General features: G+C 45.7%; 197 protein-coding genes and 4 pseudogenes (1 of these 201 cut by a window edge). 140 read left to right on the top strand and 61 right to left on the bottom strand.

Annotation, left to right across the window (positions count from 1 at the left end):
• Positions 1-1,589 carry the 5' portion of a methyl-accepting chemotaxis protein gene (locus tag HPY31_RS18115; protein WP_172141849.1) on the bottom strand. 118 nt of this gene lie to the left of the window's left edge, so 1,589 of the gene's 1,707 nt are visible here — the first part of the coding sequence; the start codon lies at positions 1,587-1,589; its stop codon lies beyond the left edge, outside the window.
• 266 nt (positions 1,590-1,855) lie between these two features.
• Between HPY31_RS18115 and purC the strand changes: the two genes are divergently transcribed.
• From purC to purN, 7 genes are read left to right on the top strand one after another with little or no spacing between them, the layout of a single operon-like run.
• On the top strand, positions 1,856-2,575 hold the full coding sequence (purC, locus tag HPY31_RS18110) for a phosphoribosylaminoimidazolesuccinocarboxamide synthase (RefSeq protein ID WP_012684340.1): 720 nt from the start codon (positions 1,856-1,858) through the stop codon (positions 2,573-2,575).
• Positions 2,568-2,816, top strand: a complete 249-nt coding sequence (gene purS / locus HPY31_RS18105) for a phosphoribosylformylglycinamidine synthase subunit PurS (protein ID WP_007717324.1) — start codon at positions 2,568-2,570, stop codon at positions 2,814-2,816. Before purC ends, purS begins: the two co-directional genes overlap by 8 nt.
• 4 nt (positions 2,817-2,820) lie before the next feature.
• Positions 2,821-3,513: a phosphoribosylformylglycinamidine synthase subunit PurQ gene (gene purQ, locus HPY31_RS18100; protein WP_172141848.1), complete on the top strand. Its 693-nt coding sequence runs from the start codon at positions 2,821-2,823 to the stop codon at positions 3,511-3,513.
• Positions 3,494-5,737, top strand: coding sequence for a phosphoribosylformylglycinamidine synthase subunit PurL (purL, locus tag HPY31_RS18095; protein ID WP_172141847.1), 2,244 nt, complete (start codon positions 3,494-3,496; stop codon positions 5,735-5,737). The genes purQ and purL overlap by 20 nt, the downstream gene beginning before the upstream one ends.
• A complete protein-coding gene (purF, locus tag HPY31_RS18090) occupies positions 5,722-7,140 on the top strand; it encodes an amidophosphoribosyltransferase (protein WP_172141846.1) in 1,419 nt (472 codons plus the stop codon). Before purL ends, purF begins: the two co-directional genes overlap by 16 nt.
• A 56-nt stretch (positions 7,141-7,196) precedes the next feature.
• Entirely contained in the window at positions 7,197-8,237 is a 1,041-nt protein-coding gene (purM, locus tag HPY31_RS18085) for a phosphoribosylformylglycinamidine cyclo-ligase (RefSeq protein WP_172141845.1), read from the top strand.
• The gene (purN, locus tag HPY31_RS18080; protein ID WP_172141844.1) at positions 8,231-8,839 is read left to right on the top strand and encodes a phosphoribosylglycinamide formyltransferase; all 609 of its coding nucleotides are present in this window, start codon (positions 8,231-8,233) and stop codon (positions 8,837-8,839) included. The genes purM and purN overlap by 7 nt, the downstream gene beginning before the upstream one ends.
• A 60-nt stretch (positions 8,840-8,899) precedes the next feature.
• On the opposite strand, the gene HPY31_RS18075 is transcribed toward purN, so the two are convergent.
• Complete coding sequence (locus HPY31_RS18075; protein WP_172141843.1) at positions 8,900-9,835, bottom strand: magnesium transporter CorA family protein; 936 nt, start codon at positions 9,833-9,835, stop codon at positions 8,900-8,902.
• Between the two features lie 425 nt (positions 9,836-10,260).
• Here HPY31_RS18075 and HPY31_RS18070 point away from each other — a divergent pair, with 425 nt between their 5' ends.
• From HPY31_RS18070 to purD, 3 genes are all read left to right on the top strand, one after another.
• Positions 10,261-10,638: a hypothetical protein gene (locus tag HPY31_RS18070; RefSeq protein ID WP_172141842.1), complete on the top strand. Its 378-nt coding sequence runs from the start codon at positions 10,261-10,263 to the stop codon at positions 10,636-10,638.
• Positions 10,639-10,819: 181 nt separating this feature from the next.
• Positions 10,820-12,370: a bifunctional phosphoribosylaminoimidazolecarboxamide formyltransferase/IMP cyclohydrolase gene (purH, locus tag HPY31_RS18065; protein WP_172141841.1), complete on the top strand. Its 1,551-nt coding sequence runs from the start codon at positions 10,820-10,822 to the stop codon at positions 12,368-12,370.
• A gap of 79 nt (positions 12,371-12,449) precedes the next feature.
• Positions 12,450-13,727, top strand: coding sequence for a phosphoribosylamine--glycine ligase (gene purD / locus HPY31_RS18060; RefSeq protein WP_172141840.1), 1,278 nt, complete (start codon positions 12,450-12,452; stop codon positions 13,725-13,727).
• 59 nt (positions 13,728-13,786) lie between these two features.
• Here the strand turns inward: purD and HPY31_RS18055 are convergent, their stop codons facing one another.
• The 4 genes from HPY31_RS18055 to HPY31_RS18045 all read right to left on the bottom strand — a co-directional run bounded on the left by HPY31_RS18055 (position 13,787) and on the right by HPY31_RS18045 (position 16,246).
• Positions 13,787-14,995, bottom strand: coding sequence for an MFS transporter (locus HPY31_RS18055; protein WP_172141839.1), 1,209 nt, complete (start codon positions 14,993-14,995; stop codon positions 13,787-13,789).
• A gap of 11 nt (positions 14,996-15,006) precedes the next feature.
• Positions 15,007-15,390, bottom strand: coding sequence for a MarR family winged helix-turn-helix transcriptional regulator (locus HPY31_RS18050; protein WP_172141838.1), 384 nt, complete (start codon positions 15,388-15,390; stop codon positions 15,007-15,009).
• Positions 15,391-15,562: 172 nt separating this feature from the next.
• A complete protein-coding gene (locus HPY31_RS29230; protein ID WP_371811737.1) occupies positions 15,563-15,667 on the bottom strand; it encodes an EYxxD motif small membrane protein in 105 nt (34 codons plus the stop codon).
• Between the two features lie 48 nt (positions 15,668-15,715).
• Positions 15,716-16,246: a YgaP family membrane protein gene (locus HPY31_RS18045; RefSeq protein WP_172141837.1), complete on the bottom strand. Its 531-nt coding sequence runs from the start codon at positions 16,244-16,246 to the stop codon at positions 15,716-15,718.
• Positions 16,247-16,312: 66 nt separating this feature from the next.
• Between HPY31_RS18045 and HPY31_RS18040 the strand changes: the two genes are divergently transcribed.
• The 8 genes from HPY31_RS18040 (at position 16,313) to pdxR (ending at position 25,138) form a co-directional block, all read left to right on the top strand.
• The gene (locus HPY31_RS18040) at positions 16,313-16,468 is read left to right on the top strand and encodes a hypothetical protein (RefSeq protein ID WP_172141836.1); all 156 of its coding nucleotides are present in this window, start codon (positions 16,313-16,315) and stop codon (positions 16,466-16,468) included.
• Complete coding sequence (locus HPY31_RS18035; RefSeq protein WP_172141910.1) at positions 16,440-18,203, top strand: adenine deaminase C-terminal domain-containing protein; 1,764 nt, start codon at positions 16,440-16,442, stop codon at positions 18,201-18,203. Before HPY31_RS18040 ends, HPY31_RS18035 begins: the two co-directional genes overlap by 29 nt.
• A 236-nt stretch (positions 18,204-18,439) precedes the next feature.
• The gene (locus HPY31_RS18030) at positions 18,440-19,675 is read left to right on the top strand and encodes a branched-chain amino acid ABC transporter substrate-binding protein (protein WP_172141835.1); all 1,236 of its coding nucleotides are present in this window, start codon (positions 18,440-18,442) and stop codon (positions 19,673-19,675) included.
• A gap of 60 nt (positions 19,676-19,735) precedes the next feature.
• Positions 19,736-20,782 (top strand): branched-chain amino acid ABC transporter permease, encoded by a 1,047-nt coding sequence (locus HPY31_RS18025; RefSeq protein ID WP_087342177.1) that lies wholly within the window; start codon positions 19,736-19,738, stop codon positions 20,780-20,782.
• Between the two features lie 9 nt (positions 20,783-20,791).
• Positions 20,792-22,075: a branched-chain amino acid ABC transporter permease gene (locus HPY31_RS18020; protein WP_172141834.1), complete on the top strand. Its 1,284-nt coding sequence runs from the start codon at positions 20,792-20,794 to the stop codon at positions 22,073-22,075.
• Between the two features lie 21 nt (positions 22,076-22,096).
• The gene (locus HPY31_RS18015; protein WP_172141833.1) at positions 22,097-22,873 is read left to right on the top strand and encodes an ABC transporter ATP-binding protein; all 777 of its coding nucleotides are present in this window, start codon (positions 22,097-22,099) and stop codon (positions 22,871-22,873) included.
• 14 nt (positions 22,874-22,887) lie between these two features.
• The gene (locus HPY31_RS18010; protein ID WP_016741241.1) at positions 22,888-23,595 is read left to right on the top strand and encodes an ABC transporter ATP-binding protein; all 708 of its coding nucleotides are present in this window, start codon (positions 22,888-22,890) and stop codon (positions 23,593-23,595) included.
• 82 nt (positions 23,596-23,677) lie between these two features.
• Complete coding sequence (gene pdxR / locus HPY31_RS18005; protein WP_172141832.1) at positions 23,678-25,138, top strand: MocR-like pyridoxine biosynthesis transcription factor PdxR; 1,461 nt, start codon at positions 23,678-23,680, stop codon at positions 25,136-25,138.
• A gap of 48 nt (positions 25,139-25,186) precedes the next feature.
• Here the strand turns inward: pdxR and HPY31_RS18000 are convergent, their stop codons facing one another.
• A complete protein-coding gene (locus HPY31_RS18000) occupies positions 25,187-26,542 on the bottom strand; it encodes an FAD-binding oxidoreductase (RefSeq protein ID WP_253901855.1) in 1,356 nt (451 codons plus the stop codon).
• 428 nt (positions 26,543-26,970) lie between these two features.
• On the opposite strand from HPY31_RS18000, the gene HPY31_RS17995 reads away from it, so the two are divergent.
• Entirely contained in the window at positions 26,971-28,323 is a 1,353-nt protein-coding gene (locus HPY31_RS17995) for a P1 family peptidase (RefSeq protein WP_172141831.1), read from the top strand.
• A gap of 186 nt (positions 28,324-28,509) precedes the next feature.
• Here the strand turns inward: HPY31_RS17995 and HPY31_RS17990 are convergent, their stop codons facing one another.
• Both HPY31_RS17990 and HPY31_RS17985 read right to left on the bottom strand, forming a co-directional pair.
• Positions 28,510-29,049: a hypothetical protein gene (locus HPY31_RS17990; protein ID WP_172141830.1), complete on the bottom strand. Its 540-nt coding sequence runs from the start codon at positions 29,047-29,049 to the stop codon at positions 28,510-28,512.
• A 236-nt stretch (positions 29,050-29,285) separates the two neighbouring features.
• The gene (locus tag HPY31_RS17985; protein ID WP_172141829.1) at positions 29,286-30,047 is read right to left on the bottom strand and encodes an IclR family transcriptional regulator; all 762 of its coding nucleotides are present in this window, start codon (positions 30,045-30,047) and stop codon (positions 29,286-29,288) included.
• A gap of 229 nt (positions 30,048-30,276) precedes the next feature.
• Between HPY31_RS17985 and HPY31_RS17980 the strand changes: the two genes are divergently transcribed.
• The 10 genes from HPY31_RS17980 to HPY31_RS17935 all read left to right on the top strand — a co-directional run bounded on the left by HPY31_RS17980 (position 30,277) and on the right by HPY31_RS17935 (position 40,774).
• Positions 30,277-31,395 carry an ABC transporter substrate-binding protein gene (locus HPY31_RS17980; protein ID WP_172141828.1) on the top strand — a complete coding sequence of 373 codons (1,119 nt, stop codon included), beginning with the start codon at positions 30,277-30,279 and terminating at the stop codon, positions 31,393-31,395.
• A gap of 8 nt (positions 31,396-31,403) precedes the next feature.
• A complete protein-coding gene (locus HPY31_RS17975; RefSeq protein ID WP_172141827.1) occupies positions 31,404-32,498 on the top strand; it encodes an ABC transporter ATP-binding protein in 1,095 nt (364 codons plus the stop codon).
• A gap of 3 nt (positions 32,499-32,501) precedes the next feature.
• A complete protein-coding gene (locus HPY31_RS17970; RefSeq protein ID WP_087342204.1) occupies positions 32,502-33,344 on the top strand; it encodes an ABC transporter permease in 843 nt (280 codons plus the stop codon).
• Positions 33,341-34,141 (top strand): ABC transporter permease, encoded by an 801-nt coding sequence (locus HPY31_RS17965; protein WP_012684369.1) that lies wholly within the window; start codon positions 33,341-33,343, stop codon positions 34,139-34,141. Before HPY31_RS17970 ends, HPY31_RS17965 begins: the two co-directional genes overlap by 4 nt.
• A 12-nt stretch (positions 34,142-34,153) precedes the next feature.
• On the top strand, positions 34,154-35,290 hold the full coding sequence (locus HPY31_RS17960) for a M20 family metallopeptidase (protein WP_172141826.1): 1,137 nt from the start codon (positions 34,154-34,156) through the stop codon (positions 35,288-35,290).
• A 185-nt stretch (positions 35,291-35,475) separates the two neighbouring features.
• Positions 35,476-36,450: an aldo/keto reductase gene (locus tag HPY31_RS17955; protein WP_172141825.1), complete on the top strand. Its 975-nt coding sequence runs from the start codon at positions 35,476-35,478 to the stop codon at positions 36,448-36,450.
• Positions 36,451-36,575: 125 nt separating this feature from the next.
• Entirely contained in the window at positions 36,576-38,087 is a 1,512-nt protein-coding gene (locus HPY31_RS17950) for a spore germination protein (protein ID WP_172141824.1), read from the top strand.
• A 52-nt stretch (positions 38,088-38,139) separates the two neighbouring features.
• Positions 38,140-39,342, top strand: a complete 1,203-nt coding sequence (locus HPY31_RS17945; protein ID WP_172141823.1) for a Ger(x)C family spore germination protein — start codon at positions 38,140-38,142, stop codon at positions 39,340-39,342.
• 69 nt (positions 39,343-39,411) lie between these two features.
• Entirely contained in the window at positions 39,412-39,645 is a 234-nt protein-coding gene (locus HPY31_RS17940; RefSeq protein ID WP_172141822.1) for a hypothetical protein, read from the top strand.
• Positions 39,599-40,774: a GerAB/ArcD/ProY family transporter gene (locus HPY31_RS17935; protein ID WP_253901854.1), complete on the top strand. Its 1,176-nt coding sequence runs from the start codon at positions 39,599-39,601 to the stop codon at positions 40,772-40,774. Before HPY31_RS17940 ends, HPY31_RS17935 begins: the two co-directional genes overlap by 47 nt.
• Positions 40,775-40,820: 46 nt before the next feature.
• Here the strand turns inward: HPY31_RS17935 and HPY31_RS17930 are convergent, their stop codons facing one another.
• Positions 40,821-42,320 carry an IMP dehydrogenase gene (locus tag HPY31_RS17930; RefSeq protein WP_012684407.1) on the bottom strand — a complete coding sequence of 500 codons (1,500 nt, stop codon included), beginning with the start codon at positions 42,318-42,320 and terminating at the stop codon, positions 40,821-40,823.
• A 110-nt stretch (positions 42,321-42,430) separates the two neighbouring features.
• On the opposite strand from HPY31_RS17930, the gene HPY31_RS17925 reads away from it, so the two are divergent.
• Complete coding sequence (locus HPY31_RS17925) at positions 42,431-43,225, top strand: GNAT family N-acetyltransferase (RefSeq protein WP_371811736.1); 795 nt, start codon at positions 42,431-42,433, stop codon at positions 43,223-43,225.
• A gap of 32 nt (positions 43,226-43,257) precedes the next feature.
• On the opposite strand, the gene HPY31_RS17920 is transcribed toward HPY31_RS17925, so the two are convergent.
• Both HPY31_RS17920 and HPY31_RS17915 read right to left on the bottom strand, forming a co-directional pair.
• Entirely contained in the window at positions 43,258-44,673 is a 1,416-nt protein-coding gene (locus HPY31_RS17920; RefSeq protein WP_172141819.1) for a HAMP domain-containing sensor histidine kinase, read from the bottom strand.
• Positions 44,670-45,371: a response regulator transcription factor gene (locus HPY31_RS17915; protein WP_172141818.1), complete on the bottom strand. Its 702-nt coding sequence runs from the start codon at positions 45,369-45,371 to the stop codon at positions 44,670-44,672. The genes HPY31_RS17920 and HPY31_RS17915 overlap by 4 nt, the downstream gene beginning before the upstream one ends.
• A 179-nt stretch (positions 45,372-45,550) precedes the next feature.
• Here HPY31_RS17915 and HPY31_RS17910 point away from each other — a divergent pair, with 179 nt between their 5' ends.
• The 3 genes from HPY31_RS17910 (at position 45,551) to pcrB (ending at position 47,728) form a co-directional block, all read left to right on the top strand.
• The gene (locus HPY31_RS17910) at positions 45,551-46,606 is read left to right on the top strand and encodes a DUF3048 domain-containing protein (protein WP_172141817.1); all 1,056 of its coding nucleotides are present in this window, start codon (positions 45,551-45,553) and stop codon (positions 46,604-46,606) included.
• Positions 46,607-46,724: 118 nt separating this feature from the next.
• On the top strand, positions 46,725-47,015 hold the full coding sequence (locus tag HPY31_RS17905; protein ID WP_007717484.1) for a YerC/YecD family TrpR-related protein: 291 nt from the start codon (positions 46,725-46,727) through the stop codon (positions 47,013-47,015).
• Between the two features lie 17 nt (positions 47,016-47,032).
• Positions 47,033-47,728: a heptaprenylglyceryl phosphate synthase gene (gene pcrB / locus HPY31_RS17900; RefSeq protein ID WP_172141816.1), complete on the top strand. Its 696-nt coding sequence runs from the start codon at positions 47,033-47,035 to the stop codon at positions 47,726-47,728.
• A 63-nt stretch (positions 47,729-47,791) separates the two neighbouring features.
• Here the strand turns inward: pcrB and HPY31_RS17895 are convergent, their stop codons facing one another.
• Positions 47,792-49,501, bottom strand: a complete 1,710-nt coding sequence (locus HPY31_RS17895) for a DUF4179 domain-containing protein (protein WP_172141815.1) — start codon at positions 49,499-49,501, stop codon at positions 47,792-47,794.
• Positions 49,498-50,055 carry an RNA polymerase sigma factor gene (locus HPY31_RS17890; RefSeq protein ID WP_172141814.1) on the bottom strand — a complete coding sequence of 186 codons (558 nt, stop codon included), beginning with the start codon at positions 50,053-50,055 and terminating at the stop codon, positions 49,498-49,500. Before HPY31_RS17890 ends, HPY31_RS17895 begins: the two co-directional genes overlap by 4 nt.
• Positions 50,056-50,556: 501 nt before the next feature.
• Here HPY31_RS17890 and HPY31_RS17885 point away from each other — a divergent pair.
• The 9 genes from HPY31_RS17885 (at position 50,557) to mglC (ending at position 61,785) form a co-directional block, all read left to right on the top strand.
• A complete protein-coding gene (locus HPY31_RS17885; RefSeq protein ID WP_172141813.1) occupies positions 50,557-51,711 on the top strand; it encodes a HesA/MoeB/ThiF family protein in 1,155 nt (384 codons plus the stop codon).
• A 36-nt stretch (positions 51,712-51,747) separates the two neighbouring features.
• Positions 51,748-52,986 carry a PqqD family protein gene (locus HPY31_RS17880; protein WP_172141812.1) on the top strand — a complete coding sequence of 413 codons (1,239 nt, stop codon included), beginning with the start codon at positions 51,748-51,750 and terminating at the stop codon, positions 52,984-52,986.
• Positions 52,987-53,065: 79 nt separating this feature from the next.
• Positions 53,066-53,551, top strand: coding sequence for a tetratricopeptide repeat protein (locus HPY31_RS17875; RefSeq protein ID WP_172141811.1), 486 nt, complete (start codon positions 53,066-53,068; stop codon positions 53,549-53,551).
• Positions 53,552-53,621: 70 nt separating this feature from the next.
• Entirely contained in the window at positions 53,622-55,226 is a 1,605-nt protein-coding gene (locus HPY31_RS17870) for a response regulator (RefSeq protein WP_172141810.1), read from the top strand.
• Positions 55,227-55,229: 3 nt separating this feature from the next.
• Positions 55,230-56,993: a cache domain-containing sensor histidine kinase gene (locus tag HPY31_RS17865; protein WP_172141809.1), complete on the top strand. Its 1,764-nt coding sequence runs from the start codon at positions 55,230-55,232 to the stop codon at positions 56,991-56,993.
• Positions 56,990-57,976 (top strand): substrate-binding domain-containing protein, encoded by a 987-nt coding sequence (locus HPY31_RS17860; protein ID WP_172141808.1) that lies wholly within the window; start codon positions 56,990-56,992, stop codon positions 57,974-57,976. The genes HPY31_RS17865 and HPY31_RS17860 overlap by 4 nt, the downstream gene beginning before the upstream one ends.
• A gap of 124 nt (positions 57,977-58,100) precedes the next feature.
• The gene (locus HPY31_RS17855; protein ID WP_056494866.1) at positions 58,101-59,147 is read left to right on the top strand and encodes a galactose ABC transporter substrate-binding protein; all 1,047 of its coding nucleotides are present in this window, start codon (positions 58,101-58,103) and stop codon (positions 59,145-59,147) included.
• A gap of 82 nt (positions 59,148-59,229) precedes the next feature.
• Positions 59,230-60,747, top strand: a complete 1,518-nt coding sequence (locus HPY31_RS17850) for a sugar ABC transporter ATP-binding protein (RefSeq protein WP_172141807.1) — start codon at positions 59,230-59,232, stop codon at positions 60,745-60,747.
• Positions 60,748-60,765: 18 nt separating this feature from the next.
• Positions 60,766-61,785, top strand: a complete 1,020-nt coding sequence (mglC, locus tag HPY31_RS17845) for a galactose/methyl galactoside ABC transporter permease MglC (RefSeq protein WP_016741215.1) — start codon at positions 60,766-60,768, stop codon at positions 61,783-61,785.
• A 166-nt stretch (positions 61,786-61,951) separates the two neighbouring features.
• On the opposite strand, the gene HPY31_RS17840 is transcribed toward mglC, so the two are convergent.
• Entirely contained in the window at positions 61,952-63,001 is a 1,050-nt protein-coding gene (locus HPY31_RS17840; RefSeq protein ID WP_172141908.1) for a DUF418 domain-containing protein, read from the bottom strand.
• A 194-nt stretch (positions 63,002-63,195) separates the two neighbouring features.
• Here HPY31_RS17840 and HPY31_RS17835 point away from each other — a divergent pair, with 194 nt between their 5' ends.
• From HPY31_RS17835 to HPY31_RS17805, 7 genes are all read left to right on the top strand, one after another.
• On the top strand, positions 63,196-63,996 hold the full coding sequence (locus tag HPY31_RS17835; RefSeq protein WP_172141806.1) for a VanW family protein: 801 nt from the start codon (positions 63,196-63,198) through the stop codon (positions 63,994-63,996).
• Positions 63,997-64,097: 101 nt separating this feature from the next.
• Positions 64,098-66,446: a DNA helicase PcrA gene (gene pcrA, locus HPY31_RS17830; RefSeq protein WP_172141805.1), complete on the top strand. Its 2,349-nt coding sequence runs from the start codon at positions 64,098-64,100 to the stop codon at positions 66,444-66,446.
• Between the two features lie 228 nt (positions 66,447-66,674).
• Positions 66,675-68,690 carry an NAD-dependent DNA ligase LigA gene (gene ligA, locus HPY31_RS17825; RefSeq protein ID WP_172141804.1) on the top strand — a complete coding sequence of 672 codons (2,016 nt, stop codon included), beginning with the start codon at positions 66,675-66,677 and terminating at the stop codon, positions 68,688-68,690.
• A 47-nt stretch (positions 68,691-68,737) separates the two neighbouring features.
• Positions 68,738-69,637, top strand: coding sequence for a WD40/YVTN/BNR-like repeat-containing protein (locus tag HPY31_RS17820; protein ID WP_253901863.1), 900 nt, complete (start codon positions 68,738-68,740; stop codon positions 69,635-69,637).
• Between the two features lie 41 nt (positions 69,638-69,678).
• On the top strand, positions 69,679-70,746 hold the full coding sequence (locus HPY31_RS17815) for a CamS family sex pheromone protein (RefSeq protein ID WP_172141802.1): 1,068 nt from the start codon (positions 69,679-69,681) through the stop codon (positions 70,744-70,746).
• A gap of 276 nt (positions 70,747-71,022) precedes the next feature.
• Positions 71,023-72,570: an L-glutamate gamma-semialdehyde dehydrogenase gene (gene pruA / locus HPY31_RS17810; protein ID WP_172141801.1), complete on the top strand. Its 1,548-nt coding sequence runs from the start codon at positions 71,023-71,025 to the stop codon at positions 72,568-72,570.
• Positions 72,571-72,685: 115 nt separating this feature from the next.
• Positions 72,686-73,630: an MraY family glycosyltransferase gene (locus HPY31_RS17805; RefSeq protein ID WP_371811730.1), complete on the top strand. Its 945-nt coding sequence runs from the start codon at positions 72,686-72,688 to the stop codon at positions 73,628-73,630.
• Here HPY31_RS17805 and HPY31_RS17800 read toward each other — a convergent pair whose 3' ends face one another.
• Positions 73,631-74,551: a diguanylate cyclase domain-containing protein gene (locus tag HPY31_RS17800; RefSeq protein WP_172141800.1), complete on the bottom strand. Its 921-nt coding sequence runs from the start codon at positions 74,549-74,551 to the stop codon at positions 73,631-73,633.
• Between the two features lie 159 nt (positions 74,552-74,710).
• Here HPY31_RS17800 and asd point away from each other — a divergent pair, with 159 nt between their 5' ends.
• The 6 genes from asd (at position 74,711) to HPY31_RS17770 (ending at position 83,410) form a co-directional block, all read left to right on the top strand.
• On the top strand, positions 74,711-75,556 hold the full coding sequence (asd, locus tag HPY31_RS17795) for an archaetidylserine decarboxylase (RefSeq protein ID WP_172141799.1): 846 nt from the start codon (positions 74,711-74,713) through the stop codon (positions 75,554-75,556).
• A 1,237-nt stretch (positions 75,557-76,793) separates the two neighbouring features.
• A complete protein-coding gene (gatC, locus tag HPY31_RS17790; RefSeq protein ID WP_007717539.1) occupies positions 76,794-77,084 on the top strand; it encodes an Asp-tRNA(Asn)/Glu-tRNA(Gln) amidotransferase subunit GatC in 291 nt (96 codons plus the stop codon).
• 32 nt (positions 77,085-77,116) lie between these two features.
• On the top strand, positions 77,117-78,589 hold the full coding sequence (gene gatA / locus HPY31_RS17785; RefSeq protein ID WP_016741204.1) for an Asp-tRNA(Asn)/Glu-tRNA(Gln) amidotransferase subunit GatA: 1,473 nt from the start codon (positions 77,117-77,119) through the stop codon (positions 78,587-78,589).
• Positions 78,590-78,593: 4 nt separating this feature from the next.
• A complete protein-coding gene (gene gatB, locus HPY31_RS17780) occupies positions 78,594-80,030 on the top strand; it encodes an Asp-tRNA(Asn)/Glu-tRNA(Gln) amidotransferase subunit GatB (protein ID WP_142498752.1) in 1,437 nt (478 codons plus the stop codon).
• 133 nt (positions 80,031-80,163) lie between these two features.
• Entirely contained in the window at positions 80,164-81,735 is a 1,572-nt protein-coding gene (locus tag HPY31_RS17775) for a YcdB/YcdC domain-containing protein (RefSeq protein WP_172141798.1), read from the top strand.
• A 19-nt stretch (positions 81,736-81,754) separates the two neighbouring features.
• On the top strand, positions 81,755-83,410 hold the full coding sequence (locus HPY31_RS17770; RefSeq protein WP_172141797.1) for a YcdB/YcdC domain-containing protein: 1,656 nt from the start codon (positions 81,755-81,757) through the stop codon (positions 83,408-83,410).
• Positions 83,411-83,463: 53 nt separating this feature from the next.
• Here the strand turns inward: HPY31_RS17770 and HPY31_RS17765 are convergent, their stop codons facing one another.
• Positions 83,464-85,224 carry an RNA polymerase sigma factor gene (locus tag HPY31_RS17765; RefSeq protein WP_172141796.1) on the bottom strand — a complete coding sequence of 587 codons (1,761 nt, stop codon included), beginning with the start codon at positions 85,222-85,224 and terminating at the stop codon, positions 83,464-83,466.
• Positions 85,225-85,506: 282 nt separating this feature from the next.
• On the opposite strand from HPY31_RS17765, the gene HPY31_RS17760 reads away from it, so the two are divergent.
• From HPY31_RS17760 to HPY31_RS17735, 6 genes are all read left to right on the top strand, one after another.
• Positions 85,507-86,019 (top strand): hypothetical protein, encoded by a 513-nt coding sequence (locus HPY31_RS17760; protein ID WP_172141795.1) that lies wholly within the window; start codon positions 85,507-85,509, stop codon positions 86,017-86,019.
• A gap of 142 nt (positions 86,020-86,161) precedes the next feature.
• A complete protein-coding gene (locus HPY31_RS17755) occupies positions 86,162-86,500 on the top strand; it encodes a hypothetical protein (protein ID WP_016741198.1) in 339 nt (112 codons plus the stop codon).
• A 111-nt stretch (positions 86,501-86,611) separates the two neighbouring features.
• Positions 86,612-87,082: a hypothetical protein gene (locus tag HPY31_RS17750; protein WP_172141794.1), complete on the top strand. Its 471-nt coding sequence runs from the start codon at positions 86,612-86,614 to the stop codon at positions 87,080-87,082.
• Positions 87,083-87,109: 27 nt separating this feature from the next.
• Complete coding sequence (locus tag HPY31_RS17745) at positions 87,110-87,838, top strand: ABC transporter ATP-binding protein (RefSeq protein WP_172141793.1); 729 nt, start codon at positions 87,110-87,112, stop codon at positions 87,836-87,838.
• Positions 87,838-89,019 carry an ABC transporter permease gene (locus HPY31_RS17740; protein ID WP_172141792.1) on the top strand — a complete coding sequence of 394 codons (1,182 nt, stop codon included), beginning with the start codon at positions 87,838-87,840 and terminating at the stop codon, positions 89,017-89,019. The genes HPY31_RS17745 and HPY31_RS17740 overlap by 1 nt, the downstream gene beginning before the upstream one ends.
• A gap of 67 nt (positions 89,020-89,086) precedes the next feature.
• The gene (locus HPY31_RS17735; RefSeq protein WP_172141791.1) at positions 89,087-89,989 is read left to right on the top strand and encodes a DMT family transporter; all 903 of its coding nucleotides are present in this window, start codon (positions 89,087-89,089) and stop codon (positions 89,987-89,989) included.
• A 72-nt stretch (positions 89,990-90,061) separates the two neighbouring features.
• Here the strand turns inward: HPY31_RS17735 and HPY31_RS17730 are convergent, their stop codons facing one another.
• Positions 90,062-91,036: an ROK family glucokinase gene (locus HPY31_RS17730; protein WP_172141790.1), complete on the bottom strand. Its 975-nt coding sequence runs from the start codon at positions 91,034-91,036 to the stop codon at positions 90,062-90,064.
• A gap of 142 nt (positions 91,037-91,178) precedes the next feature.
• On the opposite strand from HPY31_RS17730, the gene HPY31_RS17725 reads away from it, so the two are divergent.
• The 3 genes from HPY31_RS17725 to HPY31_RS17715 all read left to right on the top strand — a co-directional run bounded on the left by HPY31_RS17725 (position 91,179) and on the right by HPY31_RS17715 (position 94,503).
• Positions 91,179-92,069, top strand: coding sequence for a diacylglycerol kinase (locus HPY31_RS17725; RefSeq protein WP_012684448.1), 891 nt, complete (start codon positions 91,179-91,181; stop codon positions 92,067-92,069).
• A 118-nt stretch (positions 92,070-92,187) separates the two neighbouring features.
• A complete protein-coding gene (gene rlmD, locus HPY31_RS17720; protein WP_172141789.1) occupies positions 92,188-93,624 on the top strand; it encodes a 23S rRNA (uracil(1939)-C(5))-methyltransferase RlmD in 1,437 nt (478 codons plus the stop codon).
• A 162-nt stretch (positions 93,625-93,786) separates the two neighbouring features.
• Complete coding sequence (locus HPY31_RS17715) at positions 93,787-94,503, top strand: HNH endonuclease (RefSeq protein ID WP_172141788.1); 717 nt, start codon at positions 93,787-93,789, stop codon at positions 94,501-94,503.
• 180 nt (positions 94,504-94,683) lie between these two features.
• Here HPY31_RS17715 and HPY31_RS28640 read toward each other — a convergent pair whose 3' ends face one another.
• Positions 94,684-94,866 carry a hypothetical protein gene (locus HPY31_RS28640; protein ID WP_216675699.1) on the bottom strand — a complete coding sequence of 61 codons (183 nt, stop codon included), beginning with the start codon at positions 94,864-94,866 and terminating at the stop codon, positions 94,684-94,686.
• Positions 94,856-95,233 (bottom strand): hypothetical protein, encoded by a 378-nt coding sequence (locus HPY31_RS17710; protein ID WP_216675698.1) that lies wholly within the window; start codon positions 95,231-95,233, stop codon positions 94,856-94,858. Before HPY31_RS17710 ends, HPY31_RS28640 begins: the two co-directional genes overlap by 11 nt.
• A 229-nt stretch (positions 95,234-95,462) precedes the next feature.
• Between HPY31_RS17710 and HPY31_RS17705 the strand changes: the two genes are divergently transcribed.
• Together HPY31_RS17705 and HPY31_RS17700 are read left to right on the top strand one after the other, a co-directional pair.
• Entirely contained in the window at positions 95,463-95,678 is a 216-nt protein-coding gene (locus tag HPY31_RS17705) for a DUF4368 domain-containing protein (RefSeq protein WP_172141786.1), read from the top strand.
• Between the two features lie 412 nt (positions 95,679-96,090).
• Positions 96,091-97,728, top strand: coding sequence for a DUF6119 family protein (locus tag HPY31_RS17700; RefSeq protein WP_172141785.1), 1,638 nt, complete (start codon positions 96,091-96,093; stop codon positions 97,726-97,728).
• A 226-nt stretch (positions 97,729-97,954) separates the two neighbouring features.
• Here HPY31_RS17700 and HPY31_RS17695 read toward each other — a convergent pair whose 3' ends face one another.
• Positions 97,955-99,202, bottom strand: coding sequence for a DNA cytosine methyltransferase (locus HPY31_RS17695; protein WP_172141784.1), 1,248 nt, complete (start codon positions 99,200-99,202; stop codon positions 97,955-97,957).
• A 106-nt stretch (positions 99,203-99,308) separates the two neighbouring features.
• Between HPY31_RS17695 and HPY31_RS17690 the strand changes: the two genes are divergently transcribed.
• A complete protein-coding gene (locus tag HPY31_RS17690) occupies positions 99,309-100,184 on the top strand; it encodes an NgoPII family restriction endonuclease (RefSeq protein WP_172141783.1) in 876 nt (291 codons plus the stop codon).
• Positions 100,185-101,264: 1,080 nt separating this feature from the next.
• Here the strand turns inward: HPY31_RS17690 and HPY31_RS17685 are convergent.
• Positions 101,265-101,777: an SMI1/KNR4 family protein gene (locus HPY31_RS17685; RefSeq protein ID WP_172141782.1), complete on the bottom strand. Its 513-nt coding sequence runs from the start codon at positions 101,775-101,777 to the stop codon at positions 101,265-101,267.
• A gap of 377 nt (positions 101,778-102,154) precedes the next feature.
• Between HPY31_RS17685 and HPY31_RS17680 the strand changes: the two genes are divergently transcribed.
• On the top strand, positions 102,155-102,304 hold the full coding sequence (locus HPY31_RS17680; RefSeq protein WP_216675696.1) for a hypothetical protein: 150 nt from the start codon (positions 102,155-102,157) through the stop codon (positions 102,302-102,304).
• 481 nt (positions 102,305-102,785) lie between these two features.
• Here HPY31_RS17680 and HPY31_RS17675 read toward each other — a convergent pair whose 3' ends face one another.
• The 3 genes from HPY31_RS17675 to HPY31_RS17665 form a co-directional block, all read right to left on the bottom strand.
• Positions 102,786-103,502, bottom strand: a complete 717-nt coding sequence (locus HPY31_RS17675) for a hypothetical protein (RefSeq protein WP_172141781.1) — start codon at positions 103,500-103,502, stop codon at positions 102,786-102,788.
• 169 nt (positions 103,503-103,671) lie between these two features.
• Positions 103,672-104,097, bottom strand: a complete 426-nt coding sequence (locus HPY31_RS17670; protein ID WP_172141780.1) for a hypothetical protein — start codon at positions 104,095-104,097, stop codon at positions 103,672-103,674.
• A 217-nt stretch (positions 104,098-104,314) separates the two neighbouring features.
• The gene (locus HPY31_RS17665) at positions 104,315-104,506 is read right to left on the bottom strand and encodes an aspartyl-phosphate phosphatase Spo0E family protein (RefSeq protein WP_172141779.1); all 192 of its coding nucleotides are present in this window, start codon (positions 104,504-104,506) and stop codon (positions 104,315-104,317) included.
• A gap of 225 nt (positions 104,507-104,731) precedes the next feature.
• Here HPY31_RS17665 and HPY31_RS17660 point away from each other — a divergent pair, with 225 nt between their 5' ends.
• Positions 104,732-106,009 carry a helix-turn-helix domain-containing protein gene (locus HPY31_RS17660; protein WP_172141778.1) on the top strand — a complete coding sequence of 426 codons (1,278 nt, stop codon included), beginning with the start codon at positions 104,732-104,734 and terminating at the stop codon, positions 106,007-106,009.
• A 673-nt stretch (positions 106,010-106,682) separates the two neighbouring features.
• On the opposite strand, the gene HPY31_RS17655 is transcribed toward HPY31_RS17660, so the two are convergent.
• Positions 106,683-106,838, bottom strand: a complete 156-nt coding sequence (locus HPY31_RS17655) for a hypothetical protein (protein WP_172141777.1) — start codon at positions 106,836-106,838, stop codon at positions 106,683-106,685.
• Between the two features lie 253 nt (positions 106,839-107,091).
• On the opposite strand from HPY31_RS17655, the gene HPY31_RS17650 reads away from it, so the two are divergent.
• A complete protein-coding gene (locus tag HPY31_RS17650) occupies positions 107,092-107,745 on the top strand; it encodes a lysozyme inhibitor LprI family protein (RefSeq protein ID WP_172141776.1) in 654 nt (217 codons plus the stop codon).
• A gap of 117 nt (positions 107,746-107,862) precedes the next feature.
• On the opposite strand, the pseudogene HPY31_RS17645 reads toward HPY31_RS17650, so the two are convergent.
• Positions 107,863-108,036, bottom strand: a pseudogene (locus tag HPY31_RS17645) (IS256 family transposase); the annotation flags it as partial.
• A gap of 316 nt (positions 108,037-108,352) precedes the next feature.
• On the opposite strand from HPY31_RS17645, the gene HPY31_RS17640 reads away from it, so the two are divergent.
• The 4 genes from HPY31_RS17640 to HPY31_RS17625 all read left to right on the top strand — a co-directional run bounded on the left by HPY31_RS17640 (position 108,353) and on the right by HPY31_RS17625 (position 113,067).
• The gene (locus HPY31_RS17640; RefSeq protein ID WP_041749236.1) at positions 108,353-108,832 is read left to right on the top strand and encodes a hypothetical protein; all 480 of its coding nucleotides are present in this window, start codon (positions 108,353-108,355) and stop codon (positions 108,830-108,832) included.
• 111 nt (positions 108,833-108,943) lie between these two features.
• The gene (locus HPY31_RS17635) at positions 108,944-109,117 is read left to right on the top strand and encodes a hypothetical protein (protein ID WP_253901851.1); all 174 of its coding nucleotides are present in this window, start codon (positions 108,944-108,946) and stop codon (positions 109,115-109,117) included.
• Between the two features lie 695 nt (positions 109,118-109,812).
• The gene (locus HPY31_RS17630; protein ID WP_253901850.1) at positions 109,813-110,865 is read left to right on the top strand and encodes a hypothetical protein; all 1,053 of its coding nucleotides are present in this window, start codon (positions 109,813-109,815) and stop codon (positions 110,863-110,865) included.
• A 6-nt stretch (positions 110,866-110,871) separates the two neighbouring features.
• Positions 110,872-113,067, top strand: coding sequence for a tetratricopeptide repeat protein (locus tag HPY31_RS17625; RefSeq protein WP_172141774.1), 2,196 nt, complete (start codon positions 110,872-110,874; stop codon positions 113,065-113,067).
• A 131-nt stretch (positions 113,068-113,198) separates the two neighbouring features.
• Here HPY31_RS17625 and HPY31_RS17620 read toward each other — a convergent pair whose 3' ends face one another.
• Entirely contained in the window at positions 113,199-114,734 is a 1,536-nt protein-coding gene (locus tag HPY31_RS17620) for a thiol-activated cytolysin family protein (protein ID WP_172141773.1), read from the bottom strand.
• Positions 114,735-115,062: 328 nt separating this feature from the next.
• Between HPY31_RS17620 and HPY31_RS17615 the strand changes: the two genes are divergently transcribed.
• Both HPY31_RS17615 and HPY31_RS17610 read left to right on the top strand, forming a co-directional pair.
• The gene (locus tag HPY31_RS17615; RefSeq protein ID WP_172141772.1) at positions 115,063-116,919 is read left to right on the top strand and encodes a Rieske 2Fe-2S domain-containing protein; all 1,857 of its coding nucleotides are present in this window, start codon (positions 115,063-115,065) and stop codon (positions 116,917-116,919) included.
• The gene (locus tag HPY31_RS17610; RefSeq protein WP_172141771.1) at positions 116,920-117,624 is read left to right on the top strand and encodes a class I SAM-dependent methyltransferase; all 705 of its coding nucleotides are present in this window, start codon (positions 116,920-116,922) and stop codon (positions 117,622-117,624) included.
• A 160-nt stretch (positions 117,625-117,784) separates the two neighbouring features.
• On the opposite strand, the gene HPY31_RS17605 is transcribed toward HPY31_RS17610, so the two are convergent.
• The 3 genes from HPY31_RS17605 to HPY31_RS17600 form a co-directional block, all read right to left on the bottom strand.
• Positions 117,785-118,126, bottom strand: a complete 342-nt coding sequence (locus tag HPY31_RS17605; RefSeq protein WP_172141770.1) for a hypothetical protein — start codon at positions 118,124-118,126, stop codon at positions 117,785-117,787.
• A gap of 348 nt (positions 118,127-118,474) precedes the next feature.
• Complete coding sequence (locus HPY31_RS28860) at positions 118,475-118,777, bottom strand: transporter (protein WP_234126487.1); 303 nt, start codon at positions 118,775-118,777, stop codon at positions 118,475-118,477.
• 171 nt (positions 118,778-118,948) lie between these two features.
• Positions 118,949-119,392: a cell wall hydrolase gene (locus HPY31_RS17600; protein ID WP_172141769.1), complete on the bottom strand. Its 444-nt coding sequence runs from the start codon at positions 119,390-119,392 to the stop codon at positions 118,949-118,951.
• A gap of 177 nt (positions 119,393-119,569) precedes the next feature.
• Here HPY31_RS17600 and HPY31_RS29225 point away from each other — a divergent pair.
• Positions 119,570-119,641, top strand: a pseudogene (locus HPY31_RS29225) (hypothetical protein); the annotation flags it as partial.
• A 126-nt stretch (positions 119,642-119,767) separates the two neighbouring features.
• Here HPY31_RS29225 and HPY31_RS17590 read toward each other — a convergent pair.
• Positions 119,768-120,853: a glycosyltransferase family 28 protein gene (locus HPY31_RS17590; RefSeq protein ID WP_172141768.1), complete on the bottom strand. Its 1,086-nt coding sequence runs from the start codon at positions 120,851-120,853 to the stop codon at positions 119,768-119,770.
• A 326-nt stretch (positions 120,854-121,179) separates the two neighbouring features.
• Between HPY31_RS17590 and HPY31_RS17585 the strand changes: the two genes are divergently transcribed.
• The 8 genes from HPY31_RS17585 (at position 121,180) to HPY31_RS17550 (ending at position 135,861) form a co-directional block, all read left to right on the top strand.
• The gene (locus HPY31_RS17585; protein ID WP_172141767.1) at positions 121,180-121,974 is read left to right on the top strand and encodes a glycosyltransferase family 8 protein; all 795 of its coding nucleotides are present in this window, start codon (positions 121,180-121,182) and stop codon (positions 121,972-121,974) included.
• Positions 121,975-122,228: 254 nt separating this feature from the next.
• Positions 122,229-123,446: a macrolide family glycosyltransferase gene (locus HPY31_RS17580; protein ID WP_172141766.1), complete on the top strand. Its 1,218-nt coding sequence runs from the start codon at positions 122,229-122,231 to the stop codon at positions 123,444-123,446.
• Positions 123,447-123,654: 208 nt separating this feature from the next.
• Positions 123,655-123,804: an RCC1 domain-containing protein gene (locus tag HPY31_RS29220; protein WP_172141765.1), complete on the top strand. Its 150-nt coding sequence runs from the start codon at positions 123,655-123,657 to the stop codon at positions 123,802-123,804.
• A gap of 407 nt (positions 123,805-124,211) precedes the next feature.
• Positions 124,212-125,396 (top strand): RCC1 domain-containing protein, encoded by a 1,185-nt coding sequence (locus HPY31_RS17570; RefSeq protein WP_172141764.1) that lies wholly within the window; start codon positions 124,212-124,214, stop codon positions 125,394-125,396.
• A gap of 118 nt (positions 125,397-125,514) precedes the next feature.
• Entirely contained in the window at positions 125,515-129,591 is a 4,077-nt protein-coding gene (locus HPY31_RS17565; RefSeq protein WP_172141763.1) for a hypothetical protein, read from the top strand.
• Between the two features lie 38 nt (positions 129,592-129,629).
• Positions 129,630-134,387, top strand: a complete 4,758-nt coding sequence (locus HPY31_RS17560) for an Ig-like domain-containing protein (protein WP_172141762.1) — start codon at positions 129,630-129,632, stop codon at positions 134,385-134,387.
• A 13-nt stretch (positions 134,388-134,400) separates the two neighbouring features.
• A complete protein-coding gene (locus HPY31_RS17555) occupies positions 134,401-134,901 on the top strand; it encodes an SMI1/KNR4 family protein (protein ID WP_172141761.1) in 501 nt (166 codons plus the stop codon).
• Between the two features lie 525 nt (positions 134,902-135,426).
• The gene (locus tag HPY31_RS17550; protein WP_172141760.1) at positions 135,427-135,861 is read left to right on the top strand and encodes a HEAT repeat domain-containing protein; all 435 of its coding nucleotides are present in this window, start codon (positions 135,427-135,429) and stop codon (positions 135,859-135,861) included.
• A gap of 61 nt (positions 135,862-135,922) precedes the next feature.
• On the opposite strand, the gene HPY31_RS17545 is transcribed toward HPY31_RS17550, so the two are convergent.
• Entirely contained in the window at positions 135,923-137,248 is a 1,326-nt protein-coding gene (locus HPY31_RS17545; protein ID WP_253901849.1) for an esterase-like activity of phytase family protein, read from the bottom strand.
• A gap of 398 nt (positions 137,249-137,646) precedes the next feature.
• Between HPY31_RS17545 and HPY31_RS17540 the strand changes: the two genes are divergently transcribed.
• The 5 genes from HPY31_RS17540 to HPY31_RS28855 all read left to right on the top strand — a co-directional run bounded on the left by HPY31_RS17540 (position 137,647) and on the right by HPY31_RS28855 (position 141,573).
• A complete protein-coding gene (locus HPY31_RS17540; protein WP_172141759.1) occupies positions 137,647-138,861 on the top strand; it encodes a NupC/NupG family nucleoside CNT transporter in 1,215 nt (404 codons plus the stop codon).
• A 143-nt stretch (positions 138,862-139,004) separates the two neighbouring features.
• Positions 139,005-139,667, top strand: coding sequence for a CPBP family intramembrane glutamic endopeptidase (locus tag HPY31_RS17535; RefSeq protein WP_172141758.1), 663 nt, complete (start codon positions 139,005-139,007; stop codon positions 139,665-139,667).
• 119 nt (positions 139,668-139,786) lie between these two features.
• Complete coding sequence (locus HPY31_RS17530) at positions 139,787-140,362, top strand: GNAT family N-acetyltransferase (protein WP_172141757.1); 576 nt, start codon at positions 139,787-139,789, stop codon at positions 140,360-140,362.
• A 103-nt stretch (positions 140,363-140,465) separates the two neighbouring features.
• Positions 140,466-141,341 (top strand): radical SAM/SPASM domain-containing protein, encoded by an 876-nt coding sequence (locus tag HPY31_RS17525; protein ID WP_172141756.1) that lies wholly within the window; start codon positions 140,466-140,468, stop codon positions 141,339-141,341.
• A 52-nt stretch (positions 141,342-141,393) separates the two neighbouring features.
• The gene (locus HPY31_RS28855; RefSeq protein ID WP_253901848.1) at positions 141,394-141,573 is read left to right on the top strand and encodes a hypothetical protein; all 180 of its coding nucleotides are present in this window, start codon (positions 141,394-141,396) and stop codon (positions 141,571-141,573) included.
• Between the two features lie 304 nt (positions 141,574-141,877).
• Here the strand turns inward: HPY31_RS28855 and HPY31_RS17515 are convergent, their stop codons facing one another.
• The 4 genes from HPY31_RS17515 to HPY31_RS17500 form a co-directional block, all read right to left on the bottom strand.
• A complete protein-coding gene (locus HPY31_RS17515) occupies positions 141,878-142,738 on the bottom strand; it encodes a copper amine oxidase N-terminal domain-containing protein (protein WP_172141754.1) in 861 nt (286 codons plus the stop codon).
• A gap of 95 nt (positions 142,739-142,833) precedes the next feature.
• Positions 142,834-144,138, bottom strand: a complete 1,305-nt coding sequence (locus HPY31_RS17510) for an MFS transporter (protein ID WP_172141753.1) — start codon at positions 144,136-144,138, stop codon at positions 142,834-142,836.
• Positions 144,139-144,160: 22 nt separating this feature from the next.
• The gene (locus HPY31_RS17505; protein ID WP_172141752.1) at positions 144,161-144,772 is read right to left on the bottom strand and encodes a TetR/AcrR family transcriptional regulator; all 612 of its coding nucleotides are present in this window, start codon (positions 144,770-144,772) and stop codon (positions 144,161-144,163) included.
• 146 nt (positions 144,773-144,918) lie between these two features.
• On the bottom strand, positions 144,919-145,704 hold the full coding sequence (locus HPY31_RS17500; RefSeq protein ID WP_172141751.1) for a class I SAM-dependent methyltransferase: 786 nt from the start codon (positions 145,702-145,704) through the stop codon (positions 144,919-144,921).
• A 316-nt stretch (positions 145,705-146,020) separates the two neighbouring features.
• On the opposite strand from HPY31_RS17500, the pseudogene HPY31_RS29215 reads away from it, so the two are divergent.
• The 15 genes and pseudogenes from HPY31_RS29215 to HPY31_RS17430 form a co-directional block, all read left to right on the top strand.
• Positions 146,021-146,381, top strand: a pseudogene (locus HPY31_RS29215) (response regulator); the annotation flags it as partial.
• A gap of 68 nt (positions 146,382-146,449) precedes the next feature.
• A pseudogene (locus tag HPY31_RS29210) lies at positions 146,450-146,671 on the top strand (response regulator transcription factor); the annotation flags it as partial.
• Positions 146,672-146,687: 16 nt separating this feature from the next.
• Positions 146,688-147,803 carry a sensor histidine kinase gene (locus HPY31_RS17490; RefSeq protein ID WP_172141749.1) on the top strand — a complete coding sequence of 372 codons (1,116 nt, stop codon included), beginning with the start codon at positions 146,688-146,690 and terminating at the stop codon, positions 147,801-147,803.
• 118 nt (positions 147,804-147,921) lie between these two features.
• On the top strand, positions 147,922-148,860 hold the full coding sequence (locus tag HPY31_RS17485; RefSeq protein ID WP_016741158.1) for an ABC transporter ATP-binding protein: 939 nt from the start codon (positions 147,922-147,924) through the stop codon (positions 148,858-148,860).
• A 15-nt stretch (positions 148,861-148,875) separates the two neighbouring features.
• Positions 148,876-150,006, top strand: a complete 1,131-nt coding sequence (locus tag HPY31_RS17480; RefSeq protein ID WP_172141748.1) for an ABC transporter permease — start codon at positions 148,876-148,878, stop codon at positions 150,004-150,006.
• Positions 150,003-151,151, top strand: a complete 1,149-nt coding sequence (locus tag HPY31_RS17475) for an ABC transporter permease (RefSeq protein ID WP_172141747.1) — start codon at positions 150,003-150,005, stop codon at positions 151,149-151,151. Before HPY31_RS17480 ends, HPY31_RS17475 begins: the two co-directional genes overlap by 4 nt.
• A gap of 70 nt (positions 151,152-151,221) precedes the next feature.
• Positions 151,222-154,374 carry a hybrid sensor histidine kinase/response regulator gene (locus tag HPY31_RS17470; protein WP_216675693.1) on the top strand — a complete coding sequence of 1,051 codons (3,153 nt, stop codon included), beginning with the start codon at positions 151,222-151,224 and terminating at the stop codon, positions 154,372-154,374.
• Positions 154,375-154,395: 21 nt separating this feature from the next.
• Positions 154,396-154,752 (top strand): DUF6933 domain-containing protein, encoded by a 357-nt coding sequence (locus HPY31_RS17465; protein ID WP_172141745.1) that lies wholly within the window; start codon positions 154,396-154,398, stop codon positions 154,750-154,752.
• 41 nt (positions 154,753-154,793) lie between these two features.
• Complete coding sequence (locus HPY31_RS29050) at positions 154,794-154,916, top strand: hypothetical protein (RefSeq protein WP_256434418.1); 123 nt, start codon at positions 154,794-154,796, stop codon at positions 154,914-154,916.
• A 211-nt stretch (positions 154,917-155,127) separates the two neighbouring features.
• On the top strand, positions 155,128-156,426 hold the full coding sequence (locus HPY31_RS17455; RefSeq protein WP_216675692.1) for a toprim domain-containing protein: 1,299 nt from the start codon (positions 155,128-155,130) through the stop codon (positions 156,424-156,426).
• Positions 156,402-157,844 (top strand): hypothetical protein, encoded by a 1,443-nt coding sequence (locus HPY31_RS17450; RefSeq protein WP_216675691.1) that lies wholly within the window; start codon positions 156,402-156,404, stop codon positions 157,842-157,844. Before HPY31_RS17455 ends, HPY31_RS17450 begins: the two co-directional genes overlap by 25 nt.
• On the top strand, positions 157,825-158,502 hold the full coding sequence (locus HPY31_RS17445; RefSeq protein ID WP_172141903.1) for a hypothetical protein: 678 nt from the start codon (positions 157,825-157,827) through the stop codon (positions 158,500-158,502). Before HPY31_RS17450 ends, HPY31_RS17445 begins: the two co-directional genes overlap by 20 nt.
• A complete protein-coding gene (locus tag HPY31_RS17440) occupies positions 158,499-161,705 on the top strand; it encodes an SMC family protein (RefSeq protein WP_172141742.1) in 3,207 nt (1,068 codons plus the stop codon). The genes HPY31_RS17445 and HPY31_RS17440 overlap by 4 nt, the downstream gene beginning before the upstream one ends.
• Positions 161,706-161,913: 208 nt before the next feature.
• Positions 161,914-162,531: a TetR/AcrR family transcriptional regulator gene (locus tag HPY31_RS17435; protein WP_172141741.1), complete on the top strand. Its 618-nt coding sequence runs from the start codon at positions 161,914-161,916 to the stop codon at positions 162,529-162,531.
• Positions 162,532-162,543: 12 nt separating this feature from the next.
• A complete protein-coding gene (locus HPY31_RS17430; RefSeq protein WP_172141740.1) occupies positions 162,544-163,077 on the top strand; it encodes a GNAT family N-acetyltransferase in 534 nt (177 codons plus the stop codon).
• Positions 163,078-163,130: 53 nt separating this feature from the next.
• Here HPY31_RS17430 and HPY31_RS17425 read toward each other — a convergent pair whose 3' ends face one another.
• The 3 genes from HPY31_RS17425 to HPY31_RS17415 all read right to left on the bottom strand — a co-directional run bounded on the left by HPY31_RS17425 (position 163,131) and on the right by HPY31_RS17415 (position 166,683).
• The gene (locus HPY31_RS17425; RefSeq protein ID WP_172141739.1) at positions 163,131-164,885 is read right to left on the bottom strand and encodes a DUF4179 domain-containing protein; all 1,755 of its coding nucleotides are present in this window, start codon (positions 164,883-164,885) and stop codon (positions 163,131-163,133) included.
• Entirely contained in the window at positions 164,882-165,439 is a 558-nt protein-coding gene (locus tag HPY31_RS17420) for an RNA polymerase sigma factor (RefSeq protein WP_016741148.1), read from the bottom strand. Before HPY31_RS17420 ends, HPY31_RS17425 begins: the two co-directional genes overlap by 4 nt.
• A 167-nt stretch (positions 165,440-165,606) precedes the next feature.
• On the bottom strand, positions 165,607-166,683 hold the full coding sequence (locus tag HPY31_RS17415; RefSeq protein WP_172141738.1) for an SMI1/KNR4 family protein: 1,077 nt from the start codon (positions 166,681-166,683) through the stop codon (positions 165,607-165,609).
• A gap of 32 nt (positions 166,684-166,715) precedes the next feature.
• On the opposite strand from HPY31_RS17415, the gene HPY31_RS17410 reads away from it, so the two are divergent.
• Complete coding sequence (locus HPY31_RS17410) at positions 166,716-167,471, top strand: metallophosphoesterase family protein (RefSeq protein ID WP_172141737.1); 756 nt, start codon at positions 166,716-166,718, stop codon at positions 167,469-167,471.
• Between the two features lie 60 nt (positions 167,472-167,531).
• Positions 167,532-168,131, top strand: a complete 600-nt coding sequence (locus tag HPY31_RS17405) for a pentapeptide repeat-containing protein (RefSeq protein ID WP_172141736.1) — start codon at positions 167,532-167,534, stop codon at positions 168,129-168,131.
• A gap of 39 nt (positions 168,132-168,170) precedes the next feature.
• On the opposite strand, the gene HPY31_RS17400 is transcribed toward HPY31_RS17405, so the two are convergent.
• Both HPY31_RS17400 and HPY31_RS17395 read right to left on the bottom strand, forming a co-directional pair.
• Entirely contained in the window at positions 168,171-169,787 is a 1,617-nt protein-coding gene (locus HPY31_RS17400) for an MFS transporter (RefSeq protein WP_172141735.1), read from the bottom strand.
• Entirely contained in the window at positions 169,775-170,224 is a 450-nt protein-coding gene (locus HPY31_RS17395) for a MarR family winged helix-turn-helix transcriptional regulator (protein ID WP_253901847.1), read from the bottom strand. Before HPY31_RS17395 ends, HPY31_RS17400 begins: the two co-directional genes overlap by 13 nt.
• A gap of 274 nt (positions 170,225-170,498) precedes the next feature.
• Between HPY31_RS17395 and HPY31_RS17390 the strand changes: the two genes are divergently transcribed.
• Positions 170,499-172,226 carry an amidohydrolase gene (locus HPY31_RS17390; RefSeq protein WP_172141733.1) on the top strand — a complete coding sequence of 576 codons (1,728 nt, stop codon included), beginning with the start codon at positions 170,499-170,501 and terminating at the stop codon, positions 172,224-172,226.
• Positions 172,227-172,589: 363 nt separating this feature from the next.
• Here HPY31_RS17390 and HPY31_RS17385 read toward each other — a convergent pair whose 3' ends face one another.
• Complete coding sequence (locus HPY31_RS17385; protein ID WP_172141732.1) at positions 172,590-173,858, bottom strand: helix-turn-helix domain-containing protein; 1,269 nt, start codon at positions 173,856-173,858, stop codon at positions 172,590-172,592.
• Between the two features lie 488 nt (positions 173,859-174,346).
• Here HPY31_RS17385 and HPY31_RS17380 point away from each other — a divergent pair, with 488 nt between their 5' ends.
• From HPY31_RS17380 to HPY31_RS17370, 3 genes are all read left to right on the top strand, one after another.
• Positions 174,347-175,411, top strand: coding sequence for an HNH endonuclease signature motif containing protein (locus HPY31_RS17380; protein ID WP_172141731.1), 1,065 nt, complete (start codon positions 174,347-174,349; stop codon positions 175,409-175,411).
• Between the two features lie 30 nt (positions 175,412-175,441).
• A complete protein-coding gene (locus tag HPY31_RS17375; RefSeq protein WP_172141730.1) occupies positions 175,442-175,906 on the top strand; it encodes an SMI1/KNR4 family protein in 465 nt (154 codons plus the stop codon).
• 253 nt (positions 175,907-176,159) lie between these two features.
• Positions 176,160-176,615 carry an SMI1/KNR4 family protein gene (locus tag HPY31_RS17370; protein ID WP_172141729.1) on the top strand — a complete coding sequence of 152 codons (456 nt, stop codon included), beginning with the start codon at positions 176,160-176,162 and terminating at the stop codon, positions 176,613-176,615.
• A 348-nt stretch (positions 176,616-176,963) separates the two neighbouring features.
• Here the strand turns inward: HPY31_RS17370 and HPY31_RS17365 are convergent, their stop codons facing one another.
• A complete protein-coding gene (locus tag HPY31_RS17365; RefSeq protein WP_172141728.1) occupies positions 176,964-177,272 on the bottom strand; it encodes a DUF3139 domain-containing protein in 309 nt (102 codons plus the stop codon).
• A 295-nt stretch (positions 177,273-177,567) separates the two neighbouring features.
• Here HPY31_RS17365 and HPY31_RS17360 point away from each other — a divergent pair, with 295 nt between their 5' ends.
• A complete protein-coding gene (locus tag HPY31_RS17360; protein WP_172141727.1) occupies positions 177,568-178,269 on the top strand; it encodes an MBL fold metallo-hydrolase in 702 nt (233 codons plus the stop codon).
• The gene (locus HPY31_RS17355; protein WP_172141726.1) at positions 178,250-178,726 is read left to right on the top strand and encodes a GNAT family N-acetyltransferase; all 477 of its coding nucleotides are present in this window, start codon (positions 178,250-178,252) and stop codon (positions 178,724-178,726) included. The genes HPY31_RS17360 and HPY31_RS17355 overlap by 20 nt, the downstream gene beginning before the upstream one ends.
• A 70-nt stretch (positions 178,727-178,796) precedes the next feature.
• Here HPY31_RS17355 and HPY31_RS17350 read toward each other — a convergent pair whose 3' ends face one another.
• Both HPY31_RS17350 and HPY31_RS17345 read right to left on the bottom strand, forming a co-directional pair.
• Entirely contained in the window at positions 178,797-179,516 is a 720-nt protein-coding gene (locus HPY31_RS17350; RefSeq protein WP_172141725.1) for a response regulator transcription factor, read from the bottom strand.
• A gap of 35 nt (positions 179,517-179,551) precedes the next feature.
• Entirely contained in the window at positions 179,552-180,715 is a 1,164-nt protein-coding gene (locus tag HPY31_RS17345) for a sensor histidine kinase (RefSeq protein WP_172141724.1), read from the bottom strand.
• A 228-nt stretch (positions 180,716-180,943) separates the two neighbouring features.
• Here HPY31_RS17345 and HPY31_RS17340 point away from each other — a divergent pair, with 228 nt between their 5' ends.
• From HPY31_RS17340 to HPY31_RS17305, 8 genes are all read left to right on the top strand, one after another.
• A complete protein-coding gene (locus HPY31_RS17340; RefSeq protein ID WP_172141723.1) occupies positions 180,944-181,327 on the top strand; it encodes a MarR family winged helix-turn-helix transcriptional regulator in 384 nt (127 codons plus the stop codon).
• Positions 181,328-181,365: 38 nt separating this feature from the next.
• Complete coding sequence (locus HPY31_RS17335) at positions 181,366-184,497, top strand: efflux RND transporter permease subunit (protein WP_172141722.1); 3,132 nt, start codon at positions 181,366-181,368, stop codon at positions 184,495-184,497.
• Between the two features lie 20 nt (positions 184,498-184,517).
• Positions 184,518-185,747 (top strand): efflux RND transporter periplasmic adaptor subunit, encoded by a 1,230-nt coding sequence (locus HPY31_RS17330; RefSeq protein ID WP_172141721.1) that lies wholly within the window; start codon positions 184,518-184,520, stop codon positions 185,745-185,747.
• A 189-nt stretch (positions 185,748-185,936) separates the two neighbouring features.
• The gene (locus HPY31_RS17325) at positions 185,937-187,388 is read left to right on the top strand and encodes a polysaccharide deacetylase family protein (protein WP_172141720.1); all 1,452 of its coding nucleotides are present in this window, start codon (positions 185,937-185,939) and stop codon (positions 187,386-187,388) included.
• Between the two features lie 159 nt (positions 187,389-187,547).
• Positions 187,548-188,555, top strand: a complete 1,008-nt coding sequence (locus HPY31_RS17320) for an ABC transporter substrate-binding protein (protein WP_172141719.1) — start codon at positions 187,548-187,550, stop codon at positions 188,553-188,555.
• 176 nt (positions 188,556-188,731) lie between these two features.
• Positions 188,732-189,499: an ABC transporter ATP-binding protein gene (locus HPY31_RS17315; protein ID WP_016741130.1), complete on the top strand. Its 768-nt coding sequence runs from the start codon at positions 188,732-188,734 to the stop codon at positions 189,497-189,499.
• Between the two features lie 13 nt (positions 189,500-189,512).
• The gene (locus HPY31_RS17310; RefSeq protein ID WP_172141718.1) at positions 189,513-191,390 is read left to right on the top strand and encodes an FtsX-like permease family protein; all 1,878 of its coding nucleotides are present in this window, start codon (positions 189,513-189,515) and stop codon (positions 191,388-191,390) included.
• Positions 191,391-191,601: 211 nt separating this feature from the next.
• Positions 191,602-192,225 (top strand): hypothetical protein, encoded by a 624-nt coding sequence (locus HPY31_RS17305; protein ID WP_172141717.1) that lies wholly within the window; start codon positions 191,602-191,604, stop codon positions 192,223-192,225.
• A gap of 172 nt (positions 192,226-192,397) precedes the next feature.
• Here HPY31_RS17305 and HPY31_RS17300 read toward each other — a convergent pair whose 3' ends face one another.
• Positions 192,398-193,213 carry a DUF4097 family beta strand repeat-containing protein gene (locus HPY31_RS17300; RefSeq protein WP_172141716.1) on the bottom strand — a complete coding sequence of 272 codons (816 nt, stop codon included), beginning with the start codon at positions 193,211-193,213 and terminating at the stop codon, positions 192,398-192,400.
• A 388-nt stretch (positions 193,214-193,601) separates the two neighbouring features.
• On the opposite strand from HPY31_RS17300, the gene HPY31_RS17295 reads away from it, so the two are divergent.
• From HPY31_RS17295 to HPY31_RS17255, 9 genes are all read left to right on the top strand, one after another.
• Positions 193,602-194,621 carry an ABC transporter substrate-binding protein gene (locus tag HPY31_RS17295; protein WP_172141715.1) on the top strand — a complete coding sequence of 340 codons (1,020 nt, stop codon included), beginning with the start codon at positions 193,602-193,604 and terminating at the stop codon, positions 194,619-194,621.
• The gene (gene fhuB, locus HPY31_RS17290) at positions 194,621-196,702 is read left to right on the top strand and encodes a Fe(3+)-hydroxamate ABC transporter permease FhuB (protein ID WP_483297066.1); all 2,082 of its coding nucleotides are present in this window, start codon (positions 194,621-194,623) and stop codon (positions 196,700-196,702) included. The genes HPY31_RS17295 and fhuB overlap by 1 nt, the downstream gene beginning before the upstream one ends.
• A gap of 130 nt (positions 196,703-196,832) precedes the next feature.
• On the top strand, positions 196,833-198,407 hold the full coding sequence (locus tag HPY31_RS17285; RefSeq protein ID WP_253901846.1) for a helix-turn-helix domain-containing protein: 1,575 nt from the start codon (positions 196,833-196,835) through the stop codon (positions 198,405-198,407).
• Positions 198,408-198,524: 117 nt separating this feature from the next.
• Positions 198,525-199,550, top strand: coding sequence for an ABC transporter substrate-binding protein (locus HPY31_RS17280; protein WP_172141713.1), 1,026 nt, complete (start codon positions 198,525-198,527; stop codon positions 199,548-199,550).
• Between the two features lie 252 nt (positions 199,551-199,802).
• Positions 199,803-200,864, top strand: a complete 1,062-nt coding sequence (gene desA, locus HPY31_RS17275; protein WP_172141712.1) for a Delta(5) desaturase DesA — start codon at positions 199,803-199,805, stop codon at positions 200,862-200,864.
• Positions 200,865-200,927: 63 nt separating this feature from the next.
• Complete coding sequence (locus HPY31_RS17270; protein WP_172141711.1) at positions 200,928-202,070, top strand: sensor histidine kinase; 1,143 nt, start codon at positions 200,928-200,930, stop codon at positions 202,068-202,070.
• The gene (locus tag HPY31_RS17265) at positions 202,067-202,666 is read left to right on the top strand and encodes a response regulator transcription factor (RefSeq protein ID WP_012684534.1); all 600 of its coding nucleotides are present in this window, start codon (positions 202,067-202,069) and stop codon (positions 202,664-202,666) included. The genes HPY31_RS17270 and HPY31_RS17265 overlap by 4 nt, the downstream gene beginning before the upstream one ends.
• Positions 202,667-202,833: 167 nt before the next feature.
• The gene (locus HPY31_RS29205; RefSeq protein ID WP_172141710.1) at positions 202,834-203,403 is read left to right on the top strand and encodes a helix-turn-helix domain-containing protein; all 570 of its coding nucleotides are present in this window, start codon (positions 202,834-202,836) and stop codon (positions 203,401-203,403) included.
• 184 nt (positions 203,404-203,587) lie between these two features.
• Positions 203,588-204,841: a CynX/NimT family MFS transporter gene (locus HPY31_RS17255; RefSeq protein WP_172141901.1), complete on the top strand. Its 1,254-nt coding sequence runs from the start codon at positions 203,588-203,590 to the stop codon at positions 204,839-204,841.
• A gap of 140 nt (positions 204,842-204,981) precedes the next feature.
• Here the strand turns inward: HPY31_RS17255 and HPY31_RS17250 are convergent, their stop codons facing one another.
• From HPY31_RS17250 to HPY31_RS17220, 7 genes are all read right to left on the bottom strand, one after another.
• Entirely contained in the window at positions 204,982-205,596 is a 615-nt protein-coding gene (locus HPY31_RS17250) for a hypothetical protein (RefSeq protein ID WP_253901845.1), read from the bottom strand.
• A gap of 147 nt (positions 205,597-205,743) precedes the next feature.
• Positions 205,744-206,037, bottom strand: coding sequence for a spore coat protein (locus HPY31_RS17245; protein WP_016741119.1), 294 nt, complete (start codon positions 206,035-206,037; stop codon positions 205,744-205,746).
• Between the two features lie 12 nt (positions 206,038-206,049).
• The gene (locus tag HPY31_RS17240; RefSeq protein ID WP_012684540.1) at positions 206,050-206,244 is read right to left on the bottom strand and encodes a hypothetical protein; all 195 of its coding nucleotides are present in this window, start codon (positions 206,242-206,244) and stop codon (positions 206,050-206,052) included.
• A 30-nt stretch (positions 206,245-206,274) separates the two neighbouring features.
• Complete coding sequence (locus HPY31_RS17235; RefSeq protein ID WP_172141708.1) at positions 206,275-207,411, bottom strand: zinc-dependent alcohol dehydrogenase; 1,137 nt, start codon at positions 207,409-207,411, stop codon at positions 206,275-206,277.
• A gap of 15 nt (positions 207,412-207,426) precedes the next feature.
• Entirely contained in the window at positions 207,427-207,798 is a 372-nt protein-coding gene (locus HPY31_RS17230; protein WP_012684542.1) for a spore coat protein, read from the bottom strand.
• Between the two features lie 13 nt (positions 207,799-207,811).
• The gene (locus HPY31_RS17225; protein ID WP_172141900.1) at positions 207,812-208,057 is read right to left on the bottom strand and encodes a spore gernimation protein GerQ; all 246 of its coding nucleotides are present in this window, start codon (positions 208,055-208,057) and stop codon (positions 207,812-207,814) included.
• Positions 208,058-208,276: 219 nt separating this feature from the next.
• Positions 208,277-208,630 carry a DUF805 domain-containing protein gene (locus HPY31_RS17220; RefSeq protein WP_016741117.1) on the bottom strand — a complete coding sequence of 118 codons (354 nt, stop codon included), beginning with the start codon at positions 208,628-208,630 and terminating at the stop codon, positions 208,277-208,279.
• 205 nt (positions 208,631-208,835) lie between these two features.
• On the opposite strand from HPY31_RS17220, the gene speD reads away from it, so the two are divergent.
• Entirely contained in the window at positions 208,836-209,645 is an 810-nt protein-coding gene (speD, locus tag HPY31_RS17215) for an adenosylmethionine decarboxylase (RefSeq protein WP_172141707.1), read from the top strand.
• A 307-nt stretch (positions 209,646-209,952) separates the two neighbouring features.
• Here speD and HPY31_RS17210 read toward each other — a convergent pair whose 3' ends face one another.
• From HPY31_RS17210 to HPY31_RS17190, 5 genes are all read right to left on the bottom strand, one after another.
• Positions 209,953-211,662, bottom strand: a complete 1,710-nt coding sequence (locus HPY31_RS17210; protein ID WP_172141706.1) for a hypothetical protein — start codon at positions 211,660-211,662, stop codon at positions 209,953-209,955.
• A 355-nt stretch (positions 211,663-212,017) separates the two neighbouring features.
• Entirely contained in the window at positions 212,018-213,487 is a 1,470-nt protein-coding gene (locus HPY31_RS17205; RefSeq protein ID WP_172141705.1) for an S-layer homology domain-containing protein, read from the bottom strand.
• A gap of 575 nt (positions 213,488-214,062) precedes the next feature.
• Positions 214,063-215,322 (bottom strand): helix-turn-helix domain-containing protein, encoded by a 1,260-nt coding sequence (locus HPY31_RS17200; protein ID WP_016741111.1) that lies wholly within the window; start codon positions 215,320-215,322, stop codon positions 214,063-214,065.
• A gap of 200 nt (positions 215,323-215,522) precedes the next feature.
• Positions 215,523-216,218 (bottom strand): response regulator transcription factor, encoded by a 696-nt coding sequence (locus tag HPY31_RS17195; RefSeq protein ID WP_012684550.1) that lies wholly within the window; start codon positions 216,216-216,218, stop codon positions 215,523-215,525.
• A gap of 15 nt (positions 216,219-216,233) precedes the next feature.
• Entirely contained in the window at positions 216,234-217,697 is a 1,464-nt protein-coding gene (locus HPY31_RS17190; protein WP_172141704.1) for a sensor histidine kinase, read from the bottom strand.
• 169 nt (positions 217,698-217,866) lie between these two features.
• Here HPY31_RS17190 and HPY31_RS17185 point away from each other — a divergent pair, with 169 nt between their 5' ends.
• The 3 genes from HPY31_RS17185 to HPY31_RS17175 all read left to right on the top strand — a co-directional run bounded on the left by HPY31_RS17185 (position 217,867) and on the right by HPY31_RS17175 (position 221,124).
• Positions 217,867-218,664, top strand: coding sequence for a carbon-nitrogen hydrolase family protein (locus HPY31_RS17185; RefSeq protein WP_172141703.1), 798 nt, complete (start codon positions 217,867-217,869; stop codon positions 218,662-218,664).
• Positions 218,665-218,772: 108 nt separating this feature from the next.
• The gene (locus tag HPY31_RS17180; RefSeq protein ID WP_172141702.1) at positions 218,773-219,021 is read left to right on the top strand and encodes a hypothetical protein; all 249 of its coding nucleotides are present in this window, start codon (positions 218,773-218,775) and stop codon (positions 219,019-219,021) included.
• Positions 219,022-219,738: 717 nt separating this feature from the next.
• Positions 219,739-221,124: an L-cystine transporter gene (locus HPY31_RS17175; RefSeq protein WP_172141701.1), complete on the top strand. Its 1,386-nt coding sequence runs from the start codon at positions 219,739-219,741 to the stop codon at positions 221,122-221,124.
• Between the two features lie 143 nt (positions 221,125-221,267).
• Here the strand turns inward: HPY31_RS17175 and HPY31_RS17170 are convergent, their stop codons facing one another.
• Positions 221,268-221,447 (bottom strand): hypothetical protein, encoded by a 180-nt coding sequence (locus HPY31_RS17170; protein ID WP_253901844.1) that lies wholly within the window; start codon positions 221,445-221,447, stop codon positions 221,268-221,270.
• Positions 221,448-221,480: 33 nt separating this feature from the next.
• Complete coding sequence (locus HPY31_RS17165; protein WP_172141700.1) at positions 221,481-223,112, bottom strand: peptide ABC transporter substrate-binding protein; 1,632 nt, start codon at positions 223,110-223,112, stop codon at positions 221,481-221,483.
• A gap of 221 nt (positions 223,113-223,333) precedes the next feature.
• On the opposite strand from HPY31_RS17165, the gene HPY31_RS17160 reads away from it, so the two are divergent.
• From HPY31_RS17160 to HPY31_RS17135, 6 genes are all read left to right on the top strand, one after another.
• Positions 223,334-223,897, top strand: coding sequence for a hypothetical protein (locus HPY31_RS17160; RefSeq protein ID WP_172141699.1), 564 nt, complete (start codon positions 223,334-223,336; stop codon positions 223,895-223,897).
• Between the two features lie 309 nt (positions 223,898-224,206).
• Positions 224,207-224,491 carry an NAD(P)H-binding protein gene (locus tag HPY31_RS17155; RefSeq protein WP_253901843.1) on the top strand — a complete coding sequence of 95 codons (285 nt, stop codon included), beginning with the start codon at positions 224,207-224,209 and terminating at the stop codon, positions 224,489-224,491.
• 137 nt (positions 224,492-224,628) lie between these two features.
• The gene (locus HPY31_RS17150; RefSeq protein ID WP_172141698.1) at positions 224,629-225,933 is read left to right on the top strand and encodes a hypothetical protein; all 1,305 of its coding nucleotides are present in this window, start codon (positions 224,629-224,631) and stop codon (positions 225,931-225,933) included.
• 748 nt (positions 225,934-226,681) lie between these two features.
• A complete protein-coding gene (locus tag HPY31_RS17145; RefSeq protein ID WP_172141697.1) occupies positions 226,682-227,941 on the top strand; it encodes an amidohydrolase in 1,260 nt (419 codons plus the stop codon).
• A 60-nt stretch (positions 227,942-228,001) separates the two neighbouring features.
• On the top strand, positions 228,002-229,405 hold the full coding sequence (locus tag HPY31_RS17140) for a M20 family metallopeptidase (RefSeq protein WP_172141696.1): 1,404 nt from the start codon (positions 228,002-228,004) through the stop codon (positions 229,403-229,405).
• 108 nt (positions 229,406-229,513) lie between these two features.
• Positions 229,514-230,449 (top strand): ferrochelatase, encoded by a 936-nt coding sequence (locus HPY31_RS17135; RefSeq protein ID WP_172141695.1) that lies wholly within the window; start codon positions 229,514-229,516, stop codon positions 230,447-230,449.
• Positions 230,450-230,686: the final 237 nt, after the last annotated feature.

The following is a 230,686-nucleotide window of genomic DNA, read 5'->3' as shown; positions in this document are numbered from 1 at the left end:
ATTTCTTCTGTGCTGCTTTTTGTCTCTTGTGAAACGGCAACAAACGCATCGAATGCCATGTCTACGGTGTGCAAGCCTTCGGTTATGTCGGATAACCCCTCATTGGCAATATGCAGCTCTCCCGTTGTCTGGTCGACAGCTTGTCGAAGCTCAAGAAAAGCAGATGCAGCCTCTGAAAGCTTTTGCAGGCTTTGCTGAAGCTGTTCGGATGCTTGTGAGGTTTCGGAGGAAATCTCATGGGTTTGTTCCTGAACAGCGTCCATCAGTCGCGTGATTTCTACTGTGGCATTTTCCGACTCGCTGGCAAGCTTGGCTACCTCGTTTGCCACGACAGCAAATCCGCGTCCGTTTTCTCCAGCACGGGCCGCTTCAATACTCGCGTTTAAAGCGAGAAGCTTGGTTTGCTTCGCCACATTTTGGATCAGATGAACAACATGTCCAATAGATTCTGATTGTCGACGCAGTTCTGTCATGCGGGTGTCGACCTGTGTGTACGTGTGGGAGAAGCGATTGATCATCGTGTTCAAATCATCGATACGATTTTGTCCATGGTGGGTGACTGTCTGCATCTTTTTACCCGCTTCAATCACAGAGAAAATACGCGCAATCAGTCCATCCATCGATTGCTTGATGTGCTGAAAAGAGGCGCTGGCACCATCTGTTGAGGCAGCTGTTTGTTCGACGCCTTGATTGACTGTATCGAGACGAAAAGACAGCATCGATGAATGATCGCCTGCTTCATCGGCTGTTTGCCTGATTGCGATGCCGCCTTTGTTCAGTTCCACAATCATGAGTTGGATCTCGGCAATAATCTCACACATTTGCTCCACCATGTGATTGAAGCTGTTAGAAATTCCACGAATCTCTGGACCCTCGTTTTGTAAAAGGGAACGATGGGTGAGGTCGCCCGAGCTGACCTGTTGCATGGCCAAAATCAACGTCTGAAAAGGCGCGGTAATCCCCTTCACAACCAGAAGGCACAGCAACAAAGAAAGGACCAGACTAGCGAAAATGGTCATCACGATGATTTTGGTTATCTCATGGAGAGGACCTAGATAGGATTCCTGCAAAACGTCTATGACGTATATGTAGCTCTCCTCAGGAGAATGCGTAAAGGCCAGCGTATGTATGTGACCATCGACAGGGACATGAATCACGCCGAATCGCTCGGCTTCCATTCGTTTCGCGATATCTTGCGGGATTTCAATGGCGCCCTTTGTCACGTTTTCAATGGGATGAAAAGCTCCATTTTTGACCAGATATTGCTGGAGTATCAAGCCTTCCTGAGACAGATTGCTTTCTTGCTGCTGCAATTCGTATTGAAGGCGCTTTTGGTAGGATTGATCGTCGCTAGCGAAAGTGAACTTCAAAAGCGAAATTTTTTCGGTGGTCTTGTCCGTCTCTGAGTCAAGGCGGGACTCCATTTGCGAAATCATCACCTGTTTTGCCTGGGTGTAAAAGGTCCAGCCAATCATCCCAGAAGAAATGAGCAGGATGAACAGAAGTGGGATCGTCAGCTTGGTACGGAGCCGCACTTGCCTGTGTAAGCGAGAAAAGGGAGTAAATAAATGGCGAAAGATAGCGTGCATCTCCAGTTGCCTCCTGATAAGTGGATGATCGAAAAGTCCTGAGACTAAGGACTATTGTAATAAGGAGATGTAAAGCTAGTATGGAGATCATGTAAACGAATGTTAACATCTATGACTCGGAAAACATGCAGTAAATCCCGAACATTTGTCGAAGTCTATTCCAGCATTTTTCGTTGATAAATGCGTATGTTTGTGTTTTAATGTAGTTGAAACGTTCGTGAATTAACCTAAACTCAACCTTTTTGACTGGGAAGGTGACTCCTACGGTGGAAAAACAGGAACAACTCTACGAAGGTAAGGCGAAACGTATTTATCGGACATCATTGCCTGATCAGTACTGGGTAGAGTACAAAGACGACGCAACAGCATTTAATGGAGAGAAACGGGCGCAAATCACCGGAAAAGGTGAGCTGAACAACCGCATTACGGCAATCTTTTTCACCATGCTGAAGGAGCGGGGCATCGACAACCATTTTGTCCGTCTGCTGTCCGCCACAGAGCAAGTTGTTCGCAAAGTGGAGATTATCCCTTTGGAGGTAGTCGTTCGCAATATCGCAGCAGGCTCATTGGCCAAGCGTCTTGGCATGGAAGAAGGAACTGTGCTTCCGCAGCCCGTTGTCGAGTTTTACTACAAGGATGACGCACTGGGAGATCCATTGGTGAATGCCTCCCATATCAAAGTGTTGGGGATTGCAAGCGAGAGTGACCAAGCGACATTGGAGCGCATGGGTCTTGCTGTAAACGAGGTCCTCGTGCCTTACCTGCGCGAGCGCAACATTACCTTGGTCGATTTTAAACTGGAATTCGGAAAAACAGCGGACGGGGAGATTCTCCTCGCCGATGAAATATCCCCGGATACATGCCGTTTCTGGGATTCAGTAACGAATGAAAAGCTCGACAAAGACCGCTTCCGCCGCGATTTGGGCAATGTGGAGGAAGCTTACAAAGAAATGCTTACGAGACTAGGAGGAGACGTACATGTTTAAAGCTGTTGTTTATGTAACATTGCGCGAGAGTGTTTTGGACCCGCAAGGACACGCTGTAAAAGGTGCTCTGCACACCTTGGGTTTTGATGAAGTAAACAATGCACGCATCGGGAAGTACATGGAGCTGGAATTGAACACTTCTGACCGTGCGCAAGCCGAAGAGCGTGTACGTGAAATGTGCGAAAAGCTGTTGGCCAATACGGTGGTAGAAGACTATCGCTTTGATATCGTGGAGGGCTAAGGATATGCGAGTAGCCGTTATCGTCTTTCCAGGCTCGAACGCCGACGTTGATTTGTTTAACGCAGTTGAAGACGTAATGGGAGTGCCTGTGGATTACGTATGGCATTCCGATACGGATCTTTCTAAATATGATGCGATTCTCTTGCCAGGTGGATTCTCTTATGGAGATTATCTGCGCTGTGGTGCAGTCGCTCGTTTTTCACCCGTCATGGAGCAAGTGGTGAAGGCAGCAGAAGAAGGAAAGCTGATCATGGGAATCTGCAATGGCTTCCAGATCCTGACCGAAGTGGGACTGTTGCCAGGAGCACTCTTGCGTAACCGTTCACTGAAATTCCGTTGCAAGCTGTCCGAATTGCGCGTGGAAAACAACGATACCTCCTTTACCCGTGATTTCGCGGCAGGGGAAGTCATCCAAATTCCGATCGCGCACGGCGAAGGAAACTACTACTGTGATGAGGAAACACTGGCGAAGCTTAAAGCGAACAAACAGATCGTTTTCCGCTATCATGGCGAGAATCCGAATGGTTCACTGGAAGACATCGCGGGCATTTGCAACGAACGTGGAAACGTACTTGGCATGATGCCTCACCCGGAGCGTGCCGTCCACTCTTGGATGACTTCCGATGACGGACGCCGGATGTTTACCTCGATCCTGAAGACTTGGAGGGAGCAGAACAGTGTCACAACTCACGCATAAAGAACCGACAGCCGAACAAATTGCCGATCAAAAACTGTACAAAGAAATCGGTCTGACTGACGAAGAATATCAGCGTGTCGTAGAAATTCTCGACCGCAAGCCGAACTGGACGGAAACAGGTCTGTACAGCGTCATGTGGTCGGAGCACTGCTCCTACAAAAACTCCAAGCCTGTCCTGCGTCGTTTCCCGACAAAAGGACCTCGCGTTTTGCAAGGACCTGGGGAAGGTGCGGGTATTGTCGACATCGGTGACAATCAGGCGGTTGTTTTCAAAATCGAAAGCCATAACCACCCATCTGCGATTGAGCCGTACCAAGGGGCTGCGACTGGTGTGGGCGGTATCATCCGTGACGTATTCTCGATGGGCGCGCGTCCGATTGCGCTGCTCAACTCGCTTCGATTCGGGGAGCTCAAGTCTCCTCGCGTCAAATATTTGTTCGAAAACGTCGTTGCAGGTATTGCAGGCTACGGGAACTGCATTGGGATTCCTACTGTGGGTGGCGAAGTGAATTTTGACCCTACGTATGAAGGCAATCCGCTTGTCAACGCCATGTGTGTCGGCTTGATCGACCACGAGAAGATTCAAAAAGGGGTAGCGTCCGGTATCGGCAACCCTGTTATCTACGTTGGTGCAAGCACGGGGCGTGACGGTATTCACGGGGCGACTTTCGCATCCGAGGAGCTCACAGAAGAGTCGGAGAAAAAACGCCCGGCAGTACAAGTCGGCGATCCATTCATGGAAAAGCTCCTGCTGGAAGCGTGCCTGGAGCTGATCGACACGGGTATCGTTGTCGGGATTCAGGACATGGGAGCGGCTGGCTTGACGAGCTCCAGCTCCGAGATGGCGTCCAAGGCGGGCAATGGTATCGAAATGAATCTGGACCTCGTGCCACAGCGCGAAGCTGGCATGTCTGCATACGAAATGATGCTGTCTGAGTCTCAGGAGCGTATGCTCGTCGTCGTGGAAAAAGGCAAAGAGGCAGAAGCGATTGCGATTTTTGACAAATGGGGTTTGGCGTCCGCTGTCGTGGGCAAAGTAACCGAAGACAGCAAGCTGCGCTTGTTGCACCAAGGTGAGGTAGTAGCAGAGGTGCCAGTAGACAGCTTGGCTGACGACGCGCCTGTGTACCACCGTCCATCTGCGGTGCCTGCTTACTACGAAGCAAACGCGAATGTAGATGTGTTGGCAGCCATCCAAGAACCGAAAGATCTGAATGGTACGCTGAAAAGCTTGCTGGCTCAGCCAACCGTGGCGAATAAAGCATGGGTATATGAGCAATATGATCATATCGTACGTGCAAACACAGCTGTAAAGCCTGGTTCTGACGCTGCTGTTGTCATGGTGCGCGGTACTCGCAAGGCCCTTGCCATAAGTACAGATTGCAACGGTCGCTATGTGTACCTCGATCCAAAAGTGGGCGGCGCCATTGCGGTTGCAGAATCTGCGCGCAACGTGGTCTGCTCCGGTGCAGAGCCGCTGGCGATTACGGACTGTCTGAACTTCGGAAGTCCGGAAAAGCCTGAGGTGTTCTGGCAATTTGAAAAATCGTGCGAGGGCATGAGCGAAGCGTGCGTAGCACTCGATGCTCCAGTTATCGGCGGAAACGTATCTTTTTACAATGAACGCAGCGGTGACGCGATCTATCCAACCCCAACGGTGGGAATGGTCGGCTTGATCACTGATGTTGACCATATTACGACCCAGGATTTCAAAAACGAAGGCGACGCGATCATTCTGTTGGGTGAGACTTTCGCAGAGCTGGGCGGCAGTGAGTATCAAAAGATGGCTACGGGCAGCATTTCCGGTCGTCCTCCACAAATCGATCTGACTAAGGAAGCGGCGGTACAAAAGCTGGTTCTCACAGCGATTCGCCAAGGTCTGGTGAACTCCGCACACGATCTGTCCGAAGGTGGTCTCGGTGTCGCACTGGCTGAATCTTGCTTCGGAAAAGGTTTCGGTGCGCAGGTGACTCTTACGTCCGAGCTGCGTACTGATGCGCTCTTGTTCAGTGAATCTCAATCTCGCATCTTGCTCAGTGCTTCTGGGGAGCAAGCGGCGGCGATTCTCGCATTGGCAGGTGAACATGGCGTACCTGCTGAAAACATCGGTACGGTCGGCGGCGATCGTCTGGTAGTGAACGTGAACGGTACAGAAGCGATCAACGCTTCGACTCAAGAGGTGAAAGCAGCCTGGAAGGATGCGATTCCATGTTTGATCGGTTAATCTGGGACAAATTGAATGAAGAATGCGGCGTTTTTGGCATCTACAACCACAAAGAAGCATCCCAATTGACCTATCTGGGTCTGCACGCCCTTCAGCATCGCGGTCAGGAGAGCGCAGGTATCTGCGCCTCCGACGGCGAGAAGTGGTATAAGCACCGCGGAATGGGCCTCGTGTCAGAGGCTTTTGGCAAGGGCGATCTGGAGAAGTTCAGCGGTCATATCGCAATTGGTCATACCCGTTATACGACTGCTGGTTCGAGTAAGATTGAAAACGCCCAACCGCTCTTTTTCCGCTATGCACAAGGCAGCATGGCAGTTGCCCACAACGGGAATCTCGTAAATGCCGCTGTGCTTAGAAAAGAGCTGGAAGCAAAGGGCTCCATATTTCAGACGACCAGCGACACTGAGGTGATCGCACACCTGATCGCCCGCTCTGAGTGCAAGGATTTGCCAGGAGCGGTAAAGGATGCTCTGCAATACATCAAGGGAGCGTATGCGCTTCTCGTCATGAACGAAAACCAGCTCGTGATCGCCCTCGATCCGAATGGCTTGCGTCCACTGTCACTGGGACGTCTCGGAGATGCGATCACTGTCGCGTCCGAGACTTGTGCGTTCGATATCATTGGTGCGCAATATTGGCGTGATGTACAACCGGGTGAGCTGATCGTCATCGACAAGAATGGCATTACCGAGAGCAAGCATACAGAAACGACACAGCGTTCGATTTGTACGTTTGAATACATTTATTTTGCCCGACCAGACAGTGACATCGACGGAATCAACGTCCACATGGCGCGCAAACGTCTGGGCAAGCAGCTGGCTTTGGAATCCGCAATTGATGCTGATGTCGTCACAGGTGTACCGGATTCGAGTATCTCTGCTGCTATCGGATTTGCGGAAGCGACAGGAATTCCGTACGAAATCGGCTTGATCAAAAACCGCTATGTCGGACGTACCTTCATTCAGCCGAGTCAGGAGCTGCGTGAGCGCGCTGTCTATCTCAAGCTGTCTGCGGTTCGCAAAGTAGTGGAAGGCAAACGCGTCGTGATGATTGATGACTCCATTGTTCGTGGTACGACGAGTAATCGGATCGTCCGCATGCTGCGTGAGGCTGGCGCCAAAGAAGTCCATGTGCGCATCAGCTCTCCACCTGTTATGAATTCTTGCTTTTACGGCATCGACACCTCGTCGCGTGAGGAACTGATTGCGTCGACCAAATCCGTAGAGGAAATTCGTCAAATCATTGAGGCTGATTCCCTGTCGTTCTTGTCTATTGAAGGAATGATCGATGCAATTGGCCGCACCGATTCAGCTCCTAATAGAGGACACTGCCTCGCATGCTTTAACGGAGAATATCCGACAGAGATTGAGTTCGAAGAAGCGCTACCTGCGCTCAAATGCTAACCGTGCTTCTTATGAACAACCGCTAATACAAGCACCTCTTGCTAGGGGGAGAAACGATGAGTGAAGCATATAAACAAGCTGGCGTAGACATCGATGCGGGCAACGAAGCCGTCGAGCGCATGAAAAAGCACGTCAAAAGAACATTCCGCCCGGAAGTTATGACTGATTTGGGCGGGTTCGGAGCGCTGTTTCGCCTGGATACCAAAAAATACGAGAATCCGATTCTCGTTTCCGGCACAGATGGGGTTGGAACCAAGCTAAAGCTCGCTTTTGCCATGGACAAACACGATACAATTGGCATCGATGCGGTCGCTATGTGCGTCAATGACGTAGTGGTTCAAGGGGCAGAGCCGCTCTTTTTCCTCGATTATCTGGCAGTAGACAAGGTCATTCCAGAAAAAATCGAAGCGATTGTCAAAGGGATTGCGGAAGGCTGCTCTCAGTCCGGCTGCTCGCTGATTGGCGGGGAGACTGCCGAGATGCCTGGCATGTACGCAGAAGGCGAATACGACATCGCAGGCTTTACCGTAGGTGTCGTGGACGAGAGCAAAATGATTACGGGAGCTTCCGTGGCGGCAGGCGATGTACTGATCGGTCTGGCTTCCAGCGGCGTGCACAGCAATGGCTTCTCGCTCGTTCGCAAGGTTCTTTTGGCAGACAAAGGCATGTCTCTGCATGATCATGTTGACGTATTGGGCAAAAAGCTCGGCGAAGAGCTGCTGACACCGACCCGCATTTATGTGAAGCAAGTACTATCTGTTCTCGAGTCACATGAAGTGAAAGCGCTGGTACACATCACAGGCGGCGGCTTTACTGAAAACATTCCACGCGTGCTTCCAGAAGGAATGCAGGCTGTGATCAACGTTGGTTCCTGGCCTGTGCTGCCAATTTTCGAGCTGGTACAAGAGGCGGGGAACATCTCTTACCCGGATATGTACAAGACGTTCAACATGGGCATTGGCATGATGCTTGTCGTGAAGCCGGAAGACGCAGTGAGTGTGATGGAAAAGCTGCAAGAGCTGGGAGAACAGGCGTATTTGATCGGACAAATTCAAGCGGGAGAGCGCAAAGTCGTATACAACGGGGTGGAATGGTGAGAAAGCTGGCCATTTTCGCCTCAGGCAGCGGCTCCAACTTTGAAGCGATCGTGCAGGCTGTACAGGACGGTAGGCTCGCAGGTGTAGAAGTTGGCTTGCTCGTGTGTGACAAGCCCGGCGCCAAGGTTTTGGAACGGGCAGAGCGTTTAGGGATCGACGCCTTTGTTTTTCAACCGAAGGAGTATGCAGACAAGGCTGCTTTTGAACAGGAAATAGTGGCGCAGCTCCAAAAACTCGATATATCGCTGGTTGTGCTGGCAGGCTACATGCGGTTGGTGGGCGACACTCTTTTGTCATCCTACGAAGGAAAAATCATCAATCTGCATCCGTCACTTTTGCCTGCTTTCCCAGGAAAAGACGCGGTTGGTCAGGCACTCGCATACGGGGTAAAGATAACAGGGGTAACGGTACATCTGGTTGATGCCGGTCTGGATACAGGGCCGATCATTGCCCAAATTCCCGTAGCGGTGCAAGAAGCAGATACGGCTGAGACCTTGGCGGCTCGCATCCATGCTGTGGAGCATGAGCTTTTGGTGAAGGTCATTGGCTATTTAGCAGACGAGAGAGTAAAGCTGGAAGGAAGGCTTGTCCAGCTGACGTAAATCGAGAGAGAAAGCAGTAACCGACATCCTTTTACGATGTCGGTTTTTTGGTCATCCGTTTTAAAAATACTTCTTTCTCCAAAACAGGAGGGCAGTTACGGACGTAATGGCGGTGGACATGATCATAATGATCGTGAATGCGTGCGGATGATCTTGAAAAGGAAGCCCGACGTTCATCCCGTAAAAGGTGCCAATCACCATAGGTAACGTGATGACAATAGTAATGGCAGTTAACAGCTTCAATACGCGATTCAGATTATTGGAGATGACGGAGCCAAAGCCATTCATGATGTTCCCTAAAATAGCGGTATAGATTTCCGTCATTTTGATGGCCTGCTTGGTTTCGATTTTTACTTCTTCCAGCAGCGCCTTATCTTCTTCGTACATTTTCAAATAACTGCCGCTCCGAAGCAGGGAGATCAACAGACTGTTCGTTTCCAGGGACGTCGAAAAATAAACGAGACTTTTCTGCAATTCAAGTAAGGTAAGCAGTTCATTGTTTTTCGTCGATTGCCGCAACGATTTTTCCAGCGTTTCTGTCTGCTTGTTGATTTTTTTCAAGTAATGCAAATAATTATGCGACGTATTCGATAAAATTTGCAGGACGAACCGGTTTCGCATGTGCGTGTGAAAGCTTTTCACTTTTCCTTGGACGAACTCATTCATGACAGCCGTTTCTACCAGACAAACCGTTAAGATATAATCTTCCGTCACCATGATTCCCAATGGAACCGTCGTATAGTTGTCTTTCGTCGCTTCTTTCGTGGAGATTGGGATGTCCACGTAGAGCTTCACGCGGTTCCCTTCCTTGTCGATCCGTCCGATTTCTTCATCATCAAGGGCATCCTGCAAAAAATGAAGATCAATCGACAACTCTCTGACGACTTGAAGCTTTTCTTGCTCAGAAGGATCGGTCAGATGAATCCAGCAGCCTTTTTCAAATTGGTGCAGTTCTTCTATTTTTCCGAGGGTATTCGTTTTGTAAATGTTCAACATGGTTTTCTCATCCTTTCGCAAAGAAGGATCGGAGGGATACGACCATGTTGCGCAAGCATGCCTACATAGAGATACTTACATACACTCGTCCCATAAAAAGGGAGAATGATGAATAAGGTATGGGGAACATGCCGCAGCGCCACAAGGTCGGAAAATTCTCCGTACACAATCTTGATTGCAGTTATTCATTCCGCAACTTGGACTACTGTCCATTAAAACGTTCCCCCCCTTTCGAGAATAAAAACCCTCTTGTTTTCTCGTCCTACATGCATGTTATTCATGTCCTTTCAGACGGTGTCGGCTTCTAACATGACCGACTCACCCTATTTTGCTGCTATGCTTCTTCCACGAATCATGACAAACCAAATCAACTCTTGTGACATACAGTAATAAAGAAGGATATTCCCACAAAGGGAGGGGCCGACTTGAGCGGAGATTTTGTTTCGAACTTGCTCGATAAGCTAAGCCAAAAAACCGGGCGGCAATGGACGCTTAACGATATTATGAAGCTCGCGGAAAAAATGCCGAAGGGCGGAGCCAATGTAGATGCGCTGCTCGATGAGCTGGGAAATATGGGATTCCAAGTGCCAGAGGAGACGAAAGAGCGCGTCAGGGATCGTGTAAAGGACGGCAATTCCATCTCCATGGAAGAGTTAGGGGACTTAATGCCCAAAGAAGTAAAGGCGAAGAGCCGTAAGTCGAAGAAGCCGATCAAGCCAATCAGGGCGACTGCCAAAGGCAAATCAGTCTCCCTGTCAGACCGCATCAAAAGGCTATCAGGCAAAGGCAAGAAAAAACGATAATTTCATCAAAGCAAATACAGGTGGATGCAGTCGCAAGTGCCGAACAGGCATGGGCGGCTGCGTTTGTTTTCCTCATGAAGTTATTGATAATAGCGTACGATTATTTTATAATATATGAGTATTGTTCGTGTTTTGGTCAATAGTTACTCATGTTTTCACTAAAATTCAGGAGGTTCTATCCGTGAGTGTGAAAAAAGCGTTGATCAGCGTTTCTGACAAGACAGGATTGATTCCGTTTGCCCGTCGATTGGTAGCCGCCGGGGTACAGATCATTTCTACCGGGGGTACGGCTTCTCTTTTAAAAGCAGAGGGAGTTCCCGTCATTGGCATTTCTGAAGTGACTGGATTTCCAGAAATTTTGGACGGTCGCGTCAAAACGTTGCATCCCAATATCCACAGCGGCCTCTTGGCTGTAAGGGACAGTGAAGCACATGTGCAGCAACTAAAAGACCTTGGGATTGAGACCATTGATCTGGTTGTCGTAAACCTGTATCCTTTCAAGGAAACAATAGCGAAGCCAGATGTGACATATGAAGATGCCATTGAGAATATTGATATTGGTGGACCAACAATGCTGCGTTCTGCTGCGAAAAATCACGCGTTTGTCAGTGTGGTGGTCGATGCAGCCGATTATGAAAAAGTAGCAGAAGAAATTGAAGCAAATGGCGATACTACGCTAGAAACCCGTCGTAAGCTGGCAGCAAAAGTTTTCCGTCATACAGCTGCCTATGATGCCTTAATCTCTCGCTATTTGAGTGAGCAGGTGGGCGAACTGCTGCCTGAGAGCTACACGGTGACTTACGAGAAAGCACAGGATTTACGCTATGGGGAAAATCCACACCAACGTGCGGCATTTTACCGTGAGCCATTATCGGATCAGCTGAGCATCGGGAATGCGAGTCAGCTGCAAGGAAAAGAGCTTTCCTATAACAACATCAATGACGCAGACGCAGCGTTGGCGATTGTACGCGAATTCGCTGAACCTGCTGTCGTTGCGATCAAGCACTCCAACCCTTGTGGAGTAGGGATTGGCGCTGATATTCGCGCCGCTTACCAAAAAGCGTACGAAGCAGACCCTGTCTCTATTTTCGGTGGGATTGTGGCAGCAAACCGCACGATTGACCGTGACACCGCACTCGCGATGAAAGAGATTTTCTTGGAAATTATTATCGCACCAGACTTCACCGAAGAGGCGTTGACTGTTCTGGCTGAGAAAAAGAACCTCCGTCTCTTGCGTATTTCTGCGCTGAATGAACCAGCCAAAAAAGTGGACAACCTGTTCCGCGTGGCTCCTGTTGCAGGCGGGGCACTCATTCAAGACTTCGACTACAAGCAGCTCGAAGAAAGCGAGATTCAAGTGGTTACAGACCGCAAGCCTTCGGAAGAGGAACTGGCACAGCTGAAATTCGCGTGGAAGGTCGTCAAGCACGTCAAGTCGAATGCGATTCTATTGGCAAAAGACAATATGACTATCGGTGTGGGCGCAGGTCAGATGAACCGCGTTGGGGCAGCAAAAATCGCCATCGAGCAAGCAGGTACATTGGCAAGTGGCTCGGTTCTGGCCTCAGATGCGTTTTTCCCGATGGGAGACACCGTGGAAGCGGCAGCTAAAGCAGGGATTACCGCTATCATCCAGCCAGGCGGCTCGATTCGCGACCAAGAATCGATTGATGCTTGCAACCGAGCAGGCATTGCGATGATCTTTACCGGCACGCGTCATTTCAAGCACTAAAAGAGGCTATTTGGGAGTAACTTTCGCTTTTTTAACACGTATGAAAGAGTGGATTACCTCTCACACAGGAGGAAATACAATGAAAATATTAGTGATCGGTGGCGGCGGTCGAGAACACACGATTGCCTGGAAGCTGTTGCAGAGTTCTAAAGTGACAAAGGTATACTGTGCGCCAGGAAATGGGGGCACCGCCCAAATCGCTCAAAACGTTCCGATCGGTGTCCATGATTTTGCTGCACTGGTTCAATTCGTCAAGGATGAGGGAATCGATCTGACTGTCGTTGGCCCAGAAGATCCTTTGCTGGCGGGGATTGTAGACTTTTTCCAGGAGCGCAATCTGCCGATCTATGGCCCGAACCAAAAAGCGGCAATGATCGAGGGAAGCAAGTCTTTTGCGAAAAGTTTAATGAAACGCTACGAGATTCCGACGTCTGCCTATGAATCATTTCTGGATTACGAATCGGCGAGTGCGTATGTGAGAGAGCAGGGCGCTCCTATCGTTGTCAAAGCGGATGGCTTGGCAGCGGGGAAAGGGGTCGTTGTCGCAGAAACGGTGGAGGAAGCGGAAGAGGCACTTCGTCAGATTATGCAGGAAAGCGTCTTTGGTGAAGCGGGAGCGCGCGTGGTCATTGAGGAGTGCATGTTCGGTGAAGAGCTGTCGCTGTTGTCTTTCGTCGATGGAGAGACGGTTAAGCCGATGATTACTTCTCAGGATCATAAGCGAATCTTCAATGATGACCGCGGCCCGAATACAGGCGGCATGGGAACATACGCCCCGGTACCGCAAATGTCTGCTGAGCTGGTGGACGAGATCGTCAAAACGATTGTCCAGCCGATGGCTTCAGGGATGGCCAAGGATGGCATTCCGTTCAAAGGCATTCTCTACACAGGTCTGATGATTACGGAGCAAGGCCCGAAAGTCGTGGAGTTCAATGCGCGTTTTGGCGATCCAGAGACACAGGTGCTCTTGCCGTTACTCGAAACAGATTTGCTCGATATTTTTGTCGGAACGATCAATGGTGAGCTCGATGCAGTCGATGTGACATGGCAAAAAGGAAGTGCTGTCTGTGTCGTCATGGCAGCGCCGGGTTATCCGGGAGAATATCCAAAGGGTGCGTTGATTCACGGACTGGGTCAGGCAAATGAGGGAGCTACGGTGTTTCACGCAGGTACGAAGGAAACTGAGGAAGGCATCGTTACGAGCGGTGGCCGTGTACTTGGCGTCGTGGCAACAGGAGCGGATTTGGCGCAAGCGCGTGAGACGGCGTACGCGAAGGTGCAGGGGATCTCGTTTGATGGGGCGCAGTATCGCACGGATATTGCGGCACGAGCGATGAAGTATCAGCAAAAGGGATAAAAAGAACAAGCTGTTCCTTCTGTAGAGATTTCTACGTGGGGAACAGCTTTTTTTGGTTACTATATACTAACGTTTTCACCTGCGATGGCCGCTTTTTTCGCCTTAGCCGCAGCCACCTGCGAAAGGAAATAAACAATAAGGAACAGCAGCAAGCAAGCCGCCGACCAGCGGTACATGACAGAGTAGCTCGAATGTGTCGCGATGACGCCGAGGAGCATAGAGCCAACCGCGATCCCCAGATCGATGGAATTAAAGAACAGTCCATTCGCCATGCCGCGTTGCTCAGGTGTGACGACCTTCACCATCCACGCCTGGATAGATGGCTGAATCATGCCATAGCCAAGGCCATAGAAGGCAGCAGAGACGAGAAGCAAGGACTCTGTCGTTGTCAGGGACAGGAGCAAGAGGCTGATCCCGACGAAAATCGCACCGGGAGGCAGGACGGCAATGTGCCCTTTGCGATCATAAAGCTTGCCGGAAAACGGACGAATCAACACCATCGCCAGAGCATTCGTAAGGAAAAACCAGCCGACATTCTCAATGTGGGCCTCTTTTCCATACAAGGCCAAAAAGCTGAGAATCCCGCCATACGTAATGGATAAACAAAAGTTCAGTCCAGCTGGAAGCAGCAGCTTTTTATCATAAAATCGACGAATGCCTGTGACCGTTTGTGTGTTCCCGGACGACACAGGAAGCTGATTGTAGGCCCGGATAAAATGCATTAACGGAAAAATAATAACAACTAACAACACGAGAACCATGAGCATCGATCCGAATCCAAACCCATTTAACACGCCAAGTCCAATCAACGGGCCGAGTGCCATAGCCAGGCTGGTCGATAAGCCGAAATAACCCATGCCTTCGCCGATTCTTCTGGCAGGAATCACATTAGAGACAATCGTCGGAAAGGTCGTGCTGCCCATCCCAAAGCCGATGCCGACCAGGATTCGCAACAGAAGAAAGAACACAATGCTTCCCGCCCAGTAATAGCCTGCGCTGAAAATCGCGACAAATCCAAGTGCTACGATTGCCAAGAGCTTACTGCTTTTCGTTTTCAAAGCTTCCCCGGTAAATACCCTTGCGATCACTGCTGCAAGTGAAAACAAGCTAATAACCAGGCTGACAACAAAATCATTGGCCTGATAAGCTTCCTTCACATAGGCAGGGAATGTTGGGGTTTGCATTTGAACCGTGAGAAACAACAACAAATTGCATACAGTTAACAGGACGAAATCTCTCGTCCACAGTCTCTCCCTACTCTCTCCCAATGCTGTCACTCCTAGTCTGTCGTTTTTCTATTGATGTTCTCGTTAATCTCCAGCAAGATTTCCCGTAGGAAGGCCAGCTTTTCAGGAGAGATCCCTTCCAAAATGTCCGCAACAGCCTGAGCCTCTACAGGAATTGCTTGCTCAAGCCATTCCCGTCCTTTCGGGGAAAGGGTAATGATGTAAGCGCGGCGGTCTTGGTCGCTCAATGTCTTTTCGATAAAGCCTTTTTTGGCGAGTGTGTCTAAAATGCGTGTCATGGAAGGCTGATCCTTCGCAGAGCGCTGGGCCAGCTCTTTTTGATTGATACCCTCTTCCTCGCGTAGCCGATAAAGAACGGCAAACTGCTCCGTGGTCAAATCAAACTCCTTTAAAAAAAGGGAAACATAATGAATCATTCTCCGGTATGTATTTCCAATAAGAAATCCAACCGGTTCCTTTTGCCAATGATCGATCAGGGGAATAACCCTCTTTCGTTCAAAAATACTTGCAACGACAATTATATGCACAACAATTAATTTTGTAAATGGAAAAAACCGCCCTATGAAAAGGCGGTTGGTTGCTTCTCCTTTACTGACGATATCTCCCTCTCTTTCGCGAGGTGCGAAAGAAGTAATATCCCATTACGCCGATGACGCCAATTATCGTGGCAATGACAAAGAAGTTATGGGACATCCATTCATACATCTGGGAGCAGACAAGCATATGCAGTGCCTCCTCTCCTTATGTGTACGTGGGGTAACGAGTGCTGCTGTTGTTATTTTCTTGGGAGCGAAATGAAATGATCTCTCTTGCCGCTTTTTCGAGAAGTTGATCCTCGGGAGTAAGCTTCGTATTTTGCTGATTGGTGATTGTTTGTTTTTCTGGATTTCTCAATAATTGTGAGCTTGTGGAATACTGTATGCTTGCCTTATTCGTTGTCGCTGGCGTGTTGCTCTCATCATCCTGGCTGGTGTTCGAGTCTTTGATGGGCGCAATATTCATGGAGCGGGTAAACTGGTTGACTGCCATCTGCACGCCTTTTTTCTTGAGCTGATCCATCATGCCATTCCCTTTTTTCGTATTGATGCCCAGCGCTGCGTACATCGGACAAAAGCGAGTAGCTCCTTCCGCTACTTTCATTGCTGAAAAAGCCATGAGCAGCCATGGAGTGTTGGATGGGCGACGACTCATTTTTCCGATGCCATACGCCAAGCCCAACAGACCACCAGTTATACGAATCATGGCATCAGTTCTACCTACGTTTTTATGCATGAGAGTTGTCCTCCTGTCGCAATTACGTCTATTCCCTAGTGTGTAATAAAGGGGGACAAGACACCCGTGGGAATTGTTACTACCATTACCAAGCTTGCAGGGGAATGGATGATGGGAGGAGAAGGTGTAGAGAGTGATGAACGACCGTTCATTTTGAAGAAACATCGGGAGACCAGCGAGGAGAGAAGAAATGATGCGCGTACGAGCCCTATCAGATCGTGATTACTTGAACATGATTCGCGTGAGCAGACGTCAGGCACCGGCAAGCCTCTGGATAAAAGGCGCAAGCGTTCTGAATGTGTACACAAAAGAATGGCAAGAGCATCACGTCTCAGTGGCAGGAGAGCGTATTGCTTATGTAGGAGAAAAAGAGCCATTGGTCGATGATCAGACCGTGATTATAGAGGCGGCTGGACAATATCTCGTGCCGGGTTACATCGAGCCTCACGCGCATCCGTTTCAATGGTATAACCCTTATACGTTGGCTGACTTTGCTTTGCAGACGGGAACGACTGGTATGGTGTCGGATACGTTAATGCTCATGCAGCTGCCCTTTTCGCAAACGGCAGCGATCATGGATTCTTTGGCAGCACATCCCGTGAAGCAATTTTTCTGGGGCAGACTCGATCCGCAGACAGGGAAAGCTCATCCGTCGTTCACGAAGGAAAATTTGGCGCGAATGCTGGAACATCCACGCGTGATCCAGGGCGGTGAGTTGACGAATTGGGGCGGTGTTTTACAAGAGGATGAGACGCTGCTTTTTGGTTTGAAGCATACGCGGGACTTGGGCAAAAGGATGGAAGGGCATCATCCGGGGGCGTCATACGAGACATTGAACATTGCCGCAGCAGCCGGTATAACAGCTTGTCATGAGGCTATCCAAGCTGCTGATTTGCTCTCGCGCATCCGTTTAGGCATGTATGCGACACTGCGCCATTCCTCTATTCGCCCTGATCTGCCGGAGCTGGTGAAGGGCTGGTTGGAGTTGGGGGTGCCGTGGTCTTCACGGATGATGCTGACATCGGATGGAAGCACACCGCCGATGCATCGTGACGGGTTCATGGATAGTACGCTCCGTGTTGCCATGGAAGCGGGAATGCCGCCAGAAGAAGCGTATGTCATGGCGACCCTGAACCCGGCTGTCTATTATGGGCTGGACGCGGAGATCGGAGGAATTGCGCCAGGTCGAATCGCCGATATGCTATTGTTGACGGCAAAGGATCAACCGACTCCATCCATCGTGATTGCAAATGGACAACGTGTGGCAGAAAAAGGGACTCTGCTCGTTCCAACCGTTCAGCCACAATGGGAGGAAGCTTCGTTACGTTTCGCTGATCCATTGAAAAAACAGGCACATCCTGATTGGTTCCGCCTGCGGCCAGATGCGGACGGCAAGACCCCTGTGCTACAGATGCTGAATGCCGTTATCACGCGGCTGTCGCTAGAAGACATGCCCGTTGATCAGGACGGATACGTATCCTTGCAGCATGATCCGCAGTTGGCATTGATCGCTATTATTGATGCAAATGCAACTGGAGGCAACCGAACAATGGCAGTGCTTCACGGCTTCGGTGAGCATCTCGAAGGACTAGCCAGCACTTATTCAGCTTCTGGCGATTGGATCGTAATCGGACGCGATCCTCAAGCGATGGCGCAAGCACTGGAGCGTATTCGGGAAATAAAAGGTGGAGTCGTCCTAATCGATGAAGGAAAAATCATTTGCGAATGCCCATTGCCTCTTGCTGGAAAATTCGCGTCGGCACCGATGGAGGAAGTAATTGGCATGGGTGAAAATTTGGTAAATCAGCTCCGTTCCAAAGGACATGTCCATCTCGATCCGATTTATTCGCTTTTGTTTTTTACGGCTACCCACTTGCCGTATGCACGTCTAACGGCTACAGGCATTGTCGATGTGAAAAGTGGGCAAATCGTCGTTCCGGCACTTCCTCTACCTTGAGGGAGTGTTTTTTTGCTATTACACAAACAATCGTGATCGTTTGTGAATCAATGATATATGTATATAAAATATATTTTACTTCTTGTAAATTATCAGATTTATTTTAAAATAAAAACAACCAAGCCTATCTATCTTTATCCCCGAAGAGTATCGTTTTTGAAAGTCGCAACCTGGCTAACGTGGTAGATGGATTGGGTAACAAGAACAAAGAATGATAGAAGGGGGATTCATTCTGAATGAAAAAGCGTTCTTATGTGGGGGTTTTATCTGCGGTATTGGCTGCGAGTATGGCATTAACAGGTTGCGCAGGAAATAGCAATTCAAGCGGAGGAAGTAACGCAAGCGGCGGGCAAAGTCAGCCAGCTCCGGGCAACAGTGGTGGAGGAACGACCGAGGGTGGCCTCATCAAAATTGCCACACAATCCCCTCTGTCCGGGAGCAATTCTGCTATCGGAGATGCGATTAAGACAGGCGCTGGTTATGCTCTCGAAAAGCGCAAGGAAGAATTTAAAGCACTTGGATTTGATCTCCAGCTTTTCCCTCAGGATGATCAAGGCGACCCGAAAATTGGGGTATCCAATGCGGAGATGCTCATCTCTGATCCCGATGTGTACGGTGTAGTCGGGCATTATAACACAGGGGTTGCCATTCCGTCGTCTGTAAAGTACGACGAAGGCAAGCTGGTCATGGTATCCCCGGCAAATACAGGGGTGAAGCTCACGGAGGAAGGCAAGAAAACCGTCCATCGAATCTGTGCTCGCGATGACGCACAAGGACCAAAGGCTGCTCTTTATGCAAAGAATACACTTGGTGTAAAAACGGCCTATATTATCCATGATAAGACAGCATACGGCCAAGGTCTGAGCGATCAAGTGAAGATGCAATTCGAAAAGGACGGAGTCCAAATCCTTGGCTTTGAGGGGATCACCCAGGGCGAAAAAGACTACAGCGCGGTACTTAACCAGGTAACGGTGAAAAACCCGGACATTATCTTTTTCGGAGGTCTTTATCCAGAAGGTGGAATTTTGGTCAAGCAAGCTCGTGAAAAAGGATTTAAGGGTTATTTTATGGGTGGCGACGGCTTGGATTCTTCTGATATGATAAAAATAGCCGGTAATGCTGTCGAAGGTGTAGTCTTTACGTCAGTAGCAGGGGACGTAACGCAAACCGAAGAGGGCAAAAAATGGGCTGAAGAGTACAAGAAAGCCACAAACAAGCCTCTGGAAACCTATTCCGTCTATGGTTTCGACTCCATGAACGTCATCCTCAATGGTGTCTTGGAAGCTGCCAAAGCGAACGGAGGCAAAAAACCAACCCGCGAGCAAGTCCTCGATGCAGTCCACAAAACCAAAGATTTTCAGGGTCAATTCACCAAGGTTACCTTTGATGAAAAAGGTGACAACACAAATGCAGACGTATTCATTTACAAGTTTGACAAGGACAAATCCATTTTCGTAGGCAAGGCCGAGTAATCACACCACACAACGCGGACACACTCCCATGCCTCATACCAGGATAGGGGCTGCACGCCAGTGTTGGCCCCTTTTCCACGAGAAAACACGTCCAGTCAACGTATTGAATGCAGAAAATTTGTACAAGTCTACAAGGGAAATGAGGGATGGGAAAGCATGATCAATATTTTGCCTCAGGTGTTGGTTGACGGATTGACACTTGGATTTATGTACGCAGTCGTGGCTTTGGGCTACACAATGGTTTACGGGATTTTGGAAATTATCAACTTTGCCCATGGAGACATTTTCATGGTCGGAGCCTTTATCGGTACGGAGGTATTGTTGATCTCTGATGCGCTAGGGGCACTTGAAGGTATGAATCCATTTGTCGCACTTTTCATAACACTCATAATTGCCATGGTATTAACTGGTGCTTTGGGGGTAGGAATTGAGAGGATTGCCTATCGACCACTGCGTGGGGCACCTCGTCTTGTGCCGTTGATTTCGGCGATAGGTGTATCGTTTTTGCTGCAAGACCTCGTACGTTTTACAGAAGCACTGGCTCGCAATGAGTTTTATCTAAACAGTCCCGCTCTTTTTACGGGCTCAATTCCATTAGGAAGTATTGCTACGATTCCAACAAAAGGTTTGATCGTAATTGTAATTGCGATCGTCATGATGATTGCGTTGACGTTGTTTGTGAATAAAACAAAGTGGGGAATCGCCATGCGCGCCGTCGCACAGGACCAGAGTACGGCTTCGCTGATGACCATAAATGTAAACAAAGTAATCATGCTTACGTTCTTGATTGGCTCCAGCCTAGGTGGCGCGACAGGTGTTCTGTTTGCGCAAAACTACGGGACGATCGATCCTTATATCGGTTTTATTCTCGGTCTAAAAGCATTTACAGCTGCCGTACTCGGTGGGATTGGGAACCTGCGTGGTGCGATGATCGGTGGCGTACTCCTCGGTCTTCTGGAATCCTTGTCCGGAGCCTTTATGGGGCCGTTGACCAACGGAGCCTTTGGTGCAGAGTACAAAGACGTGTTCGCGTTCAGTATTTTAATTCTCGTGCTTCTCTTCAAGCCAGAAGGACTGTTTGGCGAAGCTGTAAAAGAGAAAGTGTAGGTGAAATAAATGGCAAATCTCGCTTGGAAATCTTTCAAAGGTATTCCGCTCGTATTCACGTTGATCTGGATTGTAGGCTTTTCTGCCGCATTGTACCTGATGGATAAATCAGTGATCGCGTTTCTCGGCATTCTTTCTTCCATTGTGCTTGTCTATTACACCAATACCACCAAGTCGATCAAAATGGCGATTGGCGCTATCGTTCTTCTCCTGATCATTCCATTGGTAGCCGGTGAAAACCGTTACTACATGGAGGTAGCCTCGCAGGTAGGCATTTACGTAGCGATGGCTTTGGGCTTGAATATCGTAGTAGGCTTTGCTGGTTTGCTTGATTTGGGTTATGTCGCGTTTTTTGCTGCTGGGGCGTATGCGTACGCGATTTTCTCGACCTCGCAAGCGAATGAGTTTATTGCAGGGAATCTGTTCCCGCTCTCTGGTGAGTGGTTTTGGCCGTTTCTCATAGTCGGCTTGATTGTGGCCGCTGTTTTCGGAATATTGCTAGGATTGCCAGTTCTCAGAGTAAAAGGTGATTACCTCGCGATCGTGACCTTGGGCTTCGGTGAAATCATTCGCATTGTCTTCAACAACCTGGACAAGCCCATCAACATCACCAACGGTCCACAGGGAATCACGCCGATTCCGTCTCCTGAGCTGTTTGGGATCAAGATGGGGACGCCGTTTTACTTTTACTTCATCGTGTTGTTTGTGATTGCCTTTATCGTGTTGGCGAATATACGCTTTGAGCATTCCCGTTTGGGACGTGCATGGATTGCGGTACGTGAGGATGAGCTGGCTGCCCAGTCCATGGGGATTTCTTTGTTGAATACCAAGCTGGCTGCATTTGCATTGGGTGCTTCCTTCGCAGGTGTCGTGGGTGTTATCTTTGCGGCCAAGCAGACGTTTATCGATCCGACTTCCTTTACGCTGATGGAATCGATCGGGATATTGGTGATGGTTATTCTGGGTGGTAGTGGCAGCATTCCAGGCGTTGTGCTTGGAGCCGCATTTGTGACAATCTTGCAGGTACAGCTCTTGAAAGAATTTTCCAACTTCCTGCACGGTCTGCAAAATTCGGGCATCATCAGTTTGCCAAACCAGCTGGACCCATCCAAGTTCCAGCGCCTCATTTTCGGAATTATGCTCATTCTCGTAGCCTTGTATCGCCCTAACGGATTGATTCCGGCCAAACGGAAGAAAAACGATCTCGATGCGATCAAAAAGAGCGAGTTTGGCAAAGAAAAGCTGGGGATTCTCGGCAGACTGTCCCAATTGACTTCTGGAAAACAGTCATAGCGGACGAGGAGGGAAATGAGCATGGCATTGTTAGAGGCAAAAAATTTGACGAAGCGCTTTGGTGGCCTGGTAGCCAATCAAGACGTCTCGATTGACATCGAAAAAGGAAGCATTACGGCGGTCATCGGGCCGAATGGAGCCGGAAAAACGACTTTTTTCAATATGATTACCGGATTTTACGAGCCAGACGAGGGAGAAATCCTGCTGAATGGCAAAAGCATCAAGAAGCTTCGTCCCGATCAGATCGCGAGTCGCGGTATCACCCGTACCTTTCAAAACATTCGTCTGTTCAAGGAAATGACGGCTTTGGAAAATGTCATGGTGGGTGTGCATAGCCGCTTATCGGCTGGAATTCTTGGAATCTTGTTCAACTCCAAACGTGTACGCCAGGAGGAAGAGCGGACGCGCGTCGAGGCTTATCAGCTCATGGAGTATGTCGGGATCGCGCATATTGCCAATGAAGCGGCAGGGAGTCTGCCTTACGGGTTGCAACGACGATTGGAAATCGCGCGGGCGATGGCAACCAATCCGCAAATCATTTTGCTCGATGAGCCAGCGGCAGGGATGAACCCTCGCGAAACGATTGAGATGACGGATTTTATTCGTCGGCTGAAAAAAGAGCTCGATTTGACGATTATCTTGATCGAGCATGACATGAAGCTGGTCATGGGACTTAGCGAGTACATTCACGTGCTGGATTACGGGCGAAAAATTGCAGAAGGAACACCTGAACAAATCCGTAACAACCCTAACGTCATTGAGGCCTATCTCGGAAAAAGTGCGTCGGACGTGTCGTAGAAGGAGGAAAATCGATGGCATTGCTAGAGCTGACTAACGTTCATACGTATTACGGCGGCATCCACGCATTAAAAGGTTTGAGCATAACGGTAAACGAAGGCGAAGTGGTGACGCTAATCGGTTCCAACGGGGCAGGTAAATCGACCACGTTGAAAACGATATGTGCACAGACCCGTGCCAAAGAAGGAAAAGTCATCTTTAATGGCAAAGACATTACGCAGATGCGTACACATGATATTGCCTTAGCGGGAATCGCTCACGTCCCGGAAGGCCGCCGTATTTTTCCCAAGCTGACCGTACGCGAAAATTTGGAGATGGGGGCCTTCAGTGTATCGGACAAAAAGGTGATTGAAGAAGGAATCGAGCGTGCCTTTGCTTACTTTCCACGACTGAAGGAACGGGTTAATCAAAAAGGTGGAACGATGTCAGGCGGAGAGCAGCAAATGCTGGCGATTGCTCGTGGACTGATGATGAAGCCAAAAATTCTCATGCTCGATGAACCGTCGATGGGATTGGCGCCGATTCTGGTGGAGCAGATTTTTGACATCGTTACGGAACTGAACAAGGAAGGCATGACGATTCTCTTGGTCGAGCAAAATGCGAATCAGGCGCTGTCTGTCGCGCATCGCGGTTATGTGATTCAGACAGGCGAAATTATTTTGCAAGACGATGCCCAGACATTATTGATGAATCCGCAGGTAAGAGAGGCGTATTTGGCGTAATAGTGGTGTAATAGAAACGTGAGTACCGATGGGGATTTTTGCTCCCGTCGGTTTTTCATTTATTCAGCGAGGAGGATGTGGCTTGCTAGATATTAGTCCCCGCTTTGTAGAAGGGAGCGAACCTCTCTATCTACAGCTTTATCGCTATTTTTGTACAGAAATTCAAGGGGGACGGTTAATCTCCGGGACACGTCTGCCTTCTGTTCGGGCCTTGAGCGGATTTTTGCAGGTGAGTAAAACGACTGTCGAGAGTGCCTATCATCAGCTCATGGCAGAAGGCTACATCGAGAGTCGGGAGCGCAGCGGATTTTATGTGGTCGATGTGGACTGGGATGGGCAAGTGCCTGTACCTACAGGGAAAGGGCAGCAACCAGCTAAAACGGCTTACGTCCAAACAACCCCATCTACGCTCTCAGCAGTTCTGATCCAATATGATTTTCACCAAGCGCGCGTTGATGCCGAGCATTTTCCTTTTGACCGTTGGCGCAAGTACACCAACCAATGCATGCAGCAAGAGAACATGCATGTGCTTTACTATGGCGACCGACAAGGAGAGCCGCAGCTGCGGGAGGAGCTCGCACGCTATCTCGGACGAGCTCGGGGTGTGCAAGCTACGCCGGAACAAATTGTAATCGGTGCGGGGACGCAGGTGATCATCAGCTTATTGGGGTTCCTATTCGGAACACGGGGGCAGGCTGTTGCGATGGAGGAGCCGGGTTATCACGGTGTTCGTACCGTGTTTTCCCATTTGGGCTATGATGTGCGCCCGATCAGACTGACAGAGGATGGGATTGATGTGGAAGCGCTCAGTGAGAGTGGAGCACAGCTGGTTTATATCACACCCTCTCATCAGGACCCTTCCGGAATTGTCATGCCGTATGCCAAACGGCTAAAGCTGCTACACTGGGCGAATCAGACGGGGAGCTACATCATGGAGGACGACTACGATGGTGAGTTTCGCTATCATGGCAAACCGATCCCTTCCCTTCAGGGGCTGGATACACAAGGACGAGTCATTTATTTGGGGACGTTTTCCAAGGCGTTGCTGCCGTCGATTCGGATGAGCTATATGGTTTTGCCGCAATCCTTATTGGCGGTGTTTCAGGAGAAATTAGCGGATTTTGACCAGTCGGCATCGCGTATTCATCAGGAGACGCTGGCCCTGTTTATGAAAAATGGCGATTGGGAGCGACATATTCGCAAGATGCGGACGCTTTACCGCAAAAAGCATGGAGTGCTGCTTCAGTGCTTGCAGGAACACTTTGGGCCATACATCCGGATCAAAGGGCAGGATGCCGGGTTGTCTGTGACGGTAGAAGTGAAAAGTGAAAGCACTCCGCAACAGTTGACGCAAATCGCGGCTGCATCAGGCGTTCGTGTCTATCCAACCGCACATAAATGGATTCATCCACAGGAAAATGGACTGCCGGCTTTTCAGTTCGGCTTCGGGGGGCAGACCATCGAGGAGATTGAGGCTGGCATTCGTCTGTTAAAACGTGCATGGGAGCCTTATTTGCACAAAGATATGGGCCAGGTATTTTAAAATCAAAACGGCACTCAGCATGATTTGAGTGCCGTTTTATATAGTCCTTTACCGTTTGGCTGGCGGAATACTCTGTGGAAAATGGAAGACGTTTTTAGGATCGTAACGAGCCTTCACCCGTGTTAATCGATCAAAATTTTCTCCGAAGTATGCCTTCTGCCAGTTCTTAATAAAAAGGTCAGGAGTATTAACGTAAACACCCCGCGTAAAGGGAAGCATCGCACGGCGCCAGTTCTCTACCCAGTGAATTCCTCGCTTCGATCCTGCTTGTGTGCTCCAGGTAGCAGTGGAAGTCATATTATACAAAGCACGGCGATAGAAGTAAGCTGTTGCTCGATTCGGCACCTTAGCCACTGCACCAGCTAAGCCGTGGAGGAAGATGGAGACCGCAGAGGTAGGCGGTGAATCGATGAAACGCCGTATTGTTGCGATGGCAGACTCCGGTAGCGGACGATAGACGTAGGGACCCACGCTCTTAAAGGGATAAGGAGCTGTAGGTGTAGTCTTCGCTACGAGTCGGACAGTTTCTATCCAGGGTACCTCCTTAATAACCACTTTTTGTGGTGACCCGGCGCGAAGCAATGGCTGCAATAATTGCCGCAGCTTTTCTGCAGATCCGAGGAAGACACCTTGCATCAATACAGGGAAGCTGGATGAAGCCTGCCTTCCGTTAGCAATCCCAAGGGTAACGGTGAGACGCTCGTTGGCGCCTGGAACCGTATAATCCTGCCAGACCCGCAGCACTCGTTCCAGATCGCGGAGCTCCCAGCCGATTTCGGCAAAGCCGACAGTCTCAATTGGGTGGGTACGGAAGCGAAAGGTCGTGCATACTCCAAAGTTGCCACCTCCGCCTCCACGTAACGCCCAGAAAAGATCAGAATGTTGCTTGGAATTGGCATGAAGCACGCGTCCATCGGCGTTGACGATTTCTATATCGACTAAATGGTCAAGTGTGAGACCGTAGGGACGAGATAAAATACTGTGACCACCGCCAAGAGTGACTCCGGCAATTCCAGTGGTTGGGCAGAGTCCAACCGGGACCACCAATCGTTCTTTCCAAAGTGCCGTGTTTAAGGCGCCGCCTCTTATGCCGGTCTGTACCGTGGCGATGCCACTCCTTCGGTTCACATCCACCTGATTCATGTCGCTCACGTCGATGACAATACCACCATTAACAACAGACAATCCCTCGTAGCTGTGTCGGCCGGAACGCATACGAATCGGTACATGATGGTGTCGTGCCCAGCGAATTGCATTCACGACGTCCCTCGTCTGCTTGGCAAAGACAATCACCCGCGGGAATTTATTGAAGAAGGTGTTAAACTCCTGACGGGCTTCATTGTATTGCGGGTTTCCCGGTACAACGATACGTCCGGTTAGTTCTGGTTCCCTACCATGTCTCAATATTTGCAGAGTGTGTCTCTTACTGGTTTGCGAAACTGCAAACCTCTTTTTTGTATTCCTAGTTTTTATTGCTCGCATATAAAGCTTTGGCTTGGATGGTCTTGCTATATGGAATAGCCGTTTTGCTCCGCTCAATCTACCCACCTCCCACTGATCAATCCTTGTTTCGACAGCTTCCAAAAACCTAGCATGACCTTATAAACAACCAAGAGGACCACTGTATTACAAAGGATGTTAGACCAATGCAAAGTGTGTGGGTGAATGACGGGTTCCATTCGTCTAATTCTGTTTTTGGATGGAATGAATGTGGTTGTTTTGCCTATTCACATGTCGATACGGGCGAACATACCATTTATTAGTCTTATGCCATCGGTGAAGCTTTTTACGTGTGTTGCATGGTCATCATGATTCATTCGGAGGTGGGAGGAATGGGAGGAGAAAAGCGATCAAGCCGCAAAGCAAGTACGCATCGTAGTGTTAGGAAAAAAGCATCCCCCAAGCTGACAGGGCGAATCGTTTTGCCAGGGAATGCGCCGTACCATGGCAGGCGAGGATGTTTCAACAGCTTTCCCAAGGTGATCGTCTATGCTCAGAAGAAACAGGACATCGTCAATGCTGTCCGTTGGGCACGCCACCATCATGTCCCTGTACGGTATAGGCGTCCCGGCCATTCATATGACAAAAGGGTGCCAAATGACAAGGGTGCTATGGTGATTGATATAAGTGAAATGTATCGGAGAGAGATGGTAAACAAGGGTAGTCGAAGGATCCTTACTCAACCAATTGGTCCAAGTCCTGATCGCCTGATCGGTCAAAAAAGAAGGATACTGGAGGGAGGACTTACAGACGTTCCCGGCATTCTCGTAGGACATGCAGAGGACGAAAGTGGACGGACCGGTTGCACAGTGATTTTGTGCCCCAGTGGGGCTGTCCCAGGTGTTGATGTAAGAGGAGGTTTTCCAGGAACGATACAAACGGATGCCATCCGACCAGGCACAGCAACGGATGTGGTACAGGGTGTCCTTCTTACGGGTGGCAGTAACTTCGGTCTGGCAGCAGCATCTGGAGTCATGAACTGGCTGGCTCAAAATGGAATTGGTGCGCCAACGGAGGCAGGACCTCTTCCAACTGTTCCCGGAGCAGTCATCTTTGATCTTATTTACGCGAAAGGCGCTCGCAGGCCCGATGCAGAGATGGGCTATATTGCCAGTGAAGAAGCAAATTCCGGGCCAGTTGAGGAAGGAAGTGTAGGAGCAGGCGCGGGTGCGACCGTCGGCAAGATCTATGGCACTCCGATGAAGGGCGGGGTAGGAACTGCCTCTTGGAAAATCCCCGGTGGGCCTGTTGTAGCGGCATTGGCGGTGGTAAACGCCGTTGGAGACATTTGGGATCAAGATCACATCATTGCTGGGGCGCTGCGGCCAAATGGTACGTTCGTGAACCAGACCCGGGCGATTCTTGAAGGGATACCCCCAGGAACCAGTGGGAGCAGGAACACGACCATTGCTGTGGTAGCGACCACAGGGCGGCTAACCAAGGCAGAGGCGGGCCGTGTAGCGACACTCGCCCATGATGGAATGGCAAGAGCCATCTCGCCCGTTCACATCCAATCCGACGGCGACACTGTCTTTTGCCTTGCTACTGGTACAGATACGAGCGGTCTGACGGGAGATAGTGCTGTGACGGCAATTGGCACTACAGCGGCCGTAGTATTAGAAGAGGCTATTATTAGAGGGGTAAAGGCAGCTAATAGTATACGTCCTCGGCATGGTGGAAAGTGAATGTTTTTTAAAAGGCGAGAATTGGATGATGGGCAAAACCACCTTTGAGGTGGTTTTTTAGAAGATGTCTCTATACGAATCGTTGCAATATCTGCTGGTTGCACATTTGTTTGTGGGAAAATAAAAACCCAATCCAAGGGATCGGGTGAAGGAAAAGAGCATCCCAAAAGGGAGTGCTGCTAATAATTAAGGTACGTACTGTTCTGTAACTTTTGTGATGACTCCATTCTTTACTTCAACGTGGAATGGTATCTGATAAGGAATTCCCTTAGAAAGCACAAACTTTTTAAAAGTATCGGTGTTTACTGCTTCATTCCAATGGAAATTCCCATCTTTTTGTGTAGAGTTGGTTTGAAGAGTAAAGGAAGCCTTTGGAGAAACTTCAAACGTTCTAATTTTAGGACTGCTATTACGAATGTAATATGGCATCGGATAGTCCTCTTTTTCCGATGGATGATCTTGACGATAAGCTTTTACTGCTGCCTCACCGAAAAACCATTGAACATAGTCAAGTGAGACGAGTAGCTTTCCATTTTTCACTTGTAACGATTTCACATAGGCCATTGATTTTTCAAGGGTATTTCCTTGTTTATCCTTGCTACTTGTTGGAACAATTACTTGGGGAGGAACAGGTGCAACCGTTCCTTGCTGTGAAGCAGCATGAGCGTCAGGAACAAGCAATGAACAGAATAACAAAGAAGAAAGCAGCAAATATGTTTTTCTCATGGGGTGTCATTTCCTTTCTGTACACGAAATACTATTCACAAGTAGTAGACGAAAAAATAACGAAACCGTTTCGCCTCAAGAAGAAAAATTTAACATAACTATATCGAGTGAAAAGTAAGTGAACGGATTGAGCCGTTATCATTGGCAAAACAGGTGAGTTTAGCATGAAGAGTAGCCTCCTGTCATCAGAGCAGACTGATGAACAGGAGGTTTTTTCATGGCATCTTAAACGGATTTCAAGACATTCGATACCCTAACTGAGCTGACATCGCACGTACCGTCGCTAGCGTTTCTTGTAAAATCTCTTCTTGTTTCGGCATCACGCGGTCGGAGGGACCGATGACGCTGACGGATGCAGTTACGTGCCCAGTTGAATCAAAAATAGGGGCAGCGATTCCGGTCACGCCTGTATTGCGTCGATTCGAGCTGATTTCATAGCCTCGCCGGCGGATCGTCACCAAGTCCTCTTTGATTTGCTCAACCGACGTGTACGAATGAGGTGTGTAGCTTTTCAGCGGATGTTCCTGCAAAATCTCATCCTGAAACTCTTCTGGCAGATACGCAAGCAAAACCCTTGCAGCAGAGGTAGAGTAAAGAGGAAAACGCCGGAAGGATTCTACGGTAAAGCGAACAGGATGAAGCGAATCCTCTTTGGCTACATAGATCGCGTCCTTAGAATCTTGTACACATAAGACCGCCAATTCGTTTGTCCGTGAGACAAGCTGGTCTAAGAACGGTTTGGAAAAATCAACGATATCGTGATTCGTGAGCACCTTCGTGCCCAGCTCCAAAAGCGTGTAGCCAAGCGTATACTGCTTGGTTTTTTCATTTTGGCGGATAAAGCCTTCAGACTCCAGCGTGGACAGGAGCTTGTGAACGGCTCCCTTGGACAGCTGAAGTTTTTTGCTGAGCTCCGTTACCCCAAGTTCCTTTGGCGAATCGAGAAATATTTTTAACAGCCGACAGCCATTTCGAACAGAAGACAATACTTGGTCCATACAAAGGTCTCCTTTAACGTACAGTAGCTCTTCTATCAAAGAAGAGTCTCGATTGAAGTAATTTTACCATTAGAAAGAATGCTGACAAGCCTGTAATTGGGGCAATGGTGCTCTAGTACGACTACCTTGAATAGTCAGTATCTTTATGCTAGTATAGCATTATCGTTCCCGAATAGGAAACAGCGTTCTCTATTCGTGAACAATATAGACAATCGGGGGTCGAACTTACATGAAGAAAAAGGCATTATCCGTCCTGTCCATTTTCGCTTTGACTGGTTCCTTGCTGGCTGGATGTGGCTCCTCCACGCCGCAAACATCTGCTCCTGCACCGGCTGCTGGCAACAATAGCGGCACCGAAGCACAAGCTCAGCTGGAAGACACACTGGTAGTAGCAGGAAACGGCGCGACCGTTGAAAAGATGATGAAGGATGAAGTCTTCAAGAAGTTTAACGAGAAGTATCCGAATGTAAAGCTGACCTATGTTTCTGGTGTTTCCACGGAGATTGTAGCGAAGGTTAAGGCACAGAAAAATGCTCCGCAAATCGACCTGACAATCGTTGAAGGCGGCGAACAAGAAAAGGGACGTCAAGAAGGCTTGTGGGAAACTGTATCCGCAACAGATATCCCGAACATGAAAAACGTGCCAGAAGATTTGCGTGTGACGGAGGATAGCGGTGTAGTTGTAAACTTCACGCCGATGGGTATTTCCTACAATGCGGATCTGGTAAAAGAAAAAGGCTTGCCTGTACCGAAGTCCTGGAATGACCTGGCAAAGCCTGAAGTGAAAGGCTACATCACGATGACAGACGTAGCGAGCAACTTTGGACGCTCAACGATGATCATGCTGGCGTACGCAAATGGCGGGTCTGAGAAAGACATCGAACAAGGCTTTAAGAAAATGGAAACGATTGCAGGATACATGCCGACCTTTGCGAAGAGTGCTGCACAGCTTCAGCAAAATCTGCAAAACAAAAGCGCAGCGTACACCACTTGGACAATGGCGCGTAGCTTGACACAAAAAGAAGCAGGCGTACCATTGGAGTTCGTTTTCCCTGAAGAGGGCGGAAACATCGTACCGAACGTAGCTACGCTGGTAAAAGGTTCGAAGAGTCCAAAAGCGGCAAAAGCATTCGTCGATTTCCTTTTGACAGATGAAATTCAAACGATGTACGCAACGAAGCTGTACTACAATCCGGCAACCTCTGTGAAGCTGCCAGACGATGTAGCGAAAACATTGGAATTCGATCGCACAAAGGTTGTCAACTTCGACTATAGCGTAGTGAGCAAGGAAACATCTGCTTGGCTGGATCGCTTTAACAAAGAAATCGCACCTAAAACAGGAAAGTAGGTATTCACGTGACCAAGGTGATTGACGTTGAACTGCGCGGCATCATGAAAAAATTTCAAAGCAATGTCGTGGTTCAAAACTTCAACCTGCAGGTGGAGCAAGGCGAATTCATCTCGTTTCTCGGCCCATCTGGTTGCGGTAAGACCACGACCTTGAATATGATTGCCGGTTTTTTAGACCCGGATGGCGGAGACCTTTTGATCAAAGGGCAGCGAATGAATGGCGTACCTCCGTACAAACGGGAGCTGGGCATGGTGTTTCAGACGTACTCGTTGTTCCCACATATGACTGTGGCGGAAAACATTGCCTACGGCTTGAAATTACGCAAAGTGAACAAGCAAGAAATGCAAGAACGTGTGAATCGTGTACTTGGGCTGGTCAAGCTGCCAAACGTAGCAGACCGCTATCCGAAACAACTTTCCGGCGGACAACGCCAGCGGATTGCGATTGCACGGGCGCTTGTTATTGAGCCGTCGCTCCTGCTTTTGGATGAGCCGCTCAGTAACTTGGATGCCAAACTTCGGGAAGAGCTTCGCGATGAGTTAAAGCGCTTACATCACGAAATCGGCGTTACGACTATTTTCGTTACCCATGACCAAGAAGAGGCGCTAGCGCTTTCTGATCGCATTGTGGTCATGAATCACGGATTCGTGGAACAAATCGGTACACCGCTGGAGATTTACAATCAGCCCGCTTCTGAATTCGTACATACCTTCATCGGTAAGACGAACCGTTTGGAAGGGGAAGTCATCGGAATGGACGGGGATGTACTCACGCTGCGGACGACTGGTGGAATGCTCGTGAAGGCGGCAAAGCAACAGCGAACCGTGGCACTCCATGAAAAAGTGATCATTTTTATCCGACCAGAGAAAATCAAGCTGACCGATACAGCAGTCAGTGAGGAAGCGAATCGGGTAAAAGGACATTTGCAGCTTGCCTCCTTCCTGGGCTCGTACACAGAATGTGAGGTCAAGGTCGGGGAGCATACGCTCTCGGTAAAAGTCCAAATGACCGATAGTTCGGTCGACCGCCAAGAAGGTCAAACGGTTTACTGTCAATGGAACGCGGACGACGTACTGGTCATGCCCGCAGGAAGGGGATGACGGATGAGCAAGCGTCTCTCGGTTACATTGTTGACAGCACCTGCGATGATTTTGCTGCTTGGCGTATTCATCCTCCCGATGCTGATGATGCTTTTGCTCAGCTTTCAGGATGAGAATCAGGCGTTCTCTTTGCACAATTATTCATTATTTATACAAGATCCGTACTACTTGGAGATTCTTTGGCGGACGATTCGCGTGAGTCTCTGGACGGTACTGGTAAGTCTCTTGCTCGGATTTCCTGTAGCGATGTACATGGCGCAGGCTACAGGGAAAATGCGTGGAATCGTCACGATGCTGATCCTGGCCCCTCACCTCATCAGTGTTGTTATTCGCAACTTCGGTTGGGTAGTGGTTTTGGGGGAAAAAGGGTGGATCAATGAGACGTTGATCAGTCTGGGGCTGATCGATCAACCGTTGCGGCTGTTGTACAACGAGTTCGGTATTGTGATCGGTCTGACGGATTCCTTCGTTGCTTACATGGTTCTGGCGATTGCAACCAGCTTGTATGCCATCGATCCGTCCCTGAATAAGGCGGCATCGATTTTGGGGGCTTCCCGCGTACGTACGTTTTTCAGTGTGACATTGCCCTTGTGTTTGCCGGGGATTATTGCAGGTACGACACTGGTGTTCAGCTTGTCGATGAGTGCCTTTGTGACACCAGCCCTGATGGGGGGAACGTCCGTGAAGGTCTTGCCTGTCATTGCCTATGAGCAAATCATGGCGACATTGAACTGGCCTTTGGGAGCGGCACTTGCCTTCCTGCTTTTGGGTAGCACGATTCTATTGGTGACTTTGTATACAAAGCTGATTGAAACCAAGCGGTATAAAGAGGTGTTTGCGTCATGAAAAAAATAAACGTACTCGGACTCATCACGTTCTTTGTGCTTGTTTTGGTCAATCTGCCGTTTCTGGTCATTATCCCGAGCTCCTTTACGGCAGCCGGATACCTCGCTTTTCCGCCCGAAGGATTTTCGTGGCAGTGGTATGAAATGATTTTGGATCGGCCGGAGTTCATCGATTCGCTGTGGATCAGTCTAAAGCTAGCTACGGTAACGGCGATTTTGGCGACTTTCTTAGGGACATTGGCTGCATTCGCGCTGTCCAAATACAAGTTTCGTGGGAGCGGCATCATCAACGCACTAATGCTTTCACCGCTTACCGTTCCTTCGCTCATTATTGGGATTTCCGCGCTGCTGTTTTTCACGCGAATTGGTATCGCAGGGACGTTTACAGGACTTTTGCTGGCGCACATGCTGATCTCGATTCCGTATGTCGTTAGGCTAGTGCTCACAGGGCTTAGCTCGTTCGATTATACGCTGGAAAAAGCGGGATACATGCTGGGGGCCCATCCGTTTCGGGTGTTCTGGGATATTACGTTGCCACTGTTGCGTCCGGCCATCGTGTCGGGGATGATCTTTTCGTTCTTGACGTCGTTTGACAATGTCACGGTTTCCTTATTCTTGGTGGCACCGGATACGACGACGCTGCCACTCGCGATTTTCACCTATATGCAGGAGACACTTGACCCGTTGGTGGCTTCTATATCCTCCGTGGTCATCCTGCTGAGTCTGGTGTTCATCGTCTTGTTGGAAAAAGTGTACGGACTAGAGCGCCTGTTCGGACTCAATTCACAATCTCATTAAGGAAGAGGCACTATGTCAATCCACACTTATGTACAAGAGAATATGCCCCACTATCTTCAGTTACTCGAAGAGTCAGTTAACATGGACTCGCCTTCTCGTGACAAACAGTTGGGTGACCGCATGGCGGGCTGGTTCGCCCTGCAGTTTCAACGGCTGACAGGGGGAGTAGCAGAGCTGATCCCGAATAAGACGTATGGCGATCAGGTGCGTTGTACGCTGGGCAACGGGGAAAAACAAATCCTCATCATCGGCCATTACGATACCGTATGGCTAGAAGGAGAGGCGGCTCGCCGACCGTTTGCGATCCGGGATGAAAAAGCGTACGGGCCGGGCGTATACGATATGAAAGCGGGCGTTTTGCAAGCAATGTTTGCCATGCGGGCATTGGTAAAGCTGGATCGCCTGCCAGCAGATAAAAAAATCGTGCTCCTATTAAACAGTGACGAGGAGATCGGCAGCCCGACTTCTCGCCGACTGGTAGAAGAAGAAGCGGCGCGTTCGGTGGCGAGCTTTGTGTTAGAGCCGCCAACCGAACCAAGCGGCGCACTCAAAACCTGGCGGAAGGGAAGCGCCCATTTTACCTTGTCAGTCAGCGGAATTTCCTCACACGCGGGCGTCGATCATCAAAAAGGTGTCTCTGCTATTGAAGAGCTGGCGAGACAAGTGCAATTTCTGCATGCCTTGACCGATTACGAGAAAGGGACAACCGTCAATGTGGGCGTGATTAAGGGCGGGATTGGCTCCAATGTCGTAGCCGATTCGGCAGAAGCTGAAATTGACGTGAGATTTATCTCGATGGAAGAGGCCCTACGCATTGAGAAGGTAATGAGCGAACTCACGCCAGTGCTCGCCGGTACAAACATCAGCGTAAAGGGAGGCATTCGCCGGCCGCCGATGGAGCGAACCGAAGAGACAGGCAAATTATTTTCCCTTGCACAATCGATTAGCATCAATGAACTAGGGATGGCTTTAGAAGAGTCGGGTACAGGTGGAGTCAGCGATGGCAATTTCGCGGCCGCTTGCGGAGTACCGACGCTGGATGGACTTGGTGTAAAGGGGGGCTACGCCCACTCGCCGGATGAATGGATCGAACTGGGAGAAATATCAACGCGTGCTACCTTGTTGGCGCGGTTGATAGAGGAAGTATAGAGAGAAGCAAGAGAAAAGAGAAGAAGCACCTGCCTGATGCGTAAGATGGTTGTATCAGGGCAGGTGTTTTTTGCATGGAGAAATATCATGTGCTAGAAAAGGGCTTTTTTAAGCACATGGAAAATCCCACCCAAATAGGGGATAATAGAGGAGCACTCCTATTATGAAAAGAGGTCGATCACAAAATGAAATACTACCGACTCGGTGGCAGTGGATTGAAGGTATCCGCATTGGGATTAGGTACGAACTCATTCGGAGGGCGTGCGGATGAGCAAACGTCTGTAAACATCATTCATACCGCAATCGAAAACGGGATAACCTTTATTGATACAGCAAATATTTACACGCAAACAGAATCGGAGCGAATCATTGGGCTGGCTCTTGAAGGGAAGCGGCACGAGGTTGTTTTGGCGACGAAGGCCGGTTTGGTAAAAGGAGAAGGACCAAATCAGAGAGGCTCATCGCGATACCACCTGATGCTGGAGCTTGAGAACAGCTTGAAGCGTTTGCGCACCGACTATGTGGACTTATATCAAATTCATACGTTTGATCCAGAGACGCCTTTGGAAGAGACACTCCGCGCACTAGATGACATGGTTCGATCCGGGAAAGTACGTTACATCGGGGCTTCCAACTATGCGGCCTGGGAGTTAATGAAGGCAATTGGCATCAGTCAGCGGGAAGGGTTGAATCGATACATATCGACGCAGGTGAGCTACTCGTTGGCAGATCGGACACCGGAGCGTGAACTCGTACCGCTTTGTCTTGATCAGGGGGTGGGGATCATTCCGTACTTCCCGCTTGCTGGCGGAATTTTGACAGGCAAATATACCTCCGCAGAACAGGCTCCAGCTGGTTCGCGGGCGGACAAGGAGCCGCGTTTCGTCCGGCTGTTAAGTGAAGACAAGCTGGAGTTTGGACGTAAAATCAGTCGGATAGCGGCGGAGCTAGGTGTATCCTCCAGTGTGCTGTCTTTGGCTTGGCTGATGCACAAGCCGGCTGTCTCTTCGGTGATCGTGGGTGCGACCAGTGTAGGGCAGCTTACGGATAATTTGCAAAGTGCAGCGTTGGCGTTGGATGAAGCGACCTTGGCAGAGCTGGACCGATTGAGTGATACGTATCGAAATGGGGAACCATTTGCCGTATATCGTTTGCCGTAACAATGGTGACTAATAGGTTCAGTCCCAAAGCCTCCTTGAATAGGGGGCTTTTTTGCGTTCAGCATAGACGCTGCAGCCATGAGGGATAGTAAACATATCCCGAACTGGAAAAAGAGTGATTCGAAATGATGGATACAAAAAAACAATCTGCGCTTTTTCATTGCTCGTTGGAAGAAAATCTGGAAAAGGTGAAAAAAGAGCTGGGTAACAGCACGGATCTCGTGACGAGGCAAGTACGTCTGGAAGCAGTCGATCAGATTGTGGTAGGGATTTTGTACACCGAGGGTCTGGTCGATAAAAATATGATTAGCAGCCTCATGGAGTCTCTTATGCTCCATGCAAAAAAAGCGCACATCACGGCGGAAGCCGAGTGCGAAGAAAGATCATTGATACTAATGAAGGATTTCCTGCTGACGATCGGTGGAGTGGAAGAGGTCTATGACTTTGACCATTTGTATGATGCGATATTGACGGGGGATACCGTTATTTTGGTAGATGGATATTCCAACGGATTTATCGCAAATACGAAGCAGTGGGAAGATCGTGGTGTTCAGGAGACTTCCGTGCAAACGGTGGTTCGGGGTTCTAGAGAAGCGTTTTCGGAAAACCTCCGAACCAATACGGCTTTGGTGCGTAGGCGGATCAATAATCGCAATCTTTGGTTGGAGACCGTGCAGATCGGGGACATGACACAGACCAAAGTCGCCATGATGTATATAAAAGGAGTCGTGCAGGACAGCGTAGTGGCAGAAGTGAAGGAGCGGCTGGGAAAGATCGAGATCGATGGAATTTTGGAGAGCGGGAACATTGAAGAAATGATTCAGGACCATACCTTCACGCCGTTTCCGACCATCTACAATACAGAGCGTCCAGACTCGGTGGCAGCCGGTCTGCTGGAAGGGCGCGTCGCCATTCTGGTGGACGGTACACCGATTGTTTTGTTGGTACCAGCCGTCTTTGTCCAATTCTTCCAGTCTCCCGAGGATTATTACATGCGTGCAGATTTTGGGATCCTGCGTATTTTGCGGTTCATTTCTTTCTTTATCGCTTTGCTTGGTCCATCCATTTATGTTGCGATTACCACCTTTCATCAGGAAATGTTGCAAACGAACCTGCTCATGAGCATAGCAGCCCAGCGTGAAGGAGTGCCATTCCCTGCTGCAGTCGAGGCGCTGTTGATGGAGTTTACCTTTGAAATGCTGCGAGAGGCAGGAGTGCGCATGCCGAGGGCGGTTGGATCAGCAATATCCATCGTGGGAGCACTTGTGCTGGGGGAAGCGGCTGTGCAGGCAGGACTGGTTTCACCCGCTACGGTCATCGTCGTTTCCATTACGGCAATTACCAGCTTTGTCTTCCCTTCCTTTTCTATGTCCATTCCGATTCGACTGTTGCGGTTCGGCTTGATAGCACTTGCCGCCAGCTTTGGTTTTATCGGCATATTTGTGGGGATGATCGCCTTGTGCATTCACCTATGCACCTTGCGCTCGTTTGGTGTCCCGTATATGGCTCCGCTGGCCCCTGTGAATCTGGCTGATCAAAAGGATACACTGCTTCGGATTCCCATCTGGATGATGCATACGCGTCCTCATTTTTTGCGCCAGAAAAATAGCGTCAGAGAACGAAAAAGTAAAATATAGCGCAAGTATCGTGCCGAGGTGATGAAAAATGATGAACCGAGGTGGAGACGGCATGAAACGAAAAGGGCTGTTCCTCCTGACCCTTGCTCTTCTCGTTTTGTTGACAGGCTGCTGGAACTGTAGAGAATTGAATGATTTGGCGATCGTCATGGGAACAGGTATCGACAAGATTGACGGAGAGTACGTGATATCCGCCCAAATCGTCAATCCGGGAGGGGTAGCGTCAAAAGAGGGAGGGGGAATGAACCAATCATCTGTTGCGACTTATAGCATGCGAGCATCCAGCATTTTTGAGGGAATCCGGAAAATGACAACGGTAACCCCAAGAAGGCTTTACTTTTCCCATATCCAGGTGCTGGTTTTAGGGGAGCAGATAGCAAAAGAAGGGGCAAAGGAAGTGCTGGATTTGTTATTTCGCGATCATGAGGTCCGGCCTGATTTTTATGTCATTCTAGCCAAGGACGCGACAGCACTACAAATTCTCAGCATGATCGATCCACTGGAAAAAATCCCGGCGACGAAGCTCTATAAAAGCTTGGAAACAGCAGAGAGTGCCTGGGGATCGATTGTCTCCATTCAATTGGATGAATTTATTGCGGATTTGCTACGGGATGGGATCGAGCCAGTGTTGGTAGGCGTTAATACGAAAGGGAAGGTACATATGGGGACTTCCGGGGGTAATTCCCAAAAGGAAAGCCAGTCATCACTATTGAGGTACCACGAAATCGGTGTCTTCAAAGGAGACAAGCTACGTGGGTGGTTTAACGAAGAGGAAAGCATCGGATTCAGCTACATCACAGACAGGGTGGACAGTACAGTAGAAGAAATTCCTTGTGATAAAAACAATAAAATTGTCATTGAGATCATCCGAAACAAAACAACGGTCAATGGCAAGGTGGAAAAAGGCAAACCACAAGTGGAAGTGAGTATTTCCGCAGAAGGCAATGTGGGCGAGGTAGCATGCAGCAACGATTTGTCCGATCCCAAAACCATCTACAAATTGGAAGCTGATGTGGAAAAGCAGATCAAAGGTAAAATCGTAAGCGCCATTCATAAAGCGCAAAAGCAATACCGATCGGATGTTTTTGGATTTGGCCAGTCGATCTACAAAGATGACCCCAAAGGGTGGGAAAAGGTGAAAGAGGATTGGGATTCTCAATTCCCCAATCTGAAAGTGAAAATCAAAACAGACGTGAAGATCAGGCGGACAGGAAAAGTGGGCAATTCGTTTATTCCTTTCATGAAAAAGGAGTAGAGCATAACTTTTTCCATCCGTGGAAATGGTAAAGGTAATCCTGCAAAAAAAGTAGGTGCACTGCACAGCATGTGGACCATCATATTGATTTTGCTGATCAGTCTATTCATTGCCCTCTTTGAGGTGCCTTATTTGAGAAGGAATGCGATGAAAAAGGAAATGCTGATTTTCTTCATTCTGCTTGTAGTTGGGACGGGACTTGGGATAGCCGAATCGCTTAAGGTGAATATTCCCAACCCGTTGGACTGGATCACATTTGTCTATAAACCATTCAGCGACTTCATTTTGGGAACTGTGGAATGAAGCAGTAGCCAGCAGCGAGGCGGGGGAGCGAGAGGAATTGATAGACAACGGCCATATTAGCGCAAGGCAATTTATGATACTCGTGGCGCTCTTCGGGATTGGCGATGCGATTTTGTACGTACCCTCCCTTACTGCTACCGCTGCCAAACAGGACGCCTGGATCTCCGCCTTCATGGGGTGGGGGGAAGGCTTTCTTTTAACCTACCTGTATGTTTCGCTGAGTATGCGGTATCCGAACAAGTCTATCTATCAGTACAGCGAAGAAATATTGGGAAAGTGGATAGGGAAAGCGGTGGCTGTTTTGTTCATCACCTACTTCTTCATCGACGCTTCGCTCATGCTAATGGAGATTGGCGATTTTGTCACGACGCAGATTATGCAGGAGACCCCCATTGAAATTATTCTTGTCCTTTTTTTGGTGATCATCGTTATGGGGGTCCGCAGTGGACCAGAAGCCTTTTCTCGGGTGGGTGAGCTGTTGTTTCCGTATTTTCTGTTGCTTTTTTTTGTCTTGATTGCATTTATCTCCCCCCAGATCAAAATAGAAAATGTGAAGCCTGTGGTTGCGCATGGATTCGCTCCTGTTATTGGGGGGAACTTCCGATACGTGGGTTATTTGCTGGAAACGGTCATTCTGATCGTGATGTTTCCCTTGGTAAAACGGCCAGCGAGTGCTGCCAAAGCTTATATCTGGGGTATTCTTTTCGCGAATTTTTGCCTGACGCTGATTACTTCTGTGGCAATCCTGGTTTTAGGCGCCGATATTACTGTGCTACTCGCCTACCCAAGCTACACACTTGCGCAAAAAATCAGTATCGGCAATTTTTTGGAGCGAATAGAAGTGATGATGGCCGTTATCTGGTTTATCACGCTCTTTGTCAAAATTACTATTTGCTATTATGCGACGAGCTGTGGAATCGCGTATACAATGGGGTTGCGAGATTACCGCCAATTGACATTGCCACTGGGGATGATCATGATTGTGGTGGCATTGGCGACGATGCCTAACCGCTCTTATTTTGATACTTTCGTTTCCGAAATTTGGATGCCTTATTCCTTGACGTACGGTTTGTTCTTGCCCGTTCTCTTGCTGAGTGTGGGGGCCCTAAGAAAAAAACCAGTCTGCTAGCACTGTGAGCTGCAGACTGGTTTTTTGTGATTACGCGCCGATTGTCTTACTCAGCAGCCATGCTGCTTTCTTTCAAGATAACGTCATGTGCGCCGCCTTCTACCAAGCTGGTGGCAGAGATGACGGTGATTCGCGCTTTTTGCTGAAGCTCTGAGATGGAGAGCGACCCGCAATTGCACATGGTCGATTTGATTTTGCTCAAGGTACGGTCTATGTTCTCGCGCAGGCTTCCTGCGTATGGTACGTAGGAGTCTACGCCTTCTTCAAAGACGAGACTGCTTTTACCGCCAGTGTCATAGCGTTGCCAGTTGCGAGCGCGGTTGGAGCCTTCTCCCCAGTATTCTTTCACGAAGTTGTTGCCGATCTTTACTTTTTTGGTCGGGCTTTCGTCGAAGCGAGCGAAGTAACGTCCCAGCATGACAAAGTCTGCCCCCATAGCCAAAGCCAGTGTCACGTGGTAGTCGTGTACGATTCCGCCGTCAGAGCAGAGCGGAACGTAAATGCCTGTTTCCTTGAAGTACTCGTCGCGAGCTGCTGCCACTTCAATGAGGGAAGAGGCTTGACCGCGCCCGATTCCTTTTTGCTCGCGGGTGATGCAGATGGAGCCGCCGCCGATCCCTACTTTAATGAAATCTGCGCCCGATTCCACGAGATAGCGGAAGCCTTCCTTATCGACGACGTTACCTGCACCAATCGGAACATTAAAGTTTTCTTTTACAAATTGAACCGTCTCGCGCTGCCATTCGCTGAAGCCATCGGAGGAGTCGATGACCAGAATATCAACGCCTGCCTCCACCAACGCAGGAACGCGCTCCTTGTAGTCCTTTGTATTGATACCGGCACCTACGATATAGCTCTTGTTCGCGTCCAAAAGGGACAGCGGATTGTTTTTGCGGGAATCGTAGTCCTTGCGGAAAACGAGGAAGTCGAGATTTTGATTTTCATCTACGATTGGCAAGCAGTTGAGCTTGTGCTCCCAGATCAGATCGTTGGCTTCGGAGAGCGTGATGCCGGATTTGCCATAGATCAGCTTCGAGAATGGAGTCATGATGTCGCTGACGAGCTTGTCTTGAGAGTCACGGCTGATGCGATAATCGCGACCGGTTACGATTCCGAGCAGCTTGCCTTTTGCCGTACCATCTTCCGTAATGGCAACGGTGGAGTGGCCTGTCGCCTCTTTCAATTCCAAAATGTCTTTCAGCGTATGGCTTGGTGTCAGGTTGGAGCGGCTCACGACGAAACCAGCCTTGTAGCCTTTTGCTTTGCGAACCATGGTTGCTTGGCTCTCGATGGACTGGGAGCCAAAAATAAACGAAATACCGCCACATCTAGCCAATGCGACCGCCATATGATGGTCGGAAACTGCTTGCATGACTGCGGATGAGAACGGTATGTTTAGTGAGATGGCAGGCTTTTCACCTTTTTTATACTTGGTAATCGGAGTGGATAAGTCCACATTGTTCGGTGTGCATTCTTTTGTGGTGAGATTTGGCAACAGCAAAAACTCATTAAACGTCCGAGATGGTTCTGTGTAATAAAAAGCCACGATTCTCTCCTCCTAGGTGAAATTGATTTTTGAACTGCCTCTTTAATAGAGAAATTTTTACCATGTTAACCGTGAAGTACGACAACGTCAATAGGGAATCGTTAGAAGGAGTGATTTCTTTGCTAAAATTGCGAACAGGTCATGAACAACGCCAGCTTTTGGAACAAATTTCGTTAGAACATTCGTACATTTTATACGGAAATATGTATTTGCGAACGGACAGGAGCGTCGTTGTAACGGACAGCGCCCAAAAAGAATTAATCGCCATCGGGTCTTACTTAAAAGGGATGCCTTTTCACGCGTTTTCTCTTCATGTGGTAGAGGGGGAGGAAAATTACGAAGTGGAGGCGATGCTCTCCTATCTGAAAGAAGTGCTAGATGGCAGCCTGCCAGATGGACAAAAGGGCGTGTTAGCATTAGCAGAGCCTCTCCTAACGCGCGTACAGATTCCGAATATACTTGCCACACGTACCATGTATTTGATGAAACTAACCGATCCTGAGCGTCTTTTACCTGTGGGAGAATCACGAATACTGGTGTTATCCGAAGCACAGATCGTGGAGAATATGGCGGCAGAGCTCGGCATGATTAGTTTTCGAGCAGAGGAAGTAGCAGAAATGCCACACATCGCACTTTTTTCGGAAGGAAGGGAACCGATGGCTGTAGCAGGCTTTCATGTCTATGACGAAGCCTACGTAGAAATCGGGAACATTGGAACATCTGTTTATCATCGGCAAAAAGGGTTGGGTACGCAAATCAGCTCAGATATTTCCCGGATAGGCTTGGCGAAGTCTGCGAATGTTTATTTGATGGTTTTTGCCGATAATCCTACGGCGGTACATGTGTATGAGAAGCTCGGTTTTGTCACGGTATCTTCTTACGCTTTTATTGAATTTCTCCTTTAGAATAGAAAAAGAGAGGACAAGTGCCCCCTCTATCAACTTAATCGGCCTTTGAATTCAATGGGTACGATCATTGTAAAACAAGGTCCATCTGCATCGTTGCGGGCATCGATTGTCCCTTTATGTGCTTCCAAGACGGCGCGGGCAATCGCGAGTCCGAGCCCATGCTTGCCGGACTTTCCTTTGCGGAAACGCTGGAACAAATGCGGCAGCAGCGCCTCCTCAATGGGTGGCCCATCGTTGGAAATCGTGACGACGACGCTTTTTCCCGCTTGTCTCCCTGTGACGGTAAGGCGGCTGTTGGCGTAGCGCAGTTGATTTTCCATGATATTGACGAATGCAGTGCTCAATTGCTCGCCGTCTCCCTCCACAATCAAGTCGTCCGCCAGATTTAACTCCCACTCGACTTGCGGATTGAGCACGGAGAGCCGCTGTTTTAACAGGTGCATCATCTCTGACAGGTCGACACGGTCGACTTGCATCATTTGAGAGACAGACTCGATCTTTGTGATATACAAGAGCTGCCCGACGACCTTTTCGAGGCGCTTGCTCTCCTCCATGATGATGGAAAGCCCTTTTTCAGCCTGAGGGCCCTGGAAGACGCCTTCTATGAGTCCTTGCGTGTATCCTTGAATCGCCATGATCGGTGTTTTGAGTTCATGGGAAATATTTTGGACAAAATGCTGCTGCGACTCGTCGTATTCCTTCAGTTGGTTTTTCATCATATCGAATGAGCGGGCGAGCTGTCCGATCTCATCCCCGCGATCCATCGCTAGCGGTATATCGAACTGACGACGAGCGATCTTTTTGCACAGATCTTCAAGGGTGCGGAGCGGTCTGCTCAAATACCCGCTAAACCACACGGCCAAAAGCCAGCTTACGAGCAGCAGCAGACCAAAAACGAGCAAAAACTGACGAGTCAAAATCGAATTGATCTGGTTGAGCTCCTGTTCCTTGGAGAACAGCACCATGTAGTAAGGGAAGCCGTGGTAGTCCATTTTTTTGCTGACGAACAAATAGCTCTCGTCTCCACGGTCCAGTGAACCATGTTGCAGCTTTTGGCTTGGGTATGTGGCTGCTTTTAGGAACAGCTCCTTGGAATCCTCATACGGAATGCGGCCATTGCTATTGCTCCGGCTGCCTAGCTCTTGACCGTTCTCGGCATAGACAATCATATCAAAGGAGTACTCATAGCGTTGGAGCAAGAGCTGTAAAAAGTAGGGGGCAGCAGCCGGAACAGGCAGCAGCTCATTATGCTCATTGAAGGAGATATGCTGAGATAATGTGTAAAACTCTTCTTCCAAGAGCGAGTAAGTGTTGGATACCAGATACTGTTTGACAGCCAGTGGATACCCGATGCCAAGGCCAACCCCGAGGACGCTAGTCAAGATCATGAACAAAATGAGAATTTGCCTGGAAATCGGCAGGTTTTTTAGCCGGAATTTGCTCATATACGCGTCATTCGGTAGCCGAAGCCATAGACCGTCTCCAATGGAAACTTAGGCATTTTCTTGCGGATACGCTTCACTAAGTCATCGACAGCTCTATCTGAGCCGATGTAGTCTTCACCCCAAATAGAGGTGAGAATCTGCTCACGATTCAAGGCCAGACCTTGATTGTGCAAAAGGTAGATAATGAGCTCGAATTCTTTGGTGGTTAAATCAATAAGCTCGTCGCCCTCTTTTACTTGTCTGCCTTTTTCTGAGATGATATAAGGATCGATTGTTACCCAATCTTGGAAAGTCTGGGTAGAGGAAGCAGCGGCACCAGGCTTCTCATAGGTGCGCTGGAGCAGCTTTTTCGCACGGATGACCAGTTCCCGAGGGAGAAATGGCTTCGCCAAGTAGTCGTCGCTGCCTAGTTCCAGTCCGATGATTTTATCGACATCCTGATCGCGAGCGGAGATGAAGATGATGGGTACATTCGACTTTTCGCGGATAAGGCGCAAGAGCTCATAGCCGTCGATGTCGGGCATCATGATGTCCAAAATCCACAAATGTGGTTGTGTTTCCTCATCAAGTAACGGCAAGACGTCCTTTCCGCTAGAAAACGCTTTCACTTGCAATCCGGCATTTTGCAAATACGATTGTAGCAAGTCCAACAGGTTCGTTTCATCGTCCACCAGATAGACGAGGTAGGGGGTATTCATAGATTTCGGCCTCGCTTTGCATCTGTTTTATATCCGTATTGTAGCATAGCCCAAAACCAGATGTGTGGCACGTACGTATGAGAATCGTGGAAAACGTGTGGAAGCAGGATTCCCCTGTATCCTTCTGGAAAAAGAAACAGGGAAAAAAAGACAACGAGAGATGGAAAGGAGCGATTCATATGAAACGAACAGTCAAATCGTCTCTCATGGTACTAGCCTTCATGCTCTTAACGACGGCTTGCGGTCAAAAGCCAGTGGACACCCAACCTAGTCCGCAGTTACCTGATCCACTTGTGCAAACGCCACCGGAAACGAATCAGCCCATCGAATACGCGTATAAGGCACCGATGACAGGAATTGGCAGTCAAGAAAACCTGGGGAGCAAACGCCCGATCATGGTGATGATCAACAACGCTCCGCCCGCACGGCCACAAACAGGCATCAACAAAGCGGACATGATTTATGAGGTATTGTCAGAAGGGGAAATGACCCGTTTTCTTGCGATATTCCAAAGCCAAAAACCGGAAGTCATTGGACCTGTCCGCAGTATCCGCCCTTATTTTATCCAGATCGGGACTGGTTTTGATGCAGTCCTCGTCCACGCGGGAGGCAGTCCAGATGCGCTGGAAACCTTGGCGCGAAAAGACCTCAGTCATCTGGATGAAATCCCGAACGGTAAATACTTTTGGCGCGAAAAATTCCGTAAAATGCCACATAACCTGTACACCAAGCCAGAGCTCTTGGAAAAAGCGATGCAGGATAAAGGGATGCGTCAAACGGCAGAGGTGCCTCACTTCACGTTCCTGCCGGAGGATACCGAGATCAAGGAAGGCGAGCCTGCTTCACAGGTAGATCTGACTTTCCACTCATTGAATAAAGCGGCTTTTACATATGATGCCGAGCAAAAAAAATACATGCGCTTTACGGCAGGCAAGCCGCATTTGGACTTGAGCGACAAGAAGCAGTTGTCCACGACCAATCTATTGGTCATCTCTGCTAAACACCGCGTGCTGGATAAAGAAGGGCGTCTATCGGTCGATGTAATCGGGCCGGGGGACGGTTATTTGTTCCAGCAAGGAAAAGCGCGCAAGATCAAATGGAAGCGCAGCAATGGTGTCATCCGTGCCTATGAGGATGCGGCTTTGACGCAAGAAGCACCACTTTTACCTGGGAATATCTGGGTTTCTATATTGCCGAACTCACCGGGTCTGTCGAAGTCCCTCACGTTCCAGTAAGGATTAGGGGTTGCGGATGAAGGCAGTTTCTTCTAAGATAATTGGTGAAGCTTTAGTGCTTAAAAATTGTACAGTGAGAAATCGCTCGATAGACGGATATATAACAGAGGTGACAGACATGCAATTGGAAAAATTAAAAGGAAAAGGGCTCGAACAGTTGTTTGAAGCTGTTCTTTCCCTGGAAACGATGGAAGAGTGCTATCAATTTTTTGACGATCTGTGCACAGTGAACGAAATGCAGTCACTCGCACAGCGCCTGGAAGTGGCGAGAATGCTCCGCAAAGGCTTTACTTACAATCAGATTGAAGCAGAGACCGGGGCAAGTACGGCGACGATTTCCCGCGTCAAACGCTGTTTGAACTATGGAAACGATGGATACCAGATGGCACTTGAGCGGATCGGAAAATAGCTAGGAGGCAGGCAACGTTGATTGACTATCGTGGCTGGCGCCATACATTTAAACTAGACCCGGATAAAACAATCGATGACGAGGCCTTGGAGGCGATTTGCGAGTCCGGAACAGATGCGATCATTGTGGGCGGCACGTACGGTGTGACCTATGACAATACACTCGAATTGATGTCGCGATTGCGTCGTTACGCAGTACCGGCTGTCCTGGAGATTTCCTCGTTGGATGCAGTTGTGCCGGGATTTGATTCGTACTTGATCCCGCTCGTATTGAACGCTGGCGATCCAGACTGGATTTTTGCTCCGCATGTATCGGGGCTTCAAACGTTTGGTGCTTATATTCATTGGGATGAGATCATTACAGAAGGATATATCATCGCCAATCCAGAAGCGGGCGTAGCACAGCTGACAAAAGCACGTCCGATTGCGGATGCCACGCAGGCCAAAGCGTATGCGCAGGTAGCGACGAACATTTGTCGTTTGCCGATTGTCTACATGGAGTACAGCGGTACATACGGTGATCCGACAATCGTAAAGGCTGCCAAGGCAGGCGCGGGTGAAGCCCACCTCTTTTATGGCGGCGGGATTCGTAACCCGGAGCAAGCGGCAGAAATGGCTGCGATTGCAGATACGGTTGTTGTAGGGAATGTCATTTATGATGATCTCGATGCTGCGCTTTCTACTGTGAAGGCTGTAAAAGGAACCCAATACTAAAAAATGACCACCACTCCCATGAGCTGTTACAGTCTCGTTGGAAGTGGTGGTTTTATTTTTGCGTTAGTTCTTCAGTGGAAGTGCTACGCTCCAATCCATATCTTTTGCTTTGTTCACTTGTTCCTCGATCGTAAGCGTCAGCTCTTTCGGGTTAACGTCCATCTCATCTACGAGTGTACCTTTCATGATAAAATTCCCTTTTTCATCTTTTGTTGTGGAGCCCATGAAATTAAAATTGTATTCTTCTCCCTTGTCATCAGCACCCTCCCAGGAGTCTAAAAAGATCACACCTGGTGCCAAAGTTGCCTCTAGCTGTAATGTATTACGCAGCCTTTTGATTTTTTTAGAAGTGATTGGGTTTGTTTTCGTTATCTCTTCTGAAGCAAAGTTTGAGAAGGTTAGTGTGCTTCCTTCATGCTTTATCGTTACAGGAGTGGTTTTTAGTGTCTCGATGGACAGCTTTTGCTTAAAATTCGAAGGAACCTGATCGTAATTATCACCGACTCTAAAGGTTAGATTTTTATCCGTTGGCAAGGAATGAAAGCTGATGAAGTGAATATTTTTGTCATCGGTTGCACGAACGAAATATTCTCTGCTTACATTTTTGAAAAATGGATTCGGCTCTTCCCCAAATTCACTCATCAGGTCCAGAGTGCTCCAAGCTGCGAGTACAGCCCCCTTGTCGTCCACCACTTCATAAGTTAAGGATGGGGAACTACCGCTTCCTTCCGTATTCTCGATAACGAATTCAGTTTGGCCAGGTGTCACCATCACTTGCTTCAGATTAATCACTTCGCCATTGGGAGCGGTAAAATGCTCGTTAATCGGAACAATTCTCGTTTCCTTTTTTGCTTTGGAAATGTCAACAGGGATGGTCACGCTCCAATTCCCGTCAACTTTGTCCAGCTTCTTGATGCGAAGCTCGATGTTTAGTTTGTCAGGAATCTTGCTGACATCTGTAAAATATCGGCTAATCGGTCGGCTGACCATCAAGTACTCCTCTTTTTCGCCGATGCTTTCCTTCTTGTTATATTTAAGATGGTACTTATCAATTGTTTCAAGAACGTTTCCGTCCTCGTCTGTGATTTTTATTTCATAGGTTTCGTTCAGTTTATCTTCATCCCCCACTGGCAAATTCCGGAACAACTTTTCAAGCTGCTTGCCATTCTTATCCTTGAAGCCGAAAATAATCCGGACATCCCTCGTATCTGCCATAACTTCTTTTACTTCCAGCGTCATTCCGTTGTCGACGGCTTTCAAATCAAGCTTCTTGTTATATCCTCTTTCAAGTCCACGCTGGATGAGGGCGTCCTCGGACGCTTTTGCTGCAAACAAGCTACTCTCTGTCTGCTGCGGATCTGATTTTATGGTAGAGGCATACAAGTTATTTACATAAGTCGCAAAGGATGGTGAAGTCAGTGTTCCAAAATAGACGACTGCTGCCATTCCTGCTACGGCGATGGTTGCTTTTTTCACGATATCCAGACTCCTTTTCTTCCAATCCATTTTCTTCTGTATGTTTTGTCTCTCTGAGCGTTTCAGGACGTGTATAGGGTAAGGGGGCAGATTCGCCATAATGGCATGAATGACTGCTTCGGACGGTTCGTCTGTCGCCAGTGATTCTTCTGGGTCTTCCAGCTCGTCCAGCTCCTGTTTCAATCTACGCTGGCAATGACTGCAATCTTCCAAATGGGCTGCTATGACCTCTGCTTCCTCTGGCTCAAGAAGGTCGTACAAATACAAAGCAATTTGTCCTTTATCTAAGCATTTCATAGATGAAAGTCCCCCCCTTGCCCTGCATGCCCGATTGCTTCCCTCAGCTTGTCTTTTCCACGAGACAGGCGCGTCCGAACAGTACTCGACGGAATCGACAGTCGATGACTGATTTCTTCACAACTCAAAGATTCGAAGTAGCGCATTTCGAGGACGATCCGATACTTTTCTTCGACAGACATCATCCTTTGACGCAACAAGCGCTGCCCCTCCTTATTCAGGAAGGCAACCTCCGGCGTATGGCTATCCACTGGCTCTATCTCTTCATTCGAGCTGAGTGTAAGCTTGCGTTTACGTTTACGCAGCTCGTCCAGACAGTGGTTGGCAGCAATCCGGTACAACCATGCAGAAAAATCGTAGTTTGTCTTATATTCTGGTAAATGGTAATACGTCTTGATGAAAATTTCCTGCACGATATCCTGTGCATCCGGTGTATGTCCCAACATCTTGCGAAGAATGGAACTTACTTTTCCGTGGTATCTGGCAATGATCTCGGAGTAGGCGTCTTTGTTTCCTTGCAAGACCCGCCCGATGATCACTCGATCTTCCTCCATTTGTGCTCCTCCTAGGCAAAAAAGGCTCGCTGCGCAGCTTTTCCTTTTTTGATCAAACAAAAGTGATCTTGGTCAAATTTTCTTATTACATCCTAGTACTACGAATCCCAGAATGAAAGTGTCCCAAAATAAGGGGTATTTTCCAAAAAAGAATCGAGAATTCTTTCCTAAAAGAAGGAATTTTAGGATTTTTAATAGAAAATGGAAGGAAAATACTATTGCATACGAAATAAATAGTCGAATATTACCAAAATATATAAAACTTTGCTAATATTTGTAGATTTCTGTAAATTTATGAAATATAATCAACTTGTCTTTATTTTTGAATCAGAGAGAGGAGGAACTATCCATGAAAATCCAAGCGAAAAAAGTTGAAAGCGTTCGCACTACTGCAGTAGCAGCTTAATTCTCTTAAGAAGAGGGGGAATAGCACAAGAGCTATTCCCTTTTTTCATCTAAAATGAGCCGGGTTAGCGAACCTACTATTGGGAGGTGTTTTGTATGGAACGTCGTCCTTTATTTAAACCAGTGCATCCCGTCTATGAAGTGACAGAGCAGATGCTCCGCTTGGGAGAGGCTCCTGGCTATACATTCGAATTGGAAGACGAGAATGGGTCTATCCGCAAGATGATCAAACTGATGGATGGCACTCGTACTATCGGTGAAATACATACATTATTGGTTGTCGATTACCCCGAAATTACGTATGAAGAAATAGTGGAAGCAGTGGAATCACTGAGTGGTTTGGGTTTCCTAATGGATCAGGCGAAGGAAGAGGCTTCCGTTCTGACCTCGGAACAAAAGGAAAGATATAAAGCGAATATCCGCTACTTCTCCTTGTTTACCGATCTCAATCAAAGTCCAAGCGAGCTACAGGAACAGGTAAGTAGAAAAAAAGTGACGATCTTAGGGATGGGTGCCTTTGGCTCTACGCTACTGGTCAATCTGGTAGGAGCGGGTATTCAGCATATCAAGCTCGTAGATTTTGATAGAGTAGAGCTTAGCAATTTGAACAGACAAATGGTCTTTAACGAGCATGATATTGGTCGCCTGAAGGTAGAAGCGGCACGTGATTTCATCGGAAGGCTTCATTCTGAGGTATTGATTGAAACGGAGACGATGCAAATCAAGTCCGGCGAAGACGTGGAGCGGGTTATTGCGGGAAGTGACCTCGTGATGCTTGCAGCCGATCAGCCCTTTTTCTTTTTGCAGAGATGGGTGAATCATGCCTGCACCAAGCTGCAAATCCCGTTCATTGCTGGGGGATTCAACCTCATCGAAGGACAGTTCTTCATGGTAGAACCGGGTAAGACAGGCTGTATCGACTGCATGCATTTGCATCGTTCTACACAGATTGAGGACTATCCGCAGTTGATCCAAAGGCTGCTCGATACCAACTTTATTCTGCCTACCGCTACCATTGCACCCAACACCATGATGATTACAGGAATGATGGCTTCCGATGCAATCAGGTATTTGACTGGAATTGCTCCAGTACAATCGGCGGGCAAATTTATCATTTTCGATTTCAACACGTTGGAAAAGAGCGTGTTTTTTGAGTGGGAGCGAAATGAAGCTGAATGCCCGACTTGTGGAAGAGGCAGCGGAACGGAGCCGATTTTTCATATCAAGAGAAACGAAGTGCTCGCAAAGTAAGGAATCGTTCCTGTAAGAGAGGAAGGTGTTTGGCAAGTGAATATCTCGGGAGATAGCATTCTCAAGATGCACCCGCTTGCGCGTCGGGCGGAAAACGAGGAAGAGATCCTCATTGGACGAACGGATATCAGCAATTTCATTGTGCTTCCGGCCATTGGTGTCGAGATCATCGATATGTTGGATGAAGGGAGGAGTATTCATGAAGTCGCGACGATCATGGAAGAACGGTTGGGCGAACCAGTAGATGTGCTTGATTTTGCCCAGGATTTAATTGCTTCCTATCAATTTGTCTACATGGTAGATGAAGAAGTTGTCAACGAACCAGTACCGGTAGTGGATCATTTCTCTTGGATCAAGCAGGGGACGGGGCAGTTTTTCTTTAACCGTGTTGCCTTTGGTTTATACGGTCTCTTCTTTTTCACGGGTCTTTTCATTTGTTTGTTTACGGGCAAGTATATCCCGGTCTATTCCGATATTTTTGTTTCTTCTTCCGTGACGGTTTCGGTAGTGGTTTCATTCGTGGCCACTTGGGTTTTTCTGTTTTTCCATGAGATGGCTCACTTGATGGCGGCCCGATCATTGGGGATCGGCAGTCGTATCGGTCTGGGGCATCGACTTGTTTTTGCCGTAGCAGAAACGAATATGTCCAATATCGTTCTCGTTGAGCCACAGCGCAGATACAGGGCGTTTTTGGCGGGAATGTCGTGGGATGCGATGTTTATGGGAATCGGTGTGATTTTGTTGTTTGCCAATGATCAAGGCTGGCTGACGCTTTTGCCCTTCATGGAAGCATTCATTCGCATGCTGAATGTCATTCTGCTCATGGCTTTGGCCTTTCAGTTTATGGTTTTCATGCAGACCGACTTGTACTACGTGCTGGCAACCAAGTTCCAATGCTCCAATTTAATGGTGAATACACGCATGTTTTTGAAAGGGAAATTCCGTTCCTTGACGCAGGAGGAGCAGGAGGAATGGGAGTACGTAGCTGACCATGAGAAGAGAGTCATTCGCTGGTATAGCTGGGTCTACTTGATTGGATCAGTGTGGGGAATTTGGTTCTTTGTCCAGTATCAGCTGCGCATGGCGGTTGATTTCATCTGGATCATCGCCGACGACATGAAAAACGCTCCGCTTCACTCGTGGGAGTTTTGGGACGGCATCCTGTTGATCCTGTTGGTGCTAGTTCCGTTTCTCATTTTGGGCTGGTCGTGGATGAGAGCCTATCGACAACGGAGAAGCGAAAGAGAGCGGACAAAACCTTTGCAGGGCACATAACGAATTTGTGTCTTCACCTTGCCAAGCTGCCCTGTTACGCTAGGGGGAAGATAGATACCCAGGCAAAGGAAGTGCTCACATGAACCCGATGATCCAAACTATCATTCATCTGCGAAAAGAAGGGCATCTGGACGAAGCGATCCAGCTTGCCCTTCAGCTCGTCAACCAATCTCCGACTGATCCTGTCGCCCATTATCAGTGTGCTTGGTGCCACGACGCAGCCGGATTGGAGAAGGAAGCCGTTCCCTTTTACGAAAAAGCAATTGAGCTCGGACTGTCTGTCGAAGACGACCTGCAAGGGGCATTACTCGGTTTGGGCAGTACGTATCGCACGCTGGGACAATACGAGCAGGCAGCAGCTACGCTCGAGATGGGGATGCAACAGTTCCCCAGCGACCGTTCCTTTCCGATTTTTCTTTCCATGGCGTATTACAATCTCGGGAAGCATCACGAAGCCATGAATCTCCTCCTGAAAAACCTCGCAGAAACCTCAAGCGATCCTACGATTTTGGCCTATCAAAAAGCGATTCTGTTCTATGCAGATGATCTGAATAAGACATGGTAGCGTCATACTAATTCCATTTGCAGGAAAACAATCGCCTCCCGTTGTACAAGTACAACAGCGGGAGGTGCCTATGTATAAGCTGATATTGGTAGATGACGAAGAAGATGTAAGAGAAGGGGTTAGCCAAGAAATTGACTGGCATAGCCACGGGTACGAGGTGGTTGCCAAAGCAGAAAACGGCAGAGAGGCATTGGAGCTGGTAGAGAGGCTGCGACCGGACGTCGTCGTAACCGACATCAAGATGCCCTTTATGAACGGACTTCAGCTGGCGGAGTCCATCGGGCGCGATTACCCTGCCATACGCATCATTATCTTGACTGGGTTTGATGAGTTCGAGTACGCGCAAAAGGCCGTGAAGCTGCAAATTGATGAATATGTGCTCAAGCCGTTTTCCGCGAGTGAGCTGATGGAAGCGCTGGACAAGGTCAAGCGACGGATGGACGAAGAGGCGGCCCATCGGGAAAACGTTCAGCTGCTGCGCGATAGCTATCGAAAAAGCTTGCCGGTGCTGCGGGAGGTTTTTTTATCATCTTTGCTGAGTCGTCAACTCGTACAGCACGATGTTTTTTCAAAAGCCTGCGAATACGGGATTGAGCTCAGGAGTCCCGAATATCTCGTGGCGGTCATCTGTGTAGACCAGCCCAAGCAGGAGGAGCAGCAGTTGTTTCTTTTTGCTGTGAAAAATATCGCAGAAGAGCAGCTGAACGCGGGCAAACAGGCGGGTATTGTTTTTCTCCATGAAGATCAGGTTGTGCTGCTCATGCGAACAAAAGCAGACGACACGCAGCGAATCGAAGTGCGAGCACAACATATTGCAGAAGAAATCAGGCGAACGATTGAAAAATATATGAGCATTACGGTAACGATCGGAATCGGCAACGCTGTGGCAGATATAGCAGCACTCCCTTATTCGTATGAGGACGCCATGCAGGCACTTGATTACAAAAGCATCCTCGGCTGCAACAGGATGATTGTGATCAATGACGTGGAAAAGCAAGCGAGTGAACAGATACGCCTCGATGAGAGAAGGGAGCATGAATTGGTTCGGTGTATAAAAATGGGGACGAGTACGGAGCTTCGGGCCGTGATTGATGAATTGTTTGATCAGGTGGCGGGTGTTCCCGTATCGATTGAGGACTACCGAATTTATTTGTTGGAAATTATGACGACCATTTTGAAGACTGCCCATCGTGCCGAAGTTGACATGGATCAACTATTTGGCGGGCAACGTTATCTGTTGCAGGTCATGACGACTTTTACTGGTATGGAGGATGCCCGAGAACAGATCTCAGATATTTGTGAGCGCCTCATGGCGAATATCGCAAGCGGACGGCAAACGACGTACAGGCGATTGATCACACAGGCATTGGACTACACCCACGCACATTATCATTCTCCCGACATATCCATCCACAAGGTGTGCGAGCAACTGCACATCAGCCTCGGTTATTTTAGCGGTATTTTCAAGAAAGAGACGAAAACCACCTTTGTGTCCTATCTCCTGTCATTGCGCATGGAAAAGGCCAAGGAGCTTTTGCGGACGACCGATTTGAAGTCCTTTGAAATCGCGGAGAAAGTAGGATATACCGATCCCAATTACTTTAGCTTCAGCTTTCGCAAGTATACAGGCATGTCAGCTAAAGAGTACCGAAGTCAGAGCGAGCAGGAAGGTTAACCGATGAAACGATTGCTTACGGTGATCAAGGTCAAAGGCATTCAATTTATCATTACCACTTCCTTTACACTCGTGACTGTACTCGTCATGCTGTTTGTCGGGGTGATGCTGTACGGAAAATTTGCGCAGACGGCAGAGCAAAACGCCTATCTGCACACACAGCAAATCCTGGAGCAGGTGAAATACAATCTGGACAGCTACTTGAATGGGATGACGCAAATTTTCGAGCTCGTCGATGACAAGATCAGAAGAAGCAAGGGACTCACGGCTGACAAGCTGAGCGAACAGCTGGAGACAATCGTAGAAACGAGAAAGGACATCGTCTCCATCGCGGTTTTTACACGAGACGGAACGTTATTGGCCACAACTCCTTCCAAAGTACTGAGGAAAAACACTCGTTTGACGGAACAGAGCTGGTTCCAAAAGGCGATTGAGGACCCGACGAATCTGAACTTTTCGCTCCCGCATATCCAGAACTTGTTTAAAGGAGAGTACACCTGGGTCGTCTCGATGAGTCGGGAAATTCTTCTCCACGGACCTGACGGAGAAATTCCTGCCGTACTTTTAGTCGATGTGAATTTCAAAGAGATCGATGACCTATGCCAGAGAGTGGGCTTGGGGAAAAAGGGGTACGTCTACATCATCGATTTGGTCGGGAACATCGTCTACCATCCGCAGCAGCAGTTGATTTACGCCGGATTGAAAAATGAAAACCGTTCCTTGCCGCTGAAGCATTCCTACGGCAGCTATGTAGAAGAGACACAGGACGAAACGCGCTTGATTACCATCAAAACGGTCGATCAGCTAGGCTGGAAAATCATTGGGGTTTCCTACATGGACGAGATTGTGACGACCAAAAAAGAAATCAGTCGCTTCATTTTTTGGTTGCTCATCTTTGTGATTGTCATGGTGTTGTTCGTGCTGCACTATCTCTCTGCAAAAATATCTCGACCGATCAAGCTGTTGGAGCGGTCCATGGAAAAGGTGGAGCAGGGAGATTTTTCAGAGAGTGAACCGATCCGGGGAAGCCATGAGGTCGAACAGCTCTCCTTGCGTTTTCATCTGATGGTCGCGAAGGTCAGGGAATTGATGCACCAGATCATTCGGGAACAGGAAGCCAAACGAAAAAGCGAGCTGGAGGTGCTACAGGCACAGATCAATCCGCATTTTCTGTACAATACGCTGAACTCTGTGGTCAGAATGGTCGGCAACGGAAAAAACGAGGATGTCATCACCACGATTACTTCGTTGTCAAAGCTGTTTCGGATTAGTCTGAGTAGAGGCAAGAACATTATCACGGTGCGCGAAGAGCTGGAGCATGTGCGACATTATCTCATTATTCAAAAAATGAGGTACAAGCAAAAATTTGAGTACGAGATCGTGGTCGAAAATGAGGATGAGGTGCTTAACTGTCTGACGTTGAAGTTACTGCTTCAGCCGATTGTGGAAAACGCCATCTACCACGGTATTGAGCATTTGGCTGATCCGGGACAGATTCGCATATTTGCAGCACTTATCGATGGTAAGGTGTTACTTCAGGTAAGTGACAATGGTTTGGGCATGTCCCCAGATGTTCTTGCCCAAGTAAAAGCCGGCTTTTACAAAAGCGAAGAAGGCTCGGGCGTTGGAATTCTAAACGTGCAGGAACGCATCCGATTGACCTTTGGCGAACAGTACGGATTGGAAATTGCGAGCGAGCAGGAAGAGGGGACCGTTGTGCGTGTATGGATTCCGCGGCAGGTTGCAGAGGAGCGAGATCGTTTATGAGGACAGCAGCGGGGAAACGTTTTAGCATATACGGACTGGTCGTTTTGGTAGCGGTGACGCTTTTTTACTCGTGTAGTGCTTCGCTAACGAATGTGGAAGTAGACAAGAAAAAGACAGTGGCGCTGATCGTCCGTATGAAGCACGGCGATTATTGGCGAACGGTCAAGCTTGGCGCGGAGATGGCTGCTAAGGAATATGAGCGAAACCTGAATTTTTACGCACCGGACTATGAGGAGGATGCCCAGAGGCAAATGGAGCTGGTGCAGCAAGCAATCGCAGATGGCTCCGAGACAATCGTGGTGGCACCTAGTGACGAACGTGTTTTACGAGAAGCCATCAAGCTGACAAGGGAGCGGGCCATCCCGATCCTTGTACTCGACACAGTCGCAAAAGATTCAGCCGTCAAGAGCTACATTGGGACGGATAACTACGATATGGGCAGGAAGGCTTTCGAAAAAATGGTGTACCTGATTGAAAAAAAGGGACAAATCGCATTGCTCGGCACAGACCGGATAAAGGCAAATGCCAAACAAAGAGAACAGGGCGTCCTCGATTTGCTTCCACGGGAAATGCAGGTTGAACTGGTTGCCAACGAAAATGTTCCCTCGGATAAAAAGCAGATTGGTGAGTGGACGCGCGAACTGATCAGCAAGCACCCGCAGTTGAAAGGAGTGATTGCACTCGATTCCAGTACAGCGATCGGTGTGGCCGAGGAAATGGAAAACAGTGGACTGCGGGACAAAGTCAAAATCGTAGCAATCGACAGTCCACCGGAAGTACTGGAGTATTTGCAGGAAGGTATCATTTCCGCGACGATCATCCAGAAGCCGCTATCGATGGGATATCTCGGCGTCAAGTACGCGGTCGAAGCGAGCAACGGAGAAGCAGTACCCAGTCTGGTAGACACCGGAACGAAAGTAATCGATCGGGAGAATATGTTCTGGTCGGAGAATCAAAAGCTCCTCTTCCCCTTCGTTAAATAGGCCACCGAAAAACAGATGAGAATTTTGATAGAAATGCGCAGGATTTTCGATGGAACACACCCTGGAAAACGCTTACATTTGGTGTATATCAGATGTAAATATAGGAATAAAGGGGGATTATCGAATGAGAAAGCTGATTGCCACTACACTGGTGGCCGCTGTTACTCTCTCGGTAGTTGGATGCTCACAATCAGGCGGATCGCAGCCAGCAGCGTCGGGGGGAGGAGCGGCTCCTGCGGGGAATCCCAAAATCGGGGTCGCCATTTACAAGTTCGATGATACGTTCATGACGGGAGTACGCAATGCGATTTCAAAAGCAGCGGAGGGCAAGGCGGAGGTGGACATTGTAGACAGCCAAAATGCCCAGCCTACGCAAAATGACAAAGTGGATTTGTTCATTAACAAAAAGGTAAATGCCCTCGCTATCAATCCGGTGGATCGCACAGCTGCTGGCGTCCTTATCGACAAGGCGAAGCAAGCCAATATCCCTGTCGTCTTTTTCAACCGTGAGCCGATGCCAGAGGATATGCAGAAGTGGGATAAGGTCTATTACGTGGGAGCAAAAGCGGAGGAATCCGGAACGATCTCGGGGCAGCTGATCGTCGATTACTGGAAGGCAAACCCGGAAGCAGATAAAAACAAGGATGGTGTCCTCCAATACGTCATGTTAAAAGGCGAGCCAGGGCATCAGGATGCTGAGCTGCGGACGAAGTTTTCGGTGAAGGCGATTGAAGATGCAGGGATTAAAGTAGAAAAGGTCGCGGAAGATACGGCCATGTGGGATCGCGTAAAAGGGCAGGAAAAGATGGCAGCCTTCCTCGCAGCTTCCGGTGACAAGATCGAAGCTGTTCTTGCCAACAACGACGATATGGCTCTCGGGGCAATCGAAGCGCTGAAGGCATCTGGCTATTTTGCCAATGGTAAGTACATGCCCGTTGTTGGCGTGGATGCCACAGCACCTGCACTTAAGGAGCTGGAAGCGGGAACCTTGCTCGGAACGGTTCTTAACGATGCGAATAACCAAGGAAAAGCAACGCTTAGCATCGCGGCGTCTTTGGCGAAGGGTGAAACGCCAACAAAAGATTCCACTGGGTTTGACATTACGGACGGGAAGTACGTGTGGGTGCCCTACAAAAAGATCACCAAGGAGAACATGAACGACGCGAAATAAAAAGCAGGAGAGTCGGTGAAGAGACGAATCCGACTCTCCTGTTTCGGTGATGGGGATGATTTTGCGCAGAGGAGGGCATTCCATGGCCCAGCAGGAGTTTTTGTTGGAAATGAACCACATTCACAAAGAATTTCCAGGGGTCAAGGCACTCGATGATGTCACGCTTAAAGTCCGTCCGGGAACAGTCCATGCACTGATGGGCGAGAATGGAGCAGGCAAATCGACCCTGATGAAGTGTCTATTCGGAATTTATCGGCCAGATGCGGGAGAAATCGTCTTAAACAATGAGCAGGTGACGATGAGCGGCTCAAAGGACGCGCTGGCACACGGCATCTCCATGATTCATCAAGAGCTGCATCCGGTGCCCTTTCGCAATGTCATGGAAAACATATGGCTAGGACGTTTTCCGGTCAAAAGAATCGGTCCTTTTCCGTTTGTGGATGAGAAAAAAATGCTTTCGGATACGGAGAAGCTGTTTGCTGATCTGGGAATGGACCTGAATCCGCACGCTGTAGTCCGTGACTTGTCTGTATCCAAGGTACAGTCGCTTGAAATTGCCAAAGCGGTCTCCTACCGATCCAAAGTGATTATTATGGACGAACCGACGTCTTCACTGACGGGAAACGAGGTGGAGCAGCTATTTGCGATCATCCGTGAACTGAAGAGCAGAGGTGTTGCCATCATCTATATTTCCCACAAGATGGAAGAAATTTTACGGATTGCGGATGACGTGACGATCATGCGCGATGGCAAGCTCATCGGTACATGGCGGGCAGCTGAGCTGACCACAGACCTGATCATCTCCAAAATGGTCGGACGGGACCTGACGCAGCGTTTCCCGAGTCGCTCCAATACACCGGGGGAACCCATTTTGAAGGTAGAGGGATTGACCTCCCCGTTTTCCCAGTCTTTTCAGCACGTGTCGTTTGAATTGCGCAAGGGCGAAATCTTAGGCGTAGGCGGTCTAGTGGGTGCACAACGAACAGAGCTGATTGAGGCATTGTTTGGACTGCGTGCAGTGTCAGCAGGAAAAGTGTCGATCAACGGTCAGGAGGTACGGATCAAATCACCGAAGGATGCGAAGAGGTACAAAATGGCGCTCTTGACGGAGGAGCGGCGAGTCACTGGCATCATTCCTGTCTTATCGATTCTGGAAAATACAGTCATCGCAAATTTGGCCAGTTACCAAACACCTTTTCTGCTCCTCAATGAGCGCAAGCGAAGAGCAGATGTCAGCCAAAGCATCGAGATGCTCCGCGTCAAGACACCCTCTATGAAAGCAATGATCAAAAACCTGTCAGGAGGCAATCAGCAAAAGGTTCTGCTAGCGCGGTGGCTTTTGACTGATCCGGATATTTTATTGCTGGACGAACCTACGCGTGGAGTCGATGTCGGCGCCAAATACGAAATCTACACCATTATCGCGGAGCTGGCGAGTCAGGGAAAAGGAATCATCATGATTTCTTCGGAAATGCCGGAGTTGCTTGGCATGTCAGATCGAATCATGGTCATGTGCGAGGGGAAGCTCTCCGGTTTTTTGTCAGGAACAGCGGCAAACGAAGAAGAGATCATGCGGCTGGCTACCAAGCATCTAGCATGAGAAAGGAGGGGAACTAGTATGTCTTCGTTGTCTGCTAAACAGGTGCAGGGCTTTGTTACGCAAAATGCCATCTATATCGTTCTGGTTTTGTTGATAGCGGGAATTGCGATTTATGATCCCAATTTTCTTTCCATTACAACGCTTCGGGATATTTTGATGCAATCCTCCACTCGCGCCATTATTGCCTTGGGTGCTGCGTTTGTTCTTATTACAGGCGGAACGGATCTTTCTGCGGGGCGAGTGGTCGGATTGACGGCTGTCATCTCCGCCTCGATGCTGCAAACTCAAGACTATCCGCGTAGATTTTTCCCGGATTTACCCGATTTGCCGTTGCTGATCCCTATTCTCATTGCAATCGCTGCGGGCTTGCTGGTTGGCCTGATCAACGGCATCATTGTGTCTCGTTTTAGTGTGCCCCCTTTTATCGCCACGCTGGGCATGATGGTCATTGTATACGGGTTCAACTCCATCTATTTTGACAGGGAGCCTAATCAATCTCAGCCAATAGCTGGACTGCGGAGTGACTTCAATCAGCTTGGGACAGGGTACATCGGCCCGAGTGGTCCATATTCGATCCCGTATATTGTCATCATTGCGATCATGGTTGCGTTCATCGTCTGGGTGATTTTCAACAAAACACGGCTTGGTAAAAACATGTACGCCATCGGAGGCAACATGCAGGCCGCCACTGTTTCTGGGATCAACGTCGCTTTCAACCTCATGATGATCTATGCTATTGCGGGTGCCCTGTATGGACTCGGTGGTGTTTTGGAGGCAGCTCGGACAGGTGGGGCGACGAACAACTACGGTAACATGTACGAGCTGGACGCCATTGCAGCCTGTGTAGTAGGCGGAGTCTCGACGTCTGGGGGAATTGGTACCGTTCCAGGTGTGCTTGCGGGTGTCCTTATTTTTGGCGTCATCAACTACGGTCTTACGTTTATTGGAGTCAGCCCGTATTGGCAGCTCATTATCAAAGGACTCATTATTGTGGCAGCCGTTGCTTTTGACATTCGTAAATACTTGGCGAAAAAATAAGAAAACCTTTTTCGAGGCTTGTTCATGGATGAGCGACCGCGTATTGTCGGAATGTTTTCCGTAATATCGGGAGGAAATCCGAAGATGTTTACACTTTCCGATATTATAAAAAAGAGACCCCGGGTCAGCTGTCAACCAAGGCAGCTTTTCTGGGGTCTCTGATTGTTTATTTTCGCAACGGTGTGATTTTCATATACGTAAATAATCGCCAGACCCACTCAAGTGGCCCCATGCGGAAGACAGACAGCCAGAGTACGCTTACTACCATTTGCACCACGTAGATACCAAGGCAGATCAGTGTCGTTTGCAGGTAGCCGAGATTGCCAAACCAATCGAACACATAGCCTCCCACAAGGATCAATACGGTTTGTCCGACGTAGTTTGTCAAAGCCATGCGCCCATAGCTGGTCAGCGGTGAGAGGATGGTCTGGACGATTTTATTTTGTAGCAGCCGAATCAGGGTCGTCGTGTAAAAGGCAGCCATGACAAGACCAGTGGAGGTCAAGGCAATCGTGTAGTTCATCAACTGCTGGAGGGCATCTTCTGACACGGTATCGTCTACAACCAGATTCGCTCCACTCATTGCCAGATCATCTGGAGTCAGTCGGTATTGGATAAACAAGCCGATTAACGAAAGGACGAAGGTCACGCCCTGCACTTTTTTAATCACGGGTAAAAATTTCGGAATATCTTGAAAGACCCCGTATTGCCCGACAGCGAGTCCCAAAATAAATAAGGGAAGCACCAAAAGCGCTTTAAAGCCAATAGAGCAGACAAGGATAGACAGAATAAGGCCGATGATCAGATTGGTTCGCGCCTTCAATCGATAAAAAGGCAGTAAGATGAAGCCGAAGATAGCGTAGATGAAAAGTGCTTCACCAGGGTGAAACATTTTATGGACAAAGCCAAGAGCGAGTAGTGCAATCAGACGCCGAATGAACAAAACGGTGCTATTGGCCCCTTTTTCTTTTGCTCGACTGATGAAAATATAGAAGCCTACGCCAAACAAGAACGAGAAGATCACGAAGAAGCGAGATTCCACAAAGAAATTGAAAAACTGGAACAGCCAGTGGTCTACACTTCCTATCTCAGGTGTTTGCGCATATAGCAATGCCACGATGTTGACGAGGAGAATGCCCATTAAGGCGAAGCCCCGTACGGTATCTACTGTATCAATTCGTTGGTTCAACGTAGGTGCGTTTTCTTTCAATCTCATCACTTCTTTCTCTTGTTGTTCGTCGCCCGATCACGCACCTCTCCTATCCTAGCTCAACCGGGGATGGAGGGAAATGGCATTTGCTTACGTCTTGCTTACAAAAGTGTAAGAAGTGAAGGGATCTCCTGTATTCGACCGCAACTTCATCTCAAATTCCTGCGTCTATTGTAATAATCAGGAAGTTGGGGTGCGCAATGAAACCAATCGCACGGGGAAAGTGGCGTCTGGCAGCGGGCATGGCCTATTTTCGTTGGAAAAGGTATGTACAATGGACATTTAGTCGAACGAGGTTCGCTCATGAGAAAAGAAGCGAATGGTTGCGCTATGTCCATTATTCTCATCAAACCATTTTGTTACGCCCATTACAGAACGTGGAGATGTGGATGCAGCATAACAAAGTGATCAATTTGCGACTGGCCATTGCACGACTGAACGGATTGATCATCCATCCGGGGGAAACCTTTTCGTATTGGAAGCAGATTGGCAAGCCGACCCGTAGCAAAGGCTATGTAGAGGGGATGCTGCTCTCGCAGGGACGTGTCACGGCCGGAGTTGGCGGAGGGCTTTGTCAGCTCTCGAATCTGCTGTACTGGATGACCCTGCATACACCGTTGACAGTGACGGAACGACATCGTCATAGCTTCGATGTTTTTCCTGACTCGAATCGGACACAGCCGTTCGGAAGTGGAGCGACTTGTTTCTATAACTATCTGGATTTGCAAATCGCCAACCGGACGCAACAGCCCTTTCAACTGCATGTCTACCTGACCGATACACATTTGGTAGGGGAATGGCGTTCCGACATGCCACCGACACGGACGTATGTCATTATCGAGAAAGAACATGAGATCCTTCCTTCGATTTGGGGAGGGTATGAACGGAAAAATGAATTGTATCGAGATGTCTACACGCTGGAAGGAGAACGGGTGGAGCAAGAATGGCTGACGGAGAATCGAGCTTATTTGATGTACGAGCCATTGCTACCGAAAGGATGATGTTTCCTGTTCGGGATACGAACTGGAACTCCACTGCGATCTGTGCGAAAATAGGAACATATGCTTTCGTCTAGGGAACGTGGAAAGGTGGATTTATACATATGTCTTTTGCAGATCGTATCACAGCAGGACTGAACCCTGAGCAGCGGGAAGCAGTCCTTACAACAGAAGGTCCCGTCTTGATTTTGGCCGGTGCGGGTAGTGGCAAGACTAAGGTACTGACACAGCGTATCGCATACCTGATCAGTGCCAAACAAGTAGCGCCTTGGAGCATTTTGGCGATCACCTTCACCAACAAAGCAGCGCGGGAGATGCAAAACCGTGTGGCTGCCATTATTGGCGGAGCGGCAGCGCAGGATGCATGGCTGTCGACGTTTCACTCCTTGTGTGTGCGGATTTTGCGCAGGGATATCGACCGACTCGGCATCAATCGCAGCTTTTCCATTTTGGATGCGGGTGACCAGTTATCTGTCGTCAAGCAATGTTTAAAAGAGTTGAACATCGATCCGAAGCAGTATGAGCCGCGTTCGATTTTGGCTGCGATCAGCGGAGCGAAAAACGAGCTGACCGATCCAGAAACCTATACGCGTCTTGCGGGCGATCCATTTGCACAAGTGGCAGCAAAGGTTTACACGGCCTATCAGAAAAAGCTGAGAAACAATCAATCGCTGGACTTCGACGATCTGATCATGACGACAGTTCGTCTGTTTAAAGAAGTGCCGGAAGTATTGGAGTTTTATCAAAAGAAATTCCGCTATATACACGTTGACGAGTATCAGGATACAAACCGGGCGCAATACCTTTTGATTTCCATGCTGGCAGACAAGCATCGAAATGTTTGCTGCGTGGGGGATGCTGACCAAAGTATTTATAAATGGCGCGGTGCCGATATCTCGATCATTTTAAACTTTGAAAAAGACTATCCCGAAGCCAAGCTCATCAAGCTCGAGCAAAACTATCGCTCCACCAAAACGATTTTGCAGGCAGCGAACCAGGTCATTGCCAACAACAAGCTGCGCAAGGAAAAGAAACTCTGGACCGAGAATCCTGGCGGTGACAAGATCATGTGCTTCCAAGGTGATTCCGAGCACGATGAGGCGTACTTTATCGTCGATACGATTCGCAAGCAGATGGCACAGTACAAGAGCTACGACAAATTCGCGATCCTGTATCGGACGAATGCACAGTCTCGTGTGGTCGAGGAAGTTTTCATCAAATCGAACATGCCGTACACCATCGTCGGCGGAACCAAGTTCTACGATCGCAAAGAGATCAAGGACATCTTGGCTTATTTGCGTCTCATCTCCAATCCGGATGACGATATCAGCTTGCAGCGCATCATTAACGTACCGAAGCGAAATATTGGGGATACGACGGTAGACAAGCTACAAGCGTATGCGAACGCAAATGGTCAATCCCTTTTCCAAGCGATTCAGGAGACTGCTTACATGGGGCTGCCTTCACGCACGACGAATGCGATCCTGTCCTTTAATGATCTCATCTCGAATTTGATGCAAATGACTGATTACTTGAGTGTCACTGAGCTGGTGGAAGAAGTGCTGAAGCGCTCTGGATACCGCGATTCTTTAAAAGAAGAGAAAACGCTGGAAGCACAGGCTCGTCTGGAGAATATCGAGGAGTTCCTGTCTGTAACTCAGGAGTTCGAGCGCAAAAATGAAGACAAGAGCTTGCTTGCGTTCCTGACAGACCTCGCGCTGGTAGCAGACATTGATTCCTTGGGAGATGACGGTGCCCAGGAGGAAGTATCGGCAGAGGGACAGGTTGTATTAATGACCTTGCACAGTGCTAAGGGACTGGAGTTCCCTGTGGTGTTTCTGGTAGGTTGCGAGGAAGGTGTCTTCCCGCATAGCCGCTCTTTGTTTGACGATGCCGAGATGGAGGAAGAACGCCGTCTGGCTTACGTGGGAATTACACGGGCAGAGGAACGTCTGTACATGACATGTGCCCGTATGCGGACGTTGTTTGGACGGACGAATGTGAATGCGCCGTCTCGCTTCCTGCAAGAAATTCCGGCTGAGCTGTTGGAAGGAAATCCAGCGACAGCGGACCGAGGCTTCTCCGGCGGTGGACGCAGTAGTGCATTTGGACAGCGGGATGGCAGTGCATTCGGACGTGACACGGGAGCGAGACCGTTTGGAGCGTCCTCCTCACAATCAAGCTCTGCTCCGAAATTTGGCAGTGCTCAGCGAACCCCAAGCAGCACACCTGCTACCTTTACCCGTCCGGCGGGTGAAAAACTGCCTGGACATGGTCAAGGAGCAGGCGTTGACTGGAAGGTTGGCGACAGAGTAGCACATGGCAAATGGGGCAACGGTACGGTCGTCAAAGTAAAAGGAACAGGGGACGACATGGAGCTCGACATTGCTTTCCCAAGCCCGACTGGCATTAAAAAGCTTTTAGCGAAGTTCGCCCCTATTCAAAAAGGATAATGTGCAAATGCAAATACAGGCCAATCGCAAATAGGTAGTTCAAAAAGTCGTCTTTTGATCACGAAGCAATCCGGGAAGCTTATTCGCGTCGATAATGGCGTTCACCTTCGAAGTCCGGTGCTCATGTAGGTACCTACACTCCGCTCCTCCTTCGTGCGGTTCTCGCCACTATCTCGGTGCTGAAAAGCCAACTTTTTGAACAGGTATGAGTATGAAAGGATGAACGAAATGGATCGATTGACGGCGGAAACAAAAATTAAAGAATTAGCGAAACGAATTGAGCGACATAATCGTCTTTACCATGAAGAGGATCGACCTGAGATTTCTGACCAGGAATACGATCAATTGATGCGGGAGCTAAGGGAGCTTGAAACCAGCTTCCCTGATTTGCAGTCACCTGATTCTCCTTCCTTGCGTGTAGGGGGAGAACCGCTGCCCTTTTTTGAAAAGGTCGTTCATAAGACACCGATGCTCAGTCTCGGCAACGCCTTTAATGAGGAGGACATCAGGGATTTTGACCGCCGGGTTCGTCAGGCCGTTGGCAGTCAGGCTGTCCGATATGTAGCTGAACTGAAGATTGATGGTCTGGCCGTGTCGCTTCATTATGAAAATGGGTTGTTCGTCCGCGGGGCTACTCGTGGAGACGGAACAACAGGCGAAGACATCACACAAAACCTGAAAACGATTCGTTCCATTCCCTTGCGGCTGACGAAGCCGTTAACCCTTGAGGTTCGCGGTGAGGCTTACATGTCCAAGGGAGCATTTGAAAAGCTGAACAAAGAACGCGAGGAGCGTGGAGAAGCGTTATTTGCCAACCCGCGCAATTCCGCAGCAGGCTCGCTCCGTCAGCTTGATCCAAAAATAGCTGCATCCCGTCAACTCGATACGTTTATTTACGGCATTGGCGATTTGCAAGGGGAGACAGTGGAATCGCACAGTGAAGGGCTGGATTTGCTGGAGACGCTCGGCTTCATGGTGAATCAGGAGCGACGTGTATTTGACGACGTCGATGAACTGCTCGCTTTTATTGCGGGCTGGACAGAGAAGCGTCCTCATTTGCCTTATGAAATCGACGGCATGGTGATCAAGGTCGACAGTTACGCTCAGCAGGAGGAGCTTGGTTTTACTGCGAAAAGTCCGCGTTGGGCCATCGCATACAAGTTCCCTGCCGAAGAAGCGGTTACGATTCTCGAAGGGATTGAAGTATCTGTGGGGCGTACAGGGAATGTCACCCCGACTGCTCTATTGAAGCCAGTTAGCTTGGCAGGTACGACCGTGAAGCGCGCTTCCTTGCACAACGAAGACATTATTCGGGAAAAAGGCCTCCTTATCGGCGATCATGTTGTCGTCAAAAAAGCGGGGGACATTATCCCGGAAATTATCGCAGTCTTACCAGAGCGTCGTACTGGAAATGAAGTGCCATTTGCTATGCCAACGCATTGTCCTGAATGCGGGAGTGAGCTGGTACGCTTGGAGGAAGAAGTGGCTCTGCGCTGCATTAATCCAATGTGTCCGGCCCTAATCCGTGAAGGCATGATTCATTTCGTGTCTCGTACGGCAATGAACATTGACGGCTTGGGAGAAAAGGTCGTGGCCCAGCTGTATCGCGACGGTATCATCCACAGTGTCGCTGACTTGTATTATTTGCACCAGCAGCGCGATGCTCTATTGGGTATGGAGCGCATGGGTGAAAAGTCCGTAGATAATTTGCTTGCGGCTATTGAAGCGAGCAAGGAGAACTCACTCGAGCGCGTCTTGTTCGGTCTTGGTATTCGCTTGGTCGGAGCCAAGGCGGCACGTGTTCTTGCGGAGCATTTTGGCAATATCGATACCATTATGCAGGCTTCTGAAGAAGAGATTACACAAATCGATGAGATCGGGCCGAAAATGGCGGCGAGTCTCGTGAACTACTTCGCACAGCCGCAGGCTCAGGCAGTTATTGAGAGACTGCGAGCGGCCGGAGTAAACATGGAGTACAAAGGAATCCGCATTGAGAGTGGCGCAGACCTCCCATTCTCAGGCAAAACAATCGTTTTGACTGGTACCTTGACGCAAATGTCGCGGCAGGAGGCAGAGGAAGCGATTGCGCGCTTGGGTGGCAAGGTAACAGGCAGCGTCAGCAAAAAGACAGACCTGGTGATTGCAGGTGAAAAAGCCGGCTCCAAGCTGGAGAAGGCAGAAAAACTAGGCGTGGCTGTTATGGACGAAGCAGGCTTCCTGCAAGTATTGGAGAGCAACGCCTAAGAAAACGGTGGCGACAAGGGATGAGTAAGGGAAGGGACGTGAAGAGCATGAATAGCTTCCTGAAATGGGGAATCGGTGTAATAGCCATGCTGCAATTGGTTGGCTGTGGAAATAACAGCAGTACTGGCAGTAAAGAAATCAATGCGAATCCTCCAACAGTTACAGCTGCTGCTCTACAAGGGAACTTGACCTATCAGGACGTATTGGAACTGGGCGCAACCATGAACAATCTAATGATGACCGATGATGCCCGTCAAATATGGGTTGGTACGAATGCAGGGTTGTATAGCTCAACTGGCGGTGGAATGTGGGGATCTCTCTCGACAGATTTAGATCAGTACGCGATCGAAGGTTGGTTTGTGGACCCGAATGATCCGAAGCAAATATTTGTCGGCGGAATTGATGGGGTTCTTCATTCAACAGATGGTGGTAAAAAGTGGACTTCAGTCAACAAGGGTTTGCCAGAACCAGCGAATATCACCAGCTTTGTGGGGAATCGCCAAGGAGACAAAGTACGTCTGTTTGCCTTTGTCTCGGGTGAAGGCATTTATCAATCGACGGACGGGGCCCAATCTTGGAGTCTGTGGCAGCCGATGGACCAGGAAGTATTTGCCATGGACTTTGATCCCGAACAAGACCGACTCTATGTAGCGGCCCAATTCAGCTTGCTCTATAATGAAGAGGGGCAGTGGAAGACAGAGGAGATTCCCGGAGCACAGCAGATCTATTCGCTCGCCATTAACAGACGAACTGGTACTCTCGCTGTCGCAACCGAAAAAGGTATTTATGAGAAAATCAAGGGCGAATGGCGGTTGCTGGATGCTCGTTCACCAGAAAAGTTGATTGTCATTGCTTCAGGTGGCGAGGATACAAAATGGGTGGGAATTGGCGAATCGGCATTGATCTACAAGCTAGAAGACAAGCGATGGATCAAGTGGAACGAATGATTTGTACATCGCCCACCTTTGGATACGAAAAGGAGTAATCTATGAAAGTGAAGTTTTTGACAGGATGCAGGTTCTTGACAGCTGTACTTCTTGTGACGGCATTGACTGGCTGCTCGCTGATACCTGGAGGCAAGGACAAAGCTCCTGAGCCTACTACACCGTCCTTGTCGGAGGTAGTGGAAGTATCCGAGGATTACTACGGAAGCATTACCCCGTACAAGCAAAACCAGACACGAGGAATGCTTGCTGATACGAAATATCGCGTCGATTTCAGTCACCTTGAATTAGGCTTGATGGAGTTTGCTCGGGAGACATACCCGACGTCCGATTATTATTTCCAAGAAGGTCAAGTGATAAAAAAAGAGCAAGTTACCCAGTGGATTGCACAAGAAAAGACGGCTGGGGCCAACGGGAAAAAGAAAAACGGAATTCTCGTGCACGTATTGGAGCATGATTACCTGAGCAAGAAGGATAAGAGCCTAGCTGGCATGGTGTTGGGCTTGTCTCTTTCGCCGAATTATCAGGATGCAACCGGTCAGGACAAGGTGTACACGGCACAAGAACTACAAGCAAAAGGTCAGCAGGTTGCAGCTCGTATCGTGCAGTCAGTACGTGCAACCAGCCCGGAAGTTCCGATCCTGATTTTGATGTATCAAGTACCGGAAGTGAATTCTACTCTGGTGCCGGGGCACTTCATCATGTCAGGTACAGTAGGGGCGAATGAAGCAACGATATCCAAGTGGCTGCCGATCGAAGAGGAATATTTCCTGTTCCCGAGTTCAGAGGTTGAGCAGAAATACCCAGAGCAGTCGTTGCAGTACGACAAGCTTATGCGCCAATCCAAGGGCTATTTCCCTGAATATATCGGGATGACTGGTCTGGGACGTTTCATGGACGGCAAGCTCACTGAGATTACGATTACCGTCACTGCGGAGTATGACTCCAGAACAGAGGCATTGCAGTTTACACAATTTGCAGCAGGAAGCATCAATCAGCTCTTCGACAAAAGCGTTCACGTCAATCTGTATGTACAGTCGATGAACAAACCATTGTCGATCTACATTCGACCGACAAGTGGAGAGCCGTATATGCATATTTACAGACAATAAGGAAAAGCATAAAACACCCGAATGATCTCTTGAGAAGGTGAGGAGGTCGGGTGTTTTTTTTGTACACAAAAAATAACGGATTGAACAAATGTGTGAAATATTGAACGGTGTGTGCACAAAAGTGTTCGAGGTACTTCTTGAATCTTGTCGGTGATTTTTCTGCAAAAATGCAAACACTAATAGAGTCGAGCCTTAAATGGTTTTGTTGGTATGATCCTTGCATATGTTTTATGAGTGATCCGAACATGGAAGATATCGATAAGGAGGCGTCACAAGATGCAAGTGGAATTCAAAAACGAGGCGTTTACCAATTTTAGTCTGCCAGAAAATAAAAAGGCATTTGAAGAAGCTCTCGCTAAGGTAGAAAGTGAGCTTGGCCTTGAGTATCCGCTTATCATCGGCGGAGAACGCATCACAACTGAAAAGAAATCCAACTCCTTCAACCCTTCTAATAAAGAACAAGTAGTGGGCGTTGTTTCGCAGGCTGACCAAGCACTGGCTGAGAAAGCGATCCAAACAGCTGCTAGCACTTTCGAAACATGGAAAAAGGTGCCTGCACAAGCACGTTCCCGCTATCTGTATAAAGCAGCAGCAATCATGCGTCGCCGTAAGCATGAGTTCTCTGCTTGGCTCGTGAAAGAAGCAGGAAAAAGCTGGGCAGAGGCTGATGCTGACACAGCAGAAGCAATCGACTTCATGGAATACTATGGCCGTCAAATGGATAAGCTGTCCCAGCGCCATGATCTGCCTCGTATCCCTGATGAAGACAACGAATTGTACTACGTTCCACTCGGTGTAGGTATCGTTATCCCGCCTTGGAACTTCCCTCTTGCGATCATGGTTGGTATGACGACAGCAGCTCTCGTAGCGGGTAACACAGTCGTATTGAAGCCTGCTTCTACCACTCCAGTAATCGCTGCGAAATTCATGGAGATTCTCGAAGACGCTGGCGTACCAGCAGGTGTTGTAAACTTCGTACCAGGTTCCGGTAGCCAAATCGGAGATTACCTCGTAGAGCACAACCTGACTCGTTTCATCAGCTTCACAGGTTCCCGTGACGTAGGTCTGCGTATCAACGAACTGGCTGCGAAACATCGTCCAGGTCAAAAATGGATGAAGCGTCTGGTTGCTGAAATGGGCGGTAAAGATTCCATCGTTGTTGATAACGACTGCGATATCGAGTTGGCTGCACAGTCCATCGTGGCTTCTGCATTCGGTTTCTCCGGTCAAAAATGTTCCGCTTGCTCCCGTGCTATCGTTCACCAAGACGTGTACGATCAAGTACTGGGCCGCGTAGTAGAGCTGACCAAACAACTGACTGTGGGCGACATCAGAACCAACGATTTCTACACAGGTCCTGTGGTTGACGAGAAAGCATACAACAAAATCCTCGAGTACATCGAGATTGGTAAAACAGAAGGCAAACTGGTTGCAGGTGGCGAAAAAGGTCCAGAATCCGGCTACTTCATCATGCCAACTGTATTTGCAGATGTAGATCCACAAGCTCGCATCATGCAAGAAGAGATCTTTGGCCCAGTGGTAGCATTCTGCAAAGCCAACGATTTCGATCATGCAATGGAAATTGCGAACAACACTGAGTACGGCTTGACTGGCGCTGTCATCAGCCGCAACCGTGAGCACCTGGAGCGCGCTCGCGAAGAGTTCCACGTAGGTAACCTGTACTTCAACCGCAAGTGCACAGGCGCTTTGGTAGGTGTGCATCCATTCGGAGGCTTCAACATGTCCGGTACAGACTCCAAAGCGGGTGGACCAGACTATCTCCTGCTCTTCACACAAGCAAAAATGGTTTCCGAAAAACTGTAAGCTACACAATAAAAAAGCTGCCTCTTTTATAGGGGTGGCTTTTTTGTTCCTATTTTGTCCACACTAAAGACAAAATGATGGGCAAAGCAGGTGAGGGTAGCTGTTTACTTATATCGTGTCAGGACTCTCCTCGTTTTTTGTTGTGTATTTGTTGATGCCAGCGGCAAATTGGCTAGCTTGGAAAACAAAGCTGCTGGATATGCCAAAGGGGAGAAAGGGACATAGTAGGCCGATTCCATTATCTGGTGGTTTGGCGATGTTCGTCGGTCTCTTGTTGGTGTCAACTTTTTTTGCAGGGGCGCAAAAAACCGTTGCAGTTTTGGCAGTTGGCGGGGCCGTGTTGGTGGCCATTGGATGGGTAGACGATACGTACAAGTCGCAGAAAAAAGAATTTCCGGCACTGCCGAAGCTAACGGTGCAGTTACTGGTAGCGATGATGACATTCCTCATGGATATTCGCTTTCGGGGAATCAATTTGATGTGGCTGGGGGGAGAGGAAGGGACGTACATTTCATTTCCAATCCTCGTTTCCCTGCTAATGACCGTGCTGTGGATCGTCGGCTTAATCAATATGGTGAATTTTTTGGATGGAGTCGACGGGCTTGCTGCCGGTGCTACCGCGATCTCAGCGGTGACCTTGTTCTTTTTATCGATGCTCAAAGGTCAAGAATTAACAGCATTATTGGCAGTTGCACTGGCAGGTGCTGCACTCGCTTTTCTACGCTTCAATTTCTATCCGGCGAAAATTTTTATGGGTGATGCGGGATCGATGTTTCTGGGATTCGCTCTTGGCGTGATCTCGTTGGAAGGAACGATGAAAGGGGCTACGATCATTTCATTAGTCGTGACTGTCCTGGCAGTAGGCTTGCCCATCGTAGACACTGTGCAGGTCATCATCAGTAGGCTTTTGGCAGGCTCCCCCATGTACCAAGCGGATCGCCGACATGTTCATCATCGGCTCATGTCCCGGGGGTTGTCAACGAAGCAGACGGTCATCATTTTGTATATAGTGAGCTTGTTGTTCTCCGTCTTGGCAGTGTTTTTGTTTTACAGTCAATAATCAAATGGGGTCAAAGAAAATGAAACGATTACGCCCTGTCTTTTTGGCCCGATAAAGTGCTTTGTCTGCATTACTCAACAGTTGTTCAGCTTCGCTTGCGGATGCCGGATAGAGGGCAATGCCTATGCTCGTCGAAAACGGTATGATCCGGTTCTCAATCATCCATGGTTCTTGCGTCGCCAGCAGGATACGATTCGCAATTTTTTCAACCTGACGTTCGGAGTGAATGCCGGTCAGGACGATGACAAACTCGTCTCCACCCAGACGTGCGACGATATCTCCATCTCGAACAGATGAGTTGAGGCGTTTAGCTAGCATTTGCAAAAATAGATCTCCTGTGTCGTGACCCCATGTATCATTGATTTCTTTAAAGCGGTCACAGTCCAAATAGAGGGCAGCGACCATCTCCTCTTTTGATTGGGCAGTACGTAGGGCTTGCTGGAGCTTTTCGGAGAGGAGGCGCCTGTTCGGCAATCCCGTGAGCACATCATGATACGCCATATAGGCCAGCTGTGACTCCAGGTTTGTGCGCTCAGTAACATCGCGGGTAATGGAAAAGACATGTGTACATTTGCCATTGCTATCGTAGACAGGAGAAAGAATGGATTCGCCAATGATGTCGCCATTCGCAGTAAAGTGGATCGGACTCCCGCTTTTTACTGCTTGTGTGTACATGTGCTGCAATAAGCTGGCTTTTTCATGAGGATACACGTCGTCAAACGTCTTTCCGTATGCTTCCTCGCTCAATAGGGCGACGTGCATAGCGGATGGATTCATCAAGACATAGCGAAACAGATACTCCCCGTCCGCATCTTGTTCGACAGCCATGAGAAAGAACATGTCCGACATATGATCGAATAGACTGGTTAGGATATCACCATGCTGACTGATAAGTGTAGTAATATCGAATTTCTTCTCCATAACCGATATCTCCTGATAAGTGGCTTCTTAGAATGATTATAGTATAGCAAGGCTGCCGAAGAAAATGATGAACCTCTGGTAATAGTGCGGGGTTTACTGGCTGTTAGCAGAAGTGGTAAAGTAAGGGTATTGTTGTTTTACGAAGGAGCATATTTTCTTATGGGCAAAAAGCTGCTCCCAGGTCTCATCCATCGCTTGCCACAAAACGCGATGTCACGGACTATGGGCAAAATTACTGCTACTCCCTTTAGTCGATTAGCCATTCAACGATACATAAAGCACTATCAAATTGATACGTCGATCATAGAAAAGCCGGCATCAGAATACCGAACGCTGAAGGAGTTCTTCTCCCGACGCCTGAAGCCCGCTGCGAGACCAATTGCACCTGGCCCAGATACCATCGTTAGTCCGGTAGATGGAACCGTTTCGCAGCTGGGGGATATTTGCGAAGGTACCTTGATTCAAGCAAAGGGAAAAGATTTCAGTGTGAGTGAGCTGTTGGGCGGTTCGGAGGAAGAGGCCAAGCGTTACTACGGTGGTAAATTTATCACCATTTATTTGAGTCCAAGGGATTACCACCGGATTCATATGCCAGTAACGGGCGATTTGAGCAGTTACTGCTATTTACCTGGCAGACTCTATCCCGTCAACAAGCTCGGGATTGAAAACGTAGACCGTTTGTTTGCTCGCAATGAACGCTTGGTAACTCACATCAAAACAGATAGCTTGGGCGATATGGCTTTGGTAAAAGTAGGAGCCTTGTTTGTAGGCAGCGTGAAGGTCTGCTACAACACAGCTACGACGAACATCAAGCACGGTCGCCAAACCCACGAAAAGATTGCTGGGACACCTCGTTATGAAAAGGGCTCAGAACTGGGCTGGTTCGAATTTGGATCCACCGTTATCTTGCTGTTGGAGTCTAACGAGCTTGAATGGGCGACAGGCGTTGAAAAAGGGAAGACTCTCTTGATGGGGCAGGCTCTCGCGACAAAGAAGGCGGAATAGCGAACGAGAAGAAGAGTTCACAGTCCAGGGCAAATGCCTTGGACTTGTTTTTTCTTAGGAGATGAAGATGTAGCTGCGGTGGGGAGAAGAATATTTCCAGTCTAGGCTCAGTGCTCCGTCCCGCTGAGGGTTGGGACTGTCCGCTCCGAAGGAATTCGCGGGGAAACGCAAAAGTGGTAGCCGCTACGTCGTATGGGCACGGTTGCGTTTCTGTTGCCCGCGAATCCCTTCTCCGCTTGGGAGGACTCCACAAGTCGCTACGTCTGGAAATATTCTTCTCTGGCGTAACTTCTTACATTCTTCAATCTTTTAAGTCGTGAAAAGATCGGTAAACAAGGAAAGCTCGTAGAGGAAACAGGAGAAAAAAGCGAAGATCTTAGGGACACCGCCCGAGGAGCAATGAAAAAAAGAGAAACAAGCCCTTAGCGTCCACCTCTGAGAAACCTCTTGAATGGACGACTTTGGACGCGGGTTTCGCTTTTTTTCATGGAGCCGGGCAGTCAATCCCCCAGTGGGTGGCCCTAGAAGCTGAGCGTTTTCTCCTGTTTCCTCCCCAGCACTACAGCAACAACTCAAGGTCACTAAATATGCAGCTACGGTGGAGAGAAGAATATTTCCAGACTAAGCTCAGTGCTCCGTCCCGCTGAGGGTTAGGACTGGCCGCTCCGAAGGAATTCGCGGGGAAACGCAAAAGTGGTAGCCGCTACGTCGTATGGGCACGGTTGCGTTTCTGTTGCCCGCGAATCCCTTCTCCGCTTGGTAGGACTCCACAAGTCGCTACGTCTGGAAATATTCTTCTCTGTCGTTACTGACTACATTCTTCCAGCTTTTAATTCGTGAAGAGATCGGTAAACAAGGAAAGCTCGTAGAGGAAACAGGAGAAAACAGCGAAGATCTTAGGGACACCGCCCGAGGCGCAATGAAAAAAAGAGAAACAAGCCCTTAGCGTCCACCTCTGAGCCACCCCTTGAATGGACGACTTTGGACGCGTGTTTCGCTTTTTTTCATGGAGCCGGGCAGTCAATCCCTCAGCGGGTGGCCCTAGAAGCTAAGCGTTTTCTCCTGTTTCCTCCCCACCACAACAGCCAGACAAAGTTTTTATTAGTTAATAACCGATCAATATTTTTTTGCCGAAAACATTATTTGTTTTCCCTGTCAAAATCCCCGTGAAAATTGACTGAACCCGCTCTTTTCAAGTAAGATCAAAGTTATGTGATACGATTCGGAGGTGGAAAGAATGAGTGCCATTACTCGCAAAGAAGTAGAACACGTAGCTAATTTGGCCCGTTTGCAGCTCACTGAGGAAGAAGCGGAGCGGTACACAAAAGACCTGAACGCCATTCTCGATTTTGCAGCCAAGCTGAATGAGCTCGATACATCCAATATTGAGCCAACCAGCCATGCGACAGACGTGAAAAACGTCATGCGCGAAGACGTAAACAGACCGTCCCTGCCGCGTGAGGACGTGCTGAAAAACGCACCTGATCACGAAGACGGACAGTTCAAAGTACCGGCTGTATTCGAATAACCTACTGGATAACGAGAAGGGAGGAACCCACTGTGTCGCTGTTTGACAAGCGATTGTCTGAGATACATAGCGCCCTGCGCGCAAAAGAGATTTCGGTAACGGATCTGGTGCAGGCTTCCATCGCTAGCATCAAGGAGCATGACGGAGAAATCAAATCTGTCCTGCATGTAGATGAAGAGGGAGCCTTGGCTCATGCCCGTCAATTGGACGAGCGTCTGGTTAAGGGAAATGAGGAGCTGGGTCTTCTCTACGGCTTGCCAGCCGGACTGAAAGACAACCTGGTTACAAAAGACATTCGCACGACTTGCGCGAGTAAATTTTTGGCGAACTACGATCCTGTCCATGACGGGACGGTTTCCAAAAAGGTGAAGGATGCCGACTCGGTTATCGTTGCGAAGCTGAACATGGACGAGTTTGCGATGGGCGGCTCCAACGAAAATTCCGGCTTTTTCCCAGCGAAAAACCCGTGGAACACCGATTACGTTCCGGGAGGCTCTTCCGGTGGCTCAGCGGCGGCAATGGCTGCACGTCATTTTTACTACACACTTGGCTCTGATACAGGTGGCTCCATCCGTCAGCCTGCTGCTTTTTGTGGCGTTGTCGGCTTGAAGCCTACATATGGACGTGTCTCCCGTTTCGGGCTGGTTGCGTTTGCGTCCTCGCTGGACCAAATCGGGCCTGTGACGAAAAACGTTGAGGATTCCGCTTATGTGCTGCAAGCGATTGCGGGACATGATGAATACGACTCTACTTCTGCCAATGTGGACGTACCTGATTACTTGTCCGCATTGACTGGAGACGTAAAAGGGCTGCGTATCGGAGTACCGAAAGAGTTGATCGGAGAAGGGATTGACCCTGAGGTTCGCGATGCTGTTTTGGCAGCATTGAAGCAGCTGGAGAGCATGGGTGCTACATGGAGCGAGGTTTCCATGCCGCACACGGAATATGCAGTGCCAGCTTACTACCTATTGTCTTCGTCTGAAGCTTCGTCCAACCTGGCTCGTTTTGACGGCGTTCGTTATGGTGTGCGTGCAGACAATGCGGCCAACCTGATCGAGCTGTACAAGGAATCCCGCAGCCAAGGTTTTGGCTCGGAAGTGAAGCGTCGCATCATGCTCGGAACTTACGCGCTCTCGTCTGGTTATTACGATGCTTACTACAAAAAGGCACAGCAGGTGCGCACCCTGATCATCCAGGACTTCAACAGCATTTTTGCTGACTACGATGTCATCCTGCACCCAACGACGCCTTCTACGGCTTTCAAAGTAGGCGAAAACGTAGATGATCCGGTGAAAATGTATCTGGAGGATATTTGTACCGTCCCTGTAAACCTGGCTGGTCTGCCAGCAATCAGTGTGCCGTGCGGATTCTCCAAAAACGGTCTGCCAATCGGTTTGCAGATCGTAGGTCGTGCATTTGACGAATCCACCGTATTGCGCGTAGCCCATGCGTATGAGCAAACCGCAGGCTTCTACGGGCGCAAACCGGAATGGGTGAGGGGGTAAGAGCATGAGCAAGTACGAAACCGTCATCGGCTTGGAGGTTCACGCTGAGCTATCGACCAACAGTAAAATCTTTTGCGGCTGCCCGACTGAGTTTGGTGCACCGCCGAATACACATACATGCCCGATCTGCTTGGGACATCCAGGTGTACTGCCTGTAACGAACAAGCAAGCGGTAGAGTTCGCGATGAAAGCAGCCCTCGCCCTCAACTGCGAGATTTCCCGCGAGACCAAGTTCGACCGCAAGAACTACTTTTATCCAGATTCCCCAAAAGCGTACCAAATCTCGCAGTTTGACCAGCCGATCGGCTACAATGGTTGGATCGACATCGAAGTAAACGGTGAGACGAAGCGCATTGGGATCACTCGTCTGCATCTGGAAGAGGATGCGGGCAAGCTGACGCACAGCGATTTTGGTGGAGAGTCTCTTGTAGACTTCAACCGCGTCGGGGTACCTCTCGTCGAGATCGTTTCCGAGCCAGATATCCGCACACCAGAAGAAGCACGTGCGTATCTGGAAAAGCTAAAAGCGATCATCCAGTACACCGAAGTATCTGACGTTCGCATGGAACAAGGCTCCCTGCGTTGTGACGCCAACGTATCGATTCGTCCGTATGGTCAAGAAGAATTCGGAACCAAGGCAGAGCTGAAAAACATGAACTCCTTCCGCAACGTGCAGATGGGCTTGGAGTACGAGGTACTACGTCAAACGGAGGTAGTTTCTTCCGGTGGCAAGGTCGTTCAGGAAACGCGCCGTTGGGATGAAGCGAACAAGAAGACGTTGACGATGCGTTCCAAAGAGGAAGCGCACGACTATCGTTACTTCCCAGACCCGGATCTGGTTCGCATGCAGATTTCCGAGGAGTGGATTGAAGCGGTTCGCGCAACCATTCCAGAGCTGCCAGATGCTCGTCAGGCACGCTATGTGAACGAGTTTGGTTTGTCTAAGGATGATGCCGGAGTCATTACGATCTCCAAGGAGACGGCTGATTTCTTTGATGAGACGGTGAAAACAGGAGCAGAGCCGAAGTCAGTAGCAAACTGGCTGATGGTTGACCTGTTGGCACACCTCAACGCCAACAACCTGGTGTTTGCTGATGTGAAAATGACACCAAAAGGCTTGGGTGAGATGATCAAGCTGATCGAGGATGGAACCATTTCCTCCAAAATCGCCAAAACCGTCTTCAAAGAGATGGTGGAGACCGGCAAAGAGCCGAAGCAGATCGTCGAAGAAAAAGGACTCGTCCAAATCAGCGATGAAGGCGCCCTGCGTCAAATCGTCGTCGATGCGGTCAATTCCAATCCACAAGCCGTGGCAGACTTCAAGTCCGGAAACGAAAAAGCAGCTGCTTTCTTCGTTGGTCAGGTCATGAAGCAAACCAAAGGGAAGGCAAACCCGGGAATGGTAAACAAGTTGATTCAGGAAGTATTGAACAGCCTGTAGGGCAAAACATACGACAGCACTTTCTCTGTAAGGGGAGGGTGCTGTTTTTTTGTGTTTTGATCTATGCTAAATAGTGGGAAAAAAGTAAGATAGAATGCATAGCTATCATCATGATTGATTAGGAGAAATGTTCATGACACAAAAATGGAAAAGTGCGACGGCTGCTTTTGCAGTGACAACCATGCTGCTGGGAACGGGTGCCCAGGCTTTTGCTGCAAGTCCGGAAATGATTTTGAAAAATGCTGAAAACCCATCCAAAGAACAAGTCAAGCTGCCTGCTCGTGCGGTAGAGATTGTCGCTGCACTGGAGAAGCTGGAGCCTGCTTTAAAGGCCCTGACGCTCCGAGAGGTCGTTATTTCTGATTACGATGAAAATCAAGTGGAGTTGTATATGAGCTATCCTGACGATACCGAAATGAGTGCATATCTGCTTTTTGATCGCCAGAGCGGTGAATTGCTAGGTTACGAGGCTTTTGAATTCATTTGGGAGGAAAAGGAAAAGGTAACGGACGAAGCCATCGTGCAAAAAGCTGAGAAAGCTGTCCGAGAGTTGCTCGGAGAAAAGAAGCGAAAAATGACAGATGCGCCTCAATTGTCGAAAACGGTATACGGTGAAGAAGTGTCGTTTATATACCCGAATGTGTACTTTCCGATTCTGCTAAATGGTCTGGAAATTGACGAAGCGCGCTTTGGTATCGAGGTTGAAATGGATTCAGGCGGACATTTGTTGGGCCTATCTTTTCAACCGCTCGATTTGACGGGTATACAGGTGGCTGATCCGAAAAAAGCTGTGGCAAAAGAAGAGATTCAGAAGCAAATATTTACGCCCGAACGCCTTCGTTGTGGCTATGTATGGGAAGGAACAGATGGGAAACCCGGTATTGAATATACCATGAGAACGGCGCCTGTATTTGATGCATTGACGGGAAAGCAGATCGAAATAGAATGGAGAGCAGGAGAAGGGGCCGGAAAACTCCATACACCTGATATCAAGGACATTTCTTTGAAACCCCAAGGGAAACCATTCATTGCAAAAGACGCAACCGATCAGCAGATTTTAGAGAATTTGTTTGAGGTTGATGCCAAGAAGTTGTATACAACCTATCGAAAAGATGAACAGCAGGGCGAAATCACTTATGATTGGTCGAACCCTATCGACTTCAATCGGGCCTCTATTATGGTGAACAAAGTGACTGGCGATATCGGTGGATACGTAAATTTGGCACATATCGAAAATCTCTCAGTGCCCCTAACAAAAGAGCAATCCTTGCAAAAGGCGATTACGTTCCTTGAGCCTCATGCTAAAAAAGCCGAGTGGCAAGTCGAAATGTATGAGGAAAGCAAGAAAGAGGACAAGAAATCCGTCGAGCAGTATGGCTTTTTATTTTTCGAAAAACAAAATGGGATACCGCTCATGGAGTATTCCTACGGAGTAGTAATTGATCCAAATAAGGGACAAGTCGTTGAATTCGTGGCATCAGTTCCAGCAGAGGATCGTAAATATCCTGTGCTCAAACCATCTGTAACAGCCCAACATGCAGCAGAGATTGTTTCCAAACAGGTACCGGTCAGGTTGACCTATATCTGGCCGAGATCAGGGGAGAAAAATGCACCCATTCTTGTTTACAAACTTGATACCAGCAAAGGCTGGCCAACCGTCGATGCCGTAAATGGATCGTTTAAATGGGGAGAGTACGAGGATTAGGAAAGAAGGAGGGGAATTAATGAAACGAAATGGAAAACGCACAGCAATCGCTTTGACAATAGCAATGATGTTATCAGCAACAAATGGAACAGCCTTGGCTGCAAGTCCTGAAATCCATCCTAGCCACATTGCATCTGCAACAAAAAGCGAGGAAAAGCTCCCGGAGCGGGCCACTCAAATCGTAGCTGCTTTGGAAAAGCTGGAGCCTGCGTTGAAAACGTTGACGAAACGAACGATTGAGAAAAGTGAGAGCGATGAAAAACTGTTAAAGCTCTATCTGAGAAGTCCCGAATCCAATGACATGGGTGCCACTGTTGTCTTTGACAGCAAAACTGGAGAGTTGTTCATGTACAGTGCTAGTTTCCCTATTTGGAAGCAAAGGGAAATTGCGACAGACGAGGTTATTTTGCAACGGGCAGAAAAAGCAGTGCTTGAGTTATTAGGAGCAGACAAAAGAAAACAAATAGGCTCCCCTCAATTATCGAACGCTGTTGAAGAAGTAGACCCTGAAGATTTGATTGATCCGTTAGCAATATACCGTCTTGTTTATTATCCAACGTTAATAAATGGAGTGGAGATATTGGGAATTGGACCGGGCATATACGTGACAACGGATTATGCTGGTCATCTTTTGGAGGTATCCAGTACCCCACTAAATTTGAGCGGGGTCAAGGTCCCAGATCCGAAAACGGCACTGACACCAGAAGCTCTCAAAAAGCAGTATTTCACTCCTGAGCGTCTTGATTTGGGCTATGTGCTGGAAGGGAAAGATGCCAAGCCGGGCATCCAATATGTATGGATGAATACCCCTTACATCGATGCTGTGACAGGAAAGCAGATAGACTTCATTCAGGGAGCAGAGATTGCAGGGGATGGGAAAAGAAATCCTGACAACCTGAAGAGGCTTACGCTATCGCCAAAGGGAGAGCCGCTTATTGTCAAAAGCAGGGCAGATGGAGAAAAAGTCGTTGCGAGCCTGTTTGGCGTAGATACGAAGGAGATGTTTACGCAATACAACACAGGTGAAGTGGATGATGAGTTCATACATTCCTGGAGCGATGATGATGGAGATGAAGTTTCCATTTCGCTAGATGCGTCTACAGGAGAGGTCATCAGTGCGAATAATTGGACGGAAACAAAAAGTTTGCCCGTTCCCTTATCGAAAGAAGAAGCCTTGAAAAAAGCAATATCCGTCATTGAGCCATACGTCGCAAAATCCTCTACTGAATGGCAGGTTGAGATATTTGATCCATATAAACAGCCGAAATTGGCCGATTGGCTGATCGAGTTGAATGAAGGAGAGGGTGAAGAGGGGGAGGATACAGGAATAGGGACGTATACTTTCATTTTTCATGAACTGCACAATGGTTTGCCTGTGTTCGACCGTTACTATTGGATGAAGGTCGATATAGAGAGTGGACAAGTATTGAAATTCATTGTGAATTTGCCGGAAATAGAGGGTGCTCTTCCCATCCTGAAGCCATCTGTAACAGAGCAACAAGCTGCTGAAATCGTAGCCAAAAATCTCCCTGTAAAGCTGTCCTATTTCTGGCCAAACTACAAAGGCAAGGAGGCTCCTTTTCTCACCCTTGTCTATACGATTGACAAAAGCAAGGGCTGGCCTTACGTAGATGCTGTAAAAGGCACACTTGAATGGGGCGAATACGAGGAATAATTCGAACGAAAAAGAACGCAGCTTTTCTGACTGCGTTCTTTTTTCTGTCCCTTTTATGCGCGCGCCTGCTTCTCAGTGAGTACCATCTGTATCTGTTCCAGTACCGATACGGCAGCATGTTCATCTCGCTCAATCGCCTGCAACAACGCAATAGCCTGCTTGCCCTGCTCCGCATCATTCGGCTCGCCCCCAGCCGGGAACGGGAAAAGCTTGCTTAACGTGTCAAAGCCATCAGCAATCGCTCCATACAAGCCAGCTGCTTCTTTCATCAGCGGACGAACCTCATCAAACACAGAATCTGTCCACGTATCAACGATTTCGCTCCAGAAAAGAGAGGCGTAGCGACGTGCATCCCCGTTCACTACGGTCGTATACGCGTTGCCATTCGGCTCAACCGTTCCCTTTTCATAGGCTTCCTGCCAAGCAGCATAGGCGGCTAGACCATTGACGCAGCTCGCGTCCTGCGGCTCTTCTCCACGATAATGAACGAGTGCAGATTGGAGAGCATTTGCGAGCATCGCGCGTTGATCGATCGGAAACGCACGGTCGATAGCAAGGACAAATAACTCCTCGACGATACCCCGCCCCAAGTTTTCATAGGGAATAGTACTGTCGTTTCGGCAGTTGTCTCCTGCGTAAAACACTCTTTTTTCATCATCATAGCCGTAGATCAATCCGAACTCTGGCATGAACAGATCCCAAGCAAGCACAGGATGCCCTTTGTCGATGGAGCGGTGAACCAGCTCCAATGCTTCTGGCAAGAGGACAGACAGCTGACGCTTCTGGCGTGCTTCCTGGCTGAGTAGCGAAGGTTCTACTTGATTGGCATTCATGCTTGGTTCGCAGGAAAGATGATACGAGGTGACGGCACGAGATTCAAAGCCCATGTTTTTCAAACCTTGCTGCAAGACTCGCTGGAAGTGAAACATTGTCGGGCCCGCAATATGGATATTTTCAGGAACGATTGTCAAGCGAAAGGCATGGCCGCTCAGGCCAAGGATCATCGGCAAAGACATTTTTCGTTCGGTCGATTCTACCATTCCGTATAGTGCCGCTGCGCAAGTAACCCAAGTAGGCATCGTGAATGCTTCTGGCTTATTCAATACTGCTTGTTTCATACTCCCCGCAACCTTTCTCGTCTTCATGTATTGATCAACAACGACACGAGTTTTTTCCTGAATCAGTTTTTTGCGAGAACGCGATAGTACTTGATACACATTTCCCTGGGACATCTGGAACATGTGGGCGATCTCGTGAGGGGCCAAATGATCAAAAAAATGAGATTCCACAATGCGTCTCTCCCGAGGATTGAGGCAGTACAGCAGGCTCCTGATCGTCTCAAACAGCTCACGCCGCACCATGACCTCTTCGGGATTGGTGTTCTGCGCAGAGTGTGACCAAGACCGTCCCAGCCTGTGCAGAATACTGTCGAGGTCCTCCCAATCAGTCGGTTCCTGCTCATGCGTTTGTTTGCCCATACTGGAGAAGACTGTTTCCCTTTTTTGCGGCCCCTTCGAAAGCCGTGTGTACGCCTGATTGCGCACAATACGATGCAGCCAAGGAAGGAAACGTCGGCTGTCCACCAGCGTTCCCAGGTGCAAAAAAGCCCGAATGAGGGCATCCTGAACGATGTCTTCGGCAAGAAAGGCTTCTTGTGTGTACGACCGTGCATAGCCGTAAACTTTGGAGCGATGACGCCTGACCAGCTCGCTAAACGCCTCCTGATCTCCGGCCTTCGCCTGCTCTACCAGAGCCTCGTCTTCTATCTGGGTGTGTTCCTCATGAGTCTTGGGCTTGATTATCAAGTGATCCATCGCAAAAACTCCTCGTGATTTGTTGATTTACTGTGTAGACTTCTGGTTCACGGATTTTCTGACACGGGATGTAAAAAAAATTTTGGAGTTTTTTCACCGACACATTTAGTTTAACAGAAGGGTGAAGTTCCTTATGATAGCAGAAGATTTATTTATGCTTTAGGCAACGGGGCTACGGACTAAGGTGATATGTATTTGCTAAAATATTATGACATGTTCTGGTAATTAAAGAGCGCTGTGGCAAGTATTTTTGTCGCAGTGTAATTCTTTTAGGAGGGTAGCATGAATAAATTTATTGGAGTAGTAGTTTTTTCTCTTTTAACAGTCCTTATTTCAGGGTGCAATGGGACTCAACCAGTACATACGCCAATAGAAGCAACACAAGAATCTCAAAAAGCACCTTCACAGATATGGATTCAAGCGTATTTAAATGGGTCAAATAAACCACAACCAGAATTAATAGAATCTAGCGAAGATAAAAGGCAAATCGAACAAATTTACAAATGGATAAATGAAGGGGAAAAAGACCAGAAAATTACAGTTAGTAATATTGACCGAGTCTATCTCCTTCGTTTTGAATTTATGAGAGATGGCAAGATTGCAGAGAGTCAAAACTATTTGTATGTCATTACTACTGACAGTAAACTATATGCGAAGCATGTGGAAGTGAATGAAAAGTATAACTTTGATAAGTATGATAGTAGCAAACTTTCTAACCTAATAAATGAAGCAGGAATTGAAGGATGGCAGGAATTGAAGTCTGGTGTAATTAATAATGAAGTGCTCCCCAAGTAATTTATTTGAACTTACTCTGAGTTTGATCAGACAGGGTGAGTTCAAACAAAGTAAAAGACTTTGAAACGCACCGACCGATTTGTAACAATTTCCACTCTCCCCTATAATGAACGTACAGGAAGAAAAAGGAGGATGGAAGTACATGAAGCTCATTTCTGTGGCAGGAGAAAGTGTGGCACCTGGAAAAGGTGGTTCACCGTCTGATACATTTGATCGTTCTATTTCTACGTGGCAAGAAAATGGTCAAGAAAAAACAATAACCGTTACCTATGTCCGTTATTTTGGCAAAGTGCTCGCTGAACGGGGCATTTACGATCAAGAGGCAGAAGGTGTTCCTGTTAGCCATTTGGTAGCGACGCTGTTTTTAGAAAAGCATCCAGAGGCAAAAGAAACCCGTCATTATATTAACGATACGGAGGCTTTCGTCGCGTTGTTTGAAGGCTTTTCCCTGACCAAGTGGAAAGAGCGTTATCCTTTATAGGATACGAGGGTTACAACTTTCAAAGTCAAAAGATTCTGATTCGTCAAAGACACATACGGGTAACTTTTGTAAGGGCATGCTAAGGGCAACCAATTATTGGAGGGAATTAGCATGTTTTCTATTTGGTTGCCACTGGTGATGACGTCTTCTGCACTTCTGTTTAGTGCAATACCTTCGCATGTCCCTACGGCTATGGTTTCCTCGGCGGCGTGGATGGTTGCTGTACAGGAGTTTGACGCGTTTTTGCAGGACTGGAAAAAAGGGCAGACACTTGAGAATCTGCGTCACCCGCTTTTTGACCTCACGGAAGTGTCAGCGGTGTCAGGAATGATGGAGATTATCCGTTTTTCGGGAGAAGCCCACGGACAAGCGGGAGAAATCACTCTTTCGTTTTACACACTGGAAGGCGACAAGGTCTTTTCGCCCCCAGGCTCCGTGTCTGTCGCGCGAGTCGATGAGAAGCGGCGAGAATTTCAGGTCACGGGCGCCATACCCCGGGTTTTGCGCGGGCGGATGGGGGTCGTACAGGTGACGTTTATGGGAGAAAAGCGGGCGTCGTACTTGCTGAAGGTACGATTCTAGGAAAATACGGGAGAGGAGGGGCTGCTGTTGATTGAGGTCAAGGATGTAAGCAAGCGATTTAAGGAAATCGCAGCGGTCCAGCATGTATCGTTTCGGGTCGAGGCAGGCGAGGTTTACGGACTTCTCGGCGAAAACGGTGCGGGTAAGACAACGACGATGCGCATGATGGCGACGGTATTAAGTCCGACCGAGGGAGATATCGAGATTAGCGGGTTTTCCGTTCGGCAGCAACCGCTTGAAGTACGCCGCAGAATCGGCATTTTGTTCGGGGGAGATGTGGGTCTTTACAGCCGTTTGACAGCGCGGGAAAATATCGCGTATTTCGGTCGTCTATACGGTTTGGAGCAAACGAGGCTTGAGGAGCGGATTGGCAGTCTGAGCCGCATGCTTGAAATGGACGCTTTTTTAGACAGGCGAGTGGGTGCCTTTTCCCGGGGAATGAAGCAAAAGGTAGCGATTGCCCGGACGCTCGTACACGATCCCGATGTCATTTTATTGGATGAACCGACGACAGGACTGGATGTAACGGCTGCCACAATCTTTCGAAGAATGGTCGGAAAGCTACAAGAAGAGGGGAAGACGATTCTGTTTTCCAGTCACAACATGGGCGAGATTAGTAAGCTGTGCAAAAGAGTTGCGCTCATGCACAAGGGCAAGCTGCGGTTCGCCGGGGGTTTGGATACGTTGCGCGAGCAGTTTGGGACAGAGGATCTGGACGACATTTTCATGGCTGTCGTGGAAGGGAGCGAGGGCTGATGGGCTTGCATGTCGTTTGGACCGTATTCAAAAAAGAGCTGATGGACTTGTTTCGCGATCGCAAGGCGTGGATGGGGACACTCCTGGTGCCACTGCTCGTCATTCCGTTCGTCTTCTTTTTGCTGGGGACGTCGTATAGCAATGTGGAAAAAGAAGCGAGGGAGTACATCCCGTTAGCCGTTCAAGGATCATCTTCGTTGATTACGGTTTTGCAAAAAAATCCTGCCGTTCAAATCCTGGAGCCGTCCGATCCGAAGCAAGCACTGCAAGCAGGTCAGCTGCGCGCTATTTTGACAATTCCTGCTGGCTTCGATGAAGAGATTGCGGCGGGAAAAACAGCGCAGTTATCAGTTGCCTATGATTCGACCAATCAAAAATCTGACTATGCCCGTACGCTGATCGAGCAGACAGTAGAGGCTTACAGCAAAGACGTTGTAGCGAAAAGGTTGAACCAAGCGGGCTTGTCCGAGCAAACGATTCAGCCGATTGTCTCCACCTTTCAAAATGCAGCCTCTGAGGAAAGGAAGTCGGGAGGGATGCTGGCTGGCATCATTCCGTTGATGTTGGTAGTCTCACTCGCATCCGCAGGAATGGCCGCAGCGAATGATCTCGTCGCTGGTGAGAAAGAGCGGGGAACGCTCGAATCGCTGTTGACGGCGCCGATTGCAGCCCAGCACATCCTCACGGCAAAGCTGTTGGCTGTCATGACGATGAGTACCATGGGGGCAGTAGCATCGCTAATTTCTGTCACACTGGCCATGCGTCTGGGACCAATGGCGACGGAAGGAGAGCATTTTACACTCGCGTTCTTCTCGCCTGTCACTTTGTTGGTGCTGATCGTGACTATTTTGTTGTTGGCGGCGCTTTTTGCAGGGTTGGAGCTTGTTTTGAGTACGATTGCCAAGTCTTTTAAAGAGGGACAGACGTACATGAGTGCTGTCCTGTTTTTGGCGATGGTCCCCTCGTACATGCTGATGCCAGTCAGTCCGGTCGACATCCCTGCACATTATTACGTGATGCCTGTGTTCAACGGCGTCGCACTGTCCAAGGAAGTGTTTTATGGTAAGGTCGACCCGATTCATGCGCTTCTAGGAATTGGCTCCTTGCTTGTCTATGTGGTTTTCACTATTTTTCTCGCGTCGCGCATATTCCGCAGAGAAGGAGCGGGGTTAAAGCACTGAACACAGAAATGAACCTGCCCTGTTGCTTCTTTTGTCGCTGTCATTTCGAGAAAGCTGGTGAAATGTTGTGAATCCGCTGTATGTCGGTGTGCTATATATTTTCGGATCGGCTGCTGGCTTTGGCGTCATGTCTATTTTTGCTGTGTACGCCTACGAAGCGGGTGTGTCTGTTTCGACGCTTTTGTTTTTGCGGTTTTTATTGGCGACTGCCCTGTTTTTTGGTTTGTTGCTCTGGCGCAAGGAGTCACTTCGCTTGGACAAAAAACAGGTGCTCGCGATGTTTTGTCTCGGCGGGATTTTGTACACGCTGCAATCCCTTAGCTTTTTCTCGGCGGTGCAGTACATCCCGACCTCAATGGCGGCCTTGCTGCTGTATACTTTTCCGGTGTTTGTTGCCATATTGAGCTACTTCGTCGAGAAAGAGCGGCTGACGAAAAAGACTGTCATCGCCATGCTGATTACACTTGTCGGACTTGGACTGGTGCTCGGCTTGTCATTTGGCGGGATTCAGCCGATTGGCGTATCGTTGGCTCTTGCTGCGGCGCTGTTTTATTCCGTTTATATTGTGGTGGGGAATCGGGTGGTAAAAGGTGTTTCGTCCTATGTAACATCTGCGTACATCGCCCTGTTTGCTACCATTTCTACCTTTTTCATTGCGCTAAAAGACGGTGGGGTCGATCTGACTTTTGCGGTGCAAGGGTGGTGGGCGCTTTTGGGGATCGTCGTTTTTTCCACGGTAGTCGCCATCAGTTTTTTCTTCCGCGGCTTGCAACTGATCGGGTCAACCAAAGCGTCCGTGCTAAGCACGCTGGAGCCTGTTGTCACGTTTGGGTTTTCGGCGTTGTTGTTTGGCGAATCGTTTAGCTTGCTTCAATTGTTGGGGGGATGTGCAGTGCTTGTCGGTGCTGCGCTGATTGTTTCGGGGAAAGGCGGGGAGCCAGAGCTGGCACCCAGGCAGGCTTCTTCATAAAGCTATACCAAAAAGACGCTCTTGCTGTGAGGCTTCACGTGCAGGAGCGTCTATTCATTTTATGTGACCCGATCAGGATTCGTGCAGCTGTGAGCGGATTAACCAGCCCGCACCGTACACACCCGCATCATTGCCGAGTTTGGCCGGAACGACCTCTGTGGACTCGACGACATAGCTGAATGGAACGAAGCGTTTGAATGATTCGCGGATTCGGGAAAAGAGGAAGTCACCTGCTGCGGCCACGCCTCCACCGATCATAAACTTCGCGGGATTGAGCACATTCGCCAAATGAGAGAGAGCGAGACCGAGGTAGAGCGCCACTTGATCGATAATCGCGAGAGCTGCTGTGTCTCCTGCTACGGCTGCCTCGAGGACATCCTTCGCGGCAATGTTTCCTTTGGCGGCTAGTACAGCGGCAAGCGCCGGGCTTGATCCATTGGTAGCGGCAAATCGCCCTTCACGAATGATGGCAGTCGCCGACGTATATGTTTCGAGACAACCTGTTTTGCCGCAATTACAAGGGGCACCGCTATCTGGAGTCATCGTAATGTGACCGATTTCGCCTCCCACACCGTTAATGCCATGGATGACCTTTCCATTCAAAATGACGCCTCCACCTACACCTGTACCGAGTGTAATGAGAACGAGATCTTGCGCACCCTGGCCAGCACCTTGCCACATTTCCCCTAGGGCTGCGACATTGGCATCGTTGTCAACTGCGACTGGCAGACCTGTAAGGGCTTCCAATTTTTCCTTTAATAAAACGGGTTGGCGCCAGTGAAGATTCACCGCTTGGAAGACGATTCCCTTCTCGCCATCAACGGGTCCGGGTACGCCTACACCGATTCCGTAGACCTGTGAAAGAGAATAGTCATGCTGCGCAAGAAGATCATGAGACATGTCTACGATTTTTTGCAAAATGCCATCCTCGCCGTCCGCAACTGGCGTCGGTTCTTGCATTTTTGTAACCAGCTCGCCGTTTGGCGTAATCAAAGCCATCTTGATTGCAGTGCCACCCACATCTACTCCCACGATGATCTTCTTCACAAGTCGTCTCCCCTATCCCTTGTTTTCCATCTTTTTCTATCTTATCACGCTATATGGAGCATAGCGATTCCCAAAAATGGCTATACAGGATATGATGGAAGAGAGTACCCCCGTGAGCGAGGGAAGGAAGAAGGGATCTGCCTTGAAACGAGCCAGATTAATCTACAATCCAAGCTCCGGCCGGGAGATCGTGCGTCGGCGATTGCCGGAAATCCTCGATTTAATGGAGTCGGCCGGATATGAAACTTCATGCCATGCGACCAGAGGGGAAGATGATGCGACAGAAGAAGCTGCTCGTGCAGTAGCTCGCGGTTTTGACGTCATCTTGGCCGCTGGTGGAGATGGAACCATATATGAAGTAGTCAATGGGATGGCAGAGCATAAAGCACGTCCATCTCTTGGGATAATCCCCTGCGGAACGAGCAATGATTTTGCCCGGGCGGTCGGTATTCCGAAATCGATCACACGAGCAACAGAGATTATCACCAAGGGCAAGAAAAAACGTATTGACCTGGGACGCATCAATAACCGCTATTTTATGAATATCGCAGGTGGCGGCTCTCTGACGAATTTGACCTATGAGGTCCCAAGCAAGCTGAAAACGCTAATCGGACAAATGGCGTATTACGTCAAAGGTTTGGAGAAGCTGCCATCGCTGCACCCGATCCGTGTTCGTCTGGAGAGCCGCAGAGAGGTGCTGCTAGATGAAGAGATCATGGTGTTCCTCATCGCCAATAGCCGATCCGTAGGTGGCTTCGACAGGCTCGCCCCAGATGCGGACTTGTCAGACGGCAAGCTGGATGTCATCGTCGTGAAAAAGATGAATATTGCGGAGTTTATCCGCCTAGCGACACAGGCAGTTCGCGGCGAGCACTTAAAGGACCCGAACATCCTGTATTTCCAGGCAGATTATATCAAAGCCACTTCGCCGGGCGGAGAGAAGGTTCAGCTCAATCTGGACGGTGAGCTGGGCGGACAGCTGCCTTGCGTGGTGGAAGCTTTGCCGGGGCATATCGAGTTGTTCGTCCCGTAAGAAGATAGTAAAATGAATAGCAATAGCCGTGGGGATGCCGCTTTTCGCTGTGCATCCCTGCATGTTTCCTGGAGCGAAAACGAAAACCTATAGAGCAAGATAAAAGGAGCAATAGATAGTGGCGAAGACAACAAAGAAGCGGCGCGGTCCGCACCCGACAGCCAAAGTGGAGCTGGACGTCCCTGTACGTGTCGGACAAACCGTGGAAGTGGAGATAACCGGACTGAACCACGAAGGAGCAGGAGTCGGCAGGATTGAAGGATATACGCTGTTCGTGGATGGCGCACTTGCAGGAGAGCGGGTTCATGCGCGTGTCGATCATGTGAAGAAAAACTTCGGCTTTGCCAAGATGACAGAAGTAGTAGAAGCAAGTACCCATCGCTTCCAGCCGCCCTGTCCGCTGTACGACCGTTGTGGTGGCTGTTCGTTGCAGCATCTTGCATACGAGGAGCAGCTGCGACACAAGCAGCAAATCGTGCGGGACAACCTGCGCCGCATTGGCGGTTTCCAAGTCGAAGGGGAAGGGGCTATTACCGTTCATCCGACACTCGGCATGAGTGATCCGTGGCGCTATCGTAACAAGGCACAAGTACCAATCGGCGAGGAAAACGGGGCGTTGGTCGGCGGTTTTTACGCGGAGAAATCCCACTCGATCATCGACATGAACGAATGCCTCATCCAGCATCAGGTGAATGATGAAGCAGTGGCAGTCGTGAAGCAGGCGGCGACTAAGCTGAATATCACGGCCTATGACGAGGTGCGCCATTCAGGCTTGCTGCGTCATGTGGTTGTAAAGGTTGGCGTCAAGACGGGGGAAGTCATGGTCGTGCTCGTGACGACAGAGGAGCAGATTCCACAGCGCGATAAGCTGGTGGAAGCAATTCGTACACAGATAGCTGGCGTGACGAGTATCGTGCAGAACATCAACCCGGACAAGACCAACGTTATTTTTGGCAAAAAGACGGTGACGCTCTGGGGCAGCGATGTGATTTACGATTATATTGGGTCGATCAAGTTTGCCATTTCGGCGCGGTCGTTTTATCAGGTGAATCCTGCACAGACCGAGGTGCTGTACAACAAGACACTGGAGTACGCGGGTGCGACTGGTACGGAGACAGTTATTGATGCGTATTGCGGTATCGGGACGATTTCGCTGTTTTTGGCGCAGAAGTCCAAGCATGTGTACGGTGTGGAGATTGTGCCAGAAGCGATTGCGGATGCGAATCGGAATGCGCAGTTGAATGGCGTGGAGAATGCGACGTTTGAGGCAGGGCCTGCGGAGGTTGTGATTCCGGCTTGGAACGAGAAGGGCATACGGGCGGATGTGATTGTGGTTGACCCACCGCGCAAAGGCTGTGATGAGGCGTTGTTGACGACGATTTTGGAGATGCAGCCGGAGCGGGTGGTTTATGTTTCTTGTAATCCTTCTACGTTGGCGAGGGATTTGAAGGTGCTTTCTGACAGTTACACAGTGAAGGAAGTGCAGCCGGTGGATATGTTTCCGCATACGGGGCATGTGGAGTGCTGTTCACTGTTGGTGAGGAAGGACAAATAGTAGAGATGTATTGGCGTAGCAGAGGGATTCAAGATTCCTCTGCTTTTTCATTTGTTTTATACTTGTAATGGGTGTTAAAATTTGTAATACATATTAATAACCAACGTTGTACATACAAAACTTTTAGTAAGTACTTTTTACGAATAACACGGAGGGATAGAATTGCATCCAATAAATTGCGAAGGGAAATGTTTCACAAAAACTGAACTAATCCATGCCAATAAAGCAGCAATTCGTGAAAAACGAAACCGTCAATTGAATGAAGAGTTTCTAGAAGAGTTACCTGATGAAGGGTTATTTCCAATTGCTCTTGCTTTCGATGAACATAACAGAGGGGAAATAAGGGTTCAAATTATATTTGATGAGGAAGGAACTAGAGGCTTTTTGGATTTATCAAAGAATCGATATAACTTACTACCAGTTGCTATTATTGAAGCAGATGGAACCGTAAACCTAAAATACTCTGGTAAGAGTCCGTATCCAATGGATAGGGAACATGAAGAGAAAGTAGTTAAAAAGGTGGTTAGAGACCCAAAATTCAGAAAGATAGTTTTAACAGCTTATGATAACCAGTGTGCTATGTGCTACATTAATGATACTTCACTTTTGGTAGCGGCTCATATCTTTCCTGCTCGCTTTTGTGGTGACGATAGTGTGAATAATGGTATTTGCTTATGTTCAAATCATGATAAAGCATATGAACAGGGGAGTATCCTTGTTAAACCTAATGGTAAGATTGTTATTCATCGGGGGAATATCGAGGTTAACAACGAATTTATTCGTTTTCCCATGAACAAAAATGAACATCCTTCACAGGAGAGGATGAGACAGAGATTGAAACTATCTATGGAAAAACAAGGGATTGATGAACTAGACTGACATATGTGAATATTATTCACAGACTCGTATTTCTGAAAATTTTTCATACGCATTTTACGAACATAAATTATTGAGGTAAGGTCAAAATTTTTTGACTAGGTACTGGGTGGGGTCTACATAAGCAGAAGCCTAGAAGACCACTAAAAATAAACAAAAGGGCGAGCACGATTTAGCCGCTCTTCATCCTTCATTTTTATAGTCATGTTCATTAGGAGTCATGATAAGACCATCAAGCATAAAGCTATCTATATCCCCTTCAATATATGTCAGGAACATAGTGAGCATGTCTGCTGTTTGTGACTTTACCGTCGCCGTTATCTTTTGCCTGTCCTTCCTTCCTATTCCTCTCCATTCACGTTTCACTAGTGATACTTTTCAGTAAGCATCTCAAGCCTGTCATTTCATGTGTATCAGGTATGAAGTGGTATCCTTGCATCTTTTTGAAGTCTTCCCATCCATACTCCGTTATTGGCTTTAGTTTGGGCTTGAAGCGGAACTCAATTCTAGTCAGCGGAATAGAATCAATTCCTTTCACTTCTTTCAGTTGCTTCTGCTTGTCGTACTGACATACTGTGCATTGCGAATTGATCGCCCCATAATAAAGCGTTGAGTCATATCGACTAATCTTCAAGTTAGTCGGCGGCGGCAAGAGAAAACAGTCATCATAAGGGGTAAGGAAGTCGAAAGCAATATCAAGTCTGCTTACCTTCCATCTCTCAGGTTCAATCATGTTGAATATTTTCAATGTTTCAAATGATGGGTTAGCAGGATTGAAGGAAAGCATAGCGTTGAAATGGCAGTAAACGTATTGCTTCTTGGGCAGAAGCCACACCGCAAAGAAGTTAGGTTTACGCTGATAATAACTATAATGGAAGTAAGGGTTTTTCCTTCTGGCAAGAGGAAAGATTACAGAGGTAGATTACAAGGAAGCGATAGACAGCAATGCTGAACTTACTAGCTTGCAAGAACAGCTACTAGGTTTGAAATCCCTTCAAGAGAATGATGATCCTACAGGAAGCTTAGTTCGATTGAAGAAAGAACTTAGGAAGTTCATGAAGCTAACTGAACTAACTCCTGAAATGGTTCATAGGTTTGTTGACAAGATTATTGTTGAAGCGGATGGCACGGTGAACATTTATTACAAGTTCGCCCCCAACGCTCTTAATTCGGCTTAATATACAGTGACCAGTAGTCAAGTCATGTGGAGTCGGTTGCGTTGTTAGTTAGGAAAAACTAATAGTTAGGATAAATTGGTGGGTAATACTAATGGAGCGGGGTACTGTCCCTCTTCTTTTCTTTGAATAAGTACACAAAATAAGGGCTGCTGGGATAGCAGCTCTTTCTGTATCCCTATTTAGAAGCCAACAAAGAAGTACCCTATCGCTTGAATCAAAGTACGGAGGGCAACTACAACCCAATTGTAAAATTATGAGTGTATTAATCTATCACCGAATACCAAATAATTTCTTATTATTACCGCAATGAATTTCAACCCTTGTTTATACACGATAGCAATAATGAAGGAATTTAAGTCCTTTTGTAGAAGACTGTAGAAATAAGCGTTTTCCAATTCATGGGGGGCTTGCATTGAAGCTATCATACTATCTCTTTAATGAGAATGTAAGAAATTTTAATCAATTGATTTTACCTAATAAAGTTAATGAGAAAAATAACTACTTTGAATTACAACCAAAAGAAGCAGAAAGGGATTTCGAGTTCAAAGTTTTTATTCAAAGAAATAGATCGAAAGAGCCCAAATGGATAACCTTTCTTGAAAGGGATTTACAAATTCCAAATAGGGATGAAATTAAAAATACAGTTAACTCATTTGTCATTTTAGTTAAAGTATTGAAAGATGACATGCCATACTTTTTCGCTATAACTGGTGGATTTGGGTTTACAGCGATAAATAAAAATAATCTAGAAAACAACTTTGGGTTAAAGGTAGCGTTAAATTCCATTGATACTAAGGAACTTAAGGCTTTTGATGTAAGGAATATTGACTTAAAAACGAGACAAAAGAGAGTACTCTTTAATAAGGGCAGTGAGATTGGCGAGTTTGATTTGGATTTTGAGCAAGATCTTATAAATCTTGTTTCGGGAAAATCAAGAGATCAGGAATTTGGCACTTCTGTAAGGGGTTCTACTTCTTCTCTAAGTTTGAATAGCGATATAACTTTTTCGAAATTAGGTGAGAAATGTCTGCAAATATTGGAGTTATATTTAAGCGAAGATTACAAGGAAAATTTCGGATTTATTGATAATATAAAAATAATTAGAGACCCTGAGATAGTTACTGTATTAAATGAGAATTTATTTACTGCTATTCGTAACCGTCAGAGTGATAACCTTTCTTTGGCTTATCCTGATATGATCGAATATGAAAGGTGTTCCACTTACCAAATTAAACGGGGGCATAAAAGAAAAGATACTACTGAGGTCACGTTAGAAGATTTATACGCATTCCTTAATGCTCAAAATATTGGATTCGATTCGCCCAATGATATTGAGAAAATAAAAATAATTGGATTTGATGATGCGAACAGTCCTGTTACTACCGCAGTATCGCTAAATCATTTTGTGATTTACCAAACTGAGCATGACCAGAATACCTACATTTTCTCGCTTAACAATTGGTATAAAATTGATAATGATTATATTGCAAGAATTGATAATGAAATAATGGAAGTACCGTTAGTTGAAAATGATGATTTCCTCAGTGAAATTCAACCTAATGAGCCCGAAGGGAGTTACAACGAAAGACAGGACTCGGAATATTTTCTATGTTTGGATAAGCGGAATTTTCAGGTGACAAATACGAGAAGCAAAATCGAAGTTTGTGACCTATTGTCGAAAGATAAGCATTTTGTTTGCGTTAAAAAAGGAACAAGATCAGCGACTTTAAGTCATCTTTTTGCACAAGGTTCTGTATCAATGGTTTTATTAAAAGACTCATCTGATTATCGGCAGTATGTGGTACGACAAGCTGCACAAAAATTTCCTGAAGAAAACTATAGCATTGAAAACTTCCCCTACAATGAATGCACCCTAGTTTATGCAATTTCCTCTCCAAAGCAGACCGATATTAGAACGACTTTGCCGTTCTTTAGTAAAGTAAATCTCTTGCATCATGTTAGTCTTATTAGAAGATTAGGAATAAAAGTAGCTTTATACAAAATACTAGTACACGGAGAAATAGGCGATACTGATGAAGGAGAAGAGTAATAACACATGTGGAGAGTGTGGCTTTGCTTAATCGGAAGTAAATGGTGAAAACCCTTGGGATTCAAGGGTTTTTTGTTTTGGTAAAACTATTGAGTTAAGCAATTGATCACATTTTGACTACAATCCTTAATTTTGTAGTTCTTCTTGTACTAACGTTTCTAAAAAACTCATTCCAATAAATTGGAATGAGCATTGATGAATTTCTTTCTATGAATTTAATTCTTACTTAAATAATCTTTTCATATAAGAACTTAATAATTGGACGCACCATTTTTTCAGCTAGTAACACTGGCACTGCATTGCCGACTTGTTTGTATTGTTCATTAAGTTTATGGTTATTCGTAACGTTTTCATTATTACCATTTGAAAACTCGAACCAGTCAGGAAAAGTTTGAATTCGGGCAACTTCACGAACTGATAAACGACGATTAAAATCACCTTGAAATTCCCAAGAGTCTTTTCCAACTTTCTTCATAGGTTCACCGTAGGGGTGCATTGGAGCTTGTCTACCGCTCGCTTGAATAGTAAAACTTTGCTCGTTCCAGCTCTTTTTACGATTACGACTCATATACATACTTGAAAACGAGCCTTCGTAAACGTCTTTAGCATCTAGAGGTAAATCACAAATTGTATCTTTCAAAGTGACATATGGTAGCTTCCCTTTTCCATGAGTCGGTTCGGGAACTTCATATTCAAAACCATATTTCTCACGAATATCATTGCGGATTCCAACAATAAATACTCGTTCACGGAGTTGAGGAACGCCGTAATCGCGAGAATTTACTAAATGAGCAGTGACATAATAACCCGCAGCTTTAAAGTCCTCTATCATTTGACTAAGAACTTGTCCTCTTGCCATTGTCAAAAGACCTTTTACATTTTCAGCAACAAAAAACTCGGGTGTACTTTGCACTAAGGCACGAATATAGTGGACGTATAGAAAGTTCCGTGGATCATCGAGTAATCGAGGACCGGAACTACTAAAACCGGGACATGGAAATCCGCCGAGCATGAGGTTACACCTCGGAAATTCTGCTACTTTACGAATATCCTTTGCGACTTTAGTAACAGTCGGAGCAAAATTATTAATATAAGTTAAGTTTGCTGATGTAAATATATCATTTGAATAAACAAAATTGCATTTTACATTACTACGCAATCTCAGATAGTCTTCTTTATTTTCAAAAGCTCTGTATGCTTTTTCTTCACCAAATTGAACGACCATACTAGAAAGTTCTACTCCCAAATCTAGGCCACCCGCTCCCGAAAATAACGAAACGATATTCGTTTCTCCTTCGGCATAATGAAGTTTTTTTAGCATTTCTTTTTCTTCTAATCTGTCTTGTTCAGTGATATTAGTTTGAACAAGTTCGTTTTCTTCGCGAATTTTATCGAACAAAACGTTTTGTACTTCTTCGGGCGTGAAAGTAAGCGAAGACACGAAAGGTCTTTTTTCTCTTTCAGCAACTACCATAAGAAACCACTCCTTTTCAATATATTGCATCTTATCATAATAGCTTGGGTTTGGCCAGTCTTTGTTCTTATGAGAAAATAAAGGAAAAAACAGAAGGAGCATTGGAATGGCACAATCACCTACTACAAATGTTTTAGTGGCTTTAAAGAACATTCTTGACAGGAATTCAAGTATTCTCACACCTATTTTTCGGTCAAACGGTTCAGCAAATGCTGCAGGAGATAGCCTTGAATTTTTCATAAAAGATATGTTTTGTACAGGTGCAAGTCAATACCAGTACGAACAAGAGAAAATGAAGAAGTACAATGAATATCTAAGTTGGACAGGTAATTCGTCTAACTTCCCTGATTTTATTATTAAGGGTGGAGTTGGTGTAGAGCCGAAAAAACTAAATAATCAGAGCTATTCTACTCTAGCGTTAAACAGTTCGTATCCAAAAGATTACATTTATCCAGATAGTCAGAACTTACCTAGAGAGATTAACGAGGAAGAGTGGGAGAGAAAAGAGGTCATTTACGTTGCTGGTAATTTAAACACTCAAAATAACAAACTTCTTTCTCTTTGGTTTGCTTACGGGAATACAATGGTAGCCGACCGATCTATCTATTTAAACCTGATTAATGAGATTAGGGACGCTGTAGCAAGCACAAATGCCACATTGATTGCTTCTATGGAATTGGCTCGTGCCAAGGGAATTGACCCATTAAAAATATCAAACCTGCGAGTTCGAGGAATGTATGAATTAGAACATCCACATAGAGTGTTTAGTGAATATATTACTAGAGATGATGATATTCCTACGGATGCATCAAAAATATTTGTAGTTATGCTAAATGACGATTACATAGCACTAGAAGAAAAACCTGATTTTTCAGTGCACTTTGCTAGTAGAAAACTGAAAAAAACAGAGATATATATCCCAAACCCAAATAACCCGAGTGAAAAACTTGAAGCAGTTTTATTCGAAGGTTGGACGGATTAATAAATATAAGTAGATACTGAGTCTTGTTACTACGAGCATGTTATGCATGTAAAGAGAAAGAAAAACTTGAACAAAACATTTTAGCCTTAATAAATTTAATTGCAGTTTTTCAAAAGTGGATTTCCGGAGAATGTAAAAGTCTGGGTTTTAAATCAACTTTTTGGAATGTACGGTCACTATTTCTTGTTAAATTAACGGGTGCTTCGAAGAAGGAGTGCTAAAAATAATCAAACTTTTTTTGTAAAAACTATAACTAAATCATAAGAAAAGAATCCATGTTAATCAAACTTTTTTCAAAATGGACTCTTTCTATTATCGAAAATACGAGTTTGCTCCATATTTTTGTTCAAACTATATTACAATGCTACACCCTGTCCCATCTTTATCTTCTCTGTTTTTGTATAAGGTTTTATTTTTGATGGGAAATGGAAGAATGTAGGAAGAGAGAGGGAATTGAGTTATACATACTAGGGTTTGATATTATGTGAACGCTCGCCAAATTGTTGACCACTTTACTCAACATAAAGTTACCCACCTGGAAGACTAAACACACATCATCATTTTCACACCTAATTGCAAATGTTTTTACTGAGCCGAGGATCGTCAAGGACTTACGTAGGGGTTTACCCTTTATCCTTGACGATCATTGGTGAAGGAAATAAAATGCTACTTTGTGTGAAATGAAGCATCGTAGGTGGTCAACTCGAAGATGAGCGTTTGCCCCAAAAATGGTCAACTTTTTGATTAGCGTTTACAATATTAAGTAGTGGTGTTTTAGAAGTAAGGTTTGTAATAAAAAGAGCAGCTTAGTTTTGCCGCCCCGAATTAGAGCAAATGCCATTCCATATTCCAGGTGTACTCCCTGTCACTTCGGGGCATGTGGAGAGTGTGGCATTGTTAGAGAATAAGAACAAGTAGTGGATACGTATTGGCGTAGCAGAGGGACTTCCTCTGCTTTTTTGTTTGTTAAACGTCTCCAACTTACAGAAAAAAGCCGAGAGCTTAGCCCCAGCTTTTTGGCAGTCATGCATTAGTCGTCCGATTCATCCTGAAGACGCACTATAAAATGCGCCCTTTTTCTTACTCTTCCTCCTCAATGGGTTGATCCCAAAACTCAATTCCGTCATGCTCAATAAGTTGTTCCAGCAACTCTGTGAACGTCAGGTCTATGTCGATAGTATCGTCTGGTAGTATCGATCCAACCCATGTGAGGTAACCTTTGCCACTATGTATTCTGTCTTGATCCACACATATACAGCTATTTGAGATATCACTCCAAACGATAGGATAGTAAGGATGGTCGATGCTGTAGCCTTTCCAGTACCCAATGACGAGTTCGGTACTTAGCACATCATAACCCCCAGAGTTATGCTTGGCGCTCTTGAATAGTGTTGCACTTTCGTAGTGGCTTAAAAAACTGACGTAATCCTCTGGTAACTCAAACGACTTTAATTTCTCCTTTGTGTCTGTGATAGACTCGTTCGAGAAGTAGAATGTAAATTGATATTTTTCGTTTTTGATATGAACGTTCCCGTCTACACTTGTCTTACTTCCCCTGATCTTACTAATGAGGGCTTCAAAAGGATTACTCACAGGATCACATCCTTCAATGGGAATAGGGACTGTCAATTGAATGACAGCCCAATTTTACGTTAATTTCTGCGATAACTTCTCCACCAGTCAGTGACATCATCATGATACAGGATGTTAGAGTTGCTGTTTGGATATCTGAGAAGAGGAATCAACTTACTCATATCATTCGATCCATAGTATTCTAGCGGGATCATATGATGGATTGAAACTTCATCCCAAGCCAAAGTGTTGAGCGAGACCATAGTTTTTTTCGTAGTTATCTATAAAATTATTTCTAAAGTTATTATCGCTCACCCAGTTGTTCGCAAGCTTGCGAGGATATATACGTTGCTTTTCCTCTAAACTACAATTAGTTTTAAAAAGGTTGGGAGATTTTTGTGAAGTCAAAAGAGCAGATCAAGCAGTGGATCAAAGAGAAGAATATGAAGTCGGTAGATGCCGTGAAATCAGCGTTAAAGGAATTGTTTGCAGAAACGATCCAAGAAATGCTCGAAGGAGAGATCGAGTCCACTCTTGGGTATGCCTAGCATGTCGCCAAAAATAAGCGGAGATGGATTGGCGGACTGAAAAAGTGGGGCGGAGAACCTCTCTTTTCTGTACTAATATGCTACCTATTACAAATGAAACGCTATCCGTTGAAAGTAGAGAGTGGGTCATGGCTGCTACCAAGTAACTGAATAGGTGTATCTATTCGGTATGTTTTGTATGTATCTGGTTTATCACCAGACATGTTCCCCTAACCAAAAATAAGATTCACCAACGATTTAATAATCCAAATGCTTATAACAATAGCAAAGTATTCAAGAATAATAAACTTCCAAGTGGCATTATGCTTACTTAATCCATACCTAAACAAACTGAAAAAGAATATGCCTCCAGCAATTTCAAGCAGCTCTATGAAACTAAAGACAGATTCGCTCATATACCTTTACCACCCCCCATAACCTAAATTATACCAAAAACGAAAAGGATGCCTAGAAGACATCCCTTCATATTCTTCAAATCTAACTAATCCACTACCCAATGATCTACTTTAACTGTTCCATCCTTCTCAACCTCAAAACGGGCACGATACTTCCAGCTATAATCTTTCCCAGTTTCGCTAATGTAAATGAGGGAAATCTCTGTACCACTTTTCGGGACTGACGCTGAAATAATATCACCCCAAAGAGGTACTTTTTCTTGTTGCATCCATGCTAATGCTCCCAGTGCATAGTCTCCATACTGAAACGGTTTTTCAAAGCGGTCTTTTAGCTTCAATAATCTTGCCATATATGGCATTTTTCCTCCGATTCTGAAACTGACATAAGTCCCTGCTCCTTCTGCTGCTTTTTGTGCAAACTTTCCACTGTACTGGTTCCACCAGGTTTGTGTGAAGTTTTGGGTGTAATAGTGGAGATCAGGTCTTTTCAAAAGAACTAATTTTCCTTTGTGGATGGTGTACTCTATGGGCATTGTGTCGTCAATGTAAATCATGTTTGTCCTTTTTTTAATAACTTCATCACAACCGCAGTCTTCCCTGGTTGGTACAACCATGTTATTAGCTGAATCTTCTAGAATGTCAGGGCTATTCTTCCACGTAGTGTCTACTATGGTTTCTACGTTTTTGGCGTTTGCGTCAATGGGATACTTTGCGGCGGATTGGGCCTGAGAATCTTTTGCAAAAGAGACAGAAGGGACAAATAGTATGACTGTGCATAGGAGAGAAAGTATAAACTTTTTCATCGACTTACCTCCAATGGGATTTTTTTACTTACGTTGTCATATTATCAAGAAGTGTTTAATTCAGTACATCGGTCGACTATCTTAATTATTCATTGTAATATTTATAAAACTTGTAAAAAAAGGTCGGAATTAGCATCCCGGCCTTTTTAGCTGATGTATTTATGTGAATCTACTTTGTGAGGAGGGTATATCTTATCTTCCTGCCAATCTTTTCTTTCTTTACGTCACTTAAATAAGGCAACGTATTTTTGAACATAACATGTGCATTACTAAACGTAATACCTCTTTTCTGAAGTTCATTACATAGAACATTCTGCCAAATCATGCCCTCCTCAGTTTTGCTCAATATTTCTCTAATAAGTTGGGCGATCTCTGAATAATCGTAGTGAGAGTGAGTTTTCCTACTCTTGAACGAAAAATATTTTTTTGCAGACGAGGTACAGTCTAATTCCTTAATTCGGTTTAACACTTTTTTCGTTTCTAACATCAAGGCTTTTTCTTGTTCTTGCAATAATAATCTTTCAAGTAAAATTTTGTTCAATTTCTCGTTTAGTTTATTTCGCTCTCTCAAGTTGGTATCCAATTTCTTTTTCATAGGATTCCCTTACCTTAAAAGATTGTCTTTACCCTACCACAGTATTCCTTGAATAAAGATGATTGGGTCTTTTCTTTCACTTAACTCGATGGTACTCTTGCGGATAAGGGGCGTAGGCTTCTTATTTATGGGACGTTCCATTGACTGGAAGCAGAGGAGCGTCCTTCTTTTTGTAGGAAAACTACGCTGCTGAGTACCAAGATTGCTCAATTCGATATTATCGCTCTTTTCGGTTGATATTCTTTCTACGTTGCCACTCTACGATATAGTTATCTAGCTCCTGACTCACCTCCACCACAGTTTTGTCAGTTAACCTGCCATTTTTCTTTATAACCTGACTGAGTTTCTGGCGAAGACCAACGATGATCTGGAGTAGGTCTTCATTACTGACTTTATGCCATTCATTCATTGCTACTTGGCCCCCATAGCCTCACCCCTCATTTGCAATATAACATTGATATCATAAGAGTTATGGAAAAATTTACCTTGATACATTTGACGTATTTCGCTATTTTTCGCCAAAATAAATCATATTTTGTCGATCAATTTTTGTTGATTCATATTTGGTGCCTTGTTACAATCCTGTTCGATTGGTTTGTAAGAAAAAGGAAGTTTTTGTATTGGGGGGAATATAGTGCAAAAGAAAACGATCGGGGATATGCTGGCTGAATACCGGAGAAATAGCGGCCTGTCTTTTGCTCAGTTGGAGGATAGAACTGGTTTAAGCAGGGGTGTCCTACAGAAAATAGAGAGTGGAGAAACAAAACGCCCTGAATTTAAAACAGTGAAGTCGTTAGCCACTTTATTTCCGTTTCCGTATGAAGAAATTATTGAAGGATACCTTGAGGATGAGACTAGGAGTGAAACGTTATTTGAAATTCTTCAGGATATCATTCAATGTGACTATACTTCATTAGTCGAAAGAGTATCTTTGAAATTTCTTCAATCTCCTAATGAGAAGACTGAGAAGGCATTAGAGCGACTTTATTGCTTCGGAGACTCGAATGCTATAGTTGAAGCAAATAACGAAATTTGTTTAGCTCTCTATAAGGCCATCGCAAATTATGCACGACAATGTGGTGAGCCGATATACATTGCAAAAGCTTTATTTAAGAAATATCTGATTGAACGAGATGATTTTACTAAATTACCTCAAACATATCAGTCTGGGGAGCAAATCTTGCATTATGCGGAGTTTTTATCTCCTGATGAACGGATACTTTTGCATTATAAACTGGGAGTCCATGCCTATAATCTCGGATTATTTGATGATTGCATCAAACTTTGTCAACATGTTTTAAAAGAAGATGGGACTGAAAGCAGAATCAAAGCTGATTCAACATTGGCAATATGCAACTCGCATTATTATTTGGGGGATTATGGGCTGTCAGAAAAATACCTTGAATTGTTTAGTCATTATTCATACCCACACGTAACTGAAACCGTAAAAGTAATGGAAGGGGCTATTAATGGGAAGAAGGGCAATCTTAATTTAGCTATCACGAAGCTACAAGCTTGTCTTTCAGAGGCTACGGACAATAATATCATTCACATTGTTAATGAATTATTTGAGTTATACCTAAAAAGCAATGATTTTCATTCCATAGAAAATCTTCTAAAGTATGAAGGTCAGATGAACAATGTAAATATACGAACTCCATTCAAGAAAACAGAATTAGCCTATTATTTTAGGTTAAAAGGAGATTATAAAATGCGTCTCGGTCTAATTAGAGATGCAGTAGATAGCTATTTAAAAGCTACCTTCGAGTACGCTAAAGTTAGCGCTCATGAAAAAGGATACGAATGTGTAAATCAAATTTTAAATTATTACACAAAAAACAAGAAAGAGATGGATTATTTCGTAATAAAAGATATCCAAAAAGTGTATAATGAGCTTATAATATCCAGATAACTAGGAGGGGAAAGTGATGAACAAGCTTCTCTTGCGTATATTAATGACGGTGTTCTTAGTTGCTATGCCTCAGACTATTCAAGCAACTGAGGTACAAGCCATTCCAAACCATTCTATGATAGTTTCCTACGGCACTGACCCAGGGTGGTAAAAGTTGGAAGCCCTACTCTTGTGTTGACAGATGTACTTTGACAACTATTGGTAAAGTGCTTTTTATTCATTTGATCTACACAAATATCTACAATATTTGCTGAAATGAAAAGGATGCCACCGCAGGTAATTTTGGAAAATATGGAGGGTGCCCAGATGAAAAAGGCAATGACTTTGCTAGTATTATCGTTGTCCATGGCTGTGTGTGTCAATTGGCTACCTACAGACGTGACTAACACTAATACGGCACATATATTTAAAGTAAAGCAGAACGTTGCTGACCCCGGGCATTAATTAGGTGCCATATTCCTATAGAAAAGTGAACTCCTTTTGTACCTTGATTAAAATAATCAGGGTGCTTTTTATTTTGACTTGTCTGAGTCCTATCTTCATTCTAAGTACGAAGTGGTGCCTCTGTTGCGTAAATTACTTAGCGAATACTGCCACATCGGAAGCTTGTCTATTTTACGCAAACCACACATGTGGAGTGTACAGTGTTACTTAAATTAAAAGGGGCTTCCGATTAAGCCCCTTGCAATAGTTCGCTCATTTCCTGAGGGTGAGCAATATTGTAATGAATCTTGATAGAGCCATCTTGATGGACTTCTATCTTTTCAATTACTTGATGGAGCAATTGTTTTAGAACTTGTTCATCATCAATGTCAAGCTGTGCAAACAACGAATTTTTTAGACCCCACCCAGTGCCGAATGATTTGCATTTTAATGTTGCGGCAGAGTTTACCCTCGTTTGCTCCGTACCAAATTATTTAAGAATTTGTTGTACGCAAAAGGTCCTTTCTTAAAGTTACGCGCAGGATAGTTCAAAAGTTTTCGAGAATACCCTATATATGGGATTATTTACGAAGTTCGTGAATAAGACGTTATGCGCCATTACCGATAAATAGTAAAGATAATAGTTAAGGAGATAATTTATGAAAGGTAAGATACTCTTATTACTTTTTATTACGATAATGTTGTCATCTTGTCAAAATATTAGTCAATCGACTACTTTGAACAGCGAAACTAAATCAATAATGAATTCGGAATTGCCTCCTGATGTAGTGAGTACAGGTAATGGAACAGAATCGAAAGAAATAACTGAAGGTCGATCAGATCCTTCTAACAATGAAGTGTTATCCATGAACATTGGGAACTATGATTTGACTGGAGAATTTTATGATGAAATGCTTCGAAATCCTATCGATCATGATTATGAAGTGGAATTTAATGAACTTCAAAATTCCAAAGAGATAATTACAACATTGGGATGGGGGGCTTTGGAAAGCAAATATACAGAGATTTGGGATAAAGAGTTGAATCAAATATATAAAAAGCTTCTTTCTAAGTTGGATAGAGAACCAAGAGAAGCACTAATTGAATCGCAGAAAGAATGGTTACAGTATCACGTAAGGGAAACAAAATTTGTAGAGAAGACATTTATTGATAATCGTTACCTTGGATCACAAGGATCGGTAAGCCTAGGCAGGGTTATACGGGAGAGAATTAGGGAAAGAACAATGCAATTATTTGAATATCGATATTTGCTAGATCGTGAAGTTGAGTTTTTATACCAAAGTAAAAAATAGAGTTGGAATCTTGATCAAAGGTTTTTAGGTGATGTTTCGAAGACAGTAAGGGTCTGTCAAGATTTTTGTGTAAACTCAATCAACCGTTTTATGACAAGGTTTCATCCCCCTAATTAGCTTGTTTTTCATGTCATGCTTGGCATATCCAAGTGAGGACTCCATCTCAGCTTCGAGCATTTCTTGGATCGTTTCAGCATACAAATCCTTCAAGGCTGACTGAACATTGTCCACAGACTTCATATCCTTCTCCTTGATCCACTGCTTGATCTGCTCTTTTGACATCATAAAAATCTCCCAACCTTTCTAAGACTAATTGTAGTTTAGAGGTTGAGTTATCAGACAGACTTTTTTCATTGTCAACCACGAGGGGATAATACCAAACCTTAAGGGTTTTAGCCTCTTTTATTAATGTACTATCTGTTCGATTTTCAAGAACAAGAAATGAAACAAACCCTTCTCCAAGTCTCTCAAGAAATTACATCACTCTGCTTTACTTATTAGTTTTGTTTTTTCAAAAAAATTTGATATTCCATTTATTTCCTTATATTATAGTTATATATAGTCGTGCACGACACTTGTCTAAATTAATTGCGACGGAGGTTTTTTTGTGAAGAAAGTTATTAAAGGGACAATTGCAATAGCTCTCTTACTTAGCAGTCTATCTATTGGGGCTGGTGTTATGGCTTCAACTGATTCTGTTGAAACAAACCAAGTGATGTTGAGTAAAGTTGAATCCAGCAAAGCTGGAGCTTTCGAACCTTACGGAAAAAGACCTGGAATTAAAAGTGGAACGTTGCCTACTGATGAAAAGAATGTTAGTTATGCATTCAGCGTTCCTAATGGTTACGCTTATGGGAAAGTGTGGATAAAAAATAGTGGAAAAGCTAAACTCACGTTTACAGTAAAAAATACGCACTTTGACGAAATAGTGATGTCAGGATCAGTAAAAAAAGGGGAATCTAAATCATTTTATGTTGACCCTAATGAGGGATGGGGTGCTGATAATCATTTAATTGAATTTTCATCAGATGAAAATTTTGATGGTTCCTTTTCTGTAATGTGTTTTGACAACGACAAGTTTGAGTAATAACTAAGCCGTACCCTCTTGAAATACCGGTACGGCTTTACTTATCAGTTCCAATTTTTAAAAATCACTTTGTCACACTCACTAGGTCCTCTAGCTATCGAAGAAGTGCTGATGAATAAGAAAGCAATCTTACCTGCTAATCCTCAGACACCTTATAAACACCGCTCGATTGGTGCTTACTACCAACTCAAAGGCAGATTCCAAACTAAATTAGGGCGTTTGGATGAGGGTATGGAAAGCTACACTACAATCAATATACCTGAAGGATTACTCCATAGTGACTAGACCTCAGAAAAAATTCTGAGGTTTTTTATTTATATGGGGTGGGTGACGAATGAAATGATTTGTTTTTCTTAATCGGATATAACCCTCGTTTGCTCGGTGAGAAATTTTCTATAGTCCTTTTTGCGACAAAAATTGCTTGAAAAATATAACCTAATTCCCCTACGCTCGCCTCGTAACAAAGGTTAAACATCCCTAGTTAGCATAACTTTTAATCCTAATTTACCTACCTTTGTTTTCTTGTATTTTACTGAAAATATTTTATTTTCAAAAAAATCAAAAGATTGTTGACAGTCTGAAAAATACAAGCTATCATTACCAGTATATACCATACATTCGCGAATATGGTATAAATAACAATTTATTGGAGGCATTATTATGAAAAAAATTACTGTGCAAAAAACCGAGCCTGTAAAATTGACTTCAGTAGCTAACACAATGTACGACTGCACATGTATGGAAGCATAAAGATTTTTTAGTAACACGGAAAAGTGGGGCATTTGCCCCTCTTTTTCAATTATGAAGATAGCATGACAACATCCGGGAGGAAAGTCATGAACGAAAATCGCATGATCCAATTACACCCGTTAACATTTCTGGAGGATAAGCAAGGAGTCCTGATTGGGCGATTTGGAACGGATACGTTTGCTGTTTTTCCTGAGGATGGAGCAGCACTTGTACGAAAACTGCAAGAGGGCATGGGGGTTGCCGAAGCGCATTCCTGGTATCAAGATACCTATCACGATGAAGTGGACATGGATGATTTTTTGCAGACATTACGTGACCTGACATTTATTTGTGATGTTGAGGAAAAGGAAACGAAAGCGCAGAAAGTATCGGGGCAATGGTTGGGTAAGCTAGCTTTTTCTCCACTTGGTTGGCTGATTTATGGTGCCATCATAACCTGTGCCTTGTGGTTGTTATACCAATATCCACAGATTCGTCCAGGTCGACAAAGCATCTTATTTTCCGAATACGCCATGGCGATTTTTCTTGGCATGACGATCGGTCAGATTCCAGGGATCTTGTTTCATGAAATGATGCACATGCTTGCCGGACGAAGACTGGGTATCCCGTCAGAACTAAGTATAGGCAGAAGAATGTACTTTTTGGTCTTCACTTCTTCCATGCCTGGTATTTGGGGATTCCCAAAACGAAAGCGTATTCTTCCCTTTTTAATTGGAATGTTCGGTGATATTTTGTGGTATTCCTTATTGGTGATCGTTGCTGGTGCAATTTGGATAAATACAGGTGAGAAGACAATCATAGCTGCATATTGTATGGGACTAGCATTTACAACACTGTTGCGTTTCTTCTGGCAATTTTATTTTCATCTTCAAACAGATATCTATTATTTAATGATTACGATGTTGGGGTGTGTAAATCTTCAGGAGGCTACACGTTCCTATTTGAAAAATATATGGTATGGACTAATTGGAAAAAAGAACAAGATGGTCGATATGTCCAAGTATACGGAACGGGATCATCAGGTAGCAAGATGGTACAGCTTTTTTTACGCAACTGGCTGGATGATGATGACAGGAATGATACTCTATATGATTCCGGTCGCTATTCAACTTTTAACGAATATTTTTCTCTCCATATTTACAGGAGAAGATATGAAATTCTGGGATTCCGTTGTTTTCTTGTCTATAACGGTGATCCAGTATGGAATTGTATTTTATCTATACCTAAAAGAGCGTAGAAACAAAAGGGAAATTCGGAATTTATCAATGGAACAGAGGGGATGAGTCGAAATGAAACAATCGATGACACACCAATGGCTGATTGGATCTCGACGCAGCGACCGAGAAAAGAAGTACTTCGAAGAGCAATACTCCACATGTTATGTCAGCAATTGTCATTGCAATCTTAGAGGGCCCTATACAGGTACTGGTGACCTTCTGCGCCAGATTATTCCGGAAGCTTATTCGAAATGGCCAGACCTGATTTTATCACACTGCATCGAGATCTTATCCATAGCACCAGAACTGAAAGCAGTCATTCCAGTTAGTGTAGAAACCCTTACCTCTCTTGCTATTCCGAAAGAGAGAACACGTTATTATTCGAAATTGCGTACACTTCGCATGTCGAATGGTTTGATCGATCTTTTATTGGCATTGGCGAATCGGGAACGGATGGGAAAATTGACCCTGGTTTTTGAAAATGTGCAGGCCTGTGATCAACTTGATGCAGAATTTATAAGTACACTTCTGCGTCGTGCGAAGTCTGACCTGATTCAGGTGATCGTAAGTTCAAGTGAAATAGCGGAAAAGGAAGCCCTGAAAAAGGCGTTACAAACGTATACGGAGCCTACTATTATTCTTTCTGACATCGAACAAGATAGGGGGATAGTAAATCTATCTGACGAACAGCGACTTGAGCTAACGAAACGATACATATTTTCTGACTGCACATCAGATTGTGAGCAGGAATTGCTCGCCTATGAAGCAACTCCTATTGAAATTCGTCAGAGCCTTCACGAAGAGCGGGCAGAATCTCTTAGAAAAGAAGAGCAGTGGTCACTGCACTTAGGCGCCATTCCGTTTCATCTGGAGCGCGGCACTTCTGAGAAATCAGCAAGTGAAGCGTTGTTTAAAGCAGTTAGTTATAGCATTAACATGGGTTTTTACGATGCGACTATCGATATGAGCCAACGTGGCCGGAAACTGACGAATTGGAGCAGCGAATTTGATAATAGCCGGTATTTTACAATGAAAATGGCTACGTCTCTGGCTGCATTGGGTGAAACTGATGATATACCGACGCTTTTAGGAGAAGTGTACGCAAACACTGATGATTTTAGAGTTCATATGCAAATTTCATATGGATTTTCGATGTACTATACGAGGCATCACCGAGAACGAGAACACGAGAAGGCGAGAGAGTGGATACAAAAAGCCATTGATTTGGCAGAATGGATTGAAGATGAAAAAGAACGTGCATTTCAACAAGTATTTAACCAAAATGGATTGGCTTTAGTAGAGTTACATATGGATAATCCTGAAGAAGCGCTTCGATTGGTTACGGAAGGATGGCAAAGGTTAAATCAGACTCTTGCTCCTGATGAACATATGTTGCATCGCTCGGTGCTGCTTCATAATAAAGGGCTGATTTACGTAGCCTTAAAAAGGTTTGAAGAAGCAGCTGAAACATTTAGCCAAGTGATACAGATTGATTCCAATTATCCAGAATATTACTTTGATCGTGGAAACCTTTATAGCCGAATGGGGCGAATGGATGAAGCCATTGAAGATTATAACCAAGCGATAAAGCTTAGTCCTCCGTTTCCAGAGGTTTATTTCAATCGAGCTACTGCCTTCAATCGTCTTGGAGATGTGGAGAAAGCAATGGCGGACTATGACTACTTGCTTGATATAGACCCCGAAAATCTTGATGGATTACTTAATAGAGCTACATTATTGTATCAAGTGGAGAAATTCGAAATGGCCCGAAAAGATGCTGAATTCGGTTTAGAAATAGAGCCTGATCATGCGCGGCTCCTGTGTACACTAGGTTTAATTGAAATGTCGGATGGCAATAATGATCAAGCACTAAAAACGTTTACCGCTGCCCTAAACAAGGATAGGGAAATGATGGCCGCTTGGACAAATAGGGCTGTCCTGTACTATGAGATGGGGGAGTATGAAAGGGCCATAGCTGATCTAACTGAAGCTATTGCACTAGAAAAAAATGCAACCGTCCTTTACAACCGTGCATGGGTCTATGAAGCACAGGAGGAGTGGCAATTATCCATTTCCGATTATACAGAGGCCTTAGCGTTTTCTGATGCAGACGAACAAGATATTTACTATCGGAGAGGTTTGTGTTTTATCAAAATGGGTGACACGGAGCTTGGCACGGAAGATTGGAACAAGCATCTCATGTTTGGAGAATCACCGCATGTGAATGAAATGATGCAACTGTTGCCCTCCCTGTTCGTCTCGAAGTAATGAAATATTTTGTGAGATGATAGGTGACTTACATTTGGGGCACAAAACGGTGTTAGGACTGTTTAGGAATAAGAAAAAGAAAAACGGCTGAAGTCCTCGATCAAAAGGATTTCAGCCGTTTCTTCTCACAACTACTTAAATGTAATACCACCCGTTGGGTTTAATGTCGTTCCGCCAATTTCAACCTTAATCTCACTCGATAATGGAATGTTGTACTCATCAATAACGGTTCTCCACCACTCCCAAGCAAGGCCGGTACATTCTTTCGCAAAAATCCTTATGTTTTTGGCATTAGGTGGCAGAGGAATGACTGTCGTGACAGGAGCTGTTCTGTCTTGGTTGCTGCCTTCCCACGTTTTATGTGTGAGTACTTCTTCCCCATTTTTATCATAGGAAACTTCATCCCAGGATACATCAAATTGAGCGACATACCAGCCATAATGGCCAAGCGATATTTTACCTTTTGAATATTCTGTAGCGGTAGTCTCAATATAATCTGTATTGTTGTGAACGGCAGCAATGGCATTATCTTTTAAGAAAACACTTGTATAGGAGATTGGATATGCTGGGTTCTTTAGACTAAATTCCGCATTATCTTTGATGATATTCCGGATTTCACTAAAGTCTTTTGTAACGACCTTGTTATGCTCTTGTGAATCTCCGCCTAATACTACAGCTGTAAAGGAACTGTCTTCAAAAATATCCTTGTACTCGGCATTCGTTTCTACGTTGCCAGTATTCTGAAGCAAGGCTTTAAATGCTGCTTTTACGTCTTTGCTCTTAGAGGTTGTTTCTAATTTCACATAAATGGTTCTACCATATGCGACATTGGATACCATAACAGGTGGGGATTGATCACTTACCCCTTTGCGTTTCAAATCTTTAAAAGTAACGCTATCAGCAAAAAGATCGGATGGATCGTTAGGCAGCTCCGCATTTACCGTATAAAATATTTGTTTATAGGCCGCGACCATCACTTTTTTCTCTCCATTAGCAATCGCATTAAAGTCAATTCCTAATGTAGAATCAAGATATTTCGCGTTAACATTCAGAGCACTTCCAATTTGAGATTTGCTATAAACCATTGATTCTGCATACTGCAATCGTGCAGGTAAAGTATGTGTTGCTGAATACTCATCGCTCCATTTAGATACAAGCTCATCTACTGCTCCAGACACACTCCCGTATGTTGGATTATCCACAGTAATGGAGTTTTCTTTTTTCAAACCTGGTAAATCAATACTAATCGTCAAAGGTTTTCTTGGTACCAGTAATACACTCGGTTTATTTTCTGCAAAAGCTTGATTGGCAAGCTGTAATGCACCTGGGTACGTGCGATTAGCCATAGAATCAATAATGGAAATATCTACTGGAGAAGTGGAAAGTGACTTTTTCTTGCGTTCTACTACGATAAACTTCCCGTGTGGGTTGAGTGCTTCTTTTGGAACAAAACTATCTATCTCATCTCCACTTACTGCTAAAACTTCGTCATTATCATAGTCCAAGTCTGCTATACCGGTATTAATGTCATCGGCGTTACTTGTTTCACTGACTTCACTAGAATCAACCGCTTCGGCAAAGGAGACAACTGGATAACTTACAGTAGCGAAAATAACAGATAAACTAGCGAGTACTTTTAAAAATCTAGTATGATTGCGAATCCTCATAAGATACTCCCCTTTGAGATGTGAGCATAACTCCAATCATTATACTCCCATTAAATATATTTTCTGGATTACTAACTATATCGGTAGTTTCCGAAAGAATCGTTAGACTAAACCAAAAAAGTATAGGGTCGGGCACATTTTGAAGCTTGTTCATACTTTCTACTCCACACATGGGAGTGTACAGTATTACTTAATTAAGAGAGTCTAAAAGAGGTAAATATAACGGGTTTTGTCGATTATCATACAAATTAATATTAGTATAAAAGCTAATAAGTCCGATAATAGATATGGATGTAATTACTAACTTGAAAACTGAAAGGACATTATAATGCTACTTAAAAAGGTACAGATTGGATTTGAAGATCATTTTGATGAATTCCCATTTGAAATAGAATTAGATGGTTTCCAATATTTCTTGATAAAAGATGTAGCCGGCTACAAGCTATTGTCTAGCACATGCCCTCATGCAGGTGGGAAAGTCGTGCACCAAGGCTCGTGCTTCAATTGTCCCATACATGGTTGGAAATTTGATTATTCCGGTGAGTCCATTAATGTGCCTAAACAAAAGTTGGCTCATTATAATGTCTTCGCTGAAAACGGCATGCTTTTTGCTGAAATTCCACAGCCTATAATCACCAGTAAACCGAAACAAAATGCATTGTTAGAACAAGATCTAATCGTAAAACTTCATTCTCATGCGTGTCTTGAGTTCAAGTATAAGGATTTCTCGTTGCTTACTGACCCTTGGTTAGTAGGACCTGCTTTTTTGGGAGCATGGCTTCAATATCCTAATCCAATGGTAGACGTAACTACACTAGAGCCATCTGCTATATGGATTTCACACGAGCACTCCGATCACTTCCATGAACCAACTCTAAAATATTTCAAAAGAAATACACCAATATACTTTCCCGATTTTCCAAATAAAAGAATAGAGGAGAAGCTGACACAATTAGGGTTTCTAAACATCTATCCGATGAAGTTCGGGAGCACCTATAAGATTGACTCACATTTTACAATTACGTGCTTCGAACCTTCCAGTCTATGGAACGATGCGATCCTACTTATTGAGATTGATGGTTTCAGGGTTCTGAACCTTAATGATGCAGGATTGAATCCGAGGATTGCCAAATATATTGGGCCAGTGGACGTTGTAGCTTCAGGATTTTCGCCGGGGGCATCGGGATATCCTTTGACATGGACACATTTGGATGATGCAAAGAAAGAGCAAATACTGGCAAACTCAAGGCTTGGCTTGTTAAAAATGCTTACACAAGCTGTCGATCTTTATGGGGCCAAATCAATCATTCCGTTTGCATCACATTTTACTCTGTGGCACCCTACTCATCGAAGTTATGTAGAAAAGTTGAGAAAAAATACAGTGATGGACGTTGTTGAAGCTTTTAAAGATACTACAATCAATGTCATAGATTTATTACCTGGCGATTATTGGAACGCAAAAGAAAACAATATAGTTTATGTTAAACGGGACCGTTCTAAATTATATAATCAGCCGGAGGTTTTAGCTTATGTAGATGAAGCATATCGTGATGACGACTTTCTGGAATATCATCCGAATGATTATTCTATAACAGCGGCAGAGGTTGAGGAATATTTTTTACTTTTAAATAAAACAAGCGAAATTGCTTACTGTGAAGACTTAAGAGTATGTGTTAAAGTAACGAATATTGATTCTACTCAACATTTTTTTGATGTTTATTTTGAAATTGAAAAGGGAATTTTAAAGATTCAAAAATCCGAAAACCAAGATATAAACTTAACTATTGAACTCTCAGCAAATATTTTAAAGAAAATTATCACCGAAAATTTATCGTGGGATGAGGCTCATATTGGGTATTGGTGCAAATTTAGTCGAAATCCAGATGTATATCACGCTGGTTTCTGGCGTTTGTTGCAAACCCCATATCTTCGTAAAAGTCCGCAAATGGCGAAGAGCTTTCATCCCCGAACGATTACAGGAGATACGGTGATCGCAGATATATTGGAGTTCTACGGGGATGAGGCAGATAGAATCCTCCGGCGATATGGCTTATATTGTTTGGGGTGCCATCATTCTACTGACGAATCTATTTCAATAGGAGCAAGAAATCATGGACTAAATGACATTGATGTAGATAAGCTGCTTCTTGAATTAAAAAAAGCTTTCTTACCGGGGGGAAGGTAAATGGATAACAAAATGAGAGAGTGGGATAGCTCTTACTTAAATCGTGATAATTTTTTATTTTATCCTCACGAAGAAGTAATTCGCTTTGCAGCTAAATATATAGTCAAACAAGTAGGGTTAAATGAATTTAGTTCTATACATTCCCTTAGAGGACAACCTAAGATATTAGATGTAGGGTGTGGAATCGGAAGGCATATCTATTATTTTCATAATTTAGGTTTAGATTCGTATGGAGTAGACTTGTCAAACGAGGCGATAAAGGTTGCAAGACAATGGGGCTCAAATTTAAATATACCTGAAATAGAGAATAAAGTTATACAAGGTGATATACAGAATATCCCATGGGACAGTGAGACTTTCGACTATGCAGTTAGTCATGGGGTATTTGATAGTACTTATTTTAGGATTGCTAAGAATGCTTTTAGGGAAACGGCAAGAATTCTTAAGAAAAATGGTCTGTTTTATTGTGATTTTATTTCAGGAGATGATTCTGATCATGCCCGGGAATTCTGTGGCGAAGAAGTAGTAGAAACACAACATGAAAATGGAACTATTCAAATGTATTATAATTACGCTAAGATTCAAGAGCTAATTCAGGATGAGTTTGATATTTTAGAGGTAAATCTTATTCGTCGAGAAAATGTTTTGTCAGGTTCATTCCATTCAAGGTACCATCTTGTGCTGAGAAAAAAGGATAATGAGTAATGTATCATCTTAGATGACCACTCATATCGCTATGTTAGGAGGGCTACCAGGCCCTCTTTTTTATTTGGGCAAAAACTAGTACCACGTTTCCAAGCAGAACTCTAAATCTTATAACAAATCTAGTTCCACCAAGGACGATCACTCAAGGAAATGATATATCTCACATTAGGGTAACTCTTATCGCATCTTGAGCACGAACTTTTATTCTAAGATCACCGTTAGCAGGCAAATACACAAACCAGGTTTCGCGTCCAGTATCTTTAAATACTTGATAGACTTGACCATTATGGTCTACTTCAAAAATTTGATAGTCAAGGCTACGATTTTGGTAGGTGTCGAAATTAATGTAAAATGATCTTCCTTGCCCAGTGTTATTCGTCCATCTAAAGTAGTCTTGATCCATTCCATATTTTTGTTTTGCAATGGTACCCTCAAAACTATCGACGATCCCTTGAAAATAGTTTGGTGTGTCCTGACTATCGGGTTCTCTATCATCGCCCATAGCGAATGCGGAAGATGACAGGGAAAGCAGGCAAGCCGTAAGTCCGAGGCTGATATCAGTTTCTTTAACTTCATTATTTACACCTCCTAAAAAAGTTTGTAATCACAGGGAAATTACAATATATTATAAAAAATGCAAATGATTTTTCTTATCACAAACTAGAGAAGAATTGGGAGTGAATAGATTAATTATTGTACGCATCTTAAATAGGCTGCACATTAACGACAAATATCGTGCAGCCCATGAAATCGTGCGCAGGTTGAATCTATTTGGGGCTTGTGCTCCTAAATTCAAAGGCTGCGTATCTTGTGTGCATCGAATCGGTGCAAAGGAGAAGAGAGCTGCGCCTTAGCATGTAAATGCAATAATTAACCGTAGATCAAATCCAGTTCGTCTCCAAGTCCTTCCCGTCCATCTAAAACCTGCAATTGATCTAGAACCTACAAAAACGGGGAAAAACCAGAATTGCTCTCCATTTGCAAGCCAAAGATACGTAAAACGGAACAAACAACCTTCAATTGCCCCTGGATCAATTCTAAAGGGAGCGGGTTGTGGGGGGATGAACGACGGTGGAGGAGTTAGCGGCTGTGGTACTTGCTGTGCTCCTGGAGGCTGACCCGGAGGTGGCCCTAGAGGCGGTCTAAATGCCATTAAAAATCACTCCTTTTACAATGAATTCTCAACATTGTATGTTCAGCCGAAAAACAATGATTGGGCAGACCACATAGCTAATATGTATAGTGGTCCGCACGAGCATATAAAAAAACTGCCCCTTTCTTCGCATGGGGCAGTGTAATGTCTGAGCGATTTTCGTCCATAACACTAAAAAGTATTATATACATTTTGACATTCTTTCGCGGTCGGCTCATAAAAACAATGAAGCTTGTATCTTCCCACGTGCGGCTGATTATACCAGGTTGGCGGACAAGGCAGGGGATTTTGCGCCGTTCCCGGACGAAAATACCAGAGGGAGAATTTCCCGGGCCAATGGCGCTCCCCATTCACAGCCCTTCGTGCCAGACGGCGTTCTTTATCTCTAGACCTTTGGTAGAACATACCATGTTGTAGAGCTTCAAACGCATGCGGCTGGTTGATCATTTGAGGAATTGTCCGTAGACCTTTAAAATCGGAGCAATTCGCTCTTATTCGATTGATTCCAACATTCCCCACAAGGAGCATACCCATTTCGCCTTCACCTACAGCTTCGGCTCGAAGCAACCTTGCCAACATGTCAATATCACTGCTCCTGGCTTTTACGACTGCCATCGGCTCACCTCTTTAGATTGTTCTAGGCACATCATATTGTAAATGTAGCGAAAATGTTACGCTTCAAATCGCTCTATAGAGAAATACTAATCGGTGGACATATTTCTCGGATATTTTCATACATTTTTTCACCGGATCGATCACTGTGGTGCGTTTTAGAACCTTTGGGTACATTGCAGATTGAAAGACGGATGTTTTGAGGCATTTGGTGGTCCGAAAAACCTGAATGAAATACTTGCGTTTTTTTAAGCAATGGGCAGAGAGCTAGCGAATGAATTGTACGTGAGTGATTACAGAACAACGCGGAAGTAAGAGGACTGTCTTAAGTAGAAATTGATCTTCTACCTAAGACAGTCCTCCTTGTTTGCTTCAAAGTCATCCGCCCTTATGTCCAAAGGAGCTATACGGTGTCAAGCGCAGGAGGTCTTCCTGTCTTTTTGCCAATTTCGATAGCGGGATCCGGTAGGCCATTTCGATAATTTTGCTTGCGACCTCAGCGCCGTTGGTAGGGATAAGGCTAAATCTTTTTTGAATGACCTCTTTATTTGTTAACACATACTCAATCTTTGGTACAATCTCTTCCGGTTCATGGATCGATACCTTATCACTGTTGACTATTTCTCTTAGCATATCTATTTTTTGCTCGCGTTCTGCATCATCTGGCGGAAGGAAAAGCAATGGGGTTCCTGTAGAGATGCAATCTCCTAAAATGCCCATGCCCGGTTTGCTAATGACCAGACTGGCCGCCTGTACAAGATTTTTGCCATTCGGAATGAGCGGGGCTTTGATGATTCTTTCATCGAACTGGTAATCTTCATCTGCCAATTGCCCAGCGACAACAAATCGATAGCGGCCAGCAAGTGAGTTTATTTGATCATACCACTTCACGATCTGTTCATAACGGTTAGCGAGTCCGCCGCCCATGTGAACCAGAATAAACGATTCGTTCTGCTGAAGGCCCAACATGCGTCGCACTTCTTGTGGGGATTGGCTGATTTCTCTGGTGATTAAAGGAATAGGGATATAGATGCAGTTCATTTGCGGATGGGTCTGCTTAGGCGGTATAAGGTTCATGTGCAAAAAGATATCGGATTGATTGGCGATTTCTACAATGCGATTTTTGTATTCCCGCATCGGAGCTGAATCATTCGTACCGATAATAAAGTCACTGTGGTAGAGGGTCACGAGCTTTGTGTTTCCACCGACTTTCCCCTCACTGCGAAATCGAGGCACATCGGAACGCCAATCATTTATTAATAGTGTGGTTTGTTTACCATCCTCGAATTTTTTGGATTTAAAGGCTTTCAATTGGATGTCATTGTGCAGGTTTTTCGATAAATAGCCATGTGTTTCACGAAAGGCAAACACGTGAATAGGAAGATGGTGTTGCTGCAATTTTTCCGATATGCTAATGCATCTACCGAGATGGCCCATCCCTCTGCCAACCACAAAGGAGATCATATTTCATCACCCTTTTAAATAGGTACTTTCTTTGTGCCCAGTTTGAAGCTTGGACAAATTACCCTCATACCGCCACTTATGGGATAAGGTCATTGCCGAATTCGAGTCGCTCTTACAGCTTATATATTTTATGGGGATGGATGGAACATGCTCTAGTCGTATAACGGTTTTCTGATCGAACACAGAAAAAAGCGGCATCAGCGGAGGGGTGTAGCTGTGAATTGTGCTCCCATCTAGAAATAATTAGGTATTTTCATCACACAAACAAACGCTGTCCATGAATAGTGTGTATATATAGCTCAATTAGGATATGGGGTGGGAGAATAGTGGGCACGATTCATATTGTAACAGCCGTTAATGATGGTTTTGCTATACATCTCGCAGTCATGTTATATTCCCTTTTTGAAAATAAGGTTTCGAAAAACCCAGTCATCGTTCACGTTATTGACAGTCAAGTCTCTGGGAAAAATAAATCCATCTTAACGAAAACTGTGAAACGATTCCATGCTCAAATTAAATATGTCACTATTGATCCGACCCTATATGATGGATTCCTCGTCCGTGATCATCTAACGCAGGAAACCTATCATCGAATTTCTATTCCAGACCTGCTGGACAAAGAAGTTGAAAAAGTGATTTATTTGGACAGTGATATCGTTATTAAAAAAGACATCACTCCATTATGGAACACAAAAGTTGATCAATATTACCTTGCAGCGGTGATGGATTCTTGGCAAGGGGTAAACAAGTTAAGACATGCCGACCTGGCTATTCCGGATGACTGTGATTACTTTAATGCAGGCGTATTAGTCATGAATTTGAAAAAATGGAGAGAGCATAACATCACGAAAAAGATTATGGATTACATGAAAAAGAACCAAGGTATTATTCGGTATCCCAGTCAAGATCCGATGAATGCGATTCTTCATGATAATTGGCTTCAACTTGACACAAAGTGGAATTATCAGTCCAAACATCTTTATAAAAGCAACCTGCGAATAGATCCGGCCATTATTCACTACACAGGGGAAGATAGCAAACCGTGGTTGAGTAAAAAGCACCCGCTTCGAGAGGAGTATTTTAAATATCTTAAAAAAGTAAAGAAGTTAAACTCCTTGTAGGCATCGGGTTCTTGGGGCTTTTCTAATTAAATAATTTGGTTGGAAATCCCTTCACATGGAGAAATGGTAGCTGGAGGGATTTTTGTGTTTGGATTTTTGGGGTATATAAGGGGTTATGCACGATACTAAACATCTTCATATAAAATATTGAACAAATTATGAAATATTTGGATTTTAACCATTTTTACCAACCGACTGACCTATAATGAAATGGAAACATTTTCTAATTGGATATTCTTTTGGAGGTGGAGTGAGTGGCACGCGTATTGTATGTTACGATTCCAGCAGATGGTCACGTGAATCCTACATTAGGATTAGTGAAGCAGCTAGTCGACAACGGAGAAGAAGTCGTCTATATGTGTTCAGAAGAATATCGGGATAGGCTCGCCCAGACTGGGGCGCAATTCCGCGCTTATCAAAAGGATGAACAAGTACCCCGTGACTTAGGTTTTAACCCAACAGAATTCAGACACCCTCTTCATTTCAACGATTTTATGCTGCGAGGTATTATTGAACCCCACATTCCGGAGATTCTCAGGCAGATCGAAAACGAATCATTTGATTACCTGATTTTTGACTCCTTGTTTGGGTGGGGAGGGGCGATTTTAGGGGAGAAGTTAGGAATCCCGACGATCTGCTCCGTGACCAATTTCGCCTTTGCTGAACCGCTCAGTCAAATTGTCGAAGTGCTTGATGCAAGCGATGATGTTGATGTGGATGCACTTTATGAACGAGTGACGCAAACTGCACAGAGTATCGCTCGTGTATGCAACGTAGCCGTCCCTGCCATTGAGGATATTACCCGTCAATATGGGGACATGAAGATTGTCTTTACCAGCCGTGAATTCCAGCCAGATGCTGACAAGCTGGACGATAGCTACATTTTCACAGGACCGTCGATTACTTCGCGTCCTGATTCTCCTTCGTTTCCGTTTGAAAAGCTACGTGCTTCATACGATAAGGTCGTGTACATTTCCATGGGCAGTATTTTGACCAAAGATGTGGAATTGTACAAACTGTGCTTTGCAGCCTTTCGAGATATTCCGGCTCAATTCGTACTATCTTGCGGAAGAGAAACGGAGCTGGAGTCTCTTGGAGAACATATTCCACCAAACTTCATCATTGAGCCGTACGTTCCGCAACTGGAAGTGCTCCAGCAGGCTGATGCTTTTATTACACATGCTGGCATGAACAGTACGAGTGAGGCTCTCTATTTTCATGTGCCTCTCGTCATGATTCCATTAAGCTCTGATCAGCCGATTGTGGCAAAGCGGGTGGAGGAGCTGGGAGCGGGTATTATGTTAGACAGGGGGAAGCTCACACCGACAGCATTGAAGGATGCTTTGCTGCAAGTGTTGAACGAATCGACCTATAAACAGTGTGCGATACAGGTAGGGGACTCTTTCCGTAATGCTGGTGGATACCAAGAAGCTGCAAGATGTATCATGTCTTTGTATTCCGTGCCTAATTAATAATGAAAAGCTTCTTGTCTCATCATCATGAGCGGCAAGAAGCTTTTTGGATTGTAGACCCAAAAACGAGTATCCCCAAAAATTTGGGGTGTAAAGAAAGTGATGAATTACCGATATATGTAAAGTATGGGCTTTTCGATATAAAGATGGAAAATTCAATGTTTAGATGGAATATTAGGATGAAAAGTAATTTGTGATATATTTTTGGATGAAAAAGGTGTTTCCTGGGGAATTTCCTACGAAAATAGAGAGATTCATTGATGTAATAGTTGGATTTAATTCTTCACTTGGCCTAAAGAGTGACGGAACCGTATGGGGCTGGGGTAGTAACTATGAAGAGGACACTCCCATGTATTGAAAAACAATGGGACGATTTGGGTATATATAAATGGAAATGTAAGAAAATACCATCAAACAAGTATATCGAACATTTTCTGGTCCGGTGGAAGTATTGTATGAATAAATAATATGTCCTCCTGACTAAACTGCACGCTAATTGTTAGACATATCTAACTGTTGGCAGTGCAGTTTTTTCTCGGAAATTTGGACTATTCGTGTATTTACAGTGAAAATAAATAATTGTATTACTAAAAATAAACAACAAAAGTAATAATAGTAAATTAATATATTATATGGTATATTTTACGAGGTAATTTTATCCTTCTAAATGATGGGGGTGTGCTTATCAACTAATCATCAAATGAGTTGTGTCACTTTTGTTTCATTAGGCAATATTCTATTAACTGCAAATGATGGGAGCTCTTTATGAAAAAACTAACTTCAAAACTTTTAACAGGACTTTTAACAGCTGGGCTTGCATTAAATATATTGGGTTCAGGTGTGGCTCATGCAGAGTACAGCGAAGAAATTGCTATGAATATGGGAAAAGCCTCTGCAGGAGCTTCTCATAGTTTAATTATTGACGCTGATGGAAACGTTTGGGCGTGGGGAAGTACTTCTAATGGAGCATTAGGAGTTGGTGGCACAGGCAGAGAAAAGTACAAACTCCCAACCAAAATTGAGGATTTTACAGATGTTCGAGCAGTGTCAGCTGCTAACGTTTCTTCTATAGCCCTAAAAAATGATGGAACGGTGTGGGCGTGGGGAGTAAACATTGGAGACGGCAAACGTTATTCTGAGAGTGATGTCCCTGTACAAGTGAAGGGGCTTGAAAATGTGATTGCGGTTTCAGCAGGTAACTCACACAACATGGTTTTAAAAGAGGATGGTACTGTCTGGGCATGGGGTTCAAATAAAGTAGGGAACGTTGGAAACGGAACGAAAAAAGACGCTTACGCACCAGTTCAAGTTAGTAAATTAAGCGATGTCAAAGCGATTGCCACCGGGTTTCAACATTCTTTGGCTTTAAAAAATGATGGAACCGTGTGGGCTTGGGGTGGAAATAGAAACGGTCAGCTAGGAAATGGGTTCAATGAAGACAAGACGACACCAGTTCGTGTGGTTGGGCTGGAAGATGTCGTGTCGATTGCAGCTGGTGATTACCACTCTGTAGCATTGAAAAGTGATGGAACCGTTTGGACATGGGGATCTAATGGTTATGGAGAACTGGGCAATGGCAGACCTGGCCTTGGAGAGAACGAGTCTGGAGATTTAAACAAGCCTACCCAAGTACCTAATCTCGATCACGTAGATGCAATTGCAGAGACCAACGGGTTCTGGACTACTGTTTTAAAAGATGATGGAACCGTTTGGGGTTGGGGAAGAAACTACGAGGAACTGATTTTTGGTGATACACGTGGAAAAATTACTACCCCTCATCAAATCCCAGAAATTAATGACGCAGTTGCAGTAAGTAGCGGTACCCAGCATTCCTTGGTAATGAAGAATGATGGAACTGTATGGGCATGGGGAAATAACTACGGTAATAAATTGCTTGGAAATGAAGATATCGAACATAAGTCCGGTCCAGTAGAAGTATTTTTCGAATAAGTGAAAGATGGCCCTGCCTGAAATAGGGGGGCCCTTTTTCTTGAATGAAATGTACAAAAAAAGGGATAAAAAGAAAAGTTTCACTGGAAAGAGCGATTTTTAAGGAGGGATACAGTAAGTGAGTAAAAGAATATTTCAATTTTTTATTATGATGGCTCTCATATTACAAATGTTTAGTATCGAACAAATTGCTTCCGCAAATACTTCGGATAAAACTTCAGTCACCTTGAGCGAGGGAGAAAGCTATATCTTCTACAATGAGGGAACGGCACTCAGGCAGATTAGCACGGATGCCTCCACTACCAAAAATCAATTGTTTGACTATGCTACTTATAAAGAGGATGGCAATGGATATGGGCAGGCAATGAATTCGGCGGGAGACCCCTATATTCCTGGTGGTGGAATTATGGTGGTTACTGTTGTTTCTAGTAATCCTGTTACATTTACTTACTCGGGTGACGTCAGTGGTGACGTAACTTCAGAGCCTGCATTGTACAAGCATACTTTGTATAAAGGCGAGAGCTATACTTTTTCACACAATAACGTAGCAAATACCTCTATTCAAAATGATGCGTCCTCTTCCAAAAAATTTGACTACGCTTCTTATAAAGAGGATGGATCATTAGCTGGTAAGGGCATTGCTGTATCCTCTGAACCAAGTATTCCAGCAGGTGGACAAATGACGGTAACCGTGGTAACAGACAGTCCTGTCACTTTCGGTGGATATAATCAGCTGTTTTACGGATATGTCTCAAATGATCCAGCTTTAATGCGAATCACACTGAAAAAGGGCGAAAGCTTTACTTTTACAAATATCGGTAAGGGTTTCCGCTCCTTAATGAATGACGCATCGTACAAGAATCAAAAGTTATATGACTATGCGATTTATGACAAAAAGGATTATGGGTATACCCACAAAATGAATTCCCAATGGGACCCAAATGTTCCACCAGGTGGTCGTCTGGTAGCGACAGTTACTTCTGATAATCCCGTTACGTTCATTTATCATATGGAATTTAACGTAGAGCCAAGCGAAGACCCCGCCTTACTAAGACAAGTTGTGGCAAAAGGGGAAACATACTCCTTTACAAATTACGGACCAAGAACTTTCATGCTTAGAAATGATATTAAGTCTGGAATGAAGTATGACTATGCTGTTTATAATGCTGACGGTTCTCTCCGTACGAAAAGAGCAAATTCCTCCGCGCAACCGTTCGTACCTGCAGGGGGCAGAATTGTTGTTACAACCATTTCGGATGAGCCTATTACTTTTGGTGGCTACTACGAATTTTTATACGCAGATACCTCAGATAACCCAGCATTAGAACGAAAAACCTTGCAAAAGGGCGAGAGTTTTGTCCTTATCAATAAATCTACAATGAATAAACAAGTAATGACGGATGCTTCGAAACGGGATAACAAGATTTTTGATTATGCGACGTACAACAAAGAGGGGAATGGACATTATCAATTCATGAACTCTGTTGCAGATCCGTATGTTCCGCCGGGCGGTCGGATCGTAGTGACAGTTATTTCAGATAGTCCGATCACGTTAATCTACAATGCAACTGATTTTGAAGCACATATGTCTGAATATCCTGCTTTGTTGAAAAAGACTGTAGCAAAAGGAGAAAGCTACACGTTCACAAGCAAAGGGCGCGTGAAAGAAGTATTAAAAAATAATGCTTCTGCAACTAGGAAATTTGATTACAACATTTTCAACGCAAACGGAACGTTAGAGAGTCAAGGAATCAACCATATGGCAGAGAATGGAGTTCCAGCAGGCGGACGAATTCATGTTTCCAATCCATATGAGGAGCCAATTACTTTCTTTGGCTACTATGATTTGTTTGTTGGAGATGGTAATTCTGATGGTGTTTCAAATGAAAAACTAATTGCTAAAGGTGAGAGCTATCTTTTCTTTAATACAGGTACGAAAACCAAGCAACTTGTAAGTGATGCTTCGTTGGACGACAAGAATAAATTCTTCGATTATGCGGTTTACAAAAGAGATAATTCAGGATTTTCACAGGCGCAGAATGTATCTTCATCTATACAGATTCCTCCAGGTGGAAAAGCTGTGGTATCTGTCACATCTGACCAATCGGTTACCTTCCGATACGATAATGAAATTAAGGCAGAACTAAGTTCAAAACCTGCGCTATTTAAAAAGACGCTTGAAAAAGGCAGCTCCTACATGATTTTTAATAAGGGAACAATTAGCGGTGAGAATCTGGAGAGTAGTGGTTCCCTAGGACGGAAATACCAGTATGTGACTTACAAGCAGGATGGAAGTATTGAGAGTCAAGATACTGTAGTAGCAACTAAATTGTTTGTACCGGCAAATGGAAAAGCACACGTTACTGCCTTATCTGAACAACCTATTACATTCTGGGGCTACTATGATCTCTTCGTAGGTGAAGATGGAACGGGATCAAAAACAAAAGAAGTCATCGTCTACAGTGGAGAAAGTTATGTGTTTAAGAATCGAGCAAGTGTAACGAAAGAGCTAAAGCATGACGGTTCTCAAGCAAATGCGGGTAAATATTTCGATTTTGCCGCTTATAACAGAGATGGCTCTGGCTATTATCAACTGATGAATACCTATGGCGTGCCAACTATACCTGGAGGCGGACGAGTAGTTGTAACGGTAATGTCTTCGAACCCGGTAACTTTCTACTATGACAATGATATCGATGCGGAACCGAGTCGAAACCCTGCCTTACTCAAACAAACGGTCACTACAAATACGAGCTACGCCTTCAAAAATATCGGTGCTACAAGTGAAGCCATGGAAAATACCATTTCACATCCTGAAAAATATGACTACATCGTTTATCAGGAAAATGGAACGGTCGTACAGCAAGAGACTGGTTCAACTGCAAAACCGAAAATTCCACCTAAAGGAAAAATGGTGGTTACGAACACATCTGGCAGCCCACAAATATTCTGGGGGTACTATGAGTTTTTCATCGGAGACGATGTGAATCCACAACCAAGTAATGGTAAGCAAATCGTTAGACCGGGCGAAAACTACGTATTTATCAACAAAGGGACGACCTCAAAAGTAATCTTTAACAATGGATCTAGCAATTCGAAAGATAAGCTGTTTGATTACGCTGTCTATAAGCAAAGCGGAGCTGGAGAGAGCTCAAATATCAGCTCTGTCGATACTCCGACAATTCCTGTTGGGGGACGTATGGTTGTAACAGTTGTCTCGGAGAGTCCTGTTACTTTTACCTTCGATAAAGAAATTGAAGCAAAACCTTGGAATGCACCTGCCTTAGTCAAGAAGACTCTGCGTAAGGATAAGAGTTATTTGTTTACGAATAAAGGAAACTCTGAAGAAAGATTGCAAACGGACGCGTGGATAGGAAGAAACTACGATTATGTTTTGTATAACGCAAATGGAACTGTAGCCAAAAAACAATCGAATACCGTTGAAAAGCCTTTGGTTCAGGCTGGCCAGCGAATTGCCGTAATAGGAATGTCAGACAGTATCATTAATTTCTGGGGACATTATGAGCTGTTCACGGTAAAAGATAATGATTTAACAGGGAAAAAGACTATTTATCCATGGGAAAACTATTTATTTATCAATAATGGTACCGCGCCAAAACAGCTTCCTAATAATGCTTCTGTAGCAGATGATCGTTATTTTAGCATTGCTGTCTATAACAAGAGTGGCACAGGTTATACCCAAAAAATGAGAGCGGCTGAAGCTCCATATATTCCGGCAGGTGGGCAGGCAGTCGTTTCCGTCCATTCAAATAATCCGGTGACGTTTACCTACGATAATGACTTTATTGTAGAAGAAACTAGTGAACGGTCTCTAACGCGCGCAACGCTTACTAAAGGGAATAGTTACGAGTTTACAAATATCGGAACGACAAGTGCCAAAATTATGACCGATATAGCGGAAGGGAAGCAATTTGACTATACGGTTTTCAAAGCGGATGGAACTGTACAGAAAAAAGGAACAGCCACAACCGAAGAGCCGCTAGTTCCAGCCGGCGGAAAGGTCATCGTTACGAACATTTCCGAAGTTGAAATCACATTTGGAGGTTACTTCAGACTATTTACTGGAGCGGTTCCAGATATCCCAGTAGGAGATGCGACGATCTATCCAGCTATCAATAAGATATTTGGGCCTGATTTTGAGCAGAAAGTAAAAGCGGTTCAGTCGGGCAAATAGTACGTATTAGGATGAATGACAGATAGGAGACGAGTCTATTGAAGAAAAAGGCTTATCAAAAGTGGCTCATCATAGTTTCCAATATCAGTTTGGTAGCGGGTTTAGTGCTTCCGTTTGTTTCTACTGCAGAAGCTAGAAAGCTGAGTGATAGAGTAATCGCTGCTGCTATAGAAGGCGCAGAGAATAACCTGTTGAAAAATGGAAACTTCGAGGATTATTCAGGGGATAAAGGCATTGCAGACAAATGGGATGTCGAAAATGATACGGACGTAACAGGAGATTTTCAAGTAGTAGAATCTCCTGTTGATTCCGGAAAATATGCCCAAAAAGTAGAAGCAACGGGTATGGCAAAAGATAAAGGTACGAAAATTGTTCAAAAAGTTAAGGTAGATAGCGATAAAAAGTATCGGCTGAGTGGAGATGTAAACATTGCATCGCTTAGTCAATCTACCTTACAGGTCGGTATCGAATTTTTTGACGCCGAAGGAAACAGTCTGGATAGGAAGAGCGTTGATCTTACAGATGAAAAATTAGACGAATACGTGTCTGTGAAGGAAGTAGTAACTACTCCTACCGGTGTGAGCTACGCGCAAATTTATGCACAGCTAAAAGCCACTGAAGACGGAGGAGAAGGGGCGTTATTTTTAGACGACTTCCGCCTGGAATACCAGGAGGAGGAACCAGTAGCTGAGCTTCCGAGTACGCCTGCCAATCTAAAGGCAGATCCGAAAGCGACGCGGATTGTACTGGAGTGGAACGAAGTTAAGAATGCTGCCTCTTATGAATTAAAACGAGATGATGTAGTTGTCTTTACTGGTAACGAAACAAGATTTGCCGATAAAGATCTACAGCCAGAAACCGAGTATGTGTACACTCTCCTTGCAAAAAACGAGCAAGGGGCTAGTGAACCAGCAACCATTCGAGTAAAAACATTAAAACAAGAGGATCAACTGCCGACAGCTATTAGTGCTGATCCAGTAGCTGTTTCAGTCCTGACTGGGGCAACACAACAGTTACGAATCCAAGCACATTATCCAGATTCCACAGTTGTTGAGGTTACAGACAAAGCTACTTATCAAATCAGCGATGAAACAATAGCAACAATCAGTGAATTGGGAATCATCACAGGTCTGAAAGAAGGAACTGCGAAAATTGCCATTAGCTATCAAGAGCAAAAGTTGGAGATAGACGTTCTCGTCTATAATACCGCTGTTCCCTTAACCGGAATTTCTCTTGAGAAGAGTAATCTTTTGATGTCGCTCGGAGCTGAGGAGCAAGTAAAAGTTGCTTTTCAACCAGAGAATGCAACGAATAAACAAGTAAAATGGACCTCCAGTGATGAATCAATTGTAGTCGTTGATTCAACGGGCAAGATAACTGCCAAGGCCGTAGGAAATGCAACCGTAACAGTTACATCCGAAGATGGTGGCTTTACCGCATCTACAAATGTGGTCGTACAAGAAGCTTCTGAATGGGCGGAAGTATTGAAGAGGGTAGGAGAAGAGTACAACTGGTACAACTTGAACCCGTATCGGATTTTAGACAATCTCAATGAACTTCAAGAAGAGTTGCCAGATGAAGAAGTTACGTTTACTGACCATGAGGGGAAGGTAGTTACTGATAGTTCTAGTAAGAGACTTGCTAGATATATTAAATCATACGAGAAGGCAATCTCAGAAAATATGATTTCCGACAATCGGTACAGTGGAACGGAAGTCTCTCACTCGCAACTGAATCTGTTTAACTTGCTTGCCGCATATAAAAATGAGCACGATCAAGACTTATCGAATAAAGAGCAGGACATGTTATTGGGCAACATTACTGATTTGCTCATGCTTGAATTGCAACAGTTGGAAGCAATCAAAGAAGATGCTGCTCAATATGCGGACAATCTCTCTAAAGCGGGTGAATCCGTTGATCCAGGTTATTTAAAGGATCTCGAAGAGTTTCAGGCATCATGGGGAGGGGTACTTGAGGAATTTAAGAATGGAACGATCGTCCAGCCATTTGAAAAAATACAGAATCTGATGGATATTGGGTCGAATCTGCTAGCTTTCTATGGACTCAATTATAAGATTGAGAACTTGAAAACTGATACCGATAACGATGGTATCCCTGATTTGATTGAGCTTACTTACAAAACGGACATCTACTCAGCAGATACTGATCAGGATGGACTTAGTGACAAGGAAGAGATTGAGTATAACCTGGACCCAACACAAGCAGATTCCGATGGTGATGGAATACCGGATTCCGAGGCGGATCAAGATCAGGATGGCTTGTCTAACATAGAAGAAGCTAGACTAGGCACCAATTTTGAAAATGCAGATACAGATAATGATTTAATCCCCGATGGTGATGAAGTAAACAAGTACCATACTTCTCCTACTCATTGGGATACGGATAGGGATGGAATATCAGACAAACGAGAAATCGATCTGGGTTTAAATCCGTTACGTGAGGATAGTGACGGTGACGGTCAGCCTGATTCCAAAATCAGGATGACCGAGAAAATTGAGATAAATGAAGATGAACAACAAAGCTTTGAAGCAGCTGGGGTGATTCCAAAGGTTACGATGGATGGGTTTCCACAATCAAGTGAAAACACCATGGTATCAGATGCATTTGAGAATCCATTTGTGAGAAATACGCCTCATATGATTGGACACCCGGTTAACCTAGATGTAAGTGAAGATTTTGAACAAGTAACCCTCGATTTCACCTTAAATGAGAAGTGGAACCATCTCGATTTGCAAAAACTGGCTGTTATGTACTATGACAAAGAAAAGCAGCTTTTGAGAAAACTTCCTAATACTCAAATTAATGAAGCAGATCGTACGATTACAGCGACTGGCGATAAATATGGCTACTATGTATTGGTAAATGAAGAAGAGTGGAACAAACTTCTGGAAACACCATATGATCCAGGGAAGCCTACAGTCATTCGTGGGAAAATCGAGAACTTTGCGCTTGCCACTACCTATGCAGTAGGAAACCAGAGTATTTTCAACTACGGAACCATTGAGCGGAATAAGGTGGAAGAAGCAATACGCTCAACAAATATCCCGGCTGATTTGGTCCAAGGACAAGTTTTTTCAAATCAACCAGTAAATCCATCTTACATCTCCAGCGCTATCGACCAATTAGCAGCAAATGCTGCATTGAAAAACAAATGGAAAGTGCTGCTGGTTGCTTCGAAAGAACAGCATCTCGCAGATCCAAACTTAGCTAATGCGATTGCCAAGGCGAATGAAAATCAAATCATGATTTATACGTATTGGACATCGAATGAGATGGGTAGCGGAGAATGGACTCTGCAACAATTGGCTGAACAGACAGGAGGACAATACGCAGAAAGTGATCTGCAAGATGTCACACAGTCAGTTCCAATCCTGACATCCATCTGGAATGGGGTAATGGCTCAGGAGGATATCGATCAAGATGGTATTCCCGATCGTGTAGAAAAAGAAGGAATTCGACTAGGGACGATGGAACGTGTCGTTCTGTCTACATCTCTTGAAGATTCCGATGGTGATGGTGTCATCGATGGAAAAGATTCGGATGGCGATGGATTGCTCGATGGGTATGAAATGGGTTATACGGATGTGGAAGGAAATCCTTTAAAAGAGACTGCGGTTACGGAACATGAAACGTCTCAAGACGAAATAGTCGCATTTACTCTCAGTAAAGGATCGAAGCCACAAAAGACTACGAAGCCCCCTGTGAGCAACAAGCATTTCAATTATGATCCGAAAACATGTTGTGATAATGATCCGATCAAAAACGCTGGGATGTATATTCCGATTGAAGATAGTTGGGCTTTTATTACTTTAAAACCAAAATATAATGTAGATTGGTCATGGTATGAACTTAATCTGGATCAGCTTCCGTGGAGAAGCTTAGTAATTAAAAAGAGAATTGATTTGTTAAATGAAGCTGACATTCCAGGGCCGATAAAATACAATTCTCATTATGTTGATCTAAAAAGAGAGTTACAATGGTGGCTCATCCACATTGATCCAAATGTAGTAGCAGCTAATGGAAGAGGCGCTGGGTTCTTTAAGAAGCTAATTAAAAATGGAGCAGATGAGAATGAGCTTATTCAAGGGGAATGCATCGCTGCATTATTTATAAAAGAGTATGGACCTAATAATCCAGCAAAGCCATCTACTAGAAAAATAACCAGAGACGGTATCATAAAAAAGGTGGAGTTTAAAAATGCGAAAGGTAAACCTTCTGTTGTTATAAAAGAAGTGGTTCCCAAAAACTTTGAGACAGTGGAAGACTATTTAGTAAGTACAGGAGGACGAGTAGAAGGGTATAGCAGCGCAGTAGAATTTAGAAGAACTGTTGATATAGTAAATATTTATCTAAACAAACCATGGGGTTCACCGAGAATTATCAACAAGGATTTAGCCGGACGTCCTTTGCATGGTCCTGGAATACCTAGGTTCGATGTTATTGGGTTCCCAATTTTTGAGGATTATGTAAGATTTACGGCACAAATCGACAAAAAACTATACTTAGCTAAGGATGACGTCCAATTCATAGAAGCTTCAAAACAGTTGAAGGCAGCAATCGATTCAGGTAGTTCAAAGGTAAAAGGGACATTTACTGCTGAAGAAAAGAAGTTAATAGATCAAGCAGCAGCAGGCAAAAATCAGGGGAGAATCGCTAATTACACATGGCATCACCATCAAGTTGAAGGGAAGATAGAATTAATCCCATTGCATGTGCATCGATCAGTGACCCATACTGGGGGAAATGCTATTTGGGGAGGATCAAAGAGGAAATAACGGAGGAATGTGTATGGAAAATGCTAATCATGTTACATTTGAATGTTGCACAGAAAAGATAGACATTCAAGATATCGAAGAAGTTGAATTTGCAATAGGGGTACGCTTTCCGAAAGATTTCGTAGAGTGTATGCTTGAGAATAATGCAGGAGCACCAGTTCCATGCCGATTTGATTACGGACGAGTAGAAGGAAAAGTGTTTAATTCATTCTTTAGCCTTAGTAAAAAGGTAGGTAGTTACCGTATATTGCTAGCATATGAGCAAACAAAGGACTCTCTACCTGATGGAGTGATTCCTATCGGATACGATGCAGGAGGTGGTTCTATCTGCTTTGATTATGTCAATGGAAAGCAAGCTGAACCAATTGTTGTTTTTGCTGACCACGAATATATGGTTTCGGAAAGAGATCTGGACGAGCAAGAACTAGAAGAAAAATCCCTAGAAGAATGGCAAAGAGAAGCCATCACCCCAATTGCTTCAACATTTACTGAATTTTTATCGAAGCTGTATTAATTGAAAATAAGAATGCCTAGTGAAAAGCCTCGTGGACATAGATCAACCGCGAGGCTTTTCCTCATACTATTTACACAGACTGGTTGGTTCAAAATAAAAGTGGTTGAACCATACTTCGTACATGCACGCTGACATTTCTTTATACAACAATAGAAATGTGCATGAATGGGATTGAAAATCATATTGTAACCAGTACTGGTAGAAACGTCAGAATTATCTTTTTGTTCCGTGAACTATCTATAGAGACGCCCGCCAAGAGCTTATTATGTACGTCAATTCCACAATCATGCTGGCGCAACCCAGAGAGGGGTATTTTTTGGGTTCTGACCGCAAACAATGTAGTAACCGCCTTTTCTCCAGTTGAGCATGTGATTGACTGAGGAAATACCATTCATTTAATTCATGGTTGGAAGGTAACAGAACTATAAAATGTTAGGCTTTCGAAGATTTTATAGGTGAGTCAATGGTATTTGCCGTGAGAATGTAGTCTAATAGAATGATCAAAGCCCAAAGGAGATAGATTACGTGAATAAAACTGTCATCAAAAATGAGTTTCCTCCGAATTTTGAGGAATTAAAAAAGGCTGCCAATCGAACATCGAATTGGAGAGAGCGTTTAGAGGCTGTTGAAGAATTGGGTCAGTGGAAGCATGAAGAAACAATGAAATTACTGACGAGAATCATGGAAAACGATACGGTATACAAAGTGCAAGAGGCTGCTTTTCAAAAACTGAAAGCCTTTGGGGAAGCTGCTCGATTACCTGCTCAGAAAAAAGGCGACTTGATCAAAGGAGCAACGAAAGCCTTGGTAAGAATTAAGAAAAGCTTACCAAAAGATCATACGCTCGAGGAATTCAAAGAGAAACTGCAAAAAATGAGAAGCGATATCTATGATACGTACGAGGGAGAAAAAGGTGCTGATTTTGATCAGTGGCTGGAAAACACCTGGGCGTCGTTATAGTTATGTTGGAAAGAAGAAGCCCTGCCACTTTTTAAAAGTGTAGGACTTCTTCTTTTGTTTCTTATTTCAATTCCTTACCGACTTTAATCACATACATCTGCGTAGGATTGCTATTAATCTTAATCTTGCCCTTCTCATCATAGCCATCAACGCCAAAATCATTGTCATTCACAATGGCAATCGTATTTTTATCCACAATCGCTAGTCCTTCCAGCTTTTCATGCGGATAATTCAGCTTGGCTACATCCACCAGCAATTCCTTGGTAACAGGCACAATTCCTTTTTCTTTCACTTGGGCGACGGTGAGTTTTTCGAAGTCATGCTCACTTGTTGGTGTACGGAGTAGATTGGTTGCTTTCGAGAAATCTGCTCTGTAAATTCGCTTAATTTGTGCGTCTGCACCGGCATTTTTATCTCGCTCGTCAATCAGTAACACATCCTGACTGAGTGCTGCCAAGTCGCTGATGACGACGTCTTTCTGTTTTACTTTCACGAAGTCTTTCGCGTTCTCTGCGATGTACATGTACTCGCCTACGACTTTCTTGGTAGCGAGATCCATCTTTAAAATGCGGAGATTACGGGAAGCTTCGCCTGTCTTTTTATCAGGGAGTGCCATCGGACTTTGGATCGAAGTATACAAGAACTTGCCGTCTGGCGAGATGGTGACACCTTCGAAGCCACGGTTTGCAATGCGCTTGGAATAGACGGCTGGTAGCGTATCAAAAATCTCCATCTTTGCACCTGCTGCAACCAAGGCTTCTTTGGAGCCTTTTGGTACATAGCGGCCCAGGATCGTGCCGTCACGCTTTACTTGAATGATGGATGGGCGGTATTCGTCGGATAACCAAAAAGTATCGTCCACCGGGTTGTAAGCGATGCCTTCCAAATCCAAACCGTCTGGATCGTAACTAATCTTTTTTGTCCCCGTTACATCGTAGGGAACTTCATCAGGGCCAGCGAGGTTCGGCAATCCACTGATATAGGCAGTCTTCGTAAAAACATCGATTTTGCCCTGTGGCAAATGCAGCTTGATGGTCTCCAAAACATGAATGTTTCCGTTCTCTACTTTGATTTTGTACAAGCGTGGTGTGTAGTTTTGGTCAGGGAACGTACGCAGCTCGTCCTTGCCGTATTGCCCATTTGGTCCACGGTCAGCCAGTGTATAAAAGATAGAAGGAGGATCGTTAGGGAGATGCACGAGACCGGAGAAACCGCCTTCTTTAATACCTTCAGCGAGAACAGGAGGATTCTTCCATTCATGAATTTCGGCTACAACGGGTGCTTCCGTTACACTTTGAGTTGCACCTGCCCCTTGTGTTCCGATCAAGGATAGAGCCGTCATTGTTGCGATCAGCAAGCTTTTCTTTTGAAAGTGAATCTTCATCATATCCCTCCGAATGAAAAAACGACGTAGTAAACCGCTTTTGTTAGACTACCTGAACTATATTGGGAAAATATGAAGATAAAATGATGGTTTTGTAAAAAGTACTAATATAAGATGCTGCTAGCAAGTTCGGTGCCGTCATACATGGAGGCCGTCCAGAAGGGATAGCCTCTTTTTCGTCTATTGACTGTGTATTTTTCAATGTGGTTATATATTTTTTAGTAAAACTTTAGTATTATTTTTGGATGGGTCTTGCTTTGGATGTATTAACCACAACATTTGTTGGAATAGTGACTTGTAAAGGTGCAAACAGTTAACACAGAAAGTGCTAGCCAAGGCCGAACGGTACATGACAGAAGTAGCGAAATCGACACAGCTGGCGATACAGAAAGGATATGTTCATGCAATACATATGGGGAGTTCTCGGCATTCTGGGAATTTTTTTAATAGCCTTTGCGTTTTCGAAAAATCGCAGAGCGATTCATCCGAGGACGGTCATTGGCGCGTTTGCGATTCAGTTTATTTTTGCTTTAGTCGTACTGAAATGGGATTTTGGGAAAAAGCTTCTGGAGTACTTGGGGTCGATTGTTCAAAGCATCATTAATTCGACGAATGCCGGAATTCAGTTCTTGTTTGGCGGGATACTGGGTGCACAGAATGCAGGCTTTACATTTGCCCTGCAAGTATTGCCGATTATTATCTTTTTCTCATCCTTGATTTCGGTCCTGTATTATCTCGGTATTATGCAGTGGGCTACGAAAATAATTGGTGGATTTTTGTCTCGGGTGCTCAAAACGAGCGAAACCGAATCGATGTCAGCCTCTGCAAATATTTTCTTGGGCCCGATTGAGGCGCCACTTGTCGTAAAGCCTTATATTGAGAAAATGACCAAGTCTGAGCTGTTTGCTGTAATGACAGGTGGACTTGCGTGCGTTTCGGGTTCGGTTATCGGTGGGTATGCGATGCTTGGTGTTCCGATTGAGTATTTGCTGGCAGCAGCGTTCATGGGAGCGCCGGGTGGTTTGTTGCTTGCGAAAATTATCATGCCGGAGACAGAGCAGCCACACAGAGTGGAGCATGTGGAAGTCATGAAAGATACAGAGTCCAGGAACGTCATCGATGCAGCTGCTCGTGGAGCCTCGGACGGGTTAAAAGTAGCGGCTGGTGTCGGTGCGTTATTGCTCGCGTTTATCTCGTTGATTTTCTTGCTGAATTCGATTATTGGCTGGCTTGGCGGGTTAGTGGGAATAGAAGCGCTGACGCTTGAGCATATATTAGGCTACCTGTTCGCGCCGATTGCTTTTATGATCGGGGTTCCATGGGAGGAAGCGCTAAAGGCCGGTTCTTTCATCGGGCAAAAGATTGTCCTCAACGAATTTGTCGCGTACACGGCTTTTGCCCCTGAGATTGCGAATTTGTCGCAAAAAAGTGTGGTGATCATCAGCTTTGCCCTTTGCGGCTTTGCCAATCTGGCTGCGCTGGCGATGGTCATTGGCGGCTTGGGCGGCTTTGCTCCGTCAAGAAGATCAGACCTAGCGGAGATGGGCTTGCGTGCAGTAGTTGCAGCAACCTTGGCGAATCTGTTGAGCGCGGCGATTGCAGGCATGCTCATTTAGGTGAGTGGGTAAAAATAAGGACGAGGGCTGGAGTGATCCATGCCCTCTTTTTTTGGTACTACGTGAAGTTAGTACTACTCGCTTTTGGTGTTCCTCGCTACAATCTTGTTAGTTAAAACAAGCCATGATTTGGTGGGGATACGATGAAGCATGTTCTGTTATTTCTAGGGCCAACGCTCATGATCTTTTTGGGATTACAAGTCATGAGTAGCGTCCCAGTCACGTTTTTGCTGTTTTACGGGTGGCTGTTTGCGGTTCCGTTTGTAGACATGATCGTTTTGAAAGGAAACACGTGGCGGGACACATTCAGGCAAATGGGATTGAGAATCAACCGCCCCAATATGTATCACGGCATTTGGACTGGACTTCTTTTCTTTCTTATCATGATTGTTGCAGGATATTTCTTTCACAGCGCGTTGTTTGATAAGGATGATCTGCAAATTTTATTGGTACAATGGGATTTCTCAGGCAATCTTGTCGTTTGGCTCATCCTTGTTTTGCTCGTGATCAATCCGTTTCTTGAGGAAATCTACTGGAGAGGATATTTATTTAAAAAGCTGGAAGGAAGACGAACAAAGCGAACCATGATTTTGCTGACGTCATTGTTTTACAGTCTGTATCATTTCCTCTCCATCATTCCTTTGTTTAGCTGGCCGTATAATATCGCGATGATTTTACCAGTCTTTTTGGCGGGAATGATTTGGGGATATATGCGGGACAAGAGCAACTCACTGATGGGTTCAATCGTCAGTCATATCCTTGCAGATTCAGGGATTATGGCTGTTTATCTACTATTCTTGAAATGAATGACGCGGGTATGGAGGCGAGCTTCCATACCTTTTTTCTATTAGGTGGATAAGAAGGAAAACGAGCCCTGTTGGAAAAATTAAGAAGGTAGAGAATATCAAAAGATGGAGCTGAAATCATGAACGTTGACGTACTGTTTAACCAGTTTCCCATTCTAAAATCAGATCGGCTCACCTTGAAGAAAATCGAAGAGCAGCATTTGGACGAAGTATTTGAAATCTACAACAATGACCATGTATTTACATACTGCGGGATTATCCCCAAGCATAATAAAGCGACAGTGAAAAGCATGATCGGGCATTTTGAGAGAGACTATTTGAAAAAATCCAAGATCAAATGGGGGATATTCGCCAATGAAAACCCCGATCACTTGCTTGGTATTATGGAAGCTTTCGACTTTCATCAAAAGGTAAACATGGTGACGATTGGCTACTTTTTGTCCGAAGCGCATTGGGGAAAAGGGGTTGCGACAGAAGCAGTAAGCCTATTGCTCCACTTTTTGTTCATGGATGTCAACGTCAACAGAATACAGGCGGAAGTGATGCCTCCGAATGAGACCTCTAAAAAAGTATTGTTGAAGAATGGCTTCATGAAGGAAGGAACGCTTAGACAAGCAACGCTGTGGTCGGGCAAAGGGATTGTGGATCTGGAGATTTACGGAATGCTGAAAGAGGACTATGAAAAAGGAACGTGAGATTTCGTCCAAACCACCAGAATACACCGTTACCTGTAAAAGCCCTCCTATGTTACTATGATGGGTATGATCAATCATAGGCATCTGGAATGGGGAAAACATCTTGAAAAACTTTAAAAAAGTCTATATAGAAATCACTAGCGTTTGCAATCTCGCCTGTACCTTTTGTCCGCCAACGGAACGCGGTAAAAGTTTTATTAAAGTAGAAGACTTTGCGAAAAGGCTGGATGAGATCAAACCGCACACTGATTACATTTACCTGCACGTCAAAGGGGAACCGCTTCTGCATCCCAAAATTGATGAGCTGCTCGATATCAGTCATGAGAAAGGCTTCAAGGTCAATATCACCACGAATGGTACACTCATTGCGAAAAATCGGCATAAATTGCTGGGCAAGCCTGCGCTCCGACAAATGAATTTCTCACTTCACAGCTTTGACGGACATATCGGCTCAACCGACCGTGAAGGTTATTTGCGCGAAATTCTTTCATTTGTTCGGGAAGCGCAGGAGCATCAGGTGATTTTTTCTTTCCGTCTGTGGAATTTGACACAGGACAACGCTACGAACATTCAAAAGAGTAGAAACCGCCAGACGCTCGAAGTGATTGAGAAAGAGTTTGGGCTGGACTATCGTATTGAAGAGAAAGTAATGCCGGGCAGTGGGGTGAAAATCGACGATCGCGTTTATTTGAACCAAGATTACGAATTCCAGTGGCCGAGTCTGACAGCGCCTGAAGATGATGGAAAAGGCTTTTGCCATGGACTGCGCACGCAAGCGGCGATTCTCGAAAATGGAACCGTTGTGCCGTGTTGTCTCGATGGGGAAGGGGTTATTAATCTGGGGAATATCAATCAGACTTCCTTCACCGACATTGTGGATGGCGAGCGGGCCAATAATCTGATTGAGGGATTCTCTCGCAGGGAAGCTGTCGAGGAATTATGCAGAAGATGCGGGTACCGCCAGAGGTTTGGAGCGTAGCAAAAGCAAAACGTCCGGGTCAAATGATTCGGACGTTTCGTTCATCTTTAAAATGTCACTACTAACAACGGCGGCGACGCCTGCGACGGAAGAAGAAACAAAAACGACAGCGGCGACGTCTGCGACGGAAGAAGCAACAAAACCGGCAGCGACGACGGCGGCGTCGACAACCACAACGATCATGGTCGCGTTCAAAATCTTCGTCCACGTCTCTATCGAAATCCCTGTCTAAGTCTGTATCACAATTGTTTTCAAGCTCGTGTTTTTTTTCTCGATCCTTACAACCACAAGACATACATCCACCTCCTTCGTGTTCATACCATATTTTATGAATGCCGCTTGGACATGACTGGACGAACTGTAGGGGATAAAAGCTTGTTTTCAGGCATTGAAAAATGGCGGATGCCGCTATCCCCCCACAAACTCATGGGCAAAAGTAATGGTAAACATAAAAAAAGATAGCGGATCTCATAGCCAAGAGGAGCCAATGAGAACCACTATCTTTTTTCTATGTCAAATGAAGACTTCTTGTTGTATTACTTTGCAGATGTATCTTTGGGGTCTGTATCCTGCTCGGATTCTTTAGGGGCTTGAAGGTCGTCAATGATGACGATTTTGCCTTCTTCTTGCCATTTTACTTCCGCGTTCAGTTGTTCACTGATGAAGCGCAGAGGCAGGAAGACACGCCCATTTTTCAGGACAGGTGCAGTGTCCAGAGAAATGGTTTTCCCGTCTACCGTTGCTTCTTTTTTATCGAGGTACAGCGTGATGGATTTTTCGCCACGCGTAATTTCTACGCTACGAGTCTCTGGCTTCCAGTTCACTTCCGCTTTCAATGCGGAGCTGATCGCACGCACAGGCACCAAAGCTCTTCCACCCTTTACAAACGGTGCCACATCCGCTTTTACCTGCTTTCCATCTACGAATGCTTTCACTTCAGTCGAGCCTGTATCCTCAAGGAGTTCTCCAAGCTTTTGGAAGGGTGTGTGGTCTCCTTTTTGGTACGTGCGCTGAAGAAGTTCAAGCTGTACGTCCAAAGCTCCATGCTTGTCAGTGGTTTTTTCCAGATCAGCTACCAGTTGCTCGTATTTCGCTTTTTGATCTTCCGTGATTTCAGCCGTATGCTTGAGCTCTTGGCGAAGCTCGATTAGCTGTTTTTTCAACTTTACGTCTTTGATGTTGGTTTCTGTGCTAGCTTCGGTTGAGTTCTCATCGTCGCTATCTGTATCGGTATCAGATTCTTTGACAGAAGTTTCTTTCGATTTATCTTTTGCTTCTGCCTTTACTTCGGGCTTGCCTTTTCCATTTCCTTTGCTCTCCAGGTTAGCCGCCAGTGCAGCAGGTACACTGGTTGCGAGCAGAATAGCAACCAACGAAGTAGATATTGCTTTTTTCATTTGAATCTTCCTCCTTCTAGGTGTAAGTCTCATGAACTCGACATTCAAGACGGAGGAAAATATGAATAGGTTGCATAGGTTTTGAGAAAATATTTTTATTTGTGCGAATAGTTCCCTTGCAGTGACATTCCTTCCAAATCCCGTATTTTCCTCATACGTCCGATTATGATTCCCAGTAGAGCCACAAGTAGGCCAGAGAGGATAAATAGAAAGCCTATTCCTCGGCCCGCCCCCGTTCCGATGACCTGACCGACCGTTTGGCCCAGCAATTGATCTGGATCAAACAACGGATTGAATACATGGTCCGCCAAAAATCCTGCCGACCCAAATGCCAGCACGAATCCGATTTGTGAAATAGCCGTGATCATCGACCACACTCTGCCTTGCCATTCATTCTCTACATTCGTTCGGATGAGAACCTCGAGGCTGGTGTTCACAAAGGGAAGCGTGATGAAAAAGAGGAAGCCAAAAACCATAATCAGCCAAACGGAAGGAAATACACCCATCAAGGCGTAAAACAAGCCAGCAAGTACGAGAGAGAAGGACAGCATGAATACCTTTCTTTTTCCCATACCGAAGAGTCCGATCAAAAGGCTGCTGACGAGCATACCCGATGCAGATACAGAGAGAGCGATACCGAGCGTCTTGGAATCAGTTAATGTCAGCATCATAGGCCCAAAAAGCGATTGCAGCAGCCCGATGTAAAAACACACGACAGACATTAACAGAACGAACAAGAAAACGCCTTTCTTTGAAAGAAGATAGTGGAAGGCTTCAGACATTTCGCGAAAAAAGCTCTGTCGCTCATGTTTCTGGGGAGTGGTATCGTGTTTCATAATCATGAGCACGGCGCCGACAGCTAAAAGGAAGGTCATCATGTCGATAAGTAAGACGAGCTGGATATCAAAAGTACTGAGAAGAAGCCCTGCTACCAGTGGGGAAATAAGATATTGAGCGGAGCTTGCCAGTTGGATGAGCCCGCTTGCCTGTGAGTACATCTCTTCCGAAACCAGATCGGAGACGGCTGCTTTATAGGCTGGGTTTAGGATAGCGGCAGAGAGCGAGCTGATGCCGACCCCCAAATAGATGTGCCATAATTCCATACGCCCGGAGAGCATGACAAGCAAGATGAACAAGATACCAGCTATGGAGCCAATATCGCCAATGATCATCATTTTCTTGCGGTCAAATCTGTCTGCCAGCACCCCGCTAAAGGGGAGTAAAAGGAAGGAGGGGAGAAAAGAGAAGAGAATGATGAACGAATAGCTCATGGTAGATTGGGTCTGCTGAAAAACAAAGACACCCAAGGCAAAAGCGGTAAGTCCACTACCGATAGCTGAAAGCAACTGCCCTGACCAAATGACCAGAAATCTGCGAAAGGCTTTATCATGAGCATTCATTGTCTTTCCTCCTTTTCAGCCATTATAGAAACGAGAAGGACCCCGGGGCAGCTCCTAGCGATCGTTCAATAATCACCTGCATGGCTTGTAATCGTTTTGTCTGCTCCTCTTGCTCCCAATGAAAAATGCCTGATTCCAACAAAAATTGCGAGCCAGCAAGGAGGAACTGAACGGTCTCCAAAGCATTCTCGACATGAAAGACAGCTTCTTTCTTTCCTTGTTCAATGACTTGCGCAAGAACAGGAGAAATTTTTAAGATAATGGCAATGTTCAAGCGCTCGTGAAGCTCTCTGTTTTCAGGGCGATGCAAGCTTTCCATCCATTCGGCTTGCTTGTCGATGTGGTAGCTTTGGCTGCGCAGCATCTGGCGAACCTTTTCCATGACGGGTAAGGTAGAGTCAGCTGCGATTTTTTTATATTCTTCGCAAAGCGTATCGACCATGGATTGGACAAATGCTTCAAGGATTTCTTCCTTCGATTTGAAGTAGTAATAAAAGGTTCCTTTCGCTACGCCCACCTTTCGAATGATGGCATCCACGGTTGTATGGGCATAGCCCTGATTTCGAAATAGCTCTCCGGCGGCTTCCAATATTTCTGCTCGCCGTGTTGTGGGGTCTTTCACGATTCTTTTCATCGGCGCCTCCTTCGGTTGTCAGTAAGTGGTTGGATAAAGATTATCATATGACTGACCGTCAGTCTATAAGCGTGCAAAAGAAAAAGAGAAGGGAAATCCTCCTCTGTTCGGTAGTAGGAATGTAATAAGATGATGGCAATCGTTCATTATATTTTCTCGGCGATAATCGTAAAGGTTTTCGGGATTCCCTTGTCAAAAACCTCCGAGGAGAGATTCGGTAGCTCTTCCAGCATTTTTAAGCAAAGCCCTTTGCTCGCAATGGCCGTAACAATTTCTCCTAATGTCCAATTGCGCAACAATACTTTTGATTCAGCGACATTTGTGTCGTTCGAGAGGAATTTGGAGAAAGCAATGTCCTTTTCCTCAAGCGAGGTATCGAAATAATCGCCTGTTACTTTATGTTTGCGAATATTCGCAGTCGTTCCGCGTGAGGAGATGAGTTTTGTAGATACCGGATGGAAATCTTGGAGGACGAGCACGCCGCCTTTTCGCAGGAGCGAGTTGACCACCTGGAATAATTCGGTTAAGTCTAAAAAGTAATGAAGAATACCGAATTCCATAAAAACGAGATCATACTCACCAGACAATACATCTGGAGGGAGCTGCAATACATCCGAAACGATGTAAGTCAGGTCAACACCGGCAGATGCGGCCAGTTCTTTGGCGTACTGCTCATTCTCAGAAGAGAAATCGGCGATGGTCACGTCGGCACCTAGCAAGGCGAGCGCAACGGCTTTGTTTCCATTTGAACCGAGTAAATTGATAATCTTTTTGCCGCGAATGTCGCCCATGTGCTCATATACTTTGCCGATTCGCTTTTGGGGGTCTTCTTGAATTTTGACCGCTGCCTCAGCAGGTGTTCCAAAGCGTTTCAGCCACGCTTGGTAAGCCCCGGTGTTCCAAGCCGTTTTATTTAGTTGTGCTGTTTCCACAAATTCCCCTCCATAGAGTATTCCATTCAAAAAATTGGCCCCGATAGGTTGGTAAGAGGGCTTAGGTAATATATCATACTGACACATATGATTCGTGTCTATATATTTTCGGAGTGTTAATTTTTCCATGTTGACCGGAAAGTAAGAACCATTGGGGCGAGATTCTACAATTGTGAAGCAAAGCAGGACAGTGGTAATATTGGGAAAAAAATATACGTCCGCTCTTTATGCGGTCGAGGGTCTGTTCGACGGGAGGCAAGCTGCTTTGAAAATCAAAGTGTTGATCGCAGACGACAATTCGTTTATACGGGAAGGCATGAAAATCATCCTGACGAGCTTTGCGGAGTTTGAAGTAGTCGGAAGTGTGGAGGATGGGGTCGAGGCGGTGGCGTTTTGCAAACAGAACGAGGTAGACGTCGCGCTTTTGGACGTTCGGATGCCGAACATGAATGGAGTGGAAGCGACTCGTGTACTGACTACGGAAACTACAGTCAGACCACTCATTTTGACTACGTTTGACGATGACGAGTTTGTCCTCGAAGCCATTCAAGCGGGGGCACGCGGTTATTTATTGAAAAACAATGATCCTAACCGCATCCGAGATGCCATCAAGAGTGTCTATAACAACCATCATGTGCTGCAGGATGTCGTGCTGGATAAGATCAAATTGAACCTGACTACAGGGAGGAACGCGGCGGATACCGTGTCCACTACCCCGTCTCCCAAAGCGACAGCAGACATCCCTACCGAAAGCAAAATCGACAAAAGCTTATTTACGGAACGGGAGCTCGATGTCATGAAGCAGATCGCCAAAGGGCTATCGAACAAAGAAATCGCTAAGAAGCTGTTCATTTCCGAGGGAACCGTTGCGAATTACATTACTTCCATCTTGAATAAAACAGCGCTTGAACACCGTACGCAGATCGCCATCTATTATTTGACGGGCGAAACAAACATGTCTGACTGAAAGGAGGTTACTACCGATGGAGTTATGGACAATGGCGAATAAGGCAGCGGTGCTCGGGTTTATCATCGTGACTTCTTTTCTGGTTCATCCCACTTCTGAAATGGACCCGTGGCAAATTCTTGTGTACCTGTTGTATTTGGCTAGTAATCTCACTATTCTCATTGTGAAAAAGAGGAATCATAAGCAATTATTTATGGGGCTATCCATCGTGTTCGTGGTAGCAAGTACACTTGTGTTGGACCCGTTATTTGTGCTGCTCTTGCCAGTCCACATTTTGGAGATCGTATTCTTGGTGAGTAAGCAGAGGGTGGTCGTATTTGGAGGTATGCTGTTGCCTTTGTTTATTGTTTTGCCTGAATGGGTGCCCTTGTATTTACTAATGGCCTTTCTTAGCTTTTTGCTGTATAGATGTGGCAGCATGCTAACTGACAAGCTTCGTAGATTAGAGGCAGAACGGGAGAAGCTGAGGGAGGATTTACAAAGCCTGACCCGCTCCTTGAACGAGAGCAGCGAATACTTCCGCCAGTCAACCTATACGATTCAATTGGAGGAGCGCAATCGCCTTTCTCAACAAATTCACGACGATGTGGGGCATGCGGTGGCAGGTGCGCTCATTCAGATGGAAGCGTCACGACTGCTGATGGCGACTGATCAGGACAAGGCATCCGAGCTACTTCGCAATGCGATCGCAATATCGAAGGAAGGGCTGGAGCGAATCAGAGTAACACTCAAGGATGTGAAGCCACGGCCGGAGGAGCTGGGAATCAATCGACTCCGGTTGTTTGTCGATGAGCTGTCTGCGAGAGAGACAGTGACAGCCACGCTTACTTTTAACGGGGACATCGATGTCATTACACCGATTCAGTGGAAAATCATCCAGCAAAATGCGACGGAAGCGGTCACGAATGCACTCAAATATGCGAAGGCGACAGTGATTTCCCTAGAGGTACGGGTGCTGAATACATTCATTAAAGCAGTGGTTACCGACAATGGGGCCGGCGCAGAAAAGGTTGTAAAAGGGCTTGGCATTCTCGGGATGGAGGAGAGAGCCGCTTCCGCTGGAGGAACAGTGATTGTAGACGGTACGCGAGGCTTTAGCGTGACCACTCTGCTACCTTATCGCAACGAATGAAAAAAATCATGGGAAACAACATGAGAAATCTCATGTGCCGAAGGATGAACTTATGCACTGACATAGGGGCATCCTTTTTTATTACAATGCAGACATAACCACGAAGGGAGTGAGTTGCGTGAGTCATGTATTGGAAATTCGTCAGTTAACGAAAAAATTCGGTGATTTCGTCGCCGTCGACAATATGTCTCTGAATGTGCGTGAAGGAGAAATCTTTGGTTTTTTGGGGGCCAACGGAGCGGGAAAGAGCACGACTATCAATATGATCGCCTCCCTGCTGCGCGTAACAAAGGGCGAGATTACCCTGCTGGGAAAAAACATTGAGAAGCACAGCAAATTCGCCAAAATGAACATCGGCATCGTGCCACAAGATATCGCCATCTACGAGGATATGACTGCCTATGAAAATGTGAGGTTTTTTGCTGGTTTGTACGGACTGCGTGGATCACTGCTTCGCGAACGGACGGAGGAGGCGCTTGAATTCGTAGGTCTCGGTGACAAAGCTACCAGCTTTCCCAAAAACTTTTCTGGCGGGATGAAGCGTCGGTTAAACATCGCCTGTGCCATTGCCCATCGGCCGAAGCTGATCATCATGGACGAACCTACTGTCGGGATTGACCCTCATTCGCGCAATTATATCTTGAATTCGGTACGCAAGCTAAACGACATGGGCTGCACGATCATTTATACGAGCCATTACATGGAGGAAGTCGAAGAAATCTGCACCCGCATTGCCATTGTCGATCATGGAAAAGTCATCGCAGAAGGATCGAAAGAGGAGCTAAAAGCGATTATTACTGACGCAAAGGAAATTTGGATTGGGGTCAGAGCAGATGAACCATTAGACCTCGAAGGTATTAAGGCGATTCCTGGTGTGAATGCGGTGCTTCAAGAAGAGAATACGATCAAAATCGTATCGAAAACGGAGATCAACAACCTGAACCGGATCATTCAACAATTCATCAAGGATCAGGTAGAAATCCGCTCCGTTGAAGAGCAAGCGCCGAATCTGGAGACTGTGTTCTTGACCTTAACCGGTCGAAACTTGCGAGACTAGAGGAGGGGCTTTGCCATGAACATATGGAATATTGCTGTAAAAGAAATTAAGTCCAGCCTTCGCGAAAAAAGAACGTTTATGTTTATGCTAGCACTTCCCGTCATCCTGATGCTGATATTAGGCTCCGCCCTTTCCAACGCATTCGACGATACGAGGACTGTAGAAGACATGCGCTTGCTGTATAAAAGCAACGGGACGAATGCGCAATTGTCTACAGCGTGGAACTCGTTTATCAAAGCATTGGGTGATAAAGGAGTGGAGGTCGCGGAAGTAAGTTCTGGCATGGATGGGCAGGAGGAAGTTCGCGCGGATCGTTATACGGGGTACGCAGTCGTGAGCGATACGGGGATTGAGTTTTATGGAAGCAGCAAGAATGCGATAGGAAGCAATATCCTCGCGGGGATGCTAACCGTTTTTGCAGATCGGTACTCGCTCGCATCTGCAGCTTATCAGGTAGATCCCGAATCGGGTTCGGCAATAGTCAAGGGTATCGAACAGCGTGATGATTTTATTCATGAAACGACCTTGAATCCCAATAAAAAACCGGGGGCAATCGACTATTACGCGATTGCGATGACGACGATGGTTGCGCTCTACTCGATGTTCTCAGCGAGTTATTTATTCACTGGAGAGCGAACGAACAAAACATCCACACGATTAATGGCAGCACCTGTCAGCAAAGGTGTCATTTTTACTGGCAAAATTATCGGCAGTACGTTCGTCAATCTGTTTTTCGTGCTTGTCGTGTTCGTAGTCAGCAAGTTCGTGTTCCAAGCAGATTGGGGCAACCACTACGGAATGGTGATCCTTGTGCTTTTGACAGAGGTGTTGCTTGCGGTCAGCCTGGGTCTGGGGATCAGCTTTCTTTTCAAAGGCGAAGGGGTAAGGTCAATCAACAATATTTTTACGCAGGTCGCCTCCTTTGTAGGCGGTGCCTATTTTCCCGTTGATCAATCAACTGGTTTCTTCGGCCTCCTGTCCAAATTCTCTCCCCTTCACTGGGCAAATACAGGTCTGATGCAAATCATTTACACAGACAATACGAGAGGCGCATGGTTTGCGATTGCGATGAATGTGAGCATCGCTACGGCGTTCATCATCGTTTCTGTTATCACGATGCGCAGACGGGAGGGTGCTTTCGTATGAATGAAATGCTATGGCTAATTCGGAAAACGCTGATGGAGACGTTTCGGAGTAAAAAAAGCTGGTTCACTTACTTGGGTTTGCCGATCGCTGGGGTCCTACTGTCTCTTACCCTGTACAGCAATGCAGGTAGCGGCACGATCCATGTAGGAATTATCAATCAGGATGGGGACCAGGTGATCACGCAGGACACGATCCAGTTTATCGAGAGATTGGAATCTGTCAAAGTCACAGTCATCGACGAACAAACGATGCGCGAACAAATCGTTTCAGGTGAGCTGGATAGCGGAATTGTTTTTGAGTCCGGGTATGCTGCTAGTGTTCGAAAAGGAACGCCGGCACACTTGAACATGGTATCCGTAAAGGGTGAACAGGTAACTGCCTACGTGAAGGCCATGCTGCATAGTTATATCGGCAATCTTGCCGCGATTGGAAAAACGGCACAGGCGGATGAGGCAAAGTTCACGAAGCTGTATACGGCCTACCAAGAGCAGAGCTACAAGCTCCATACGGTAACGCTTCAAGACACATCAAATGTGACGCGCATGACGAATCAATCGATTGGATTCCTCATTATGTTCATGATGTTTTCTGCGGTGAACATGTCAGAGATCATTTTAAAAGAAAAAGAGAATCGCACCTTTTTGCGCCTCCTTTCTTCGCCGATGTCGGCTAGATCCTATGTATTCTCGAATATTATCGTCAACATGTTTATTTTACTGCTGCAAATCATCGTGACCTTGCTCGTCATGAAAAACGTCTTTGGCATAGATGCAGGCGTCTCGTATGTTCAAATGATTTTGCCGTTGTTCGTGTTTGCGCTGGGAGCTATCGCCCTTTCTCTGATGACTGTTGCCTTTGCGAAGAGTAGAGCAGGTGCTGGAGCGATTTCCAACCTGATCATTGTACCGTCATGCCTCCTGGCCGGCTGTTTCTTTCCAATGGAAATCATGCCGGACACCGTGCGCAAAATTTCAACATTCTTGCCTCAGCATTGGTTGCTCGATGCGGTGAATAAGCTTCAACAAGGGTATAGTCTGGGGAGCTTGTATTTGAACATAGCTATTTTGCTCGCATTCGCTACGGTTTTTGCCTTGATCGCCATCTATCGGTTTGGGCGGAATAACGATAGCAGGCAGTTTGTGTGAGAAAAATAGGGCGAGGTGAACTGTAATTTGACAAGGGATAATTCGAAGCGTGTCGAAAGATGATCTTACTATGATAAAGCAAAGCAACTATATTCGGAGTCATTCAAAAGCATTCATAAGTAAGCATCTTGTGATTCTTCTCTTATTTTTAGCATTTCTCCTAGGTCTTCGAACGTTTTGGTTTTCGTTTCATGCATCACCAGATCATCCGCAAGCGATTCAAGGGGTTCTTGATATGCGCGGGTGGGACTTTGAAAACTCCCCGTCCATTTCACTGGATGGGGAATGGGAGTTTTACCCTGATTCTTTCATCACGCATGAAGATTTCAAGCAATCATCGAATGACGAACGCCAGTACCTTCAAGTGCCTGGCAATTGGAGCAGCGCTTTTTCCAGGGACTCTCCGTCACCGTATGGCTATGGTACGTACCGTTTACGGATTTTGGTCGATCAACCACTACATCAGCCATACACCTTATGGGTTCCACAAGTGGAAGCATCATCTACCGTAGAGGTTAACGGAGAGATATTAGCCAGAGCCGGAGTGCCTGCGACAACAGCGGAAGAGTACACGCCACAGAAGGGATCCTTCACGGCTACGTACATTGCGGGTGATGCAAAGGTCATTGAAGTGCTTGTCCGAACGGCCAACTTTCATAATCCAATCGAGGGAGGCATCGTCAGATCGATTTACTTCGGGTCGCAGGCCGCTGTTGACACCGAACGTTGGTATTCTATCGGCTTCCAGATGACAACCTTCCTCATCTTGTTGTTACATGGCTTGTATGCCGGCATCCTGTATGTATTGAATGCCCGCCACAAAGAGTTTCTGGTGTTTTTTTTGTTACTTTCCTGCGTAGGGATAAAGACTGTTTCTGATTATGACAATCTGCTGTTACTTTGGCTCCCGATCGATTATACATGGTCGATCAAGGTAGAAGTGCTCGCCTACATATGGCAGCCTCTGCTGATGATATTATTGGTCAGGAATCTATCTGATCAGGAAGAGAAAGAATACTCCAAGCCGTTTCGGGCATATCTTTTCGTGCTCAGTCTTTACTCGGCAGTCATCGTACTGGGAACTGCACAATGGGTGTATATATTAGCTGGAACGCCATTTTTAGTCATTATTTATTTTGGCCCTTTGTTGGTGTTTATTTTTAAAATCAGCCGCATGCTTATGCATGAAAAGAATGACGCTGTGTTTTTGCTCATTGCTGCAACGAGTATTTTGTCCAATGTCATATGGTCCGCCATCATCGAATATAAAATGATCGATATCAAGTACGTGTATTATCCGCTCGACCTGATTGCTGCACTTGTCAGTTTTTCTGCTTACTGGTTCAAGCGATTCTTTCGCAATTCAGAGGAAAAAGCAAAGCTAACGGAGCAATTGAAAGAAGCGGACAAGCTCAAGGACCAGTTTCTCGCCCATACCTCGCATGAACTGAGGACGCCGTTGCACGGCATCTTGAATATCGCCCAGACTGTCGTCAACAATGAAAAGCATGTCATGGGTGGTCGGAGCACGCAGGATATGGAGCTCTTAATCACGATCAGCCGCAGAATGTCGCATTTACTGGATGATTTGCTAGATGTCGTACGATTGCAGGACAAGCATATCATGTTGCAGAAGAAGCCGTTGCATATTCAATCGGTTGTTTCCGGCATCATCAGCATGCTCACTTACATGGTAGAAGGCAAGCCTGTTCAACTGAAAATGGACATACCAGATTCCATCCCGCCAATCTTGGCAGATGAGAAGCGGCTAGTCCAGATTCTGTTCAATCTTGTACACAATGCACTGAAATTCACGGAAGAAGGATCTGTCGTCGTTTCGGCCAAGAGCATGGACGGACAGGTGGCGATCTATGTATCCGATACAGGAATCGGGATGGATGAGTATACCAAGGCACGTATATTTTTGCCGTATGAGCAGGGAGCTCAAGCAACGAACGACGGCGGAGGAATTGGCCTCGGTCTTGCTATTTGTGCCCAGCTGGTAGAGCTGCATGATAGTGAGCTGAGAGTCGACTCTGAACTGGGCAAAGGCTCGGTATTTCGCTTCTGGCTGCCCGCGGTTAGTACAGATGAGATGAAAGCAGCAGAGAGCCAATATGTGGAGCAAATCGATAAGAGTAATCAAGTGACGGCTATTAATCAGATGGGGCATAGTGAAGCTCCAGATATCTTGGCTGTTCAGCAAACGGCTGCGCATGCGTTTGTAGAAAGAAAGGCGAACATATTGGCGATCGATGACGACCCGGTTAACCTAAGGGTGCTGGATCGAATGCTCTCCTCCTCGCATTATCAAATCACTACGTGTGCATCGCCAAGAGACGCGCTCGATCTGCTTTTTACAGAGCAGTGGGATTTACTTATTATCGATGTCATGATGCCCCATATGTCGGGCTATGAGCTGACGCAAAGGGTCAGGGAGCATTTCTCTGTTTCCGAGCTTCCGATCTTGCTCTTAACTGCGCGCAGCCAGTCTGAGGATGTATACACCGGGTATTTGTCTGGTGCGAATGACTATGTTTGCAAACCAGTCGATGGCATGGAGCTGAAATACCGCGTCTGGTCGTTGACGACACTCAAGCAAACCGTCGATGAACGACTGCGTATGGAGGCTGCCTACTTGCAGGCGCAGATTCACCCGCACTTCTTGTTCAACACACTTAGCTCCATTATGGCGTTGAGTGACATTGATACAGAGAAGATGCGGAAACTCGGGGATGCGTTTACCTCCTTCTTGCATATCAGCTTTGACTTTTTGAATACAGGAAAACAAGTGGCACTCTCCCATGAGCTGGAGCTCGTCCAAGCGTATCTTTACATTGAAAAGGAACGATTTGGGGGGCGGTTACAGATCGTGTGGGAGGTTGAGCCTGGTATCGATCTTCTCATCCCGCCACTGACCATTCAGCCATTAGTGGAGAATGCAATCAACCATGGTCTTCTTACCCAAATAGAGGGGGGAACTCTTCATATCCGCATCGCCCGGCAAAAGAACGCCACTCTTTTTGAGGTGAAGGATGATGGTATCGGGATGGAGGAAGAGACTGTGCGGCAAATTCTTGACTTGTCGAAGAAGGAAAGAGGCGGAATTGGCGTGTCCAACACGAATCGGAGACTGACGCAAATGTATGGGAAGGGCTTGGTCATCACGAGTAAGCCGGGGGAGGGAACGACGGTTTCGTTTGTGATACCGGATCGGATGTAAATTCGAAACTTCTTATATGGGGTGATCATCGTCTTCATTACTTTTCAATGCACCAAAAAGCTTATAGCAGAAATGAAAGTTACTGTTTCTGATAAAGAAAGAATAGTTGCGGAGCCGTTATACAGATGGCACGCTCACCTGTTTTTCTGTCAACGGCGGAAGTGTGTGCTGGTGATGAATAACGTAACCAGATACAATTTCGTAATGTATGGTTTGAAGAAGGGCGATTTTAACCGCTTTAATCAATTGGTGAAAGAAAAAATCGCAGAAAACCTTCTGGCAGATGGAATCGCGCAAACGCGAATTGAGAAGTATTTACAAAATATCGGTGAGGCTACTTATACAGAAACAGTGATAGAAGCATTCTTAGTCAAATGAATGACATGATATGGATTGCACAGGACGATATGGATAGGAAAATGAGGAAAAGTAATGAATTGGGTATTGATCAGGTGAATCGGTTTTTGAATGATTACATCATGACTAAATTGCCACAACTATTTTCCAGACAAGTAATGCTGGAAGCCTTGGAAGAATTATAGTGTGTATCCAAAACTTTTACATTTATTCTCATTACTATGGTATGTTAAATAGTAGAATTCTTGATACTCTCCTATTGATAGTAGGAGAGTTTTCTGTGTTCGCGTTTATCCCCAATCTATGGTTCCTATTATTTACATTCAACGATGACCGATGATTTTGTTAGTATAATAGATAAATTTAAGTGGAAGGACAATAGATATGCTAGATCCTTTGATCATCACCTACATCAATAAATCTATTCTAAAAAAGGATGAACATATTGATCTGCAAGGAAACGTATATCCTGACTCTCCCTTTGTAGATGTAAGTATTATCAGACGTACAGAAAGAACTTATCGGGTTGTTGGGGTTCTTACTTTAATGGCGGACGAGCCAGATTATATAGAAGAAAGCCCTGATGAGGAGTTAATGAGGAATATTTCAACTGTAAGGAAGAAAATAAACTTGGATGACAATGATCCAATTACACTTCGATGGCTGGAAAAAGGTTGGATCATGAAAGAAATCCGTTTTAAAAAAGACCAGAAAACAGTGACTTCCATACAATATCGAATGGGCTATAGGCTTCATAAATATCGAGAAATACAGCTTCGGAACAAGATGGATATCATTGATCAGGAACTTCGAAATTGGAATCAAAGTGCGGCAACGCTTGAGTATGCTTATGAGCATACTAGCAAAAAAGAATTGCAGACATTAGTGTCCATCATGAATGAAAGATACGGTCAGGGCTTCGAGGATATAAGGGACTCATCACTTTTTCCATCAAAGTGGTCCATAGAAAAACGACTGAAATTTCTTCATTTTGTGTTAGCTTTTGTGCAATTAGCATTGAATAAAACCAATTTTGACTGGAAAGAAATCGGGGCTAGCTACTATAAGGAAATTGGCGGATCAAAGGAATTTGACTTATTCAAGGATGAGTTTATTGCACATTTGGAAAACTGGGCACAATGTTCGGCGGATTCACTTGGCCTTACCAGTCTGGGGAAAATTACACCTCTCTTTTTTGCGGGACAAATCGTTGGTCAGTTTTCTACGTATCAATATGGTCCTGTTCATGCACTGACAGATATAGCGATTGATGAAGAAGAGTATTCAACAGGTGCAACAACGCTGTGGCTTGTTGAAAATCGGTCAATATTGACAAGAATTGCTGCTGAAAGAGGCTTTTTGATGGAGACAAATTCTCTTGTACTATGTGTGGATGGACATCTAAGAACCTCACATCGTCTGTGCATTCAGCAACTATTAAAAAACAGTTCTTTAGACCAAATCATCATATGGAGTGACTACGATCCGGATGGTCTGCAAATATCCAGGGAGCTATACTTGGCTGTTGCACAATATGATCGTATCCGTTTGAAATGGATTACACACAATCTTGAATCTGTTACCAGCTGGCAGCAATATGAAGAGTATATGTCAGCACTCTTGAACCATCACAAGATAGAGCAGGAACAAATGTTAGGGGGTGTAAACGATTGGAAAAAGTGGATCAGCCATTAATATCTATTTTTCAATCTGATGAATCAGCTCCCGAGCTGATGCAGTCTATGCGAGATATCGCCTATTTAACGGGTGTGTTAAGTGAGCTTGGTTCACAAAATGCTTTTCAGTCTCCGAGTCAAATCCTGCGCTTTTTACGTTTGATTCAATTATTTAATGAGGAAGCGCTTGGCCTTGATGAGCCAATAGATAATGCGGAGACTGTTTATTATCGTTATCGAAATCGTTACAAGGATCCAGAACCACCTTCTAAAAAAACTGTTGAGCAAACTATAAATATTCTAGTCAAATATAACTGGATCTCGAAACAGTCACGTCAGTTGAAAATGAGAGATGTTGGGAAGCGAATGATGGATGTATTGATTCGACTTGCGAACGATTCTCTTGCCTACTATATGCATGATGATATTGGTCGCTCTCTTTTTCAGGCAAAGCGTGATGCTGAATTAAGTGAAGCATACGATGACCACGGGATTTCGGGTGGTAATAAGATAGCCAGTATGATCCGCAATGTTGAAAATGCGATTCAATTAATGAGAGAACGCGAGTTGGAGATGCTGGCTGATCGGAATGCTTTGCCGCAACTTGAGCTTATTCACTATTTAATGGAGGAACTAGAAGTGAAATTGCAAGACCGGCTTCGTCAATTTCAAACATTGGAGGATAGCTTGATTCTTGCAAATTTAATGCAAAAAGGAACTGCTGTTTTGGCGGAAGGAACCAATTTAAGTCTGGGGATGATTAATAAGTATCTGAAGTTTACCCATATGCAAAAAACACCCTTATCTTCAACGATCCGACCTGAAAAGGTGCGTGAATTTATTATTTCAATGTTTGACCCGCCTCTTGATTCTGACATTCCTAACGCATATCAATTATTAAGCTTTATGGAACAGAACCAGTATGAGGATGAAGCAGTTGACGGTTTGTGGATGCCAGTCAAATTTGCTGCGCCCCTTTCGGCGGTTACTATCGAGGAAGCTATAGATTACTTAGAAACATACGAGCCATTGGTTGAATCGATGGATGAAGTAGTGGAAGAAATCGTTTTTCTTACAGAAGAAATTTCTATGGATCAAATGGAAGAATGGATGGGTGAATCAAACTGGCTGTTAACAAAATCGATGATTGAAACAAAACAGATAGAATCTTTTTTAGATATCCATGAAGAAGCACTTATTGAACAAGTTGTCGTTGAAGCTACATCTTCTCGTTGGAGTGATGCAGTTAATGCACTAACAGCTATTTCAGCATTAGTCGGAAATAAAAAAATTGCTGTTCACAAATCAGAACGAAAAGATTTACCCGATTATGAAAGAAAATGGGAGTGGATGAATCATGAAGATCGAGCCAATACCATCCGAAAAAGAAATCGTACCTCCGATTCGAGAAGAACGGATGGGGGATTGGGAGAGTAACGAGACCAATGTCAATCCATTAAATGTGATGCAGTCAATTAGGGGCATCTTGACAGAAGAAGAGGAAATCACATTTATGAACATTCTATTTTCCTCCTCTGCCTCCATACGATTGGGAAACTTCGGCCTTTCAAGAAAAGAAGTGGAAAAGTATCTTCGAATTCAAGGGAATGATGAGAAGTTTCATTCTTTTATCATACGGGTCAATCAAGCAGTTAGCCGCTATTTCAAAATAATCTATGATGAACGGCGTGATCAAATTGTTGTGGTAATGAGAGTACCGGCAAGAGCAGCCCGCAATACGTTGTCAAAAGAAAGCCTTGCTATATTATTGTATATATTTTACCAGCAGGAAGTTCTTCAGCATGAGTTTACACTTTTTGATCAACTCCTGAATGCATTTGGACACGAAACAACGAAAGCAAACCAACGACTTCTATCAAACATTGACCCATTGAAAAAAATAGGTGCGATAGAAGAATATGATACGAGTTCACAAGAGAAAGCCTATCAGCTAACGGCAATTGGGGTGAACATGTTTTCAGATTCTTTTTTGCGTCGCACAGTGGAATTCAGCCAATCACATCAACTAAACAAAGAAGAGGTTTTGAAATTTTTTAGACGGTATAACCTTTACCAGAAAGGAGAAAACGAATGATTCCGTGGAGACTTACTTTTTCAGGTGTCCGTGACTACTCGCCCACATTGGTGGATTTATCTGGTGAAGATCATCACGTATTAATCACTGGACCCAATGGTGCGGGTAAATCAACGCTTACTTTTTGTATGGGGGCTGTCTTGTATTCCTCTAAAGTAGATATTGAGGGTTTGAAATCTCGTAATTTATCGACTGAACAAACATGGAGAGCAAGAATTTCATTATTATTTAAAAATGACGGACTGATGAAAATTGATGCACCATCGTTTATTGAATTCACGTTAACAATCACTCAAGATCCCGGTCAACCTTTAAAAAAGGAGTTTTCGATTTCTAAGGGTGAGCAAATGGATAGATGGGAAGAAACGGTTACGTTCACTTCGGGTGACCGGTATTTTAATTTTTCTGCGTACAGGAAAGATTTACAGTATAAATATAAAATTGATCCAGATCTTTTCTATCTCATTTGGTATCAGCAGGAGGTTAATCAATTTGCAGTCATGCACCCAGTGGAGCGTTTTCGCATTTTTAGTGAGATTCATGGAATAGACAAAATCCAGCGAAATTGGGAAGAAAGCATGGAAAAAATGAAAGAGACCGAAGATACTCTACGGTCTTCTGAACTGAATGTAAAATTAATGAAAGCAGAACTCTCCATGAAAAAGGCTGCACTCGACCGTTTTTTGGATAACCAAAGAAGGCTACGAGAAGGCGGAGAGCTCTATATTGAATCATTGTTTGGGCTAGAAGAGCATTTTAAAAATGAAAAAGAGAGAGTACAAAATATCATACAGCAATTGGAAGAAGAAATGGAAGAGGTATATGAGACACAAGCATTAAGAAAAGAACAACACGAAAAAGCAAAAGAACACCTGAACACATTGATGAGTGAATCTAAAGTACTGGACGCACGTATTGAAGAAGCCCATAAAAAAATCGATGAAGCCACATTACACCTTCAGGACATTCAGATACAGATCGAAGAATTAGAGAAAGAATTGGAATCCATTACGTTACGAAAGAGTCAAATAATAAGAACCGAGGAAGAGGTAAAAGCTGAGCTTTATGGGCTTTTGAATGAACAGAAAAAAACAAATGAAGACTATCAGCGGACTCATTCTTTATTGGAGGAGCGACAAACAGCTTGGCAGGAAAAAGTAGTACAAGTAGCTAAGAGCGAAGAGAAAATAGCAGTTGATAATGATTTGGAAGTTGTTCATCTTGAAAAATTACAACAATATAAAAGCAGTCATGCAGTACAAGAAAAGATTACGCTTCTTGAAAAAGAAATCGAAGTGAACAAGGACAATAAAAGAAATGATTCACTAAATTTGCGTGAGCTAGAGGAAGAGCTTGCTTTACTTGAAGAGGAGCGTAATTTGTCGGCTCGCCAATTGGAATCAATGAAATTGTTCCGATCACAACAAATAAAAGCTTATCCTCTCCGTGAGCTCATTGAAATGGATGAGACTGCTCGATTAAAGGATGAGCAGTTATTTCATACAATCAAGTATACGATCTTTGTTAATGCTACCCACGTTAATCCGCCAAACGATTTGTATCATGTCCCGTTGATGAAAATTGTTCCTGACCGGTCTGTTACAAAATTACCAGACCTTCATATTAGAGTGAAGGAAGGATTGCGTGAAGAAGAAATTCCATATGCGATCAAAGCGCTTTGGTGGGTGGAGCAATTTTTTAAGGACGAGGCATATTCCATCCAAAACGGTGTTTTAATTGATCCGATTGGGATTCGAGGACCTCAAGAAAAAGAAAAGTTTATTTTAAGTATAAAAGCACTGCGAGTTCGGAAGCAGGAAGTGCAAGAACAGATTGAGACACTTGCGCAGAGGGTGTCCTTCTATGAGCAGAAAATACTAGCTGATACGAAGACTGTTCAAGAGTTAAACAGTATTATTCATCAAGTGAGAGAAGCCGAAGCGTTCATGACAAATGAACATGAGCGCGTCTTGCGGAAAGAAATGTTGATTGAAGTACTTGAAAGTAAAGAAGAACTAGAGCAGGACATGAAAAGATTAGATAAAGATAAGCTACAACTCGTTCGTCTCCAAATTAAGCAACAAAAATTAGAAGAAGAACTACGAGAAGAAGAGGCTGTTTACGAAGAACTCGGGAAGATGAAAGACAAATATGAGAGATTGAACGAATTCAGGAAGCAAGTGACAGTAAAGAAGGAGCAATTGAAAGAAGAAAACAGCAATAGCGCTCAAATGGAGAGAGAACTGGGGCAGCTTGAGCGAAAGATTAGCCAGACTGAAAGGGAAATAAGAAAGTTGTCTGATGATCTAGAAAAAATGGAAAGTGATATTCAATCGAGAAAGAAGCAAAAGGAAAACTACATGGGTCAAATAGAGACAACGAAACAAGAGCGTGTTGAGACGATAAAAGAACTGAATGAGTTACAGCATATTACCCCTGATATTTATTCCGACGTCTTTGCTAAAGCGGTTTTAGAAAAATCATACTCTATTTCGCAACTGAGGAAAGATCGTGAAAGAGGCCAGGTCATTTTTAACCAAGCGAGGATGGAAGAAGGAATAGATCCTGCTGCACCAGAAAATCACGAGACAGCAAAATTTGAATATGAACGTTTGGCTGACGAATTCAAGAGGACAAGCATTTTGCTAGAACAAGATAGGGAACGCTCCGAGCAATTAAGAGATAAATTGGAGACGACAATTAACATGCGTGTTCTCGAGTTGCAACAGCGGTTTAAGATGTATATGAGTCATTTTCAATTTGAAGGGGATATTAGTTGGGAATCATTTGAAGACCAGCGGAAGCGTATCCATTTTAAACTGTATATTAAAGCTCGGAAAGAAGGTCACCGCGGATCTCTGGAGGATGTCAGTATAAAAGCACGTGGTGGAAAAGTTGGGAAAGGAGTCTCGGGGGGTGAAGAATCTCTTAGCTCACTCCTTTTTGCTCTTGCACTATTACAGAATCTGCAAACTACCCCGGGATTCATTGTACTCGACGAATTTGATAGTGCTCTAGACGAAAACCGAAAATCAAAAGTCTTTGATTTGTATGAACAAGAACTAAAAAGGAAATTGATTATTTTAACGCCAAAGTCGCACGAAGAAACGTATTTGAATCGTTTTACGAAAGCGTTTATCGTTCAACACGATCCTACTGGGCCAACAAGTAGAGTTATTGGGATTGTGAAAGGAAAAGATTAATTTCTTTTTTAGAACACATATCGAAAAGCAACCTCTATCTCTTTAACGAGTGAAGCAGGTTGCTTTTCTCTTTATAAAACTCGAAAGAAGGCCCATTTCAATCGAAAGCTCTCATAACTTGAAAAACGACAAGGTTGTCTATTATAATGAATTTATCAATAAAAATGACAATTATGTCTATTTTGTAAGAAGGAGACTCCCAACCCCCATGGCCCCAAAAGTAAGCGACGAATACAAAACCAAAAAGAAAATCGAACTGCTGCAAGCGGCAAAACGTGTGTTCATCACCAAAGGCTATACACGGGCCACCATGCAAGACGTCATGGACGAGGCGGGCGTATCACGAGGAGCCTTGTATGCCTACTTTGATAACCTGGAGCACTTATATTTGGAACTGCTGCAATTCAAGGATCAACAGGATGCACAATTTTTTGCGCCTGTTGCTGGTGAAAGGTCTTGGCAGCAAATCACCAAATGGGTGAACAAGCAACAGGGCGAGATCGAGAAAATCGATCAAACACTGTCCAAAGCCAACTCAGAGTTTTTCCTGTCACTGAAGGATCAGCAAAAGCAACAGAGCTATCCATACATCACGACTCGCTATGAAAAAATGGTCGACGTGTTGACAGCTTTCTTCGCGCATGGGACAGCGACAGGTGAGTTCAAGCCACATCTACCACCTGAGGCGATCGCTCGCTATTTCATCTCGGTTATCGATGGGCTGATGCTGGATACTGCGCATTTGGGCCCAGAGAAAACGAAGGTGTCCGAGCAGATGGAAGCATTGTTGTTTTCATTGAGAGCGATGCTGGGACCGACTCAATAAGGAGGGGCACGAATGTTATTTCAAACAGAGAGAATCTATTTGAGAAAAATGACGGGGGAGGACGTGGACGTCTACCACAAGTGGAGAAATGACGAAGAAGTCATGCGGACAACGAATCCGTCTATGGACGTCTATACGTGGGAAGATACGAACGGGTTTGTGAATCAGGTCATTCTGCATGCAAGCTCCTCGAAGAGCTATATGATCGTAGACAGCCAAACCAATCGACCGATCGGGATTACCTCTCTCATCCAAATCGACCTGAAAAATCGCAATGCGGAATGCATCATCGATATTGGGGAGAAGGAGTATTGGGGAAAGGGGTATGGACGAGAAGCGATGAAGCTGCTGCTGGATTATGCATTCTTGGAAATGAATCTGCATCGGGTATCGCTGCGTGTTTTTTCTTTTAACGAAAGGGCGATCAAGCTGTATGAGAGGCTCGGATTCAAGCAGGAGGGGATCTCGCGGCAGTTTTTGTTTCGAGAGGGAAAATGGCATGATATCGTCTACATGGGAATTTTGCAGCAGGAATATATCTCATGAAAAGAGGCTGGCGGTACGATGGGTACCACCAGCCTTTTGCGTATGAAGAGCCCTTATTTTCCAGAGTAAATCGGTACTTCCCACTCTACATTTTTGTGTTCAACCATTCGTTTCTTGGATGAAATGATCAATTGCTTTGGAAGGGTTGTGAGGTTTTTTAAGAAGATCGTTCCTTCGAAAATAGCCCGATCATTTTTATACTCAGTCTTATTGATTAAGTAGTCGATGTCTTCGTACTTTTTCCCTGTCTCGTCTGTAATGGTCCAGTATTGGTAGGGACCCATAGCGGCAGTATCTGGAGAGAGAGTTGCCTCGAATGCCAGATCGTAGCCTTCCAATTTTGTGGTAGTCCCATCGTCGTTCACGCGGTGATGGCCGTCATAGCCTTCAAAATCAACGACTGCGTTTGGATCCTTTTGATATTTTTTGAAAGTAAACTGATCTCCCTGGTCTTTCGCTGTAATGACTTCTTTCTTTTCGAGGCGATTGGTGTCCAATTTCGCGTTAAGCTTAGCTGTTTCCTCTGTATATACAGACTTCAGCTTGAAGGTGAGGCTTTGGCTTTCGTCGATTGGTTGGAAGTAGTGGAAGTCTCTTGTTCCATTTTCAGTAGAGCGGGTATGCTCCCATTTCAAATACGGGATGACATTGCTTTGTTTGCTGGCTTTACGGGTGACAGCATCGGAATCCCAAGCGGCGACAACTGTGCCCTTTTCATTGACTAGCTCGTAGCTGTATTCTTTTCGCTGGTTATCCGTATTCGAGCGATCTACGACCATTTCCATCCCACTCGGTGCAAACGTCATCTGTTTTACGTCCAGCTTGAGCCCTTGCGGAGTCGTGTATGTTTTGTTGATCTCATGTGTCTTCGTCGCGGCCTTTGCCTTTTTCATGTCAACAGGTACGGACAGCTTCCAGTTTCCTTTGATGTCGCCCAATTGTTTAATGTTGAACTCCACAATCAGCTCGTCCGGAATTTCACTGATATCAGCAAAGTAGCTGCGCAGCTCACGATTCAAGGACATGGTACCGGTATCTGTATACATAACATTGTGCCAATCTTCATTTGGTCTGCGAGTGTCTTCATTTGCAGATGACTCAACAGGCTTCAGTACGTTCCCTTGTTTGTCTTTGATTGTAATGACTTGCTCCTTGTTATCTCTTCTGATCATTTGGCTCAAAAAACCGTCCGTCGGCTTACCGTTCTTGTCTTTTAAAGAAGCTGCTATGCTAATACGCAGCGGGTCGGCGACCACTTCATGCACGGTGAAAGTGAGGCCTTGATCGGTCGCACTTATACCAACGGACTGTGCGAATCCATTCTTGGCTGCTTGAGCAATTCCTTTGTCCGCTAATTTTTCCAGGAAGCTATTGCTCACAGGTGCTACAGGATCAGCCTTGCCAATCGGGCTGTTCGTAAAAGCAGCATGGACATAACTGGAAAAGGTCGGGGAGATGAGCATTCCTCCCGAGACGACGATGGTTAATGCAGCGGCGGCAAGCGTCATTCTTTTCATGATCGTGATACTCCTTTGTTTCCACGCAGGTGGTTGGTGTGTAGGTGTAGCAGGGTTCAATACTCTCACGGGATGAGGGGAGAGCATCTGAATAATCTTTTGATCCATATTTGGTGAGAGGGAGTTTTCCCACATCGTTTCTTCTGTTTGGTGCAGCTCATTGACCCATTGCTCCAGTAGGTGCTGGCAGTGTGTGCAATGATCGAGATGACTTTCGACATTTCGTTTGTTCACTGGCGATAAACGATCTTCCATGTAGGCGATCAGCTGTCTTTGCGTAAGGCAATTCAAAGCGGGGTACCCCCTTTTTTCTCCGGCTTGCTTAGCTGGTCTCGCAGCTTTTTCCTGGCATAGGAAAGGCGCATTCTCACGGTATCTACGGACAAAGATAGTTTGTTGCCGATCTCTCGGTAGCTTAAATGCTGGAGATAATGCAAATCGAGAATCGTCCTGTGGTTCTTGTCCAGTGTCATCATCTGCTGTCGCAAAGCATGACGCTGTTCTTTTTCCAGATAATCTTCCTCTGGGATCGGACATTCGTCTTTGACCTCGACATCCATCTCCGTTACGGAAGGCATCCGCTTTCTTTTTCGCAGCTCGTCAATCCCGCGATTGATCGCAATTCGATACAGCCAGGCAGAAAAGGAGCAATTGGGTTTATAATCTGGCAGACTGTAGTACGCCTTGATAAAAACCTCCTGCACCATGTCTTCGGCATCATGAGAATGATGGAGCGTGCGCTGGAGAATCGAAGCGATTTTTCCCTTGTATTTATTGACGATCAGAGCATAAGCCTCTTTATTTCCTTGAAGAACCTCCGCAATGACCTCTCGATCGTCCTGCATGTTTGTTACCTCCTTGCAAAAAGGTGCTGCGCAGCTTTCCGTTTTGCTGTTCACTACTATAGACGACAAGAAGGGGAAACCCCTCTCAAACTTTTTTATAAAAAAAGAAAATGGCATAGGAAGAGGATGCCGTTCTTCACTCGCTAGAAGGGCATCCTCTTTCCATTTTACCGTGTAATCCGATAAACCTCGCCACTCAACCGTCCTCGAATTTTATAAACATCGCCGACGGAAACAGCTATATCCTTTGCACCTTTAATCAAAATTTCTTGCTCCAGTCCTTCCACATACAGTGGGAAGTGATTTCCGCCAATATCGTGCGTAAATAATCTGTTTACACGCCCGATGACCTCGTGCAAGGATCGATCTCCAATATGGCTAAGCGATGGTTCCATATTATTATCCAGTTGGGTCAACTCTAAAGCACTAAATGATACATGTTCCATGTAGAGAGAGACGACAAGGTGATCGTTGACCTTGGTATACTCTGAATATCCCCCCGCAAGCATGAAATCACCCGGGCAAAAATATTCAAACTGAAACAAAAAGTCATTATTTAGCTTGCGTACGTGCAAATCCCTAACATTTCCGCCAAGCTTCACATCGGTAATGACGCATTCAAACTTGTCGTTTTGTTCCAAGTAGGCCAATCTACGGGTCATCTGTTGATTCAGCCATTTGAGATAATACGCTGCAAATGAATCACTGACGAAACGTGTCCCCTGTCCATTACAGGTATCGATGTAGTACAGCTTTCCGGCAAGCTCACCTGATACAATCATGACAATAAAATACCCGCAACCATCGTTATGTACGGTGATGGTACCGTGAAGTGCCTCCGTAATCATCTGATCATATCCAACGTCATCGTCCGTAATCGTATCGTCTTCTGTTTCGTCTAAATCATCGTCAAAGCAACGGTTGCATTTGTCCAAGGAAAAGGGGAGACTCATATATTCTAAGCCAACAGTTTTTCGTAAGCTTTCTTCCAAACACCCCTTTGCATGTGACAAGGACAGGGGGAACTGTTTGGCATGCTTCCCGCCATTTCCGATGTAGAGCAGGAAATCTTTGTAGTCTTGCGGTAATACTATGTGAGCCGAGGATTCGAACTGTTCGATTTGCTCCAATGTCAATCGTTCATTCAAAACATATGGACAATTTCCGTCATAGAGGCTGTGGTATTGATCTAGCATTTCTTCGACCTCTGTAATAAACGCGCTTTTGGGGGCGGTATCTATCATCCTGTCTAGCACCTCAATCGTAAAGGAGTAATATGACCTTGAGCCAAAACAATCATTCCATCGCGGTGATCTCTGACGTACACAGCAACGCCTATGCATTAGAAGCTGTTCTGCACGACATAGATTCCCGCGGAATTGAAACCATTGTGAATTTGGGCGATACCTTATTCGGGCCGCTTGATCCGATCAAAACAGCAGAGCTCTTGATGGAGCGAGCTGAAATCATCCACATCATGGGTAATTGTGACAGATATTTACTGGGAGAGCAAATGGAGTCAATGACCTTCCAATACGTGAAACCACTGCTGACACAAGAAATGCTCAGCTGGATCGGGTCATTCCAAAAACAATGGACACAGGATGATCTGTTATTTTGCCACGGAACACCTTTTGCCGATGATATCTATTTATTGGAGAACGTTGCTCCCTACGGAATAGAAGACAAAAGTGCGAATGCGCTAATGATTGAGCTGACAGGTATCCAACAAAAAGTCATTTTTTGCGGACACTCTCATGTGCCCAAATCCGTGTGGCTCCCAGATGGGAAGCTCGTAGTAAATCCGGGGAGTGTCGGATTGCCAGCGTATTTTGAAGAGACGCCGTACCCGCATTCGATGGAATCGAAAACCCCACATGCCAAGTACGTCACGGTAAAACCACAAAGTGGCTCGTGGCTAGTCGAGCATGTATTGGTTCCGTATGATTTCGAGAAGGCAGCGAGAAGAGCGGAAGAAAACGGACGCAGAGACTATGCGTATGCGATCCGAACGGGAAGAGCGGAGCTGTAGCATGTCGATCCTGTGCATTCATACTATAGGCACAAAATGAGTGGGAGAGCAGGGGTTTTCATGAAGGACGATATCATCAAAAAATTAGATTTGCACAAGCAATGGATTGATTCGATTGGGAAAACGGGTGAGAGACTAGTCGTCGATGAAGTAGACTTTCGCTCAATAGACGTAGCAGAGTACCCTTTGGATCAATCTCGTTTGATCGCCAGTACTTTTGACGGGATGAATCTAAAGGATAAAGATCTCTATGCAGCGCATCTGTACTCCTCAACGTTTCGATCAGCAAATTTAGAAAACGCTATCTTCATCAAAAGCGAATCGTCTTATGCAGACTTTTCAAATGCTAATTTACAAAAGACAAACTTTGTCAAAAGTTCTTGCTTCGAAACGGTGTTTGCGCGAGTCGATTTGCGGAAGGCAAAATTAGTGAATGCTCTTTTTTATCAGGCAGATTTTAGAGAAGCCGATTTACAGGATGCGGATATTCGAGATTCTTCATTTGAAGAAGTGTTGTTTAAAGGAGCGCAATTAAAAGGAGTAACCGGTTTAGAAGAAGCTACTATCATAAGTATTAATATCGGTACCTTGGAGCAGCCAGACATTCTTGCAGGAGAAGACGCGAGAAATTGGCTCATACAGCAAATCCATACCCCATGAAAAAAAGGAAGAGGACGAGCGCCCTCTTCCTTTTCCTTATTAAGCCTTTCCTGCTTCGCCCTCCGGCTTCTGTCCCATTTTCCCACTACGCAGTGGAATTTCCTTCAGGAACAGCGCGATGATGACTGCGATACCCGCTACAATCGCCCCAGTCAAAAACGTAGTCGTAATTCCATAGCTCATCGCTTCCCGGATCATATCCAGCATGTGAGTAAACAGCGGCTGTAAATCCGGTGGCAAACTAGCCAGTGCGGCTTCAATTTTCGGCTGATCCAACAAATTTTGCGGATTCGTAAAGAGCGACAGCTTCTCTGCCAGAGCAGGGTCGGCTGATGCGGGATTGTTCACCTGACCCATGGCTCCCGACAGTTGCGTCATTTTCGCAGTCATGCTGGCACTCATGACGGTTCCCATGACAGCAATTCCAATGGTCCCACCGAGGTTGCGGAAAAGCTGCGACGTTGCTGTAGCGACACCCAATTGCTGCGGTGCGACTGCATTTTGCACCGTCAAAGAGAAGACTGGCATCGCAATCCCGATCCCCAAACCGAGAATGATCATGTAGATCACGAGCAAGTAAATTGGTGTGGCTGGCGACATGAAATACATCAGCACCATGCCCAAGGTCATGACGAGAAGTCCACCCAACGCCATCTTTTTATATTTTCCCGTCTTGGTCATGATTTGTCCGGCGATTGCAGAGGTCGCGAGCATGGCGATCGACATCGGCATCGCTACATAACCGGCCATTGTCGGAGAGATGCCTTTGACCCCTTGGACAAAGAATGGCACATAAATGATAGCACCCATCATCCCTGCGTTGAGGAAGAATCCGACCAGATTAGAGACAGTAAAAATACTGTTTTTGAACAAGCCCAGTGGAAGCACGGGAGTCTTTACTTTTCTCTCAATCATAATAAACACGGTCAACGCAATGATTGTGGAGGCAAACAAGCCAATAATTTGCCACGAGCCCCAAGCGTGTTTGCCCGGGCCATTACCTGCCCATGAGAAGGCGAGCAGCATCGGTACGATGGTGAGTGTCAGGAACAGCGAGCCGAAGTAGTCCACAGACTCTCCTTCTTGCTTTGGTACTTTTGGGAAATGAATCATGATCAACATAAAGGCAATCACGCCAATCGGCAAGAAGATCCAGAACACCCAATGCCAGTCGAGATGGTCGACGATATAGCCACCCATCAGAGGACCGAGCACACTGGATACACCGAAGACGGCACTCATGATTCCGCCCCATTTGGCGCGCTCGCGAGGCGCATACAGATCACCCATGGCGGTAAAAGCAGTGGACATGATGATCCCGGCACCCGCCCCTTGAATGCCACGATAGCTAATCAGTTGAAAAATATCAGTAGAAAACCCAGACAACAAGGCTCCGATACTAAACAACGCAATACCCGTCAAAATAAACGGTTTTCTTCCATATATATCGGAGAGCTTCCCAACCAGTACAGAAGCGACGGTTGAGGTCAGCAAATAAATCGTAATCGCCCACGAATAGTAATCCATGCCACCCAGCTTTGAAATAATACGCGGCATGGCAACCCCGATAATGGTCTGGTTGATCGCGGCGAAAAACATGGCTGTAATAATCGCGATCATAATCGTTACTTTCTTTTTCTCTGTCAGCTGTTGCAATCTTGATGCTCCTCTCTTTGTTGATCTATATTTTTCAGAACCTGGTGATAGATGCGGACTAAGTGTTGTTTGTCTTCATCAGATACGCCTGCAAAAAACTGTTCAATCGTGCTCCTCACCACGGCTTTGTATTGCCGCAGGATATCTTTTCCTTGATCGGTTAAGTCCAGTTGCACGACGCGGCGGTCCGTACTGTCACGATTTCTCGTGGCATAGCCGCAAGCAATCAATTTATCAGCGAGACTCGTAACCGCTCCGGGGGTAATGTTCATACGTACTGCAATAGAAGATGCCTTCTGCGGACCGCTCATATCTAGGATTCGCAAAAGCATCGCTTGTGATCCTGATACGAGTGGGTCCAAACGCTTGTGTGACTCAGCCGAAACCTTTCGTTGGAGTTGTATATAAAGTTCTTCAAAATTGACTTGGCTTTGCATCGTACCCTCTCCTGTTTTCATTGCTTAATTATATATGGTGTTAAATGTTTACCCACTAAAACATTTATGAGTATACATCGATTCATGAAGGAGAGTCAAATTAACCTTTTACCAATTTGACCAATTCAGGTGGTCATTATGTGATCAATTTCGTCATAAATCGGGGAAAAATACTATTTTTCGATTGGACTTCATGGAATTTTCAGAGTTGCGATGCTACAATCAGTTTTGGCATTCTTTTCATCTTAGATAAATAGATAGGTGGGATTTTTACGTGTTTGCGAAAAAATTAACCAGCGCATTGCTCGCTACAGCGCTGCTGTGCCCGATGTCGGCTTTTGCCGCCCAAGGGACAAAGCAGCCAGCAGATGTCGTATTAACGAACGGCGCGGTCTACACAGTGGACAATAAGAACAGCTGGGCAGAAGCAGTGGCCATTCGCGGTGATGAAATCGTCTTTATTGGCGCAGATGAATATGCGAAAGCACACATCGGCAAGAATACGAAAGTAATCGATCTGAAAGGCCAAATGGTATTGCCGGGCTTTATTGACAGTCATACGCATGCAAGCAAAACGACGGGACTTATTTACTCCATTGATTTGTTTGACGGTGGCTCTGTCGAGGAATACGTTACGATCATCGGGAAATTCGTAAAAGAGCATCCAAACGAACCAGCATTGCAAGGACGCGGCTGGAGCAATCCGGTAGTGCCTGGTATTGGTCCGCGCAAGGAAGTATTGGATAAAATCGTGCCAACGACTCCAATCGCGCTGACCTCCGACGATGGACATTCTTTGTGGGTGAACTCGGCAGCATTGAAGCTGGCCGGAATCACGAAGGGCATGCCAAACCCTGAGGGCGGCATTATCGAGCGCGATCCGAAAACAGGAGAACCATCTGGAACGTTGCGGGAAAGCGCAATGAATCTGGTGCTGTCAAAAATCGGGGGATACACCGTACAGCAATACAAGTCCGGGATTGAAGCCTACCAAGAAAAAGCCGTTGAACGCGGTGTAACGACAGTGCGCGATCCGGATATGCTGCGCTATCCAAACGTCTTGGAAGCGTACGAGGAGCTCGCGAAAGAGGATAAGCTGACAATCCGCTTCCGCAATGCGTTGACAGCGAACCCAGAAAAAGGACCTGAGCAGATCGCAGAATTCGTAAAAATCCGTGAGCGTAATCAAAATCAAAATCCGCTATTCCAGGTGAACGCCGTCAAAATCTTTTTGGATGGAGTCGTAGAAGGCGCCACAGCTTACTTGGAAAAGCCGTATGTCCATAAGGAAACAAACGGAGAATTAATCTGGAAGCCAGAGGTATACAATCAAACCGCTGCCGCAGTAGACAAGGCAGGCTTCCAATTGCACATCCATTCCATCGGGGATGCTTCTACCCGCATTGCACTAGACGGTATGGAGCTTGCTGAGAAACAAAATGGCAAGCATGATGCTCGCCACTCGCTCGTTCACTTGCAACTGGTCAATGAGTCAGACATCGAGCGCTTCAAGAAGCTGGGTGCAGTCGGAATCGTGCAGCCATTCTGGTTTATGCAGGAAGAGGGCTACTACGATGAGATCGAAGTGCCGTACTTGGGCCACGAACGCGCAGAAAAAGAATACCCGATGAAGAGCTTCCTGAAAAAAGGGGTGCATGTAGCTTCTTCGTCTGACTACATCGTAACGCCGGAATTCAATCCACTGCACGGCATTCAACAAGGTATTACCCGGATCGAGGAGGGTGTAACCGATCCGAGCAAAGTTGCCAACCCAGACGAGCGTGCGACGCTTGCGGAAATGATCGCCAGCTTCACGATTGATGGTGCTTACGCCAACCACGTGGATGACATCACAGGCTCGATCGAAGTCGGCAAGAAGGCAGATCTCATCGTGCTCGATAAAAACTTGTTTAAAATTCCAGCCGCTCAAATCAAGGATGCGAAAGTCGTGCTGACCTTGGTTGAAGGGAAGGAAGTTTATCGTCAGAAGGAAGCAAAGTAAGTGGGGAAAATGGCTGTCTTGTTGAGGCTGCTACAAAAGTGGTGTTTTGGAAAATAGCAAAAAATTTAGGAGGGACAAAAATCTCCCTGAACGCGAAGCGAGCCGTAGAAGCGATTCTACAGGCTCGTTTTTCTTTGAGTGTTTTTTGTTATGAAAAAATGGGCTTTTGCAGGAGCTCTCTGATTGGAGGAATAAAGTCAATGCTCCAAATGTTTGGGAGCACTTGTTTACCAGCCGGGGTCAGGGTAATAACTTGGTTTTGTTAGTTTTGACTCTATTGACGGTTCGGTCGTCAATGGGACTACAAATAGCGCAGATAAGACACATAAAGACAGAATCAATTTTTTCATGAGTACCCACCTTTCATGATTGGATATTGAATCCATTATACACTTTTACCAAATTTTGGAGTATATCAAAAGAAAAATTTTTCTCGTTTATTATGTGGTATTCCAGAAGTGTAGTGAAGCTCTTATTCACCTCTTCCAGCGCACCGATTTTTCCATAATAGGTTATGCTCTCCATAATACTATTTACGCCTAACTCTTCACAGTCTTGTTGAAGATAAAATCCACCTTTAGAGCGGTAATATAAACCCAACTGTTCATATTTGCTTGGAGTGTTTGGGGCTGTCGGTAGGAACGTGGACTCTGTTAAAAAAATATCTTGCATTCCTTCTTTGTTATTCATCCTAAAGTAGATTGCCAGTAGGTCGTTTGCGATAGGAAGACGGTCATTCTGGTCTTGGCACTCTAAACAGTCTTGCAGAGCGGGTATTGCTTTAGTGAACTTTTCAGTCTTTAGATATAGTTTGGCTCGAAGGTATTGCGCATTTTTACGTACTTGAGGGAAATTGAACTCATCGTATTTGTCTAAGTACACGGTCGCGAGTATATAGTCTCCCAATTCCATATACGAAGTGATAATTGTTAGGATTGCTGCCGCTTTTCTCTCACCCTGACTAGGATCTTGGTCTACGCCTTGTTTGCAGAGTTGGATACATTCTTCGTAAAGTCTACGACACCATGCATGTACTCCCAACTTGTAATACGCAAGAATACGCTCGTCCCTATGTAAGTAACTCATGTAATGCAGTAACTCTTTACCCTCTATGTAGGTTTGATCCAATTCTTTGAAATTTTCGCGTCGAATCATGTACTTTTGGTACAAAGAGCGGGCTAAATAAACAGGAATTCCATGTTCGCGGGAGTAGTGAGAAATGATATCGTAGATTGCCACTCGCAATTCTCCCTTTTCCATGGTTCCAGCTAACTGGTATAGGTAATCCAGTGACAAGAACGTATTATTCCTAGGAGATTCAAGTAGTCGCAGCGCGACTTTTTGTATAAGGATGGTATTCCCATGTTCTAGTACTACCTCTAATAGAAATTCAAGAGTTTCAATACGCTTGATTTTATCTAAATATGGTGTAATTGCCTGATATAAAGGTATCTTTAATATTTTTGCTAACTCGATGACGTTGCGCATGTTTGGACGGGTAAGAGAGTCTGTTTCGATTTTACTAATTGTAGCGGTCGAAATCTCTGTCTTGGTTGACAGTTCAGCTAATGTTAAATTAGCTTTTTCTCGATACATTTTTAGTACGTTACCAAATGTTTTAACCTCTAACACAGCTACAAATCCCCCCTAGTAAATTTCTTTTTATGGATAATATAACATGTGATTTTAACCATTAGTTACATATTTAACCATATTTTCTGATTCAATTACATTTTCTAGAAAAACGGAAATAAGGTTAAATTTGGAAACTTTGATATAGTCATAAATGTACTTATCGTAAAAAAGGGGGGGTGATAATCATAGGAGCTAGAGAATATATAAGAAAGGCCGTTCGCCCCTCTCGCCAATTTTACGCTTCGCGCTTTATTGTATTTGCAGTTGCAACTACAACTTCTGTAAGCAAGTGCACCGTGCCGCAATTAGAACTGGAAGTGTAATTGAGGGTATTTGGAAAATTTAATGATAATCGGGAGTTTAGGAAACGGCTGAGTTCAGAACTGACACCCGCAGTAAAATTCCCTGTTGGTTTAAGGTCATCAAAATGTTGGTGATACTAAAACGGGGAAGGAATAAATTATTTATTGAATGGAGCTGAAGTTATGTTTTTCTACAAAAGAAAGACCTCTCTTCTTTTGATCCTATTACTTTTGTTAGTTACAGTTATTCCTACCTTCGCTTCTGCTGAGAATAATACAAATGCTACCTCTAATGATCTTCATATCGAAATGACAGATGATATTACTTTAGAAGATCTGGCTAAATATCTTGATAATCCAAGAATTCTCGAAAGTAATGATGTAACTGTCATTCAAGATAAACAAGTTTCAAGTAGTTCTGAGGAAATGATGGATGGTGAGGTAAATGCTAAACCCGGCATTATCGTCGCCAAATTTAAACTTCCTGAAGAAGAGAAAAGCCAATCAAATATAGAATTAGGGGAGGCAGGTAAAGATAAAGCGCAGTCAGCGGATGGCTTAGCATTATTTTCTCTTGAGATAGACAATGACGTATTATATAGACAGGTCAAAACTAGAGTAAAACTGATTTCGTTTGTAATTCCTCCGGGAGGAAAGAAACCAGATTGGTGGAATGCTGATTTGACTTTAAGTGCTGCTACAGAAAGAAATGGGAGCTATATAGTAGAAAAGAGAGAGGATATTAAATGGGATAATCCTGCTGTTGGTTCTTACACAAATTGGGTCACATATTCTCTTAAAGACGCCCGATTTTGGCAATCAGTTGCTAGAATGACACCTTACTTTGGAAAAACCCCTGCTGGTGGCAGTCTTACTGTTTTTGCCCCAGATAAAATTTTGTTAAATCGTAAAGCTTTTGGCTATCCCTACTATAAAGATCCTATCTCTCAGCAGATAATGCCTGAACCCGAGACTACAACTTGGACTAAAGTTCATAAAGACTATAGGGTGCCTTGGACAGAGAAAGAGCGATCAGCATATAAGGATTGGTATAGGAAGCAATATAAAACAAACTTCGACTTTTTAGGGTATGATATTCATCATATAAGACCAAGGGCTTATGGGGGATCTAATGACCCGATAAACTTGATACCTATACCAAGAGATTTCCATAAAAGTACGGTGTCGCCCTGGTTTACGGGATATGGTGCAGGAGATAATCCGTGTACTGATGAAGAAACTGAATAATATAAGAGTAATCAAGGAGGGACCATTCAGATGTTGAAAGAACTAATGACAAGAATTAGCAATCAAACAGGTGTGGAATTTGTACAAGCCTCAGAAGAAAAGATTGCAAAACTAGAGTCACTTAATTTGCCTGAAGATTTCATTAACTACTTTTTGTCTTATAATGGAAAGAGGGAATTCGACTTAGGGGATTTAAGGGTATATTCAATTGATGACGTACTGATGGAAAATTACGAATGGGTTCCTGGAAGAGATGTTTCCAAATGCGGGTATATTGTTTTTGCTGCTAATTTAGGGGGAGATGTTTACTGTTTTGACCTGAGCAAAGAAGGGATAGAATACACGTTAGATAACACCCCCATTGTCATGTTCGATCATGAAGAAGACTTTGAGATAATGAGTAAGCAGCAAGTCAGTGGGTACGCTGAAAAGATTGCTGATAACTTAGTGATGTTTTTACAGGATCAATTGAAGAAAAGGGAAAATAATCTTTAAAAAGGAGCCACGCTATAGAGACTGCTAAAAACAGTAAAAAATTTAGGGATTACGAACTTCTCTCCCTGAACGCGAAACGAGCCTTAGAAGCGATTCTACAGGTTCGTTTTTCTTACAACTTGATACCTCAACCAAGAGATTCACATCGAAAAAGGGTGTCACCATGGTTTACGGGATATGGTGCAGGAGACAACCCGTGTACTGATGAAATAAATGATTGATTTAATGTAGTCAAGGAGGAGGGACATTTCAGATGTTGAAGGAGCTCATGACAACAATTAGCCATATAACAGGTGTGGAGTTTGTACAAGCCTCAGAAGAAGAGATTGCAAAATTAGAGTCACTCAATTTGCCTGAAGATTTCACGAACTATTTTTCTCAATACAATGCAACCAGAGTATTCGACTTAGGGGATTTAAGGATATGCTCAATTGCCAACGTACTGGTGGAAAACAATGAATTGGTTCCTGGAAGAGATGTATCCAAATACGGGTATATTGTTTTTGCTACTAACTTAGGGGGAGATGCCTACTGCTTTGACCTGAGCAAAGAAGGGATAGAATACACGATAGATAACACCCCCATTGTCATGTTCGATCATGAAGAAGACTATGAGATAATGAGTAAACAGCAAGTCAGTGAGTACGCAGAAAAGATTGCTGATAACTTAGTGATGTTTTTACAGGATGAGTTGAAGGAAAGGGAGTAGGGGATACGAATTTCCCTCCCAAAACGCGAAGCGAGCCTTAGAAGCGATTCTACAGGCTCGTGCTCGTTTTACTTACAACTTGATACCTCCACAAAGAGATTTTCATCGAAAAACGGTGTCACCATGCTTGCAGGAATTAGAAACATTACACGAACGCATCCGCAAATACCCTTGAACGACCACTTTTCGCTAAATGAGCAGTACGATAATCGTAAAAGGGATCATCCCCGAAAATAGCGAAAAACGCCCGAAATTGAAGATTCAGACGTATGCTTTCATAATGCCTATGATCGGGACCAAATAAAGCTGAGGTGACAGGGGATGGGGTAGTACCAGCGTCCACGGGACTCAATTATGTTTGTATTCGTAACCTTTGGGTTTAAGCGTCGAATGTAAAGATATTATTTTTCCGTTTTTTTCAGTATAAAAGTATTTTACATCGGGTTCATCAGCAAAAATAACTTCTACACTAAAGAACGGAAGCTTCCCAAAAACGCCATCTACACTAACTATTGTTTTCACATCAATATTTTTCTCGGTAATGAGATGTTGGCGTACCTGATTCTCTAAGCTTAACAAAGTTCCTTGAACATATATAACTGGAACAGAGATAAGGATTAAGCCTAGGAAAACGATAATCATTATTTTTTTGTTCATTTTGGTTATCCCCCAAAAGTGATTGTATATGGCCTTTGATAAACCACAATGTAGGACCGGACTACGATATAATTCACGTTCATCCAAAAGGACCCGTGATCGTTCTAAGTGGGGGTTCAACCGGAATATACACGCCGTATCTCGATTATACCCCAAATAAAGGGAAAATTATAAAGAAGAAGCCTTTATTCCATATGTCTTCCGTAAATTCTAAACAGGAAGGGAGAGGATTATCCCCTGCTTTTAGGGAATCATTCATACCATTCAGATTCAAGCAAATGTGGAGGTGTCCGATTTGACTCAAACAGAAGGAATCAAAACGATCAAACTGGAGATGAACGCGGGAGGCAATCCATTCGTCGTTCACACCGCAGTGCTATGGGATGAAAATGAAGCCATTCTTGTGGATACAGGTATCCCCGGACAATTGGAGCTGATTCAGAACGTACTGGCGCAAGAAGCGATTCCTTTTGAAAAGTTGACGAAAATCATCATTACCCATCAAGACCGTGATCATATTGGTAGCTTGCCTGAAATAGTAGCAGCAAAGGAAGGAAGCGTACAGGTGGTTGCTCACGAGGTAGCGATTCCGTATCTGACAGGAGAAACACCCTTGATCAAAAGTGGGGTACTGGCCCCTCCGGTAAAAGTTGATCATGCCGTACAGGATGGCGATGTTCTCCCTTCCTGTGGAGGTATCCAGGTGATTTATACGCCCGGTCATTCCCCCGATCACATCTCTTTGTATCATATTCCCAGCAAGACGTTGATTTCAGGAGACGCCCTCACAGCACAAGATGGAGTAGTTATGCCCTTCAATCCCGAATTCACGCCTGATCAACCGACAGCTCTGCAATCGATCCGCAAACTGCTTGAGTTCGATATAGAGACGGTGATTGCTTATCACGGCGGCGTTTGTACAGGGGGTATTAAACAACGTCTAGCGGAAATCGTAGCAAAGGAGGGCATGGATTCAGATGAACATCCGCAGAGGTAAAGGACAAGAAGCAAGCGAACTGAGTGAGCTAGCCTATCGCTCCAAAGCTTATTGGGGATACAGTGATGAATTCATGGAGGCTTGTCGCGATGACCTGACGCTATCACCTGCCTATATCGAGACGCAGGAAGTATATGTGTTAGAGGACGAGGGTAGCATCAAAGGCTTCATGAGTTTGGAAAAGGCTGCAGAGCAAGAGCAGTGGCTATTAGGCTATTTGTTCATGGAACCGGAGGCAGTTGGAAAAGGTTACGGAAAGGCTCTGTGGCAGTATATGGTGGAGGTGGCACAAAAGCTGGATATCCCTGTCATCACCATCCACAGCGACCCGTACGCAGAACCGTTTTACTTGTCGAGAGGGGCAAAGCGCGTAGGAGAAATCGCATCTACCGTTTTCCCGGACAGAACATTGCCGTTGTTGGAAGTAGAAATCGAAAAGGGACGGAGTGTGGAATAGCTGCAGTCTATTCCAAGTAGCAGCGACGCTCAAGCATGTAAAATGCTTGGGCTTTTTACGCTTCTCTTCCTTATTTCACGATTTTATACCGGATGGCCTTGGCAACTGCCTGTGTACGATCCTCCACGCCCATTTTCTGTAAAATGCGATGGATATGCGTCTTGACGGTTCCCCCTGAGATAAGCAGGTGCTGTGCAATTTGATCATTCCGTTTACCGTGGGATAGCTGCTCAAGTACGTCCCGCTCTCGATCGGTCAATTGATCAAACATGACAAGCGGTGGAAGCGCAGAGTCAAGGTCAGCATCAGAGTCAGAATGAGAGTCAGGCTCTTGATTCTTTTGTTGAAACTGTAGAACCTCCGCGAGAGCCTTGGCAGCTGTAGCCGTGTAGAACAGTGCCTCTCCCTGATGGGCCCTGCGAATGAGGTCCAACATATCCTGTGAATCGGAATCCTTTAGCATATAGCCGACAGCACCAGCGCGAATACCGTCCACGATGTAATCGTACGTGTCAAAAGTAGTGAGGATTAATACTTTTATCGAAGGATGGAGTCGAGTGATTTCGCGTGTTGCATCGATTCCAGACATATTCGGCATTTGTACATCCATTAAGACTACATCAGGAATGATTTCCCCTACGATCTTCACGGCTTCTTCTCCATTGGAAGCCTCCCCGCTTACTTCCATATCCTTCTGCATTTTGATGACATATCCCAATCCTTGGCGGATCATCGTTTGGTCATCGACCAGGACCACACGAATGGTCTCTTTTTTGTTTTGATTTTCCATGCTGGCATTCCTCCGTATTTATCGCTATTTGTTTATCAAAGCGGAAAGCTGATGTCAATTTGAAAGCCGTGTGGCTCTCGAATGGAATAGGAAAGGTCTCCGTTTAATTGCTTGGTTTGTTGGACGATACCTGTTAAGCCAGAGCCGAGCTTGATTTGATGATGATTCGTAATATTCCCATTGTCCCAAATGGCCAAGAATAGGTAGTTTTGCTTTTTTTCAATCGTGATGAAAATTTCTGTTGCATCAGAATGTCGTATGGAATTCGTAATTGCTTCTTGGAGAATCCGGTAAAGCGTAATGGTTATCTGCTGAGAGAGAGGTATGTCTGGATTGGGACTGATCAGCTTCATTTTGATGTCGGTATGCTGTTGGGCTCGTGATAAGAGTATACGCAGTGGTGTGATTCCCAGAGAGGATTTGTCTGCAGCCAATGTATGTACAGACGAGCGTATATCATCGAGGCCTTGCTTTGACACCGTAAGCATGTCTCGGACAGCCTCCTGTGCGTCACTCGGTCCACCCTGCAGCATGTATTTCAAAGCATTCAATTGAACGATTAAGGATGTGAGACTGTGTCCCAAAGCGTCGTGAACATCACGGGCGATTCGGGTCCTCTCCTCAAGGACAGCGGCACGAAGTGTATTCACAGAGGCCTCTTGAAGTTCAGAATGAGCTTCCTGGAGTTCAACATGCGCCTTTTGCAATTGTTTCAGATGCTGCTGACTCGACTCCTTTGCTTGATTTTGAACAGATAGTCCTCGTGCTCCGAGATACCATCCCATATAGGTCACGACATAGCCGATAACCTCCTCAAACATATAGTCTTTATGAAAGAACATGTAAGAAAAGGAGCATGCACCAAAAAAAATCGCATAGTACAATGCTCGGCGTTCAAGGATATGGAATCCAATAAATGCCACCAATGGCAAGGATAGACCGACCTCTTGCCCTACATAGAGAACCTTTATAAATGACACGGTACCAATAACGATAATGGCGATGTCTTTTTGAAATGGTTTCCAATTCTTTTTGGGTCTGAGAAACATCAGCAGGTAGCAGAAGATGATGATCATCGAGATGATAAATGGAATGGTGGGTTCATGAATGTAAGCACTTGGAATGAGAAAAAATGAGATCAATACAAAAAAACAAATGAGCAGGAAACGGGAGCGGAAAGATGCAGCTGAAGCGTTCAAGAAGACAGCCTCCTTTCTTGGTATACGTACCCTTTATAGTTTCATTTTAGCATGCGCTGTCGTCTATCTCCGGGTGTACGGACTTCTATCTCTGGATAGATAAAATCAAATTCCACATTTTGACTACCCGATAGACTTCGGGGACGAATCGTATAAGTACAATTTGATCTGTGGAGGGGAACACCCCAAACGATAGTCCGAAAAATAGACAATGGGTAGGAGGCTTTTATGAACGAACTGTTTCAGTTAGCGAAGATTCTAAGAGATACGAGCACCGTATTTTCCACACTGTCCATGCAAGCATTGGATTCAAGTGATATCACCTGGCAACAAGTTCTCATTCTGGAGCAAATCGCGATCAGCCCGAAAACAATGGGAGAAATCAGCAAGGCGATTGATCTTTCCTATAGTACGACCTCAGGTTTAATCAGTCGGCTGGAGCAGATGAACTTGGTACGCAGATTTCGCGATAAATCGGATCGGAGAATTGTGTGGGCAGCATTGACGGAGCGTGTACCAGCGAATTGGACGGAAGAAGAAGGAAGTGCTTGTACACCTACATCGCTGCATTCCTTGCGCGCGCTTATTTTGGAGAAAGAAATACTGAGCTGATACGCTGAGCCCCCTATAAACGAAGAGGTGAGAAAATTTTGAATATATCAGAACTGTCCATCAAACGTCCGGTCACGATGATTATGATATCCGTAGCCATCTTCATTTTTGGTTTGGTAACCTTTCCTCGCTTGGCTATTGAATTGATGCCATCGCTGACTTCTCCAGTCGCCGTAGTTGTTACCTCTGTGGAGGGGGCGGCTCCAGCTGAGGTAGAAAAGCTGGTTACCAAGCCGATCGAAAATGCACTAGGTACGGTTCCGAATTTAGACAAGGTTACATCAACCTCTGTGAACGGCTCCTCCTCAGTCATCCTCCATTTCAAGTGGGGAACAGACATGGACCAAGCCACGCTGAATATGCGAGATAAAGTAGATTTGGTCCGAGGGAGCTTGCCAGAATCAGCTGGTTCACCAAGGGTGTTGAAATTTGATCCGACAAGCCAGCCGATCATTGATCTGGCTATAACTGGCGATCAAGATGTCAACAAACTGAAAAAAATCGCGGACGATGTAATCAAGGCCCGTTTGGAACGAATAAACGGTGTTGCTTCTGTCACGGTCACTGGTGGGCAAGAGCGAATTGTCGATATCATCGTAGACCCAGCCAAACTAGCCGCCTATGGATTGACATTGGATCAAATAAAGGCAGCACTAGAAAACAGCAATGTCTCAGGATCAGCGGGTGCGATACGGGAAGGTGACGCAAAGACCAGTATTCGCGTGCAAGGAGAATTCACCAATGTGGACACCATTGCACTCACGCCGATCTCTGTCGGTGGGAGCTTTATCCGATTGAGTGATATTGCCAACGTAACAGACACCATCAAAGAAGTGACAAATCTGAGCTACATTGATGGAAAGCCAAGCTTGGGAATTTCCGTGATGAAAGGCACAGGCGGCAATACGATTAAAATCGCAAAAGACGTAAAGGCTGAGCTGGAGAAGATTAATAGCACGCTTCCAGCAAATGTAGAAGCACGTATCGTTCTCGATACCTCTACCTATATCCAGAGTTCCGTTGACAACACGGTAGTACATGCTCTGGCAGGTGGTGCCATTGGCGTACTCATGCTGTTCTTCTTCTTGGGCAGTCTGTCGTCTATGCTCATTGCAGTCATTGTCCTGCCTATATCGATCATATCAACCTTCCTCTTGATGTATATGACAGGTCAAACAATCAACCTGATTTCCCTGGCAGGTCTCACGCTCGGATTGGGATCATTAGTGGACTTCGCGGTTGTTATGCTGGAAAACATTTTCCGTCAGCGGGAACAAGGCAAAAGCATGATGGAAGCTGCATTGATTGGTTCCAAAGAGGTAGGAACCGCGGTGATGGCATCCGCATTGGCACAAATCTGCGTATTCTTACCGATTGCGCTGACAGAGGGTATTGTTGCTGAGCTTTTCGCACCGTTGGCATTGACGGTCGTTTTCTCACACATTGCAGCACTCGTTTTCACCTTCTTGCTGGTTCCGATGATGAGTGCTCGCCTGTTAAAAACTGTCCCGGAGCATACAAATCATGAAAACTATCGAGGCTTCAATCCGCTAACCTGGTTTAACATCGGATTCCATAAGGTAGAAAAGGGCTATCAAAGGGTACTCAAATGGGCATTGGGTCATCGAAAAACGGTGATTGGATCTGCTTTTGCCATGTTGATTGGCTCATTGATGCTAGTTCCCACTCTCGGAGCAGGTTTTTTCCCAGATATGGACCAAGGATTAATCCAAGTAGAGATCAAGCTGCCGAAGGGAACTGTCTTGACGGAAACAGAAAAAGTAATGAAGCAAGTAGAAGAAGTGGTCAATCAAGTGCCAGAAAAGAAATTGGTCAAGTCTTCGGTCGGGGGTGGCGACGGCATTTCAGAGAGCGGTGCCTCTACTTCTCATAACGCAACAATCGAACTGCACGTAGGAGAGATTTCTACGAGACAGCGATCGACAGAGGCAATTGCTGTGGGCCTGCAAGAGCAAGTCAAGCATATTGCAGGAGCAGATATCAAGGTGAAATCCCTTTCCGGTGGTATGGGGGGCGGAGCAGCCATCTCGATTGAAATTCGCGGAGATGATCTGGACGTCTTAACGGAACTGAGTGAGATTGTAAAAGAGGAAATAGCCAAGGTACCAGGAACGATGAACGTATCTACCAGTGTTAAGGAAATGAGTCAAGAGTTCGATGTGAAGGTCGATACAGAGAAGGCGAGCTTGTACGGGTTGACAACAAATGAAATCCTTTCTGCTGTCCGAACTTCTTTCCAAGGTCAAACGGTTACCCAGTATCGTACGGGTGAAGATGAAATTGATATCAATCTCAAGCTGCCTAAAGACTATAAGGAAGATATCAATTACTTGAAGAACCTGCGTATTTCCACGCCAACGGGCGCTCAAATCAGTCTCACTTCCGTAGCAACCATTAGCAAAGTCGATGTACCACCATCGATTGAGCGCAAAAACATGACGCGTGAAGTGACGGTCACAAGCGATTTGATCGGGGATAACCTGCAAGCGGCTGCGACGGAGGTTACGGATATCATCAATAAGCTGAATGTTCCGGATGGCTACACCATCGAAATGGGCGGACAGAGCGAGGATATGGGAAATTCTTTTGTGAATCTGGGTCTCGCGATCATCTTGTCCGTCGTGCTTGTGTACATGGTCATGGCTGCTCAGTTTGAATCACTTTTCAGTCCATTTATCATCATGTTCTCGGTTCCTCCGAGTCTTACTGGGGTCATATTGGGGCTTCTGTTTACAGGAACACCTATTACTGTATCTGTTTTGATCGGGTACATTTTGCTGATCGGTCTGGTCGTGAACAATGCGATTGTGTTAATCGATTTGATCAATCAGTTGCGTGCAAAAGGTTGGGAGCTACATGAAGCGATTTTACATGCAGGACCTGCTCGTCTGCGTCCGATTTTGATGACAACCCTCACGACGATTATGGCCATTGCTCCGCTCTCCGTTGCTGCTGGGTCCGGTTTAGAACTGCAAGCGCCCATGGCCACTACCGTCATGTATGGCTTGATTTTCTCCACCATGATCACGCTCATACTCGTACCTGTGGTTACCGTATGGTTTGATGAAATGGGACAAAAGAGACGCAACAAACGCAAGCAAAAGCAGGCAAAGAAAATTCGTACCACGTTAGAATCGACAAATGCATGAGAAAAGAGGAGGAACCATTCATGATCATAAATAAAAGAATCGCGATTGTGGCGCTACTTTCCCTTACCTTGATCACAGGCTGCGCAAGCCAGGAGGATGCAGCAACAACTGCTGCCCCACCAGCAGAAACGGTTACCCCTGTAAAGGTTGCAACGGTGGCACAAGGCGTGGTCACATCGGAGGCTGGATTGACTGCAAAATTGGCACCAAGTGAGGAAGTACAAATGTCACCAAAAACTAGCGGGAAAATTGCATCTCTCCCAGTAAAGCTGGGGCAGGCCGTAACAAAAGGACAATTATTGTTTACACTCGATACGAATGAGTTGTCTAACAGTGTAAGAGAACAAGAAGCATCTCTCCGTGTGGCAAAAGCGAACTTAACCCAAGCAGGCAGCACCTCTAACCAAAGCTTGGTGGAAGCACAAAATGATTTGACGGAAGCAGAACGAGCGCTTGCTGACGCCAAACTGAATCAACAACGTAATCAGAAGCTGCTCGCAGAGGGAGCGATTGCTACTGAGAAAATGGAAGAGGTAAATACAACGCTCACAAAAGCCCAGATTTCCTATGACAATGCAAAGCAGAAGCTGCAAGGCGCGAAACAAAAAACGGGTGTGCAAGTATCGGCAGCGAGTGTAACGGAGTCCGAGGTCAGACTGCAAAATGCTCGTGAGCAACTGGCGAATGCAAAGGTTGTCTCCCCCATCGACGGATTTGTCGCAAGCGTGACCGGAGCAGTGGGACAGATGGCAGGCCAGCAACCTATTGTGACCGTCGTTAAAACGAATCCACTTGTGGTCAAAGCGAATTTGTCTGAAGCAGATGTGACGAAAGTAAAAGTAGGAACAGTCGTCAAAGTAAACGTGCAGTCTACAGGCAAAACGATTGATGCAAATGTAACGGCGATTAGTCCGGTCATGGATTCGCAGCTCAAAGCCTATCCAGTAGAAATCACGATTCCAAATGCTTCTCATGAATTGAAGTCCGATATGGTCGTAAATGTTACCTTCCCACAAAGTTCAGAAGGAGCGAAGTCACTAGTCATTCCTCGCAAGGCCGTATTTGAGCGTGAAGGCAGACCATACGTGTTCAAGTTGGAAGGGGAAACAGCCAAGCAAGTGGAAGTGTCAACAGGCAACTCGACAAGCGAGTTGATTGAAGTAGTATCCGGCCTAGCCAATGGAGATAAAGTCGTGGTAAAAGGACAGACGCTGCTTGCAGATGGCGGCAAGGTCAGTATTCAAGAGTAAGTAGATAGGGAAGAAAAAGAGGCGGAGCAGATCCGTCTCTTTTTGTTATGAAATGGTAAAAACATTTACTCTACCAAATATGCTAAACAGAGTATAATTTTAGCTATGATCAATGGAGAGTTAAAAATCAATGCCTCAAACTTTTACATAATCCCGACATCAAAGCAATGAGGGGATAAGGAGTCATACATGATTATATCTACAAAACTGTGCAAAGGAATTGCACTGCTCATGACAGTCGTGCTCGTCTCTGGATGCTCGATGTTTGCGAGCAAAGATGAATCCACAGAGCGCCAGAAGACAGAGAAGAAACAGACTATCACTCGATACACGGGTGAAAAAAGCAAGGTGCTGCCTTATGTATATACGGGGCGCAAGGAATTGGCCCTGACGTTTAACGGCATGGGCGACGAAAAGATGATGAAAAGTCTTTTGGAGCAGCTAGATTCCCATAAGATCAAAGCCACTTTTTTTCTGCCGGGTATGCGTGTCGCCGAGGAGCCAAGCATCGCCAAGGACATTTTGGCCCGTGGTCATGAAATCCAAAACAACACATTGAATCAACTGGATATGAGCAAGCTCAGCTACGAGCAAATTTATCGGGAGATTCAGTTGAGTAATGAGGTCATCAAACGCGAGACGGGTATTTCCCCTCGCTATGTGAGAACCAAATCTGGCGATGTGACGGATGACGTCCGTTTGGCAGCCGCCCATCTCGGGATGGAAGCGGTCGTCAGCTACAACATCAACCCGAAGGACCGCGATTTGCAAAAAGACGCCAAAACCATTGGAGATTACATAACACGCTACATGTCCAGAGGCAGCATTATCTCACTCAATACAGACATCAATCCTGAGGTGATCCCAGCCATTCCGTTGATCGCCAAGGCAGCAGCGGATATCGGCTACCAGTTTGTCCCGCTCAGTGAGATGGTGAAAAACGGCGGTGAACGCAAGCCGCTGGAACAAATACCAGGCTTTGACGCAGTAAAACTGAATCCGCAATTCGAAAATGCCAAGTACGAGATCATCTCTCAGGTCGACACAAATAAAAAACAGATCGCGCTAACCTTTGACGACTGGGGAAGCGACAAAACCGTAACGAAACTATTAGATATTTTGGCGCAGCATGATGTCAAAGCGACGTTCTTCTTGCGGGCAAAAGGGGTGGAGAACAATCCAAATTTGGCAAGAGCGATGGTGGAGAGTGGTCATGATGTGGCCAACCATTCGTATAGCCATCCGGTCATAACGACACTGACAACGGAAGAATTGCAGAAGGACGTGGTCAAAGCACATCAGGTCATTACCGAAGCGATCCAACAGCAGCCTGTCATGCTGTTCCGTCCGCCGACTGGCGTAGTAGACGATCACACAGCCAAAGTGATTGCAGCTACGGGATACAAGGTCATTGCGTTGTACGATGTTACCACATTGGATTGGGACAATAAAAACAGCGCGAAAGATATCGTAAATGGCGTCATGAGCAAGACGAAAAATGGCAGTGTCATTTTGCTGCATATGCTAGATGACATCCACACGATTGAAGCACTCCCGATTGTACTGGAAAGCCTGAAAAGCAAAGGCTACACCTTTGTAAAGATGGACGACATGATCAAACAAAGACACTCCGGCAACTAATCCCTTTCTCAGAAAGGGATTTTTTTTGCTTTTTTTCGCAAAGCTCGGGCGATTGACAGTAAAAATACTGTTTGTTATAGTTTTATCGATAATGATAATCAATATCGATTGTAATATTACTTACATCTATCTTACAAACGTACATAAGGGAGGCTCATTATGCTTACGAACCAAACAGTAAAGGCTGTCTTTGCTGTCATTTTGGTGTTCTCGCTTTTTTTGACGGCATGCGGTGGAGCAAATACGGCAACGCAAGCACCCGCAACGGATTCTGCTTCCAAGCCAGCTGACAAGTCAACAGCAGCCCCTACTGAGAACAAAATGCGCAGCATCGAAACACCCAAGGGGACCATTCAAATTCCTGATAAGCCACAACGTATTGTGACGGATTACTACGCAGGCGAGTTGATTGCAGTAGGCGGAAATGTAATCGGTGCAGAGACGGAGGCTTTTAAAAGCCCGTTTACCGTTGAACCATTAAAAAATGCACAAGACGTGGGTAGCCCGCGGATCAATGTGGAGAAAACGTTAGAGCTGGCTCCTGACCTCATCGTCGTCATGTATGATGATAATTATGAAGCCTTGTCCAAAATCGCTCCAACCGTTTATCTTCCGTACGGTACGGCGACCAACATTTACGATACGCTCAAATTGTTCGGAGAAGTGGTTGGCGATAAAGAAAAGGCAGACAAGTTCATTGCAGACTTTGACAAAAAGGCTGCCGAGGGGCGCGAAAAGCTGAAAGGCATCGTGGATGAGAATGCAACGGTTGGTCTCTACGAGCTGACGAACAAAGGAGATTTGTGGATCTTCGGCGATCACGCAGGGCGCGGTGGTCAAATCGTGTACAATGCATTGAAGCTGAAAATGCCGCACGCAGACAAATCCAAAGAGCAAACCTTACAGCTGTCCATGGAAACCTTGCCAGAATACGCTGCGGATTACATGTTCGTGACTTTCTACAATCCGGAAAAAAATAGCGAAGCCTTGAAAACCTTACAGGAGTCTGCTGTCTGGAATGCTACCCCTGCTGCGAAAAACAATCAGATTTTCTACAACGACTACGATACCTTCTATCGCTATGATCCAATCGCGATCACAGCACAGATTGATATGTTCGTAGATATGCTGATCAAAAGACACGAAGAGAACAAGAGCAAAAAATAGATCACAAGAAAAGTCATTCCTCCCCGGATGACTTTTTTTCGTCTCACGTAATAAACCTTACAAAATGTAAAGAAAACTGTAAGGAACATCAATAGCTCCTCTTCTGGAATTTGGTTACAGTGAATAGCGACGGAAACAACGAACGCGAGCCAATAGATAGAATGGAGGAACGTAGAATGAGTACTGCTGTACTAGAAGTGAAAGACGTTCAAAAAATATATGGGACAAAAGGTGAGAGCCAATCGCATGCCTTAAAAGGCGTATCGATGACCATAGATAAAGGTGAGTTCGTGGGAATCATGGGGCCATCCGGTTCGGGTAAGACGACTTTGCTCAACGTGATTTCCACACTGGATCGTCCAACAGAAGGCTTTATTGAGATTGCGGGAACGAACATTACACAGATGAAGCGTAATCAGCTCGCAGATTTTCGTTCGCAAAAGCTCGGCTTCATTTTTCAAGATTTCAACCTGCTAGAGAATTTGTCCGTATATGAAAACATTGCATTGCCGCTGTCTTTGCAAGGTGTCCCTTCCAAAGAGATCAGCACCAAAGTAAGTAAAGTAGCACAAGCACTCGGGATCGAAGAGATTTTGCAAAAATATCCGGTTCAAATTTCCGGGGGACAAAAACAACGCGCCGCGGCAGCACGCGCACTTGTGCATGATCCTGCGATTCTGCTTGCGGACGAACCGACAGGCGCCCTCGACTCGAAGAATGCGAAAAGCTTGCTGGAAACGATGACAGATTTGAACGAGAACCACCAAGTATCAATCATGATGGTTACGCATGACGCCTTTTCCGCTAGTTATTGCAAACGGATCTTGTTCATTCAGGACGGCAAGCTGTACACCGAGATTCAACGTACGGGAGATCGTCAGCAATTTTTTAAACAAATTCTGGATGTACTGGCCGAGCTAGGTGCATCACATGATGTACGCTAGGAGGTAACGTCTCATGCTTTTCAAGCTATCCTTGTCCAGTATGCGGAAGATGATGAAGGACTATCTGGTTCTGCTCGTTGGTCTGGTCATCTCCATTTCGATTTTTTACATGTTCCAGACGCTTGCCCTCAATTCTGATTACACGAAAAACAACGCGATGATTTCTTCGATTCAGATCGTTTTCAATGTAGGGGCATTCCTGCTGGCGTTTATCACGATTTTCTATATTTTCTATGCCAACTCATTCCTACTCTCGCTACGGCGCAAAGAGCTCGGAATGTACATGGTCTTAGGGGCGAAGAAGGGGAAAATCAGCCAGATTCTGTTCCTGGAAACATTGACGATGGGGATCATTTCTTTGGTGATCGGTAGTCTGGTTGGTATTGCCCTTGCAAGCGGCATCGGTGTCTTGCTCATGAATCTGCTGGAGATTTCGACAGAGGGGTACTATCCTTTTTATCTGCCAGCGATTTGGATGACATGGGGATTCTTCCTCATCCTGTTTATCATCACATCTACGATCAATGCTGCTCGTTTGGCTCGTGCAACTGAGCTCGCTCTCATCCGTGCTGAGCAACAAAATGACAAAATCAAGTCAAAAGGAATCGGAGCGATTTTGGTCGCTATCCTTGGCGTGATCCTGTTGGCTCTGGGTTATACATGTTTGCACTTGCTTATGTACCTGCAAGCACTTGGCTTTATTGTAGGGGCGATTTCATGCACCATCGGGACGTACTTGATTTTCATCTCGCTGTTGCCAGTTCTTGTACAGGCTCTGAAGAAAAATAAAAAGCTGAATGACAGCAAGTTGAACGCATTCACCTTTGCTCAGCTACGCTTTCGGGTGAACAACCTGACCAAAATCCTTGGTACAGTAGCCATGCTGATTGGGCTTGGTGTCGGAGCGATGGCAGGGGGCTTGGCCTTCCAGCAAAATGTCAATTTGTTTACCACGGTGTTCCATGTGTATGACGTGAATCTGCATGATCCGGTTGAAGCGGATTATCAGGCACTGAAAAAAATGAACGTCCTGGAGCAAAATACGTATCGATACAAAGTCGACGACAAGGCGTATTACTACTTGAAGGAAGACTTGCTGGCAAAACCGTTGTTGCTTTCCACGAACAGCATTCAAAATTACTCTGCTGAAAACAAGCCAAAACTTGTGACTGATCCGCTTCCGAAAGAGACGTATATCGTTAGTTCGTCAAAAGAGGACAAAGGTAAATACGATGCTATTCCTGAGGATTGGGACAAAGCGATATTCACCAACTTTATCAACTACCAGATGATTGAGGGCAAATCTGTTCTGGTTGTGGATCAGGCGACGTATGAGCAAATCGCTGGAAGTGAACACAAGGTTCTCCTTGCACAGGTTGACGACTATTTGAAGTACACGCAGGAATTAAAAGCAATGGATGAACGTCAAAAGCAACTGATTGGGTCTATCACAAATGTAGAAGCGAAAGACGTATACACTTCTTCCAAATACAGCACGTATGCGGGAATGTATATTTTCACAAGCGGAACGATGTTCATGGGCTTCTTCCTCGGAATTGCTTTCCTGGCGATGATGGCGAGCTGCCTGATGTTCAAAATCTTGTCCGGTGCTTCCCGTGACAAAGATCGTTACAGCATGCTGAGAAAAATCGGCGTACGTCAATCGTTGCTCGTAGGTTCGATCTATAAAGAGCTGTTCATGGTATTCGTTTTCCCGGCGATCATCGGTCTGATGCACGTATTGATTGGTATGGAGATGTTCTCGTTCATCCTTTTGGATCCGTACCTGAACATCTGGATTCCAACACTGATTTTTGTTGTGATCTATGCGATTTACTATTACATTACGGTTCAGCTTTATCGTGGAATTGTGTTGCCAAAAGAAGCGTAATTTTAAAGGGGAAAATCCTTCTCATTAGAGGTGGATTTTTTCCCTTTTATGGAGCGCTTTTTCTGTTCTTGAGAACGATCGTACCTGCATGGGATAAGCTATATGACCAAAGAACTTTAATAAAAATTTTAAGTTTACCCCACTTTATATTTTAGAAGTTTTTTCTAACCTATACCTAGGAAAGAAATCATAAACGCGAAGGAGAATTGGTATGAAAATAAACCTTAAAAAAACATCCGTACGTTTGGCAGCTTTAGGATTGGCTACTGCGATTTCCCTATCGGGAGCTTTAGTAGTAAGTGCAAATGAAAACCCAACTCAAAAGACTGCAGCTCAAAACCAAGAATTGTATGCAGGAACTTACAAAAAGCTCTCAGCTTCCGAAGCTCTTGCCGATAAGGCTGTGAAAGCAGCAATCGATCAAGTCTATGTACAGTTTCCAGAAACAAAATCTTATGAGATCATTGCTTATCAAGATGTCGTTTCAAAAGGTGAGTATGATAAGTATGTTATTAGACTTGAAAAAGATTCAAACAACTTTTTTCACTTTGCAATAGATTCGAAAACGGGGAACCTTAGCTATACCATCCAATCATTGGATGCTGCTACCGTTCTATCATACCCAAATGTAAAACCCGGGGTAGATAAATTCTATGCCTCACATCCAGAAGCAAAATCCTATGTGATTTCAAGTGCCAATATTGTAGATAACTTTGTAGGCAAATTTAGCAGATATAACCTTACGTTTACTGGAAAAGATCCCAAACAATCTATCACGATTGGAATAGATGTGAAAACGGGAGAGATTATGCCTACGAAGAAGCAAGAGAATTAGGAAATAGTGTTGTAGACAAGACCTGTTGAGGCTATCTAGAAAGTCGGCGTGGACTGACTTTCTAGATAGCCCCTTTACGTTTTATCACGACCATAAGGCTTTGGTTTTTTGAACTATGCAAACAATACCAGACCTGATCATGATTATGGCAAGCCTGGTACGATGATGACACTTAATTTTTGAATAGAATTTCGCCCACCTGTGTGGAAATGTTGAGCGTTGCATTCCCGGATTGAGCCTCACCCACATATCCATGGACTTCTTTGGAAACAACCGATGTGGTATTTGTTGCTTTTTCAAGATTAACCTGATTATCAATATTCCCCATTTCTGTTGATAAACTTACATATAGAGGTGCTAATTGATCCGGTAGAGCGAATTCGACGTTTCCAAGGTTAGTAGATATGTTACTGCTTTCCTTGCCAATGACATCCGTTACGGTGATGTTGCCAGCATTGCTGCTCACATTTAAATGTTGGACCGACAATTCTGACTCAATGAATATGTCGCCGACTTCATTATCTATCTCAAGGGATTTGAAGTCTTTATAAGGAAGATGGATCGTTAAGGATGGCAAAGGCTCCGTATTTATGAGCTTCTTTTGTTCCTGTTTAAGCATAATCTGTAATGTTCCATCTTGGATCGACGTAGTCACATTGGTATCCATTGCTTTTGAATTGCCCTTGGATAACTCCCATTTTGCTTGATTGATTTGTTTGTCTCCTATGACTTTAACTATAGCTGCGTTAGTCTGAATTTTTAGGGAATGAATGCTAGTTACATCTATTTGAGAAATATCCCCATTTACTGCATTCGAGACATTCTTCATGTCCGATGTTTCTGAATTTGCAATTGCGTTCGTCGGTATAGAAGCGTTTTGCTGGGACGAACTTTGTGTACTAGTGACGGAGGATTCCTTCGTACATCCAGCGATTCCGATACTGGCAGCGGCCAGGAGAATCATTGCCAACTTCATGTTCTTGTTCAAACGTTTATCTTCCTTTCTTCTGCATGCTAAACAGATCATCATTTTAAATTACGTGATCCGTATGTACATTAATCGTACAGTGGTCAGAAAGATTTGGTAACGGACTCTGGCTTGAAACAAAAACTGGACTTAAGTCTAGAAAGAGCCTCCGCCTTTAAACCTAGAGGCACTGTTCAACCAACGGGATCGATAGCGTAATAAAACAGCGGCGAGTCTAAGACTTTTTTTCAGGTCTTAGGTCGCTGCTGTTTTATTAAGACTTTGAACACATCTCACCGTTGACAAGGATAATGATAATCATTATCATAATTAATGGTTGATTGGAAAACATGTCCATCATCCTTTCTTATTCAATGTAACACCTAGAAAAGTAAGGGGGAATTTTTTCATGCGTCTTATGAAACTACCAGTGATGCTTGTATTTATGTCTGCGATGCTGTTACTCGCTGCTTGCGGCAATGCGGGGTCAACTACACAATCTGGTTCCAACCAAGCTGCTACTGCTCAGCCTGACGCCGCGAAGCCGGCAGAAGAGCAAGTGCGCACAGTGAAGCACATGATGGGAGAGTCGACTATCAAAGGCACTCCTAAGCGTATCGTTGCATTGGAATGGAGCTCAGCAGAGCATTTGTTGGCTCTAGGTATTCAGCCTGTAGGGATTGCAGATATTCCAAATATGAAAAAATGGGTGAAGCTTCCTGTGGAGATCGCTCCAGAAGTAGTGGATGTAGGGAGTCGTACTTCCCCCAACCTGGAATCGATCATGATGTTGAAGCCAGATTTGATTATCGGAATTAAACGAAATGTAGAAGCCAATTACGACGAAATGAGCAAGATTGCCCCAACAATTGCCTTTGATACGAATCCTGCTGAAGGTCAGGGATCACAGTATGATCGTATGATCGAGATTTTCAAGCAAATTGCGGATATTACGGGTAAAAATGCCGAAGCCGAAGCCGCTTTGAAAGACCTCGACAAGACTTATGCGGAAGCAAAAGAAAAGCTAACCAAAGCTGGTGCAGATAAAGTTCCATTTGTTCTCGCGATGGGCTACAGCAGCCAAAATGCGGTAGAATTCCGCTTGTCTACGGATAACTCTACAGCAGCAAGCATCTTGATAAATATTGGTCTGACAAATAAGTATAAGCCTAAGAAATTTGAGCAAACCGGAATGACACTCGCAGATGTGGAGGCACTTCCAGCGTTGCAGGATGCGAATTTCCTCCATATCATTCAAAATGATGACAACGTGATTGAGAATCAATTGAAGAACAACCCCGTTTGGAACGGCCTTACTTTTGTGAAAGAAAATCGCGTCTATGCGCTGGGCGGAGATTTGTGGCCGTATGGTGGTACCATGTCTGCAAAGATTCTCGCGAATAAAGCTGTTGATCTGTTGGCAAAATAATGAGTTTAGCCAAAAATAAAATGTTTACACGAACTGACATCACTCCAGCCACTTCCTCACCAAGAGGGGGCTGGAGATTGTTCTGGATGTTAGGGGGTGGACTTGTCGCTCTGTTAGTGCTTACATTTGTCAGTTTGACACAGGGGATGGCAGACATTTCTCTGCGTTCTGTTATTCAGGCCATTATTGCTCCGCAGGACATTTCCGATCACCATATGATACAAGGTGTCAGGCTTCCGAGAACGGTCATGGGGCTTTTGTCTGGTGCAGCATTGGCTATTGCCGGAGCCATGATGCAGACAGTGACACGAAACCCGCTCGCTTCGGAAACGACATTGGGCGTAAATGCGGGTGCCTATTTCTTCGTGGTGTTCGGGATGGTTTTTTGGCCATCATTCTTGCATGACCACCCGCTTCCATTTGCTATGGCGGGCGGAATACTTGCAGCCGTTACCGTATACTTTATGTCTGGCGGGCGAAAAGGCACGCCTGTGCGTGTGGCATTGTCCGGGATGATCGTCACCTTGGTGTACTCCTCCTTGACGAGTGCCATCATCTTGTTTAACGAAGAAACGACAAATGGCATTTTCCTCTGGGGCTCGGGCTCCCTGAAGCAAAATGACTGGTCGGGTGTAGAATTCAGTTGGCCTTGGATTGTAGCTGGAATTTTGGTCAGCTTTTTTATGGCCAGGCAGCTTGATGTACTTAGCCTTAATGAAGAAACGGCGAAGTCATTGGGGCAAAAGGTGGCAAAAACACGGCTTTTCACCATGTTTATTGCGATCTTGGTTACATGCGTCAGTGTCAGTGTGGTCGGTCCTATCGGTTTCATCGGACTCGTGGCTCCGCATCTAGTGCGATTGTCAGGCATCACCCAGCATAGATGGCTGCTGCCGTTATGTGCCATCTGGGGGGCAGCGCTGCTTGTGGCTTCTGATACGATTGCACGTATGTTCATCAATCATTATGGTGAACTTCCGGCAGGAGCCATCACGGCTGCTATTGGTGGTCCATGGTTGATCTGGCTGGCTTTGCGTGTCTCGCGCAGTATGAGTGCTGGGACTGGAGGCTCCATGAGTGTCGGTGGAGCACAACGCAAAGTTTCGTATCCGTTGATTGTGTCCATGCTTGCTGTGCTGCTCGTGGTCGTTTGGATGCTCAGCTTGTCTAGCGGAAACTTGTACCTGCCCTGGACGGAGATCATCGCCATTTTCATGGGACAAGGAAACGAGATGTACAGTCAATTGGTGTTGGAGCTTCGGATGCCGCGACTGTTGACAGCGATGTTGGCAGGTGTGGCACTCGCGATCAGCGGAAGTCTCATGCAGAGTGCAGTACGTAATCCACTGGCTGATCCGCAGATTGTCGGTGTCACGAGTGGTGCGGGTGTAGGGGCGATTATCGTGCTCCTCGTGCTTCCTCAATTCTCGGCTTGGATGCCGCTTGGGGCTGTTGCAGGGGGAATTATCTCTGCTGCAATTGTGTATGCAGTCTCTTGGAAAAGGGGACTCAATCCAATCATCTTGACGCTTGTAGGTATTGCGGTTTCTGCCGCAGGTGCCGCCTTGATCAATATCTTGATCGTACATTCCATGATCCTGGCAGCGCCTGCACTCACTTGGCTGGCAGGAAGTACATACGGGCGGGGATGGATGGAAGTAGGCCGCCTGTTGCCTGCGATCCTCGTTTTAGCACCGATCGCGTGGTGGTTAGGACGTCGGGTGGACCTCTTGTCATTTAATGACGAGAGCTCGACTGGATTGGGGTTAAAGGTGCGGATGACGAGGTTGTCTGTGGCAGTCATTGCCGTGTTGCTCGCTTCAGCGGCAGTTGCCAGTGTCGGAGCCGTAGGATTTATCGGTCTTCTCGCTCCGCATGCAGCACGAATGCTGGTTGGACCCCATCATCGCCGTGCAGTTGTCGTCTCAGCCATGCTTGGAGCTGTATTGCTGGCTGCTTCTGATTTGCTAGGAAGGATTGTCATGATTCCGAAAGATATTCCGGCGGGGGTCGTGGTGGCGTTGCTAGGGGCGCCCTATCTGTTCTTGCTGATGTTTCGTTCGAATCGTTCCTCACAATAGACGTAGGCAAGCACTTGCCAAATACAAAGGTCTCCAACATGATGAAAGTAGAACAGGCTGATTCCGGCAATCAGCTTGTCTACTTTTTCTTGCTATTTTCCGGTGATAGAAGGATGTGAGTCTGTTGACGATGAATCAAAATTATCCTGGCTTTTTGATGACCGCCTTTCGCAAACAGCGATTGAAAAATTTTCATCTGCGTCAGGTGGAGGTAAACACCCATGTCCTTTGCTACGTGGCAGAGGGAAGTGCAGAGATGACAGTTGATGGTCAAAAGCAGATGCTCGAGGCCGGAAAGCTCTTGTTGTTGCACCCGACGACGAAGATAGAAGAATTGCGGTGCCAATCAGGACCGTTGCACATATTCAGGCTACATTACACAGAAGCGAGACACGATCAGCACGAGAGCGCTCCTGAGAGGAAAGAAGTCGAGGTTTTGGCTGTCTCTACACCCGCTTCATTTCTGACGGTATTGGAGGAGCTCTCGCAATTGACACGAAAACGGGACTACTCTTCTTTTTTGCGGAGCCAAGCGTTGCTCTACGAGCTACTTGGTGTTGTTTATGATGAACAGAAAAAGAAAGAGGAAATGGGCATCGGAGCGATTGAGGAGACCATCGCCTACATGCAAAAACACTACCGCGAGTCACTGGAATTGGGAAGCTTGCCGAGACTGGCGGGGTTGACCCCCAGCTCGTATTGCCGTGCTTTCAAACGTGTGACGGGAATGACACCCGGGGAGTATTTGACGGGGCTGCGGATGGAGCATGCCAAAGAGCTGCTTGCCCATTCTGGAGGAAGCGTGAAGGATGTAGCTCGTAACGTAGGTTATACCGATGAGCTGTATTTTAGTAGACTCTTTAAAAAACGCGAAGGATTGTCGCCGCAAATATATAGGAAGCAAAGTGACCAGCGAGTAGTCGTGGTCAGCAAGCTGTTTTTGCAGGATCATTTTCTTGCGATGGGAATTCAGCCGATTGCTGCCCCCTCCTTCCCGAACTACTTTGAAACGAGGACGGGTTTTCCTTCTTATTTACAGCAAAAGCTGCGCGGGACAAAAGCATTGAATGCAGAGCAGTTGATCGATCCGAAAGAAATTTTAACATTGTCGCCTGATGTGATTGTCAGGATGAATTTTTTCCAAAATCGAGAGGCGGGAGACTGGGAGAAAATAAGAGGAACGGTCTTTCTTGACGGTTATCCGAATTGGATTGACTACCAAACCAGATTGGCGACGCTCTTCAAAAAAGAGAGTCAGGCAGAGAAAATCATCAAGCACATCGACAACGTGGAAAAACAAGCAAAAGATGCACTGTTGCCGGTTACACGCAAGGGTGAATGGACGATGATTCGCGTCCTTGCGGATGAGGTGCGCCTATATGGTGTAGAGGGGCACGCCCTCGCTGACTTGTTTTATCACAAGCTTGGATTTGCGCCTGATCCGAATGTGAGCCACGCGGCTTATAAACCAAATGCACTCAACGATCTGATCGAATTAAACCCGGAGCGAATCATCGTGTTCTGGAGTGAACGGGAGCATGTGGCAGCACTGTGGAACAACCCGCTGTGGAGAGACATGCGTGCGGTACGGGAAAACAAAGTGTACCATCCCGCCAATCACGAATGGGACCCATGGGGACCGTTTGGCAGGGAGCATACGATTCAAAGGAGCAAAGCGTATTTTCTCCAGGTCGCACAGGGGTAATCTGGTCCATGGGAATTAGACAATCACGTCCATGGAAAAGGAAGAGGAGTCTCTATATACTATCAATTGATAATTGTTATCACTAAGTTGATAAGTAGAAGTGGGGGCATTCTCGATATGAAAAGTAAGACCAGTTTACGGACCATGCGTCACATCATGACCAGCTTCTTCGCGCTGTGCTTGCTGGTTGTCCTTGCCGGTTGTGGAGGCAATGCCAACCAAGCTCAACAAGCGCCAGCAGCATCGGGAACGACGACTGAGGCTACTCCAACATCAGCACCAGCCGATTCTAGTGAAGTACGTGAAGTGAAACACGCAATGGGTACCACTCCGATTAAGGGAACACCAGAACGCGTGGTAATTTTAACAAATGAAGGTACTGAAGCCTTGCTTGCACTTGGCGTTAAGCCAATCGCTGCTGTACAGTCGTGGGATGAAGATCCTTGGTATCCTCACATCAAAGATGAGATGAAAGGTGTAGAAGTGTTGGGCTTCGAAGACCAGCCGAATCTCGAAGCGATTGTAAGCCTGAGCCCTGATTTGATCATCGGGAACAAAGTACGTCATGAAAAGATTTACGATCAACTGTCCAAAATCGCTCCAACCGTATTCTCAGAAGAGCTGTCCGGTAGATGGAAAAGCAACTTCATGCTGTATGCAGAAGCACTAAACAAGAAGTCGGAAGGCGAGCAGGTCCTGAAAGAATTCGATGACCGTGTAGCTGCTGCGAAAGCAAAGCTGGGTCCGAAAGCTTCTACCAAAGTATCCGTAGCGAAATTCTCCAAAAAAGGTGTACAAATCTATCAAAAAGATACCTTTAGCGGTGTGCTGCTCGATCAACTGGGACTCGCACGTCCAGCTTCCCAGGATGTAAACAACTTTGCAGAAATGATCAGTGAAGAAGGCATGTCCGCTATGGATGGGGACATCCTGTTCTACTGGGTAACGGAGCCAACGAAAGAATCTAAAGACGTTTCGAACAACGCGAAAAAATGGATGGAAAGCCCGGTCTTCCAATCTCTGAATGTGGCGAAGACCAATCAAGTTTTCCAAGTAGACGAAACGGTCTGGAACAAAGCAGGCGGCATCAAGGCAGCGAATTTGCTGCTCGAAGATATCGTGAAGCGCCTCGATGTGAAGTAAGAACAATACAGCGTCAAAGCGAGAGACCTCATCCGAAGTATGGATGGGGTCTTTTCCTGGCATAATATGGGATGGCCGCTTAGTTTATGTACCTTAAAATTTCCAGTCGCTTGTTCAACCATGACATTTGTCATGTCTCCGACTTGACGTTTATGACTACAGCGGCCAGACGCTATTTTCTACAATAAAGATAGAATATAGTGTCCGGCGCACTCCATGTCTCATGCGCTTCGGTCGAGGAGGAAACAATTGATGCATCAAGCCAACATTGCCGAGTTGAAAAAGAATGTTGCCCCCTTTGAAAAGTCAGACATGAAAAAGAGTATCCGACAGCTAGTCAATACGTTAGTTCCCCTGATTCTGCTCTGGTACGGAGCTTATCTCAGTCTATCTGTGTCCTATTGGCTGACGCTGCCTATCGTCATTGTTGCAGGTGGCTTCGTCATCCGTACTTTCATCATTTGCCACGACTGCTGCCACCAATCCTTTTTCAGAAATCGTCTGGCGAATGACATCGTGGGGACAATTACTGGTGTGCTTACCCTCGTGCCGTATGAACAGTGGAAAAATAGTCACAATATTCACCATGCTACGAGCAGCAACCTCGACAAACGAGGCGTAGGCGATTTGTGGATGTTAACTGTTAATGAATATCTCGAAGCTCCTATCTGGCGTAAAATTGCTTATCGGCTGTATCGTAATCCGATCGTTATGTTTGGCTTAGGCCCTATTTTTGTCTTTTTGCTCCAATATCGTTTTAATGTAAAACGTGCTCGCCGCAAAGAGCGGTTGAATACGTATTTGACGAATGTGCTGTTGGTTGGTCTTTATTCGGTCTTAATCTGGGCGGTTGGCTGGCAAGCATTTCTGCTGATTCAAGGTCCGATCTTTTTTGTCTCAGGATTGTTTGGGATTTGGCTGTTTTATGTACAGCATACGTATGAGGATTCGTATTTTGAGAACGAAGAAGAGTGGAACTACGTGAAAGCAGCAGTAGAAGGAAGCTCCTACTACAAGCTGCCGAAGGTTTTGCAATGGATCACAGGCAATATTGGCTTTCACCACGTCCATCACTTAAGCCCACGGGTACCGAATTACAACCTGGAAAAAGCACATATCGAGACGCCGCCGCTTCAGAAAGCGACAACGATTACACTGGCGGCCAGCGTGCAGTGCCTGCGTTTTCATTTATGGGATGAGAGTAACAAGCGCTTTGTGAGCTTCAAAGGCATCAAGCGATTGGCTACTACTGCTCCATCTGAAGCGATTATGGATGCACTCCAAGGCTCCAAACCGAGTTTGGAAGGAAAATAAGCCTGCCATAAACCATTGAATTCCGATACACTTGAGAGAGTGGCGAAGAAAAGGTGGGCAAGCATGCAAAAGCAGAAGTGGTATCACATTCTTCAAAAAAATACGGGCTTGAGCCCTTATGTGTGGGTTGTCTTCTACATCCTGCCATTTTATTTCATCTTCCGGTCATCCTCGACGTACGAAGCGGTGATCGGAATTATCATGATCATTCTGTTTTTCATTTGCTATGTATTCTCCTTTCTGTCAAAGGGCTGGCTGATTTACTTTTGGACGGGTGTGCAGATCATCATATCCATCGCCATGACCTTGATGTTCGGCTATGTGTATTTCTCGCTCTTCTTGGCGTTTTTTATCGGGAATATTGAGAACAAGATCGGCTTTGTTACACTTTACACGGTTCATTTGATTAGCACCGCCATATCGGTTAACATCGGCTTTTTCACCAAAAACGCGCAATTGATTGGCCAGCTTCCGTTTGTTTTGGTTAGTATGGTTGCTGTCATTCTCTTGCCCGTGACTACGTACAACTGGAATAAGCGCGAGAAGCTGCAGGGAGAGCTGGAGCATGCGAACAAGCGGATTTCAGAGCTGGTCAAGCTCGAGGAACGCCAACGCATTGCCCGTGACTTGCACGATACGTTGGGGCAGAAGCTCTCCCTGATTGGGTTGAAAAGCGATTTGGCAAACAAGCTGATCAACAAAAATCCTGCTCTGGCGAGAACGGAGCTGGAGGAAATCAGGCAAACGGCGCGAATCGCTTTGAAAGAAGTACGGGAAATGGTCACACAAATGCGTGGGACGCGGCTTGAGGATGAGATGTTTCGGATCAAGCAAATTTTCAAGGCAGCGGATATTGAATTCGTCCTGGAAGGCGACACGAATCTGACCAATACTTCGCTGATGACAGAAAACGTGCTGTGCATGTGCCTGAAAGAAGCCGTCAACAATATTGTGAAGCATAGCAATGCCACTGCCTCCTCCATTGTCATCGAACCCACTCGTACCGATCTCGTCGTAAGCGTAACGGATAATGGCATTGGAATGGCCGAGGAATTGGTTTACCGGGGTAACGGTTTGCGTGGGATGAAGGAACGGCTGGAATTCGTCAACGGAAGCATGGAAATCCAGTCCTCAGTGTCTGGAACACAGCTAGTGATCCGGGTACCCAACATCTTCAAACAACCGGAACAGGAGGTGGGAAGATGATTCGCATTGTCATTGCAGAGGATCAGAGGATGCTCTTGGGAGCTCTTGCTTCCCTGCTCGATTTGGAAGAGGATATGAAAGTCGTCGGAAAAGCAAGTAATGGTGAGGATGCGGTCAAGCTCGTGCATCAGCATCAGCCCGACATTTGCATTATGGATATAGAAATGCCAGTCAAAAGCGGATTAGATGCTGCCGAGGAATTGAAAGGCAGCGGGTGCAAGGTGATGATTCTTACAACCTTTGCCCGCCCCGGTTACTTCGAACGAGCTCTGAAGGCAGGCGCAAACGGCTACTTGCTCAAGGACAGTCCGAGCGAAGAGCTGGCTAGCTCGATTCGCAGCATTATGGCTGGGCGGCGGATCTACGCGCCTGAGCTGGTCGATGAGGCATACGGGCAGGAGAATCCGCTGACGGAGCGGGAAAAGGAAGTCCTGCTTTTGGTCGCTGACGGGAAGAACACCAAGGAGATTGCCAGTCAGCTGTACATTACGACAGGGACTGTGCGGAATTACATCTCCGTCATTCTCGACAAGCTCGGTGTGAGCAATCGGATCGAGGCGATTATGCATTCAAAGGAAAAAGGCTGGTTTAAGTAGCAGACCAGCAGGAGCAGGCCCTTTCTGTTTTGGCAGGAAGGGTTTCTTTTTTATGGGGTTATGATTGATGATCTGGTATATTTAGTATGATTTCATCCACTATCGTATAGGAATGCTACTAGCATATTTTTTATAGTTTCCATCTTTATGGTAAAGGGAGGCTTAAAGTGAATCCAGAAACCGATGATCCTAAACAAGTTGTTTTACAGGTTGGAGGAGTATTAAAAAAAATTCGTAAAGAGAAGCATTTGAGCCTGGAAGATTTATCAGAATTATCCGGTGTGAGCAAGCTGACACTTGGAAATATTGAGCGTGGAGAAACCAACCCAACAATCGGGGTGCTGTGGAAAATTTCGAAATGCTTATCTATCCCACTCTTGGCGTTATTCTCAACCGAGAACAGTGTAAATTTGTCCAGAGCTGGGAAGGGACTCAGAATTGCTGGGGATAATAAAGATTGGGTCATTGAACCAATCTTTCAAAACGTAAGTAATGAAATGGAAACGTATAGAGCTTATTTACAGCCGAATAGCTCATACTATCCAGAGAAGCATCACCACAATACAACGGAAATTGCGACGGTCATGTCGGGAACCCTCTCCATCCATGTAAATAATGAGTCATACGTCTTGAATCAGTATGATTCGATTAGTTTTTGTGCAGATGGCCAGCATTCCTATATAAATCAGTCCGACGAGCTTGTTGTGCTCCATATTATATTGAAATACGGGGTCTAAAAATCGATCCCCTGTATGTTCATAAACTGCCACGACTATGACCCTTTATCGACCGAATGGTTGCTAAAGGGTTGTTTGTTGTATTATAGTATATGTTGTTTGTTGAAAGGTATATTATAATATACTTTTTCTTCGGTTGCGTATTAACTCCTGTATCTAATCTAATAGACAAAGAGGGAAAATGATGAGCAAGCAAGAGATAAAATCAAATCCAAGCGTTACTAGATCAGCAGTTTGGGTGGTTATTGTAGGAATCATATTTATTGCAGCTAATTTACGGGCTCCTTTAACCTCGGTGGGGCCTTTAGTTGGTCTTATTAGGGACGATGTTCATATTTCGAATACGCTGGCAGGTATGATTACCACGTTGCCCCTATTAGCTTTTGCACTTTTTTCTCCTATTGTTCCTAAATTAGGACGAAGGTTTGGAGTAGAAGGAATCATTCTAATTTCCATCATCCTTCTTACTTTTGGGGTTATTTTGCGTTCTTTCTCAGGAACCGGTACTTTATATATCGGTACCGCTGTTCTTGGATTGGCAATTTCCGTTTCTAATGTATTGTTACCGAGTCTTATAAAGCGGGAGTTTCCCAGACAAATTGGTTTAATGACTGGTGTATATTCCATTTCTATGAATTTATTAGGGGCAATTGCATCTGGTATTAGTGTTCCCATTGCAGTTGGATTAGGAGTTGGATGGCGAGGGGCGTTGGGAATATGGGCCATTCTTAGTTTGGTATCCGTATTATTTTGGTTACCTCAAATGAAACGCCGCAATATGGAAACAGCCACTGTTCATAATCAATCGGCGGATAGCAGTGTGAATATATGGCGTTCCGCACTAGCGTGGCAAGTAACCCTGTTTATGGGACTCCAATCTACGTTTTTCTATGTATTGATCACATGGCTACCTGAAATCTTAAAGCAGCAAGGAATAAGCTCAGATCAAGCTGGTTGGTTCCTATCCGTTATGCAGTTAGCCTTGCTTCCCTTTACTTTTATCGTTCCGATTATCGCTGGGCGTATGTCCAGCCAACGTTTATTAGTTACAATAACGGCCATTTTGCTTTTAATGGGAACGCTTGGATTACTTTACGGAAGCGCGAATTTCATTGTTTGGTGGATCATCATGCTCGGAATTGGTGGAGGTTTTGCATTTAGTTTATCGATGATGTTTTTTGGTTTACGCACAGAGAATGCTCAACAAGCTGCAGAGTTGTCCGGTATGGCTCAATCAGTTGGATACCTGCTTGCCGCAATAGGCCCGACCCTTTTCGGATATCTGCATGATGCAACGGATAGCTGGACGGTTCCCCTTCTACTTTTGGTTTGTGCGTCAATCTTACTCTTTGTATTTGGTCTAGGTGCAGCTAGAAATCGTTCTATTGGTTCAAAAGCAACGATTCCACCGAGTAACACTCCGCCAAATGCGAAGTAAGTAAACCAGGCGTGTACTTTTAGCTTCCCCAGCCTATGTCCAAAAAGAAAAGGAAACAAGCTGATGTCGATGGAGTTCGACGTCAGCTTGTAGATGAATGAGATGAATCCATTATGGATACAGTTATCCAATTGGTCTGATTAGCCTAAACGTTTGATCAGGTTCATATTCCCAGAACTTCTGATCACAATCCATCCGTCAGGAATAGGCGAGCCTAGCATCACCCATACCTCCTGATTAGAGGGAGCGTTGTTCAGATTTTTAAGCAGGTTCATGGTTCCGGTACTTCTGATCACAACCCAGCCGTCAGGCATAGGGGAACCGAGCATGACCCAAACTTCCTCATTAGAAGAGGCGCTGTTCAGATTTTTAAGCAGGTTCATGGTTCCGGTACTTCTGATGACGACCCATCCAGGTGGCATAGGGGAACCGAGCATGACCCAAACTTCGTAACCAGCCGGAGCATTGTTCATATCCTTAATCAGGTTCATATTGCCAGAAGATCTGATTACGACCCATCCGTTTGGAATAGGGGAGCCGAGCATGACCCAGACTTCCTGACCAAATGCGGCATTTTTGATTATTGTTTTTGCGGAGGCTGGCGCCTTCTCCTGTAAAGGTAGAGCGGCCCCATGGGCTTCTGCGGCTAAACATGGTACAGCCACAACTGAGCTTAATGTCAGGATGATCAAGGCTTTCTTAAACATGAACATCAACCTTTCTTGACAATGATAATGTAGCTCTGAAACGCTCATCGAGTGGATGCTAAGAGATGGATATCATCGCCCCTCCCTAAAAAACCCTATATATACCATTTTATAGGATAAACATTTCTTTTACTTTAGGAGATATTGTCGAATAGTAGACAAAATATAAAAAGCACCCAAAAAGGGTGCTTCACTTCACGGAAGATGTAACGCGGTCTGGATATTTTGCTGATCCAATTCAATCTGCTCGGCAATATTCCATGGATGGTACCAGCCTCGCTCAATCATGTATAGGCTGATCTTTTCGTGCAAATCGATTGCTTCTTCCAATTGCTTGGTTAGTGTTGCCTTAATTTCTGGGGTGCCTGTTTCTGTCAGTGCCATCGCATAGTTCCGCACACCGCTCTTTGCGGAGATGAGAAAGTCCATAGCGATTACTTGATCCGTCAGGCCACCCATACCAGCTAAGCTTTGAAGAATGCCAGTCATGCGTTTGTCCCCCTATGAATTTGCTTTTGTCAGTAGAGAGCTCAGCTCCTGAAGCTGTCTGGTGGATACGAGAACATCGTCAGCCAAAAGCTGTCTCAACGTCTCATCGGAAACGAGGCCTTGCATTGTCTTGGACTTGGTCATGCAAATGGTTTTAAAAGTAGCAATTTCATGCAGTTCAAGCTGTTCGTGCAATCCGTAACTCATCGCAGAGGTACCCTCCTTCCCATCATTTCATCAAGGCTTTAGAACGACTTTGATGCAATTGTCTGTTTTCGTATCAAACACTTCGTATCCACGCTTTGCTTCACCCAAGGGAATGACGTGTGTGATGATGTCGCCTGGATCGACTTTTCCGGTGGTAATGAGCTCATACATATAGGGCATGTAGTGGATCACAGGAGCTTGTCCGGAACGTATGTTGACATTGCGCTGCATGATGTCTCCAAGAGGGAAGGCATTGTAGCGCCCGCCATAAACACCGGTAATTTGGATCGTACCGCCTTTGCGGACTGCTTGGGAAGCGATGACGATTGCCCCCATAGCGCCTCCTTGTAGCTTCAAGCCACTCGCTAGAAACTCCAGGGCGGACATTTTTCCATCCATACCAACAGCATCGATGACAACATCAGCGCCGCCCTTCGTGATTTCTTTCAGGTAGTTACCGATATTTTCCTTTTGCTCAAAGTTAACGATTTCTACGTTGTTCGTACGTTTTGCATGTTGCAGGCGGTACTCGATATAATCAACCGCGATCACACGTTTTGCACCTTTCAGCCAGCAAAACTTTTGGACAAGAAGACCTACGGGTCCGCAGCCCAGAACGATCACGGTATCCCCGTCTTTGACACCTGCGTTATCTACGCTCCAATAGGCAGTTGGCATGGCATCGGCAATCAAGCACAGTTTTTCATCCTCTACTTCGCAGTTTTCAGGTAGCTTGAAATGGGTAAAGTTCGCAAACGGCACCCGCAAATACTCTGCCTGTCCCCCAGGATAACCGCCAGTTGTACCGGAATATCCGAAAAAACCACCCATATCGCCATTCTCGTTTGAATTGTCACATTGGCTTTCTAAATGGTTTTTGCAATAAAAGCATTCTCCGCAAGCGATCGTAAATGGAATGATGACGCGATCGCCCTTTTTCAGCTTGGTTACACCAGGGCCAACCTCTTCGACAATGCCCATTGGTTCGTGACCGATAATATAATCCTCTTGCAAATTGGGGATCATGCCATGAATTAAATGGAGATCGGATCCGCATATGGCGGTGCTTGTCAATTTCACGATCATATCATCGGGCTTTTCCAACTTCGGGTCGGGCACCTCTTTTACTACTACGTTTTTAATGCCTTGGTAGGTAACAGCTTTCATCGATAAGTTCCTCCATCAGTGGTGTTCATCTGGTGTCCGATCGAACATACTTTTTCGCGAAGTATCTTCAGGGAAAAGGTTCATTTGCCCGATTTGGATCGTTTCCAAGGCTGAGAGATGGTCTAGTTGATACTGTTCATGAAGCTCGTAGGGATGGAACCATTTTTTACTGAGCATCAGCTCCGCGATTTCTTGATGGAGAGCAATTCCTTGGTGGAGTTGTTTCCGCAACACGGCTCTTGCTTCCGGAGTAATGGTTTCAGTCAGAGCGATTGCTGTGTTTCGGACGCCTTCCTTGGCACGAATGAGGAAGTCCATAGCAAAAGTCATATCTGCCTTCTCGGGCATGTTTAACGCATTTATGGGATCTTGATAATCGTTGTTCATCGGATTTTCACCTTCAGTTTATGATGGGGGCCGGGCGAGTTTGCGGGATCGGTGCCTGGAAGGGTGCATTCTTGTAAATAGCCTGAAGCTCCTCGATTGCTTGCAAGGATTGTTCTACGTCTTTTTGCATCAGCGCTCGTAAATCCTGATCGAATACGATGCCTTGCATCAGCTTGGATTTGGCGAGACAGAGTGTTTTGAAGTTAAGTACTTCATGAATATCCAGTGATTCATGGGCAGCCAGCGTTTGTTTATTCATCATACAATCCTCCTTTTGGGCGTTTTTACAGTTCTATTCTGTCCTATACACATCTTGGTATTCGAAAGAAGTCTTCCGACGGGGTGGTATTTTCTGAATAGTCAGTACATAGAAAGGTGGGTGTGCCACAGGTAAACAAAGGAGAGACGAGCATGGCAAAAGAGTTCTTTGGGCTAAAAATAAAAAACCTCTCCCTTATGAGGAGAGGCGATAGAGACATTAGAATGATTGCGAAGATTTAGGATTCGCACCATATTGGTTGTCTCCTTGGCTGTCTTGACACATGAAAACGATCAAGATAATTGCACCGATAAAAGGAATTAATCCAAGAAGCATCCACCAACCACTTCTTCCTGTATCGTGCAATCGGCGAGCAGTTACGCTCAAACTAGGCAGTAATACTGCTAGTGAATAGATCATGCCCAAAACAGATGCAGTACCAATTAATGAGTCTACGAGAGCAATTACCAGAGATACGATGATGTTGAACAAAGTGAACATCCAATATTCTTGACGTCTAGCTCTTCCTGCAAAAGCGACGTATTGTTTCAATACGCTTGTATACCAATGCATGATAATTTCCCCCTTTCTTCTAAATTTTGACACACTTCGATATTTTATCACTAAACCCAAGGAATTAGAACCATATTCTGTTAAGTTTCCCTGATCCTATTGAATCAATTTTTAATAGGACAAAAGTAATGGGTATTTATGAACGAGATAGAGGAAAAAGTAAGACAAACCGAGTTTTGGATGCTACTACAGGGGGAAATGACGCTTGGAACAAAAAACAGAACATAACGTTACGCTGCATGGCTTCAATAATTTGACCAAGTCACTCAGCTTCAACATGTACGACATCTGCTACACGAAAACAAAAGAGGAACGGGAAGCGTATATCGAATATATAGATGAACAATACAATGCAGAGCGATTGACGAGTATCCTGAAAAACGTGTCGGATATTATCGGCGCACATGTACTGAATGTGGCCCAGCAAGATTATGTACCTCAAGGCGCGAGCGTCACTTTTCTTGTATCCGAGGGGCCTGTCGTAGAAGTCCCTACTGAATCTTATGAGGAATCCCCCGGACCTTTGCCTGAAAATGTGGTACTGCAATTGGACAAGAGCCATATTACGGTGCATACGTATCCAGAGTACCATCCAACAGAGGGCATCAGTACATTCCGGGCCGATATCGACGTGTCGACTTGTGGCGAAATTTCTCCACTCAAAGCACTCAATTATTTAATCCGTTCGTTTGATACAGACCTGATGACAATTGATTACAAGGTGCGCGGTTTTACCCGGGATATTCATGGATATAAGCTGTTTATCGATCACGACATCAGTTCCATCCAAAATTATATTCCCGAGGAAATTAAGGAATTGTTCCATATGATCGATGTGAATGTGTACCAAGATAATATTTTCCATACCAAATGCAAACGCAGGCAATTTGATCTGAACAATTATTTGTTTGGATACACGAAGGATAGGCTGACACCAGAGGAGCAGGAGGATATTACGAAGCAATTGCAAATAGAGATGGACGAGATTTACTATGGGAAAAATTTTGTGAATTAAAGAGGAAGCCTTCCTACTTGGGGAGGCTTTTTTCGTAGCTGTAGTGGGGGAAAGAAGCTTTTTATGCCTCTAGAGCGTTAATCCAGGTTGTCTTTAAGCTCGGAATACTCCACGCAGATTACACAAGAAGATGGAACAAAAGCACATCTTCCTCAAAAAAGACTTCAAGACATAACTGATAAAAAGGTCTAAGCCTCGAAATGATCCTCTGCTGTTCGAAAGTCATGGCACATGTTTGGAAGGAGACCGCCCGAACGAAGAGAGGATATAGGCGACTGGAAAACATGTGCCATGGCTTCCCCCGACCTCAACAGTTGGAGGTAAACCTTTCATTTGCAATAGGGTTAAGATAGTAGGCCCGAATCTCCTCCAGCGTTTTTCTAGCAGGCTGCACGAATTCGCGGTCCCAATCTTCCGGAGGGGAATCCAGTGATATGCCTTTTTCCTGCAAGGTTCGAAACAGCTCCTTATCCGCTTGCGTAGGTATCCACCACGTGTAGACGGGATTCGTTTTGCCATTGAGCAACGATTCGAACATAAATTTCACATAGGTAGCTGTAGAAAGTTCGCCGTAATTGACGTCGAATTCAGGCCCGGGAGCTGGATAGTCCTCTGGATAGCGGAACGGGCCAAAGTGAATGGAAATACCCAGAAAGCCGACAGGTGGAATGTTGTTTCCATACCCCGGAAGAGAGAACGGCAGATCGGCTGCGAAGTGCAGGCGAATCATGACAGAGTTGATGAATTGTCGTTCGAAGAAACTTTCTTTTTGCCAAATGCCGAGTTCTCGTGAAAGAGTATCCCAGTGAATAATCGATGTATTATGTGCGAGCCAGAAGGCGGACGACATCTGTTCAAACGTTTTGTAAAATTCCTCGTCGTGATCGTGGAACGGATCGAGCATGTCGAACAGGCTGAAGCATCCGTGTTTTCTCCTCCATTTTTGCGCGATGATCAGAAAATCAATCAATCGTTGGATTCGCAGCTCGGCGCTGCTCTCATTATTGGCAAACAGAAACGTTGCTTCTATTAAATCGGCAGTGAAGTTGCCGTTAACAAAATCCCAGTAATTGATTTCACCAGCTTCTACTCGTTCTTCGTTAATCCGCTTCGTATCCGTTTCCCATCGAGCAAAAGTGGTGACATCCATGCCGAAATAAAGCTCAGGCAAGAGATCGCCAAAAATATGAAAGCGATAAGGGCTGGACTGCTGGAACCAAGTTTTGATGAAGTCCAGGCGAGAAGAGGGAGACACGACTGCGGCCCGCTCCACATAGTCCGCTTTGGCAACCATTGACTCGAATTCTTCAACGGATGAGGCGATCGCAACGAAAGGGGCTGCTGAGGTCAAAAAGTCCGCACCGTCTTCATCGTTGTCGTATTGCACAATGATGTGCTGGAAGGTTGCCTCAGCCAAGGGAGATAACACGAGCTGAGTCCAACGGTGTGCGGTTGTATCGTCAATGGCTCCGATGACGACGACAGGTTTGTCTGGTTCTCCGCGAAAAGAAACAGAAGCACCGTTTTGGACGACGATCTTGTTTTGACACCGTACATTGATGGATGTCCCTGCTTCAAAGCTGATAGATGTCCCAGCAGCTATGATGACATCCTCTGGTCCGATCATGTACGGGCCATTTTCTGCGGTAAATTCCTCCGATTGATTCATGATCCCCGATAGGCGTTTGTACTTATCCACGTGCAATTGATAGGTGTGCTGCGGGTCTGGATCAGGCCCAATCGTCAGCTGTACATAGTAAAGACCATCTTCCTTTGGAAAAAACGGAAGGATGATGGGGGCGTTCGGACTATATTCAGCTTCTGCAAGTTTTGTTCGATGGATGTCATAGATTCTAATGGTAGTTAATGGATGCGTCAGGTTATTGATGTGGATTTCAATAGCGTCTGTAGAAGCGAGAAAGAGCTTGTACATCTCCACCTTAGCTTCAAGGTTAGGAGAAGCTTTTCGGATTCGTTTATCCGTTTCCAGAATCGATGTAAACGAGCTGACGGTCATGTAAAACAGGCTCCTGTCAAAATGGTATAGGCATAATGGAATGATTTACTAGTAGTAGACGCCTAAATATAGGAAAAGTTTTGATTTTTGCAGGGGCTTTTGGGCTAGGAAATAAGAAAAAGGATAGGGGTCAGATGAGTTCTGACGATCCTATCCTTTGTTTCTTCCATAAGGTAGTTCAAAAAATCGACTTTTGATCACGAAGTAGTTTTGAGAGTAAAATCAGCATCGAAACTGGCGTTCACCTTTGAAGTCCGGTGCTCATGTAGGTTTCCTACACTCCGCTCCTCCTTCTTCAGGTTCACGTTACTTTCTCGGTGCTGAAAAGCCGACTTTTTGAACTCTCATAAAAAGACTACTCGACTGTCAGCTCGGCAGAAGATTTGCCTGCCCAATCGCCGACAGGTGTTACTGTGTATGTGGTACCTGCTTTCAGTTTACCATCTTGCTGGATGTCAAACACGCCTGTGGTACCTTTGCGGCTGGAATATTTGTACGTCGCCAACAGTTTTTCTCCGTCTGCACTAGTGAGTTCTATGCTGCGTCCGGAGAACAGCTCGTCTCCCGGGTCTTCTGTCAGGGAAACGGTGATAGAAGTTTCACTAACTGCTTTGGCTTCGCTGATTTCGAGCGGAGCGATTTCTTTTGCGACGAAGGTTGGATTCGCGATATTCGCCCAGTCGGATGTAATGGTGAACGTAACGCCCGGAGTCAGGACTTGGCCTTCTGGCAGACGGAATTTAATTTCTTGCTTGCCGTCTGTTGATTGCGTGAAAGGCACGTATTTCGCTACGATTGGTTGTCCGCCTTCTGGTGTAATGGTCACTTGTCTTGCTTGCATGGAAGAAATGATTTGATACGTTTTGCCGTTTGCACTGTTGTTTTGATCCAGCACCAATGCAGTTGCACCACGCCCTCCGCTGTAGGCGGAGATGACATATCCATAATCGATGACACCATTTGCTTGCAGGGACTCGACTTCAAACGTATCATTTGTTACTTGGCGCACTTCTGTCATGTTGATCTTGGTTGCGTTGCCCGCGAATGTGCCCGCCTTTTTCCCTTTGTATGTCAGGCTGTAGGTGATTCCTGGCTTTTGAACAGAGGTCGGCACGATGTAGGTATTGGTAGAGCCTGTTTTCAGACGCGGCATATTGGTCAGTGTCAGTCCATCGCTAAAGACAAAGTCTTCTTTTGCTTTGGCAAATGCTTCGTTTTCTGCGGTCAACGGAGCATCGAACGTTACAATCAATGTAATTTCGTTCAAGGCGTGTACGCTGGTGATGGTCGCTTTATCAGAAGGGATTGCCTGGCGAGCCACATTCAACTGATAAGCGGCTTCACCGCGAGTAACGTTGCTGTCTGCGGAGAAGAAGCGTTCCGCCCAGTAGTTAACCGACTTCACATCACGCTTGAGCGCTTTTGCGACGATTTGCACGAATTCAGCATCTGTCACGGTTCCACGTGGATCAAAATGGCCATCTTTTGCTTGCATGATATCGAGGGAGACCAGATCAACCGCGTATTTATAGAACCAGTCATTTGCTTTCACATCCGTAAACGTTACGGATTTATCTGTTTTGCCGCCTTGCAAGCCAAAGGTGTGTGCGACCATTTTTGCCAGCTCGGCACGCGTAACTTGATTATGAATGTTACTGCCTTGCATGACTTTCAGCTTGGAGAGTTCAGTAACGGCTTGCTGAATTTCTTGAGCATTCAGGGGATTGGAAGCTGCTTGCACATTCAGTGCGGTGTAAGGAAGGGATGCTGTGCCCATAACAGTTGCGAGCATCATGATTGCGATTTTATTGGAAAACTTTTTCATCAGTTGGTCCTCCTCTAAATCAGTTGAGTGGGTGTTGCTTGATTACTTGTAGGATAGTCGAGAGACCTAAACTGCCAAGAAACAAGAGATTAATAGAATCTAAAAAAGTTCTTAAAAAAAGATAAACTGGCTACTTTCTTACTGACTATACGGCGTCAAGCCCATAAAAAAGAGACAGCTTTCGCTGCCTCTCCTGAATAAATTAACGGTATTTATTTTTCCTTTTCGTAATCCCGTGTTCAGCATCTTCACTGTTAAACGAGAAGGAGCCTTATTTCAACTCTTCATCAATAGAATAACCGGAATGGTATCCCTTCTTTTTCGTGCATTTGCATGAAAGGGCGGCAATTCTAGCAAATCATTTGCTTGTACTAATCCCCAAATATGTAACCTTCCGCAACAAGAGTGATTTCATTGCAGGGGCAGACGACTACTTGCAGCGCTCTACCAATCAGGTTCGGCTCCGTTAAGTATTACTTTGTTTTCACTAAGATTCGGTGTTAACAGTGGCGTTACGGTGAAAAGGAAAGCAAAAGTGAGTACAAGTAGTTTCTTTTTCACAGGCTATCCCTCCCTTATTTATAGATACCCTCATTATGGCAGAATTTCTCAATAATTTCCATGTCTTCAAACGAAAAAACCTTTTGTTGTAGCCGATGATGTTTTAGGAAGAGTCCCACACCCTCTATAACTTTGTCGGACGCACCTAGCTGTCGATAGTAGCTGATACTTTGCAGCAGGCTATCGAATCCTTCTTCAATGTGTCCAATCGCGAGCTGACTCACACCCTTTCGCTTGTAGTATCGCGCAGCCTGTTTAATCCGGTACGGATGGGCGAGAACGTCTGAAGGTAAAAATTGATCCTCGGAGTCGATTAGCTCTTTTATAAGGGCATCATTGCCACTTTCCAGATAGACCTCTAAAAGATCGCTGACAATGGTCACGCGGCTATCCTTCCCTGCTTCTGCAAGGCACAGCTCGTACAATCTCATTGCATCCTCGTGCTTTCCTTGTTTCGCGTGTAGAAGCGCGCGCAGATGAATCTTTCGATAGTCTGCGTATTCACTATCTTCATACTCTTTTAAATACAGTTCAGCTAGGATCAGATCGCCCAGACTCAGGTATGAATTGACAATTGAAATGAGGGCCGAGGCTTTGGGCTTATTGTCCGTACCGTCTTCGCGAATTCCTTTCCCGCAAAATTCGATACTCTCCCCGTAGTAGCCTAAGATATACGCGTGCGTTCCCATTCGATAGTAAAAGGTAATACGTTCAATCGGCGCTAGCAGATCAATGTAGTGCAGCAATTCCTTTCCTCGGCGGTAGGTTTCTTCAAATCGCGAGAAATCGTCCCTTTCGAGCATATATCGCTCGTAGAGTCCCTTTCCTAGATAGAACGGAACGCCGTGTTTCCTCGCATAATCAATCATCACATTATATAGGGTCAGCGTGACACCTTGATCCTTCGCGTCATTAGTCGCCTGTAGAAGATGATCGAGCGCTAGAAAAGTGTCCATTTTTGGCGTTTCCAGTAGCTTCAGAGCTACCAGCTGCACTACTGGCGGGTAATTAAGTTCAAGCGCCTCTTTCAGCAGTAATTGAAGTGTCACAGGTCTTTCCGTGGTGTCCAGATATGCGGTGATTACGTCGACATGCGGAATATTGAGAGCACTTGCGATCTTTTTCCATTGGGAAAACCCTGGTCGCTTTGTTTCCCCTGATTCAATTTTGGAAAGTGCTGCTTTACTAATGTCTGTACGCTCTGCAAGCTCACTCAACGATATATTTCTCCGTTGTCGGTAGGCATGGAGTAAATCTCCGATTTCCATAAACATTGGATGCCCCCTAAAAAAATTTATCGTTTTTTATTTTTTTAATGATATCACACACAACCGATTGGTAATAGTTTCCTATGTAAAAAATGTAAAAACATACAATTGTGCCTAACAAGTAAAAAACCTCCAGCTTTGACGTAGAGCGGAAAATCCGTCTTTGTTTTCGCTGAAGGTTTTTGTGATGATCATGGTATTCACCTTTAGACAGTAAATCGGTAACCGGCACCCCAGACCGTCTCGATGTACTGCGGATTGGAAGGATCGACTTCGATCTTTTCCCGCAGCTTGCGAATATGTACCGTAACGGTCGCGATATCTCCACTGGAATCCATGCCCCAGATTCGTTCGAACAGCTCGTTTTTGTTAAAAACCCGATTTGGGTGAGTCGCTAGAAATTCAAGCAGATTGAATTCTCTTGTCGTGAAAATAACTTCCTGATTGCGTACGTAGACTCTTCGGGAGACTTTGTCGATGACGAGACCGCGAATGTGAATCTCTGCGTTGGATGGCTCAGCTTGTCGGGCTGTCAAACGCTCGTATCTTGTCAGATGGGCTTTGGCTCTGGCAACCAATTCGCTGGGGCTAAACGGCTTTGTAATATAGTCATCGGCACCGAGATTAAAAGCGCGGATTTTATCGATCTCTTCTTTCTTTGCGGAGACGATCAGGATCGGCACTTCCTTGACTTGTCTGATCTGGCTGCACAATTCGAAGCCATCCATACCCGGAAGCTGCAAATCAACGATGATCAAACTGTAGTCACCATTGATGGCAAGCGGCAAGCCTTCGCTGCCAGAGTGGCATAAATCGACCTGAAAGCCGTTCAGTTCAAAATAATCCCGCTCCAGTTGAGCGATAGTCGTCTCATCTTCAATGATGAGGATACGTGAAGACATGGGAATGTGCACCTCCTATTGTTTGTGGGTACGTTTTAGTGTAAAGAACACGCTCGTACCTACACCTTGCTTGCTCTCCACCCAAATTTTCCCGTCGTGACCCTCGACGATCTGGCGTGCGATGGAGAGTCCCAGACCGCTACCGCCCGTAGAAGAATTACGGGATTGCTCCACCCGATAAAAGCGTTCGAACAGGTGAGGAATGGCTTCTTGCGGGATGCCGATGCCGTTGTCATTTATTTCAATGGTAGCCCAATGAGCATCCGCTTGAACGGAGACACAAATGATTTTTTCAGGTTTATCCATGTATTTTTGCGAGTTGCCAATGATGTTTAAGACGGTGCGCTTGATTTTTTCCAGATCGGCGATGACCAGGGTGCCTTCTGCTGTGCGTTGATTCCACTGAATCGTAATACCCTTCTTTTCCAGATCGTAGTGCAGCTCGTCGATGCAATCATCCAAAAACTGGACGATATCTACATGTTCAAACGTAAAAGGCACTTGCTTTAGATCGAGCTTGGAGTAAAGAAACAGCTCATCCACGAGCAAGTCGAGGTCTACTGCCTTGGAGTAAATAATGTTGACGTACTTGTCCATTTTCTCCGGGGTATCAGCTACGCCATCGCGGATCCCCTCGATGTAGCCCTTGATATTGGTAATCGGTGTACGTAAATCATGCGAGATGTTGGAAATCAACTCTTTGCGGCTTTCTTCGTCCGCAAGGCGCAATCGCACTGATTCCTGCAATCGTTTGCGCATGTTTTCGAACGCTTCGTTCAGTTGTCCAATCTCGTCCTTCGTGTACAGATGAAGCTCAAAGTCCAGATTGCCTTCCTTGATGTTCTCAGCTGAATGACGCAGTAAATCAAGCGGCTTGACGACGCTACGAGTAATCCAGCGGTACAGCAAGACATTTGCGATGACAAGGACGCCGAGGAGGAGGAACACAAGCATCGGCAGCAGCTTGCGGATCACCTCACCAAATGGACTGCGTTCGCGGATTACAAAAACACTGCCTTTTGGGCCATCCGAAAACTTGAAGTCAAACTTGGCATACGCATAAAATCTTTCGCCGATGTTGAACGTGTTGCGAATCTGGTTGTTGTTCAAGTCATAGGGCGGCAAGCTGTTTTCCAGCTCGGGCTGATTGATGGTTGGGGAGGTAAAGACTTGATTGCTCTCTCTGCGGACATACAGGCCGGCTCGTACCGTTTTGAGCTTAAAATCGTAATCGGCAAGCAGCTCTTGGTTTTGCAGTTGATCCGGCTCATTCTTGGCGAGATATTTCAATTCAAGGAAAATATTCTCTTCTTGTTCTGTTAGCGGATTGAGCTGATAATGCACTTTATAAAAATCGCGAAAGCTGTTGAAATCACCAGTCGCCGCAATCGTAAATAGGCTGGCGGCTACAAAAAACGTCAGCAAGCTGATGACTAGCATCCCTGTGTAAGAGAGCAGTAGCTTGATACGGATGGACATGGACTCACCTACTTTCAATCGGGTGAAAATTTGTACGCAAGATGACAAGTCCATTATATACAAGACGTCCAGCTGGTAAAGCATATTTACTTGGAACTCGGTCAAAATCAGTTATACTAGCAAGTAAGAAAACGAGAGCTTTGTATGAAGAGGAAGGACGGGGATATTTATGAAAGTAGCCATTGCACAGCTGACAGCGACGATGGATAAGACGCAAAATTTGCAAAAAGCAGCCGATTACATTGCAAAAGCAAAGGCAGCAGGGGTAGATTTTGTCATCTTGCCTGAAATGTACAGCGCACCTGCCACGCCAAAGTCGGGAGTAACCCCGGCAGAGGTAGCGGAAAAGCTGGATGGTCCATTTGTTTCCGGCTTGGCAGAGCTCGCTTCGGAGCATGGGGTCTATGTGGTTTGCGGTGTGTTCGAATCCATTGAGGGTGATGAAAATCGTGCCTACAATACGACCGTTTTTCTAGGGCGTGAAGGTCAGCTGCTGCATGCGTATCGCAAGACACATTTGTACGATGCCTTTTCCTACACAGAATCGGACTTCATCGCGCCTGGGGATAATCCGTATCAAGTGGTGGAAACGGAATTTGGCAAAATCGGGCTGATGGTATGCTACGAGGTGCGCTTCCCGGAAATTGCGAGACAGTTTGCGCTACAGGGTGCCGATATTTTGTTTGTGCCAGCAGGCTGGGTAGCCGGAGCGATGAAAGAGGATCACTGGGAGACACTGGTTCGTGCCCGTGCCATTGAAAACACAATGTTCGTGTGCGCAGCTGATCAGGTCGGAAATATTTTTGCCGGACGCAGCATGTTCGTCGATCCGATGGGTGTCGTGATAGCAAGTGCAGGGGAAGAAGAAACGTTATTAATCACAGAACTGGATGTAAGTCGGATTGAACGAGTCCGTGGCAAATTGCCAAGTGTAGCTAACCGCCGAGCAGAACTGTATACCAATTAAATGCCTATGCACACTTTCTCTTTTGTTCAATATGATGGTAACAGATAACTAGTCATTATTTTGGCCCTAATGTAAGCGTCACCATCATGAGAGAGGGAGTGTGTACGAATGTTCTGGTTCGTATGGGCTGTCGTCGGTGTGGTCGTTTGGTGGGCAATGAGCTTGATCTGTAAAGGAAAAGCGGCAGGTTCAGGCTGGTGGGCTTCGCTCATTGCTGCTCTTTTGGGTAGCTGGCTGGGCGATTTGGTACTGGGTGATTGGCTGTGGATGTGGGCAGGCTTCAACGTCATTGCCGGAGCCATTGGTGCGGTCGTCATCACTTGGTTGTGGTGTTTGGTGGTGAAGCAATTAAAATAAGCGAAACGATTTCGTATTATAACGAACCAGGGATCGTCCAAATGGGCGGTTCCTGTTTTTTTCATTGGTCATTTTATATGTGGCTGCGGTGGGGAGAAGAATATTTCCAGTCTAGGCTTCAGTGCTTCGTCCCGCTGGGGGACAGGACTGCCCGCTCCGAAGGGATTCGCGGGGAAACGCAAAAGTGGTAGCCGCTACGTCGTATGGGCACGGTTGCGTTTCTATTTCCCGCGAATCCCTTCTCCGCTCGGTAGGACTTCACAATTCGCTACGTCTGGAAATATTCTTCTCTGTCGTAACTGATCATATTCTTCAATCTTCTAAGGATTTTAAAGCACGGTGAAGACTGAAAGCTAGTAGAGGAAACAGGAGAAATAAGCGAAGATCTTAGGGACACCGACCGAGACGGAATGTAAAAAGCGAAACACGCTCTTAAGCGTCCACCTCTGAAACACATCTTGAATGGACTACTTTGGACGCGGTTTCGCTTTTTGCATGGAGTCGTGCAGTCAATCCCCCAGGGGGTGGCCCTAGAATCTGAGCGTTTTCTCCTGTTTCCTCCCCACCACTACAGCTTGACCTTATCTACCTCTGCAAGACAGTTTGGAATAATACAAAAACAATTCATACTTGACCAGTAGGGATTGTTGGTAATATAACTATATCTATACCGAATACAATAATGAGAGGTACATAGAACGAAAGGGAGGGGAATATATGTCGACGTTATTGATCATCGCAAATATTGTTTTGTTGCTCTTATTCATTGCTGGATTGTACGCCATGCAAAAGAAACATATTTCTTTTTCCAAGCGGGTATTTGTCGGTCTCGGACTCGGGATTTTATTTGGACTTATTTTGCAATACATATACGGAGCCAAATCGGACGTACTCAAATCCACCATCGAATGGTACAACATTGTAGGTAAAGGCTATGTGAAGCTGCTTCAAATGATCGTAATGCCACTGGTATTCATATCTATTTTATCGGCTTTCACCAAAATGAAACTAACCAATAACATTGGAAAAATCAGTACGCTGATTATCGGACTTTTGGTAGGGACGACTGCTGTCGCGGCAGCAATCGGGATTTCGACTACCTTGGCATTTAATCTCGATGGCGCACAATTCCAGCAGGGGGATGCGGAATCCGCTCGGATCGAACAGGTAGAGCAGCGCTTGGGTGATATCGAGAACTTGAGCATGCCAGCGAAAATCCTGGAACTGCTTCCTGCGAATCCGTTCCTCGATCTGACTGGAGATCGGGCGACTTCCACGATTGCTGTCGTGATTTTCTCTGCGATTATCGGTGTTGCGTATTTAGGGGTAAAACGCAAAAATCCGGAGCAAGCTGAATTGTTTGCGAAAATCGTGGACGCATTCCATACCATCACTATGCGTATCGTGACATTGATTTTGCGCCTGACGCCATATGGTGTACTGGCAATCATGATCAGAGTCGCAGCAACCAGCGATTACAATGCCATCTGGCAGCTGGGCAAGTTCGTTGTCGCATCGTATGTGGCGCTGATCATCATGTTTATCGTTCATTTGTTGCTGTTGACGTTTGCAGGATTGAATCCAATCACCTATGTGAAAAAAGCATTCCCTGTCCTGACGTTCGCCTTCACTTCACGTACAAGCGCGGGCGCGTTACCGCTGAATGTAAAAACGCAACAAAGCATGGGAGTTCCTGAAGGAATTGCCAACTTCGCAGGCTCCTTTGGACTCTCCATCGGACAAAACGGCTGCGCAGGTACATACCCAGCCATGCTGGCTGTCATGGTAGCACCTGTCGCAGGAATTGATCCGTTGACACCATCGTTCATCCTGACACTGATCGCCGTTGTGGCACTCAGCTCCTTCGGGGTTGCAGGCGTAGGGGGCGGGGCGACCTTTGCAGCACTGCTCGTCTTGTCCACGATGAATTTGCCAATCGCCATTGTCGGTCTGCTCATCTCCGTTGAGCCGCTGATTGACATGGGCCGCACAGCGCTAAACGTAAGTGGAAGCATGACCTCCGGACTTTTGACGAGCAGAGTGACAAAAGAGCTGGATACCAATGCTTACCACGGAAACGACCAAAAAACGCTGACTGTGTAAATGTAATAAAACAGGCTGTACCGTCTATTTAGACAGGTACAGCCTGTTTTATTTGTGTTATGTGTTTTTAATGAATGCCGTCGTAAATACAACAAGCTACGGAGAGGAAGAGAAAAACGGAGCGACCGGAGGCCTTGGCGCGCCTACCCAGTCGAAACGGAAAAAAGCGGTACACGCATGTCGACCAACCTCTCCCCTGAGAAGCTTCCGCCCATCGGGTGGCTTTTGGTCGACGTACCGCTTTTTGGAGTGGAGACGGCCATCCCCGCTTCCTTGTTGGCGTGCCACGAACGGAGGAAGCCCGTTTTTCTCTTCCCCTCCACTATGTTCGCACAAACCAAAGATGTTTTCATTCCCTACGGATTAACCGAGGTATATTTAAAGTAAGCGCCGCCCAGCGGGAAGATGATGAAATCCTTCACCTTGTCGTTTTTCACATAAGGGCTTCCACGGAAGTTGATTGGAGCCAAAGGCATTTCCTCCATAAGAATCGTTTCCGCTTCTAGCAGGATTTTTTTCCGCGCGTCCAAATCAGGCTCATTGTAGCTCTTGTCGATCAGCTCTTTAAACTTGGCATTTTCCCAATCAGGGTGGTTGTTTCCGCCCGTTTTATCGCGGAACATCTCCAGAAAGTTGATTGGGTCGTTGAAGTCTGCGCCCCATTGGAAACGGATCATGTCAAAGTTCGCTTGCGATCTCATGTCGCGGTACACCTTCAGCTCCGCTGTGTACAGCTTCACGTCAACACCGAGTGCTTTTTTCCACTGATCTTGCAGGGCTTCTGCCAGCTTTTTGTTGGTATCATTCGTGTCAAACGTGTAGGTAACGGTCGGGAAGGTCGTGAGTCCGAGCTCCTTCATACCTTCTTCCAGCAATGCTTTGGCTTTCGCCTGGTCTTCTTTAAAGTAGCCGTCTGGTTTTAATCCCATGGAAGTCGGTACCCAACCATAGGCGGCTGGTACACCCGTCTGCAAAATATTGTCGATGATTTCCTGACGGTTGATGGCATAAGCGAACGCTTGGCGAATTTTTTTATTGTTGAACGGTGGTTTGTTTGTATTAAAAACAACGGATTGTGTGCCCGGATTATCCGCGACCATCAGCTTGCCTGCATCTTTGAGTGTAGGGATTGCGTCGGTCGGAAGTGTTGAGGCAGGATAGCCGCCCCAGTCGATGTCGCCATTTTCAAACATGGAGAACGCTGTATTGTTGTCCTCGATCATAGAAATTTCGATTCGGTCGAGCTTGACGTTGTCTTTGTCCCAGTAGTTCGGGTTTTTCGTAAAGACGATTCTGCTTTTATGCTCCCACTTGTCCATGATGAATGGACCATTTCCCACGATGGTTTTTGCTTCATTCGCCCATTTCGGGTTTCCTTCCAGCGTTTTTTGATGCAACGGGAAGAGGGTCGGGAAGAAGGTTAGCTCACGGAAAAACGGAGTGGGTGACTTCAAGTTGAATTCGACGGTATAGTCGTCTACAGCCTTGACGCCTACATCCTCAGCTTTGCCTTTTCCCGTATTGTACTCCTCTCCTCCTTTAATGTAATAAAGCTGATAGGCGTACTCAGACGCCGTTTTCGGATCGAGATTGCGTTTAATTGCATAGACGAAGTCATGGGCGGTGACGGGGTCTCCGTTGCTCCATTTGGCGTCCTTGCGAATTTTGAAGGTGTAGTTCATGTAATCCGGCGAGTTGGTAAAGCTCTCAGCCGTTGCATTAACGAGTTGTCCATTCAGATCATAGCTCGTCAAGCCCTCAAAGGCAGCATAAATCATGTCAAACGAATCCGCGTCGACGGCGATTCCAGGGTCCATCGAAGGAGGCTCGCTGTTAATGCTCCATTTTAACACCATAGGCTCTGTTTTTGTCGCTTCTGCAGGTGTAGTGGAGCCAGTGGGTTCAGCAGGTGCGGAAGAGTTCGAGCACCCCGCTAGTACCCCGAAAAGCAAGGTAAGACAGGTTGCAATTGCCAGTCCCTTTTTCATAAATACCCCCTTATTATGTTAGAAAACGTATATTCAGAATATTTGCTAGTGTTTTCGATAGCAAAGGAATTTTTTTAGTTTCTCGATAAAAAATATTTATTTATGTCATCGATAGATAGGAATAACAAGAAGGAATTAATAGACTTTTCTTAAAAATTTACTCGTTTTTAAAAATATGGTATATTTTGGTATAATTTAAGATAGGAGAGGTGGGAATCACTATGTTCAAAAAAATGGTTTTTTCAGCATTGAGTGTAGCCGTATTTTCCGCAGTGCTAACGTCTCCGATTCAAGCCGCAAACCCATCATCTAGTGTTGATGGGCAGAAAGAACATTCACCCGTTTCTGCTAGATGGAGCTCAGATGAGGAATGGATTCGAAAATCTGCTGCTGTCCCGGCAGGTTGGGTCGTCATTCGTGAAGATCTCGGTTCCAAGCTCATTAAAAATACAGCAGGAGCTCCCTATGGTGCGGAATTACGAGTAAGTAAATATTCTCCCGTTCCAGCAGGATGGGTAGTTCTAAGAGATGAAGTAGCTGGTCGAGTGATCAAATATGTAATAGGAGCATCTTATCGTACGGAGTTCAATGTGACCAAGTTCTCCCCCATTCCAACTGGATGGGTTGTATCACGAGAAAATTATGATAGCAAAACGATTATGAATGTCGTTGGAGCTCCTTATGGAACCGTATTATTAGTAAGCAAATATTCCCCTGTTCCGCCAGGATGGGTTTACGAGGGACAAGTGGCTGCTGGCATGTACATTAAAAACTTGAATCGCTAGTAGTCGTATAAAACATGAGAGAAAGAGCTGATGGATAAGGTGTATATAACCATCAGTTTTTTTTCATTCTACATTCCGGGATAATTAAGCACGGACAAAGGCATTCTTTTCCTTGGTAGACACCACCGCAGTTGGTGGGGCTTTCAGAAAAATATTGGCATGCCAAAGGAATGAACGGTGCAAGAATTCGATTATTGGTAGAGATCGCGGCTTCTTTTCATACACCTTCCCTGGAATCGCCAGGTAATTGCAGAAAATAAGGCAAAGTGTGAGATGACTTTGAGCTGCAAGGGAAAAGGGGGCAAAAGCATGTTCATTCTCATCACAGGAGCAACGGGCAAACTAGGGAGCCCGATTATCGAACAGCTTTTAAAAAGGGTGGAAAGAGAACGCCTCATTGCCTGTGTGCGCGGACTGGACAAAGCGACACGGTTAAGAGAGTTGGGAATCGAGGTAAGACAGGCGGATTATAATGACCCTCTGTCTCTGGAACGCTCTTTTGCGGGCGGCACGAAGCTTTTGTTTATTTCCAGCCCGCACACGGACGATACCGTATACGTTTCTGCGGCATTTGGTATTCAGCGAGCTGGCTGAAGGGTTGACGGTACAGACAGGCAAACCATGGAGCAAGTGTAGTGCAGCGTGCTTGGCATCTAGTAGACAAAGAAAACGGCACATGATATGAATGAGGAAAAGGTGTCGATCATGACGAGGTAGGAGATAACGCCCTTATGTATAGAATCGGTGTTGTAGGACCATTTCCTTCGGTGGAGCGGATACTTGCGGTCGCCAATGAATTTGAGCATGAAATCGAATTTGTCCCCTTTCGTTACGAAGACGTACGTGAAGTGAGCAATATCGTCCAGGAACATCATCCAGATTTAAACGGATGGTTTTTCTCAGGGCCGGTTCCGTTTACCATCGCAAAAAAGGTGCTAACCCCAGATGCCAATATCGTGTATTGCCCGCCGAACGGTTCTAATTTGTATCGCTGCTTCATTCAGATGTCCATTGACCAAAACGCAGCCGTGAACCGTGTCTCCATTGACATGATCGAGTCGGAAGGGATGCATTTGCGAGAGTCGATGTCGGAGCTGGACATACCCGACGAGGAGATTTACGTTACTACGTACGACGAGCATTTTGACCTCGATGCGATCACGCAGTTTCATGTATCGCTGTGGCGTGAAGGCAAGACACAAGGAGCGTTCACCACGTTTTCTGTGGTTGAACATGCACTGCGTGAGGAAGGTATTCCTGTCTATCGTGTTCTCATGACGAAAATGGAGATACGTCAGGCGATGAAAATCGTCATCGAAAAGGTGAAAAGCTCCTATTTTAAGGATACACAAATTGGAGTTGAGATCATTGAACTGGAGCAGTTTGACAAGATTCCCGAGCGAACCAGCACGCGCTTTTACTTGCAGCATCTCGAGCTGAAGATCAGACAAATTCTGCTTGCGCTCTGCGATCGGCTGGACGGCTCTCTGCTGGCAAATGGCAACGGACGATACCAGATTTTCAGTTCGCGTGGTGCGATTCAACGAGAGATTGAAATGCTGCGACATACAGTGGAACAGCTTTCTTTGGAGGCAGAGGTTCCGGTTGCAGTAGGTGTAGGCTTTGGGGACACTGCTTTTTCAGCGGAAAACAATGCCCGAAAAGCAATCCAGCACGCAAAAGAACGACCGGGGGCGGGCATTGTCGTCGTACAGGATAAGGGCGTCATGATGGAATCGGTGGGAGAAACAGAGGAGCTCGCCTATTCGTTCCGCTCCAGTGATCGCGAGCTGTTGGAAAAGCTGAACCGGGCCAATGTAAGTGTCAAATCGTATCACAAACTACGTGCGTTGGTTCAACGTATGGGCTGGAAGTTGTTTTCAACGACGGATATCGCTTCGCATTTGTCGATGACGGTACGAAATGCCCAGCGCATCATGGGAAGCTTGTGCGAGGTGGATTTGGCCGAGTTCAGCGGAGAAGAGCAGCAGGCTGTGCGTGGACGACCGAAGAAGCTTTATCAGTTAAAGAAATGAAGGCACCCGACGAGAGATTTCGGGTGTTTTTTCATTTTATGTGGCTGCGGTGGGGAGAAGAATATTTCCAGTCTAGGCTCAGTGCTCCGTCCCGCTGAGGGTTAGGACTGCCCGCTCCGAAGGGATTCGCGGGGAAACGCAAAAGTGGTAGCCGCTACGTCGTATGGGCACGGTTGCGTTTCTTTTGCCCGCGAATCCCTTCTCCGCTCGGTAGGACTTCACAAGTCGCTACGTCTGGAAATATTCTTCTCTATCGCAACTGACGACATTCTTCATTCTTTTAGATCTTTAAAAACTCGTTTACGAACGGAAAGCTCGTAGAGGAAACAGGAGAAATAAGCGAAGATCTTAGGGACACCGACCGAGACGCAATGCAAAAAGCGAAACACGCTCTTAAGCGTCCACCTCTGAGACACACCCTGAATGAACTACTTTGGACGCGGTTTCGCTTTTTGCATGGAGGCGGGCAGAGGGTCCCCCAGCGGGTGGCCCTAGAATCTGAGCGTTTTCTCCTGTTTCCTCCCCACCACACCAGCCGGTTAGAAGGTTCGCTATTTTTCAATAACTCAAACAACTCCTATTGAAAAAACAGCGACCCAACAATATAATTCAACTAAGCGAAAATGTCTTTTAATATTCGTATATTGTAAGGATTTTCATTTGCCAGTCTTCTCATATTTCTACAGCTTGCCTATCGGACCTGGGCATGGAAAAAACATGCTCCAGAGATAACAGGAGGAATTGAACGATGTTGGATCTGGTTTCGTTGCGAAGAGATTTTCATAGACATCCAGAGGTGGGTTTTACGGAGTTCCGTACCGCTTCCAAGGTAGTAGAGATTTTGACGTCCCTCGGCTATGAGGTCATATACGGACAAGAAGCAATCGATGGAGATTCCCGGCGGGGCTTGCCTTCCGAGGCAGTTCTCGAGGCAGCGTATGAAAGAGCATTGCGTGACGGTGCAAACCCGGCAATCGTTGAAAAAATGCGCGGTGGCTATACCGCAGTGATCGGTGTGAAGAAAGGGAAGGCACCTGGACCAACGGTTGCTTTCCGTTTTGACATGGACGCACTGCCTGTTTTAGAAAGTACGGAGCAAGACCATTTTCCACAAGCGAATGGCTTCCGATCCCATTATGAAGGCAACATGCATGCCTGCGCTCACGACGGTCATACCACGATTGGCTTGGGATTGGCAGAAGCGCTTGCAGCAGGAGATTTTTCCGGTACGCTCAAACTGATCTTCCAACCAGCCGAAGAAGGTGTTCGCGGGGCATATGCGATCGTGGAAAAAGGTCATTTGGACGATGTTGACTATATTTTCTGCAATCATTTGGGCGTCAATGTGCCGCTAGGTGAGGTGCACGGCGGTTCCTATGGATTTTTGGCTACCACGAAAATGATGGCGCATTTCTACGGTGTTTCTTCTCATGCTGGTGCGTCGCCAGAGCAAGGGAAAAATGCATTGCTCGGAGCGGCTACCGCCCTGTTGAACATTCATGCGATTCCGCGCTTTAGCACTGGTGATACGAGAATCAATGTGGGTGTGCTAGAAGGCGGAACAGCAGCGAACATCATTCCGGCCTATGCCAAGATGGTTGTGGAGACTCGCTCCATTACCGAAGAAGTAAATGAAGAAGTAGAAAACCGTGTACGCAACATCATTGCGCACAGTGCTGCTATGCATGAGCTCGACTACAAGATCGAGGTCGTCGGAGGAGCAATCCCGATCAACTACGATGTGGAGATGGCGGAGCTGGCCCTGGAAGAAGCCAAGCAAGTAGAAGGCTTCCATTCCTTTAAGCACGGCGAGTACAACTCGATGGGCAGTGAGGATGCCAGCTTTATGATTAAACGCGTTCAGGATCGTGGCGGAAAAGGAACGTACATGGCTATCGGTACGGATATCCCGGCGTCTCACCACCATCCGAAGTTCGATATACAAGAAGAGATTTTGCCACGCAGCGTAGCACTTTTGAACCGAATTGCCAGACGATTGCTGACGTAAAAACGTTCCTAACTGAGCGGAAAACCACGTGAACAACGAGGCCAGAGAGGATGTTTGCGAATGCATACCAAGCGAATTGCAGAAATGATTGAGAAAAAACGAGATGCCTTCATCAAGGTGAGCGACCAGATTTGGGCTTTCGCGGAGACGCGTTTTGAAGAGTATCAATCTGCTGAATTGCTAGCTCAAACACTCGAGGGAGAGGGCTTCAAGGTTGAGCGCGGTGTAGGTGGGATCAAAACAGCTTTCATCGGGAGTTTTGGCAGTGGCAATCCTGTCGTGGCGATTTTAGGAGAATTCGATGCTTTGTCGGGCATGAGTCAGAAAAAAGGCCAAACTAAAGAAGAGCCTCTCGTAGCAGGTGCAAACGGCCATGGCTGCGGACACAACTTGCTCGGTACCGCTTCTCTTGCGGCAGCCATTGCCGTGAAAGAGTATATGGAAGAGAACAACATGAAGGGGACTGTTCGTTATTACGGCTGCCCAGGGGAAGAGGGTGGCTCCGGGAAAGCGTTCATGGCGCGAGCAGGGTTGTTTGACGATGTGGACTTCGCACTTTGCTGGCACCCGATGGGGTATAACAGCATCATGTCCATTGATTCACTCGCGAACTACCAAATATACTTCAAGTTTAAAGGAAAGAGCGCCCATGCGGCAGCAAGTCCACATCTCGGTCGAAGCGCACTGGATGCGGTGGAATTGATGAACGTCGGTGTGAACTACTTGCGTGAGCACATTATCCCGGAAGCACGTGTGCACTATGCCATCACGAACTCCGGTGGCTTGTCGCCAAATGTGGTTCAACCAAAAGCGGAGGTACTGTACCTCATACGTGCGCCAAAGGTTAATCAAGTACAGGAGATTTACGAGCGCGTATGCAAAATTGCGCAAGGCGCTGCGCTCATGACCGAAACAGAGGTAGAGATCGTATTCGACAAAGCGTGCTCAAACCTCGTGCAAAACAAACTGCTCGAAGAGGTCATGTACAAAAACTTCCAGAAGCTGGGCGTCCCTTTGCCGGATGAAGCGGAACTGCAATTGGCAAAAGAAATGCGTGCGACACTGTCCAAGCAGGAACTAGCCACTTCGGAAAAACAGTCATCGGACATGCCAGCTCCAGACATGGTGACATGGCTCAATCCATACGATGGATCAAAAATCCCGTTGAACGGCTCCACGGATGTTGGGGATGTGAGCTGGATTACGCCGACCGCACAATGCACAACTGCGTGCTATGTGAATGGCTCCACGCTGCATTCCTGGCAATGGGTGTCCCTAGGGGCTACATCCATGGCACATAAAGGGATGCTGCATGCGGGGAAAGTCATGGCTTCTACAGCGATTGACATGCTGAAAAAACCAGAGCTGATCGAACAGGCAAAAGCTGAGCTGAACCAGCGTCTGGGCGGTCAAACATATGTGTGCCCGATCCCAGAGGGTGTCATGCCTTCTGCGAAAAAATAAGCGACACTCGGAAATAACAAGCGGACGACTTCTGAACGATCAGGGTCGTCTTTTTGTTCAAGAGCAAAGTCCTCGTGTAAAATAGCCAAAAGGAGTTGCGAAAATCAGATGAAAGCCCTGCTCATGTTGTCTTACGCCTCATTGCAATCAATCGATGATATACTGCCCTTTTATACCCATCTGTTTCATGGCAAAATTCCTTCGCCGGATACGTTGAAGGCAGCCAAGGCACGCTTTCAATCCATTGGCGTTGCAGATCCGCTTGGTTCTGTAACAGCTCGGCAAGCCATGGTCTTAGAACGACGGTTGAATCAAATTGGAGGCAGCGAGCGAATCAAAGTCTATCAAGCTACGAAGCATACGTCTCCTTTTGTGCACGAGACGGTTAAACAAATGGTCGCAGACGGTGTTACCAAGTTGTACGCGTTTCCGACATCCCCTTTGTATTCAAGAACGGGAACGGCTGCCTATTATCAAAGTGTCCGAAAAGCGCTCGAAGCAAGCGGTGCAAACATTCCAGTTGTGGAAATCAATCATTGGCACCGCTATCCGGGAATTGCAGAAGCGATCAGTCTTCGTCTACGAACGGCACTGCAATGGCTCTCCATGGAAAATCGTTCCGAAACGACTGTGTTGTTTACGGCCCACAGTCAACCCGGGGTTCCAGAAGTGAACAACGAGTTCATCCAAGCTTTTGCGGAATTAGCTGAAGAGGTCGCCCTGCGAGCTGATTGCAAGAAGTGGATGCTCGCTTACCGAAGCGCAGGACCAGCCCCGCAGAAATGGTTAGGACCGGATGTACTTGCGATGATCGAAAAAGTTGCCGAGTCAGGCGGCAAGGCAGTCGTTGTCTGTGACTTACTGTCTTTGACCGAAAATGTAGAGGCAATTTTCGATTGCAGAATCCATTGCAGGATGAAAGCAGAAGCTTGCGGGCTGGAGTTTGTCTCGACTGAATTTCTGAATGATTCGGCTGACTATATGGACGCTCTTGTGGAGCTGATTCATGAGAGAATGGAGCAGTCCGAAGAGAGGAAGAGTTGATATTCTTTCTCTTCTTTATTGTTGTAGCGTGAAAATGTAGCTTTTAACGATGTTCTTTATAGTTGATTCCCAGATATTTCATTTGACCAAGTAGATCGCTCATGTTATATTGAAAGTCCGCCTTTCAAAAACGGGCGGGATTACAAAAACAAAACGAAAGACTTCAAATATTACCAGTTGACTCAAAGTTATCATACATGGTATATTATGAGTCCGGCACTTTTGAAGTGCTAGTAA

The organism is Brevibacillus sp. HB1.3, from assembly GCF_013186635.1.
In the GTDB taxonomy this organism is placed as follows: domain Bacteria; phylum Bacillota; class Bacilli; order Brevibacillales; family Brevibacillaceae; genus Brevibacillus; species Brevibacillus brevis_D.
The sequence above is the reverse complement of the archived record's forward strand: the minus strand, read 5'-3'. Positions and strand labels throughout refer to the sequence as shown.

Bases quoted from the DNA above. Each gene is read 5' to 3' on its own strand.
- HPY31_RS17490 (WP_172141749.1), top strand. From the start codon at position 146,688: ATGGAGTTATGGACAATGGCGAATAAGGCAGCGGTGCTCGGGTTTATC.
- HPY31_RS17910 (WP_172141817.1), top strand. From the start codon at position 45,551: ATGAAACGAACAGTCAAATCGTCTCTCATGGTACTAGCCTTCATGCTC.
- HPY31_RS28855 (WP_253901848.1), top strand. From the start codon at position 141,394: ATGTCACTACTAACAACGGCGGCGACGCCTGCGACGGAAGAAGAAACA.
- HPY31_RS17380 (WP_172141731.1), top strand. From the start codon at position 174,347: ATGTTTTTCTACAAAAGAAAGACCTCTCTTCTTTTGATCCTATTACTT.
- HPY31_RS17600 (WP_172141769.1), bottom strand. From the start codon at position 119,392: ATGGCAGTCGTAAAAGCCAGGAGCAGTGATATTGACATGTTGGCAAGG.
- HPY31_RS17960 (WP_172141826.1), top strand. From the start codon at position 34,154: ATGTCAATCCACACTTATGTACAAGAGAATATGCCCCACTATCTTCAG.
- HPY31_RS17675 (WP_172141781.1), bottom strand. From the start codon at position 103,502: ATGAAAAAGTTTATACTTTCTCTCCTATGCACAGTCATACTATTTGTC.
- HPY31_RS17540 (WP_172141759.1), top strand. From the start codon at position 137,647: ATGCAATACATATGGGGAGTTCTCGGCATTCTGGGAATTTTTTTAATA.
- HPY31_RS17365 (WP_172141728.1), bottom strand. From the start codon at position 177,272: ATGAACAAAAAAATAATGATTATCGTTTTCCTAGGCTTAATCCTTATC.
- HPY31_RS17570 (WP_172141764.1), top strand. From the start codon at position 124,212: ATGAAAAAACTAACTTCAAAACTTTTAACAGGACTTTTAACAGCTGGG.
- HPY31_RS17590 (WP_172141768.1), bottom strand. From the start codon at position 120,853: ATGATCTCCTTTGTGGTTGGCAGAGGGATGGGCCATCTCGGTAGATGC.
- HPY31_RS18050 (WP_172141838.1), bottom strand. From the start codon at position 15,390: ATGATTCATTATGTTTCCCTTTTTTTAAAGGAGTTTGATTTGACCACG.
- HPY31_RS17710 (WP_216675698.1), bottom strand. From the start codon at position 95,233: ATGATTGAACCTGAGAGATGGAAGGTAAGCAGACTTGATATTGCTTTC.
- HPY31_RS17370 (WP_172141729.1), top strand. From the start codon at position 176,160: ATGTTGAAGGAGCTCATGACAACAATTAGCCATATAACAGGTGTGGAG.
- HPY31_RS17605 (WP_172141770.1), bottom strand. From the start codon at position 118,126: ATGGGCGATGATAGAGAACCCGATAGTCAGGACACACCAAACTATTTT.
- HPY31_RS17230 (WP_012684542.1), bottom strand. From the start codon at position 207,798: ATGAACAACGATTATCAAGATCCCATAAATGCGTTAAACATGCCCGAG.
- HPY31_RS17285 (WP_253901846.1), top strand. From the start codon at position 196,833: ATGAATCAAAATTATCCTGGCTTTTTGATGACCGCCTTTCGCAAACAG.
- HPY31_RS17840 (WP_172141908.1), bottom strand. From the start codon at position 63,001: ATGAGATTGAAAGAAAACGCACCTACGTTGAACCAACGAATTGATACA.
- HPY31_RS17815 (WP_172141802.1), top strand. From the start codon at position 69,679: ATGAAAGTGAAGTTTTTGACAGGATGCAGGTTCTTGACAGCTGTACTT.
- HPY31_RS17610 (WP_172141771.1), top strand. From the start codon at position 116,920: ATGGATAACAAAATGAGAGAGTGGGATAGCTCTTACTTAAATCGTGAT.
- HPY31_RS17820 (WP_253901863.1), top strand. From the start codon at position 68,738: ATGAATAGCTTCCTGAAATGGGGAATCGGTGTAATAGCCATGCTGCAA.
- HPY31_RS18010 (WP_016741241.1), top strand. From the start codon at position 22,888: ATGGCATTGCTAGAGCTGACTAACGTTCATACGTATTACGGCGGCATC.
- purM (WP_172141845.1), top strand. From the start codon at position 7,197: ATGAGTGAAGCATATAAACAAGCTGGCGTAGACATCGATGCGGGCAAC.
- HPY31_RS29220 (WP_172141765.1), top strand. From the start codon at position 123,655: ATGAAAAAGGTGTTTCCTGGGGAATTTCCTACGAAAATAGAGAGATTC.
- HPY31_RS17835 (WP_172141806.1), top strand. From the start codon at position 63,196: ATGAAACCAATCGCACGGGGAAAGTGGCGTCTGGCAGCGGGCATGGCC.
- HPY31_RS17955 (WP_172141825.1), top strand. From the start codon at position 35,476: ATGAAATACTACCGACTCGGTGGCAGTGGATTGAAGGTATCCGCATTG.
- HPY31_RS17635 (WP_253901851.1), top strand. From the start codon at position 108,944: ATGAATAAGAAAGCAATCTTACCTGCTAATCCTCAGACACCTTATAAA.
- HPY31_RS18045 (WP_172141837.1), bottom strand. From the start codon at position 16,246: ATGCATAAAAACGTAGGTAGAACTGATGCCATGATTCGTATAACTGGT.
- HPY31_RS17515 (WP_172141754.1), bottom strand. From the start codon at position 142,738: ATGAAAAAAGCAATATCTACTTCGTTGGTTGCTATTCTGCTCGCAACC.
- HPY31_RS17220 (WP_016741117.1), bottom strand. From the start codon at position 208,630: ATGCATTGGTATACAAGCGTATTGAAACAATACGTCGCTTTTGCAGGA.
- pcrA (WP_172141805.1), top strand. From the start codon at position 64,098: ATGTCTTTTGCAGATCGTATCACAGCAGGACTGAACCCTGAGCAGCGG.
- HPY31_RS17310 (WP_172141718.1), top strand. From the start codon at position 189,513: ATGCTTTTCAAGCTATCCTTGTCCAGTATGCGGAAGATGATGAAGGAC.
- HPY31_RS17270 (WP_172141711.1), top strand. From the start codon at position 200,928: ATGCAAAAGCAGAAGTGGTATCACATTCTTCAAAAAAATACGGGCTTG.
- HPY31_RS17650 (WP_172141776.1), top strand. From the start codon at position 107,092: ATGAAAGGTAAGATACTCTTATTACTTTTTATTACGATAATGTTGTCA.
- HPY31_RS17535 (WP_172141758.1), top strand. From the start codon at position 139,005: ATGAAGCATGTTCTGTTATTTCTAGGGCCAACGCTCATGATCTTTTTG.
- HPY31_RS17150 (WP_172141698.1), top strand. From the start codon at position 224,629: ATGTATAGAATCGGTGTTGTAGGACCATTTCCTTCGGTGGAGCGGATA.
- HPY31_RS18015 (WP_172141833.1), top strand. From the start codon at position 22,097: ATGGCATTGTTAGAGGCAAAAAATTTGACGAAGCGCTTTGGTGGCCTG.
- HPY31_RS17415 (WP_172141738.1), bottom strand. From the start codon at position 166,683: ATGATAGATACCGCCCCCAAAAGCGCGTTTATTACAGAGGTCGAAGAA.
- HPY31_RS17430 (WP_172141740.1), top strand. From the start codon at position 162,544: ATGTTATTTCAAACAGAGAGAATCTATTTGAGAAAAATGACGGGGGAG.
- HPY31_RS17325 (WP_172141720.1), top strand. From the start codon at position 185,937: ATGATTATATCTACAAAACTGTGCAAAGGAATTGCACTGCTCATGACA.
- HPY31_RS17480 (WP_172141748.1), top strand. From the start codon at position 148,876: ATGAACATATGGAATATTGCTGTAAAAGAAATTAAGTCCAGCCTTCGC.
- purQ (WP_172141848.1), top strand. From the start codon at position 2,821: ATGCGAGTAGCCGTTATCGTCTTTCCAGGCTCGAACGCCGACGTTGAT.
- HPY31_RS17160 (WP_172141699.1), top strand. From the start codon at position 223,334: ATGTTCAAAAAAATGGTTTTTTCAGCATTGAGTGTAGCCGTATTTTCC.
- HPY31_RS17905 (WP_007717484.1), top strand. From the start codon at position 46,725: ATGCAATTGGAAAAATTAAAAGGAAAAGGGCTCGAACAGTTGTTTGAA.
- HPY31_RS17885 (WP_172141813.1), top strand. From the start codon at position 50,557: ATGGAACGTCGTCCTTTATTTAAACCAGTGCATCCCGTCTATGAAGTG.
- HPY31_RS17175 (WP_172141701.1), top strand. From the start codon at position 219,739: ATGTCGACGTTATTGATCATCGCAAATATTGTTTTGTTGCTCTTATTC.
- HPY31_RS17440 (WP_172141742.1), top strand. From the start codon at position 158,499: ATGATTCCGTGGAGACTTACTTTTTCAGGTGTCCGTGACTACTCGCCC.
- gatB (WP_142498752.1), top strand. From the start codon at position 78,594: ATGAGCAAGTACGAAACCGTCATCGGCTTGGAGGTTCACGCTGAGCTA.
- HPY31_RS17295 (WP_172141715.1), top strand. From the start codon at position 193,602: ATGCGTCTTATGAAACTACCAGTGATGCTTGTATTTATGTCTGCGATG.
- HPY31_RS17135 (WP_172141695.1), top strand. From the start codon at position 229,514: ATGAAAGCCCTGCTCATGTTGTCTTACGCCTCATTGCAATCAATCGAT.
- HPY31_RS17850 (WP_172141807.1), top strand. From the start codon at position 59,230: ATGGCCCAGCAGGAGTTTTTGTTGGAAATGAACCACATTCACAAAGAA.
- HPY31_RS18020 (WP_172141834.1), top strand. From the start codon at position 20,792: ATGGCAAATCTCGCTTGGAAATCTTTCAAAGGTATTCCGCTCGTATTC.
- HPY31_RS17165 (WP_172141700.1), bottom strand. From the start codon at position 223,112: ATGAAAAAGGGACTGGCAATTGCAACCTGTCTTACCTTGCTTTTCGGG.
- HPY31_RS17185 (WP_172141703.1), top strand. From the start codon at position 217,867: ATGAAAGTAGCCATTGCACAGCTGACAGCGACGATGGATAAGACGCAA.
- HPY31_RS17555 (WP_172141761.1), top strand. From the start codon at position 134,401: ATGGAAAATGCTAATCATGTTACATTTGAATGTTGCACAGAAAAGATA.
- HPY31_RS17505 (WP_172141752.1), bottom strand. From the start codon at position 144,772: ATGAAAAGAATCGTGAAAGACCCCACAACACGGCGAGCAGAAATATTG.
- HPY31_RS17995 (WP_172141831.1), top strand. From the start codon at position 26,971: ATGGGAGGAGAAAAGCGATCAAGCCGCAAAGCAAGTACGCATCGTAGT.
- HPY31_RS17405 (WP_172141736.1), top strand. From the start codon at position 167,532: ATGAAGGACGATATCATCAAAAAATTAGATTTGCACAAGCAATGGATT.
- HPY31_RS17665 (WP_172141779.1), bottom strand. From the start codon at position 104,506: ATGAATGAATGGCATAAAGTCAGTAATGAAGACCTACTCCAGATCATC.
- HPY31_RS17765 (WP_172141796.1), bottom strand. From the start codon at position 85,224: ATGGATCACTTGATAATCAAGCCCAAGACTCATGAGGAACACACCCAG.
- HPY31_RS17475 (WP_172141747.1), top strand. From the start codon at position 150,003: ATGAATGAAATGCTATGGCTAATTCGGAAAACGCTGATGGAGACGTTT.
- HPY31_RS17200 (WP_016741111.1), bottom strand. From the start codon at position 215,322: ATGTTTATGGAAATCGGAGATTTACTCCATGCCTACCGACAACGGAGA.
- HPY31_RS29230 (WP_371811737.1), bottom strand. From the start codon at position 15,667: ATGTCCCATAACTTCTTTGTCATTGCCACGATAATTGGCGTCATCGGC.
- HPY31_RS17320 (WP_172141719.1), top strand. From the start codon at position 187,548: ATGCTTACGAACCAAACAGTAAAGGCTGTCTTTGCTGTCATTTTGGTG.
- asd (WP_172141799.1), top strand. From the start codon at position 74,711: ATGGGCAAAAAGCTGCTCCCAGGTCTCATCCATCGCTTGCCACAAAAC.
- HPY31_RS17395 (WP_253901847.1), bottom strand. From the start codon at position 170,224: ATGCAAAGCCAAGTCAATTTTGAAGAACTTTATATACAACTCCAACGA.
- HPY31_RS17155 (WP_253901843.1), top strand. From the start codon at position 224,207: ATGTTCATTCTCATCACAGGAGCAACGGGCAAACTAGGGAGCCCGATT.
- HPY31_RS17775 (WP_172141798.1), top strand. From the start codon at position 80,164: ATGACACAAAAATGGAAAAGTGCGACGGCTGCTTTTGCAGTGACAACC.
- HPY31_RS17750 (WP_172141794.1), top strand. From the start codon at position 86,612: ATGTTTTCTATTTGGTTGCCACTGGTGATGACGTCTTCTGCACTTCTG.
- HPY31_RS17875 (WP_172141811.1), top strand. From the start codon at position 53,066: ATGAACCCGATGATCCAAACTATCATTCATCTGCGAAAAGAAGGGCAT.
- HPY31_RS17940 (WP_172141822.1), top strand. From the start codon at position 39,412: ATGTGGACCATCATATTGATTTTGCTGATCAGTCTATTCATTGCCCTC.
- HPY31_RS17755 (WP_016741198.1), top strand. From the start codon at position 86,162: ATGAAGCTCATTTCTGTGGCAGGAGAAAGTGTGGCACCTGGAAAAGGT.
- HPY31_RS17615 (WP_172141772.1), top strand. From the start codon at position 115,063: ATGCTACTTAAAAAGGTACAGATTGGATTTGAAGATCATTTTGATGAA.
- HPY31_RS17340 (WP_172141723.1), top strand. From the start codon at position 180,944: ATGAACGAACTGTTTCAGTTAGCGAAGATTCTAAGAGATACGAGCACC.
- HPY31_RS17945 (WP_172141823.1), top strand. From the start codon at position 38,140: ATGAAACGAAAAGGGCTGTTCCTCCTGACCCTTGCTCTTCTCGTTTTG.
- HPY31_RS17965 (WP_012684369.1), top strand. From the start codon at position 33,341: ATGAAAAAAATAAACGTACTCGGACTCATCACGTTCTTTGTGCTTGTT.
- HPY31_RS17245 (WP_016741119.1), bottom strand. From the start codon at position 206,037: ATGACTGGCATTCTTCAAAGCTTAGCTGGTATGGGTGGCCTGACGGAT.
- HPY31_RS17445 (WP_172141903.1), top strand. From the start codon at position 157,825: ATGGGGGATTGGGAGAGTAACGAGACCAATGTCAATCCATTAAATGTG.
- gatC (WP_007717539.1), top strand. From the start codon at position 76,794: ATGAGTGCCATTACTCGCAAAGAAGTAGAACACGTAGCTAATTTGGCC.
- HPY31_RS17865 (WP_172141809.1), top strand. From the start codon at position 55,230: ATGAAACGATTGCTTACGGTGATCAAGGTCAAAGGCATTCAATTTATC.
- HPY31_RS17255 (WP_172141901.1), top strand. From the start codon at position 203,588: ATGAGCAAGCAAGAGATAAAATCAAATCCAAGCGTTACTAGATCAGCA.
- ligA (WP_172141804.1), top strand. From the start codon at position 66,675: ATGGATCGATTGACGGCGGAAACAAAAATTAAAGAATTAGCGAAACGA.
- purD (WP_172141840.1), top strand. From the start codon at position 12,450: ATGAAAATATTAGTGATCGGTGGCGGCGGTCGAGAACACACGATTGCC.
- pruA (WP_172141801.1), top strand. From the start codon at position 71,023: ATGCAAGTGGAATTCAAAAACGAGGCGTTTACCAATTTTAGTCTGCCA.
- HPY31_RS17920 (WP_172141819.1), bottom strand. From the start codon at position 44,673: ATGAGCAAATTCCGGCTAAAAAACCTGCCGATTTCCAGGCAAATTCTC.
- HPY31_RS17420 (WP_016741148.1), bottom strand. From the start codon at position 165,439: ATGCAGGACGATCGAGAGGTCATTGCGGAGGTTCTTCAAGGAAATAAA.
- purF (WP_172141846.1), top strand. From the start codon at position 5,722: ATGTTTGATCGGTTAATCTGGGACAAATTGAATGAAGAATGCGGCGTT.
- HPY31_RS17740 (WP_172141792.1), top strand. From the start codon at position 87,838: ATGGGCTTGCATGTCGTTTGGACCGTATTCAAAAAAGAGCTGATGGAC.
- HPY31_RS17265 (WP_012684534.1), top strand. From the start codon at position 202,067: ATGATTCGCATTGTCATTGCAGAGGATCAGAGGATGCTCTTGGGAGCT.
- HPY31_RS17305 (WP_172141717.1), top strand. From the start codon at position 191,602: ATGAAAATAAACCTTAAAAAAACATCCGTACGTTTGGCAGCTTTAGGA.
- HPY31_RS17695 (WP_172141784.1), bottom strand. From the start codon at position 99,202: ATGGTAGTTGCTGAAAGAGAAAAAAGACCTTTCGTGTCTTCGCTTACT.
- HPY31_RS17760 (WP_172141795.1), top strand. From the start codon at position 85,507: ATGAATAAATTTATTGGAGTAGTAGTTTTTTCTCTTTTAACAGTCCTT.
- HPY31_RS17630 (WP_253901850.1), top strand. From the start codon at position 109,813: ATGGGGGTTGCCGAAGCGCATTCCTGGTATCAAGATACCTATCACGAT.
- HPY31_RS17315 (WP_016741130.1), top strand. From the start codon at position 188,732: ATGAGTACTGCTGTACTAGAAGTGAAAGACGTTCAAAAAATATATGGG.
- HPY31_RS17145 (WP_172141697.1), top strand. From the start codon at position 226,682: ATGTTGGATCTGGTTTCGTTGCGAAGAGATTTTCATAGACATCCAGAG.
- HPY31_RS17950 (WP_172141824.1), top strand. From the start codon at position 36,576: ATGATGGATACAAAAAAACAATCTGCGCTTTTTCATTGCTCGTTGGAA.
- HPY31_RS17190 (WP_172141704.1), bottom strand. From the start codon at position 217,697: ATGTCCATCCGTATCAAGCTACTGCTCTCTTACACAGGGATGCTAGTC.
- HPY31_RS17770 (WP_172141797.1), top strand. From the start codon at position 81,755: ATGAAACGAAATGGAAAACGCACAGCAATCGCTTTGACAATAGCAATG.
- HPY31_RS17860 (WP_172141808.1), top strand. From the start codon at position 56,990: ATGAGGACAGCAGCGGGGAAACGTTTTAGCATATACGGACTGGTCGTT.
- HPY31_RS17625 (WP_172141774.1), top strand. From the start codon at position 110,872: ATGAAACAATCGATGACACACCAATGGCTGATTGGATCTCGACGCAGC.
- HPY31_RS17280 (WP_172141713.1), top strand. From the start codon at position 198,525: ATGAAAAGTAAGACCAGTTTACGGACCATGCGTCACATCATGACCAGC.
- HPY31_RS18030 (WP_172141835.1), top strand. From the start codon at position 18,440: ATGAAAAAGCGTTCTTATGTGGGGGTTTTATCTGCGGTATTGGCTGCG.
- HPY31_RS17195 (WP_012684550.1), bottom strand. From the start codon at position 216,218: ATGTCTTCACGTATCCTCATCATTGAAGATGAGACGACTATCGCTCAA.
- HPY31_RS17970 (WP_087342204.1), top strand. From the start codon at position 32,502: ATGAGCAAGCGTCTCTCGGTTACATTGTTGACAGCACCTGCGATGATT.
- HPY31_RS17800 (WP_172141800.1), bottom strand. From the start codon at position 74,551: ATGGAGAAGAAATTCGATATTACTACACTTATCAGTCAGCATGGTGAT.
- HPY31_RS17985 (WP_172141829.1), bottom strand. From the start codon at position 30,047: ATGGACCAAGTATTGTCTTCTGTTCGAAATGGCTGTCGGCTGTTAAAA.
- HPY31_RS17435 (WP_172141741.1), top strand. From the start codon at position 161,914: ATGGCCCCAAAAGTAAGCGACGAATACAAAACCAAAAAGAAAATCGAA.
- HPY31_RS28860 (WP_234126487.1), bottom strand. From the start codon at position 118,777: ATGGCATTTAGACCGCCTCTAGGGCCACCTCCGGGTCAGCCTCCAGGA.
- HPY31_RS17330 (WP_172141721.1), top strand. From the start codon at position 184,518: ATGATCATAAATAAAAGAATCGCGATTGTGGCGCTACTTTCCCTTACC.
- HPY31_RS29050 (WP_256434418.1), top strand. From the start codon at position 154,794: ATGAGGAAAAGTAATGAATTGGGTATTGATCAGGTGAATCGGTTTTTG.
- HPY31_RS17350 (WP_172141725.1), bottom strand. From the start codon at position 179,516: ATGGAAAATCAAAACAAAAAAGAGACCATTCGTGTGGTCCTGGTCGAT.
- desA (WP_172141712.1), top strand. From the start codon at position 199,803: ATGCATCAAGCCAACATTGCCGAGTTGAAAAAGAATGTTGCCCCCTTT.
- HPY31_RS17240 (WP_012684540.1), bottom strand. From the start codon at position 206,244: ATGAGTTACGGATTGCACGAACAGCTTGAACTGCATGAAATTGCTACT.
- HPY31_RS17410 (WP_172141737.1), top strand. From the start codon at position 166,716: ATGACCTTGAGCCAAAACAATCATTCCATCGCGGTGATCTCTGACGTA.
- HPY31_RS17375 (WP_172141730.1), top strand. From the start codon at position 175,442: ATGTTGAAAGAACTAATGACAAGAATTAGCAATCAAACAGGTGTGGAA.
- HPY31_RS17140 (WP_172141696.1), top strand. From the start codon at position 228,002: ATGCATACCAAGCGAATTGCAGAAATGATTGAGAAAAAACGAGATGCC.
- HPY31_RS17470 (WP_216675693.1), top strand. From the start codon at position 151,222: ATGATAAAGCAAAGCAACTATATTCGGAGTCATTCAAAAGCATTCATA.
- HPY31_RS17225 (WP_172141900.1), bottom strand. From the start codon at position 208,057: ATGAATAAACAAACGCTGGCTGCCCATGAATCACTGGATATTCATGAA.
- fhuB (WP_483297066.1), top strand. From the start codon at position 194,621: ATGAGTTTAGCCAAAAATAAAATGTTTACACGAACTGACATCACTCCA.
- HPY31_RS17690 (WP_172141783.1), top strand. From the start codon at position 99,309: ATGGCACAATCACCTACTACAAATGTTTTAGTGGCTTTAAAGAACATT.
- HPY31_RS17915 (WP_172141818.1), bottom strand. From the start codon at position 45,371: ATGAATACCCCCTACCTCGTCTATCTGGTGGACGATGAAACGAACCTG.
- HPY31_RS17990 (WP_172141830.1), bottom strand. From the start codon at position 29,049: ATGAGAAAAACATATTTGCTGCTTTCTTCTTTGTTATTCTGTTCATTG.
- HPY31_RS17620 (WP_172141773.1), bottom strand. From the start codon at position 114,734: ATGAGGATTCGCAATCATACTAGATTTTTAAAAGTACTCGCTAGTTTA.
- HPY31_RS17180 (WP_172141702.1), top strand. From the start codon at position 218,773: ATGTTCTGGTTCGTATGGGCTGTCGTCGGTGTGGTCGTTTGGTGGGCA.
- HPY31_RS17355 (WP_172141726.1), top strand. From the start codon at position 178,250: ATGAACATCCGCAGAGGTAAAGGACAAGAAGCAAGCGAACTGAGTGAG.
- purN (WP_172141844.1), top strand. From the start codon at position 8,231: ATGGTGAGAAAGCTGGCCATTTTCGCCTCAGGCAGCGGCTCCAACTTT.
- HPY31_RS17250 (WP_253901845.1), bottom strand. From the start codon at position 205,596: ATGAGCGTTTCAGAGCTACATTATCATTGTCAAGAAAGGTTGATGTTC.
- HPY31_RS17210 (WP_172141706.1), bottom strand. From the start codon at position 211,662: ATGACCGTCAGCTCGTTTACATCGATTCTGGAAACGGATAAACGAATC.
- HPY31_RS17670 (WP_172141780.1), bottom strand. From the start codon at position 104,097: ATGAAAAAGAAATTGGATACCAACTTGAGAGAGCGAAATAAACTAAAC.
- purS (WP_007717324.1), top strand. From the start codon at position 2,568: ATGTTTAAAGCTGTTGTTTATGTAACATTGCGCGAGAGTGTTTTGGAC.
- HPY31_RS17895 (WP_172141815.1), bottom strand. From the start codon at position 49,501: ATGAAATGCTTAGATAAAGGACAAATTGCTTTGTATTTGTACGACCTT.
- HPY31_RS17870 (WP_172141810.1), top strand. From the start codon at position 53,622: ATGTATAAGCTGATATTGGTAGATGACGAAGAAGATGTAAGAGAAGGG.
- HPY31_RS17530 (WP_172141757.1), top strand. From the start codon at position 139,787: ATGAACGTTGACGTACTGTTTAACCAGTTTCCCATTCTAAAATCAGAT.
- HPY31_RS17545 (WP_253901849.1), bottom strand. From the start codon at position 137,248: ATGATGAAGATTCACTTTCAAAAGAAAAGCTTGCTGATCGCAACAATG.
- HPY31_RS17980 (WP_172141828.1), top strand. From the start codon at position 30,277: ATGAAGAAAAAGGCATTATCCGTCCTGTCCATTTTCGCTTTGACTGGT.
- HPY31_RS17205 (WP_172141705.1), bottom strand. From the start codon at position 213,487: ATGAAAAAGTTTTCCAATAAAATCGCAATCATGATGCTCGCAACTGTT.
- HPY31_RS17855 (WP_056494866.1), top strand. From the start codon at position 58,101: ATGAGAAAGCTGATTGCCACTACACTGGTGGCCGCTGTTACTCTCTCG.
- HPY31_RS17235 (WP_172141708.1), bottom strand. From the start codon at position 207,411: ATGAAAGCTGTTACCTACCAAGGCATTAAAAACGTAGTAGTAAAAGAG.
- mglC (WP_016741215.1), top strand. From the start codon at position 60,766: ATGTCTTCGTTGTCTGCTAAACAGGTGCAGGGCTTTGTTACGCAAAAT.
- HPY31_RS17890 (WP_172141814.1), bottom strand. From the start codon at position 50,055: ATGGAGGAAGATCGAGTGATCATCGGGCGGGTCTTGCAAGGAAACAAA.
- HPY31_RS17510 (WP_172141753.1), bottom strand. From the start codon at position 144,138: ATGAATGCTCATGATAAAGCCTTTCGCAGATTTCTGGTCATTTGGTCA.
- HPY31_RS18075 (WP_172141843.1), bottom strand. From the start codon at position 9,835: ATGTTGAACATTTACAAAACGAATACCCTCGGAAAAATAGAAGAACTG.
- HPY31_RS18035 (WP_172141910.1), top strand. From the start codon at position 16,440: ATGCGCGTACGAGCCCTATCAGATCGTGATTACTTGAACATGATTCGC.